Annotated in this window: 220 protein-coding genes, 1 tRNA gene, 1 riboswitch and 5 other annotated features (2 of these 227 only partly in view); of the genes, 186 read left to right on the plus strand and 35 right to left on the minus strand. The window is 37.3% G+C overall.

The annotated features are described in order from the left end of the window. The 8 genes from CKJ95_RS03085 to CKJ95_RS03120 all read left to right on the plus strand — a co-directional run. A protein-coding gene (locus CKJ95_RS03085) for an ABC transporter permease (RefSeq protein ID WP_099351937.1) crosses the window boundary here: on the plus strand, positions 1–548 show its final stretch. The gene continues 598 nt to the left of window position 1, outside the view; only the last 548 of its 1,146 coding nucleotides appear in the window; its start codon lies off the left edge, out of view; it ends in the stop codon at positions 546–548. Positions 549–559: 11 nt separating this feature from the next. Further along, on the plus strand, positions 560–1,969 hold the full coding sequence (gene pepV / locus CKJ95_RS03090) for a dipeptidase PepV (RefSeq protein WP_099351938.1): 1,410 nt from the start codon (positions 560–562) through the stop codon (positions 1,967–1,969). A gap of 179 nt (positions 1,970–2,148) precedes the next feature. Then, entirely contained in the window at positions 2,149–2,718 is a 570-nt protein-coding gene (gene thpR / locus CKJ95_RS03095) for an RNA 2',3'-cyclic phosphodiesterase (RefSeq protein ID WP_099351939.1), read from the plus strand. A 16-nt stretch (positions 2,719–2,734) separates the two neighbouring features. Further along, a complete protein-coding gene (locus CKJ95_RS03100) occupies positions 2,735–3,130 on the plus strand; it encodes a CidA/LrgA family holin-like protein (RefSeq protein ID WP_099351940.1) in 396 nt (131 codons plus the stop codon). Further along, positions 3,127–3,813 (plus strand): LrgB family protein, encoded by a 687-nt coding sequence (locus CKJ95_RS03105; protein ID WP_099351941.1) that lies wholly within the window; start codon positions 3,127–3,129, stop codon positions 3,811–3,813. The genes CKJ95_RS03100 and CKJ95_RS03105 overlap by 4 nt, the downstream gene beginning before the upstream one ends. Positions 3,814–3,828: 15 nt before the next feature. Next, positions 3,829–4,548, plus strand: coding sequence for a glucanohydrolase (locus CKJ95_RS03110; RefSeq protein WP_099351942.1), 720 nt, complete (start codon positions 3,829–3,831; stop codon positions 4,546–4,548). A 92-nt stretch (positions 4,549–4,640) separates the two neighbouring features. Continuing rightward, positions 4,641–5,576, plus strand: a complete 936-nt coding sequence (locus CKJ95_RS03115; RefSeq protein ID WP_099351943.1) for a diacylglycerol/lipid kinase family protein — start codon at positions 4,641–4,643, stop codon at positions 5,574–5,576. 177 nt (positions 5,577–5,753) lie between these two features. Further along, positions 5,754–6,542, plus strand: a complete 789-nt coding sequence (locus CKJ95_RS03120) for a phosphotransferase family protein (RefSeq protein WP_257215714.1) — start codon at positions 5,754–5,756, stop codon at positions 6,540–6,542. Here CKJ95_RS03120 and CKJ95_RS03125 read toward each other — a convergent pair. Then, positions 6,537–6,815, minus strand: coding sequence for a YtzH-like family protein (locus tag CKJ95_RS03125; RefSeq protein ID WP_099351945.1), 279 nt, complete (start codon positions 6,813–6,815; stop codon positions 6,537–6,539). The genes CKJ95_RS03120 and CKJ95_RS03125 overlap by 6 nt on opposite strands. A 197-nt stretch (positions 6,816–7,012) precedes the next feature. Here CKJ95_RS03125 and trmB point away from each other — a divergent pair, with 197 nt between their 5' ends. Together trmB and CKJ95_RS03135 are read left to right on the plus strand one after the other, a co-directional pair. Then, positions 7,013–7,657, plus strand: coding sequence for a tRNA (guanosine(46)-N7)-methyltransferase TrmB (trmB, locus tag CKJ95_RS03130; RefSeq protein WP_099351946.1), 645 nt, complete (start codon positions 7,013–7,015; stop codon positions 7,655–7,657). 128 nt (positions 7,658–7,785) lie between these two features. Further along, positions 7,786–8,631: a YtnP family quorum-quenching lactonase gene (locus tag CKJ95_RS03135; RefSeq protein ID WP_099351947.1), complete on the plus strand. Its 846-nt coding sequence runs from the start codon at positions 7,786–7,788 to the stop codon at positions 8,629–8,631. A 43-nt stretch (positions 8,632–8,674) separates the two neighbouring features. Here the strand turns inward: CKJ95_RS03135 and CKJ95_RS03140 are convergent, their stop codons facing one another. After that, complete coding sequence (locus CKJ95_RS03140; RefSeq protein ID WP_099351948.1) at positions 8,675–8,983, minus strand: PepSY domain-containing protein; 309 nt, start codon at positions 8,981–8,983, stop codon at positions 8,675–8,677. Between the two features lie 166 nt (positions 8,984–9,149). On the opposite strand from CKJ95_RS03140, the gene CKJ95_RS03145 reads away from it, so the two are divergent. The 7 genes from CKJ95_RS03145 to murC all read left to right on the plus strand — a co-directional run bounded on the left by CKJ95_RS03145 (position 9,150) and on the right by murC (position 17,064). Continuing rightward, positions 9,150–10,229, plus strand: coding sequence for a M42 family metallopeptidase (locus CKJ95_RS03145; protein ID WP_218962737.1), 1,080 nt, complete (start codon positions 9,150–9,152; stop codon positions 10,227–10,229). 71 nt (positions 10,230–10,300) lie between these two features. Then, complete coding sequence (locus CKJ95_RS03150; RefSeq protein ID WP_180271395.1) at positions 10,301–10,831, plus strand: DUF84 family protein; 531 nt, start codon at positions 10,301–10,303, stop codon at positions 10,829–10,831. Between the two features lie 124 nt (positions 10,832–10,955). Further along, positions 10,956–11,453, plus strand: coding sequence for a hypothetical protein (locus tag CKJ95_RS03155; protein ID WP_099351950.1), 498 nt, complete (start codon positions 10,956–10,958; stop codon positions 11,451–11,453). Between the two features lie 92 nt (positions 11,454–11,545). Continuing rightward, on the plus strand, positions 11,546–11,860 hold the full coding sequence (locus tag CKJ95_RS03160) for a thioredoxin family protein (RefSeq protein WP_099351951.1): 315 nt from the start codon (positions 11,546–11,548) through the stop codon (positions 11,858–11,860). Positions 11,861–11,910: 50 nt separating this feature from the next. Continuing rightward, positions 11,911–12,708: a DUF1444 domain-containing protein gene (locus CKJ95_RS03165; protein WP_099352306.1), complete on the plus strand. Its 798-nt coding sequence runs from the start codon at positions 11,911–11,913 to the stop codon at positions 12,706–12,708. Between the two features lie 85 nt (positions 12,709–12,793). Then, on the plus strand, positions 12,794–15,397 hold the full coding sequence (locus CKJ95_RS03170; protein ID WP_099351952.1) for a DNA translocase FtsK: 2,604 nt from the start codon (positions 12,794–12,796) through the stop codon (positions 15,395–15,397). Positions 15,398–15,765: 368 nt separating this feature from the next. Continuing rightward, the gene (gene murC, locus CKJ95_RS03175; RefSeq protein ID WP_099351953.1) at positions 15,766–17,064 is read left to right on the plus strand and encodes a UDP-N-acetylmuramate--L-alanine ligase; all 1,299 of its coding nucleotides are present in this window, start codon (positions 15,766–15,768) and stop codon (positions 17,062–17,064) included. A gap of 48 nt (positions 17,065–17,112) precedes the next feature. Here the strand turns inward: murC and CKJ95_RS03180 are convergent, their stop codons facing one another. Continuing rightward, positions 17,113–18,228, minus strand: coding sequence for an aminopeptidase (locus CKJ95_RS03180; protein ID WP_099351954.1), 1,116 nt, complete (start codon positions 18,226–18,228; stop codon positions 17,113–17,115). 196 nt (positions 18,229–18,424) lie between these two features. On the opposite strand from CKJ95_RS03180, the gene CKJ95_RS03185 reads away from it, so the two are divergent. The 5 genes from CKJ95_RS03185 to ccpA all read left to right on the plus strand — a co-directional run bounded on the left by CKJ95_RS03185 (position 18,425) and on the right by ccpA (position 22,308). Further along, complete coding sequence (locus tag CKJ95_RS03185; RefSeq protein WP_099351955.1) at positions 18,425–18,877, plus strand: DUF948 domain-containing protein; 453 nt, start codon at positions 18,425–18,427, stop codon at positions 18,875–18,877. After that, positions 18,877–19,275, plus strand: a complete 399-nt coding sequence (locus tag CKJ95_RS03190) for a YtxH domain-containing protein (protein ID WP_099351956.1) — start codon at positions 18,877–18,879, stop codon at positions 19,273–19,275. Before CKJ95_RS03185 ends, CKJ95_RS03190 begins: the two co-directional genes overlap by 1 nt. 19 nt (positions 19,276–19,294) lie before the next feature. Beyond that, positions 19,295–19,621 (plus strand): bacillithiol system redox-active protein YtxJ, encoded by a 327-nt coding sequence (ytxJ, locus tag CKJ95_RS03195; protein WP_099351957.1) that lies wholly within the window; start codon positions 19,295–19,297, stop codon positions 19,619–19,621. A 265-nt stretch (positions 19,622–19,886) separates the two neighbouring features. Continuing rightward, the gene (locus tag CKJ95_RS03200) at positions 19,887–20,963 is read left to right on the plus strand and encodes a bifunctional 3-deoxy-7-phosphoheptulonate synthase/chorismate mutase (RefSeq protein ID WP_099351958.1); all 1,077 of its coding nucleotides are present in this window, start codon (positions 19,887–19,889) and stop codon (positions 20,961–20,963) included. A 343-nt stretch (positions 20,964–21,306) separates the two neighbouring features. Then, entirely contained in the window at positions 21,307–22,308 is a 1,002-nt protein-coding gene (ccpA, locus tag CKJ95_RS03205; RefSeq protein ID WP_099351959.1) for a catabolite control protein A, read from the plus strand. A gap of 30 nt (positions 22,309–22,338) precedes the next feature. Here the strand turns inward: ccpA and CKJ95_RS03210 are convergent, their stop codons facing one another. From CKJ95_RS03210 to CKJ95_RS03220, 3 genes are read right to left on the minus strand one after another with little or no spacing between them, the layout of a single operon-like run. Next, complete coding sequence (locus CKJ95_RS03210) at positions 22,339–23,496, minus strand: acetoin utilization protein AcuC (protein WP_099351960.1); 1,158 nt, start codon at positions 23,494–23,496, stop codon at positions 22,339–22,341. Beyond that, the gene (locus tag CKJ95_RS03215; protein WP_099351961.1) at positions 23,493–24,140 is read right to left on the minus strand and encodes an acetoin utilization AcuB family protein; all 648 of its coding nucleotides are present in this window, start codon (positions 24,138–24,140) and stop codon (positions 23,493–23,495) included. Before CKJ95_RS03215 ends, CKJ95_RS03210 begins: the two co-directional genes overlap by 4 nt. A 31-nt stretch (positions 24,141–24,171) precedes the next feature. Then, positions 24,172–24,804 (minus strand): GNAT family N-acetyltransferase, encoded by a 633-nt coding sequence (locus CKJ95_RS03220; RefSeq protein ID WP_099351962.1) that lies wholly within the window; start codon positions 24,802–24,804, stop codon positions 24,172–24,174. A gap of 194 nt (positions 24,805–24,998) precedes the next feature. Between CKJ95_RS03220 and acsA the strand changes: the two genes are divergently transcribed. Next, entirely contained in the window at positions 24,999–26,717 is a 1,719-nt protein-coding gene (gene acsA / locus CKJ95_RS03225) for an acetate--CoA ligase (protein ID WP_099351963.1), read from the plus strand. A gap of 50 nt (positions 26,718–26,767) precedes the next feature. Here the strand turns inward: acsA and CKJ95_RS03230 are convergent, their stop codons facing one another. Continuing rightward, positions 26,768–29,689 carry a transglycosylase domain-containing protein gene (locus CKJ95_RS03230; protein ID WP_099351964.1) on the minus strand — a complete coding sequence of 974 codons (2,922 nt, stop codon included), beginning with the start codon at positions 29,687–29,689 and terminating at the stop codon, positions 26,768–26,770. A 150-nt stretch (positions 29,690–29,839) separates the two neighbouring features. On the opposite strand from CKJ95_RS03230, the gene tyrS reads away from it, so the two are divergent. Next, positions 29,840–31,099, plus strand: a complete 1,260-nt coding sequence (gene tyrS / locus CKJ95_RS03235; protein ID WP_099351965.1) for a tyrosine--tRNA ligase — start codon at positions 29,840–29,842, stop codon at positions 31,097–31,099. A gap of 91 nt (positions 31,100–31,190) precedes the next feature. Here tyrS and rpsD read toward each other — a convergent pair whose 3' ends face one another. Next, on the minus strand, positions 31,191–31,793 hold the full coding sequence (rpsD, locus tag CKJ95_RS03240) for a 30S ribosomal protein S4 (protein ID WP_099351966.1): 603 nt from the start codon (positions 31,791–31,793) through the stop codon (positions 31,191–31,193). Positions 31,794–32,201: 408 nt separating this feature from the next. Here rpsD and CKJ95_RS03250 point away from each other — a divergent pair, with 408 nt between their 5' ends. Continuing rightward, positions 32,202–33,623, plus strand: a complete 1,422-nt coding sequence (locus CKJ95_RS03250; RefSeq protein ID WP_099351968.1) for a sensor domain-containing diguanylate cyclase — start codon at positions 32,202–32,204, stop codon at positions 33,621–33,623. A gap of 150 nt (positions 33,624–33,773) precedes the next feature. Beyond that, positions 33,774–34,952, plus strand: coding sequence for a methionine gamma-lyase (gene megL / locus CKJ95_RS03255; protein ID WP_099351969.1), 1,179 nt, complete (start codon positions 33,774–33,776; stop codon positions 34,950–34,952). A 92-nt stretch (positions 34,953–35,044) separates the two neighbouring features. On the opposite strand, the gene CKJ95_RS03260 is transcribed toward megL, so the two are convergent. Continuing rightward, positions 35,045–35,524, minus strand: coding sequence for a GAF domain-containing protein (locus CKJ95_RS03260; protein ID WP_099351970.1), 480 nt, complete (start codon positions 35,522–35,524; stop codon positions 35,045–35,047). A gap of 143 nt (positions 35,525–35,667) precedes the next feature. Here CKJ95_RS03260 and refZ point away from each other — a divergent pair, with 143 nt between their 5' ends. Next, a complete protein-coding gene (gene refZ / locus CKJ95_RS03265; protein ID WP_099351971.1) occupies positions 35,668–36,321 on the plus strand; it encodes a forespore capture DNA-binding protein RefZ in 654 nt (217 codons plus the stop codon). Here refZ and hisJ read toward each other — a convergent pair. Beyond that, positions 36,311–37,132: a histidinol-phosphatase HisJ gene (gene hisJ / locus CKJ95_RS03270; protein ID WP_099351972.1), complete on the minus strand. Its 822-nt coding sequence runs from the start codon at positions 37,130–37,132 to the stop codon at positions 36,311–36,313. The genes refZ and hisJ overlap by 11 nt on opposite strands. A 313-nt stretch (positions 37,133–37,445) precedes the next feature. Between hisJ and ezrA the strand changes: the two genes are divergently transcribed. The 5 genes from ezrA (at position 37,446) to mbcS (ending at position 43,630) form a co-directional block, all read left to right on the plus strand. Continuing rightward, positions 37,446–39,140 carry a septation ring formation regulator EzrA gene (gene ezrA, locus CKJ95_RS03275; protein WP_099351973.1) on the plus strand — a complete coding sequence of 565 codons (1,695 nt, stop codon included), beginning with the start codon at positions 37,446–37,448 and terminating at the stop codon, positions 39,138–39,140. A gap of 93 nt (positions 39,141–39,233) precedes the next feature. After that, positions 39,234–40,391 (plus strand): cysteine desulfurase family protein, encoded by a 1,158-nt coding sequence (locus CKJ95_RS03280; protein ID WP_099351974.1) that lies wholly within the window; start codon positions 39,234–39,236, stop codon positions 40,389–40,391. Continuing rightward, entirely contained in the window at positions 40,381–41,580 is a 1,200-nt protein-coding gene (gene thiI / locus CKJ95_RS03285) for a tRNA uracil 4-sulfurtransferase ThiI (protein WP_099351975.1), read from the plus strand. The genes CKJ95_RS03280 and thiI overlap by 11 nt, the downstream gene beginning before the upstream one ends. A gap of 89 nt (positions 41,581–41,669) precedes the next feature. Continuing rightward, a complete protein-coding gene (locus CKJ95_RS03290) occupies positions 41,670–41,876 on the plus strand; it encodes an alpha/beta-type small acid-soluble spore protein (protein ID WP_099351976.1) in 207 nt (68 codons plus the stop codon). 170 nt (positions 41,877–42,046) lie between these two features. Further along, positions 42,047–43,630, plus strand: coding sequence for an acyl-CoA synthetase MbcS (mbcS, locus tag CKJ95_RS03295; RefSeq protein WP_099351977.1), 1,584 nt, complete (start codon positions 42,047–42,049; stop codon positions 43,628–43,630). A 57-nt stretch (positions 43,631–43,687) separates the two neighbouring features. Here mbcS and CKJ95_RS03300 read toward each other — a convergent pair whose 3' ends face one another. From CKJ95_RS03300 to CKJ95_RS03310, 3 genes are read right to left on the minus strand one after another with little or no spacing between them, the layout of a single operon-like run. Continuing rightward, a complete protein-coding gene (locus tag CKJ95_RS03300) occupies positions 43,688–44,722 on the minus strand; it encodes an ABC transporter permease (protein ID WP_099351978.1) in 1,035 nt (344 codons plus the stop codon). Further along, positions 44,709–45,668, minus strand: coding sequence for an ABC transporter ATP-binding protein (locus CKJ95_RS03305; RefSeq protein WP_099351979.1), 960 nt, complete (start codon positions 45,666–45,668; stop codon positions 44,709–44,711). The genes CKJ95_RS03300 and CKJ95_RS03305 overlap by 14 nt, the downstream gene beginning before the upstream one ends. Before the next feature lie 5 nt (positions 45,669–45,673). Next, positions 45,674–46,828: a COG1470 family protein gene (locus CKJ95_RS03310; RefSeq protein ID WP_099351980.1), complete on the minus strand. Its 1,155-nt coding sequence runs from the start codon at positions 46,826–46,828 to the stop codon at positions 45,674–45,676. A 117-nt stretch (positions 46,829–46,945) separates the two neighbouring features. Between CKJ95_RS03310 and CKJ95_RS03315 the strand changes: the two genes are divergently transcribed. From CKJ95_RS03315 to CKJ95_RS03325, 3 genes are read left to right on the plus strand one after another with little or no spacing between them, the layout of a single operon-like run. Further along, on the plus strand, positions 46,946–47,527 hold the full coding sequence (locus CKJ95_RS03315) for an RNA polymerase sigma factor (protein ID WP_099351981.1): 582 nt from the start codon (positions 46,946–46,948) through the stop codon (positions 47,525–47,527). After that, positions 47,520–48,221 (plus strand): anti-sigma factor, encoded by a 702-nt coding sequence (locus CKJ95_RS03320; protein ID WP_099351982.1) that lies wholly within the window; start codon positions 47,520–47,522, stop codon positions 48,219–48,221. The genes CKJ95_RS03315 and CKJ95_RS03320 overlap by 8 nt, the downstream gene beginning before the upstream one ends. A 30-nt stretch (positions 48,222–48,251) precedes the next feature. Then, positions 48,252–49,841 carry an amidohydrolase gene (locus tag CKJ95_RS03325; protein ID WP_099351983.1) on the plus strand — a complete coding sequence of 530 codons (1,590 nt, stop codon included), beginning with the start codon at positions 48,252–48,254 and terminating at the stop codon, positions 49,839–49,841. Positions 49,842–49,874: 33 nt separating this feature from the next. On the opposite strand, the gene CKJ95_RS03330 is transcribed toward CKJ95_RS03325, so the two are convergent. Beyond that, the gene (locus tag CKJ95_RS03330; RefSeq protein WP_099351984.1) at positions 49,875–50,672 is read right to left on the minus strand and encodes an NAD kinase; all 798 of its coding nucleotides are present in this window, start codon (positions 50,670–50,672) and stop codon (positions 49,875–49,877) included. Positions 50,673–50,824: 152 nt separating this feature from the next. On the opposite strand from CKJ95_RS03330, the gene sppA reads away from it, so the two are divergent. The 9 genes from sppA (at position 50,825) to CKJ95_RS03380 (ending at position 58,805) form a co-directional block, all read left to right on the plus strand. Then, positions 50,825–51,835 carry a signal peptide peptidase SppA gene (sppA, locus tag CKJ95_RS03335; protein ID WP_099351985.1) on the plus strand — a complete coding sequence of 337 codons (1,011 nt, stop codon included), beginning with the start codon at positions 50,825–50,827 and terminating at the stop codon, positions 51,833–51,835. Between the two features lie 17 nt (positions 51,836–51,852). Beyond that, entirely contained in the window at positions 51,853–52,344 is a 492-nt protein-coding gene (locus CKJ95_RS03340; protein WP_099352307.1) for an RDD family protein, read from the plus strand. 116 nt (positions 52,345–52,460) lie between these two features. After that, positions 52,461–53,159, plus strand: coding sequence for a DUF2953 domain-containing protein (locus CKJ95_RS23745; RefSeq protein WP_099351986.1), 699 nt, complete (start codon positions 52,461–52,463; stop codon positions 53,157–53,159). A 20-nt stretch (positions 53,160–53,179) separates the two neighbouring features. After that, a complete protein-coding gene (ytfJ, locus tag CKJ95_RS03350) occupies positions 53,180–53,647 on the plus strand; it encodes a GerW family sporulation protein (RefSeq protein ID WP_099351987.1) in 468 nt (155 codons plus the stop codon). A 614-nt stretch (positions 53,648–54,261) separates the two neighbouring features. Then, positions 54,262–54,762, plus strand: coding sequence for a thiol peroxidase (tpx, locus tag CKJ95_RS03360; protein WP_099351989.1), 501 nt, complete (start codon positions 54,262–54,264; stop codon positions 54,760–54,762). Between the two features lie 117 nt (positions 54,763–54,879). Next, the gene (locus tag CKJ95_RS03365) at positions 54,880–55,884 is read left to right on the plus strand and encodes a class I SAM-dependent methyltransferase (protein WP_099351990.1); all 1,005 of its coding nucleotides are present in this window, start codon (positions 54,880–54,882) and stop codon (positions 55,882–55,884) included. A 238-nt stretch (positions 55,885–56,122) separates the two neighbouring features. After that, positions 56,123–57,310 (plus strand): acetate kinase, encoded by a 1,188-nt coding sequence (locus tag CKJ95_RS03370; RefSeq protein WP_099351991.1) that lies wholly within the window; start codon positions 56,123–56,125, stop codon positions 57,308–57,310. A gap of 136 nt (positions 57,311–57,446) precedes the next feature. Continuing rightward, a complete protein-coding gene (locus CKJ95_RS03375; protein WP_099351992.1) occupies positions 57,447–58,280 on the plus strand; it encodes an EcsC family protein in 834 nt (277 codons plus the stop codon). Between the two features lie 3 nt (positions 58,281–58,283). Next, on the plus strand, positions 58,284–58,805 hold the full coding sequence (locus tag CKJ95_RS03380; RefSeq protein ID WP_099351993.1) for a MogA/MoaB family molybdenum cofactor biosynthesis protein: 522 nt from the start codon (positions 58,284–58,286) through the stop codon (positions 58,803–58,805). Positions 58,806–58,826: 21 nt separating this feature from the next. On the opposite strand, the gene CKJ95_RS03385 is transcribed toward CKJ95_RS03380, so the two are convergent. Then, complete coding sequence (locus CKJ95_RS03385) at positions 58,827–59,138, minus strand: hypothetical protein (RefSeq protein ID WP_373604824.1); 312 nt, start codon at positions 59,136–59,138, stop codon at positions 58,827–58,829. Positions 59,139–59,323: 185 nt separating this feature from the next. On the opposite strand from CKJ95_RS03385, the gene CKJ95_RS03390 reads away from it, so the two are divergent. Continuing rightward, the gene (locus tag CKJ95_RS03390) at positions 59,324–60,532 is read left to right on the plus strand and encodes an argininosuccinate synthase (RefSeq protein ID WP_099351994.1); all 1,209 of its coding nucleotides are present in this window, start codon (positions 59,324–59,326) and stop codon (positions 60,530–60,532) included. Then, the gene (argH, locus tag CKJ95_RS03395; protein ID WP_099351995.1) at positions 60,529–61,905 is read left to right on the plus strand and encodes an argininosuccinate lyase; all 1,377 of its coding nucleotides are present in this window, start codon (positions 60,529–60,531) and stop codon (positions 61,903–61,905) included. Before CKJ95_RS03390 ends, argH begins: the two co-directional genes overlap by 4 nt. A gap of 27 nt (positions 61,906–61,932) precedes the next feature. Here argH and CKJ95_RS03400 read toward each other — a convergent pair whose 3' ends face one another. Next, positions 61,933–62,382, minus strand: coding sequence for a universal stress protein (locus CKJ95_RS03400; RefSeq protein WP_099351996.1), 450 nt, complete (start codon positions 62,380–62,382; stop codon positions 61,933–61,935). Positions 62,383–62,594: 212 nt separating this feature from the next. Here CKJ95_RS03400 and ald point away from each other — a divergent pair, with 212 nt between their 5' ends. After that, positions 62,595–63,716: an alanine dehydrogenase gene (gene ald / locus CKJ95_RS03405; RefSeq protein ID WP_099351997.1), complete on the plus strand. Its 1,122-nt coding sequence runs from the start codon at positions 62,595–62,597 to the stop codon at positions 63,714–63,716. Between the two features lie 138 nt (positions 63,717–63,854). Further along, the gene (locus CKJ95_RS03410; protein ID WP_099351998.1) at positions 63,855–64,592 is read left to right on the plus strand and encodes a hypothetical protein; all 738 of its coding nucleotides are present in this window, start codon (positions 63,855–63,857) and stop codon (positions 64,590–64,592) included. Positions 64,593–64,646: 54 nt separating this feature from the next. Here the strand turns inward: CKJ95_RS03410 and CKJ95_RS03415 are convergent, their stop codons facing one another. After that, positions 64,647–65,741, minus strand: coding sequence for a M24 family metallopeptidase (locus tag CKJ95_RS03415; RefSeq protein ID WP_099351999.1), 1,095 nt, complete (start codon positions 65,739–65,741; stop codon positions 64,647–64,649). A 215-nt stretch (positions 65,742–65,956) separates the two neighbouring features. Between CKJ95_RS03415 and CKJ95_RS03420 the strand changes: the two genes are divergently transcribed. From CKJ95_RS03420 to CKJ95_RS03430, 3 genes are all read left to right on the plus strand, one after another. Beyond that, complete coding sequence (locus CKJ95_RS03420; protein WP_099352000.1) at positions 65,957–66,640, plus strand: metal-dependent hydrolase; 684 nt, start codon at positions 65,957–65,959, stop codon at positions 66,638–66,640. Positions 66,641–66,724: 84 nt separating this feature from the next. Next, positions 66,725–66,967, plus strand: a complete 243-nt coding sequence (locus tag CKJ95_RS03425) for a hypothetical protein (protein WP_099352001.1) — start codon at positions 66,725–66,727, stop codon at positions 66,965–66,967. Between the two features lie 104 nt (positions 66,968–67,071). Beyond that, on the plus strand, positions 67,072–68,382 hold the full coding sequence (locus CKJ95_RS03430; protein WP_099352002.1) for a CBS domain-containing protein: 1,311 nt from the start codon (positions 67,072–67,074) through the stop codon (positions 68,380–68,382). A 50-nt stretch (positions 68,383–68,432) separates the two neighbouring features. Here CKJ95_RS03430 and CKJ95_RS03435 read toward each other — a convergent pair whose 3' ends face one another. Then, a complete protein-coding gene (locus CKJ95_RS03435; RefSeq protein ID WP_099352003.1) occupies positions 68,433–68,732 on the minus strand; it encodes a YtpI family protein in 300 nt (99 codons plus the stop codon). A 117-nt stretch (positions 68,733–68,849) separates the two neighbouring features. Here CKJ95_RS03435 and CKJ95_RS03440 point away from each other — a divergent pair, with 117 nt between their 5' ends. After that, positions 68,850–69,791, plus strand: a complete 942-nt coding sequence (locus tag CKJ95_RS03440) for a DHH family phosphoesterase (RefSeq protein ID WP_099352004.1) — start codon at positions 68,850–68,852, stop codon at positions 69,789–69,791. 34 nt (positions 69,792–69,825) lie between these two features. Here the strand turns inward: CKJ95_RS03440 and CKJ95_RS03445 are convergent, their stop codons facing one another. The 3 genes from CKJ95_RS03445 to CKJ95_RS03455 form a co-directional block, all read right to left on the minus strand. Then, on the minus strand, positions 69,826–70,014 hold the full coding sequence (locus CKJ95_RS03445; RefSeq protein WP_099352005.1) for a hypothetical protein: 189 nt from the start codon (positions 70,012–70,014) through the stop codon (positions 69,826–69,828). Between the two features lie 144 nt (positions 70,015–70,158). Then, entirely contained in the window at positions 70,159–70,689 is a 531-nt protein-coding gene (ytrI, locus tag CKJ95_RS03450; protein WP_142353917.1) for a sporulation membrane protein YtrI, read from the minus strand. Further along, positions 70,662–71,000 (minus strand): YtrH family sporulation protein, encoded by a 339-nt coding sequence (locus CKJ95_RS03455; RefSeq protein WP_099352007.1) that lies wholly within the window; start codon positions 70,998–71,000, stop codon positions 70,662–70,664. Before CKJ95_RS03455 ends, ytrI begins: the two co-directional genes overlap by 28 nt. A gap of 169 nt (positions 71,001–71,169) precedes the next feature. Between CKJ95_RS03455 and CKJ95_RS03460 the strand changes: the two genes are divergently transcribed. From CKJ95_RS03460 to CKJ95_RS03495, 8 genes are all read left to right on the plus strand, one after another. Beyond that, complete coding sequence (locus tag CKJ95_RS03460; RefSeq protein WP_099352008.1) at positions 71,170–74,541, plus strand: DNA polymerase III subunit alpha; 3,372 nt, start codon at positions 71,170–71,172, stop codon at positions 74,539–74,541. A gap of 213 nt (positions 74,542–74,754) precedes the next feature. Beyond that, positions 74,755–75,984 carry an NAD(P)-dependent malic enzyme gene (locus CKJ95_RS03465; RefSeq protein ID WP_099352009.1) on the plus strand — a complete coding sequence of 410 codons (1,230 nt, stop codon included), beginning with the start codon at positions 74,755–74,757 and terminating at the stop codon, positions 75,982–75,984. Positions 75,985–76,003: 19 nt separating this feature from the next. Beyond that, a complete protein-coding gene (locus CKJ95_RS03470; protein ID WP_257215709.1) occupies positions 76,004–76,612 on the plus strand; it encodes a FadR/GntR family transcriptional regulator in 609 nt (202 codons plus the stop codon). 197 nt (positions 76,613–76,809) lie between these two features. Continuing rightward, positions 76,810–77,673: an acetyl-CoA carboxylase, carboxyltransferase subunit beta gene (gene accD, locus CKJ95_RS03475; protein WP_099352010.1), complete on the plus strand. Its 864-nt coding sequence runs from the start codon at positions 76,810–76,812 to the stop codon at positions 77,671–77,673. Beyond that, positions 77,667–78,647 (plus strand): acetyl-CoA carboxylase carboxyl transferase subunit alpha, encoded by a 981-nt coding sequence (accA, locus tag CKJ95_RS03480; protein ID WP_099352011.1) that lies wholly within the window; start codon positions 77,667–77,669, stop codon positions 78,645–78,647. Before accD ends, accA begins: the two co-directional genes overlap by 7 nt. 334 nt (positions 78,648–78,981) lie before the next feature. After that, entirely contained in the window at positions 78,982–79,941 is a 960-nt protein-coding gene (pfkA, locus tag CKJ95_RS03485) for a 6-phosphofructokinase (protein ID WP_099352012.1), read from the plus strand. 75 nt (positions 79,942–80,016) lie between these two features. Beyond that, positions 80,017–81,777: a pyruvate kinase gene (gene pyk / locus CKJ95_RS03490; protein WP_099352013.1), complete on the plus strand. Its 1,761-nt coding sequence runs from the start codon at positions 80,017–80,019 to the stop codon at positions 81,775–81,777. 99 nt (positions 81,778–81,876) lie between these two features. Then, positions 81,877–82,269 carry an FxsA family protein gene (locus CKJ95_RS03495; RefSeq protein WP_099352014.1) on the plus strand — a complete coding sequence of 131 codons (393 nt, stop codon included), beginning with the start codon at positions 81,877–81,879 and terminating at the stop codon, positions 82,267–82,269. 34 nt (positions 82,270–82,303) lie between these two features. Here CKJ95_RS03495 and ytvI read toward each other — a convergent pair whose 3' ends face one another. Next, on the minus strand, positions 82,304–83,419 hold the full coding sequence (gene ytvI, locus CKJ95_RS03500) for a sporulation integral membrane protein YtvI (RefSeq protein WP_099352015.1): 1,116 nt from the start codon (positions 83,417–83,419) through the stop codon (positions 82,304–82,306). Between the two features lie 570 nt (positions 83,420–83,989). Between ytvI and citZ the strand changes: the two genes are divergently transcribed. From citZ to CKJ95_RS03625, 25 genes are all read left to right on the plus strand, one after another. Beyond that, positions 83,990–85,108, plus strand: a complete 1,119-nt coding sequence (citZ, locus tag CKJ95_RS03505) for a citrate synthase (RefSeq protein WP_099352310.1) — start codon at positions 83,990–83,992, stop codon at positions 85,106–85,108. Positions 85,109–85,193: 85 nt separating this feature from the next. After that, positions 85,194–86,468 (plus strand): NADP-dependent isocitrate dehydrogenase, encoded by a 1,275-nt coding sequence (gene icd, locus CKJ95_RS03510; RefSeq protein ID WP_180271206.1) that lies wholly within the window; start codon positions 85,194–85,196, stop codon positions 86,466–86,468. Positions 86,469–86,532: 64 nt separating this feature from the next. Beyond that, on the plus strand, positions 86,533–87,474 hold the full coding sequence (gene mdh, locus CKJ95_RS03515; protein WP_099352017.1) for a malate dehydrogenase: 942 nt from the start codon (positions 86,533–86,535) through the stop codon (positions 87,472–87,474). A gap of 86 nt (positions 87,475–87,560) precedes the next feature. Continuing rightward, positions 87,561–88,037 (plus strand): MaoC/PaaZ C-terminal domain-containing protein, encoded by a 477-nt coding sequence (locus CKJ95_RS03520; protein ID WP_099352018.1) that lies wholly within the window; start codon positions 87,561–87,563, stop codon positions 88,035–88,037. A 116-nt stretch (positions 88,038–88,153) separates the two neighbouring features. Further along, entirely contained in the window at positions 88,154–88,870 is a 717-nt protein-coding gene (locus tag CKJ95_RS03525; RefSeq protein ID WP_099352019.1) for a response regulator transcription factor, read from the plus strand. Further along, positions 88,863–90,293, plus strand: coding sequence for a two-component system histidine kinase PnpS (gene pnpS, locus CKJ95_RS03530; RefSeq protein ID WP_099352020.1), 1,431 nt, complete (start codon positions 88,863–88,865; stop codon positions 90,291–90,293). The genes CKJ95_RS03525 and pnpS overlap by 8 nt, the downstream gene beginning before the upstream one ends. 211 nt (positions 90,294–90,504) lie before the next feature. Further along, positions 90,505–91,473: an FtsH protease activity modulator HflK gene (gene hflK / locus CKJ95_RS03535; RefSeq protein ID WP_099352021.1), complete on the plus strand. Its 969-nt coding sequence runs from the start codon at positions 90,505–90,507 to the stop codon at positions 91,471–91,473. Further along, positions 91,470–92,399, plus strand: a complete 930-nt coding sequence (gene hflC / locus CKJ95_RS03540; protein WP_099352022.1) for a protease modulator HflC — start codon at positions 91,470–91,472, stop codon at positions 92,397–92,399. The genes hflK and hflC overlap by 4 nt, the downstream gene beginning before the upstream one ends. A 143-nt stretch (positions 92,400–92,542) precedes the next feature. Further along, complete coding sequence (gene polA, locus CKJ95_RS03545) at positions 92,543–95,173, plus strand: DNA polymerase I (RefSeq protein ID WP_099352023.1); 2,631 nt, start codon at positions 92,543–92,545, stop codon at positions 95,171–95,173. Between the two features lie 21 nt (positions 95,174–95,194). Beyond that, entirely contained in the window at positions 95,195–96,037 is an 843-nt protein-coding gene (gene mutM, locus CKJ95_RS03550; protein ID WP_099352024.1) for a DNA-formamidopyrimidine glycosylase, read from the plus strand. 118 nt (positions 96,038–96,155) lie between these two features. Continuing rightward, complete coding sequence (gene ytaF / locus CKJ95_RS03555) at positions 96,156–96,791, plus strand: sporulation membrane protein YtaF (RefSeq protein WP_099352025.1); 636 nt, start codon at positions 96,156–96,158, stop codon at positions 96,789–96,791. A 28-nt stretch (positions 96,792–96,819) separates the two neighbouring features. Then, positions 96,820–97,422 (plus strand): dephospho-CoA kinase, encoded by a 603-nt coding sequence (gene coaE, locus CKJ95_RS03560; RefSeq protein ID WP_099352026.1) that lies wholly within the window; start codon positions 96,820–96,822, stop codon positions 97,420–97,422. 203 nt (positions 97,423–97,625) lie between these two features. Further along, positions 97,626–98,657, plus strand: a complete 1,032-nt coding sequence (locus tag CKJ95_RS03565; RefSeq protein WP_099352027.1) for a glyceraldehyde-3-phosphate dehydrogenase — start codon at positions 97,626–97,628, stop codon at positions 98,655–98,657. A gap of 234 nt (positions 98,658–98,891) precedes the next feature. Beyond that, positions 98,892–99,272 carry an adenosylmethionine decarboxylase gene (speD, locus tag CKJ95_RS03570; protein WP_099352028.1) on the plus strand — a complete coding sequence of 127 codons (381 nt, stop codon included), beginning with the start codon at positions 98,892–98,894 and terminating at the stop codon, positions 99,270–99,272. A 111-nt stretch (positions 99,273–99,383) separates the two neighbouring features. Beyond that, positions 99,384–99,767, plus strand: coding sequence for a cytosolic protein (locus CKJ95_RS03575; RefSeq protein WP_099352029.1), 384 nt, complete (start codon positions 99,384–99,386; stop codon positions 99,765–99,767). Between the two features lie 90 nt (positions 99,768–99,857). Beyond that, complete coding sequence (gene nrdR, locus CKJ95_RS03580; protein ID WP_099352030.1) at positions 99,858–100,316, plus strand: transcriptional regulator NrdR; 459 nt, start codon at positions 99,858–99,860, stop codon at positions 100,314–100,316. 217 nt (positions 100,317–100,533) lie between these two features. Next, positions 100,534–101,946, plus strand: a complete 1,413-nt coding sequence (locus CKJ95_RS03585) for a replication initiation and membrane attachment family protein (protein ID WP_099352031.1) — start codon at positions 100,534–100,536, stop codon at positions 101,944–101,946. Positions 101,947–101,961: 15 nt separating this feature from the next. Further along, complete coding sequence (dnaI, locus tag CKJ95_RS03590; RefSeq protein WP_099352032.1) at positions 101,962–102,891, plus strand: primosomal protein DnaI; 930 nt, start codon at positions 101,962–101,964, stop codon at positions 102,889–102,891. 121 nt (positions 102,892–103,012) lie between these two features. Then, on the plus strand, positions 103,013–103,864 hold the full coding sequence (gene ytxC / locus CKJ95_RS03595; protein WP_257215715.1) for a putative sporulation protein YtxC: 852 nt from the start codon (positions 103,013–103,015) through the stop codon (positions 103,862–103,864). 378 nt (positions 103,865–104,242) lie between these two features. After that, on the plus strand, positions 104,243–106,174 hold the full coding sequence (gene thrS, locus CKJ95_RS03600) for a threonine--tRNA ligase (protein WP_099352034.1): 1,932 nt from the start codon (positions 104,243–104,245) through the stop codon (positions 106,172–106,174). Positions 106,175–106,293: 119 nt separating this feature from the next. Continuing rightward, positions 106,294–106,428, plus strand: a sequence feature (ribosomal protein L20 leader region). A gap of 65 nt (positions 106,429–106,493) precedes the next feature. Further along, the gene (gene infC, locus CKJ95_RS03605; protein ID WP_142353924.1) at positions 106,494–107,012 is read left to right on the plus strand and encodes a translation initiation factor IF-3; all 519 of its coding nucleotides are present in this window, start codon (positions 106,494–106,496) and stop codon (positions 107,010–107,012) included. 22 nt (positions 107,013–107,034) lie between these two features. Continuing rightward, positions 107,035–107,235: a 50S ribosomal protein L35 gene (rpmI, locus tag CKJ95_RS03610; protein ID WP_057999468.1), complete on the plus strand. Its 201-nt coding sequence runs from the start codon at positions 107,035–107,037 to the stop codon at positions 107,233–107,235. Between the two features lie 29 nt (positions 107,236–107,264). After that, positions 107,265–107,624, plus strand: coding sequence for a 50S ribosomal protein L20 (gene rplT / locus CKJ95_RS03615; RefSeq protein WP_099352035.1), 360 nt, complete (start codon positions 107,265–107,267; stop codon positions 107,622–107,624). Positions 107,625–107,700: 76 nt separating this feature from the next. Further along, a complete protein-coding gene (locus CKJ95_RS03620) occupies positions 107,701–107,970 on the plus strand; it encodes a DUF1294 domain-containing protein (protein ID WP_099352036.1) in 270 nt (89 codons plus the stop codon). A 63-nt stretch (positions 107,971–108,033) separates the two neighbouring features. Then, on the plus strand, positions 108,034–108,627 hold the full coding sequence (locus CKJ95_RS03625) for a TVP38/TMEM64 family protein (RefSeq protein WP_306475350.1): 594 nt from the start codon (positions 108,034–108,036) through the stop codon (positions 108,625–108,627). A 16-nt stretch (positions 108,628–108,643) separates the two neighbouring features. Here CKJ95_RS03625 and CKJ95_RS03630 read toward each other — a convergent pair whose 3' ends face one another. Next, a complete protein-coding gene (locus tag CKJ95_RS03630) occupies positions 108,644–109,039 on the minus strand; it encodes a sigma-w pathway protein ysdB (protein WP_099352038.1) in 396 nt (131 codons plus the stop codon). A gap of 120 nt (positions 109,040–109,159) precedes the next feature. On the opposite strand from CKJ95_RS03630, the gene dut reads away from it, so the two are divergent. Then, positions 109,160–109,597: a dUTP diphosphatase gene (dut, locus tag CKJ95_RS03635; protein WP_099352039.1), complete on the plus strand. Its 438-nt coding sequence runs from the start codon at positions 109,160–109,162 to the stop codon at positions 109,595–109,597. A gap of 82 nt (positions 109,598–109,679) precedes the next feature. Then, entirely contained in the window at positions 109,680–110,765 is a 1,086-nt protein-coding gene (locus tag CKJ95_RS03640) for a M42 family metallopeptidase (RefSeq protein WP_099352040.1), read from the plus strand. A 41-nt stretch (positions 110,766–110,806) separates the two neighbouring features. Here the strand turns inward: CKJ95_RS03640 and sspI are convergent, their stop codons facing one another. Beyond that, positions 110,807–111,016: a small acid-soluble spore protein SspI gene (gene sspI, locus CKJ95_RS03645; protein ID WP_099352041.1), complete on the minus strand. Its 210-nt coding sequence runs from the start codon at positions 111,014–111,016 to the stop codon at positions 110,807–110,809. A gap of 121 nt (positions 111,017–111,137) precedes the next feature. Between sspI and CKJ95_RS03650 the strand changes: the two genes are divergently transcribed. The 4 genes from CKJ95_RS03650 (at position 111,138) to pheT (ending at position 116,415) form a co-directional block, all read left to right on the plus strand. Continuing rightward, complete coding sequence (locus CKJ95_RS03650) at positions 111,138–111,887, plus strand: TrmH family RNA methyltransferase (RefSeq protein WP_099352042.1); 750 nt, start codon at positions 111,138–111,140, stop codon at positions 111,885–111,887. Positions 111,888–111,929: 42 nt separating this feature from the next. Next, positions 111,930–112,607: a YwaF family protein gene (locus CKJ95_RS03655; protein WP_306475354.1), complete on the plus strand. Its 678-nt coding sequence runs from the start codon at positions 111,930–111,932 to the stop codon at positions 112,605–112,607. Between the two features lie 60 nt (positions 112,608–112,667). Then, positions 112,668–112,905 (plus strand) — a binding site (T-box leader). A gap of 46 nt (positions 112,906–112,951) precedes the next feature. Then, positions 112,952–113,986: a phenylalanine--tRNA ligase subunit alpha gene (gene pheS, locus CKJ95_RS03660; RefSeq protein ID WP_099352044.1), complete on the plus strand. Its 1,035-nt coding sequence runs from the start codon at positions 112,952–112,954 to the stop codon at positions 113,984–113,986. A gap of 14 nt (positions 113,987–114,000) precedes the next feature. Then, positions 114,001–116,415 (plus strand): phenylalanine--tRNA ligase subunit beta, encoded by a 2,415-nt coding sequence (gene pheT / locus CKJ95_RS03665; RefSeq protein ID WP_099352045.1) that lies wholly within the window; start codon positions 114,001–114,003, stop codon positions 116,413–116,415. Positions 116,416–116,448: 33 nt separating this feature from the next. Here the strand turns inward: pheT and rnhC are convergent, their stop codons facing one another. Next, a complete protein-coding gene (gene rnhC / locus CKJ95_RS03670) occupies positions 116,449–117,384 on the minus strand; it encodes a ribonuclease HIII (RefSeq protein WP_099352046.1) in 936 nt (311 codons plus the stop codon). A gap of 132 nt (positions 117,385–117,516) precedes the next feature. Here rnhC and zapA point away from each other — a divergent pair, with 132 nt between their 5' ends. From zapA to CKJ95_RS03725, 10 genes are all read left to right on the plus strand, one after another. After that, the gene (zapA, locus tag CKJ95_RS03675; protein WP_099352047.1) at positions 117,517–117,786 is read left to right on the plus strand and encodes a cell division protein ZapA; all 270 of its coding nucleotides are present in this window, start codon (positions 117,517–117,519) and stop codon (positions 117,784–117,786) included. Positions 117,787–117,792: 6 nt separating this feature from the next. Further along, positions 117,793–118,320 (plus strand): CvpA family protein, encoded by a 528-nt coding sequence (locus CKJ95_RS03680; protein ID WP_099352048.1) that lies wholly within the window; start codon positions 117,793–117,795, stop codon positions 118,318–118,320. A 147-nt stretch (positions 118,321–118,467) separates the two neighbouring features. Beyond that, positions 118,468–120,186, plus strand: coding sequence for a DNA polymerase/3'-5' exonuclease PolX (gene polX / locus CKJ95_RS03685; RefSeq protein ID WP_099352049.1), 1,719 nt, complete (start codon positions 118,468–118,470; stop codon positions 120,184–120,186). A 73-nt stretch (positions 120,187–120,259) separates the two neighbouring features. Beyond that, positions 120,260–122,620, plus strand: a complete 2,361-nt coding sequence (locus CKJ95_RS03690) for an endonuclease MutS2 (RefSeq protein ID WP_099352050.1) — start codon at positions 120,260–120,262, stop codon at positions 122,618–122,620. A 40-nt stretch (positions 122,621–122,660) separates the two neighbouring features. After that, positions 122,661–123,080, plus strand: a complete 420-nt coding sequence (locus CKJ95_RS03695; protein WP_099352051.1) for a DUF350 domain-containing protein — start codon at positions 122,661–122,663, stop codon at positions 123,078–123,080. A gap of 308 nt (positions 123,081–123,388) precedes the next feature. After that, the gene (locus tag CKJ95_RS03705; protein WP_099352052.1) at positions 123,389–125,077 is read left to right on the plus strand and encodes a long-chain-fatty-acid--CoA ligase; all 1,689 of its coding nucleotides are present in this window, start codon (positions 123,389–123,391) and stop codon (positions 125,075–125,077) included. Between the two features lie 192 nt (positions 125,078–125,269). Next, positions 125,270–125,860, plus strand: coding sequence for a TetR/AcrR family transcriptional regulator (locus CKJ95_RS03710; RefSeq protein ID WP_099352053.1), 591 nt, complete (start codon positions 125,270–125,272; stop codon positions 125,858–125,860). Positions 125,861–125,902: 42 nt separating this feature from the next. Continuing rightward, positions 125,903–126,676, plus strand: a complete 774-nt coding sequence (locus CKJ95_RS03715) for an enoyl-CoA hydratase (RefSeq protein ID WP_099352054.1) — start codon at positions 125,903–125,905, stop codon at positions 126,674–126,676. A 64-nt stretch (positions 126,677–126,740) separates the two neighbouring features. Further along, positions 126,741–127,517: an electron transfer flavoprotein subunit beta/FixA family protein gene (locus CKJ95_RS03720; RefSeq protein ID WP_099352055.1), complete on the plus strand. Its 777-nt coding sequence runs from the start codon at positions 126,741–126,743 to the stop codon at positions 127,515–127,517. A 66-nt stretch (positions 127,518–127,583) separates the two neighbouring features. Next, positions 127,584–128,561 (plus strand): electron transfer flavoprotein subunit alpha/FixB family protein, encoded by a 978-nt coding sequence (locus CKJ95_RS03725; RefSeq protein WP_099352056.1) that lies wholly within the window; start codon positions 127,584–127,586, stop codon positions 128,559–128,561. A 305-nt stretch (positions 128,562–128,866) separates the two neighbouring features. On the opposite strand, the gene CKJ95_RS03730 is transcribed toward CKJ95_RS03725, so the two are convergent. Next, complete coding sequence (locus tag CKJ95_RS03730) at positions 128,867–130,219, minus strand: IS1182 family transposase (protein WP_099352057.1); 1,353 nt, start codon at positions 130,217–130,219, stop codon at positions 128,867–128,869. A gap of 352 nt (positions 130,220–130,571) precedes the next feature. Here CKJ95_RS03730 and trxA point away from each other — a divergent pair, with 352 nt between their 5' ends. The 3 genes from trxA to CKJ95_RS03745 all read left to right on the plus strand — a co-directional run bounded on the left by trxA (position 130,572) and on the right by CKJ95_RS03745 (position 134,608). Continuing rightward, positions 130,572–130,886: a thioredoxin gene (gene trxA / locus CKJ95_RS03735; RefSeq protein WP_099352058.1), complete on the plus strand. Its 315-nt coding sequence runs from the start codon at positions 130,572–130,574 to the stop codon at positions 130,884–130,886. Between the two features lie 178 nt (positions 130,887–131,064). Beyond that, positions 131,065–132,837: an excinuclease ABC subunit UvrC gene (uvrC, locus tag CKJ95_RS03740; RefSeq protein WP_099352059.1), complete on the plus strand. Its 1,773-nt coding sequence runs from the start codon at positions 131,065–131,067 to the stop codon at positions 132,835–132,837. Between the two features lie 67 nt (positions 132,838–132,904). Continuing rightward, positions 132,905–133,083, plus strand: a riboswitch (Lysine riboswitch). A gap of 280 nt (positions 133,084–133,363) precedes the next feature. After that, positions 133,364–134,608 carry an aspartate kinase gene (locus tag CKJ95_RS03745; protein ID WP_099352060.1) on the plus strand — a complete coding sequence of 415 codons (1,245 nt, stop codon included), beginning with the start codon at positions 133,364–133,366 and terminating at the stop codon, positions 134,606–134,608. A 79-nt stretch (positions 134,609–134,687) separates the two neighbouring features. Here the strand turns inward: CKJ95_RS03745 and CKJ95_RS03750 are convergent, their stop codons facing one another. Next, the gene (locus CKJ95_RS03750) at positions 134,688–135,143 is read right to left on the minus strand and encodes a YslB family protein (RefSeq protein WP_257215710.1); all 456 of its coding nucleotides are present in this window, start codon (positions 135,141–135,143) and stop codon (positions 134,688–134,690) included. A 390-nt stretch (positions 135,144–135,533) separates the two neighbouring features. Here CKJ95_RS03750 and CKJ95_RS03755 point away from each other — a divergent pair, with 390 nt between their 5' ends. From CKJ95_RS03755 to CKJ95_RS03790, 8 genes are all read left to right on the plus strand, one after another. Beyond that, the gene (locus CKJ95_RS03755) at positions 135,534–136,145 is read left to right on the plus strand and encodes a succinate dehydrogenase cytochrome b558 subunit (protein WP_099352062.1); all 612 of its coding nucleotides are present in this window, start codon (positions 135,534–135,536) and stop codon (positions 136,143–136,145) included. 72 nt (positions 136,146–136,217) lie between these two features. Beyond that, positions 136,218–137,978, plus strand: a complete 1,761-nt coding sequence (sdhA, locus tag CKJ95_RS03760; protein WP_099352063.1) for a succinate dehydrogenase flavoprotein subunit — start codon at positions 136,218–136,220, stop codon at positions 137,976–137,978. A gap of 1 nt (position 137,979) precedes the next feature. Further along, complete coding sequence (gene sdhB, locus CKJ95_RS03765; RefSeq protein WP_099352064.1) at positions 137,980–138,738, plus strand: succinate dehydrogenase iron-sulfur subunit; 759 nt, start codon at positions 137,980–137,982, stop codon at positions 138,736–138,738. Positions 138,739–138,896: 158 nt separating this feature from the next. Continuing rightward, the gene (locus CKJ95_RS03770) at positions 138,897–139,361 is read left to right on the plus strand and encodes an acyl-CoA thioesterase (RefSeq protein WP_099352065.1); all 465 of its coding nucleotides are present in this window, start codon (positions 138,897–138,899) and stop codon (positions 139,359–139,361) included. 166 nt (positions 139,362–139,527) lie between these two features. Next, complete coding sequence (gene gerE, locus CKJ95_RS03775) at positions 139,528–139,752, plus strand: spore germination transcription factor GerE (protein WP_010678342.1); 225 nt, start codon at positions 139,528–139,530, stop codon at positions 139,750–139,752. Positions 139,753–139,985: 233 nt separating this feature from the next. Further along, a complete protein-coding gene (locus tag CKJ95_RS03780) occupies positions 139,986–140,444 on the plus strand; it encodes a MarR family winged helix-turn-helix transcriptional regulator (protein ID WP_099352066.1) in 459 nt (152 codons plus the stop codon). 10 nt (positions 140,445–140,454) lie between these two features. Continuing rightward, the gene (gene racE, locus CKJ95_RS03785; protein WP_099352067.1) at positions 140,455–141,249 is read left to right on the plus strand and encodes a glutamate racemase; all 795 of its coding nucleotides are present in this window, start codon (positions 140,455–140,457) and stop codon (positions 141,247–141,249) included. Between the two features lie 116 nt (positions 141,250–141,365). After that, on the plus strand, positions 141,366–141,695 hold the full coding sequence (locus CKJ95_RS03790) for a hypothetical protein (RefSeq protein WP_099352068.1): 330 nt from the start codon (positions 141,366–141,368) through the stop codon (positions 141,693–141,695). Between the two features lie 218 nt (positions 141,696–141,913). Here CKJ95_RS03790 and CKJ95_RS03795 read toward each other — a convergent pair whose 3' ends face one another. Next, a complete protein-coding gene (locus CKJ95_RS03795; RefSeq protein ID WP_099352069.1) occupies positions 141,914–142,834 on the minus strand; it encodes a nuclease-related domain-containing protein in 921 nt (306 codons plus the stop codon). A 164-nt stretch (positions 142,835–142,998) separates the two neighbouring features. Here CKJ95_RS03795 and CKJ95_RS03800 point away from each other — a divergent pair, with 164 nt between their 5' ends. The 21 genes from CKJ95_RS03800 to CKJ95_RS03900 all read left to right on the plus strand — a co-directional run bounded on the left by CKJ95_RS03800 (position 142,999) and on the right by CKJ95_RS03900 (position 167,061). Further along, complete coding sequence (locus CKJ95_RS03800; protein ID WP_099352070.1) at positions 142,999–144,069, plus strand: GerMN domain-containing protein; 1,071 nt, start codon at positions 142,999–143,001, stop codon at positions 144,067–144,069. Between the two features lie 139 nt (positions 144,070–144,208). Continuing rightward, the gene (gene rph, locus CKJ95_RS03805; RefSeq protein WP_099352071.1) at positions 144,209–144,958 is read left to right on the plus strand and encodes a ribonuclease PH; all 750 of its coding nucleotides are present in this window, start codon (positions 144,209–144,211) and stop codon (positions 144,956–144,958) included. 1 nt (position 144,959) lies between these two features. Then, complete coding sequence (locus CKJ95_RS03810; protein ID WP_099352072.1) at positions 144,960–145,565, plus strand: XTP/dITP diphosphatase; 606 nt, start codon at positions 144,960–144,962, stop codon at positions 145,563–145,565. Then, a complete protein-coding gene (locus CKJ95_RS03815) occupies positions 145,562–146,071 on the plus strand; it encodes a metallophosphoesterase (RefSeq protein WP_099352073.1) in 510 nt (169 codons plus the stop codon). The genes CKJ95_RS03810 and CKJ95_RS03815 overlap by 4 nt, the downstream gene beginning before the upstream one ends. A 125-nt stretch (positions 146,072–146,196) precedes the next feature. Next, a tRNA-Arg gene (locus tag CKJ95_RS03820) sits at positions 146,197–146,273 on the plus strand. A gap of 548 nt (positions 146,274–146,821) precedes the next feature. Then, positions 146,822–147,080: a binding site (T-box leader), on the plus strand. A gap of 86 nt (positions 147,081–147,166) precedes the next feature. Next, the gene (gene ilvB / locus CKJ95_RS03825; RefSeq protein ID WP_099352074.1) at positions 147,167–148,885 is read left to right on the plus strand and encodes an acetolactate synthase large subunit; all 1,719 of its coding nucleotides are present in this window, start codon (positions 147,167–147,169) and stop codon (positions 148,883–148,885) included. Then, positions 148,882–149,400 carry an acetolactate synthase small subunit gene (ilvN, locus tag CKJ95_RS03830; RefSeq protein ID WP_099352075.1) on the plus strand — a complete coding sequence of 173 codons (519 nt, stop codon included), beginning with the start codon at positions 148,882–148,884 and terminating at the stop codon, positions 149,398–149,400. The genes ilvB and ilvN overlap by 4 nt, the downstream gene beginning before the upstream one ends. A gap of 74 nt (positions 149,401–149,474) precedes the next feature. Next, complete coding sequence (gene ilvC, locus CKJ95_RS03835) at positions 149,475–150,503, plus strand: ketol-acid reductoisomerase (protein ID WP_099352076.1); 1,029 nt, start codon at positions 149,475–149,477, stop codon at positions 150,501–150,503. Further along, complete coding sequence (locus CKJ95_RS03840; RefSeq protein ID WP_099352077.1) at positions 150,490–152,034, plus strand: 2-isopropylmalate synthase; 1,545 nt, start codon at positions 150,490–150,492, stop codon at positions 152,032–152,034. The genes ilvC and CKJ95_RS03840 overlap by 14 nt, the downstream gene beginning before the upstream one ends. Before the next feature lie 53 nt (positions 152,035–152,087). Then, on the plus strand, positions 152,088–153,200 hold the full coding sequence (gene leuB, locus CKJ95_RS03845; RefSeq protein ID WP_099352078.1) for a 3-isopropylmalate dehydrogenase: 1,113 nt from the start codon (positions 152,088–152,090) through the stop codon (positions 153,198–153,200). A gap of 97 nt (positions 153,201–153,297) precedes the next feature. Further along, positions 153,298–154,725, plus strand: coding sequence for a 3-isopropylmalate dehydratase large subunit (gene leuC, locus CKJ95_RS03850; protein ID WP_099352079.1), 1,428 nt, complete (start codon positions 153,298–153,300; stop codon positions 154,723–154,725). A gap of 2 nt (positions 154,726–154,727) precedes the next feature. After that, positions 154,728–155,315, plus strand: coding sequence for a 3-isopropylmalate dehydratase small subunit (gene leuD / locus CKJ95_RS03855; protein WP_099352080.1), 588 nt, complete (start codon positions 154,728–154,730; stop codon positions 155,313–155,315). Positions 155,316–155,451: 136 nt separating this feature from the next. Continuing rightward, a complete protein-coding gene (locus CKJ95_RS03860) occupies positions 155,452–156,480 on the plus strand; it encodes a tetratricopeptide repeat protein (protein WP_180271396.1) in 1,029 nt (342 codons plus the stop codon). A 205-nt stretch (positions 156,481–156,685) separates the two neighbouring features. Beyond that, positions 156,686–157,972 (plus strand): trigger factor, encoded by a 1,287-nt coding sequence (gene tig, locus CKJ95_RS03865; protein WP_099352082.1) that lies wholly within the window; start codon positions 156,686–156,688, stop codon positions 157,970–157,972. Between the two features lie 357 nt (positions 157,973–158,329). Beyond that, on the plus strand, positions 158,330–159,592 hold the full coding sequence (clpX, locus tag CKJ95_RS03870) for an ATP-dependent protease ATP-binding subunit ClpX (protein ID WP_099352083.1): 1,263 nt from the start codon (positions 158,330–158,332) through the stop codon (positions 159,590–159,592). Between the two features lie 213 nt (positions 159,593–159,805). After that, on the plus strand, positions 159,806–161,485 hold the full coding sequence (gene lonB, locus CKJ95_RS03875) for an ATP-dependent protease LonB (RefSeq protein ID WP_099352084.1): 1,680 nt from the start codon (positions 159,806–159,808) through the stop codon (positions 161,483–161,485). 172 nt (positions 161,486–161,657) lie between these two features. Then, positions 161,658–163,982, plus strand: coding sequence for an endopeptidase La (gene lon / locus CKJ95_RS03880; RefSeq protein ID WP_099352085.1), 2,325 nt, complete (start codon positions 161,658–161,660; stop codon positions 163,980–163,982). Beyond that, a complete protein-coding gene (gene yihA / locus CKJ95_RS03885; RefSeq protein ID WP_099352086.1) occupies positions 163,979–164,575 on the plus strand; it encodes a ribosome biogenesis GTP-binding protein YihA/YsxC in 597 nt (198 codons plus the stop codon). Before lon ends, yihA begins: the two co-directional genes overlap by 4 nt. A gap of 202 nt (positions 164,576–164,777) precedes the next feature. Beyond that, positions 164,778–165,560, plus strand: coding sequence for a transporter substrate-binding domain-containing protein (locus tag CKJ95_RS03890; protein WP_180271397.1), 783 nt, complete (start codon positions 164,778–164,780; stop codon positions 165,558–165,560). Between the two features lie 84 nt (positions 165,561–165,644). Next, the gene (locus CKJ95_RS03895) at positions 165,645–166,307 is read left to right on the plus strand and encodes an amino acid ABC transporter permease (protein ID WP_099352087.1); all 663 of its coding nucleotides are present in this window, start codon (positions 165,645–165,647) and stop codon (positions 166,305–166,307) included. 31 nt (positions 166,308–166,338) lie between these two features. Beyond that, the gene (locus CKJ95_RS03900; RefSeq protein WP_180271415.1) at positions 166,339–167,061 is read left to right on the plus strand and encodes an amino acid ABC transporter ATP-binding protein; all 723 of its coding nucleotides are present in this window, start codon (positions 166,339–166,341) and stop codon (positions 167,059–167,061) included. Positions 167,062–167,165: 104 nt separating this feature from the next. Here CKJ95_RS03900 and CKJ95_RS03905 read toward each other — a convergent pair whose 3' ends face one another. After that, complete coding sequence (locus CKJ95_RS03905; protein ID WP_099352089.1) at positions 167,166–167,651, minus strand: LiaI-LiaF-like domain-containing protein; 486 nt, start codon at positions 167,649–167,651, stop codon at positions 167,166–167,168. 244 nt (positions 167,652–167,895) lie between these two features. Here CKJ95_RS03905 and hemA point away from each other — a divergent pair, with 244 nt between their 5' ends. The 8 genes from hemA to ysxE all read left to right on the plus strand — a co-directional run bounded on the left by hemA (position 167,896) and on the right by ysxE (position 176,697). Continuing rightward, positions 167,896–169,248 carry a glutamyl-tRNA reductase gene (gene hemA / locus CKJ95_RS03910; protein WP_099352090.1) on the plus strand — a complete coding sequence of 451 codons (1,353 nt, stop codon included), beginning with the start codon at positions 167,896–167,898 and terminating at the stop codon, positions 169,246–169,248. 16 nt (positions 169,249–169,264) lie between these two features. Further along, entirely contained in the window at positions 169,265–170,098 is an 834-nt protein-coding gene (locus CKJ95_RS03915; protein WP_099352091.1) for a cytochrome C assembly family protein, read from the plus strand. 15 nt (positions 170,099–170,113) lie between these two features. Further along, a complete protein-coding gene (gene hemC, locus CKJ95_RS03920; protein WP_099352092.1) occupies positions 170,114–171,046 on the plus strand; it encodes a hydroxymethylbilane synthase in 933 nt (310 codons plus the stop codon). Next, positions 171,046–171,849: a uroporphyrinogen-III synthase gene (locus CKJ95_RS03925; RefSeq protein ID WP_099352093.1), complete on the plus strand. Its 804-nt coding sequence runs from the start codon at positions 171,046–171,048 to the stop codon at positions 171,847–171,849. The genes hemC and CKJ95_RS03925 overlap by 1 nt, the downstream gene beginning before the upstream one ends. After that, positions 171,850–172,836, plus strand: coding sequence for a porphobilinogen synthase (hemB, locus tag CKJ95_RS03930; protein WP_099352094.1), 987 nt, complete (start codon positions 171,850–171,852; stop codon positions 172,834–172,836). A gap of 87 nt (positions 172,837–172,923) precedes the next feature. Further along, entirely contained in the window at positions 172,924–174,213 is a 1,290-nt protein-coding gene (gene hemL, locus CKJ95_RS03935) for a glutamate-1-semialdehyde 2,1-aminomutase (protein WP_099352095.1), read from the plus strand. 141 nt (positions 174,214–174,354) lie between these two features. Next, positions 174,355–175,566 (plus strand): stage VI sporulation protein D, encoded by a 1,212-nt coding sequence (gene spoVID / locus CKJ95_RS03940; RefSeq protein WP_180271398.1) that lies wholly within the window; start codon positions 174,355–174,357, stop codon positions 175,564–175,566. Positions 175,567–175,653: 87 nt separating this feature from the next. Then, positions 175,654–176,697 carry a spore coat protein YsxE gene (gene ysxE, locus CKJ95_RS03945; protein ID WP_142353918.1) on the plus strand — a complete coding sequence of 348 codons (1,044 nt, stop codon included), beginning with the start codon at positions 175,654–175,656 and terminating at the stop codon, positions 176,695–176,697. Between the two features lie 13 nt (positions 176,698–176,710). On the opposite strand, the gene CKJ95_RS03950 is transcribed toward ysxE, so the two are convergent. Next, a complete protein-coding gene (locus CKJ95_RS03950; RefSeq protein ID WP_099352098.1) occupies positions 176,711–176,905 on the minus strand; it encodes a hypothetical protein in 195 nt (64 codons plus the stop codon). 214 nt (positions 176,906–177,119) lie between these two features. Beyond that, positions 177,120–177,346, plus strand: a binding site (T-box leader). Between the two features lie 57 nt (positions 177,347–177,403). Between CKJ95_RS03950 and CKJ95_RS03955 the strand changes: the two genes are divergently transcribed. Together CKJ95_RS03955 and CKJ95_RS03960 are read left to right on the plus strand one after the other, a co-directional pair. Then, positions 177,404–180,046, plus strand: a complete 2,643-nt coding sequence (locus CKJ95_RS03955; protein ID WP_099352099.1) for a valine--tRNA ligase — start codon at positions 177,404–177,406, stop codon at positions 180,044–180,046. 79 nt (positions 180,047–180,125) lie between these two features. Next, positions 180,126–181,430, plus strand: a complete 1,305-nt coding sequence (locus tag CKJ95_RS03960) for a bifunctional folylpolyglutamate synthase/dihydrofolate synthase (RefSeq protein ID WP_099352100.1) — start codon at positions 180,126–180,128, stop codon at positions 181,428–181,430. A 59-nt stretch (positions 181,431–181,489) separates the two neighbouring features. Here CKJ95_RS03960 and CKJ95_RS03965 read toward each other — a convergent pair whose 3' ends face one another. Genes CKJ95_RS03965 through CKJ95_RS03975 form a run of 3 tightly spaced genes read right to left on the minus strand, consistent with a single transcriptional unit; the run spans position 181,490 to position 184,291 of the window. Beyond that, entirely contained in the window at positions 181,490–182,605 is a 1,116-nt protein-coding gene (locus tag CKJ95_RS03965) for a hypothetical protein (RefSeq protein ID WP_099352101.1), read from the minus strand. A 16-nt stretch (positions 182,606–182,621) separates the two neighbouring features. Further along, complete coding sequence (locus CKJ95_RS03970; RefSeq protein ID WP_099352102.1) at positions 182,622–183,074, minus strand: prepilin-type N-terminal cleavage/methylation domain-containing protein; 453 nt, start codon at positions 183,072–183,074, stop codon at positions 182,622–182,624. An 11-nt stretch (positions 183,075–183,085) separates the two neighbouring features. After that, a complete protein-coding gene (locus CKJ95_RS03975; protein WP_180271399.1) occupies positions 183,086–184,291 on the minus strand; it encodes a prepilin-type N-terminal cleavage/methylation domain-containing protein in 1,206 nt (401 codons plus the stop codon). Positions 184,292–184,643: 352 nt separating this feature from the next. Between CKJ95_RS03975 and CKJ95_RS03980 the strand changes: the two genes are divergently transcribed. The 39 genes from CKJ95_RS03980 to yajC all read left to right on the plus strand — a co-directional run bounded on the left by CKJ95_RS03980 (position 184,644) and on the right by yajC (position 224,583). Further along, on the plus strand, positions 184,644–185,927 hold the full coding sequence (locus tag CKJ95_RS03980) for a G5 domain-containing protein (RefSeq protein ID WP_180271400.1): 1,284 nt from the start codon (positions 184,644–184,646) through the stop codon (positions 185,925–185,927). Positions 185,928–185,951: 24 nt separating this feature from the next. Next, complete coding sequence (locus tag CKJ95_RS03985) at positions 185,952–187,604, plus strand: GspE/PulE family protein (RefSeq protein WP_099352105.1); 1,653 nt, start codon at positions 185,952–185,954, stop codon at positions 187,602–187,604. 13 nt (positions 187,605–187,617) lie between these two features. Then, positions 187,618–188,658, plus strand: a complete 1,041-nt coding sequence (locus CKJ95_RS03990) for a type IV pilus twitching motility protein PilT (protein ID WP_099352106.1) — start codon at positions 187,618–187,620, stop codon at positions 188,656–188,658. A 2-nt stretch (positions 188,659–188,660) separates the two neighbouring features. Then, complete coding sequence (locus CKJ95_RS03995) at positions 188,661–189,863, plus strand: type II secretion system F family protein (RefSeq protein WP_099352107.1); 1,203 nt, start codon at positions 188,661–188,663, stop codon at positions 189,861–189,863. 141 nt (positions 189,864–190,004) lie between these two features. Beyond that, positions 190,005–190,478: a prepilin-type N-terminal cleavage/methylation domain-containing protein gene (locus CKJ95_RS04000; protein ID WP_099352108.1), complete on the plus strand. Its 474-nt coding sequence runs from the start codon at positions 190,005–190,007 to the stop codon at positions 190,476–190,478. A gap of 56 nt (positions 190,479–190,534) precedes the next feature. Continuing rightward, a complete protein-coding gene (locus CKJ95_RS04005) occupies positions 190,535–191,293 on the plus strand; it encodes a prepilin peptidase (RefSeq protein WP_099352109.1) in 759 nt (252 codons plus the stop codon). 25 nt (positions 191,294–191,318) lie between these two features. Next, on the plus strand, positions 191,319–192,293 hold the full coding sequence (gene pilM / locus CKJ95_RS04010) for a type IV pilus biogenesis protein PilM (RefSeq protein ID WP_099352110.1): 975 nt from the start codon (positions 191,319–191,321) through the stop codon (positions 192,291–192,293). After that, complete coding sequence (locus CKJ95_RS04015; protein ID WP_099352111.1) at positions 192,294–192,998, plus strand: PilN domain-containing protein; 705 nt, start codon at positions 192,294–192,296, stop codon at positions 192,996–192,998. 1 nt (position 192,999) lies between these two features. Then, entirely contained in the window at positions 193,000–193,863 is an 864-nt protein-coding gene (locus CKJ95_RS04020) for a hypothetical protein (protein ID WP_099352112.1), read from the plus strand. Between the two features lie 232 nt (positions 193,864–194,095). After that, on the plus strand, positions 194,096–195,553 hold the full coding sequence (locus tag CKJ95_RS04025) for a hypothetical protein (RefSeq protein ID WP_099352113.1): 1,458 nt from the start codon (positions 194,096–194,098) through the stop codon (positions 195,551–195,553). A 64-nt stretch (positions 195,554–195,617) separates the two neighbouring features. Then, complete coding sequence (locus CKJ95_RS04030; RefSeq protein WP_099352114.1) at positions 195,618–196,436, plus strand: PRC-barrel domain-containing protein; 819 nt, start codon at positions 195,618–195,620, stop codon at positions 196,434–196,436. Between the two features lie 182 nt (positions 196,437–196,618). Beyond that, on the plus strand, positions 196,619–197,701 hold the full coding sequence (locus CKJ95_RS04035) for a hypothetical protein (protein ID WP_142353919.1): 1,083 nt from the start codon (positions 196,619–196,621) through the stop codon (positions 197,699–197,701). Between the two features lie 213 nt (positions 197,702–197,914). Further along, entirely contained in the window at positions 197,915–198,481 is a 567-nt protein-coding gene (locus CKJ95_RS04040) for a Maf family protein (protein ID WP_099352116.1), read from the plus strand. 149 nt (positions 198,482–198,630) lie between these two features. Beyond that, positions 198,631–199,302 carry a RadC family protein gene (radC, locus tag CKJ95_RS04045; protein WP_180271416.1) on the plus strand — a complete coding sequence of 224 codons (672 nt, stop codon included), beginning with the start codon at positions 198,631–198,633 and terminating at the stop codon, positions 199,300–199,302. A 106-nt stretch (positions 199,303–199,408) separates the two neighbouring features. Further along, positions 199,409–200,431: a rod shape-determining protein gene (locus CKJ95_RS04050; protein ID WP_099352118.1), complete on the plus strand. Its 1,023-nt coding sequence runs from the start codon at positions 199,409–199,411 to the stop codon at positions 200,429–200,431. Between the two features lie 76 nt (positions 200,432–200,507). Beyond that, on the plus strand, positions 200,508–201,371 hold the full coding sequence (gene mreC / locus CKJ95_RS04055; protein WP_099352119.1) for a rod shape-determining protein MreC: 864 nt from the start codon (positions 200,508–200,510) through the stop codon (positions 201,369–201,371). After that, on the plus strand, positions 201,368–201,877 hold the full coding sequence (gene mreD, locus CKJ95_RS04060; protein ID WP_180271401.1) for a rod shape-determining protein MreD: 510 nt from the start codon (positions 201,368–201,370) through the stop codon (positions 201,875–201,877). The genes mreC and mreD overlap by 4 nt, the downstream gene beginning before the upstream one ends. Before the next feature lie 83 nt (positions 201,878–201,960). Next, positions 201,961–202,653: a septum site-determining protein MinC gene (gene minC / locus CKJ95_RS04065; protein WP_099352314.1), complete on the plus strand. Its 693-nt coding sequence runs from the start codon at positions 201,961–201,963 to the stop codon at positions 202,651–202,653. Between the two features lie 2 nt (positions 202,654–202,655). After that, positions 202,656–203,456 carry a septum site-determining protein MinD gene (gene minD, locus CKJ95_RS04070; RefSeq protein WP_099352121.1) on the plus strand — a complete coding sequence of 267 codons (801 nt, stop codon included), beginning with the start codon at positions 202,656–202,658 and terminating at the stop codon, positions 203,454–203,456. Between the two features lie 647 nt (positions 203,457–204,103). Beyond that, positions 204,104–208,513 carry a S8 family peptidase gene (locus tag CKJ95_RS04075; protein ID WP_099352122.1) on the plus strand — a complete coding sequence of 1,470 codons (4,410 nt, stop codon included), beginning with the start codon at positions 204,104–204,106 and terminating at the stop codon, positions 208,511–208,513. A 164-nt stretch (positions 208,514–208,677) separates the two neighbouring features. Further along, positions 208,678–209,457, plus strand: coding sequence for a M23 family metallopeptidase (locus CKJ95_RS04080; protein WP_099352123.1), 780 nt, complete (start codon positions 208,678–208,680; stop codon positions 209,455–209,457). Beyond that, a complete protein-coding gene (locus CKJ95_RS04085) occupies positions 209,450–210,316 on the plus strand; it encodes a M50 family metallopeptidase (protein WP_099352124.1) in 867 nt (288 codons plus the stop codon). Before CKJ95_RS04080 ends, CKJ95_RS04085 begins: the two co-directional genes overlap by 8 nt. Before the next feature lie 193 nt (positions 210,317–210,509). Next, on the plus strand, positions 210,510–211,979 hold the full coding sequence (locus CKJ95_RS04090) for an Rne/Rng family ribonuclease (protein ID WP_099352125.1): 1,470 nt from the start codon (positions 210,510–210,512) through the stop codon (positions 211,977–211,979). Positions 211,980–212,043: 64 nt separating this feature from the next. After that, positions 212,044–212,123, plus strand: a sequence feature (ribosomal protein L21 leader region). A gap of 16 nt (positions 212,124–212,139) precedes the next feature. After that, positions 212,140–212,448 (plus strand): 50S ribosomal protein L21, encoded by a 309-nt coding sequence (gene rplU / locus CKJ95_RS04095; RefSeq protein ID WP_010678279.1) that lies wholly within the window; start codon positions 212,140–212,142, stop codon positions 212,446–212,448. Positions 212,449–212,459: 11 nt separating this feature from the next. After that, positions 212,460–212,786, plus strand: a complete 327-nt coding sequence (locus tag CKJ95_RS04100) for a ribosomal-processing cysteine protease Prp (RefSeq protein WP_099352126.1) — start codon at positions 212,460–212,462, stop codon at positions 212,784–212,786. Between the two features lie 30 nt (positions 212,787–212,816). Beyond that, positions 212,817–213,110: a 50S ribosomal protein L27 gene (gene rpmA, locus CKJ95_RS04105; protein WP_099352127.1), complete on the plus strand. Its 294-nt coding sequence runs from the start codon at positions 212,817–212,819 to the stop codon at positions 213,108–213,110. Positions 213,111–213,268: 158 nt separating this feature from the next. Then, complete coding sequence (locus tag CKJ95_RS04110; protein ID WP_099352128.1) at positions 213,269–213,808, plus strand: sporulation initiation phosphotransferase B; 540 nt, start codon at positions 213,269–213,271, stop codon at positions 213,806–213,808. Between the two features lie 33 nt (positions 213,809–213,841). Next, complete coding sequence (gene obgE, locus CKJ95_RS04115) at positions 213,842–215,128, plus strand: GTPase ObgE (RefSeq protein WP_099352129.1); 1,287 nt, start codon at positions 213,842–213,844, stop codon at positions 215,126–215,128. A 43-nt stretch (positions 215,129–215,171) separates the two neighbouring features. After that, positions 215,172–215,612, plus strand: a complete 441-nt coding sequence (locus tag CKJ95_RS04120; RefSeq protein ID WP_099352130.1) for an ACT domain-containing protein — start codon at positions 215,172–215,174, stop codon at positions 215,610–215,612. A gap of 11 nt (positions 215,613–215,623) precedes the next feature. Continuing rightward, positions 215,624–216,478: a prephenate dehydratase gene (gene pheA / locus CKJ95_RS04125; protein ID WP_099352131.1), complete on the plus strand. Its 855-nt coding sequence runs from the start codon at positions 215,624–215,626 to the stop codon at positions 216,476–216,478. 167 nt (positions 216,479–216,645) lie between these two features. After that, complete coding sequence (gene safA, locus CKJ95_RS23750; protein WP_257215711.1) at positions 216,646–218,082, plus strand: SafA/ExsA family spore coat assembly protein; 1,437 nt, start codon at positions 216,646–216,648, stop codon at positions 218,080–218,082. Between the two features lie 224 nt (positions 218,083–218,306). Then, the gene (locus tag CKJ95_RS04135) at positions 218,307–219,212 is read left to right on the plus strand and encodes a YhcN/YlaJ family sporulation lipoprotein (RefSeq protein WP_180271402.1); all 906 of its coding nucleotides are present in this window, start codon (positions 218,307–218,309) and stop codon (positions 219,210–219,212) included. Positions 219,213–219,375: 163 nt separating this feature from the next. Further along, on the plus strand, positions 219,376–219,903 hold the full coding sequence (locus CKJ95_RS04140) for an intercompartmental signaling factor BofC (RefSeq protein ID WP_099352133.1): 528 nt from the start codon (positions 219,376–219,378) through the stop codon (positions 219,901–219,903). 111 nt (positions 219,904–220,014) lie between these two features. Further along, the gene (gene ruvA / locus CKJ95_RS04145; protein WP_099352134.1) at positions 220,015–220,617 is read left to right on the plus strand and encodes a Holliday junction branch migration protein RuvA; all 603 of its coding nucleotides are present in this window, start codon (positions 220,015–220,017) and stop codon (positions 220,615–220,617) included. Positions 220,618–220,630: 13 nt separating this feature from the next. Then, a complete protein-coding gene (gene ruvB / locus CKJ95_RS04150) occupies positions 220,631–221,632 on the plus strand; it encodes a Holliday junction branch migration DNA helicase RuvB (RefSeq protein WP_099352135.1) in 1,002 nt (333 codons plus the stop codon). Between the two features lie 194 nt (positions 221,633–221,826). Then, positions 221,827–222,018, plus strand: a complete 192-nt coding sequence (locus CKJ95_RS04155) for a DUF2905 domain-containing protein (RefSeq protein WP_099352136.1) — start codon at positions 221,827–221,829, stop codon at positions 222,016–222,018. A 26-nt stretch (positions 222,019–222,044) separates the two neighbouring features. Next, on the plus strand, positions 222,045–223,070 hold the full coding sequence (gene queA, locus CKJ95_RS04160) for a tRNA preQ1(34) S-adenosylmethionine ribosyltransferase-isomerase QueA (protein ID WP_099352137.1): 1,026 nt from the start codon (positions 222,045–222,047) through the stop codon (positions 223,068–223,070). A gap of 68 nt (positions 223,071–223,138) precedes the next feature. Further along, a complete protein-coding gene (gene tgt / locus CKJ95_RS04165) occupies positions 223,139–224,278 on the plus strand; it encodes a tRNA guanosine(34) transglycosylase Tgt (RefSeq protein ID WP_099352138.1) in 1,140 nt (379 codons plus the stop codon). 44 nt (positions 224,279–224,322) lie between these two features. After that, entirely contained in the window at positions 224,323–224,583 is a 261-nt protein-coding gene (yajC, locus tag CKJ95_RS04170; protein ID WP_099352139.1) for a preprotein translocase subunit YajC, read from the plus strand. 51 nt (positions 224,584–224,634) lie between these two features. Here yajC and CKJ95_RS04175 read toward each other — a convergent pair whose 3' ends face one another. Next, complete coding sequence (locus CKJ95_RS04175; RefSeq protein ID WP_099352140.1) at positions 224,635–225,018, minus strand: TIGR04086 family membrane protein; 384 nt, start codon at positions 225,016–225,018, stop codon at positions 224,635–224,637. 206 nt (positions 225,019–225,224) lie between these two features. Between CKJ95_RS04175 and CKJ95_RS04180 the strand changes: the two genes are divergently transcribed. Continuing rightward, positions 225,225–225,890: a DUF421 domain-containing protein gene (locus tag CKJ95_RS04180; protein ID WP_099352141.1), complete on the plus strand. Its 666-nt coding sequence runs from the start codon at positions 225,225–225,227 to the stop codon at positions 225,888–225,890. A 29-nt stretch (positions 225,891–225,919) separates the two neighbouring features. Here CKJ95_RS04180 and spoVB read toward each other — a convergent pair whose 3' ends face one another. Beyond that, positions 225,920–227,482, minus strand: coding sequence for a stage V sporulation protein B (gene spoVB, locus CKJ95_RS04185; RefSeq protein WP_099352142.1), 1,563 nt, complete (start codon positions 227,480–227,482; stop codon positions 225,920–225,922). A 137-nt stretch (positions 227,483–227,619) separates the two neighbouring features. Between spoVB and CKJ95_RS04190 the strand changes: the two genes are divergently transcribed. The 3 genes from CKJ95_RS04190 to CKJ95_RS04200 all read left to right on the plus strand — a co-directional run. Beyond that, the gene (locus tag CKJ95_RS04190; RefSeq protein ID WP_180271417.1) at positions 227,620–227,901 is read left to right on the plus strand and encodes a post-transcriptional regulator; all 282 of its coding nucleotides are present in this window, start codon (positions 227,620–227,622) and stop codon (positions 227,899–227,901) included. Positions 227,902–228,051: 150 nt separating this feature from the next. Next, on the plus strand, positions 228,052–230,298 hold the full coding sequence (gene secDF, locus CKJ95_RS04195) for a protein translocase subunit SecDF (RefSeq protein ID WP_099352144.1): 2,247 nt from the start codon (positions 228,052–228,054) through the stop codon (positions 230,296–230,298). Between the two features lie 136 nt (positions 230,299–230,434). Continuing rightward, a protein-coding gene (locus CKJ95_RS04200) for a cation diffusion facilitator family transporter (protein WP_099352145.1) crosses the window boundary here: on the plus strand, positions 230,435–230,686 show its 5' end (the start). It continues 645 nt past the right edge of the window; only the first 252 of its 897 coding nucleotides appear in the window; it begins with the start codon at positions 230,435–230,437; its stop codon lies beyond the right edge, outside the window.

The following is a 230,686-nucleotide window of genomic DNA, read 5'->3' on the forward strand; positions in this document are numbered from 1 at the left end:
TTGGCCTTATTCAATGGTTCTTATTCTGGAAGACTTCTTCTAAAAGAATAGACAAGCTTACAACCTTCTCTAAGGATGTTGAGCTAGAGAAAATGCTGAAGCTGAAGTATGTTAGGAGTATCTTTGTTTTTTCCGAATATGTAGAAAAAACACCAAATCAAAAGAAGCGAAGCCCATATTTTTATCGGAACTCAAAAAGAATTTATAAAAAACGTAATCGAAATAAAAGCTTACAAGAATTATTTATAAAAGCATTTTTTAGGAACAAAACCTATTTGTTTCAATGTTTACAAATCTCAAGTATCACGACGGCAGCCTTGTTTGTGATACCTCCTATTTGGATCAAATGTATAATCTTTTTTGGTTATATTATAATCGTAAGGATGTGGATAAAGATTGTATATAAGCGGATCCTGTCCAATCATTTTATCGTCAATGTTAGAAAAGATGATATTATTCGGATACAGGCGGAACACTATATTGTGAATTTAATATCGCTTCCTGTAATATCAATTGTAGGATTAATACTAATTTTGATCATAGTGTAAGGAGAATTAGGATGGAACAGATTAACTGGCTTGAAGAAGTAACAAAACGTAAAGACCAAATGATTAAAGATACGCAAGATTTTTTGAGAATAAAAAGTGTCCTTGATGAAGAAAATGGAACACCAACTGCACCGTTTGGAGCGGGAATTGATGAGGCATTACACTATTTATTAGACAAAGGCAGTGCGGAAGGCTTTAGTGCTAAAAACCTTGATGGCTACGCAGGACATCTCGAAATGGGTTCTGGAAATGATTTGGTTGGTATCTTATGCCATATCGATGTTGTACCAGAAGGGGATGGATGGTCTAGTGATCCGTTTGGGGCAGAAATTCATGACGGAAAAATAATTGCAAGGGGCTCACTTGATGATAAAGGTCCAACAATGGCTGCATATTACGCGATGAAAATAGTAAAGGAATTAGATTTGCCACTTTCTAAGCGTGTCCGAATGATCATTGGAACGGATGAAGAAAGTGATTGGCGCTGTGTCGACCATTATTTTAAGCACGAAGAAATGCCGACAATGGGCTTTGCACCAGATGCGGACTTCCCGATTATTTATGCTGAAAAAGGAATCGCCGATTTTGATTTGGTTCAAAAACCGGGTCAAGCTTCTGGTGGTGAGCTTCGCTTAGAGTCATTCAGTTCAGGGCGACGCTACAACATGGTTCCTGATTTTGCAGAGGCTAAGCTTGAAGGGAAAGCAAATCTTCAAGAAATGGTGAATGATTTTCAAGAATTTTTACATAAAAACACATTAGAAGGTCGTGGCATTTGTGATGAAGATACCGTCATTTTTCAGCTTGAAGGTGTGTCTGCTCACGGGATGGAGCCAGACCATGGGAAAAATGCGGGCTTATATTTGGCAACCTTTTTACAAGGATATTCATTAGATGAACAAGCTACGCAATATGTAAAATTCATAAATGAATATTTCGTTGGTGATTCAAGAGGAAGAAGTCTAGGTGTTGCTTATAGTGATGACATCACAGGTGATCTAACCATTAATGTTGGAAAGCTTTCCTATTCTTCAGTGAACGGTGGAAGACTCGGATTAAATTTACGTTACCCTGTAACAAATGATATGGACGGAACGAAGAAGAAACTTGAGGAAGTATGTGAGAAGGTCGGATTTGAGCTTACGAAGTACAGTAATTCTTCACCACACCATGTTGACAAGAATCATCCATTAATTCAAACTCTTCAAAAAGTCTATGAGGAACAAACTGGTGAAGAGGCCACTTTGGTTTCAATTGGTGGAGGAACATATGCAAGGTCATTAGAAGCGGGTGTGGCATTCGGACCATTGTTCCCAGGTCGTCCAGATGTTGCCCACCAAAAAGATGAATGTATTTTAGTAGAGGACTTAGTTAAGGCAACTGCAATTTATGCTCAAGCGATTTATGAGTTAGCGAAATAAGATGCCGAGAAGCCCGCCCTGTTGGCGGGCTTTTAAATTGGGATTAAGTGCTAACGCCGATAGAATCGGCCCTAGTTTCCCTTTATACGTAAGTTTGCTAAAATGATAAAGTGAAACTTGGGGTCTTACTGCCCGTTAATGCGGGATAAAATAAATTATGCTAAAAAAGGGGCTTTAAAATGGAGCATCAAACTCACTACTTTCTTGCACTTGCACTTCCTCCAGAGACGAAAGAGCTCTTGTTTAAATGGCGCGAAATGCTTGAACCACGCCTTCCGTTTAAGTCATGGGTTCATCCTGAGGATTTACACATTACGCTTGCTTTTTTAGGGGGGCAGGCATCGTTTAAACAATTGACTTCCATCAAAAAAGAAATGCCGGAAATCGCTAAGCAGCATCCACACTTTAATCTTCGACTAAATGGGCTAGGAACGTTTGGTAAATCAGATTCTCCTCGTATCTTATGGGCTGGAGTAGAAGAAAGCGAACCTTTAAGAGCTCTTCAAAAAGATATCTATCAGGTGTGCACGGACTTGGGCTTTTCCCTTGATAAGCGAAAGTTTACTCCACATATTACAATGGCTAGAAAATGGAAATCTGAAAATCCATTTTCTACAAATGACTTATATGAAGTCGTACAACCAAAAGAAGACCAATCACTATTTAAAGCAGAGCATTTTGTGCTATATCAAACTCACTTGAATCGAACGCCGAAGTATCAGCCGTTATCGATATTTTCATTGAGCTAAAAAAGGGGAATTTTTCATGAGATTTGTTAAGATTTGTTTTCAAATCGCCATTTTATATATGATTTATTGGGTAGGAACATTGATACAAGGCCTTTTACACACATCAATTCCAGGTAGTATTATTGGGATGATTTTGTTATTTATCTTGTTACAAACAAACATCATTAAAGAAAAATGGCTAGGAGAAGGGGCACAATTTTTACTTGCGTATTTGGCACTGCTCTTTGTGCCAGCAACTGTTGGGATTATGGATTACCTCTCCTTTTTCAAAGGGAAGGGCCTTATTACGGTTGCCATTGTGTTGTTCAGTACAATTCTAGTTATGCTTACTTCAAGTATAGTTGGTGACAAATTAGCAGCTAGAAAACAACAGAAACAAAGCAAGAGTATCGGGGAGGGCTTTGGAGCATGAACACTCTATATGCGATTAGCTCTATCGTTTGTACGATCATTATTTTTCTTTTGATGACAAGACTGTATAAGCGATATACCCACCCGTTACTAGTTCCAATTGCAACAACTACGTTTGTGATTCTTATTATCTTGTTATTCCTCTCAATCTCTTATGAAACTTATATGTTGGGTGGGAAATGGATAGATGAGTTACTCGGGCCTGCAGTGGTGGCATTGGCCTATCCTTTGTATCAAAATCGCAGATCGTTAAAGGAATTTTTCATTCCGATTATCATTGGCGTGTTTGTAGGTTCAACGACAGGAATCATAACAGGACTTTATTTTTCAAAAGTATTAGCAATCGACTCAGATATTATCCTTTCTCTTGCTCCAAAATCAGTGACATCTCCGGTTGCTATGGATATTGCAAGTGTGACGGGAGGAATTCCTGCATTGGCGGCCGTTTATGTGATGTTTGCGGGAATTTCGGGTGCTATGTTTGGTCCACTTCTTTTAAAAATGGTTAAGGTTAATCACTTTGTTGGTGTTGGTTTAGGTTTTGGAACAGCATCACATGGAATTGGTACAGCAAGGGCATTGGAAATAGGAACAAATCAAGGGGCCATAAGCTCGATTGCGATGATTTTAAGTGCGGTCTATACATCGATCATATTGCCAGTATTGTTTTCTTTTTTTCTATAATGAGGTGTAAAGAAGTTGGGACAATTAATAAAATTGCAGGATTATATATCTAGGTATGAGATTGATATGTTTCGGTATCCCGGCCAGTTTATCCGGCAAAAGAGAAAACAATGGGAACAGTCAACGTTAGAGAAGCAACATTTTCTTGATCATATCTTTGATTTTCAAATGAAGTGGGCAAGTTCCACGATTCTGGAAAAATCATATATAGATAAGGAATTTTACAAAGATCATAATTTAAAATACTTTCTTCAGCGATTTCCAGACACATATCTTGTATTATATAGACCTATATTTAAGTTGAAAAATGCACCGGTTGAAGTGGAAATTATCATGATTAGCCCGACGACAACTTGGTTAATTACAATTCTTGAAGGGGAAGAAAATAGTGTGTTTATAGGCACAAATGATAGGTTTTGGATTGAACGAAAAGGAAAGCATGATAAAAAAGTGTTATCACCGATGATTGAACTGGATCGGATGGATGGTATCGTTCGTACGATTTATTCTTTATATGATATCGAGCTACCAATTCGGAAAGTGATATTGAATCGTACAGGCTATATTGATTTTCCGCTTGCCCCATTTGATGTGGATTTAGTGGAAAAAAGAAAGTATGAAGAGTGGTTCACCGGGTTGCGAAAGATGAGTTCTCCATTAAAACATATGCAATTAAAAGCAGGCAATGCGTTACTACAATACTGTCATACTGTTTGTGTGCGCAGAATGGATTAGGGTGCAAAAGAATGCACCCTTTTTTCATTGTCATCTCTATAAATATAAAATACTATTAAGTCATGAATGTCATATTCTTTTGAGGATAAACTATGAAACTTTTGATTTTTATTGTAAATAAACAGGCTGGGAACGGTAAGGGACTAAAAGTCTGGAACCAGCTTAAACATGATTTAGAACAGAAAAAAATCCACTATCGTTCTTTCTTCACAAAATACCCAAATCATGCCGGTGAATTGGCGCGACAAATCGGTTCAATGTTTGAAGATAAGGTGGAGGCTGTCATTGCTGTTGGGGGGGATGGAACCATTAATGAAGTCGTAAATGGCATGGTGTATTATCCCGAGATTAAGGTAGGGTATATCCCAGCTGGCTCTGGAAATGACTTTTCAAGAGGTTTTAAGGTGCCAAAATCTCCATTAGATGCACTCACCTTCATTATTCGCAATAAATCAGGTAAAGGAAAATTGTTTGATATCGGAAAATGCAAGCTTCAAGGGAAAACTAAGAGTTCCTATTTTGTGAGTAGCTTAGGCACAGGTTTTGACGCTGCAGTTGCGAAGCGAACAAATGAATCGACAATGAAGAAATACTTAAATAAGGTACATCTCGGCTCATTAGCATACGTCGGTGCACTGATCCGCCTCCTTTTTACCTATCACCTTACGAACGTTACAGTAAACATTGACGGGAAAGACTTCCATTATGAAGATGTTTGGTTTGTGACCGTTTCAAATCAACCTTTTTATGGAGGAGGAATGAAAATAGCACCACAGGCAAAGACAACAGATGGTTTCTTTGATATTACGGTTGTTCATCATCTTTCAAGAATCAAACTTCTATTTGTATTTGCGACAGTTTTCTTCGGAGCTCATACCAAGTTTAAGGAAATTGCGCAGCATAAAGGTGTAACTATTCGTATTGAATCAGATGAGAAAATGTTTGTTCATGCGGATGGCGAATTCATTGGCCAAACTCCTGTTCAGGTTGAAGTTCAGCATCGAAAAATACCCTTTTTGGTCAAATAAGCCTTTTTGGTACTATTTGCCTGTGTTATTTTTGCTATTTTTTATAGCGAAAAAGTTTCTTTATCTTGACTTTAATTGTAATTCAACGCTAAAATTTAGTAAGATAGCTATTGTTATATGATTTGTTCAATAGCTGTCTTTTTTATTTTATATTTATTAGGAAATGTTGTGTTGAAATTGGAGATAAACTGGCTTACATACGTATTAGGCAACGAGTGGGAATACTCCCCAGCGGGTGGTGCAACGGGAGACGCGTATTTTGCCCAATTAAATGATAAAAAAATATTTCTTAAACGAAATTCATCCCCGTTTCTTGCGGTTCTTTCTGCAGAAGGGATTGTTCCGAAGTTAATTTGGACGAAGCGTCTCGAGAATGGCGATGTTGTCACAGCACAGCAATGGCTCAGCGGCAGAGAATTGAAACCTGCTGAGATGAACGGTGAAAATGTGGCGGGATTACTTAAAAAGATTCATCAGTCCAATGAGCTATTAGAAATGCTAAGACGTATAGGTAAAAAGCCTATAGAAGCCAAGGATGTATTGGACGATGTATTACGAAAATTGCATCCAGACTTATTAAAGTTTGAAATTGTAAACAAGGCCATCACATTTTTAGAGCAAGAACTTGTGAATATGGACCATGATCATAATGTCGTTTGTCATTCTGATGTCAATCATAACAATTGGTTATTATCAGATAGCAATGAGCTCTACTTAATTGACTGGGATGGAGCGATGATTGCAGATCCTGCAGTTGATATTGGTATGCTTTTACATTGGTATATAAAAAAAGAAGACTGGCCAAATTGGATCAGTCTCTACGGAATGGAATTAACAGATAATCTGCTTCTGCGTATGAAATGGTATGTGGTTGCACAATCTTTGCATCTTTTAGGTTGGTACCAGGTAAAAAAGAAGGAGAAGGAAATCCTTCATTGGCTGCAATATTTGGAGCATTTATTATGAGTATTGGTCAATATCTGAAATCCATTGATTAATTTGATTTTGATGTGATTCAATATGGTTATCTAGATGCTGGGTATATTGGCCTTGTTGACTATAGGAATAGACGTCTGTTAAAACCTGTTTCACACTCTGGTCAATATTTGGGTTTGCCAGAAGGGATTGAATCAGTCTTCCTAATTGTTCGCATTCAGATACTGTACCACAGCAATCCATTTGATGATTTGATAATATATCCTTTAAAATATCCATTTGATGTGTATGATCTAGAGGCATTTTAGAACACTTCCTTTTTGATGTTGTCTCTATACTACATTTCCATGAAATGACCATTTTTATACGAAGTAAACACGAAACTCACCAATCGGTGGGTTTACGTTGTTTTTTGGCATAAAATCGTCTAACAAAGCCTTGCACGAATGCTTTGGACATGTTATTCTTTTGTGCGATACAACTTAAATGAGGTGGCAATCATGCGTTTGCGCAATAAACCGTGGGCGAAGGAAAGATTAGCTTCATACCCACAGTACGTAATCGAGAATCCAGTTGAACATAAAGGGAACTGGAATCAAGTTTTTGGAAATGATAATCCGATTCATATAGAAGTAGGTACAGGTAAAGGCAGATTTGTTACAGAGATGGCAAAAGCTCATCCTAATATCAACTATATTGGGATTGAATTATATGAAAGTGTCATAGTCGCAGCTTTAGACCGTGTGATTGAGGCAGAGATACCCAATCTTAAATTATTGAATCAAAATGCAGATAAACTTAGGGACTTTTTTGAAAAAGGAGAAGTTGACCGCGTTTATCTCAATTTTAGTGATCCATGGCCAAAGACACGTCATGAAAAACGTCGCTTAACCTACAAAACGTTTTTACAAATGTATGAGGATATCCTTGTTGACAAAGGTGAAATTCATTTTAAAACCGATAATCGTGGCTTATTCGAATATTCGTTAAGAAGCTTTTCTGAATACGGACTGCTTTTAACATTTGTAAGTCTTGACCTTCATAAATCAGATTTTGAAGATAATATCATGACGGAGTATGAAGAAAAATTTTCCGAAATGGGACATCCGATCTATCGTTCAGAGGTTCGATATCAACATAAGTAATCGTAACACTTCCCATAAACAATGGTTTATGGGTTTTTTTATGTTGGTTAACTATACGGAAAGATGATTTATAAATTTTCTTAATAATGGTAAAATGAGGATAACCGTTAGTGAAGGGTGGGGAAAGAATGGAACAGCTTGTAATTGGTGATATTACACTTACTTGGTTAAATGGCGGTGTTACACATTTAGATGGTGGCGCAATGTTTGGAGTTGTACCTAAACCGTTATGGTCAAAAAGATATCCACATAATGAAAAGAATCAAATTGAACTGCGAACAGATCCAATCCTTGTAAGAGCAGGTTCAAAAAATATACTAATTGAATCAGGAATTGGTAATGGGAAACTTACTGATAAGCTGAAACGAAATTTTGGGGTCCTTGAGGAATCTTCCATTGATAAGTCTTTAGCAGAACTTGGACTAACAACGAGCGATATTGATATCGTCCTTATGACTCATCTTCATTTTGATCATGCGTGTGGTCTTACGAAATGGGAAAATGAAAAATTAGTAGCTACTTTTGAGAACGCTGTCATCTATGCATCAGATGTGGAATGGCAAGAAATGCGCAATCCGAATATCCGCTCAAAAGCGACATACTGGAAAGATAATTGGGAAGCAATCGAACATCAAGTAAATACGTTTACTGACAAACTTGAGGTTGTCCCTGGAATTAAGATGATACATACAGGCGGACATAGTGATGGTCATTCTATTATTTTGTTAGAAAGCCAAAATGAACAGGCAATACATATGGCCGATATCATGCCGACACATGCTCATCAAAATGTTTTGTGGGTGTTGGCTTATGATGATTACCCTATGAAATCGATTGAGCAAAAACAAAAATGGATGGGTAAAGGACTTGCAAAAGAAGCATGGTATATTTTTTATCATGATGCTTTATATCGAGCAATTAAATGGAATCAATCTGGACAAATGATTGATTCATTAAAAAGAATTCGAGAATAAAAAAATTAGCTTATAAGTATAAAATCTTATAAGCTAATCTGCCTTACAATGGGTTAACCTCTAATATGGAACCTGTTTTTGCATCCATTACGAATTCGTATTGGTGGCTTTCTTGATTTAATTTCCGAGAGATGCCACCTTTGTATACTTGATAGTGAATGCCTGATTTTGTGAAGTCCTCTGGATTCATTTGAATCCAAGACCCATCAATTGGGCCATTCTTTTTGAAAGCTTCTTTGGCTAGTTTTAAGGCTTTGTCACCGGGAATCGTTGAATCACTTAATGCTTCTTTAACAAGAAGTGCACTTGCAAATCCAACACCAAAACCAAGAAAAAACTTATTCCAGCTCATTTTATCCCTCCTAAACGACTTAATCCTTGTGATAAGTATAACTTCTTTTTATCAAAATCTCCATGTTCGCTATGGTAACGAAAAAACAATTTCGATATACTAAATAATGTACATAATAGAATCAAATTTTTGCTACTTGTTACGACTCTTATTTACTGGAAGGAGAATGACATTGAAACAGGATACACTTGAGCTTTTTAAAACGTTAACAGAGCTTCCTGGAGCTTCAGGGAATGAACACCAGGTAAGAAAGTTTATGCGTTCACAGCTTGAAAAATACTCAGATGAGGTTGTACAAGATGGATTAGGTAGTATTTTTGGAGTACGCCGTGGTGATGCTAATGGACCAACTGTCATGGTTGCTGGACATATGGACGAAGTTGGATTCATGATCACTTCGATCACGGATAATGGGATGCTTCGTTTCCAGACCTTAGGTGGCTGGTGGAGCCAAGTTCTTCTAGCGCAACGTGTACAGATAATTACTGATAATGGTCCTGTAATCGGGGTTATTGGATCAATCCCTCCACATTTACTGGAAGAGAGCCAACGCAAAAAGCCAATGGATATTAAAAATATGTTAATTGATATTGGTGCTGATGATCGTGAAGATGCAATCCGCTTGGGAATCAAGCCTGGTCAGCAGGTAGTTCCGATTTGTCCATTTACACCAATGGCAAACGAAAAGAAAGTTTTAGCCAAAGCATGGGATAACCGCTATGGCTGTGGACTTTCCATCGAGCTATTAAAGGAATTGCAGGGAACCCAGTTACCAAATACACTTTATTCTGGTGCTACTGTCCAAGAAGAAGTAGGTTTAAGAGGTGCAAGAACGTCGGCTACAATGATTAAACCTGATATTTTCTATGCCCTAGATGCAAGTCCAGCTAATGATATGTCTGGAGATAAGAGTGCATTTGGTAAACTTGGACATGGTGCTTTACTTCGAATATTTGACCGTACGATGGTTACACATCGTGGTATGCGTGAATTTATTTTAGATACAGCAGAATCCAATAATATTAAATACCAATATTTTGTTTCTCAAGGTGGAACAGATGCTGGCCAAGTTCATCTTTCAAATGAAGGTGTGCCATCAGCAGTTATCGGGATTTGTTCTCGTTATATCCATACACATGCATCAATTATTCATGTGGATGACTATGCTGCTGCAAAAGAATTACTTGTTAAACTTGTAAAGAATTCTGATCGCACAACAGTGGATTCCATTCGTCAAAATGGGTAAAAATTAAGTTAGCAAATGTAATGTGCTCGGCTCATGCCGAGCATTCGTTTTGATAAAGAGGTGGTAATAAAATGATACAAATTGCAATTGGTACGAAAAATCCCGCAAAAGTGGATGCGATTATACAAGGATTTGCTGGCATTGAAGCGAACTTTCATCCAACATCCGTATCTTCTGGTGTGTCAGCCCAACCTTTTTCAGATGAGGAGACCATTCAAGGTGCAATTAATCGCGCGAAGTCTGCTCTGGAAAAGGAAGGCGCAGACCTTGGAATTGGCTTAGAGGGTGGGGTTGTTGAAACCGAGTTTGGAATGTTTTTATGTAATTGGGGTGCAATTGTTGATAACGATAATGACCCGATAATTGCAGGTGGAGCAAGAATCCTCCTACCAAGTGAAATTGCTAGAGAATTAAAAATGGGAATCGAACTTGGTGATGTGATGGAGGATTTCACAAAACAAAAGGATATTCGCAAGGCTGAGGGTGCAATCGGTATTTTCACGAACCAGTATGTGAGTCGAAAAGATATGTTCACGCATGTCGTAAAACTTCTCGTTGGCCAGTATGCGTATAGAAAAAGAGTTAATTCATTTAATTCATAATTGTAACAAATAAATGGTACTTATTTCTTATTGATTAAAATATGTAGATTGCTCTTGCAACTAATAATTTAATAGGTTTATTATAGAAAATGAGAATAGCTACCTTTTTAAGGGGTGAGAGAATATGAAACTAGGGAAAGTCCTTGTTTTTATTTTTCTATCGCTTGTAGGACTTTTGGCAGGTTGTGCATCGATTGAAGATGAATCTAAGGAAACGGTTGCAGCGGTCGAAGATGTGTTTAAAGCTCAACCTGAAAAGACGAATAGTGAAAACGGCGATGTTTCCTTTTATCTGCCATCTACTATGGAGATAGATGAGAAAGATGAAAATAATGTAATCCTTCAAAATGGAAACCAAACTTTTATTTTATTTGTTAATCCAAATGAAGAGCGTACAAGTGATGTATTATATAACTCAGTTGATTCGAAGGAATTTGCAATTGACAAAACCTATACAGATAAAGAACGATTTGGCTATGTTAAAGCTTTTGAAATAGAGGACAAGCTTTACCTTGTGACTGTGGGAATTGGCGGAATAAAAATGACAACAGAAACGAAGGTAAGCGACATTTCTGAAAGTGCAACCGAGATGATGCAAATCGTATCTTCCGTGAAATATTGAAATTTAGCCCCCTACACTGGTAGGGGCTTTTATTTGTTTTTAGGTAAAGAATATATGATAATTAGTTCATACGGAAATTGGAGGTAAAGCCCATGAAAAAACTTGAAACGATAGACCAATATCAAGAATTAATCAAAAGCGGAAAGAACATTCTAATGTTTTCAGCAGATTGGTGTCCAGACTGCCGTTTTATTGATCCATTTTTGCCTGAAATAGAGAGTTCTTATCCTGACTATACATTTTACTATGTAGACCGTGACGAATTTATTGATTTATGTGCGACTCTGAACGTTTTTGGTATACCAAGCTTTGTGGCTTACAAGGACGGAAAGGAAACGGGCCGTTTTGTAAGTAAGGACCGTAAAACGAAAGAAGAAATCGAACAATTCATTAATGGTCTCTCTTAAGATCACGTAGAGAGGAGATTGATTTTATGGACCAAAAACATAATAGGAAAATGGATTCAAAAAAGGTAAAGAAAATAATCCAAGATAAGCTATCTCATCATAATTGGCAATTTTCTTTTGATCGAGAGAAAGATACCTTACGTATCGAAGACAAGGAAACGAAGAAAGGAATGACTGTCACACTACCTGGAATAGTCGCGAAATATCAAGAAGAAGGTCCCGGAAGTCTTGATGAAGTCATTTATTATATTGAAGAATCTTTGACTTTTATGAATAGTGAATTGGAACTTGAGGGTAAAGAAAAGAACATTTATCCTGTTATTCGTTCAACCTCCTTCCCAACTGAATCGAATGAGGGAGAAGAACTTATTTACGATGACCATACTGCAGAAACAAGAATCTATTATGCACTTGATTTAGGAACAACGTACCGTTTGGTCGATAAAAAACTTCTTGAAAAAGAAAATTGGAAGTTTGAACGAATCCGTGAAATAGCAAGGTTTAATCTACGTTCCCTAGACGTTTCATACAAGACTGACAAAGTTGCAGGCAATACCTTTTATTTTATAAATAAAAACGATGGATATGATGCTAGTCGTATCTTGAATGATGCCTTTTTACAAAAAATGAGCCAACAAATTAAAGGAACAATGGCTGTAGCTGTCCCACATCAGGATGTACTGATAATAGTTGATGTTCAAAATGATACGGGATATGATATCCTTGCTCAAATGACAATGAGTTTCTTTGCAAGTGGACGTGTTCCCATTACGGCTCTATCATTTATTTATGAGGACGGTAAACTTGAGCCCATCTTTATACTTGGGAAAAATCGCCCAAGAAAATAAAACATACTCTACCAAAAGTCGCTAGGAAAACTAGCGGCTTTTTTGTTACAATAAAGAATAGAATTGAAATGGAAGAGTGATAGTTGTGAATTGGATAAAAAGATTACTACATTTTTTACAGACGGACGATGATGATCCAATTGAAATAAAAACGACTCAAATCAGACAAAACAAACCTGTTGAGGCAAGAGTGACTTATGAATACCCAAAGGGAAATTTTCGATTTCCTGTCATACCCGATCAAGACAAAACAAGAATGAAAAAGGAAAAGGTACAAACCAAGCAAACTCAGCGAACACAGCAAACTCAACGAGCACAGCAAAAACCAAAAACGCAGCAAGCACAAAAAGTTCAGCAAACTCAACAAACAAGAACCTCACAACCAACTAGGAATTCAACTCCTAAAACCGTTGTAAAGTTACAAGAGAAACAACCCTTTCAACCTTCCGAGACACCATCCCCGGTATTTGGTCTAGGTAAACCAAAGCCTCAGGAAATAGCTCAGGAAACAGCTCAAGGAATAGTAGAGTATGAACTTCCTTCAACGCCTATTGCAGATACAGAATCGATTGCTAGGGCATGGAAAGAAGCACAAGAAGAGGTTGCTTCAACAATCATACTAACGGAACAAGTTGAACCAAAACAGTATACAGTTTCAACTACATTAGAAGATACCGAGCAAAAGGTGGCAAACTTTGCGAATCAATTACTAAGAGAAGAAGAGGTAACTGAGGAAATACCGGCTGCTATTGAGCCACAAAGTGAAGAGTCTATTAAAGAGGAAACTCCAATACAAGTAGTTGTGGAGGAGGAGTTAAATGCGTCTGAGGAAACAAATCTAGTTGAACAAGAAATGATGATACATACTGAAGAAATTGTGACAGAAGAACCAGTTGATCAGATTGAAAATATAGAAGTGCAAGAAGATCTTAAAGCGGAGGCAACTGAAACTTCTATAGAGAATACTGAAACACAGGTTGAACAGATAGAGAAAAGTGAACATACCAGAACAGAGCCGAGACGATCGAATATACCGTTTAATGTATTAATGTTTAAAAAGGACAAACAGAAATTGTCACAGCGTCAACCAGAAAAAGTAACACAAGTAACTCCTGTTGAACCAATTGAACAAAAAAGACAACAGGAAGTACCAATCCAAAATGAACAACCAGTTGAGCAGGAACAAACAAGACAAAGTGAACAGCCAGTGGAGCAAGAACAAACAATGCAGCAAGAACTACAAACACATCAGGAAGATGAAGTTCAACAATCTGGCTATACTTTCCCAGGTCTATCTTTCTTAAATGCGCCTCCTGCCGAACAAGCTGATGACAGTCAATGGCTACTTGACCAGCAAAATATTTTAGACCAAACTCTAAGAAATTTTAAAGTGCGTGCAAAAGTGGTGAATGTAACTCAGGGCCCTGCTGTTACTAGATTTGAGGTACACCCAGAGCCAGGAGTGAAAGTAAATAAAATTACCAATCTATCAGATGATATTAAATTAAGTTTGGCTGCCAAGGATATTCGGATCGAAGCACCAATTCCTGGAAAAAATACAATTGGTATTGAAGTACCAAATAGAAAAAGCAAGCCTGTACTATTAAAGGAAATCATACAAAGTCCTGAATTCGAAACAAATCAATCACCATTAGCTGTCGCAATGGGTCTTGATATCTCTGGAAAGCCAATTGTAACGGATTTACAAAAGATGCCGCATGGACTTATCGCAGGTGCGACGGGTTCGGGTAAAAGTGTATGTATTAACGCAATGCTTGTCAGTTTGCTTTATAAGGCATCACCGGATGAAGTGAAGTTACTACTGATTGATCCCAAAATGGTAGAATTGGCACCTTATAACCATATTCCACATCTTGTAAGTCCGGTAATTACAGATGTAAAGGCGGCAACAGCTTCCTTAAAGTGGGCAGTAGAAGAAATGGAAAGAAGATATGAATTATTTGCCCATACCGGTGTTCGTGATATTGGCAGATATAATGAAATGGTGAAAAAACATGACGAGAAAAGTGGGAAATTACCTTATCTCGTGATTATCATTGATGAGCTTGCTGATTTAATGATGGTAGCGCCTGGAGATGTAGAGGATTCAATCTGCCGAATTGCCCAAAAAGCAAGGGCCTGTGGAATCCATTTAATTCTTGCAACACAACGCCCATCAGTTGATGTAATCACAGGACTAATCAAAGCGAATATTCCAACCCGTATCGCGTTTTCTGTTTCCTCACAGGTTGATTCAAGAACGATTATTGACTCAAGTGGAGCAGAGAAGCTGCTTGGAAGAGGAGATATGCTTTTCCTAGAGAATGGTTCTTCAAAACCATTTCGTGTTCAAGGCAATTTTGTTACAGACGATGAAATCGAGGAAGTTGTGAATTTTGTAAAATCAGAAATGAAGCCAAGCTATATGTTTGAACAGGACGAGCTCCTAAAGAAAGCTTCAATCACAAATGAAGAGGATGAGCTCTTTTTTGAGGCATGTGAATTCGTTCTTGAACATGGGGGAGCGTCTACCTCTAGTGTCCAAAGACGTTTTAGAATTGGATATAATCGTGCAGCGCGTCTAATTGATATGATGGAAGAGCAAGGAATTATCTCTGAATCTCGTGGTAGTAAACCACGTGAAGTTTTGATAACTGAAGAGGATTTAGCTGAGTTATATGAGGGCTGATAACTATTGTTATCGCCCTTTTTCGTTTATAGGTAAAAAGAATCAAATGAATTACTTATTATCACAAAGAAAAATCAGTGCTACAACAGGTTAATTCTAATGTCCTACGTTCATAATAAGGATAACTCATCCCACTTATGTTGTGGTTTCGTAGGACATACTTCAAACTTCTTGTTGATTTCTAGTTATTTTTTCGTAATGGTCTTCATCATTGATTAGTGCTATAATGAAAAAATGTGAGATGATTGTATATACATAAAATTCGATTTTACTTAATAGCACCTATCTCAAAATCATGGGTACAATTATCAAAATTAGATGAATTTCATATACTGTCTTACAGATAGACATTGTTGGAGGTTCTTTATATGACAGTTTACCACTTCGTTGGAATCAAAGGTACTGGCATGAGTTCATTGGCACAGATACTTCATGACATGAATTATGAAGTTCAAGGGTCTGACCATGAAAAATTTTATTTCACACAAAAGCCTTTGGAGCAAAGAGGAATAAAGATATTACCTTTTGACAAGGAAAATATTCATGAAGGTCTGACGGTTATTGCCGGGAATGCCTTCCCTGATACTCATGAAGAAATAGTTAAAGCGGTCGAAATGGGGTTACCTGTTATTCGCTACCACCGATTCCTAGGTGAATTTATGAAAAAGTATACGAGCGTTGCCGTAACAGGCTCCCATGGAAAAACATCTACAACAGGCTTACTTGCACATGTGTTGCAAGGAGCAGAACCAACTTCCTACCTGATTGGGGATGGAAGTGGTAAGGGAGTAGAGAATAATAAAAACTTTGTTTTTGAAGCATGCGAATACAGACGTCATTTCTTAAGCTATCATCCTGATTATGCGATAATGACGAATATTGATTTTGACCATCCAGATTATTTTGCAAATATTGAGGATGTATTCAATGCCTTTCAAGAAATGGCCATGCAAGTTAAGAAGGGAATTATTGCTTGTGGGGATGATGAATACCTGCAAAGTATCCAAGCGAAGGTTCCTGTTGTGTTTTATGGAATTGGAGAAGAAAATGATTTTCAAGCTCGTAATATCAAGAAAAGCACAGAAGGGTCCACCTTTGATGTTTTCGTAAGAAATACTTTTTTTGCAAGCTTTTCCATCACTGGATACGGAAATCATAATGTATTAAATGCTTTAGGTGTAATTGCACTATGTCATTATGAGAATATTGATGTGTCCATTATTCAAGAGCGTTTGTTGAGCTTCGGTGGTGTAAAGCGTAGGTTCTCTGAGAAACGAGTCGGAAATCAAATATTAATTGATGATTATGCTCATCACCCAACAGAGATTAATGCAACAATTGAAGCTGCAAGGCAAAAATATCCTGATCGTGAAATTGTGGCGATTTTCCAACCACATACATTTACAAGAACACAGACGTTTTTGGATGACTTTGCAGCAAGCTTAGTAAAAGCGGATCAAGTTTATCTATGTGATATTTTCGGTTCGGCCCGTGAAAATAAAGGTGAGCTTTCCATTGGTGATCTACAAGGGAAAATTCCAGGTTCTGAATTAATTACAGAAGACAATACTTCTATCCTTAAAAAACATGAGAATAGTGTATTAATTTTTATGGGAGCTGGCGATATTCAAAAATTTCAGGATGCCTACGAAAAGGCGGTCGTATAAAAAAGACCTTTGCGAAACATTTCGCAAAGGTCCTTTTTTTAATTCAATTTACTTTAGATTTTCTGGGTTTAATGGTTCAAGCTCAGGGATAACAAAGCGGCCGTCCTTACGAATAAGTACATCATCAAAATAGATTTCTCCACCGCCATATTCAGGACGTTGAATATTTACCATATCCCAATGGATATTTGAGTTGTTTCCGTTGTATGCATCATCATAGGCCTGTCCAGGTGTAAAATGGAAGCTGCCATCAATTTTTTCATCAAATAGAATGTCTTGCATCGGATGTTGGATGTAAGGATTTACCCCAATTGCAAATTCACCGATAAAACGTGCACCTTCATCTGTATCAAGAATTTTATTAATACGCTCATTATCGTTTGATGTAGCTTCTATTATTTTTCCATCTTTAAAAGTTAGTGAAACATTTTCAAATGTGAAGCCTTGATATGGGGATGGCGTATTATATGTTAACGTACCGTTTACAGAATCACGAACAGGAGCAGTATATACTTCACCATCCGGGATATTCATTTCACCTGCACATTTAATTGCTTTAATACCTTTGATGGAGAATGTAAGGTCGGTACCAGGACCCGTAATGCGTACCTTGTCGGTATTATCCATAAGCTCAACAAGCGCATCCATTGCATTGCTCATTTTACCGTAATCAAGATTACACACATTAAAATAAAAATCTTCAAATGCTTCTGTACTCATTTTAGCTAGTTGGGCCATCGAAGAATTTGGATAACGCAGAACTACCCATTTTGTTTTTGGTACACGTATTTCACGATGTACTTTTTTGCCGACTGTATTTCCTTCAATTTTCATTTTGTCATCCGGTATATCTGCAAACTCATTGATGTTATCGCCAGAGCGTAAGCCTATATAGGCATCCATTTTGCTCATAACATTCGCTTCAAAGTCGGCTTTCATCTCAAACTGCTTTTCCTGAGCACCTAATAAAAGAGCACGATCTACCTGGTGGTCTTTTAAAGATACAAATGGATATCCACCAGCTTTATATGCTTCATTAATAAGCGCAATCACGAGCTCACGCTGTAAACCGAAGTTCTCGATTAGTACTTTTTCACCTTTCCCGAGGCGTACAGAATAATTAATTAAATTACGAGCGAGTGTTTCAATACGTGGATCTTTCATAATAAATGCCTCCAAATTCAATTTTACTTATGTACCTTCCTATTGTAACCGAAAAAAAGGAAATTGTTTATTAAAATCGATTGCTTATAAATTCCTTGGAGGACTTCAATGATTTTTGTCGAAAGTAAAACAATGGGGATAGTATGTTTGATATCGGTAAATTCGGGTAACAAAGATAGAAGGAGGTGCATCGCGAATGATTCTTATCGTATACATAAGTGTTGCAGTAATTGCAGTAGCTTTTTTAATTTTGGTTATTTATCTCTCAAGGACGCTACGTTCCCTTCAAGTAACATTAGATAATGTGGCAAGTACTTTATCTGGGTTAGAGAAACAGATGGAAGGTGTAACAAGTGAAACGACAGAACTCTTGCATAAAACAAATAAGCTTGCAGAAGATATTCAGCAGAAGTCCGAGAGTTTGAATACAGTTGTTGATGCTGTTAAAGACGTCGGAACTTCTTTACAACGCTTCAATAAATCAGTTGGAAATGTGACAGAAGAGGTGGCAGTACAGTTAGAGAAAAATAAAACCAAAATCTCACAGGTTGTCCAAGTGGGGAATGCTGTAATAGAGATTTGGGATAAATGGAAAGATAAGAAACAAAAGCATGACAAACCAATTTCGAATGAAGAAAGGGGATTATAATGGGAAAAAATAGTGGTTCAAATTTTATCTTAGGAACAATTGTAGGTGCAGCAGTTGGCGCTGCAACAGCTTTATTTCTAGCGCCAAAAACAGGACAAGAATTCCGTAGGCAGATAAATGATCAAGCTTCTGTTGTAAAGGAAAAAACAAATTCTCTTTCCAAAACAATTTCTGAGCAGTCCAATCAGATTTTAACAAAAGTAAAAGACTATAAACCTTCTACCGGGCAAAGTGAGCCTGAAGTTGTAAATGAAAATAATGAACCAGCAGTAGATGCAGCGACAGAAGAAATAACTCAGGATACAGCTGGAAGTGAACAGCTGTTCCAGGAAAAGCTTGCTGAAGCGAAGCAAGCCTTAGACGACGCAGAAAACAATACACAAACTACTAACTACTGATAAATGGGGAGATGTAAAGATGGGGAAGGCAAAAATTGAAACAATCGAAGAATTTAACCAAGTCCTAGAAAAAGAAAGTAAATTTATTTTTATCAAGCACAGTCTTACTTGTCCAATTAGTAAAGCTGCTTTTGATGAGTATGAACAATTTGTGTCAGAACATGAAAATGTACCAACCTACTATTTATATGTTCAAGAAGCAAAAGAACTCTCAAACCACATTGCAGAGAATTTTGAAATTAAACATGAATCACCACAGGCTCTTCTTTTTGAAGATGGCAAGGTAAAATGGAATGCCTCTCATAGAAGTATAACGAAGGAAGCATTAGTCACTGCAGGTGAATAAAGAAAAGTCCATGGCTAAAAAACCATGGACTTTTCTTTCTAATACGATACAATTGTATAAATGAAAGAATTGTTTAATTATTGTATTTTTGTATTCACCGATGAATCGATTGTATCATAATATACTTTATTGCTTAAAAGCGTTTAGGTAATAAAGTTTTTAGTGACATATTGGATTTTATCGTTTATAATGAATTCTAATTACTAGAAATATATTATATTTTCGATTAAATTGCGATAAACTGGGTGGAGAAAGGAAGAGTGAGATGAGTAAAGTAGAACTAGATAACCTACGGGACAGAGTAGAAGAAATTAATCTTGAAATTCTTAAACTTATTAGTGAACGCGGGAAATTAGTACAAGAAATTGGAAAAGTAAAAGAAGCACAAGGTGTTAACCGATACGATCCAGTGCGCGAAAGAAAAATGTTAAATAACATTTTAGAGCATAATGAGGGACCATTCGAAACATCAACTGTACAACATATCTTTAAAGAAATTTTCAAGGCAGGTCTTGAGATTCAAGAAGACGATCATCGCAAAGCTCTCCTTGTTTCACGTAAGAAAAAACCAGAAGATACAATTGTTGAGGTAAAAGGGGTAAAAATCGGTGATGGCTCACAACAATTCATTGTTGGACCATGTGCGGTTGAAAGTTATGAGCAAACAGCTGCAGTAGCTGCAGAAGCAAAGAAATATGGATTACGCCTACTTCGTGGCGGCGCATTTAAGCCTAGAACCTCTCCTTATGACTTCCAGGGATTAGGACTTGAAGGATTAAAAATCTTAAAACGCGTTGCTGATGAAACAAACATGGCTGTTATCAGTGAAATTGTAAACCCAGCAGATATTGAAGTTGCTTGTGATTACATCGATGTTATCCAAATCGGTGCTCGTAACATGCAGAACTTCGAATTACTAAAAGCAGCGGGTTCTGTTAAAAAGCCTGTATTATTAAAGCGTGGATTGGCTGCTACACTTGATGAATTCGTCAATGCAGCAGAATATATCATATCTCAAGGAAATGATCAAATCATTCTTTGTGAAAGAGGTATCCGTACTTACGAAAAAGCTACTCGTAATACACTAGATATTTCTGCAGTTCCTATCTTAAAACAAGAAACACACTTACCAGTATTTGTTGACGTAACACATTCAACTGGACGTCGTGATTTATTATTGCCGTGTGCAAAAGCAGCTCTTGCAATTGGAGCAGATGGTGTCATGGCGGAGGTACATCCAGATCCAGCGATTGCTCTATCAGACTCAGCACAGCAAATGGATTTTGATCAATTTGAAAAATGGATTACAGAACTTAAGGCAACCCAAGCCGTTCGTGTATAATTTTATTCAGTTGGGGTTTAAACCCCACTGTATAAAATTATAGCCCCTGGCGGATGCCACAGATTTTTTAGATGAAATTTTTCAAGCATGCTTGAAAAAATCTGGGCGCAAATACGCCAAGGCGCATTTGATTTTTCATGAAGACCTCCTACTGTAAAGTAGGAGGTTTTTTTCGAGCTTTTTCGAGATTTTTAACGAATTTGTTAAGAATTGCACAAAGTAATTGCCCTTGCGGAGCAAGTATCGTATGATTATTAGATAAAATAAGCAAACATGACATTTGTTTGAATAAAAAAGTTAATACTAACATATAAGTGGTAACTTGAAATAAGGAGTGCTGTCAATGAATGTGACAATCTATGATGTAGCGAGGGAAGCCAATGTCTCCATGGCAACCGTATCGCGTGTTGTAAATGGTAACCCAAATGTAAAACCAACAACTCGAAAGAAAGTACAAGAAGCAATTGATCGATTAGGCTATCGCCCGAATGCTGTTGCTCGTGGATTAGCTAGTAAAAAAACGACAACAGTTGGAGTAATCATTCCAGATATCTCAAATATTTTTTATTCAGAGCTTGCACGTGGAATTGAAGATATTGCGACAATGTATAAGTACAATATTATCCTGAGTAACTCTGACCAAAATAAGGATAAGGAACTCCACCTATTAAATACAATGCTTGGAAAGCAAGTGGATGGTATTGTCTTTATGAGCGGTAATATTACGGAAGAGCATGTCGAGGAATTTGAAAAGTCGCCTGTTCCGATTGTATTAGCTGCCTCAGTGGAGAGCACAAATACGGTCCCGGCCGTAACAATCGATGTCGAACAGGCTGCATACGACGCAGTAACAGAATTTGCTAATAAAGGTCATAAGAAAATCGCGTTTGTTACTGGTCCATTAAATGAACCAATTAATGGTGAAAAGAAATTAAATGGTTATAAACGAGCTATTGAGGATGCAGGACTTTCTTACAACGAAGAATTTGTAATTGAAGGTGATTACACATACGATTCTGGAATTGAAGGTTTTGAGAGAATTCATGAATTAGCAGATAAGCCAACTGCTATATTTGTAGGTACAGATGAAATGGCATTAGGTGTAATCCATAGTGCACAAGATTTAGGGTATTCGATTCCTAATGATTTCGAAATTATTAGCTTTGATAATACACGATTAGCACTCATGGTGCGTCCTCAGCTTACATCAGTTGTTCAACCGATGTATGATATCGGTGCTGTGGCGATGCGACTTTTAACTAAGTTCATGAACAAGGAAAATGTTGAAGAACAAATCGTGACATTGCCACACCGTATTGAATTTAGAAATTCAACCAAAGAATAGTTGAAAAACACGGCTTGATGCCGTGTTTTTTTATTTATTATTCCGTATTGGGTAAAGCGTTTTTGTTACGGTAAGTGCATTTTTTTCCTCAATTTCTGCTCTTCTAGGAATGGGCGGATAAATAGTAGGCTCATCATCCCAAAAAGCTGGAAGAGTGAGTTTTGCATTTGGTTGCCATTGATTGATCCATTCGACTGGAAGTGCACCACTTATATTTGATTTTTCAATCATCTCAAGCCAGATTAAAGACCATGCTCTAGGTACGACTCTCCATATGTCATATCCGCCTCCACCGACTGCAATCCAGCGACCCTCACAATACTGATGAGCAAGTTGATGAGCAAGCTTTGGAATTTCACGATAGATTTTCATTGTTGCAGACAAATGGGTTAATGGATCATAATAATGCGAGTCGACACCGTTTTGCGTAAAAATAACATCTGGTTTAAAAAACTCAGTTACTTCTGTAAAAGCGGTCGTGTAGGCATGTAACCATGAATCGTCCTCAGTGAATGCATCTAGCGGAATATTAAAGGTATAGCCATAGCCCTTGCCAGACCCCCGCTCAGTCACATTTCCTGTCCCAGGAAATAGATATCGTCCTGTTTCATGAATTGAGAGTGTACAAACAGTTGGGTCATCATAAAATGTCCACTGCACACCATCTCCATGATGTGCATCTGTATCTACATAAAGAACCTTTACATTATATTTCTTTTGCAAATAACGAATCGCGACTGAACTATCATTGTAGACACAAAATCCTGAGGCCTTCCCACGGAATCCATGGTGGAGTCCACCTCCTAAATTAAGGGCATGCTTCGATTTCCCCGACATTACATGGTCTACTGCCGAAAGGGTAGCGCCAACCAATAATGCACTAGCCTCATGCATTCCGGGAAAAATAGGAGTATCCTCCGTACCGATTCCATAGCTATATCCTGTTTCTTTAGGGAGTTTACCTTCCCCTGCTAACTTAACAGCCTCTATAAATTTAGGGTCATGGACGAGCTCCAATTCTTCATCTGTCGCTACTCTAGGTGGAATGATATCCGATTCTTCTAATAAGTTCAAACTTTTGAGTAGATCATATGTAAGCTTTACCCTCGTTTGATTAAAGGGATGATCATTACTAAATCGATATTTTAATAATTCGTCCGAATAGACAAAGACAGATTCTTTCGTCATAATTGTGGCCCTGGAATGGTTGGCCATAGTACAGTGTAGCCACTATCAATTAGATTAGTAATGATCTTATTTGGATTCATTGTTTGAACTCGTAACACAATTATTTTATATTGCGTGTCCTCCTTGTCAGGGTAAACAAGAACACTGTGTATATTTACATTATGATTTTTAATGACATTGACAACATCAGCGAGTGTTCCTGCACGATTATGTACTTTTATTTCGAGTTGTGAACCTGGTTGATTTGCACCTGTTAGTTGTGCAAAGGTATGAAGTAAATCTGTCTCAGTTATAATTCCTACTAACTTTCCATTGGATTCAATTGGGAGACAGCTAATCCGATACTGGAAAAAAATAGCAGAAATCTCCTCAACAAAGTCAAGCGGATGTCCGGTTATTACATCTTTTACCATAATGTCTTTGAGTGGTGAATCTAGTGTTTTTTCATTGTTCGTATAGTCTAGGATCGAAGGCTTTGCATCACGAATATCACGGTCACTAATTAGCCCAATTATGTTTTGATTTATATCTACCACAGGTATATGACGAATTTTTTTCTCATCCATTATTTTAATTGCTGTTGAGATCGTGTCATCAGCTGATAATGTAATGACATTTTTCTTCATAATTTCTTCAACAATCATGCGAATCCCCCCTTACTCACTTAATACTCACTTAATACATGAATCGATTCATAAAGCGTAATCGGTCAAATCTTTCAATCGTATCCTGATTTACTCGTTTGCCAATTCGAGCCATTAAACAGTTGGCAGGGTGTGAACTAATTTCAGGGTCATCTGTTGCAAACCATTCAAGCCCACCGGCACTCATCATTTTTTCCATTACCTTACGATACTCCCAAACATTCAGGCCTGTTCCTTTTAAGTCCCAATGCCAATAATATTCAGTAGTTATAATGAGATAGTCTTCCATAGCATCATCCATCATAGAAACAATTAAAAGATTCTTTCCAACTCTACTGCCTCGAAATTTTGGAATAACTTCGATTGCCCCTAGTTCTATTAAATTTTCTATTTTCCCCTCAGACCAGCGCTCAAGTGGGTCTGGGTAAAGGTATGTAACATACCCTACAATGGTATTATGCTCTCTTGCGATAATAATTCTACCTTCAGGAAGATCAGCAATTTCAATCAATGCTTTATGCTGTTGGTTTGGAGGGCGAAATGCTACCAAGTCCTCGTGAAATTCATAGCTTGCAAGAGCCTCTCCAGTTATGGGACCTTCAATAATGAGCGTACCATGAGAGGTTTTAAGTTCCTTTGCGTTATAAGTTTTCTTATGCTCCACAATGTCACCACCATTCGTAACGTCAATATCATTATACAGGAAACTAGTACAAATGAAGCGTTTTCAGCTTCTGTTACGTTAATTATACAATTTTACAGAAAAATAATATATAAATAAAATTTTAAAAATTGAGAAAAGACGAGTTTTATTTTATAATAGAATAGTAAATAACTTACATAAAGGGGAAATGTATAGTGAAAGTGGAAGCGCTACCAGCAACTAAAGGCAATTATAATTTAAAAGATTATGATGAAGCATATGCGAATTTTGATTGGGCGGAGGTAGAAAAAAGTTTTTCTTGGTCAGAAACAGGCAGGGTTAATATTGCTTATGAAGCAATCGACCGTCATGCAGAAGGTGTAAGGAAAAATAAAATTGCCCTATATTATCGTGATCCATCACGTGATGAGAAATATACATTTAAAGAAATGAAAGAATATACGAACCGTGCGGCTAACGTGTTAAAACAAGCAGCAGATGTGGAAAAAGGTGATCGAGTATTTGTATTTATGCCACGTTCCCCAGAATTGTATTTTACAGTACTAGGGGCTATTAAATTAGGGGCAATCGTAGGTCCACTATTTGAAGCGTTTATGGAAGGAGCAGTACGCGATCGCTTAGAAGATAGTGAAGCGAAGGTAATTGTCACAACTCCAGAATTAGTGGATCGTATCCCATTTAATGATCTTCCTGCATTAAAGCATATTGTCCTCGTTGGTGAAAATGTTACTGAGGATGGCCCATTTATCGATTTTCTTGGACGTTTAAAGACAGCAAGTAAAGAGCTGCAAATTGAATGGGTTGAAAGAACGGATGGCATGCTCTTACACTATACTTCTGGTTCGACAGGTAAACCAAAGGGAGTCTTGCATGTTCATAACGCCATGATCCAACAATACCAAACTGCGAAATGGATTCTCGATTTACAAGAAGATGACATCTACTGGTGTACAGCTGACCCAGGTTGGGTAACGGGTACTTCATACGGCATTTTTGGACCTTGGCTAAACGGAGCTTCAAATGTCATTGTAGGAGGACGTTTTAGACCGGAAAATTGGTATCAAACCATTGAAGATTTTGGAGTTACTGTTTGGTATAGTGCTCCAACTGCATTTAGAATGTTAATGGGCGCTGGTGATGAACTTGTAAAACAATTTGATTTAAGTACATTGCGCCATGTATTAAGTGTTGGAGAGCCACTTAACCCTGAGGTTGTTCGTTGGGGAGTAAAGGTCTTCAACTTACGAATCCATGATAACTGGTGGATGACAGAAACGGGTGCACAGCTTATTAGTAATTACCCTTGTATGGAAGTCAAACCAGGTTCCATGGGTAAACCATTCCCTGGAATTAAGGCTGCCATTGTTGATGATCAAGGTAATGAATTACCACCAAACCGCATGGGCAACCTTGCAATTAAAAAAGGCTGGCCATCAATGATGTATCAAATTTGGAATAATCCCGCAAAATATGAGTCCTATTTTATGCCTGGAGATTGGTATGTATCGGGGGATTCAGCATATATGGATGAAGATGGGTACTTCTGGTTCCAAGGTCGTGTCGATGACGTAATCATGACCTCTGGTGAGCGTGTAGGACCATTTGAGGTTGAAAGTAAGCTTGTTGAACATCCTGCAATTGCAGAAGCCGGTGTTATCGGAAAGCCTGACCCAGTCAGGGGGGAAATCATTAAAGCGTTCGTGGCACTCGTTGATGGCTTTGTTGCGACAGATGAGTTAAAAGAAGAAATAAGAGATTTTGTGAAAAAGGGATTAGCGGCACATGCTGCCCCTCGTGAAATTGAGTTTAAGGATAAGCTTCCAAAAACTCGTAGTGGTAAAATCATGAGACGTGTTCTTAAGGCGTGGGAGCTTGATTTACCGACAGGCGACCTTTCTACAATGGAAGATTAAAATGTTAACAGAAAAAGAGGTGATCCACTGGATCACCTCTTTTATATTGGTTAATTTCCGTCGTTTTCTTTACCGTTACCTTTACCTTTGCCATTATTTCCATTCTCATTATTAGCACCGTTATCCCCTTCAGCAGGAGGGCTTGGCGGTGGTGGGGTAACGACCTCTGGCTCTGGTTTGTAGTCGCCATTCTTGATTAAAGTTGAATTTGCAAGTGGCGTTTCTTTACCAGTGACATCAACAGCAGTAACATAATAGGCTGCAACGGCGTTTCCAACGTTAAATTGTAAATTCTTTGTAGCAGGAACACTTCCAATTTTCTTGAAGTCTGCTGTGAAATTTGCTGCAGAATAGATTCGATATCCAATGACATCATTGTGATCATGTTTTGCCCATTTCAATGTACCTGAAGAAATCGAGGCACCTTTTACTTGGGACGGAACTGAACCATTATCTTTAAGTTCAGTAGATTCTGTCACGACAAGGTTCTTCCAACGATTATTATTAGGAAGCAGTTGTGAAATGGCCGCTGAATCTTTTAAACCATGCTCCGCTAAAAACTCTTTCTTGATCATGATTCCTTCTTGCACAAATTCCTGTGGTGCACTTGATGGTACACGATAGGCTTTGCCATTTACTTCAATATACTTACCTTTTACAAGGTTATCATCGACCTTCGTCGGAACAAATTTTGCGTTATATATGTCAGATTGTACAAGACCGGCTTCACGACATAAATCTGAAGGAAGTAATCCAGAAAGTCCACAATAGGAGCGACTTACAATTCCTCCAGGCATTTTAAAGTTCTCTTTTGGCTTAACAAGCTCTGGTTTCACATCATATACTGCATTCAATTGTTGTGCCCACAGAAGAATATTTCTTCTTGAATTATAAAGTCCTTTATAATTTAATGCCACTGGCTTTGGTGTATCATAGCCAATCCAAGTACCAAAGGTTACATTTGGGTTTGTTGCAACAAACCAAATATCCCACCAGTCGTTGGTTGTACCCGTTTTACCGGCCCAATCCGCATTAAACTTAAGGTAGCTATTCATTGATGCAGCTGTACCACCATTTATAACATCACGCATCATATCGATTGTTAGATACGCAGTTTGTGGAGAGAAAACCTCAACAGGTTTCACTTCATGCTCGTATACTACATCTCCGTCGTTCGTTTCAATTTTTTCAATCATATAGGCATCAATGAACTTACCTTCGTTAGCAAATGTTGCAAACGCATTTACATTCTCTTCAACTGAAACTCCATCCGTCATACCGCCTATTGCTAAAGATGGTGCATGATAATCTTTTTCATTTAAAGAAGTGAACCCCATTTTCTCTAGGAAAGTAATTGGGCGGTGATCAAATGCCTTTAAGTAAGTCTTGATGGCCGGGATATTCTTAGAGACTTGTAAAGCACGTCTTGCAGACATTAGACCATCAAAGTCATTTGCCCCACCCACGTTATATGGAGTATATTTTCCATATGAAAACTTTACATCGGCAATTACACTTCCAGGCTGTACGAGTCCTAGTTCCATTGCTGGAGCATAGTCCAAGAGCGGCTTCATTGTTGAACCGTTTGAACGCTTCGCACCTAGAGCATGATTGGTTTGTTCACGTTCGAAGTCACGACCGCCCACAAAACTAATTATTTTTCCTGTCCTATTTTCAATTAATACAGAACCGAGCTCTTCTGGTTCGATTACTTGCACATCTTCATTCGTTTCTAAGTTTTTCTTCGTTTCTTTTCGATCTGGACCAAAATATTGAAAATTCTTTACTGCCTCTTGCATTGCATCATATACTTCTTTGTCAATCGTTGTATGGATTTTGTATCCATTTTGACGAAGGTTTCTATCTGCGATAACTTGATAGTGTGATCGAAGTTCCTTGTTTTCTTCAAGATCCTTTTCCTCGTATCCATCATCCTTAGCCAATTTTTTCATCAAAATGTCAGTGGCACGTTTTTCTACCTCAACTGTTAACCAAGGATATTTTTCAGTAGGCTCTGACTTAGGTGGGGCTAGGTTTGCACGAATATCATAGGCAAGTGCTTCTTCATATTGCTTCTGTGTAATGAAGCCACCAGTAAGCATTCGCTCTAAGACTGTTTTCATCCGGTTGAGACCGGGTTCCAAGTTTTCTTTTACCTTTCCACCCTGGTTTGAGAATGGAGTATACACATATGGGTTTTGAGGTAGACCAGCGATAAATGCTGCTTGTGGAAGGTTTAAATCCTTTGCATCTACTCCAAAAATCCCTTTGGCTGCTGTTTGAACTCCAGCGATATTTCGACCTGATGAATTACGGCCATAAGGAATAATATTTAGATATGCTTCTAAAATTTCCTCTTTATCAAAAAACTTTTCAAGTCGTAATGCGATGAGTATTTCCTTAGCCTTCCGGTCAAAGGAAACTTCATTTGATAAGATTTGGTTTTTGATCAATTGCTGGGTTAGCGTACTTCCTCCCGTTTGGATGGGAGAATTTGTTACATCCTGTACGATTGCCCGTAATATCGATTTTGGAACAACTCCATCGTGTTTATAGAAATATTGGTCCTCAGTAGCAATAACAGCATCTAAGACAAATTGTGAAATATTTTCGAGTGCTATTTCTTCACGTTGCAGGTCTGCCCTTAATTGGCCAAGGTAGACCTCATTTGCAAAGTAGACCTCCGTGTTTTCTTCATAGTTATAAATATCTTTTTGTAGACTATCATAGCTACGAACAGGTTCGTCCTTTACCAGAGATGCAAAGTAACCTGCACCAGCTCCACTGGCAAAGCCAAATCCAAGCAGACCAATAATAAAGAAAATTAAAAATAAGTTCCATACAACTCCGTAAGTAACTCTTGCGCCTTTTCGAGCTTTGTTTCCTGTAACCGCTTGAATGACTTTATTTGATAGGACTCTTTGCCAAAAAGAGCTAATTTTTTCAAATATCTGTGATTTATTTAAATTCATAATCATCCCCCTAAAAATCCAAGTTTATTATAGCATATAGCGTAGGGTCATTAATATTATTTTATGAATTTCCATTATTTAATTTGACAATAATAGACAGAATGTGATAGAAAAACCTTATTATAAGGTTAAAAGGAGAATCGAAATTTAATGGATGTTATACAGGATTTGACCTATAGGGGATTGATAAATCAAGTAACGGATCAGGAAGGTTTACAGAATACCTTAAAGAATGAAAAGATTAAATTGTATTGTGGATTCGATCCAACAGCAGATAGTTTACATATTGGCCATTTAGTAGGGGTTTTAACATTGAGAAGATTCCAATTAGCAGGGCATCAACCAATTGCATTAGTAGGTGGAGCGACTGGTTTAATTGGAGACCCAAGTGGTAAAAAGGCAGAAAGAACGTTAAATCCGAAAGAGGTTGTCGTGCAGTTCAGTAATAGCATTAAAAATCAGCTATCACGCTTTTTGGATTTTGAAGCAGAAGGAAACCCAGCTCAAATTGCAAATAACTATGATTGGATTGGAAGCTTAGATTTAATCACTTTCTTGCGTGACATAGGAAAAAGCTTTGGTCTAAATTACATGCTCGCTAAGGACTCTGTGCAATCTCGTCTCGATGCAGGGATTTCATTTACAGAGTTTAGCTATATGATTTTACAATCCTATGACTTCTTGAAACTCTATGAAGATGTAGGCTGCCGACTTCAAATTGGTGGAAGTGACCAATGGGGGAATATCACAGCTGGACTTGAATTAATTCGAAAGACAGTCGAGGATTCAAAAGCATTTGGTCTAACTATACCACTAGTGACGAAAGCTGATGGAACTAAGTTTGGAAAAACGGAAGGTGGTACAATCTGGTTAGATAAAGATAAAACGTCACCTTATGAGTTTTATCAATTCTGGATTAATACAGATGACCGTGATGTTGTTCGCTATTTAAAATATTTTACATTCTTATCCAAAGAGGAAATTGAGGGTCTTGAAGCAGAAATTCAAAATGCACCTGAAAAGCGATTGGCACAAAAGACGTTGGCAGAGGAAGTAACGAAATTGGTTCATGGTGAAGCTGCTTTAGAGCAAGCTGTGAAAATATCAACAGCATTATTCTGCGGTTCTATCCGTGAATTAAGTGCAGAGGAAATTAAACAAGGTTTTAAGGATGTTCCTTCATATGAATACAATGGGGAAACTGAGGTTGGTTTAGTTGATTTATTAGTAATGAGTAAAATTTCCCCATCGAAGCGTCAGGCACGTGAGGATATTGGAAATGGAGCCATCTATGTCAATGGTGAGAGAATCCAAGAAGTTGATGCGGTCTTGACTTCGCAAAATCGAATCGAAGGTCAATTCACCGTCATCCGTCGCGGTAAGAAAAAATATACCTTAATCAAATATTAAAGTAGACAAGGTGCTCCCACGAGGAGCACCTTATTCAATATATTTACGCAACAAAAAGAGGGAAGGGATATCCCTTTCCTCTTTATGAAGATTAACGAGAGTAGAACTCAACGATGAATGCTTCGTTAATTTCTGCTGGTAATTCAGAACGCTCTGGTAAACGAGTGTATGTTCCTTCTAGCTTATCAGCATCAAAAGTTAAATATTCTGGTACGAAAGTAGTAGCTTCGATAGCTTCTTTAATTGCAACAAGGTTACGTGATTTTTCACGAACTGCAATCGTTTGACCAGGTTTTACACGGTAAGATGGAATATCAACGCGGCCACCATCTACAGTAATATGACCATGGTTAACTAATTGGCGAGCTGCACGACGAGTACGAGCAAGACCAAGACGGTAAACTAGGTTATCTAAACGTGATTCAAGAAGAATCATGAAGTTTTCACCAAGGATCCCTTGCATTTTGCTTGCATTGTTGAATGTAGTGCGGAATTGACGCTCATTCACACCATACATATGACGAAGCTTTTGTTTTTCTTGTAATTGTAAACCATATTCAGAAAGCTTCTTGCGTTGGTTAGGACCATGTTGTCCAGGAGCGTAAGGACGCTTTTCTAATTCTTTACCAGTACCACTTAATGAGATTCCAAGACGACGGGATAATTTCCAGCTTGGACCAGTATAACGAGCCATGAATGACTCCTCCTTCAATGTTTTTATTTTGTTGTAAAATAAAAACAGATGTGCTAGATGCTCTCGACTATTTTGTTTTCATGTACCTTCGCTCTAGCAGCCAAGAGTTACGTGATACACCATCTATGAGCTAAAAGCTCACGTAGAGGAACAAAATAGAACAAAAACCTACTCACATACGCTGCAATATTTTACACAACGATCATTATATGATTTTTACTAAAGGAAGTCAAGTTATCATAAAAATATACATAAAACGGCAAGATCTTCGACTTTTTATGGAGGAAATTCGATTATAAACATAAAGACGTAATAAATTTGGATTTTTTACGATATAATAAAACATTTTTCGTGCATTTTCTATTATAATAGATTTAATAAGTACTTATGTTAGATGGGTGATAAATCATGAAGTTTCCAAATGAAGAGTTGAGATATGAGCAACTATTTAGAGTAACCTCTAAGTTTCATTCAACAATGGATATAGATGCTGTGCTCGAAGAGGTTATGAATACATTACAAGATGTATACCCATCATTTACATTTACCTTATTTCTTGCACATGATAATAAACGACATAATGTTATTCCGATTAAAGATATACAAGAATATGAACATGGTGAACATTCGCTTGTTATGCAAGCGTTTGTATCTGGAGCTTTGCAACTTGAAGATTCGGTTGCCGATAAAAAATCGGTCATTTATGCTCCTTTAAAAGGTAGGCAGGGTGTTTATGGAGTTTTACAAATTAACGCCCATTACGGATTGGTATTTCCGAATTCAGAGATCCAGTTTATTGAACTTTTGGCTAATACAGCTGGACATGCATTCGAAAACGCTCAACTCTACCAACAATCCAAACAATTAATTGCTGACCTACAATTAATTAATGAAACTTCACATAAGTTAAATTCTAATTTACGATTAACAGAAACAATGACATTCATGACATCTCAAATCAAAGCTTCCTTTGGCGCAAATGAAGTAGGCTTTTTATTACAATCGAATGAACAAATAGAGGTACTTCCGGGAAGTACTACTTTTTTTGAAGAAGGACATGGCGAGCAATATGTTTTATATTGCCTTGATCGAATTTTAACAGAAAAAGAACCTCTATTCATAGGAGATTTACAGGGAGATCCAGCATTGGGCAAATCCATCTATCGATCTATGATGTCTGTTCCAATTGTACAAGGCAATGAAATTTTGGGTGTTGCCATTGTTTTACATGAACTGCCTTATTTCTTTTCTTTTGACAAATTTAAACTCCTGCAATCCTTGATCTATCATTCATCCTTGGCTTTTACAAATTCAATCCTCCGGGAGGAACTTGAAAAATTGGTAATCACCGATTATTTAACCAAACTTTATTCCCGTAATCACTTAGAGGACTGTGTGCACAAATCATTGGAAACAGATGCTTTTGGTACGTTTATATTAATTGACATTGATGATTTCAAAGGCATTAATGACACTTATGGTCATCAAGTTGGAGACGAAGCGATTATTCAAATAGCTAATCTCATCAAGGAAAATATCCGTGACAATGATATAGGAGCAAGATGGGGTGGAGAAGAACTCGCAATTTATCTGCCTAGAGTAGATTTAGCTTCAGGTATTGCTGTTGCAGAACGGCTCGGAAAAAGGGTGGAACAGAATTCAAATCCCAAAATCACAATTTCATGTGGGGTGGCTACCTGGTATAAGGAATTCAGAGAAACATTTCAAAGTCTATTCCACCGTGCAGACAATGCACTGTATGTAGCTAAACAATCAGGGAAAAATCAAGTTATTCCTAGTGAAAATAAAGTAATTGAAGGGCATCTATAAATGGATGTCCTTTTTGGTGAAAAAAAGAACTTGTCCTCGTTAACGAGTAAAACCAAGTAAACCTCTACGAAAATAGAAAACGCTTTCAAAACAACCCTTCTTGTCATATGCTAATGATATAATCAAAAGTTTTAAGGGGGATAAGGGAGCATGAGCAAGGAAAGTAAATATTTTGACACTTTAGCGATACATGGTGGCGGACCAACTTCTCCAAATGGGAGTTTAACACCACCACTTTACCAAACATCAACTTTTACATTTGAAACAGCTGAACAAGGAGAAGCTCGTTTTGCTGGAACGGATGAAGGATATATATATTCTAGATTAGGGAACCCAACAGTAAAACTTTTAGAAGAAAGAATTGCTCTCTTAGAGGGCGGGGATGCAGGGCTTTCATTTGGATCAGGGATGGCTGCTGTCTCGGCTGTGTTACTTGCATTAACAAAATCCGGTGATCATATCCTCTGCTCACAGGGATTATATGGGTGTACCTTTGGTCTACTTCAGATGATGAATGAGAAGTACAATATTGAACATGATTTCAGTGAAATGGACGATGAGGAGGAAATAATTTCCAAAATTACTCCACAGACAAAACTAATCTACATTGAGACACCAATTAATCCAACTATGAAACTCATTGACTTACAAAAGGTTGTTAAGATTGCGAAACTGCTTAATATCCCTGTTGTTGTGGACAATACTTTTAGTTCACCGTATTTGCAGCAACCAATTAAATTGGGCTGTGATATTGTGGTACACAGTGCCACAAAGTATATTGGAGGACATGGTGATGTTATCGCAGGTCTTGTCGTTGGTAAAAAGGATTTTATTCAACAGGTGGCAATGACAACAAAAAAGGATATTGGTGGTATTATGTCTCCGTTTGATGCATGGCTTTTACTTCGCGGGCTAAAAACACTGCCTGTAAGGATGGAGCGCCACTGCGATAATACAGAAAAAATCGCATCGTTACTAAAAGAACATAAAAATGTGGAGCGAATTTTTTATCCTGGAGATATAGAAAGTCCAGCGTACGAGATAATGAAAAAACAAATGAGCAAGCCCGGCGGACTTATATCTTTTACAATTAAAGGCACAAAGAAGGACGCGCAAAACGTTCTAAATCGAGTAAAGTTAATCAAAATTGCTGTGAGTCTAGGTGATACAGAGACTCTCATTCAGCATCCAGCAACAATGACACATGCTGTTGTACCAGAAGAATCCCGATTAAAGATGGGGATTACAGATAATTTAATTCGACTTTCGGTAGGATTAGAAGCATGGGAAGATATATGGGATGATTTAAATCAAGCGTTAAACGGATAAAGGGAGAACTCAAATTGAGAGGTCCAGCGACTCGTTAAGACGGGTAAATAAAAATGCCAGAGAGGACAAAAATCCTCACTGGCGTTTTATTTTTATAGATGTTTTTCTAAAACTTTCACAAATTCCTCAAGGCATTGTTGGTCCACTTCATCAAAGCGCTCTTTGATTGGGCTGTCGATATCTAACACGCCAAAAACTTCACCATTCTTCATAATTGGAACAACAATTTCCGATTGGGAAGCACTGTCACATGCAATATGACCTGGGAAAAGGTGAACATCTGCCACTCTTTCCGTCTTTTGATTTTGGGCTGCAGTGCCACATACCCCACGTCCCATTTTAATTCTCACACATGCAGGTAAGCCTTGGAATGGTCCGAGAATAAGTTCATCTTCTTTCTTTACATAAAAGCCAACCCAATTGACATTATCTAAAAATTGGTTAAGTAATGCTGAAGCATTTGCTAGATTTGCTATTTGATCTTGTTCGCCTTCAAGTAAAGCTTGTAACTGTTTTGTTACTAGTTTATAGTCTTCTGCTTTATTACCTTTGTATTGTTCGACATGAAACATTATGATTCCCCTCCATTTGAGTAATACCTACATAAATTATATTAAATGATAGCTTAAAGCGCGTGACTTGTCGATAAAATCTTAAAGGAATCCACCTTAGTATATCGAAATCTATACTATATTAAGGGTAAGGTGGGTTGGTTATGAAAAGTAAAACGATGAAACAAAAAATTATTGAGTCGTCCGTATTCTTATTTAATACAAAAGGCTTTGATGGAACTACAGTTCGTGAAATTGCGAAAAGAGCAAATTGTAATGTCGCCAATATCTCCTACTATTTTGGAAACAAGGAAGGTTTACTAGAACATTTAGTTTCTTCTTACCTTGAAGGATATTTAACTATTGTCGAGCATGCCTATATTGAATTGGATAACAGAACGGCAAGAGAATGTTTATTGCTTGCGGTCAGAGGTGTAATGGAATACCAAAAGAATAATCGTCACTTATCACGTTTTGTGCAAAGGGAAATTACTTTTGATACCACTTTGATTCGTGAAATCATGACCACCTATATGACGAAAGAAAAATATTATTTCCAAGCCATTTTTGAAACAGGTATAAAACAACAGGAATTTACCCTTATTCCAATCCCCTATGCCATCATGCAATTAAAGGGGATGTTATCCATGCCTTATCTACACCCTCAATATATGTCAGAAGTTTTACATTTAATGCCTTATGAGTTGTATGTTAGTGAACAATATTGTCATGAAATAGAGAAATGGGTAAACACGACAATTTGTAAACAACCACAAACGATAAAAAATAAAGTAACTCAGCTTCCCGTTAATATCTAGTTGGTGACACTAAAACAGCATTATTAAATAGATGATCAAATCCTTGATTTAAATCCTTCCTGCTATGGGCATCGGAACCATAGACGAGAGGGATTTTTCGTTTTATTGCCTCTCTAATGATTGTCTCTGGTGGATATACCTCTCGACAAAGTGGCTTATTGATACCTGCACCATTATAATCCAAGGCTAATCCAAGATTCGCAATTTGGTCGAGTATCGAGTGAATTTTCTCATCGAATTGCTTGGATACCGGGAATTTCTTTTGAAACTTATGAACAAGTGTAATATGGCCAATCCTTTTTGGCTTAAACTGACCAAGATTTGCCGTTATAGAACGCGCCAATGTATCATAATAAGCTTCATAGACTGCCTCAACGGAGGAAAAGTCACTGATCATAGTCGCAAATGTGTCAGGACTATAATCGAGGCAATAATACTGTTCTTGTTTTTTTAAAAAATGAACAGAGAGAATGCTATCGTTCAAATATCGGCCATACTCGTTCAAAAAAGTCCTCGTATCCTCTTCATATCCCTCAATATAGTCGACCTCTAACCCAATATTGATTTTAATATCTGATGCAAACTTTTTTTGAAGCTCGGTTAATACAGAAATATAGTTTTCTAGATGATTTTCGTCCATTCCACTGTCCTTTTGAGGTGTGGGATCGTTAAATCGTGATGGAAGTGGTGCATGTTCTGTGAACGAAATTTCATTAAACCCTAAATCGAGTGCACGGGCGATATAATCCTCAAACGGGTCCTTTGTACCATGTGGGCAATAGGGTGTATGGATATGACCATCTGCTTTCATCGACAAATCCCTCATTTTTATATAAATTTTGTAAAAAATTTTAAAAGTTTTAGTCAAAAATTGTCGTTTACATGGTATCATAAATACAATAAAAAAACATTATTACTTTATTTCGCAAATTTTTGCGAAATAAAGTAATAGCCTCCGGCGGATGCCACAGATTTTCAATGGAAAATTTTCGAGCAGGCTCGAAAAAATCTGGGCGGCAATTACGCCAAGGCATACTTGATTGTGATATTTAATATAAAAATTAAAAACTAATATACATAAAAGTCTAGAACGAGATTGATTGTGGGAGCAAGGAGGCCAAATTATGGAGATCATAATCGGCATAATCGTAGTAGCAAGTTCAGTAACTATTTTTGGGTTTTATTCGAGAAAAAAGATATATAAAGATGTTGATAGGCTTGAAGCCTGGAAGATAGATATGATGAATCGGCCAGTCACCGATGAAATAGCTAAAGTGAAAGAGCTTAACATGACAGGTCAAACGGAGGAATTATTCGAACGTTGGAGAAAGCAATGGGATGAAATTGTTACTGTCGCTCTTCCAGATGTTGAGGAATTATTATTTGATGCTGAAGACTTAGCGGATAAGTATCGTTTTGGGAAAGCAAAACGGGTACTGGCACAAATCGAAGCAATCTTAAATGATGCTGAAAGCAATATTGCCATTATTTTAGAAGAGCTTAAGGATTTAGTAGGCAGTGAAGAAAAAAATCGTGTTGAGGTTGATGAATTAAACCAACAATATCGGGAACTTAAAAAGAATTTACTAGCGCATAGACATACTTTTGGACGTGCTGAAAAACAGCTTGAAATGAATCTGGAAGGTGTTTATGGGAAATTTAAAGAATTTGAAGAAGCAACGACGAATGGGAATTATTTTGAGGCAAGAGAAATTGTTCTCCTGATTAAGGATGCACTATCCGTAACAAAGCAGCAAATGGATGAGATCCCTCATTTATTACATGAATGCCAAAGTTCGATTCCAAACCAGTTAAATGAAGTTTCTGAAGGGTACATCCAAATGGAGGAGGAAGGCTATTCTCTCGGGCACCATCAAATTGAGAAAGAAATTGAAAGAATGCGCGAGCAATTATCCCAATATATTTCTCTTATCGAAGAGCTAAAGCTTGAAGATGTGAAGAAGGGAATTGAAGAAGCAAGAGAGTCACTAGATACAATCTATGATTTACTGGAAGCTGAAGTCAAAGCAAATCAGTTTGTGAAAAAAGAGGTTGAGAAGATCGAACAAGATCTAGAGGACTTAGTTGAAGGTAGTAAAAGTACAGAAGAGGAAACAACATTTGTTCAACAAAGCTATCATTTAAATGAAAATGATCTGGAACGACACCGGAATATCGTAAAACAAATTAAACAACTGGTTAAGCAATATGTATCTGTTCAATCAAAGCTTGAAGGAGATCAAATTGCCTATTCTCTAATTAAAACGGAGCTAGAAGAAGTGTATGGTAAGATCCAGGATGTGAAGGAAGAGCACTTACAATTTTCAGAAATGCTGAAAACACTTCGTAAGGATGAGCTCCATGCAAGAGAACAAATTTCGGAAATGAAGAAGCAACTTGCAGATGCGAAACGACTAATCTCAAAAAGTAATATCCCAGGTCTACCAGTAAAATATTCTGAGCTCATTTCGGAAGCGAGATTATCTCTTACACAGGTAATGAATAGTCTCGAGGAAAAACCACTTAATATGAATACGGTGAATCAAACATTACAAAATGCGCTTGATATAGTTTCACAAACATATAAGCAAACAGAAGAAATGATTGAGCAAGTATATCTTGCAGAAAAGGTCATTCAATATGGAAACCGATATCGAAGCCATAATTCAAAAATTGCAGTTAGTTTACTCGAAGCTGAGAAATCTTTTAGAAATTATGAATATGCACTTGCATTAGAACAAGCTGCAACAGCAATCGAAGACGTAGATCCTGGAGCATTGAAAAAAATTGAAGTATTGCTTGAAGATGATTCTAAGTAAAGGGCCTCAAATTGGGGTCCTTTTCCTTTTTTTATTTTATAAATGTATGTTATCATTTTGTTTGCAAATATCTGCAATAGTAGGAGTAATTAGATGATTTATTTAGATAATAGTGCAACAACAAAACCTTTTGATGATGTAATTGAATCTTATATAAAAGTCGCAAAAAATTATTTTGGCAATCCCTCTTCCTTACATGGAATAGGGGGACAAGCTGAAAAGCTATTAAGTCAATCCCGGACCCAGATTGCTACCCTTTTACAGGTAAATCCACAGGAAATCATTTTTACTTCTGGAGGATCTGAAGGGAATAATTTTGCGATTAAAGGAATTGCCTTACAATACAGTAATCGAGGCAAACATATTATTACAACATCAATAGAGCATCCTTCCATAACTGAGGCATGCAAGCAATTGTCGGAACTTGGGTTTGATATCACCTATCTTCCAGTAGACGAAAATGGTGTTGTTTCGATCGAAGATTTGAGAAATTCAATTCGTGAAGATACGATCTTAGTTTCTATCATACATGTAAATAATGAGGTTGGGACAATCCAGCCGATTCAAGAAATTGGAAAACTTTTAGAAAAGTACCCGAAGATTATATATCATGTTGATCATGTACAGGGAGTAGGTAAAACTCGTCTAGATTTCAATAAGGCAAAACTTGATTTATGTACAATTTCAGGACATAAGTTTAATGGACTTAAAGGAACAGGCGTTTTATATGTCCGTCAAGGTGTAAGAATCAAGGCTTTAATCGGAGGCGGTGACCAAGAAATGCAAAAAAGGGCGGGAACAGAAAATGTTGCTGGATTTGTAGCCCTTGCAAAAGCATTAAGGTTAACCATTGAGAACAGAGAGGGAAATATTAAACATCTAACTCGATTAAAAGAAACCATTATTGATCAATTATCAAGAATGAATGGTATTACCATACACACACCTGAAGATAGCAGTGCACCACATATCATCAATTTTTCGATTAATGGTTTAAAGCCTGAAGTATTTGTTCATTTATTAGAAGAGAAGGAGATATATGTTTCGACTACCTCCGCATGCTCATCCAAAAATAATGAACCAAGTAAAACATTGCTTGCGATGGGAGTGCCTGAAGCTCTTGCTAATAGTTCAATACGAATCAGCCTGTCGCATCAAAACAAACTGGAAGAGATTCCGATTTTAATAAATGCAATTGAAAATGCAATACAGAAATTACAACATGTAATGGGGGAACAAAATGGAATATGATCACATTCTAATACGATTTGGCGAAATTACAACAAAAGGTCGAAATCGTAATCATTTCATTAATAAACTTACAAATAATATAAAAAGAAAGCTTACTGATTACAAAGGACTTACATTTGAAAAAACAAGAGATCGAATTTATATAAAGTTAAATGGAGAACCACATGAAGGAATAGTCGAAGTTCTCAAAAATATCATCGGTATTCAGTCCTTTAGTCTTGCTTTAAAGGTTGAAAGTGAAATCGAAAAAATAAAAGATGGTGTTTTAGCTGCCATTAAACAACTAGATCATCAAGGAAAGACCTTTAAAATATCTGCACGACGTTCAGATAAAAGTTTTTCACTTGATTCCAATCAATTGAATTATGAATTAGGGAGTCATATTTTAAAGAATACCCAGGAAATCTTCGTCAATGTGCACACTCCTGATATCAATATTCGTGTTGAAGTGCGAAAGGAAGCAACTTATATTACCTTTAAAGATGAGAAAGGTGTAGGAGGACTTCCAGTTGGTTCAAGCGGGAAAGCAATGCTTATGCTTTCGGGTGGTCTTGATAGCCCTGTTGCCGGTTATTTATCAATGAAGAGGGGATTAACAATTGAGGCTGTACATTTTCACAGTCCCCCATATACAAGCGATCGTGCACGCCAAAAAGTGATTGACCTTGCACAGCAACTTACTGAATTTTCGGGTACGGTTAAACTGCATATCGTCCCTTTTACTGACATTCAGATCACGATTCAACGACAAATCCCTGAAAACTATACGCTAATTTCAACTAGACGGATGATGCTTCGGATCACGGATGAAATAAGAAGAAGACGTAATGCACTTGCGATTGTGACGGGTGAGAGCCTTGGACAAGTGGCAAGTCAGACACTGGAGAGTATGCATGTCATTAATAACGTCACCAGTACACCAATTATTCGTCCACTGGTTACTGTTGATAAATTTGATATTATTGATATGGCTAAGAAAATCAATACACATGATATTTCAATTCGTCCATTTGAAGATTGTTGTACAATTTTTACACCTTCTGCTCCCAAAACAAGACCAAAGCTAGAAAATGTAACCCATTATGAAAGCTACACTGATTTTGAGAGCTTAATTGAAAAAGCCGTTAATGAAACTGAAATTATTACATTGGATGGATCTAAGAAAGAAGAAATCGAAGACCTTTTTTAAAAGAAAATCATTCTAAGATTTACCAATAGATTAAATGTATTGTGCCATGTGATTTTACACATTATATACTCACAAGGAGGTGAAGTCACATGGCAAACAACAACAACAGCAACCAACTATTAGTAGCTGGTGCACAACAAGCAATTGATCAAATGAAATTTGAAATCGCTTCTGAATTTGGTGTAAACCTTGGTGCTGATACAACTTCTCGTGCTAACGGATCTGTTGGTGGAGAAATCACTAAGCGTTTAGTATCTTTCGCTCAACAACAAATGAGCGGCGGAGGTAACTTCTAAAAACAAAAAAATAGATGGCTACAAGGACGGGTTCACTCCCGTCCTTTTTTTGTATTTTGAAAAAATTAAAATCTGATATTATAACCAGGTCACAATTTTTTCACAAAACCCCTCCAAATTGTTGAAAAATTTTTATATAATTAGAAGATAAAGATTGAGGAGGAATGATTGTGAAAAGAGAAGATTTACTTGCACCTTTACGGTATAACCTTGTTCAGGAAATTGAAAAATATGCAAAAGATCCTAAAAAAATTGCATTGAAATGGGAAGATGAGCAGGGAAGCAAACAGGAAATTACATACGTTGACCTCTTCAAGAATGTAAATAAAATTGGTAATACATTTATCAACAAAGGTCTAAACAAAGGGGATAAGGTTTTAGTTATTATTCCGAGATTAGTGGAAGCATATATGGTTTATTTAGGGGCGTTAAAGGCTGGATTAGTTGTCATCCCAAGCTCAGAAATGCTTCGTACAAAAGATCTTCAGTACCGAATCACACATGGCGATGTAAAAGCCATTATTAGCTATCACCCATATTGTGATCAATTTTCATCCATCGAAAATATTGAGCAAATCGAGAAGTTTGCAGTTGGGGAAAACGTGGAAGACTGGGTTTCTTTAGAAGAGGAAATGCAAAGTCAATCTGAAGAACTTGCAGTAGCAGAAACAAGCAAGGATGATATAGCTTTCCTTTCCTATACTTCCGGAACAACCGGTAATCCGAAGGGCGTTGTCCATACACATGGCTGGGCATATGCACATTTAAAAACAGCAGCTCCATATTGGTTAAGCATAAATGAATCGGATACGGTATGGGCAACAGCGGGACCTGGCTGGCAAAAATGGATTTGGAGCCCATTTCTTTCAGTTTTAGGTAGTGGGGCAACTGGATTCGTATATCACGGGAAATTTGATCCTAATAAATATTTGGAATTGTTAAGCTCGTATAAAATTAATGTACTATGTTGTACACCAACCGAATATCGTCTTATGGCAAAGGTTGAGAATCTGTCTGATTACTCACTCCCAGATTTGCATAGCGCTGTATCGGCAGGTGAGCCTTTAAATCGTGAAGTTATTGACACCTTTAGAAGAGAATTTAATATCGAGGTACGCGATGGATACGGGCAAACTGAAAATACCCTTTTAGTTGGAGTACTAAAAGGCATGAAAATAAAACCTGGATCAATGGGTCAGCCTACACCAGGTAATAATGTTGAAATTGTCGATGAGTTTGGGAAGCCTTGTGGTGTTGGTGAAGTGGGAGATATTGGCGTTCATGTGAACACTCCTGCCCTTTTTAAAGAATATTACAAGGACCCTGAAAGAACATCGATGCAATTTAGAGGCGATTATTATATTACAGGTGACAGAGCGAAAAAGGACGAAGATGGCTATTTCTGGTTTGAGGGACGTGCCGATGATATTATCATTAGCTCAGGCTACACAATTGGGCCATTTGAGGTAGAAGATGCACTTGTAAAACATCCATCTGTAAAAGAGTGTGCAGTTGTAGCAAGTCCAGATGAAATTCGAGGTAATATTGTAAAAGCTTTTGTTGTATTACGTGAAGGCATTACTTCCAATGAGGAGTTAGTAAAAAAGCTACAAGAACATGTAAAGCAATTGACAGCACCGTATAAATATCCTAGAAAGATTGAATTTGTAAATGACTTACCAAAAACAACTTCAGGGAAAATTAGAAGAATTGAGCTTAGACAGGCTGAATTAGTAAAAGGTAAAGTACAATAATGTATTGAATTTAATGAGAAAGCCAATCCTGTGAGTGTGGATTGGCTTTTTATCAATCTAGGCTCGAATTTCTTGTTGCATAAATAAAATGTATGCAATAGCAAAGCAAATCAAAGATGCGGCAATTAAACCAGTTACTTGTGGCCAAATGAGCAATAGGCTCTGCCCAAGAGGTAATGGACTTGCAACAGCACCAATTGTTTGCTCCATTGTTAATGGACCGAGGCTTCTTACCGTTGGGGAAAGAAGCGTTGTTGTTGATTCGTTAAATAAATAGTTAGGCGATAAACGCATGATATTGAGGACTACTCCTTGCTTACCAATGATATCCTCAGTACTTGTTAGGGTATTAGGATTTAAGATAGATTTTGACAGCAATTCCACAATCATTGTATAAAACACACTGAAAAATAACCAAACTGCGATACTTGATAAGGCAGATGTTGCAGCTTGCCTAAAACAAATTGAAAACAAAATTCCTAGGTTTAACCAAAAAGCGATATATGAAATACATAACAGTAAGAAAAAGAAAATTCTACTGAATTCTTCAAATGTAGGAGGAATGCCTAAAATTAATATCCCAAATCCCATTACAAGAAACCCTAATGAAAAAAATAACAAACAATTTATTAATAAGGCAGCAGTAAATTTTCCGTTAATTACAAAATCCCTAGGAATTGGTTGAGCCATTAACCGGCTTAAAGTGCCTTTATTTCGTTCAGAGACAATCGCATCAAAGCCCAGTGCAATCCCGAGAAGCGGACCGAGAAAACCTACAAACGTGATAAAAGATGGTAGTGTGCCATCAGATACAGTAAATAGTTTCAAAAATAAATAGGAATCCCTTGCAATTGCTTGTGCATCTTCAGAAGCCTCAAGCGAATCTTGAATGGTTAATACGGCAGTATAAAGGGAACCAATACAAGTAAGTAAAATAATCCCCAATAAAATAGTGATTCGCCAACTTGTAATGTAGTCTGAAAATTCCTTGCGCACAATTGCAGAGAACACTCCTAGATTCGAGTATTGTCTCGTTATTTCTAAATCTCTCCTGCTGCCATAGAATTTTTCCTTTATACTAGCGAGATTCATTAACTTCACGTCCTTCGAAATAGCGATGGTAGATTTCATCTAGCCCAAAATCTTTTTTGCTTATATGGTGCAATGAGGCCCCTGAATGAATGATAGTGGCGCTAATCCGTGCAGAAATATCCTTGTAGCAATAAATATCAATTACACTTTCATTCAATACCTCGATTTTATTTACATGTTCAAGCTCTCTTATATCATCCAACAGACGGTCATTGATTCCACTTACAATAACTCTAATCACAAAAGTATCCTTTAATAATAGTTTCCCCATGAGTTCCTCGATGTTTCCATGAGCCAGTAGCTCCCCATTAACAAATATTCCTACACGGTCACAGATTTGCTGAACTTGGTGTAAATGATGAGAAGAAAGTAAAATGGTCTTATGATCCTTTTCTTTTAATTCTTTTATCAGTTGTAGAAATTCTCGTACTCCTTCCGGGTCAATACCCAATGTCGGTTCATCAAGGATAATGACTTCAGGGTCTTTCATAAGCACGTCCGCGAGTCCAAGTCTTTGTCGCATTCCTCTTGAATATTTTCCGGTCTTCTTATGTGCAACATCAGTTAAGTTAACTTTTTGTAACAAATGTTCTGCTCTCTCCATTGCTTGTTTTCGATTTATATTGTTAAGGCTTGCTGTATAAAGTAGATTTTCTAAACCTGTCATATGCTGATAAAAGCCCACATCATCTGGTAAGTAACCTACCTTCTGTTTTACTTGAATTGGATTGCGGGTTGAGTTTATTCCACACACTTGCACTAATCCCGAATTAGGTGTACTTAAACCAAGCATCATTAAAATAGTAGTCGTCTTCCCAGCTCCATTTGGTCCTAGTAATCCAAAGATTTCACCCTTTGAAATGGAAAGAGATAAGTTGCGAACGGCAAAAAAAGCCTCATATCGTTTTGTAAGCTGTTCTAGCTTAATGATCGGATTAGTATCCATCAATATTATCTCCTCCCATATTTTCGAAAGATATAATACAATCCACCGAGTACTCCAAGTATAATCAGGATTGCAACTGCACCCCATAAGGTAGATGTTTCAACGGATACACGGAAAGTTGCATCAGAGGATGCTTCTGCTGCTGATGCGCTAAATGTTGTGACATAATCCCCTGCAATTGCTTCATCAGGTGCAGTAATGGTAGCTTTTACGGTTTTTGATTCACCAGGCTTTAGTTCAGATATTGAACTAGTATCAAATTCGGTTTCCCATTTTGGAGGCGTGTTGGATGTAATATTTACATCAAGTAATGGAGCTGTACCCGTATTTTTTATGACAAGATCAACAACTCGATTATCTCCTGCGGTTATATCCGTACTTAAATTTCCTGTTGGAGTACTGATTTCAATTCCATACGAACCAGTTATAACAGCGTCTAAAGTTATTTCTGCTGATGTGCTACCTGTTGATGCACTTATTGGAATTTTAAATGACCCTGCTTCAACTTTTTCAGGGGGTGTAACTTCAACTGTTATATCTTTTGATTCATTTGGTTCAATGGTAATGGAAGAAATGGAATCAGAACCTGATTTGAAACGAACTCCCCAGCCTTTATCGGCCGCCGAACTTAGTGCATAATTTTGTTGTTCGGCTGTCCGATTTCGTAGTTTTACAGTATAAGTGAAATTGGAATCAGCATGCCCTTGTAAATTTTTTTGGTCAGAAGTTAGCTCGGATTCAAAGGAGCCTTGCTCGGACAGAGTAATAAGCAATGGGAGCTTACTGTTACTACCGTTATCTGAAGCCACGAGGTTGAAGCGATAATCGGCTTTTTTAGCATTTAAGGGGATACTAATATCAACATTTAGAGCCTCCTCACTATTTCCTTTAACAGAAAGTTCACGTATATCCCTTCCACCAGAAGTGATTGAATAATCCCAACCCTTTGGAATGTTTTCAAAATCAAAAGACATGTTTTGAATGCTTGATCCAGTATTTGTTACATTTACTGAGTAAGTAATCGTTTCCCCCGGAGTTGCTGATAGCCCGGTATAGGGCGTGAATAATGTAACATTTTCAACAGCGTGAACTTTTCCTACATTCATAAGTGCCATAAAAAGTACAATAAAGGAAAAAATACAAATCATTTTTTTGTTCATCTTATGAACCTCCTAAATTTTTTTCGTACTTGATACGAGAAAAATGGTCAAATGGATTTATATTTTCGAAAAAAATTTGTAAAATTTAATTAAAAGATTAAATCTGAGGCGATTACTATGGACCAAAATCAGGAAAGTATTCAATTATTGAAAAGAGTTCAAAATGGTTCTCGAATAGCTTTCGACCTTTTTTATGAAAAGCATTATTCGTTTGTATTAAACATTGCATTACACATTATCGGAGACCATAGCGAAGCAGAGGATGTAAGTCATGATGTTTTCCTAGAGGTATTTCAAAAGCCAAAACAATATAACCCTTCAAAAGGGAGTGTAAAAGCATGGCTTGCGGTAAAAACCAAAAGTCGTTCATTGGATCGATTGCGTAAAAAAAGGCCTGTTCTAATGAACCGACTAGAAAGCATTTTAACTAAGAATGAAAAGGGAGCGGATCTTCATTTTCTATCAGAATTACAGAATAATATTATTATAGATGCTCTAGATCATCTGCCAAATGAACAGCGAGAAGCACTTATCCGTTCTTATTTTCAGGGAGAAACACATAAAGAGATTGCAAACTCGATGGAAAAACCATTAGGATCAGTTAAATCTTTAATCCGTTATGGGATTCAAAATCTTCGAAAGCAAAAACTCTTACTACATTGGATGGAATCTAGTGGTGGTGATAAACATAATGGATAAACATGTACCAGAACAAAAATTAATTGATTTTACATTAGGTCAATTAAATGAAGTTGAACATAACTGGATTAAAACACATGTGGATAAATGTACTCTTTGTTATGAAAAAATGAATAATTGGGAAGTTATTTTAAATAAAGATTCGATACACGTTAAATCTAGTTTAGATAACAAGGAAGAGCTCTGGAATAAGATTCGTAAAAATAATAAAGCGCAGAAAATACCACCAAAACTCTTGCTTAAACTTGGTAGTGTAGCAGTAATTTTATCATTGGTATTAGTTACGACAAATTTATATATTAGTCAAAATAACAAGGTTTCAATGGTGGATTATCAAGAACGCGAGGCGAAAAGACTTATAAGTAAGCCGGATACGAAACAGTTGAATATTATACCTCTCTCCCGTAGTGGAAACATAAACGGGGATATATGGATAAATAGCTTAACAAAAGAAATGCTCATTGAAATAAACGGTCTTGCAAATCTGGATAATCATGATTATCAGTTATGGATTATTTATGAAAATGATAATATGCAGGGAGCAATAATTCCAAATGAAAATGGTTCATCGAAAGTATACTTACGTGGAATGGATATCCACAAATTTAAAATGATAAAAGCCAGTGTTGAGCCCAAGGGAGGAAGTTTATATCCGACAGGACCAGAAACATTCTTTGTAGAATTAAAGGATTAAATTTAAAAATAGATGGGTGAGATGAGTTAAATGGGATCCTTGTGGACAGGTGGAAGAATATACACCATGGAACATGAAAAAGATGTGGTTGAGGCAGTTTTCGTAGAAGGCGGTATGATTGTTGCTACTGGATCAAAAATAGATTTGGAAAAACGATATAAAGAAAGAATTTCGAAGCTAATTGATTTAAAAGGGAGTACGATGCTTCCAGGATTTGTTGATAGCCATATGCATCTCATTGGCCATGGGGAAAAATTAATGAAACTGGATTTTTCGGAGATGACGTCCTCCCAAGAAATTTCGGATTCCATACAAGAGTATGTAAAAGATAAATCAAAAGGCGAATGGATTATTGGAGAAGGATGGAACGAAAACCAGCTTCCTGACCGAAAGATTTTTCACCGTATTGAGCTAGATGAGCTCTCACCCAATAATCCACTGCTGTTAAAACGAATTTGTCGGCACGCAGTTGTTGTGAATACAAAGGCACTCGAATTGGCTGGTATAACAGATCATACCCCGAACCCTGAGGGTGGCATTATTGTAAGAGATACAAATGGACATGCTACAGGGTATTTATTGGATAAGGCTCAGGAGCTAGTAAAAAATGTGATTCCGCAGGTAACGGAAGACTACATTCAAAATGCGCTTCGTTTATCCATCGGGGATTGTCTGAGTAAAGGTCTTGTTGGTGGACATACAGAGGATTTGAATTATTACGGGGGATTTGAGCGAACATATAGAGGATTTCAAAAGGTAATCAAAGAAGATGGTTTCAAATTTAGAACAAATCTTTTAGTTCATCATGAAGCTGTTGATGACATGCACCGTTTAGGATATTCATATGGTGATGGGGATGAATTTCTTGAGTTAGGCGCGATGAAAATTTTTGCAGATGGCTCACTTGGTGGTAGAACGGCATTGTTAAGTCATCCTTATAATGATTCGCCTGAAACGTCTGGTGTAGCGATTCACTCATTAGACGGCCTCAAAACACTTGTTCAAAAGGCTAGAAGCTATAAGATGCCGATTGCCATCCATGCGATTGGTGACCTCGCTTTTGAATATGTATTGGATGCAATTGAGGAATTACCGCCATTACCAAATCAACGTGATCGTTTGATTCACGCCCAAATATTACGAAAAGAGCTAATCAACCGTGCAAAACAGTTGCCTCTTATTCTTGATATTCAGCCAAGATTTGTAGTGTCAGATTTTCCGTGGGTAATTGAAAGAATTGGTGAAATGAGTATCGAATATTGCTATGCGTGGAAGACCTTATTACAAGAAGGCTTACATTGCGCAGGTGGGTCAGATGCTCCAATTGAACCGATTGACCCCCTTCTTGGCATTCATGCCGCCGTTACCAGAAAGAAACCAGGTGGAGAAGAGGTGTACATGCCCGAACAAAAACTCACAGTCTTCGAGGCTGTACAGTTATTTACCACAGGAAGTGCATATGCAATTGGAAAAGAAGATTGTATGGGGAAGATTGCACCTGGGTTTAAAGCTGACTTTACCATTCTCGATAAAGATATTTTTCATATAAACGAAGATGAGATTCTGGATACTAATGTGACGATGACTGTTGTTGATGATACAATTATGTATGAAAAATAACGAAAAGACCAAGCATTTGCTTGGTCTTAATACTTATAAAAAGGTACGTTTCACCTTTTCCCAGAAAGAATTATCCTTTAATTTTACCGTTTTAATTCTTTTTTCACTCAGCTGAATGTCGATTTGTTTTACATTGCGGATGCTGAGTGCTTCATTATCCATACCGATTGTAGGAAAATCATTACCATCTTGGACATCACGTAAAGTTAATTTTTTCGTGCCACTTAAAATAAACGGAGAACCTAGTGTACGATATTGGTTATTATTTAAGGATGCAAGTTCAGTGACCTGCATACAAGGAAGCAGTGGGTCGACAACAGCACCTCTAACTGATTTATTATACGCAGTGCTACCGGTTGGAGTAGAGATAATCATTCCATCGCCTCGGAACGTTTCGAAATGCAAGTCATCAATATACACTTCCAACACAAAAGTTTTTATGATTCCGGAACGGATGGAACATTCATTTAAACAATAAAATGAAGGATTATCATCTACCTTCACCTCAAGAATTGGATAACGGCGAACTTCAATTTTTTCATTTAACATCGCCTCAACCATTTTATCAGTGTCGTCTGCATGGAAATCACAATAAAGGTTTAAAGCCCCAGTTGTTGAAATCCCAACATACAGACAGTCTTGGCGGAAATTTGTCTTGCGAACTGCCTGAAGGAAAGTACCATCTCCACCGATACTTACAATAACATTCGCATCTTTAGCATCATCTACAATTCTAAATTGATGCTCTTTTGCAACCTGATTCAGTTTTTCTACATATTCAATAAGTTTATCTTCTTTCCGATAAAAGAAGTAAACATTACGACGATCCATGAAATTACCTCCCAATGATTTTCAAATGATGGCAATATAGTACATATGTATCTATTTTAGTTTAACAATAAAATGAAACCATTTTGGATTTGATTCGTATTTATTTTTGAACAATTCGTGAATAGTATCCATAAATTTAGGAGGAAAAAGAAATGAATGGGAAACGATGGGCAGCTTTAGGGATTGCTGCAGTCATATTTGTATTTTCGATCTTTTTTAATTTTGCAACTAACTTAGCCTCGAAAAATTTCAGTAATTTTTCAGATGAGATTTTGGGGGCATCGAATGAAGAATTTCTCGAAAATGTTGTAATCGAAGGAAAGGGAATGGATAAGATTTTAGTTCTATCTGTTAATGGAGTGATTCAAGATACAGGTGATGTAACGTCTTTCTTCCAATCAGCGGGCTATCAACATCAATCATTTTTAAAAATGATTGAAAAAGCGGAAGAGGATAAAACCGTAAAGGGAATTATTCTAAAGGTTAATTCCCCAGGTGGTGGAGTTGTTGAAAGTGCGGAAATACATAAAAAGTTAACGGATTTAAAAGAAGCTACGGATAAACCAGTTTATGTATCGATGGGCACTATGGCTGCTTCTGGCGGCTACTATATCTCAGCTCCAGCAGATAAAATATTTGCTACACCAGATACAATGACCGGCTCATTAGGAGTTATTATGCAAGGGGTTAACTTTAGTGAACTTGCTGAAAAATATGGTGTGAAATTTGAAACAATCAAAAGTGGACCATACAAGGATATCATGTCTTCTTACCGTGACATGACGGACGAAGAGAGAAAAATCATGCAAACAATGGTCGATAATGCGTATCAAGGGTTTGTGGATGTAATTGCAGATGGACGTAACATGTCAGAGTCTGAAGTTCGTAAAATTGCAGACGGACGCATCTATGATGGTAGACAAGCAAAGGAAAACCATTTAATCGATGAATTAGGATACTTTGAGGATGCGGTTGAAGCAATGAAGAAGGACTATGAACTTGGGGATATTAGTGTTGTTGAGTATACAGCCAATTTTGGTTTTGGATCTCTATTTTCTATGAGTGCAAAAAAGATCTTTAGTGATGACATCGAAATGGCAACCATGGTTCATTTATTATCACAGCCAAATTCACCTAGAATGATGTATTTGTACGCAGAATAGGGGGGACTAAATTGAATATGGATCTTACACATGAAGGAGTACAGGGAGATCATTATATTCCCGATCATACATCCCGTCCAGTTACCAATGCCACACCTCGCTATGCTGGCTTTTGGATGCGTTTTTGGGCATATTTATTAGATCTTGTAGTAATTGGAAGTATAAACCGTATCCTTATATATCCAGCATTTAGAGCTTTAGACATTCCATTATCTGATAGTGATATATTTAGTGCAACGTCAATTGCAACGGCTGTTGTTTTTTATCTGTATTTTGTATTGATGACAAAGTTTTTCAGTCAAACACTTGGGAAGATGGTGTTTGGAATAAAGGTTGTGACTCTTGAGGAACGACCGCTTACATGGTTGACAGTTCTTTTTAGGGAGTTAATTGGTCGATACATCTCAAAGCTATTCTTTATTGGCTATATAATTGTTGCTTTTCTTCCAAAAAAACAAGGAATTCATGATTTACTTTCAGATACGACTGTTATACATGCATCAAAATAAGGGTGTCCACCATGGACACTCTTATTTTTTTATAAGTACATTACCACAGAACCCCTTTTTATGTATTTTTCACCATCTAGTAGGTGATAACTAAACATTGAAAGGGAGTGCGTGTCATGAAGTGGCTCTTATTCATTTTATTATTTCTAGTCCTACTAATTTTGCTAATAATGGTATCGAGGCTAAAAATCTATATAGAAGCAAATCATTTACGGGACGATGACCATATTAAAATAAGATTCAGCATCTGGTTTGGGCTGATAAGATATACGATTAACATTCCAATGGTCGCTGTTGACAAAGAGTCCCCGAGCGTTGTTTTTAAAAAAGAACAAAAAGCGAGCGCATCGACTGGTGCAAAAAAGAAAAAAGAGAAATTCTCTGTTAAAAATTTGATATCAGATTTACGTGACACTAGAGTAATTTTAAACAGAGTTGTCGATATGATACCGGTCATTAAAAACTTTTTGAAAAAAATATCGGTGACAAAACTTGAATGGCATTCCCATATTGGTGTTGGAGATGCCGCTCACACTGGAGTACTTACTGGGCTTGGTTGGTCTATTAAGGGAACGATAGTAGGTATGATCAGCCATTACCTCAATTTGAAAACTCATCCTGATTATTCGATTACGCCTTCATTCCAGTTTGCTGTATCCGAAACAAGTCTAAGATGCATGATTCATTTCCGTATCGGGCATGCTATGGTAGCAGGAATCAGAGTGATTAAAAGGTGGCGAGGAGGAATACCGAAATTTAATTCCCCAACCCTTTCAAAGCTCAACGAAACCGATTCGGATAAAAAATCAGTTTAGAATGTCAGGAGGAATTTATTATGTCTGATCATCCAATACAGGGTTTAATGAAGACCGCAATGGAAAACTTAAAGCAAATGATTGATGTAAATACAATTATTGGTGACCCTGTTGAAACACCTGATGGGAGCGTGATTTTAACGGTCTCAAAGGTTGGCTTTGGATTTGCTGCAGGAGGTAGTGAGTTCAAAGGACAAGGTGAGGGTGGAAAAGATAGCGGTGGTGGAGGTGGAGATCAACAGCAACAACAACAGGGCTCCAAACTCCCATTCGGTGGAGGAAGTGGTGGTGGAGTTTCAATTACACCAATCGCTTTCTTAATTGTCAGTGCAAATGGTGTGAAAATGCTGCATCTGGATGAAAGCACTCATTTATATGAAAAACTACTTGAATTAGCACCACAGGCTGTTGATAAAATCCAACAAATGTTAAAAAAGAATAACCAAGACCAACAAAATCAAGACAAAAAATCTGATTTTGACATATAAGAACTTTCGAGAGTTAACTGGACCCAACAGTTGACTCCTTTTTTGTAGGGATTTTAACCAAGGTATGCCTGCGATGAAGGACTCTATGTTGGGTGCGTTGATTCGTACGGTCCTTCATCGAGGTTATGAAGGACTTTATGTTGGGTCCGTTGATTTGCGAGGTCCTTCATCGAGGTTATGAAGGACTTTATGTTGGGTTCGTCGCATCGTACGGTCCTTCATCGAGGTTATGAAAGACTTTATGTTGCGTCCATCGATTTGTGCGGTCCTTCATCGGGCGTATGAAAAGGATTCCGCCCAAGAATCAGAATGCCATTCCCCTTCATCCGGCAGATGAAGAGGATTCCTCCCAAGAATCAGATTGCTTTTCCCCTTCATCCATGCTAATAAGACGTTGCCGCCTTTCCCCACGTTCAGCCCCCACTCTACTGACCCACACCCACACAAAAAGACAGCGCCTAATTCCCACATCACCCGGCTCCAGAAACCAATTTTAAAACCCGACTAAACACAAGGGCTTACTTAACAATATATAAATGCAAATAATTGCAATTGTGGGAGATAAAAGATATGATTTACACTGTACATATAAATTTAAGGAGGATTTTGGTAAAATGGCAAATATCACATTTAAAAACAATCCAGTCACTTTATTGGGGAATGAAGTAAAAGTTGGGGACAAGGCTCCTGATTTTACTGTATTAGCAAATGATTTATCACCAGTCTCACTTGCAGACTCAAAAGGATCTGTTCGTTTAATTAGTGTTGTACCATCACTTGATACAGGTGTATGTGATGCACAAACTCGTCGTTTTAACGAAGAAGCATCAGGTCTAGAAAATGTTAAAATCTTAACAGTCAGTGTTGATTTGCCATTTGCACAAAAACGTTGGTGTGGTGCAAACGGTATTGAAAATGTTCAAACTCTATCCGACCACCGTGATCTTTCTTTCGGAGAAGCTTATGGTGTAGGCATTAAAGAACTACGCTTATTGGCTCGCGCAGTATTTGTTGTAGACAGCAACGATACTGTAACTTATGTAGAATACGTTAGTGAAGCAACAAACCATCCAAACTACGAAGCAGCACTAGAAGCAGCAAAAGCAGCTAACTAATAGATGAAAAAAGAGAATCCCAATCATAATTGGGATTCTTTTTAACTTTGTTGAACTACAACACGATTTCTTTTAAAATAAAGGGATATGTCAAGAGTTCGAAAAGGAGAAAAACAAATGGCACAAATATCTTCAGTCGAAAAATTATTTACCGTTATCGATAACACAGCAATGATCTTGATGGAAGAATTATCATGTACATACCTTGAAGCAGTTGCAGAAACAGGAGAAAACCTCTTCCAAAACACGATTCTCCAAGAGGAGCCAAGTGAAATATCCAAGAAGCGCATCGAGAAAGAGTACAGCCAGATAAACCTAAAACAATATTCTGTTGAAGAAATTCGCAAAGCCTATCAGCTTGCCGCATTAAAAGGGATGACAGAGGCGACACAGCCGAATCATGAGATGACTCCAGATGCGGTTTCTATTTTTGTAGGCTACCTTGTTTCAAAATTTACGGAAGGCTGGAAGGGATTCAGTCTCTTTGATCCGGCAGTAGGTACAGGAAACTTAATTACAACCGTTCTCAATCAAAATCAATCAAAAGAAATTGAAGCCTCAGCGATCGATGTGGATGATCTCTTAGTTAAAGTGGCATATGTAAGTGCAAACCTGCAGCAGCACTCCATTCAATTTTACAATCAAGATAGTCTACAGCCATTATACATAGACCCAGTAGACGTAATTGTTTGTGATTTACCTGTCGGTTATTATCCGAATGATATTGGAGCTGCTAACTTTGGGCTTCATGCAAAAGAAGGTCATTCGTATGCCCATCATCTATTCATCGAGCAAAGTCTTAAATATACGAAGGAGGGTGGCTATTTATTTTTCTTAGTACCTAATCATTTGTTTACAAGTGAATATGCTAAGGAATTAAATGCATTCCTCAAAGAGAACTCTGTTATCCAAGGGATGATTCAGTTACCTTTATCCTTATTTAAAAATGAAAAAGCAGCTAAAAGCATTTTTGTCATTCAGAAAAAGGGACCAGAAGTAAAGGCACCAAAGCAAGCCCTCCTTGTCAATTTACCAAAGTTTTCAAATCAAACGGCAATGGCAGGTATCATTAAACAAATTGATGATTGGATAAAACAAGAGAAGCACGAAATTAAACTATAAATGTTTAAGTATGGAGACCTCACGAATGGGGTCTCTTTTTTGAATTGTAGCGTTTTCTATTATCTGAATTTAAGAACTTTATGGCGAAAACGGTACCAATTCAGCACTCTTCTTGAAATGTTTTGGTACCGATGTTTAAATGAAAAAGGCATCTATGAAAGAGTGTCGTTTTGCATAGAATAATGTAGAGTGAAAATTTACATACAAGGAAAGATTTTAATCAAAAGGAGCGGACATAATGTCGAAAATCATTGCCATAAATGCAGGAAGCTCGTCACTTAAATTTCAACTTTTTGAAATGCCGAGTGAAGAGGTAATTACAAAGGGGATCTTTGAACGGATCGGCCTTGAGAAGGGAATTTTCACAATCTCAGTTAACGATGAAAAACAAACAACTGAAACAGAAATTCCTGACCATGCTGTCGCTGTAAAAATACTCCTTGATAAACTGACAGAATTACAAATTATTCAATCGTTGGATGAAATTGAAGGAATCGGTCATCGGGTCGTTCACGGTGGAGAAACTTTTGCAGATTCAGCTGTGATTACGAATGAGGTTATTGATGAAATAGACAAGCTATCAGAATTAGCTCCATTGCATAACCCAGCCAACCTAACCGGAATTAAGGCATTCCAGGAAGTATTACCTAATGTTCCAGCTGTAGCCGTGTTTGATACAGCATTCCATCAAACAATGCCTGAGAAATCATTCTTATATAGTCTTCCATATGATTATTATAAAGACTATGGTATCCGGAAATATGGTTTCCACGGAACATCTCATAAATATGTTTCACAACGTGCAGCTGAAATTTTAGAAAGACCTGTAGAACAGCTTCGAATATTGTCTTGCCACCTTGGTAATGGTGCAAGTATTGCTGCAATTGAAGGTGGAAAATCCATTGATACGTCTATGGGCTTTACACCACTTGCTGGTGTAACTATGGGGACACGTTCTGGAAATATCGACCCGGCATTAATTCCATTTATCATGGAGAAAACAGGTAAAACTGCAGATGAAGTTTTAGATGTTTTAAATAAAGAAAGTGGAATGCTAGGCGTTTCTGGATTTTCAAGTGACTTACGTGATATCGAACTAGAAGCTAATGAAGGAAATAACCGTGCGGAATTAGCGCTTGAAGTATTTGCGAGCAGAATCCACAAATACATCGGTTCATATGCAGCACGTATGCATGGTGTTGATGCCATTATCTTTACAGCGGGTATTGGTGAAAACAGTGATACTATTCGTGCAAGGGTATTAACAGGACTAGAATTCATGGGTGTATATTGGGATCCAGTTTTAAATAAAGTAAGAGGTAAGGAGACCTTCATTAGCTACCCACACTCACCTGTAAAGGTTATCGTCATTCCTACAAATGAAGAAGTCATGATCGCACGTGATGTTATGCGTTTAACAAAATAACGGATTTGAAGGACAAACTCTTAGTGGGTTTGTCTTTTTTACTTTTTATAAGGCTTGTTTCATCTCCTAGTGGTTTTCGGTTTTTTCTTTGTGGTGGTATAATACACATAGTGAATGCTGGAAACGGAGGATGATTATGGGTCTTACTGAACGAGAAATTCAAATTCTATCCGAAATTGAGAATTGGTCGGAACAAATGCAACATGAACAAACAGATTTTGAAATGACGTATGACAAATGGCTGGAAAACTCGTTAAGCCTTATCCCTGAGAATGTACGGACTGAGTTCTTTTCAAAGCTAGATAATTGGCTATTCCATTTACATGCCATACTTCAAGGAACACAAATTCAAGTGGATGCAAGGGAACGTCTTATTCGTTCGGCACGTGTTTTTAATCAGGACATTGAGGATATCTCTGATTTAAAAGAACTAACGATAGATCAGCTTATCTATTTAACCGAAAATCAGATTGCGAAGCATCGGCTTTATTCTTTTGCACAAGGTGGCTTATCTGGTACAGGGGGACTTCTCCTACTTGGAACGGATATACCAGGAATAACGGTTCTTAATCTTCGTATTGTCCAATTAATTGCGATGACATATGGGTATGAAGTAAATACACCGTATGAAATGATGACATCTCTAAAAGTGTTTCATGCTGCTACACTGCCAAAACGGATGCGTTTCCAGGGCTGGGAGGAACTGACCCAGGGTGCCGATGGGTCTAACCAGAACCAATATTTTTATAATGGATCAGAGGACTTAACCGACGAAACTTGGCTTGAGCTCCCATTAAAACATATTGTAAAAGCGGTGGCCATTTCAGTTTTACGTAAGCGGATGATTCAAGGGATTCCTCTTGTTAGTATGGCGATTGGGGCAGGAATGAATTATCAACTAACAAGACAGGTTAGCGATTATGCCCATAATTATTATCGTTTACGTTTTTTGAAGGAAAAGGAGTTCTAGGAAATGAGTGTTCAAGAGCATAAAAAAGCTACACCCTCCTCAGTCAGATGTAAAGTTATTACAATAAGTGATACAAGAACGAAAGAAACCGACAAAAGTGGAAAGCTTATGATTTCGCTACTAGAGGAAAATGATTACAACGTCTTACAATATGAGGTTGTTAAAGATGAGGAATCTTTTATCGAAAAAGCAATACGTGAAGGCTGTCAACATGAAGAGATTGATGTTATTTTAACAAATGGGGGCACTGGAATTGCTAAACGTGATGTCACAATTGAAACGGTCACAAAATTATTAGATAAAGAAATCGTCGGGTTTGGTGAACTGTTTCGGATGTTAAGCTATACGGAGGATATAGGTTCAGCGGCCATTCTTTCACGAGCTATTGCAGGTGTTAGCAATGATACTGCGATTTTTTCAACACCAGGTTCTTCTGGAGCCGTAAAGCTTGCAATGAATAAATTGATCCTACCAGAACTTGGCCATGTTGTCAGTGAAATAAAAAAGGATATCAAAAAGGTCTAATCATTTAGGATTAGACCTTTTTCAATGGTGTATTTTATTAGATACTCCTTGATTCATTCTATACCATATCCATAAATCATTAATGATGGACGCACAATCGGAGATTTCGTTGTTTAGTTCACATGAACGCTCGAAATCAAGTTCATTGCCAAGTTGTTCTTGTTTGTTGTTAATAATGGTTTCAATTTCTGCAATGCGATCAGGAATATGTCCTCTGATTTTTTCCCAATGGAACAAGATATGCTGCTGTGTCTCCACTGTATATTCTTCCCACTCTTTTTCTAAGTACGGTAGAAGAATCCCAAGTCGGTCATCAAAATGAAAAAAATCCATTATTACCACCCCTCGTAGGTCTTGCTATCATTTTACAATACTACTAATTTATATTCTATCTTAAAAGAATTTTTTTATTTTTCTCAGTTTACTATTGAAAAAAGTAGAAAGAGTTGCTAAAGTAATACATTATAAATGTATAAATATAAAAATAGATGAATTAATATTCGAAAGGAAGATACAACATGAGCAAAAAGAAAGTTGTTTTAGCATATTCAGGTGGTCTAGATACAAGTGTTGCAGTTAAATGGTTACAGGAGCAAGGCTATGAAGTCGTTGCTTGCTGTTTAGATGTAGGAGAAGGAAAAGACCTTGCATTTATTAAAGAGAAAGCTATTACAGTTGGAGCTGTATCTTCATACGTAATCGATGCGAAGGAAGAATTTGCAAATGAATTTGCGCTTGCCGCATTACAAGCACATACCCTTTATGAAGGAAAATATCCTTTAGTCTCTGCATTATCTCGTCCGCTAATCGCGAAAAAACTCGTTGAAGTAGCTGAGCAAGAAAATGCTGTAGCCGTTGCACACGGTTGTACTGGGAAAGGTAACGACCAAGTTCGATTTGAAGTTTCAATTAAGGCATTAAATCCTGACCTTGAAGTATTAGCACCTGTTCGTGAGTGGAGCTGGTCTCGTGAAGAAGAAATCGAGTATGCGAAGAAGCATAACATTCCGATTCCAATCAATCTAGATAGCCCATTTTCTATTGACCAAAACCTTTGGGGACGTAGTAATGAGTGTGGTATTTTAGAAGATCCATGGGCTGCTCCACCAGCTGATGCATATGAATTAACGGCAGCTTTGGAAGAAACACCAAATACACCTGACATCATCGAAATCGATTTTGAACAAGGTGTTCCAAAGACGATTAATGGTCAGCAGTACCCATTATCTGAATTAATTCTTGAATTAAACCAAATCGCTGGAAAACATGGTGTAGGTCGTATCGATCATGTGGAAAACCGTCTTGTAGGTATAAAATCTCGTGAAGTTTATGAGTGTCCGGGTGCGATGACTTTAATTACAGCACATAAGGAACTTGAAGACCTTACACTAGTAAAAGAAGTTGCACATTTCAAACCAGTTATCGAACAAAAGCTTACTGAATTAATTTACAATGGACTTTGGTTCTCACCACTGAAGGATGCATTACTTGGCTTCTTAAAAGAAACACAAAAGAATGTAAATGGAACTGTTCGTGTAAAACTATTCAAAGGTCATGCAATTGTTGAAGGACGTAAATCCGAAAATTCATTGTACGATGAGAAACTTGCAACTTATACTTCAGATGATGAGTTTGATCATAATGCAGCAGTTGGATTCATTTCATTATGGGGCTTACCAACAAAGGTTAATAGTATTGTAAATAACAGTAAGAAGGTTGAAGTATGAAAAAGCTCTGGGGAGGAAGATTCACCAAAAGCGCCGAAGCATGGGTAGATGAATTCGGTGCATCGATCTCCTTTGATCAGGAGCTGGTGAAGGAAGACATCGAAGGAAGTATTGCCCATGTGACAATGCTAGGTAAATGCGGAATCGTTTCTAGTGAAGAAGCAAATACCATTAAATCAGGGCTACTTACCTTATTAGAAAAAGCTAAAAATGATGAATTGGAATTCTCTGTTGCAAATGAAGATATTCATTTAAATATCGAAAAGATGCTAATTGATGAAATTGGACAGGTTGGTGGAAAGCTTCATACAGGACGAAGCAGAAATGACCAGGTTGCAACAGATATGCACTTATATTTGCGACAACAGGTAGATGAAATTATTAATCTTGTCGAAGAGCTTCAACACGCAATCGTGGAGCAAGCGGAGCAACATGTTGAAACAATTGCTCCTGGTTATACCCATTTACAAAGGGCACAGCCTATTTCATTTGCCCATCATCTATTGGCCTATTATTGGATGCTTGAGCGTGATAAGGAACGTTTAACAGACTCACTAAAGCGAATCAATATATCTCCATTAGGGGCAGGTGCTCTAGCGGGTACCACGTTTCCAATTGACCGATACTACAGTGCAGAGCTTCTAGGATTTGAAAAAATCTATGAAAATAGTATTGATGCTGTAAGTGACCGTGATTTTATCATTGAATTTTTAAGCAATAGTTCAATGGTTATGATGCATCTATCACGTTTTTGTGAAGAGTTGATTTTATGGTCCTCACAGGAGTTTAATTTTATTGAGATGGATGATACATTTGCTACTGGAAGTAGTATTATGCCACAGAAGAAAAATCCAGATATGGCTGAACTCATCCGTGGTAAAACAGGAAGAGTTTATGGAAATCTGTTTGGTTTATTAACGGTTCTTAAAGGAACACCACTTGCGTATAACAAAGATATGCAAGAGGACAAAGAGGGCATGTTTGATACTGTGAAGACGGTAAAAGGATCTTTGAAGATTTTTGCTGGAATGGTTTCAACAATGAAGGTGAAAAAGGAAGTAATGGCAACAGCTGTTAAAAAGGATTTCTCCAATGCGACAGAACTAGCTGATTATTTAGCTTCAAAGGGACTACCATTTAGGGAAGCACATGAAGTGGTAGGAAAGCTTGTGTTAATTTGTATCGAACGTGGTGTCTTCCTAAGTGATTTACCGCTTGAAGTATTAAAAGAAGCATCCTCACTATTTGAAGACGATATTTATGAAGTATTGCTGCCTGAAACTGCTGTTGCTCGCCGCAAGAGTGCAGGCGGTACCGGTTTTGAAGAAGTACGTAAGGTTTTAGAGAAAATAAAACAAACAAAAAAATCGTGATTGATTCACGATTTTTTTGTTTATATATTAAAGATCTTTCTCTGTTCTTACAACCATAACATCACATTTTGCATAACGTGTAATATTTTCAGATACACTGCCTAATAGGAAACGCTCGACAGCATTTAAACCAGTTGCACCACATATGATTAAATCAATATCATGTTTTGGTGCAATTTCTTTTGCGATTTTTATTTTAGGTGAACCGAATTCAAGTATTGTTTCGATGTCATCAATACCGGCTTCACTTGCCACTTCCTTATATTGGTTAAGTAATTCTTTTCCATATTGCTCTGATTGTTCTGTTAAATTGTATTGATAAGCTCCAATCGTCGCAAACTGTTTTAAGTCAATCACATGGGTAACACTAAGTGTCGCATGATATCGCTTACAAACGTCGATTGCTTTCTTAAAAGCCCATTCCGCTTCCTTTGAACCATCAACAGCTACAAGAACTTTTTTATAGGTAACTAGCATTTTTTTAGCCCCCTAAAATATGAGATTGTCTTTCTACTATTAGTATAGCACTGGCAAAACACTTGAATATCATACATAATTGTATAAAATTTGAACTTTTCCTTGATTATTAGGAAGAAAAATACTATCATGTAAGTGTTTTCATTGTTGTTAAAATCATATTTTAAGTTCAAGTAAGTAATCTATTGAAAATGAGATGAGGAGTGTTTTTCATGCGAATTGGGGTACCTCGGGAGATAAAAAATAACGAAAACCGTGTTGCGATGACTCCGGCGGGTGTTGTAAATCTTGTAGGCTTCGGTCATGAAGTGTATATTGAGACCAATGCGGGGATCGGTTCTGGTTTTACGGATGAACAATATGCTAGTGCAGGGGCTACCATTGTTAGTACTGCAAGTGAGGCATGGCAGGTGGACATGGTTATGAAGGTAAAAGAGCCACTTCCAGAGGAATATCAATATTTCCGTGAAGGCTTACTCTTATTTACATATTTACATTTAGCTGCAGAGCCTGAATTAACGAAAGCTTTAGTTGAGAACAAAGTGATTGGGCTGGCCTATGAAACTGTACAGCTCCAAAACCGTTCACTACCATTGCTAACCCCAATGAGTGAAGTTGCAGGAAGAATGGCAACTCAGATTGGCGCGCAATTTTTAGAAAAGCCACATGGTGGAAAAGGGATTTTACTTGCTGGTGTGCCAGGCGTTCATCGTGGTAAAGTAACGGTTATTGGTGGAGGAGTTGCAGGTACGAATGCAGCTAAAATGGCAATTGGTCTAGGTGCTCGAGTGACAATAATTGATTTAAGTCCGGAGCGACTTCGCCAGCTCGATGATATTTTTGGAGCGGATGTAACTACACTTATGTCAAACCCGCTTAACATAGCGGAAGCGGTGGAGGAATCAGACCTCGTGATCGGAGCAGTCCTCATTCCAGGGGCAAGGGCGCCGAAACTTGTAACGGAAGAAATGATTAGAACAATGGCACCAGGTTCTGTAGTCGTAGATATTGCGATTGACCAAGGCGGAATCTTTGAAACGACAGATCGAATTACAACTCATGATAATCCAACTTATGTCAAACATGACGTCGTCCACTATGCTGTTGCGAACATGCCTGGAGCTGTACCACGTACATCAACTTTTGCACTGACGAATGTAACCGTTCCATATGCATTGTTAATTGCTAATAAGGGATTTAAACAAGCTTGTATCGAGAATGATGCGTTGTTTAAAGGGATTAATACATTAGATGGTTATGTTACCTACAAGGCAGTTGCAGAAGCACACGGAACATCCTATTCAGATGCAAAAACACTCTTAGAAAACAGATAATTTTTTGGGGATACCTTTCCTTAGGTGTCCCTTTTATGTCCTCGAATCATTGTCACCATTTTTTATGCATAAAAATAAGATAAAGAAGAGTCTACATGAAGACAAACGTCTAACTAACTCGTAAGGGAGTGCTGAAAAATGGGTTCATCTGTTTTTTATAATGAATCGTTAGCCCGATTTGTTCATCGACCAGCTACTTCTTCGCCGGATAATCCAAATCAACAAACTTATTATTCTAATTTTGTATCGGAACATATTAAACAACAGGAGAAATATAATGAGCTCGTTCAAGAGTATATCAAAAGCAATGAAGGGCTAATTAAGCAATTAGCAGAAGAACAAAAAGGACTGCAACACCAGTTTTTTAAATATGAACAAAATCAAATGGAGAAGAACGAAAAGTTCTATAAAAAAATGACGGAACAGAAAAACTTATTGGAGGTATTTGTTGGCTTTATGAAGAAACAAGAAAAATTTAATGAGACAGCGGCGAAGCAACAAGTGGAACATAAAGAACAGCTTGAAGTTCTCCAAAAAATTGTACAAAATCAAGAAATCTTTAACAATAAAGTTTCTGAAAATATGAACCTAGTGAAAAAGCAATTTGACCAAATAATAGCTTCTCTAAAAAATCATGAATTAAAAAATGAAACCATTGCTAAACGATTTGAGCAAAATGACGAAAAAGATCAAGAAATTGCAGCCACCATCATGGAGCAAAAGGAGTTATTTTTCAAGGTACTAAATGGTTTACAGGATAATAAAGAGCAATATGATATTTTGTTTGATTATGTACGTAATCAGGATAATTTTAACCATAAGCTGTTTGAATACCTCTGCTCAAAATTTGAAGAGGTAGAAAATGCAGTGAATTAAGAAATGTGAAGGCTTCTAAAGTTCAAAAAGGACCGCTCAGGGTCCTTTTTGCATTTATTTTATGAGTAGTTCCTTAGGGAACTTTGTAAGTGTTTGGGCTCCATCAGCGGTAATAATCATATCATCTTCAATTCGAACTCCACCAATTTCTGGAGCATAGATTCCTGGTTCAATTGTGAATACCATACCCTTTTGTAGGAGCATATCATTTGTTTCATTCATAGAAGGAAATTCATGAACATCAATTCCAAGTCCGTGTCCAATTCGGTGGGTAAAATATTCACCATAGCCAGCATTGGATATAATGGTACGTGCTGCACGGTCGATATCGCCAATTCTTGTTCCTGGCTTACAAGTATCAACAGCTGCTAATTGGGCCTTTAACACAGTGTCATAAACCTCACGTTGTTGGTCGGAAACCTCTCCAAATGCGACTGTTCTAGTGATATCAGAGCAATAACCGTCAAGAACAACACCTAAATCGAAAAGAACAAAATCTCCTTTTTGAATGGTTTCAAGTCCTGGTTTTCCATGTGGAGCAGCAGTTTTTAAACCTGTTAATACCATTGTATCAAAGGACATTTGGCGGATTCCTTTTTTCTTTAATTCAAATTCAATTGTTGCAAGTACATCTAATTCTGACTTTCCTTGGGCAATTGCCTGGACACCCACTTCTACTCCAAAATCAGCAAGCTTTGCTGCCTCTTCTAGAATAGAAATTTCTTTCTCTTCTTTAATCATCCGTAAAGTATGTAATTTTTCCTCAGCTGATACGAAAGATGTGGTTGGGAATAATTTTTGAATTTGTTCAAAACGATCAACAGTTAAATGTTCTTTTTCAAGAGCTAATGATGAGACTGTTATGTTTCGTTTTGAGAGTGAATTTTGGATGAGTTCCCAAGGATTATCGGTATCACTATATCCAATGATTTCATACCTCCAGCCAGCATTACGTGCCTGGGCAAGCTCCATGTTTGGACAAATCAAGATGGGCTCTTCCTGTTGAAAAACGAATAAACCAAGAAGTCTTTCGTGTGGTTCGGTATAAAAGTTTGTTAAATAAAATACGTTTGGAGTAGACGTAATAAAACTACATGTAATGTCCTTTTCTGTTAACCAACTAGAAAGTTGTTGTAATCGTTGATTCATTCATAACACTTCCTTTTAAATAATAAGGGACACTGTTTATTTTAGCACTTTGCGGTTTGAAGCGGAAGGTGTGAGCCTTTTCCGATAATAGTATTCCTTTTTGGAGTAGGGTTTGATTTACGTAGGAAAAGGGTATAAAAAAGAAGGAAAGTAAGCATTTAAAAAGAAGTACTATATTAAGGTTTCTATATACAATTATGGAAGGGGAGATACATATGAAAGTATCCTATCATGGTCATTCTGTTGTAAAAATTGAAACAGGTGGAAAAACGATCATCATTGACCCATTTATCACAGGAAATCCTAATACAGATTTAAAAGCATCTGAAGAAAAAGTGAATGTCATTTTACTTACACATGGTCACGGAGATCATGTCGGAGACACTGTAGACCTTGCTAAACGCAACTCGAGTCTTGTGGTAGCTCCAAATGAACTTGCGGTCTATTTAGGCTGGCAAGGCTTGAATGTACATCCGATGCATATTGGTGGTGCCCATCAGTTTGACTTTGGGAAGGTAAAATTCACCCTAGCTTTCCATGGTTCAAGCGTCGAAATTCCTGAAAAACAGGAATTTGTTTACACAGGTATGCCAGGTGGTATCTTGTTTAGTGCTGAAGGAAAAACAATCTACCATGCAGGAGATACTGCATTATTTTACGATATGAAATTAATTGGTGAGCTTAATGAGATCGATGTTGCCTTTCTACCAATTGGAGATAATTTCACGATGGGACCAGATGATGCACTAATTGCAGCAGAGTGGTTAAAAGCCAAAACTGTCGTGCCGATTCACTATAATACTTTCCCAGTGATTAAACAGGATGCGGCCGATTTTGTCTCAAGACTTACATCGGCTGAGGGCAAGGTTTTAACAGCAGGTGACGCAATTGAATTGTAAAACGAACAAAGGCGTGAGGAATCACGTCTTTTTTCTATGCTTGCTTCATAGAATGATACAAGCATAGGTAGAGGAGGTAAAAGGATGCATAATAGATTGTTACTATGTTTATTGCTTTGTGGTGTCTTACTTTATTACGGGGTTCCAAGGCTATCAATCGGAGCGGAAGGATTAGAGGGAGTATTCGCTCTTTCATGGCTAGTTTTTGCCTTGATTGTAGTGAGTGGAAACTTAATTGGGTTATTATATAACCCGAAGTCTGCTCAGAAAACGACAAGTCCACAAGCAGCCACTGCAAAACGTCGACAAAGAATGCGGAATTACTAATATAGCCATAACTAATAAAATTGAATAAACCTTGCTTCACCCGTATAATAAAAGATAAGACATAACGGAACTAGACAAAGAATGATTATTAGAGGGTGAAGAGCTTGGCGACAAAGCATGAGCAGATTTTACAGTATATTGACACACTTCCGATTGGTGAGAAAATTTCAGTTCGACAAATTGCTAAGGATATGAAAGTGAGCGAAGGAACGGCTTATCGTGCCATAAAAGATGCTGAAAATAAAGGATATGTGAGTACTATTGAACGTGTCGGAACCATTCGTATTGAACGAAAAAAGAAAGAAAACATCGAAAAGTTAACCTTTGCAGAGGTTGTCAATATTGTTGATGGACAAGTGCTTGGGGGAAAAGCGGGGCTGCATAAAACACTCAATAAATTTGTTATCGGGGCTATGAAATTAGAGGCAATGATGCGTTATACAGGTGCAGGAAACCTTCTAATAGTTGGTAACAGGACAAAGGCGCATGAGTATGCATTAAATGCAGGAGCTGCCGTTTTAGTGACCGGTGGTTTTGACACAGAAGATGAAGTGAAAAAGCTTGCAGATGAGTTGCAACTTCCAATTATTTCGTGTAGTTATGATACTTTTACGGTTGCTACCATGATCAACCGTGCAATCTATGACCAGCTCATAAAAAAAGAAATTGTTTTAGTTGAGGATATATTAACGCCTAAAACCGAGACCGTAAGCCTGCATACCTCAGATAAGGTAGAGAAATGGTACGAACATAATACCGAAACAGGTCATGGTCGCTATCCTGTCGTTGATCATCAATCAAAGGTTGTTGGGATGGTTACAGCAAAGGACATTATGGGACAGGACCCTAATACGCTCATTGAAAAGGTGATGACGAAACAACCAATGACCGTTAATGGAAAAACATCGGTTGCATCTGTATCACATATGATGGTGTGGGAAGGTATTGAAATGCTGCCGGTTGTGGATCAATCGAATCGTTTGCAAGGGATCATTAGTCGTCAGGATGTACTAAAGGCTATGCAAAATATTGGTCGTCAACCTCAGGTAGGAGAAACGATTGATGATATCGTGACAAATCAACTCGTGGATATTTCTGCTGATGGTGTAGCGATTTATCAATGTGAAGTAACCCCACAAATGACTAACCACTTGGGAACTATTTCATACGGAGTATTTACAACGATTGTAACGGAGGCAGCAAATAGGGTACTAAAATCCTTTAAAAAAGGAGATTTGGTTATCGAGAATATGACGGTTTATTTTATGAGACCCGTTCAAATTGATAGTCTAATGGAAATTCATCCAAGGGTTCTAGAGGTTGGAAGAAGGTTTGGTAAGGTTGATGTTGAAGTTTTTCATGGCGGAGTCGTTGTTGGAAAAGCAATGATGATGGCACAGCTAATAGAAAGATAAGGATAAGTATGAAAAAAAAGACGCTATAACGCGTCTTTTTCTGGGTCTAGTTAACTTTGTTGTTCAGCTTCTTTTAGTACATATGGAAGATAATGCTTATAAGCACGGAAGCCTGCCCAAATGCTTCCACCACCAACTAATATAAGGACTGTCCCAATTACATATGAGATCGTAGATGGATGAACGAAATACGTATTTAATCCAAATAACGCAACAAAAAGTCCTAAGGCAATACTAGATTTCGCTGAGAGCCATTGTTTTTCAATTGGACGTCTTGTGCGGAAGTATTTTGTTTTATAATAAAAATAAAATACAAGTGCAAATATGATTAGAAAAACGAGAATTTGCATGAGAAGTTTCCTCCAGTTCTAGATTACTATACCTATTGTAACCAGAACCAATTCAAATTGCTAGTGAATAGAATGTGGAAACTTGGTGACGAAATGAACCGAAAAAGGAGAACTCTTATGATTCAATCTATTCTTAAAACAATAAGTGACTTTGAAACGATCATCATTCATCGCCACGTACGACCAGACCCTGATGCCTATGGCTCACAGTGTGGTCTAGCAGAAATTCTAAAAGCATCCTACCCAACCAAAAGAGTATTTGTTGTTGGTGAGAATGAACCCTCCTTACTTTTTCTGAAGGAAATGGACCAAATTTCGGATGAAATGTATGAAGAGGCATTAGTTATTGTCTGTGATACTGCAAACCAAGGTAGAATTTCAGACGAGCGTTATAATCGCGGGAAAAAAATAATTAAAATTGATCATCATCCGAATGAAGATCCATATGGAGACCTCTTATGGGTCGACACAAGTTCCAGCTCCTGCAGTGAAATGATCTATGAGTTTTACCTTCAAGGAAGGAACCAAGGGTTAACTCTTTCAAAGGAAGCTGCGAGACTTCTTTTTGCTGGAATTGTCGGGGACACGGGTAGGTTCTTGTTTCCTAGTACAAATCCAAAGACATTTACATATGTCGGAGAATTAATTGAATGTGGTTTTCATTTTCCAGATGTTTACGAGAATTTATATAAAACGAAGGAAAATGTCGCACGCCTTAGTGGTTATGTCCTTCAAAATTATAAAGTCACCGAAGATGGTGTAGGGTCTATGGTGATTTCAAATGAGATTCTGAAAGAATACAATGTAACGCCTACAGAAGCATCTCAATTGGTAAGTAACTTAGGAAATATTGAAAATATCAAAGCATGGGTGTTTTTCGTGGAGGAAAAAGATCAAATCCGTGTTCGCTTGCGTTCTAAGGGACCTGTGATAAACGGGGTAGCAAAAAAATATAACGGCGGTGGGCACCCACTTGCATCAGGGGCCACCATTTACTCGTGGCAAGAGGTCGAAAACGTTATCTCTGATTTAAGGAAGGTTTGCAATCAGGTTACCTAAAAAAATAAAGTCGCTCCTTTTGCGTGCGACTTTATTAGCTATCTACCTTAACTGGGATGAACCATGAACCTAGATCGGTTACTTCTTCAAGAACGTTGAGATCTAAGGCTTGAATTTCTTTTTTTAACGCATTTACAACTTCTGGGGATTCTGCATAAGCGGAGTACCCATTTTTGATTCTCGCCATTTTTTCATTTAATACTTTTCTCCGGTTAATATACATAAATTCCCTCCTTATGTGTTTTCTTTTATTTTATTGCAATTTCGCCTAAAAATGCTACATTATTTTTAAATTTTCTAAAAATTAATACAAATTTGTAACAAAATCTTCATTTTTCCAAAAAAAAGCCTCCGGAAGGAAGCTATGTTAGTTGACAAGTTCTATATTTAAAGAAATTTCAAGTGTTGTATCGACAAAAACTGTGTGTATTTTTAGCTTATATGTTTTGTCGCCCAATTCGTAATTCCTATTTTCAATCGTTCTAAATAAGAGGTCTTTGTTTTTCGATAATGTTTGGATATCCTGTCCAATTAAAGTGTTAAGGTCTTCGATTACAGCGGTTTTCATATGATGGAGATCGAGTGAACTGAGTTCTACTTTTTTTCTGTTTGCAAACTCCACATTGAAATCTTGAATTTTTAGCTTGTTTTTATTTTCACTATTTAATTTTTTTATATCATCAATTAGTATGTCTTTATCATCTTCTAAATTTTTTATTTTGCTTTCCTGCTTTGTGATTAATTGAATCTGGTCTTCCTGCAGTATCCCAAACTGAAATAAAAAGACAAACCAACTGATCAAGGCACCGATAATAACGCCTGCGAAAAATCGTTGCCAGCCTGGTTTTTGATGATAAGGGGGGACTCTCATTATGAGATATGCTCCTGGGTGAGCCATTCAATAATTCTCCACCCGAACTGCGCTCCACCCATTGCAGAAACAATCAGCAGAAATTGTTTAAAAACATCTTTCGTTTGACCTAAAAATATTCCTCTTTCAAAACTATAAAAAGCATCAAATGTTCCACCAATTGCAGCAACAAGTGCCCAAATCTTTAACTTGCTGGCAACCGAATAGATTTCAGATAAAGGCGCTTGACCCGAAATGAAGGCACCGAGACCTCCGATAAGGGAACCACCTAAAAGTACGCCAAGTGCAATAAAAAAACTATGAATAAATGCAGGCATAAACGCCTCTTTTACCTCCATTTGGACACCTTCTTTTAAATATTTGTAAGTTGCGGAAGCTTTTATTACATGTATATGGACAAACAATCCATTCTATGAGTTTTGTTTTGCTTGTTTCATAAATAGGTCTATAATTAAAGTATCAAATAGGTAAGGACGAAATTAATAAAATGAAAAAGGTGTGATTTGATTGCCTTTTGTTCATCTTCAGGTTCAAAGTGCGTATAGCCTCTTATCAAGTGCTGCAAAAGTTGAAGCTTTGGTTGAAAAAGCGAGCAGCTTAGGGTTTAAAGCATTGGCATTAACCGATGAAAACATAATGTATGGGGCGATAGCCTTTTATAAGCATTGCAAAAAACATGGTATTAAACCGATTATTGGCATGACTGCTTCGGTGTTAGCAGAAGAGGAACAAGGTCATGACGTGGCTTATCCTGTAGTATTACTTGCGAAAAATAATAAAGGTTATCAAAATCTATTAAAAATTAGTAGTGCTATTCAGACGAGATCAAAGGTCGGAATCCCAAGAAGATGGTTATCGCAATATCGTGAGGGATTAATTGGGATTTCTCCTGGTCGTGAAGGAGACATTGAACGAAGTCTTAAGGATGGACATTATGAGGAAGCCATTAGTCGAGTAAATTCTTATAAACAAATCTTTGAACAAGATAGTTTTTTCTTAGCTGTTCAAAATCATAACTTGCGAGAAGATGTAGAGATTAATCATAAACTATTCCAAATTGGAGCAGAACTAAACGTCCCATTGGTGGCTACAAACCAGGTTCAATACATCGAGCAAAGTGATTCATTTGCTCATGAATGCTTACTTTCGATTAAAAATAATACAAAACTATCAGACGAAAATCGAGTTGTTTTTCCAAGCAAGGAATTTTATTTGAAGAGTCCATCACAGATGAATGAGCTTTTTTCGGATACACCAGAAGTTCTTGAAAATACATTACGAATTGCAAAGGAATGTAATGTAGAAATTGAATTAGGGAAATTTGCATTACCTAAGTACCCGGTTCCAAATGAGGAATCTGCAGAGGATTATTTATCACGAATCTGTTTAAAAGGATTGCATGATAGGTATCAAAATCCTACTGATGAACAGTTCGAACGACTTCAGTATGAGCTTCAAGTAATTAAAAAAATGAATTTTAGTGATTACTTCTTAATCGTTTGGGATTTTATGAAGTATGCTCATGAGAATGGAATACTGACGGGTCCAGGAAGGGGTTCTGCTGCAGGTTCATTGGTGGCCTATGTTTTACATATCACAGATGTTGATCCACTCAAACATCAATTATTATTTGAACGATTTTTAAACCCAGAACGAATTTCAATGCCTGATATTGATATTGATTTCCCAGATAATCGACGTGATGAAATGATTGAATATGTTTCAAAAAAATACGGCAGACTCCACGTAGCGCAAATTATCACGTTTGGAACATTAGCTGCAAGAGCGGCATTACGTGATGTTGGAAGAGTAATGGGTATCTCTCCAAAGGAGGCCGATTTTCTTGCCAAACAGGTTCCTAGCAAGCTCGGAATCACACTACAGCAAGCATTCGAGGAATCGCAAGGATTACGAGACTATATTCAAAATATCGAAATTGGACGGAAAATCTTTGAAACAGCCAAAAAAATTGAAGGTCTTCCTAGACATACTTCTACACATGCGGCTGGTGTTGTGATTAGTGAACAGCCACTCACTGATTTAATTGCTATTCAAGAGGGACATAATGAAATCTATTTAACACAATTTCCGATGGAAGTGCTCGAAGAAATTGGGCTCTTAAAAATGGACTTCCTTGGACTACGAAATTTGACGCTGATTGATAATATTCAATCCTTGATTCAACGAGGAACCGGAAAGAAGTTGGATCTTTCTAAAATATCAATGAATGATCAAAAAACATTTGCATTGCTGGGTAAAGGAGATACAACGGGGGTATTCCAACTCGAGTCAAGTGGAATGAGAAGTGTTCTCGTAAGGCTTCAGCCGAGTGATTTAGAGGATATTGTTGCTGTAAACGCATTATATCGGCCGGGCCCAATGGAAAATATTCCACTCTATATTGCTAGGAAACATAAAAAAGAACCAGTTCAATATCCACATCCAGACCTTGAACCCATACTTGAGAAGACCTATGGTGTGATTGTTTATCAAGAGCAAATTATGCAGATTGCTTCTAAAATGGCTGGTTTTAGCCTTGGAGAGGCTGATTTATTGAGAAGAGCCGTAAGTAAAAAGAAAAAAGAAGTACTAGATAAAGAAAGACAGCATTTTGTGCAAGGTAGCTTAAATAAAGGATACACCGAACAAACAGCAAATGAAATTTATGACTTAATTGTCCGGTTTGCCAATTATGGGTTTAACCGAAGCCATGCTGTTGCTTACAGTATGATTGCTTATCAACTTGCCTATTTAAAAGCTAACTATCCACTCTATTTTATGGCTTCATTACTGACAAGTGTTATTGGCAATGATGACAAGCTCGGGCAATATATACGTGAATCCAAACAAATGGGGATTACCATTTTGCCTCCATCTATTAATAAAAGCTACTATCCTTTTATTGTTGAGAAAAAAGCAATCCGCTTTAGTTTGGCGGGAATTAAGAGTGTAGGGGTTGCAGCCTTAAAGGAAATTATTGAGACGAGAAAAGTTAAGCCTTATTCAGATCTCTTTGACTTTTGTGTCAGAACATCGATGAGGAGTATTAATCGTCGTACAATAGAGGCGTTAATTTGTTCAGGAGCTTTTGATGAATTTGGTGAACACCGAGCGACTCTATTAGCGACTTTAGATGTTGCGATCGAGCATGCTGAACTCGTGCGACCAAAAAATGATGAAAATCAAGTCGAGATGTTTTTTGAGGATGATTTTGGACTTAAACCAAAATATGTAGAGGTTGAACCATTTAAGGAAATGGAAAAACTTCGCTTTGAAAAGGATTCACTAGGCTTTTACTTATCAAGTCATCCAATTACTAGTTACTCTGCATATCTAAAGAAACACGGGGGAATCTCGATTTCGGAGGCTTCACATTATCTACATCAAAATGTTGTTGTAGGTGGATTCATCACAAAAGAAAGAACAATTCGCACAAAAAAAGGTGAGGTCATGGCCTTTTTGACAATTAGTGATGAAAGCGGGGAATTAGAAGGCGTTGCATTTCCAAGAACCTACACACAGTCGGCAAAGCTTTTAAAAAATGATGCTTTAGTTTTACTAAAGGGTAAGCTTGAAAGTCGAAATAACCAACTACAGCTGATCATTAACCAGGCTGAGGCCTTACCCGATAAAGTGGATATGCCGGAAGATGTGAAGAAACTTTTTGTCAGAATGGAAAAAATGGATCAAGCAGCTCAAGTGCTTGCAAACTTAAAAGAATTATTAAAGCAATATCCTGGGGGTACTCCGGTGGTCCTGTATTATGAAGAAACACAAAAAACAATGCAGCTCCAACAAGAACTGTGGGTTGATCCTAATCAGGAATTTTTATCCAAAATAAGGGAATTGATGGGACATCAAAATGTGGTGATTCGATAATAAACCACTTTACATGAACAGCAATTATGTTATATTGTAATAGAAAAGCGAAGTGGCCATACCACTTATTTTTGATTAATTAGAAAATTCTATTTTACTAGCTTTATTCATAATGTGTTGGACAAGTTTTAACTACCTAATTAGTATGACAAACAACTGGTGGAAAAATTGCTGCCACCAAGTTGTCTTTATAACAAGGAGTGAAATAGGGAAATGACTCTAAGAGAAGAAGCTCTACATATTCATCAAATTCATAAGGGTAAGCTTGAATCAAAATCAAAAGTTCCAGTAAGAAATGCAAAGGATTTAAGTTTAGCTTACTCACCAGGAGTAGCTGAACCGTGTAAAGCTATTTATGACGATAAGTCTAAAGTGTATGAATACACAATGAAGGGGAATATGGTAGCAGTTGTATCTGATGGGACTGCCGTACTTGGATTAGGAAACATAGGTCCAGAAGCTTCTCTTCCTGTAATGGAAGGAAAGGCTGTGCTATTTAAGAGCTTTGCAGGAGTAGATGCATTTCCAATTTGTTTAAACACAACAGATGTTGACAAGATTGTGGAAACAGTCAAACTATTAGAGCCTACTTTTGGTGGAGTCAACCTAGAGGATATAGCAGCTCCGAATTGCTTTGTAATAGAAGAGCGTCTTAAGAAAGAAGCGAATATTCCAGTTTTTCATGATGATCAACATGGTACCGCAATTGTTACAGTAGCAGGATTAGTGAATGCATTAAAGCTAGTAGGCAAGAAAATGTCAGAAATAAAAGTTGTTGCAAATGGAGCGGGTGCTGCAGGTATTGCAATCATTAAGCTTTTATATCGCTATGGAGTCCGAGATATCATCATGTGTGACTCTAGAGGTGCTATTTATGAAGGGCGCACCTTTGGAATGAATGATGTAAAAGCAGAGGTTGCAAAGTATACAAATCGTAACCGTCTAGAAGGATCTCTTGCAGATGTCCTTCAGGATGCAGATGTCTTTATTGGAGTGTCTGTTGCAGGAGCTCTAACAGCTGACATGGTAAAAACGATGAATCAGGACCCAATTATATTTGCTATGGCAAATCCTAATCCTGAAATTATGCCGGATGAAGCATTAGAAGCGGGTGCTAAAGTTGTTGGTACAGGAAGATCAGATTTTCCAAACCAAGTAAACAATGTTCTCGCATTTCCAGGAATTTTTAGAGGAGCTTTAGATGCTAGAGCAACTCATATAAATGAACAAATGAAGGTTGCAGCTGTAGAAGCAATTGCATCATTAGTGAGCCCTGAAGAACTACGTTCAGATTATGTAATTCCTGCACCATTCGACCCACGTGTTGCTCCTGCTGTTGCAGCAAGTGTGGCAAAGGCGGCTATGGAGACAGGTGTAGCTAGAATTACTGTAAATCCAGAGGAAGTTGCTGAGAAGACACGTCGTTTAGCAATTATTGAATAATGGATTGGAAGAGGTTATTGTGACATCTCCTAACTCTAAGGTTTACATTGAAATTGTTAAGCAAATTAGGTCCATCATTCAAGATGATGGACTTTCCGCTGGTGATAAAATCCCGTCTGAGCGGGAACTTTCCGAACGTCTAAATGTAGGTCGTTCCTCTGTTAGGGAGGCACTAAGGTCATTGGAATTATTAGGCCTCATTGAGACAAGAAGAGGGGAAGGTACTTTTTTAAAAGATTTCGGTGATCATCAACTGATTCATTTATTAGGTACCTTCATTATTCAAGGAGATAAAACAAAGGGTGATCTTCTTGAAACAAAACACACTCTCGAAAAATCATGTATCGAAATAGCTTGTCCTAAGATGAACGAAGAGATGCTTACAGAGTTGGAAGAAAAGCTTTGGGATACTGAGGACCCTGAGGAATTCCTTTTTAAATCAATTGTGAAAGCAACGGATAATCGATTATTACTACGAATATGGGTCGTCATATATGAATATGTCAAGTTTGTTTATGAGGAACAGACTCATGTAATAAACAAAGAAGGCTTTGAAGAGTTAGTAGCCGGACTACGTGAAAAAGATGTGGCAAGAGCTTTATCTGCCTATGAAAAAATAACATTGTAGGAATTTGTCGTGTTTTTATTGACATATTCCTACAAAAAATAAGGAAGACATTCAGTAAAGTATAAGTACATGCTTTTTTGGCAACGAAGGAAGATATAAGATTTTCCTTTTTTTCGTTACACAACTTTTTGTCTTAATACATGCAGATAAACTAAGTCGAAAAAGCTATTCCATTGAAAGTGTGAGGAGGTTCCTTTTTGTTAAAAGACTTTTTTGTAAAAAAGAAAAAATATGCTTCAATCCCTTCGGAACAAGCTAGACAAGATGTTCCAGAGGGCATTATGAGCAAATGTCCAAATTGTAAAAAAATAATGTACACAAAAGAATTAATGAAAAACGATAAAATTTGTATGAACTGTGACTATCACTATCAAATGACTGCATATGAAAGAATCGATAGCTTACTTGATGAAGGCTCTTTTATCGAGCTTGATAAAGAAATGGTCTCTGAAAATCCACTAGACTTTCCTGATTATCTTGGAAAGTTAAAGAAGGACCAAGATAAAACAGGTATTAATGAAGCAGTCGTAACCGGTGAAGGTACAATTGAAGGAAATCGTATCGTCTTGGCGATAATGGATTCAAGCTTCCGTATGGGAAGTATGGGTTCTGTTGTTGGTGAGAAGATTACTAGGGCGATTGAAAAGGCGATGGAATTGAAGGTTCCATTTCTTATCTTCACAGCTTCTGGCGGAGCTAGAATGCAAGAAGGTGTTCTTAGCCTAATGCAAATGGCCAAAACAAGTTCCGCATTAAAACTATTTAGTGATCAAGGTGGCCTCATTATATCGATAATGACACACCCAACAACGGGCGGTGTATCTGCAAGCTTTGCATCATTAGGTGACTTTAATTTCGCAGAACCTGGTGCATTAATCGGATTTGCAGGTAGAAGAATCATTGAACAAACGATTCGCGAGGATCTCCCAGAAGACTTCCAAACAGCCGAGTTTTTATTAAAACATGGTCAACTGGATGCTGTTATCCATCGTCAGGATTTAAAAGATACATTATCAAATATAGTTGATATTCATACGAACGGGGGTGCGGTTAATTGGTAGGTGAACTAGAGTTTGAGAAACCAGTCGTAGAATTGAAGAAAAAGATTACTGAGTTAAAAGAATTTACAAGTGATTCCAATATGGATCTAACAGATGAAATCTCAAAGCTTGAAACAAGACTTCAAAAACTGGAGAATGAAATTTATAGTCATTTAAAACCATGGGACCGTGTGCAAATTGCCCGTCATCCCGAAAGACCGACTACCCTTGATTATATTGAACGTATATTTACTAATTTTTTCGAGTGTCATGGTGACCGTTACTATGGGGATGATGCTGCCATAGTTGGTGGTATTGCTAAGTACCACGGTTTACCTGTAACTGTAATTGGACACCAACGAGGTAAAGATACAAAGGAAAATATCAGAAGAAATTTTGGAATGCCACATCCAGAAGGATATCGTAAGGCACTACGTTTAATGAAGCAGGCTGAAAAATTTAGTCGTCCAATCATATGTTTCATTGATACGAAGGGCGCATATCCAGGTAAAGCAGCCGAAGAACGTGGTCAAAGTGAAGCTATTGCAAAAAACCTTTTTGAAATGGCAGGCTTGACTGTTCCTGTTATCTGTATTGTAATTGGTGAAGGTGGAAGTGGAGGAGCACTTGCTTTAGGTGTAGGAAATCAAATTCATATGCTCGAAAACTCAACCTATTCTGTTATTTCTCCTGAAGGTGCAGCTGCATTACTTTGGAAAGATGCAGGACTTGCCAAAAAAGCTGCAGAGTCTATGAAAATCACAGCGCCAGACTTAAAAGAGCTAGGGGTTGTAGATGAAATCATCCCAGAAGTAAGAGGTGGAGCTCATAAGGATGTTGCAGAACAAGCAGCTTCCATCGACACCGTTCTCTTACAATCATTAAAAGAATTACGTAAATTAAACAAAGATGAGTTAGTTCAACAACGCTATCAAAAGTATAAAAAGATTGGCCAATTTACAATAACTGAAGAAGAGTTTATCGGAGTTCAGTAATCAAAGTGGACGTGCATCTAACGAAATGTTTAGGGCACGTTTTCCTTTGTTTCCGCATAATCAGGAGACGGTTGAATAAATCGAAATTCTCCGGAATTGAAATGTGATATTCAACTGATTATGAACATGTACAAAATATTCAAAATTCCCCTCACATAGTATTCTATTTAATTCTCGATTTTTCTACACAATTTCACAATTTTTTCTGTATTTATTACGGTATCTTAGTTGTTTTACTTATATATTAGTGTTATTTTATACATATTGCACAAAATAGTAAAAGCGAATAATCACAATTCGTGATTCATGATTATTTTTACATAGAGGTGGAAAAATGAAAAGAATAGGTGTTTTAACTAGCGGTGGGGATTCACCAGGGATGAACGCTGCGATTCGTGCAGTTGTACGAAAAGCAATCTTTCACGATATAGAAGTATATGGAGTTTATCAAGGATATGCTGGACTAATAAGTGGACAGATAAAACAATTAGAGATTGGATCTGTTGGTGATATAATTCATCGCGGTGGTACAATGCTTTATACTGCTCGATGTGAAGAATTCAAAACAGAAGAAGGTCGTAAAAAAGGTATTGAGCAATTAAAAAAGCTTGGAATAGAAGGCTTAGTTGTTATCGGTGGTGACGGCTCTTACCGTGGTGCCCAAAAGCTAACTGAACTTGGCTTCCCTTGCGTTGGTGTTCCAGGTACTATTGACAATGATATCCCGGGTACTGATTTTACGATTGGTTTTGATACAGCACTAAATACAGTTATTGATGCTATTGATAAAATAAGAGATACAGCAACTTCACATGAGCGTACATATGTAATTGAAGTTATGGGTAGACATGCTGGTGACCTTGCATTATGGGCGGGATTAGCTGGTGGTGCTGAAACAATCATTATTCCGGAAGCAGAACACGACATGGATGAAGTTATCGCTAAGCTTAACCGTGGCCATGACCGCGGGAAGAAGCATAGTATTATTGTCGTAGCTGAGGGTGTAGGTAGTGGTGTTGAAATCGGTAATAAGATTCAAGAAGCTACAAATTTTGAAACAAGAGTGAGTGTCCTTGGACATATTCAACGTGGTGGTTCTCCAACTGCATCAGACAGAGTATTGGCAAGTCGTCTAGGTGCAAAGGCTGTTGAATTGTTGTTAGAAGGAAAAGGTGGACGTGCTGTTGGTATTCAACAAAACAATCTAGTTGACCATGATATTATGGAAATTCTAGATCGTAAACATACAGTTGATAAGAAGATGTATGACCTATCCCAAGAGCTATCCATTTAAAATATATTTGAGTAAAATTCTTTTAGAAGTGTTGCTAATCGCTGATTTAAAGCGATTATAGAGGAGGAAAATGTAATGAGAAAAACAAAAATAGTTTGTACGATAGGACCTGCTAGTGAAAGTATTGAAAAACTGGTTGCTTTAGCAAACGCAGGAATGAATGTAGCTAGACTTAATTTTTCGCATGGTGACTTTGAGGAGCATGGTGCACGTATTAAAAACATTCGTGAGGCTGCTAAAATCACTGGCAAAAACATTGCGATCCTACTAGATACTAAAGGGCCAGAAATTCGCACAAACACAATGGAAAATGGTGCTATTGAATTAGTTGAAGGTTCGACTGTCACTCTTTCGATGGAAGAAGTCATTGGTACACCGGAAAAATTCTCGATTACATATCCGGGTTTAATTGAAGATGTTCATCCAGGCTCCAGAATTTTATTAGATGATGGATTAATCGGATTAGAAGTACTAGAAATTAATCAACAAAAGCGTGAAATCCTAACAAAAGTATTAAATAGTGGAACATTAAAAAATAAAAAAGGTGTGAACGTACCTGGGGTTCGAGTGAATTTACCTGGAATCACTGAAAAAGATGCAAAAGATATCGTATTCGGTATCCAACAAGATGTCGATTACATTGCAGCTTCCTTCGTTCGTCGTGCTTCAGATGTACTTGAAATCAGAGAATTGCTCGAAGAAAATAAAGGGGAAGCTATTCAAATTATCCCTAAAATTGAAAACCAAGAGGGTGTAGATAACATCGATGAGATACTTGAAGTATCTGATGGATTAATGGTTGCTCGTGGTGACTTAGGTGTTGAAATTCCTGCTGAAGAAGTACCACTAGTGCAAAAAGATCTAATTAAGAAGTGTAATGCCCTTGGAAAACCCGTTATTACAGCGACACAAATGTTAGACTCTATGCAACGAAATCCTAGACCAACTCGTGCGGAAGCAAGTGACGTTGCGAACGCTATTTTCGATGGTACAGATGCGATTATGCTTTCAGGTGAAACTGCTGCTGGTACATACCCAGTTGAGGCCGTACAAACAATGCATAATATTGCGTCTCGTGCAGAGAGTGCTTTAGTTCATCGTGAAATCTTATCTCAACGCAGTAAAATCTCAGGTACCACAATTACAGATGCAATTGGACAATCAGTTGCCCATACTGCGCTTAATTTAGATGTATCTGCAATCGTGACTCCTACAGAAAGTGGTCATACTGCAAGAATGATTTCAAAATATCGTCCTAAGGCGCCAATCATTGCCGTTACTGCGAACGAGTCCACAACTAGAAAGCTTTCTCTTGTTTGGGGTGTGTACCCACAAACAGGTAATGTAGCTAAATCAACAGATGAAATGCTTGACAACTCAGTTGAAGTTGCATTAAATACTGGAATTATCAAACCAGGCGATTTAGTTGTGATTACTGCAGGTGTTCCAGTCGGCGAGTGCGGAACTACAAACATTATGAAGATTCATGTTGTTGGTAATACCCTTGCAAATGGACAAGGTATTGGGAGAAAATCAGCTTTTGGTAAAGTAGTTGTAGCAAACACTACTGAGGAAGCAGAAGCAAAAATGTATGACGGTGCAATTCTAGTAACAACTGCTACTGATCGTGATATGGTAAAATACGTGGAGCAGGCATCTGCTTTAATCACGGAAGAAGGCGGTCTTACTAGCCATGCAGCTGTAGTAGGATTAAGTATCGGAATTCCTGTGATTGTTGGTGTAGAAAATGCAACAACACTTTTAAAAGATGGACAAGATATTACTGTTGATTCATCCCGTGGAGTGATATACGAAGGACATGCAAATGTTCTATAAAAAGGAGAAGGGAAACCTTCTCTTTTTTTGGTGTTTTACTACTCATTTTTAGACTAGAAACGTATAATATAAGAAAAGCCTTCATCTGAGGAGGACAATATGAGAATTTTACTAGCATTGATTATTATTGTACCGGCATTAGAAATTAGTGTCCTTATTTTCTCTGGGAAGACGCTTGGAATTCCAATCACATTGTTGTTGATTATTCTTACTGGTGTAATTGGGGCATGGTTAGCGAAAAAACAAGGGCTCGATACACTTCATCGTGCTCAACAACAAATGAATTATGGACAGGTCCCTGGTGAAGCCATTATGGATGGGATTTGCATCCTTATCGGTGCGGTATTGCTTTTAAGCCCTGGTTACATTACAGATCTAACTGGTTTTTTCTTACTTATTCCTGCAAGTAGGAATCTGATTAAACCGGTTATTGCCAACTGGATTAGACGAAGAATGGAGCGAGGAAATGTCACAGTTATTCGTCGTTGGTAAAAAAAGAAAGCCATTGCGGTCGCAATGGCTTTCTTTATGTTTCTTTCCCAATAATAAATCCCCATACATCCCGAAATACGCCTGTTGTATATAGGGTTCTTATAATTACTAACGTAACGGGTCCAATAATTAACCCAACGAATCCAAATAATTGGAAGCCAACGAAAAGTGATATCAAAGTTGCCAATGGATCTAATCCAATACTAGAAGAGATAATCTTAGGCTCCATAACTTGGCGTTGTACAATGACAACAAGGTATAGTATACCAAGTCCTATTGCAAATGCTAGATTCCCACTAAAAGCAGAATAAATGATCCATGGTACGAACACAAGTCCAGTTCCCAAATATGGAAGTAGATCAACGAGTCCGATTAATAACGCAATTGTGATTGCATAATCGACTCGTAAAATTAACAGGCCAACTAATACAATCCCCGCTGTGATTGAAATCAATGTTGCTTGAGCTTTAACAAATCCAAATAATGCTTTTTTTAATTCCACAAATACGGACTTTCCACTTGTTCGAGCTTTTATTGGAATAAATTTTCGTCCCATAATCACAAATTTATTCCAATCTTTGCTAATAAAAAATGTGGCTAACAGCGAAAATACTATTACTGTCGCTGCATTTGGCAGCCAGCCCAGAAACTTTGGAATATTTTCTAAAAATGCCTTAACAAATTCCCCAACATTTGTCGCAATAGTTGTACCAACATTGCTGACATTATCCATAATCGTTTGCTGTTGGCCTTGGTCCAAGTTATCAAACATACTCGTTATTCTTTCATATAGAGGAATAATCTGGCCAACTATTAAATTTTCCAAATAAACAACTAGGTTTTGAAAATGCTGTGGCACTTCTTTTGCTAAATAGTTTGCACCTGAGATAATCTCAGCGATTAATAATGTAAGTAAACCTGTTACTACGCCAAATACTAGCAAAATCCCTATAAATACGGATAACCCACGTGGTAACCTGACTTTACGCTCCATAAAATTCACAAGTGGATTAATAAGGAATGCTATCAATAAAGCAAAAATAAACGGATATGTAAGTCTAAAAAGAAAATAAAACAAGATGAAACCAATGACAATTAATGCAATAACCAATAAAAATCGAAGAAAACCATACACATAGTTAATGTTCAAACTTTTTCCTCCCTAGGAATTTCTTGCATATTTTTATTTTACAATCTCTTTGATTACTTTAAAAGTATTACGAAGAAATGAAATATAAAGTTTCCAATTATGGAGAAAAAGTTTTATTTATGTTATCATACGTTATGAGCAAGTGAAAAAAATTAAAGAACAAAACACTAAATATGCCAAATTTAATTGGTTTTAAGTCTAGTAAACGGCCCTGTTAACTAGAAAAATGAAAACCCATTCGTAAAAATGTTTTTGTGTAATAATAATTTATTAGGGGAAATTTGTCTCTTTTGATTCACAAAAGTCTGATTATTTATTATAATAGAGTCAGGGGTTATTTATTTCCTACATATTTATTCGCTTTCACTTGCATAAACAACTTTTATTGTCACAATATTATATTGATATTTGTGGCCATGAGCGTTTTTTTCAAAAATGAAAGCATTTACTTCACTAGATTACAATGTTTAAAGCATAAATAACGATGTGATAATGTGTTTTGTTTTTGAGCGTGCGCTCAATTTACCTCTATAAATGAGGTAGGGGAATATGAAAAAAGGAGAGGGTCATATGACAGCAACAAAGGGGCTTGAAGGAATTGTAGCTACAACATCTTCTGTCAGTTCAATTATTGATGACACTTTAACGTATGCGGGATTCAATATTGACGATTTAGCGGAAAATGCTAGTTTTGAAGAAGTTATCTACCTATTATGGCATCGCAAACTTCCAAATAAAGAGGAGTTAGCTGAATTAAAACAGCAACTTGCTGAAAATGCAAGTTTACCTCAAGAATTATTAAATCATTTCAAAACTTACCCAATTGATAAGGTTCATCCAATGGGGGCACTTCGCTCAGCTGTTTCACTATTAGGACTATATGATGAAGAAGCAGATGTAATGGATCCAGAAGCTAATTATCAAAAGGCAATCCGCCTACAAGCAAAATTACCTACAATTGTTACCGCTTTTTCTCGTGTTCGTAAAGGATTAGATCCAGTTGCTCCACGCACAGATCTAAGCTTCGCAGCAAACTTCTTATATATGCTTAGTGGGCAAGAACCAAGCGAAATTGCAGAAGAAGCATTCAATAAAGCATTAGTACTTCATGCTGACCATGAACTTAATGCATCTACATTTACAGCACGTGTTTGTGTTGCAACTTTATCAGATGTTTATTCAGGTATTACTGCTGCAATTGGAGCTTTAAAGGGCCCGCTTCACGGTGGAGCTAATGAAGCTGTTATGAAGATGCTAACTGAAATTGGTGAAGTTGAAAACGTAGAGAATTATATAAACACTAAATTAGCTAATAAAGAAAAAATCATGGGGTTTGGTCATAGAGTTTACCGTAAAGGTGACCCACGTGCAAAACACTTGAAGGCAATGTCTCAAAAATTAACATCGATTACTGGCGAACCAAAATGGTATGAGATGTCAACAAAAATTGAAGAAATTGTTACGAGTGCAAAACCATTACCACCAAATGTTGACTTCTATTCAGCATCTGTATACCATAGCTTAGGTATTGATCATGATTTATTTACCCCAATTTTTGCAGTAAGCCGTGTTTCTGGATGGTTAGCTCATATTCTAGAGCAATATGATAACAACCGTTTAATCCGTCCACGTGCTGAATATACTGGTCCAGGAATGCAGACATACGTTCCGATGGAACAAAGAGGTTAATAAATCTAACAATATATATATTAATAGGTTGAAGTATTTTAGGGAAAATTTTTCTTGAAATACTTCTTAAGAACTTTAGGAGGTAATACTAGTGGCAGGAGAAAAAATTACAGTATCAAATGGTGTACTAAACGTACCAAACAATCCAATTATTCCTTTTATCGAAGGTGACGGAACAGGTCCAGATATTTGGGCAGCAGCTTCACGTGTATTAGAAGCAGCTGTTGAAAAAGCGTACAACGGCGAAAAATCAATTGTTTGGAAAGAAGTATTAGCAGGGGAAAAAGCTTTTAACCAAACTGGTGAATGGTTACCAGAAGAAACATTAGATGTTATTCGAGAGTACATAATTGCGATTAAAGGACCTCTTACTACACCAGTTGGTGGTGGTATTCGTTCATTAAACGTTGCATTACGTCAAGAACTAGATCTATTTACTTGTCTTCGCCCAGTACGTTATTTTACAGGTGTACCTTCACCAGTTAAGCGTCCAGAAGATACAGATATGGTTATCTTCCGTGAAAACACAGAAGATATTTACGCTGGTATCGAATATGCACAAGGTTCTGAAGGAGTTCAAAAGCTTATTAACTTCCTACAAAATGAACTAGGTGTAAATAAAATCCGCTTCCCAGAAACTTCTGGTATCGGTATCAAGCCAGTTTCTGAAGAAGGTACAAAGCGTCTAGTACGTGCTGCTATCAACTACGCAATTGAACAAGGCCGTAAATCACTAACCCTTGTTCATAAAGGTAATATCATGAAGTTTACAGAAGGAGCTTTCAAAAATTGGGGCTATGAGCTTGCTGAACAAGAGTTTGGCGATAAAGTATTCACTTGGGCTCAATATGACCGCATCGTTGAAGAAGAAGGTAAGGATGCTGCAAATAAAGCACAAGCTGATGCTGAAGCTGCAGGTAAAATCATTGTAAAAGATTCAATCGCTGATATCTTCTTACAACAAATCTTAACTCGTCCACGTGAGTTCGATGTTGTTGCTACAATGAACTTAAATGGTGACTACATTTCTGATGCTCTAGCTGCACAAGTTGGTGGTATCGGAATCGCTCCAGGAGCAAATATTAACTATGAAACTGGCCATGCGATTTTCGAAGCAACACACGGAACTGCACCTAAATATGCTGGTTTAGATAAAGTTAACCCTTCTTCTGTACTATTATCAGGTGTATTAATGCTTGAACACCTTGGTTGGAATGAAGCAGCAACTCTAATCATGAATTCAATGGAAAAAACAATTGAATCTAAGGTTGTAACATATGACTTCGCACGTCTAATGGAAGGCGCTACAGAAGTAAAGTGTTCAGAGTTTGCTAATGAACTAATCAAAAACTTAGGCTAATCATAGAACAAGTAACTACCCTAATAGGGTAGTTACTTTCATATGTGAATAGGGAGGATATAAAATGAGTCAATTCAAACGGAAAAAAATCTCTGTAATTGGTAGTGGTTTTACGGGTGCAACAACCGCTTTCTTACTTGCACAAAAGGAATTAGGAGATGTCGTTTTAGTTGATATCCCACAAATGGAAAATCCAACAAAAGGGAAAGCTCTCGATATGTTGGAAGCTAGTCCTGTCCAAGGGTTTGATGCAAATATTACTGGAACTGCAAATTACGAAGATACAGCAGATTCAGATATCGTCGTGATTACAGCAGGAATCGCCCGAAAACCTGGAATGAGCCGTGATGATCTAGTTCAAACAAACCAAAAAATCATGAAAAGTGTCGCTCAGGAAATTGCAAAACATTCTCCAAATAGCTATATCATTGTCTTAACAAATCCAGTTGACGCTATGACTTATACTGTGTTTAAGGAATCAGGATTTCCAAAAAATCGTGTCATTGGGCAATCAGGCGTACTTGACACTGCACGATTCCGTACATTCATTGCCCAAGAACTAAATTTATCGGTGAAAGATATCACTGGTTTTGTCCTTGGTGGTCATGGTGACGACATGGTTCCACTTGTTCGTTACTCCTATGCTGGAGGAATCCCACTAGAAACTTTAATTTCAAAAGATCGTTTAGATGCTATCGTTGAACGTACACGTAAAGGTGGCGGTGAAATTGTCAATCTCCTTGGAAACGGCAGTGCTTATTATGCACCGGCGGCTTCCTTGGTGGAAATGGTAGAAGCCATCCTAAAAGACCAACGACGTGTCCTTCCAGCCATTGCATATCTAGAAGGTGAATATGGATTCAGCGGAATTTACCTTGGGGTCCCTACCATTTTAGGTGCAAATGGCATTGAGAAAATCATTGAACTAGACCTTACAGAACAAGAAAAAGCAGAACTTGCTAAATCTGCTGATTCTGTTAAAAATGTAATGAATATCTTAGTCTAAAACTAAGTTAACGAAAAAATTCGGGGTTATCCCCCGAATTTTTTGTACATAATCTGTTTTAATTTTATGGAGGTGCAACCTTTTTCATGCTATTAGGGAAAAAGCGAAAACTAGGTAGAAAGATTGAAGAAATGACGGTTGGTGAAAAATTATCTCTGACTGAAAAAATTGAAGATAAAGATCTGCTTTTATACTTAGGTTTGACGAATGATGCGAATCCACTTTATATTCAACATGATTATGCATCCCAAACTCCATTTAAGAAACCTATAGTTCCCACTGTCATGCTTACTGGAATTATCACAGCGGCGATTTCGAAGTATTTACCAGGGCCAGGAAGTCATATTCTCAAGCAGGAAATTGAATTTTTTCAGCCACTTTTTCACTATGCGACTATTCAATTTCTATTTGAGGTATCCAAAATTAATCTTCACGACCATACTGTTGAAATATCAGTAACGGCATTTGATGAAGATGAATCATTAGCAATCGAAGGAAGACTTTTTGTCTGTCCTCCACACCGAATTACGCCAATGGAAGGAAAAATATTGGAGAACTTTTAGAGAGCTTAGCCTCTCTTTTTTGTATTTTCATGGTAAGTCACGAAATGTTAATCTATAATAATCTTATATAGAGATAGAGAAATGATGGGGTTTAACTTTTTTGATGGAGGAAAACAATGAAGAATAAAGTATTGGTTGTGGAAGATGAACAGTCAATCATTACATTACTTCAGTATAACCTACAACAGGCAGGCTACGAGGTTATAACTGCAATGGACGGAGAAGAAGGATTAGAGAAAGCCTTAGCAGAAAAACCACAAATTATCGTCCTTGACTTAATGTTGCCAAAGTTAGATGGGATCGAAGTATGCAAGCAGCTTCGTCTAAATAAAGTAGACATCCCAATTTTAATGCTAACTGCGAAGGATGACGAATTTGATAAGGTATTAGGTTTAGAGCTTGGTGCAGATGACTACATGACAAAACCATTTAGTCCAAGAGAGGTTGTCGCACGTGTCAAAGCAATACTAAGAAGAACAAGCAAAAATATTGTCAACTCAGAAGATGATATATCAGCTCCTCAGATCACAATAGGACCACTACGTATTTTACCAGAAAATTTTGAGGCCTATTTAAACGAGGAAGCGCTCGATTTAACACCTAAGGAATTTGAACTTCTTGCCTATTTGGCAAAGAATAAGGGGCGAGTATTAACACGAGACCAACTCCTTAGTGCAGTTTGGAATTATGATTTTGCTGGTGACACAAGAATTGTGGATGTGCATATAAGTCATTTGCGTGAAAAAATTGAAAAAGAATCAAAAAAGCCAAATATTATTAAAACAGTTAGGGGATTAGGCTATAAGCTCGAGGAGCCTAAAATCTATGAATAAGTTTCACTCGAGGCTACTATTTGCGATTATCTTTTTAATCATTATTGTCTTTCTATGTATGGGTTTTATGCTGGGGCAATTTATTAGTAGTCTTATCACGAATAGTGCAATGCATGGAACCTCGATCGAAGAAACAGTTCAGCAGGTCTGGATTGCCCTGACGATTTGCCTTGGTATCGCATTAATTATTATTCTCTCACTTATTGTAAGGATCACGACTACCTATACAAAACCGATTGATTCAGCAACAAAAGCGGTTAAAGAACTTGCTAAGGGAGATTATCGTGCAAGAACTTATGAAGACGATGTAAGTACAGCTGGGTTACTGGGCCAGTCCATCAATATCGTTGCTAGAAATATAGAAGAAATGACCAAATCCTATGAAATGCAGCATGACCGATTACATACCCTAATTGAAAATATGGGGAGCGGACTATTATTTATCGATAGTAAAGGATATATAAGTATTGTTAATCGTTCAACCAATGAGATCTTCAAGGTTGATCAAGATGATTTATTGGGTCAACTTTATTATGAAGCTTTTACCCAAAAGGAAATTGTAAAGCTAGTCGAAGAGATTTTTATGACCGAACAAAAATTACGAAGACAAGTCCATCTGATGATTGGAAATGAACAAAAGGACTTTGAAGTATACGCTGCACCGGTACTAGGGGCGAAGGTAGAATGGAAGGGAGTTGTTCTTGTCTTTCACGATATTTCAAATCTGAAAAGGCTTGAACAGATGCGGAAGGATTTTGTTGCAAATGTATCCCATGAGCTTCGCACACCAATTACATCTATTAAAGGATTTTCGGAAACTTTATTAGACGGTGCAATGAATGATAGGGACGTCTTAAAACAATTTTTAACCATTATCCTTGATGAAAGTCATCGTCTCCAGTTGCTCATTCAAGATTTATTGGATTTATCGAAAATGGAGAACAAAGGTTTTTCACTTAATCTTTCACAGGTTAATGTGAAAGAGCTCTTAGAAAATAGTATACAGATGCTTAAATCCAAAGCAGTTGAACGAGAGATTCAATTAGAGCTTACTGTAGATGATGACACAACCGTAATCGATGGAGATATGGATAGGTTGAAGCAGGTCTTTATCAATGTGATTAATAATGGTTTGTCCTACTCTCCAGATGGAGCTAAGGTTGAGGTAAAAGCATCAAACTTTGATGATTATGTTCAAATTAAAATTATTGATACGGGGATTGGAATAGAAGAAAAAGAACTTCCCCGTATCTTTGAAAGGTTTTATCGCGTAGATAAAGCAAGGAGCCGCAATTCAGGCGGTACAGGTTTGGGTCTTGCCATTGTTAAGCATATTATTGAGGCACATGAAGGGGCTGTTGAAGTAAGCAGTAGAGTAGGGGAAGGAACGACTTTTACGTTTCGTTTAAAAAAGAGAATATAATCCATAGGCAGTCCTAATTTACAAAATGTTTACATTGGAAAAATATTCTCTTAATATACAAACCGTATGATGTATATGAGAACCCCTTCATTCAGAAGGCCAAACTTTTTTGACAAGGACGTAATATCCTTGTCATTTTTTTTATGAAACTGAAACCTTTTTACAAGATATTCGTATAAAACAATATAGCAATAAATTGAGGGGGGAAAGCATGGTTAGTTTAAAACGAATATATACGATTGTTGGACTAAGTGTGCTCGTTTTGATTTTAGGTGTCGTTGGTTTTACATCATGGTACACTGTTGATGAATCAGAGCAAGCAATTATATTAACCTTTGGGAAAGCGGATGAAGGAATTACAGAGCCAGGCCTACATTTTAAAATGCCATGGCCAATCCAAGATGTAGAGAAACTGCCTAAAACAACATTTAGTTTACAGTTTGGCTATGATCAAAAGGATGGCGAAATTACCGACGTGCCAAAGGATACAAAAATGATTACTGGTGATGAAAATATTGTATTAGCAGATATGGTTGTTCAATGGCAAATAACCGATCCATCAAAATTCTTATTTAATTCTGAGGATCCTGAGCAAATCCTATATAATTCTACTTCTGCTTCTTTAAGAAGTATTATCGGAAGTTCAAAAATTGATGATGCTCTAACATCAGGTAAGGCGGAAATCGAAGCTGAGGTAAGAGATTTATTAGCCGATCTTTTAGTGAAATATGATATTGGAATTTCAGTAACAGCTGTTAAATTACAGGATGTTGAATTACCTAATGATAAAGTTCGTAAGGCATTTACGAATGTAACAGATGCCCGTGAAACAAGAAATACAAAAGTAAACGAAGCAAATAAATACCGTAACCAAAAAATGAATGAAGCAAAAGGTGAGGAAAAAGCGCTTATTTCTCGAGCGAATGGGGATAAAGCAGCACGTATCGAAATTGCTCGAGGGGATGTTGCCACATTTAATGCTTTATATAACGAATATGTGAAGAATCCAGAGATTACTAGAAAACGTTTAGTTCTAGAAACATTAGATCAAGTATTACCACATACAGAAATTTACATTATGAAGGATGATGGCAATACAATGAAGTACTTGCCAATCCGTCAAGCTGGTAGCCAAACGCAGGTTCCTCCTGTAGAAACAGAAGGGAGTGGTAACCAATGAGTGAAAACGTTGTGGACTTAAACGAAAAAAAGGGTTCCAATAATTTTAGCAAATATACAAAGGGTGGAATTGGCATCCTAATAGCTATCATCTTAATTGGAATTGTTGTAATTAACATTTTCATTGTTAGAGAAGGAGAATATAAAGTTGTTCGCCAATTTGGTGAAGTTGTCCGAATTGTAGAAACACCAGGACTTTCCTATAAAATTCCATTTATCCAGTCTGTTGAAACATTACCAAAATATCAAATGATCTATGATGTTGAAGAGGCTGAAATCAACACGAAAGATAAAAAGCGAATGATGATCGATAATTATGCTATTTGGCGTATTGAAGATCCAAAACAAATGATTTCGACAACAAGAACGGTTGTAAATGCAGAAGCAAAACTCGATGAATTCGTTTATTCTGCCATTCGAACAGAGCTTGGTCAATTGAATTATGATGAAATAATTAATGATGAGAAATCAGAACGCGGTAGCCTCAATGACCGCATTACAGAAATTGTAAATAAAAATCTTGAAGAAGATAAATATGGAATCGTTGTAACAGATATTCGGATGAAACGTACAGATCTACCAGCTGAAAACGAACAATCCGTATATACAAGAATGATTTCGGAGCGTGAGTCAACAGCACAAAACTACCTCTCTGAAGGAGACGCTGAGAAAAACAAAATCGAAGCTGAAACTGACAGGGAAGTAAAAGAAATTATTGCAAAAGCGCAAGCAGAAGCAGAAATTATTCGAAGCCAAGGGGAAGGAGAAGCGGCTCGTATATACAACGAGGCTTTCTCGAAGGACCCAGAATTCTATAACCTATTCCGTACACTTGAATCCTATAAGACTACAATTGATGGAGAAACAGTTATCATTTTACCAGCTGACTCTCCATATGCAAGATTGTTAATGGGGTATACTGAATAACAATTAATTAGGTAGCCGTTATTTTTCATTCTGTTCATGACATGATAAAATGAACAGTAGGAAATAACGGCTATTTTTTTGATGATTTAAGGGATGTGTAGCATGGAAGGTCCGAATGCCGTAATAGAAGGGAAGGATTTTTCTTGGATAAAAAGATTGTCTTAGTGGATGGAAATAGTATCGCATATCGTGCATTTTTTGCCCTACCACTTCTTAATAATGATAAAGGTGTACATACCAATGCCATTTATGGCTTTACCATGATTTTAAATCGAATTCTTGAACAGGAGAAACCGACACATATATTAGTAGCCTTTGATGCAGGCAAAACAACATTTAGACATAGTACGTTTAGCGAATATAAAGGTGGCAGACAAAAAACACCTCCTGAGCTTTCAGAGCAGTTTCCATTTTTACGCGAATTACTTGATGCTTACAAGATTGCCAGATATGAGTTAGAAAATTATGAAGCCGATGATATCATCGGAACTTTATCTCTTCAAGCTGAAAAAGAAGGCTTTGAGGTTAAAGTTATCACAGGTGATAAAGACTTAACACAGCTAGCCTCAGAACAGATAACAGTAGATATTACGAAAAAAGGGATCACAGATGTAGATTCTTACACTCCTGAGTTTATTAAAGAGAAGTATGGGATTACACCTGAACGAATAATTGACATGAAAGGGCTAATGGGAGATAACTCTGATAACATTCCGGGTGTCCCTGGTGTAGGCGAAAAAACAGCACTGAAATTATTGCAGGAGTTCAATACATTAGAAGAACTATTAGACTCAATCGATAAGGTAAGTGGGAAGAAGCTAAAAGAAAAACTTGAGGAAAATAAGGACCAAGCAATCATGAGTAAGCAGCTTGCGACTATCTATCGTGAAGCCCCAATTGAAATTGGAATTTCTGAACTGGAATATAACGGCTATGATGGTGATAAAGTAACAAAACTTTTCAAAGAGCTCGGATTTAATTCCTTACTCGATAAGGTTGAGGGTAGCGAGTCGAATGAGGACAAGCCTTTAGAAAAGATCTCCTATAAAATCGTCGATGAAATTACTGAAGATGTGTTAACAACTGAATCTTCTTTAATTGTGGAGGTGCTTGATGAAAGTTATCATAAGGCAGATATCCAAGGATTTTCAATTTCAAACGAGAATGGAAATTATTATATACCCACAAAGTTAGCTCTCGAATCAGAGGCTTTTCAACAGTGGGCAAACGACAAAGAGAAAAAGAAAATCGTTTTTGATGCAAAGAAATCGATTGTGGCTTTAAGATGGAAAGGCATCAATCTACAAGGAATTGACTTTGATTGTTTAATTGCATCTTATATTTTAAATCCGTCTGACTCGACTGAAGATGTTGCTGCAGTGGCAAAATTAAAGGGAATAACAGATGTACAATCTGATGAAGTAGTGTACGGTAAAGGAGCCAAACAAAGCATTCCTAACGAAGAAATTCTTTCTGAACACTTAGTGAGAAAAGCAATTAGCCTAACAAAATTAAAAGATTTGTTCTTGTATGAACTCCAAGAAAATGAACAGTATGAACTTTTTACTGATTTGGAAATGCCGTTGTCCCTAATCCTTGCAGACATGGAATCGATAGGGATAAAGGTCGATGTAGAACGTTTAAAAGGAATGGGAGAAGAGTTAAAGGAACACCTTCAGGAGCTTGAACAAAAAATTTATGAACTGGCTGGAGAGGAGTTTAATATTAATTCCCCTAAGCAGCTAGGTGTCATTCTTTTTGAAAAGCTCCAACTAACTGTGTACAAGAAAACAAAAACGGGTTATTCCACTTCTGCTGATATCCTTGAGAAACTAGCTAAGGAACATGAAATTATTGAATATATCTTGCATTATCGTCAAATTGGTAAGCTTCAATCAACCTATATTGAAGGCTTATTAAAGGTTGTGCATGGAGATACTTGTAAGGTTCATACTCGATTCCAGCAAGCTTTGACGCAAACTGGAAGACTAAGTTCGACAGACCCGAACCTGCAAAACATTCCAATTCGCTTGGAAGAAGGAAGAAAGATCAGACAAGCTTTCGTCCCTTCACAAAAGGATTGGTTTATATTTGCAGCGGACTATTCCCAGATTGAACTAAGAGTATTAGCCCATATTGCCAATGATGAAAATCTGATTAGTGCCTTTACGAATGATCTGGACATTCATACAAAGACTGCCATGGATGTGTTCCATGTAACTGAAGAGGAAGTAACCTCCAATATGCGTCGTCAGGCAAAGGCTGTAAACTTTGGGATTGTGTACGGAATTAGTGATTTCGGATTGTCTCAGAACCTTGGAATCACCCGGAAGGAAGCAGGTCACTTTATTGAACGTTATTTTGCAAGCTTTCCAGGTGTTAAAGAATATATGGAAGAAATTGTTGAGGACGTAAGACAGAAAGGATACGTATCTACGCTTCTTCATAGAAGAAGATACATCCCTGAAATTACAGCTCGTAACTTTAATGTTCGTAGCTTTGCTGAAAGAACAGCAATGAATACTCCAATTCAAGGAAGTGCTGCTGATATCATTAAGAAGGCAATGATTGATATGGCGGACAGATTAGAAGCAGAAAAGCTTCAAGCAAAGTTGCTATTACAAGTACATGATGAATTGATCTTCGAAGCACCAGAAGAAGAAATTGAGATTTTGAAGAAGATCGTACCTGAAGTAATGGAAAATGCCATTTCCTTGAAAGTTCCTTTAAAGGTTGATTATGAGTACGGTAAGACTTGGTATGATGCCAAGTAAGTCGAAAAAGGATGTGATCATATGCCGGAGTTACCCGAGGTCGAGACCGTTCGGCGCACGTTAACCCAGCTTGTAAATGGCAAAACAATTGAAAAGGTAACGGTTTTATGGTCAAAAATCATCAAAAAACCGGAAGAGCCAGAGCAGTTTTGTGATGCACTTCGTGGACAGACGATTCATGATGTGGACAGAAGAGGTAAATTTTTAAAGTTTATTTTAGATGATTATGTGATGGTTTCTCATTTACGTATGGAAGGCAGGTACGGCCTCTATGCTAAAGAAGATCCTTATGACAAACACACACATGTATTGTTCACTTTTACTGATGGAACCGAGCTGCGCTATCGAGACGTTCGGAAATTTGGAACGATGCATTTATTTAAAAAAGGCGAAGAAGAGAAGAGCCTACCATTATCTCAATTAGGACCAGAACCATTTTCAAAAGAATTTTCATTAAAGTATTTAGAAGAAAAGTTATCTAAGACTAATCGTAAAATTAAGGTCGCGCTCCTTGATCAAACAAAGTTCGTAGGGCTTGGGAATATATATGTTGATGAGGCACTATTTAGAGCGGGCATTTACCCAGAACGTGCAGCAAATTCCCTTACCAAAAAGGAAATGAAAATACTCCACCATGAGATCATTCAAACGTTAAATGAAGCTGTTAAGAAAGGTGGAAGTACAATACGCTCTTACGTTAATACGCAAGGTGAAATTGGGATGTTCCAACTACAACTCTTCGTATATGGTCAAAACGGTAAAGCATGCCAAACATGTGGAACAGAAATTGAAAAAACAGTTGTCGGCGGCAGAGGCACCCATTTCTGCCCAAAATGCCAGAAGAACAAAAAGAGAACAAAATAATATATATAAATTCGATGTGTCATTATTATTGACTTTTTGACACCCTTTGGACATTTCACATGAAATGGGCTCCCTCCATATACTATCTTAGCAATCGATAGGAAGGAGACTCTGTGAGATGTCCCAATTGGCATCACTTGTATTATTAGCATTTGCAGTAAGCTTGGATAGTTTTAGTGTTGGGTTCACATACGGAATGAGGAAAATGAAAATACCTTTTAAATCAATCATTACAATCGCATGTTGTTCAGCAGTAACGATGGCAGCCGCCATGGGATTAGGAAAGTCTATTGCGTTATTGCTATCGCCTGCAATCGCTGATCGACTGGGTGGTATTGTACTCATGTTAATTGGTGTCTGGGTATTGTTTCAGTTTTTTCGACCAACCTCCCAAGCATCTGAACAAAATGAAGAAAAGCTATTAGTGAAAGTTGAAATAAAATCACTTGGACTTGTTATCAATATATTGAAGAAGCCAATGGTTGCGGATCTTGATAATTCAGGAACGATTACCGGTTTTGAAGCATTTTTATTAGGTCTTGCCCTTTCTCTAGATGCTTTTGGGGCTGGAATCGGTGCAGCTTTATTAGGCTTCTCTCCATTGGTAATGGCTTTGTTGGTTGCCGTGATGAGCTCGCTTTTTGTTTATACGGGTATAAAAAGCGGTGCTGTTTTTTCAAAGAAAAGTTGGGTTCAAAAATTTTCATTTTTACCTGGAATCTTACTGATTTTAATTGGTATATGGAAATTCTAAAATAAAACGCAATAGGGAGATTGGAAACGTGGCATTAACAATCGGATTAACAGGTGGAATTGCAAGTGGAAAAAGTACAGTATCACAGATGTTCAAAGAAGCAGGAATTGTTGTCATAGATGCAGACGTTATTGCACGTAAAGTGGTTGAGGTTGGAGAAGAAGCATATGAACAAATTGTTCAATCATTTGGCAAGGACATTCTATTACCTGACGAGACGATTGACAGGCAAAAATTAGGATCGGTCGTCTTTTTCAATGAAGAGAAACGATTGTTATTAAACTCAATTGTTCATCCTGCTGTTCGAAAACAAATGATAAAAGAAAAAGAAGAACATCTTAACAACGGCGAAGAAACCGTTATTTTGGATATTCCATTGTTATTTGAAAGTAAGTTAACTGCATTAGTTGATCATACCCTACTTGTTTATGTTGATTATGAGACACAATTAACACGCCTAATGAATCGAAATAATCTCAGTAACGGGGAAGCAGAAGCTAGGATCCAATCACAAATGCCGCTTAAGGATAAAATTCAACTTGCAGATGCTGTAATTGATAACAATGGTACAATTGAGGCCACAAAGGATCAGTTACACGAAATTTGCAAGCAGTGGGGTATAAAACTATAAAATAAAACTAAGGTATCTCTAATACGAGATACCTTTTTTATGCTTTAAGTAGGTGGAATACCATTAAGAAATAACCAAAAGGACGTATAAATGACCATTTTTATAAAAAAATGAATTAAAGTGTTACATATGTGTTTTAATGTGTTATACTAATTGTAGAAATTAACAATAAAAAGTATAACATATATCGTGGAGGGGTTTTGATGAAGCCAAGAATCGCAATCAATGGATTTGGCCGTATTGGAAGAATGGTATTTAGAAAAGCAATTATGGATGATACATTAGAAATAATCGCTATCAATGCAAGCTACCCTGCTGACACACTAGCACATCTAATAAAATATGATACAAACCATGGTAAGTTCGATGCGGAAATCATCCCACAGGATGACTCATTATTGGTGAACGGTAAGCGCATTCAGCTTCTTAGCTCCCGTGATCCTATAGAGCTTCCTTGGAAAAGATTGAATATAGATATTGTGATTGAGGCAACAGGGAAATTTAATTCAAAAGAAAAAGCAAGCCTACATCTACAGGCCGGTGCAAAAAAAGTCATCTTAACTGCACCTGGTAAGGATGAGGATATTACCATTGTAATGGGTGTAAATGAAGAAAAATATGACCATGAAAATCATGCCATCATTTCGAACGCTTCTTGTACAACGAATTGCTTAGCACCAGTTGCGAAAGTTTTAAATGAACAGTTTGGAATTGTGAACGGTTTAATGACAACGGTTCATGCTTATACAAATGACCAAAAAAATATCGATAATCCACATAAAGATTTAAGAAGAGCAAGAGCCTGCGCACAATCCATTATTCCTACATCCACTGGAGCGGCCAAGGCATTATCACTTGTATTGCCAGAGCTAAAAGGAAAATTACATGGAATGGCATTACGTGTTCCAACACCTAATGTTTCTTTAGTTGATTTAGTTGTGGATGTTGAACGAGATGTAACGATTGAAGAAATTAATGAAGCTTTTATAACAGCATCGGTTGGGGCTTTAAAGGGGATTTTAGATTTTACGACTGAACCATTAGTTTCCATTGACTTTAATACAAATCCACATTCGTCTATTGTTGATGGATTATCAACAATGGTCATAGGAGATCGTAAGGTAAAGGTGTTAGCTTGGTACGATAATGAATGGGGATATTCTTGTAGAGTAGTAGATTTAGTCAAATATGTTGGCGAAAAAATCATCCGAAAAACTGAAGCAAAAGTAGGTTAAATCAGAAACCTTCCCAATCGTGGGAAGGTTTTATTATTTAGTTTAATAAAAACGTATTGCTAAATGTATATAAACTTAGTATACTAGTTTTCGTGAACTTCTTAAAAGCTTATGCTTTTGTAGCTACTTAAAGGGTTAGGACCTCTCTGGACTAACTTTCCCCCGTGGTAGTTATGCTCATGCTTTACGCGAAGAACTCATCGAAATTATGGTAAGAGGGGGAACAATTAAACTATGGAAACTATGGGACGTCACGTAATCTCTGAATTATGGGGTTGCGATTTTGAAAAATTAAACGACATGCAAGGTATTGAAGAAACTTTTGTTCAAGCAGCATTAAAGTCAGGTGCAGAAATTCGTGAGGTAGCTTTTCACAAATTTGCTCCACAGGGAGTTAGTGGTGTTGTTATCATCTCTGAATCACATTTAACGATTCACAGTTTTCCTGAACATGGTTACGCAAGTATTGATGTATACACATGTGGAGATTTAGATCCGAATATTGCTGCAGACCATATTGCTGAGGCACTTGGTGCACAAACACGCGAGAACATTGAGCTTCCACGTGGTATGGGCCCAGTACAAGTAAAGCCAGCACAAGTAAAAGTACTTTAAAAATAAATAAGAATCAACTAAAATAGAAAGAGGTGTATAAATTACACCTCTTTTTTTACATTTAGAACAATAATTTTACTATAGAATAGATAAAAATAGGGAGTGGAACAAATGGGATTGCAAACGTTTTTTTCGAATCACAGTGAAACGAGAGACAAACATTCGGACGAGCAGTTAAGAAGTCATTATTATAAAACAACAAATAAAAAGGCAATCGATGCTGTAACGAAAGTCATTAATAATTTAGATGGATACCATATTAACTCTATATCAGAAGAACGCGGCGAAATGAGCATTTCAATAAAAAAAGGAAGAAAAGCCTTTGTTGTTGCCACTATCGTCTCTGTAAGACCGTTTGAAACAGCGATTGACTTCGCGGTTACAACAGAAACACTTTTATTACCAATTGACTTTGGCTACAGTAAAAAAGTCATTATGAATTTATATCAGCGCTTAGATAAAGAACTTCCTCTCATCGGTAAAAAAGAATCTTAAGTCGGTTTTATGATGAGAAACCCTTGTCCAAAGAAAATCTTTCTTATAATATGAATACATAGAGTTCTCCTAAGAAGGGAGTTGTTACGAATGAGATGCCCTACTTGTCAACATAATGGAACGAGAGTCTTGGATTCACGCCCAGTTGATGATAGTCGTTCAATCCGTAGAAGACGAGAATGCGAAAAATGCCAATATCGGTTTACAACATTTGAAAAAGTGGAAGAAATTCCTTTGATTGTGGTTAAAAAAGAAGGTACTCGCGAGGAGTTCAGCAGGGAAAAGATGCTGCGCGGGCTAATTAAAGCTTGTGAAAAGCGTCCAGTTTCCTTGAAGCAATTAGAGGATATCACCCATGACGTTGAAAAGGAATTACGTAGTCAAGGGATCGCAGAGGTCAAAAGCGATATTATTGGTGAGTATGTGATGAACCATTTGGCAAAAGTAGATGAAGTTGCATATGTTCGCTTTGCATCAGTTTACCGCCAATTTAAAGATATAAATGTTTTTATCGATGAATTAAAGGAATTAATAAAAAGAGAACGGTAAAGGGCTTAAGATTCGTGTTAAGCTCTTTTTTTAACTATAAATGCGTGTTCAAAAAGGAGGTTGAAAAGGACCAAGAATTTCAAGGCGGCGCAGCTTTGAGTACCGGAGCGTATGCAGTTAATACGTGAGGAACGGAGAAGCAAGCCAACGCAGAAATTCCATGTGTCATTTTCTCCCGACTTTTTGACATCCTATAAAAATGGAAGGCTTTGATGAAATGGAGCATTGGAAAGAACTAGTACCAGTCGATCGCTATATTGTGCATGCAGCAGACCTTTTGCATGATTATGACCGGAAAATTGTATCATTGCTTTACCAACCTCTTATTGGAATGAAAGCCTTCAGTCTATATATGACTTTGTGGAGTGAGTTGGAGCAAAACCGACTATGGGGTGAGGAAAGTACCCATTATACGTTAATGGCACTGCTACAAACGAATCTAGAGGATATTTATCAAGAACGATTAAAGCTTGAAGGAATCGGCTTATTAAAAACATTTGTAAAATCCGATGAGCATTCTAGAAGTTTTATCTATGAGTTGCAAGCACCACTCTCACCTAGAGCATTTTTTACGGATGGTGTACTTAATGTTTATTTGTATAACAGATTAGGAAAAGGTAAATTTTTTAAACTCAAGCAGTTCTTTTCCGACCATGAACCTGATTTAGATACTTATAAACCGATTACGAAAGCATTTAATGAAGTATTTGCATCTGCTCAAGTCTCGAAAATGATTTCCACGATTAGTGATGAAATGAAAAGCAATCTTGAACGTGATGAAAATACAGAATACATGGATCGTAGTCAAGAGAAAAAACTCGTAATAGAAAACGAAATCTTTAATTTTGATTTGTTTTTTGCTGGTCTTTCAGATGTAATGATCCCAAGAAAATCAATTACACCTAGAGTAAAAGAAGCAATCACTAAGCTTTCCTTCCTTTATGGTATTGATCCGGTTGAGATGCAGGGTATTGTTATGAGTGCTCTTGATCCAAACGAAAAAATTGATATTGAAAAGTTAAGAAAGGCTTCAAGAGATTGGTATCAATTTGAAACTGGTAATGAATTACCTAATTTAACAGAAAGGGTTCAACCATTACCAAATCAAACAATGGTAAACAAAGTTCCACAGACAAAGGAAGAAGAATTGATTCAAAAACTGGAAAGAATCTCCCCAAAAGAGTTTCTTATCGATGTCTCTGGAGGGTCACAGCCTTCTGTATCTGAATTAAAAATTATAGAAGATGTGATGTTCCGCCAAAACTTACTTCCAGGTGTTGTGAATGTACTGTTATATTATGTCATGTTAAAATCGGATATGAGATTAACAAAGTCTTATATCGAAACCATTGCCAGTAACTGGGCAAGATTAGATATAAAGACAGTAAAGGATGCAATGGAAACCGCTAAAAAGCACAATTGGACCGCAGATAAAAAGACAAATAAATATAAAAGACAACCGATACGCAAGGAGTTATTACCTGACTGGTTAAAGCAAGAAGATGAAGGTACAAAAGAAGAAACTCCAAAAAAGGAAAAAGCAAAGGAAAAAGCTTCTAGTCCTTCTAGTCCTTCCTTTGAAGAGAAGAAACGTCTATTTGAAGCAAGACTAAAAAAGAATAACCAATAAGCTGGGGGTGAGGATATGAAACCGATTCAGGATTCTTTAAAAAAACTTTCTAATCATGCTGGCTTTCAACAGCGATATGAACAAATTAAACATGAGGTATTAAACCATTCTGAGGTAAGAGACTTTATAAACGCACATCAGGATCAAATTACGAATGATACGATTAATAGAAGTCTTGTAAAGCTGTACGAATATATTAATCAAAGCAAGGAATGTAATAAATGTGAAAGCCTTAATACGTGTAAAAATATGCTACAGGGCTTTCATCCTCATCTTGAACTTAAAGGTAACGCAATTGATTTAAGCTATGAAAGATGTCCGAAAAAGGTAATGCATGATGAACAGCTTAAATATAAATCTTTAATCAAGAGTATGTATGTTCCAAAAGATATTCTTGATGCATCCCTCGAATCCCTTGAATTCGATGAAGGACGTTCAGATGCAATTCTTTTAATTCAGGAATTCCTCGATCAGTATGAACCTGGCAAACGGATGCAGGGATTATATTTATACGGTTCGTTTGGAATTGGTAAAACTTACTTTTTAGGTGCCCTTGCAAATGGACTGGCTCAGAAAAAGGTCTCATCGATGCTTGTGTATGTACCTGAATTCATGAGGGAGTTGAAGGGTTCCTTACAGGACCAATCGATCAATTCAAAAATAGATGCTGTTAAAAAAGTACCAGTTTTAATGCTAGATGACATTGGTGCTGAATCGATGTCTAGCTGGATGCGTGACGATATTCTTGGTAGTATTCTGCAATACCGTATGCTTGAAAACTTACCAACCTTCTTCACATCAAATTTCGATTTTAAAGGCCTCGAACACCATTTATCTTATACACAACGTGGTGAAGAGGAAAAGGTCAAAGCTGCTCGAATCATGGAACGAATTAAATATTTAGCAAAACCAGTTGAACTAAAAGGAAAAAACAGACGTTACTAATCGAATTGGCTATCTCAAAAAAGAGATAGCCGTTTTTTTTTAATTCTAAAGTTGTCCCATTCACCATATACATGTAACAGGGTAATGGTATTGGTGAAATGGGGGGACTAGCTTGATTGAAATGCATTTCCAAGAAACAGCAGATGCACAAAAAATGTATAAGGGCTTAGTTGCAAAGGCAAAAGCTCTTTCTATAGATTACATAGAGGTTGTCAATGATGAGCAGAATGTGGTATCTGTTTTCATTTCAGAAAAAATACAATATGCAGTTCAGGTTGTGGTCATTCCAGTAATGGCCGAGTTTATCATTCATAACAAAGAGGACAATTGGATTCTCGACTATATCGAAAATTTATTTTACTTTACCGATTACGAAGAGAAGAAACAAATCTTAGAAATTGCCAAAGGATTGATGGATGGTAATAACCCTGATATCCCAGGGGTTCAAGACGTCATGCCACGGGAACAACTAATTGTAGAAGCGCTTCATGATTTTATGGAAATTCCTATTTCTTTCTCGTTTGAATCATTTTTAAAGTTTCGCATGCGGTCATATAATGAGGCATTATTGCAAATCATCGAATCTGCAATTGATGAATACAAGCTTGAGCAGGAGTATCAAACATTTATTCAAGGACTGAGGGAATTTCGAGAAAAGCGAGAACCGAAGCTTGAACAATTACATATTTTACATGATGAGCAATTTTATTTTTATAATCATGAGTTTACTGAAATTAAGCGAGATGAATTGTTTAAATATATTGATCGAAAATTAATCCTACACCAGCCCTTGTATATTGATTCTGCTGTTTTGGCACCTTTAGTGTCGATTGCGCCGAAGTCGATCTCAATTTATACGGACCAGATTGATAATGGTATGGTTCAGACCATTCATAATATCTTTTTAGAGAATGTCACAATTTATACGAAGAAATCCTTTGAAAACACACGTCTGAAAGCAAAAAAAATATAAATTAGATGAACAGCCCTTGATTTAACTTTTAAATAAGACTATAATACCTACATATTACAAATACTCATGACATGAGTACTCTATAATTTAAAAGTTATGATGAGGACACGATCGTATAATTACGGTTTTCAGAGAGGGAAGACAAGGCTGGAAGCTTCCTAACACGAATGATACTTTTACCACCTCTAAACTTCAGTAGTGAACCTTTGCTGATCAAAGTTGTAATTACTGACGGGATTACCGTTATTTATTTCTTGAGCCATTCGATATTTCTAGAGTGGAAACAAGGGTGGAACCACGATACATATACTCGTCCCTTTTTTTAGGGACGGGTATTTTTTATTTTATTTTTTACCAAGAAAAAGGAGTTGAAAACTGATGTCAGATGTAGTAAAAATTACATTCCCAGACGGAGCAGTGAAGGAGTTTCCTAAAGGAACAACAACAGAAGATATTGCAGGATCAATCAGCCCAGGCCTAAAGAAAAAGTCAATCGCTGGTAAGTTTAATGGAAAAGAAATTGATTTACGAACTGAAATCCATGAAGATGGTGAAATAGCAATTATTACCCAAGATACTGATGCAGCATTAGAAATCATGCGACATAGTACAGCTCACCTTATGGCTCAAGCAATTAAACGCCTATATAAGGATGTTAAACTTGGTGTAGGGCCAGTTATTGAAAATGGCTTCTACTATGACATTGATATGGAAAAATCTTTAACACCTGAAGATCTGCCTGAAATCGAAAAAGAAATGAAAAAGATCATAAATGAGAATATTGAAATTCATCGTGTTGAGGTAACTCGTGATGAGGCATTAAGAAGATACGAGGAAATCGGTGATGAGCTTAAGCTTGAATTGATTCAAGATATTCCGGAGGGTGAACCTTTATCAATTTACGAACAAGGTGAATTTTTTGACCTTTGCCGTGGTGTCCATGTTCCTTCAACAGGAAAAATTAAAGAATTTAAGCTTTTAAGCATTGCTGGTGCATACTGGCGTGGAGATAGCGACAATAAAATGCTTCAACGTATTTATGGAACTGCATTCTTTAAAAAAGCAGATCTTGACGAATACCTTCGTTTACTAGAAGAGGCTAAAGAACGTGACCATCGTAAATTAGGTAAGGAACTAAGCCTGTTTACAAATTCACAAAAAGTAGGTCAAGGATTGCCATTATGGCTTCCAAAAGGAGCGACTATACGTCGCGTCATCGAACGCTATATTGTAGATAAAGAAGTAAGACTAGGCTATGACCATGTTTATACACCAGTACTTGCAAACGTTGATTTATATAAAACTTCCGGTCACTGGGATCATTATCAAGAAGACATGTTCCCAGTAATGGAAATGGATAATGAAGAGCTAGTGTTACGGCCAATGAACTGTCCACATCACATGATGATTTATAAAAATGGTATCCATAGCTACCGCAAGCTTCCAATTCGTATTGCTGAATTAGGAACAATGCACCGCTACGAAATGAGTGGAGCACTATCTGGTCTTCAACGTGTTAGAGGAATGACTCTTAATGATGCACATATCTTCGTTCGACCTGACCAAATTCAGGAAGAGTTCAAACGCGTTGTTAATCTTATTTTAGAGGTTTATAAAGACTTTGATATTCAAGACTTTAGCTTCCGACTTTCTTATCGCGATCCTGCAGATACTGAAAAATATTTCGATGATGATGCAATGTGGGAAAAAGCTCAATCCATGTTAAAGGCAGCGATGGATGACCTTGGTCTGGATTACTTCGAGGCAGATGGAGAAGCGGCATTCTATGGTCCTAAACTTGATGTTCAGGTTCGTACAGCACTTGGAAAAGATGAAACACTTTCAACTGTACAACTTGACTTCTTATTACCAGAACGTTTTGATTTAACTTATATCGGTGAAGATGGAAAGCAACACCGTCCAGTCGTAATTCACCGTGGTGTTGTATCAACAATGGAACGCTTTGTTGCTTACTTGATCGAAGAATACAAAGGAGCATTCCCAACTTGGTTAGCTCCTGTTCAAGTTCAAGTCATTCCAGTTTCTCCTGATGTACATCTTGACTATGCGAAGAATGTTCAAGAGAAACTTCAGGCAGAAGGATTACGTGTAGAAATTGACGACCGTGATGAAAAGATTGGCTATAAAATCCGTGAAGCACAAATGCAAAAAATTCCATTTATGCTTGTTGTAGGAGATAATGAATTGAGCGAAAATGCAGTAAATGTCCGCAAATACGGAGAACAGAAATCAGAGACTATGTCCTTTGATACATTCCTTTCAGCGATCCTTCAGGAAGTAAAAAAATAAAAAAGGCTTGTCAAACATAAAGGTGCATGCTAGAATAAATTTCGTTGCGCTATTCTAGTTGCACCGTTTGACAGTTATCATCATAGATGTTATACTTTTGTAGGTAATTGAATACTTGTTTGAGAAAGTAGAGGCACCCGCTTCTCACCTGATTGACGCAAATTGCAGTTGGTAGGTCTTACGTTCATTAATCATTAATGTGTAAATGAATTGTAATAGTGTGGGTGTGTATACATTCACACTTTTTTGTTTGTCTCAAATCTGTAAAATGCGCAAGTTTTCAAACGAGGCATTCTTTAAAAAACCTTGGAGGTGGCTAATTATTAGCAAAGACATGATGGTAAACGATGGCATTCGTGCCCGTGAAGTTCGTTTGATTGGTCAAAACGGTGATCAGCTTGGAATCAAATCCAAAACTGAAGCATTAGAAATTGCTGCAAGAGCAAATCTTGATCTTGTATTGGTTGCACCTAACGCGAAACCACCTGTATGCCGTATTATGGACTACGGTAAATTCCGTTTTGAGCAACAGAAGAAAGAAAAAGAAGCTCGTAAAAACCAAAAGGTTATCAATATTAAGGAAGTTAGACTTAGTCCGACAATTGATGAGCATGATTTTAATACAAAGCTTCGTAACGCAATTAAATTCCTTGAAAAGGGCGACAAAGTTAAAGCGTCTATTCGCTTTAAAGGTCGTGCGATTACACATAAAGAAATCGGTCAACGTGTTTTAGATCGTTTTTCTAAAGCTTGTGCTGAAGTAGCTACTATTGAATCCCACCCGAAAATGGATGGTAGAAGCATGTTTTTAGTACTAGCACCTAAAATCGAAAAGTAATTGAATTGAGGAGGAACTCCCTATGCCAAAAATGAAAACACACCGTGGTACTGCAAAGCGTTTTAAGAAAACAGGATCTGGTAAACTTAAACGTTCACATGCATACACAAGCCACTTATTCGGAAATAAATCTCAAAAGCAAAAGCGTAAGCTTCGTAAAGCTACATTAGTTAGCAAAGGCGATTTCAAACGTATTCGTCACATGTTAGACAACATTAAATAATCGGTTATTGATCTTAGGAGGGAAACAAAATGCCAAGAGTAAAAGGCGGAACTGTTACACGCAAACGTCGTAAAAAGGTATTAAAATTAGCTAAAGGTTATTTCGGTTCAAAACACACTTTATATAAAGTTGCAAACCAACAAGTAATGAAATCATTAATGTATGCTTACCGTGACCGTCGTCAAAAGAAACGCGACTTCCGTAAGCTATGGATTACTCGTATCAACGCAGCTGCTCGTATGAACGGTCTTTCTTACAGCCGTTTAATGCACGGATTAAAAGTAGCTGGTATCGAAGTAAACCGCAAAATGCTAGCTGACCTAGCTGTTAGCGATGAAAAAGCATTCGCAGAATTAGCAACTGTAGCTAAAAACAACCTAAACAAATAAGTCTAGGTAAAAAGGTTACTCCCATTGTAAAATGAGAGTAACCTTTTTTGTTTTAATCAATATTGGAGGAATAATAATGAGCTATATCCTTTTCATCTATATAATGCTAAATATATATGGATACTTACTTATGTATATTGATAAAAATAGGGCAAGAAACAACAATTGGCGCATTTCTGAAAAGCATATTTGGGTTGTTGCGATTGTAGGTGGTGCACTTGGGGCAACTTTCGGGATGAAACAATTTCGCCATAAAACAAAGCATAAGCAATTTGTCATCCTGCTTCCCGTTCTTACAGTCGTTACGATAGCCCTTTATGCATATATTTTAGTTAACCTGTCATAACAACTTGTACGTTTGTATATGCTTAAATAGCACCGAAGTAGACTAACGAAAGAGAGGTGAGCTGTGTATTTGGATGAAACAATGACACTTCTGTTTGTTTTTATTGAATCCACTGGACTGCTTGCCCCCATCATATTTATTGGGATGCATCTTATTCGTCCCTTCTTTTTCATTCCAGTACCTGTTATATGTATTGTCGGGGGGATATTATTTGGGTCCGTATTTGGAACGATCTATTCCATCCTAGGCTTAACCATGCTTAGTATTCTATTCTATTTTTTATATAGTCAAGTTCCTAGATTGGCAAAAAAAATTAATAATCTCAAGCAAAAATGGCTGGGCGAACGAGTGAATTTTACGATTGGGCAAATTGCAATCTTACGTCTTATTCCTTTTATTAATTTTCATCTTTTATCATTGTGCATCAAAGATGTGACTAGAAATTTTCGAGAATATGCCAAAGGCTCCTTCTACACAAATATCCCAGTAGCTCTTCTTTACACGGTTTTCGGTCAATTTATCCGTGAATTCTCCACGACAGTTATTCTAGCTATTCTCCTTGCACTAACTCTATTGTTCTATTTATTAAGAGAAAAACAAGTTATTATCAAATGGCATGAATTTTTCAAACCTAAGGCAGGCAGATCCTATCAATGAAAAAAACAGTCGTGAGTTAATGCTCACGACTGTTTTCTTTAATAAGTTCTTTTATCGGACTTTTCCAATCAATTTTCGCATGTGGGTATACTTCACTAATTCTGCGTTCAATGTATTGAAAATCTGTATAGGTTAATCCCTTTAGATTTTCATCTTTGGCCCAAACAAAAATCGAGACAACTTCAAACGATTTCTTCGTAGTTCCTAAATATTTTTCTCCCTCAAATAAAACTCCCTTATATGTTAATAAAAAGTTTTTATGAACATTTGCAAGATCGTCAAGCCAGTAGAATTCTCGTTTTTCTTGAGCAAGTTCAAGTTTCCTCTTTGGGTTAAGGACATACTTAAAAATCCGATATAATAAGAAAATAATTAGAAGTAATAGTACAAAACGAATAAGTAGGACAAACATAAGAGGACTCCCTCCATTCTCAATCTGCCAACATATACGATTGAAACGGATAAAAGGTTTCAAGTTTTGATTAATTTGCTATAATTTTTTTAGTTTGTTTTTTTTTGAGGAGGACTAACAATGACATATAACTTAAAAGTAATGCTGTTAAACGAGGATGCAAGGCTCCCGTTACAAGCAAACCCGGGTGATGCAGGATTGGATTTATTTTCTGCCGAAGAAAAAGTAATTAAACCTGGAGAGGCTGAATTAATTAAAACGGGAATTAAAATTGAGCTTCCGCCGGGAACCGAAGCACAAGTAAGACCAAGAAGTGGACTATCACTAAAACATTCAGTTACTGTCTTAAATAGCCCAGGCACAATTGATGAAGGGTACCGTGGGGAAGTTGCTGTTATTCTAATTAATCATGGCAAGAAGGACTTTGTGGTTGAAAAGCAAATGCGAATTGCGCAAATGGTCATTGCTCAAGTCGCACGGGTAAATTTACAACAGGTTGAAGAAGTAGCGACATCTGAAAGAGGTGAAGGTGGATTTGGGTCTAGTGGGACGAAATAAAAAGTCCCTGATTGCTCAATTGCCACCATTTTCTGTATAATGAAATGGTCGATTAAACTTAGGAAAGTTAGGTGATTTATTAATGACAAAGCTTGATGAAACATTAACGATGCTTAAAGATCTTACCGATGCAAAAGGAATTCCTGGTAATGAACGAGAGCCGCGTGAAGTCATGAAAAAATACATAACACCATATTCTGATGAAATTTCGTACGATGGAATTGGAAGCATAATCGCCAAAAAGGCGGGTAATGCAGAAGGTCCAAAAGTGATGATTGCAGGACATTTAGATGAAGTAGGTTTCATGGTTACACAGATAGATGATAAAGGATTTTTGCGTTTCCAAACTGTTGGAGGCTGGTGGTCACAGGTTATGCTTGCACAACGTGTAACCGTTGTCACGAATAAAGGTGAAATTACGGGCGTTATCGGCTCAAAACCACCACATATCTTATCTGCTGAAGCACGTAAAAAGCCTGTTGAAATCAAAGATATGTTTATTGATATTGGTGCATCAAGTAGGGAGCAAGCACATGAATTTGGTGTGAAGCCTGGTGATCAGGTGGTACCATATTTCGAATTCACAGTTATGAATAATGAAAAAATGCTACTAGCAAAAGCTTGGGATAACCGAATCGGATGTGCAATTGCAATTGATGTTTTAAAATATTTGGAGAATGAAGAACATCCAAACGTTGTTTATGGAGTTGGTTGTGTACAAGAGGAAGTTGGTCTTCGTGGTGCAAAAACGGCTGCAACAATGATCAAACCTGATATTGCGATTGCAGTTGATGTTGGTATTGCGGGTGATACTCCGGGTATTTCCGAAAAAGAAGCAATGAGTAAGATGGGAGAAGGTCCACAAATCATTTTATACGATGCTTCTATGGTTTCTCACAAAGGATTGCGCGATTTTGTTGTTGGAGTGGCTGATGAGCTAAGTATCCCATACCAATTTGATGCGATTGCAGGTGGTGGAACAGATGCTGGAGCAATCCACATTACATTAGAAGGCGTTCCATCATTAGCAATTACAATTGCAACTCGTTACATTCATTCACATGCGGGAATTCTTCACCGTGATGATTATGAAAATGCGGTTAAGTTAATTGCAGAAGTAATCAAGCGTCTTGATCAAGAGGCGATCAACAAAATTAAATACGAATAAGAACAAGTAAAGCCGATGAGTTTATCATCGGCTTTTTCCAACTACTGCTTTAATCCTTGCTCTAATGTTGAAAGCATTTCTTGCTTATCCTCTTGGCTTGCATTTTGCCAAATGACTTCAAATAAAACGCCTAAACCAGGAAGCATTTTTTCTTCGCCACTTTGGATAGCATCTACAATTGTATCTTCTAATTCAGCCTGAGAATTTCCTGTGACATTGTGCTTTACAGCATGTCTTAAGTTTAAGTTCATTCACATGCACACCTTTCCTATGTAACTTTTTCTTTACTATGATTTACGTTATACCGTTTTATTATGTATCTTTGTTAGGATATAATGGAAAAAGAATCAGCAAAAAGGAGCAATTGACAAGTTGAAACGAATCGAATCAAATAAAAACCCTCAAATAAAACAATGGAAAAAGCTACATACGAAAAAAGAACGTGATAAATCAAGAACTTTTATGATTGAAGGATTTCATTTAGTGGAAGAGGCATTAAAAAGTGATGTAGTCATCCAAGAATTGATTATAAGTGAAACAACTAACATCCCTTCAGGGTGGAATGTAGATGATTTATCAATCACGATTGTGACGGAAAAAATCATGCAGGAAATAAGTGATACAGATACTTCTCAAGGAGTTGCTGCCGTTTGTGAGCAATATTCTTTAAATGAAGGTGGAAAGTTCTCTAGGCTCTTATTAATAGATGCTGTACAGGATCCTGGTAATCTAGGGACAATGATTCGAACTGCAGATGCAGCAGGAATTGATGCCGTCGTTATTGGTGAAGGAAGCGTTGATGTCTATAACTCAAAGGTTATTCGTTCTACACAAGGCTCCATATTTCATATACCTATTATTAAAGAAAATCTACATGACACCATTCTAAAGCTTAAACAAAATGGGATTAAAGTATATGGAACATCTTTAAAAAATGCAGTTGATTATAAACAAGCGTCTGTTGGAGATTCATTTGCATTGATTGTTGGCAATGAAGGGAATGGAGTAGAACCTGACCTATTAGAGAAAACAGATCAAAATCTTTATATCCCAATCTTCGGTAGGAGTGAATCATTAAACGTTGCAGTAGCAGCGGGGATATTACTTTATCATTTACGGTAAAGAGGGGGGAGTATAATAAACGACTTTTTCGGAAGGTCCGTTATTGGAGACCCGTTTCAGTGGTTATCTCTTTCACATTTTGTGATGTTAGGTTTATTGTTTGGATCAGGGATATTATTATTTATGTTTCGAACAAAACTCATAAAGAGAAAATCGACTATCCGTTATACCCTTGCTATCTTTTTATTAGCTAGCGAACTATCGCTTTACATTTGGTATTTGAAAACAGGAGTATGGGATCCGGTAGATTCATTGCCATTTCAGCTATGCTCCATTTCATTGTTTTTAAGTATCATCATGTTGTTAACTCGAAACCTTTTTTTATTTGAGATTACGTATTTCTTAGGTATTGGTGGTGCTATGCAAGCAATGCTTACACCAGAACTTGCTTATGATTTTCCACAATATCGCTATTTTCATTTTTTTCTAGCACATATCGCAATCATACTAGCGAGCTTGTATATGGCATGGTTTGAGAATTGTAGACCTACAATTAAATCTATGTGGAAGGCCTTTACTGCTTTAAATGTTATTGCAGTAGTTGTCTTTTTCATAAACAAAGCAACAGGTGGAAACTATATGTTTCTTGCACGAAAACCAATAAACCCAAGCCTAATCGATTTTTTGGGTCCATACCCTTGGTATATTTTATCCTTGGAAATAGTTGCATTGTTCATGTTTTTTATTCTCTATCTCCCATTTATACGAAAAAAGAATTAAAATGGGTTTGATTTGCACCTCTAAGATACGTATAATATAATCTATATGCTTTACATATAGCTAAAAACAATGATTGAGACTAGTAACTTTCCACTCACTATCTAGGGAGAAAATGCCGTGACTGAAAGCATTTTTATAGAAGAAGAAAGTGAATTCACCTCTTGAGTTGGCACTTGGACCGTTTTGTTTCAAAACGTAAAGGTGTACCGGCATTTGCCGTTATCGAAACGAAGTGAACAATTATTGTTATATAATTGTTAACAAGGGTGGTACCGCGAATCTAAACCTCGTCCCTTTTTTGGGATTGAGGTTTTTTATTTTGTCTAATAAAGGAGGAGTTATTAATGCAAGAAAGATTACTTGAGCTGAAAGATGAAGCTCTGGCAAAAGTAGAAGCTTCAACGAATCTTAAAGAATTAAACGATATTCGTGTTGCGTATTTAGGAAAAAAAGGACCTATCACTGAAGTACTAAGAGGGATGGGCAAGCTTTCTGCTGAAGAGCGTCCAAAAATGGGTGCGCTTGTGAATGAAGTAAGAGAGCAAATCACTGAAAAATTAACTGCAAAACAGGAATTGCTCGAAAAAGAAGAAGTTGAAAAAAGACTCGCTTCTGAAACAATCGATGTCACACTACCAGGAAGACCAATTAAGGTAGGCGGACCTCATCCACTTACAAAGGTAATTGAAGAAATTGAAGATCTTTTCCTCGGTATGGGTTATTCCATTGCGGAAGGGCCAGAAGTCGAGAAAGATTATTACAATTTTGAGGCTTTAAATTTACCAAAGGACCACCCAGCAAGGGACATGCAGGATTCATTTTATATTACTGAGGATATTCTTCTTCGTACTCAAACATCTCCTGTTCAAGCAAGAACAATGGAAAAGCATGAAGGAAAAGGACCTGTAAAAATCATCTGTCCTGGTAAAGTATATCGTCGTGACAATGATGATGCGACACATTCCCATCAATTCACACAAATTGAAGGATTGGTTGTTGATGAAAACATTCGTATGAGTGACCTTAAAGGTACTTTAAATACGTTTGCAAAGAAAATGTTTGGAGAAGATCGTGAAATCCGTCTGCGTCCAAGCTTCTTCCCATTCACTGAGCCTTCAGTAGAGATGGATATCTCATGCTTTAAATGTGGTGGAGACGGCTGTAATGTTTGTAAGAAAACTGGCTGGATTGAAATTTTAGGTGCAGGTATGGTTCATCCAAATGTACTTGAAATGTCTGGATTTGATTCAAAGAAATATACAGGCTTTGCGTTCGGAATGGGCCCAGAGCGTATTGCGATGTTAAAGTATGGAATTGATGATATTCGTCATTTATACACAAATGATAATCGTTTCATCAAACAATTTAATCGGGCTTAAGGAGGGAGAAAAACATGTTTGTTTCTTATAAATGGTTACAAGAATACGTTGATTTATCAGGTGTAACTGCTGAAGAATTAGCAGAGAAAATCACTAGAAGCGGAATTGAAGTTGAAGGTGTCGATCATTTAGGGGAAGGCATTAGTGGAATTGTTGTCGGTCATGTTTTAGAATGTGAGCAGCATCCAAATGCTGATAAATTAAATAAATGTCAAGTCGATTTAGGTGAAGGTGAACCTGTTCAAATTATTTGTGGTGCACCAAACGTTGCCAAAGGCCAAAAGGTGGTAGTGGCAAAGGTAGGGGCTATACTTCCAGGTAATTTCAAAATCAAAAAGGCAAAGCTTCGTGGTGAAGAATCGAATGGTATGATTTGTTCCCTACAAGAGCTTGGAATTGAATCAAAACTTGTTTCAAAGGAATATGCAGAAGGAATCTTTGTCTTCCCACATGATGTTGAGCCAGGAGCGGACGCGATTGCCCAACTAAATCTTGATGACAAGGTTCTTGAGTTAGGACTAACACCTAATCGTGCTGATGCGATGAGCATGATGGGGGTTGCTTATGAAGTTGCAGCTATTCTTGGAAAAGAAGTTAAACTTCCACAACCGAAAGTCACAACTTCAGAGGAAAAAGCGGAAGACTATATTTCAATTTCAGTTGAAGCAAAGGAAGATAATCCATTATATGTGGCGCGAGTTGTAAAGAACGTTAAAATCGGTCCATCACCATTGTGGCTTCAAACACGCCTGATGGCAGAAGGAATTCGACCGCACAATAATGTAGTTGATATTACAAATTATATTTTATTAGAATATGGTCAACCTTTACACGCGTTTGATTATGACCGTCTTGGTTCTAAGGAAATTCTTGTAAGACGTGCGAATAACGGTGAAAAGATTTCAACATTAGACGATGTAGAGCGTACATTAACTAACGAACACCTTGTCATTACAAATGGTACGGTGCCAGTTGCCCTTGCTGGTGTAATGGGTGGCGCGAATTCTGAAGTTAAAAATGACACAACAACAGTATTAATTGAGTCTGCTTATTTTACAGGAAGTACAATCCGTAAGTCTTCTAAGGATCACGGATTACGCAGTGAGGCAAGTGCTCGCTATGAAAAAGGAATTGACCCAAATCGTACTCGTGCAGCAGCCGACCGTGCTGCTGAGCTAATGGCTGAGCTTGCTGGCGGTGTGATTCTTGATGGTGTTGTAGCAGTTGACACTCTCGATATTCAACCTGTAAATGTATCTGTTTCACTTGAGAGAATTAATAAAGTATTAGGAACTGAAATAACAAAAGAAAAAGTAGAAGAGATTTTTACAAACCTACAATTCTCATTTACTGTGGATAATAATACGTTCCATGTCACTGTACCAACTCGCAGACCTGACATTACAATTGAAGAAGATTTAATCGAAGAAGTTGCGCGGTTATACGGTTATGATGAACTTCCAACAACACTTCCAATTGGCGAATCAAATCCTGGTAGATTAACGGATTACCAAGCAAAACGTCGTTTAGTTAGAAGATATTTAGAAGGTGTAGGCTTATATCAAAGCACCACATATTCACTTACAAGTGCTGAAAAAGTGACTAAATACGCACTTGAACAAAGTGAACCAATTCGTTTGGCGATGCCAATGAGTGAAGAAAGAAGTCTGTTAAGATTAAGTCTTCTTCCGCATTTATTAGAGGTTGTTTCACATAACCTAGCTCGCCAAATTGACAGTGTAGCTACGTATGAAACTGGTGCAGTCTTCATTACTAGACCAAATCAAGAACTACCTGATGAAAAAGAACATCTTGCGATTGCTCTTACAGGTTCATGGTTATCACCAACATGGCAGGGTGAGAAAAAAGCAGTTGACTTCTATGTGGTTAAAGGTATTGTAGAAGGTCTATTTGAAAAGCTAGGTCTTGGAAATAGAACTTCATTCCTTCAAGCAAGAGTTGAAGATATGCATCCTGGTCGGACTGCTTCTGTGTTATTAGATAACAAAGAAATTGGATTTATTGGTCAAATTCATCCGAACGTCCAAAAAGACTTAGATTTAACACCGACTTCTGTGGTTGAATTATCATTAAAGGATGTCTTAGAAGCAGATGTGGAAGAAATACACTATCAGCCAATTCCAAGATTCCCTTCAATGACTCGTGACATCGCACTTGTCGTAGACACCTCAGTGGCTGCAGGTGACATGAAGCAGATCATTATTGAAGCGGGTGGAAAGTTACTCCGCGATGTAACGATTTTTGACCTATATGAAGGAGAGCGTATGGAGCCTGGTAAAAAATCAGTTGCATACTCGATTAAATACTTTGATCCAGAACGTACTCTAACAGAGGAAGAAGTAACAAAAGCACATGAAAAAGTACTAAAGGCAGTTGCAGAGAAATTTGATGCAACATTGCGTTCATAAAAAAATGGAGTGGGTATTGTAGCCCACTCCATTTTATATCCCAGCTATTTTCTTTGCTTTTCCTGTGTTTGCAAAGTGTAGTTTGGTATACGTGCGCAGTGCACCTATACCTTGCTTTTTTATTAGCTTAGCTGCAACCACATCAACCTGAGCACCGGCCCCTTTTTTTAACTCCAAACCGCACTTCTCACTTAATTTGTCAAATTCTTTTACGAATGCATAACGAGCGATAATTGAAGCGGCAGCGACTGATAGGTGGACGCCCTCAGCTTTTGTGCTGAAATAAACCTTATCCTTAATTATTTCCTTTTGACCAGAAAGATGTCTAAAATACACGTCAGGAACAGCGAACTGATCGATTAAAATACCATCCGGTGTGGAGGGTGCAATTTTTTTCAAGACATGACCAATTGCTTGGTTATGTAATAAGGCCTTCATCTTTCCTTGAGTCATCCCTTTTGCTTGGAGTTCATTGTATTTTTCATTATGTAAAATTAACAGACTATATGGGATGACATGAATGATGGATTCGGCAATCTCACATATTTGCTTGTCGTTTAAATCCTTTGAATCTTTAACCCCTAGTTCCTTTAATAGCTCGAACTTATCATTGGAAACATATGCAGCAACGACTGTCATTGGGCCAAAGTAGTCACCTGTCCCAACTTCATCTGAACCAACCATTGATAATGTTCGGATATTGGCTGGCAAGCCACTGTTTTTTGCAACTGGTTTCTTAGTTGTAGTCGTTTTAGTGGACGTAACAGAGCTACCCCATTTTGCAGCTTCACTTCCAGCACTATTTCCTTGAAACAATACTTTCCCAGATTTATAAGCCGTAATTGTACAGCTAGGGAGTTTGGCGACAAATAATCCACCCTGTGGGACCTTATCTTGCAATTGACTTTTATAATGCGTCTTCATTTTTTCTATTGTTTCGAGGGTACATTTTAATACAGTATTAGACAAAAATAACATCTCCTACTATTTATGGATAAAATTCTACATAATCTATCATAACGTTTGTTGAGATTTCTTTCCATAAATATCACGTTCATGGTATTATTATCTGTAGGATTGACTAGAATGGAGGCCAAATACTTGTCACAGCCACAAAAAACAAGAACCACTGTAGATATATATGGACAGCAATACTCAATTATCGGGTCTGAGAGCACAAGTCATATTCGCCTTGTGGCCTCAATTGTCGATGATAAAATGAGAGAAATTAGCGGAAAAAACCCGACACTTGATATTAATAAACTAGCAGTATTAACAGCAGTTAATATTGTTCATGATCATCTAAAGCTAAAAGAAGACTATGAAAACCTTGAAAAACTTTTAGAACAAGCAAAAAATGAAAAGGATTGAAGTGATATGTTCGATTTAGTTTTGATTATCATCCTCTTAATGGGATTCTTAGTTGGTTTAAGAAGAGGTTTTATCCTTCAAATCGTTCATCTTACTGGTTTTATTGTTGCATTTATCGTCGCATATCTCTATTATGATGAACTTATGCCAAAATTAGTATTATGGATTCCATATCCATCATTCGGTGACGCCGAGACAATGAAGTTTTTATTTGATAGTACAAATTTAGAAACGTCTTATTACCGTGCTATAGCTTTTGCAATTATCTTCTTTGCTACAAAGTTCCTATGGCAGATCATAGGATCGATGTTAGATTTCCTTGCAAATCTACCAATTTTAAAACAAATTAATGGGTGGGCTGGAGGCCTACTAGGATTTGTTGAAGTATACCTAATTGTTTTTATTGTGCTTTATATCGGAGCTTTACTACCAGTTGAAATGGTTCAGTCTAATCTCAATGATTCATTTATGGCGAAAATGATCGTACAACACACCCCATTCTTCACTGGAAAAATTAAAGACATGTGGATTTGACAAGTATTTAGTAACTGACTCCTCTATTAAGTTAGAGGAGTTTTTTTTGTCAATAATGAAAAAGCTGATTCATTAAGTGACTTTTTCGCAAAAAATCTGTATCATTTTGGATAGTTAATCGTATGGAATGATAGGTAGGTGCTAACAGTGACAATTAATAAAAAAGATGTAATCCGTCTACTAGAGACAATTGCAATTTATATGGAACTTAAAGGGGACAATCCATTTAAAATATCAGCTTTTCGTAAAGCAGCAGCTGCACTGGAAAATGATGATCGAAGTTTATCCACAATTGAAGACTTCACAGCACTACCAGGTATAGGAAAAGGAACCGCAGCTGTGATTACAGAGTACATAGAAACGGGCAGTTCAAACGTACTAAATGAATTAAAAGAAAAAGTGCCGGAAGGACTCATCCCTTTGTTAAACCTGCCAGGCCTTGGCGGTAAAAAAATAGCTAAGCTTTATCAAGAACTGGGCATTGAAGATATGGAAATGTTAAAACAAGCTTGCCTAAACGAAAAAATTCAAAACCTTGCAGGCTTTGGTAAGAAAACAGAAGAAAAAATACTCGCTTCCATCGAGGAATATGGCAAACGACCAGACCGCTTGCCAATTGCTCTCATGCTAGCGCTCGCTGAAGAAATAGCGGAACAATTAAGCAAGATGGAAGGAATCAAAACATTCTCTCGTGCAGGCAGTCTACGCAGAATGAGAGAAACGATAAAGGACCTTGATTTTATTATTGCAACAAATGAACCTGAAAAAGTAAGGGAACAGCTATTAAGTCTTAATGGCATAAATGGTGTTATCGCCAGCGGAGATACAAAGGTTTCCGTTCAAATTTCGTATAGCTATGATATTTCGGTTGATTTCCGACTTGTGAAACCACATGAATTTGCAACTACCCTTCATCATTTTACAGGCAGTAAAGACCATAATGTGAGGATGAGGCAGTTAGCAAAGGACCGTGGTGAAAAAATAAGTGAATATGGTGTGGAAAATAGTGAAACAGGTGAATTAAAAACCTTTGAAACGGAAGAAGAGTTTTATCAATATTTCGGACTCACCTTTATCCCGCCAGAGCTAAGAGAAGATGGCTCTGAGGTAGAAGCCTTTCAACAGAAAGTTGAACACATACGACTTGAAGATATTAAAGGTGACCTCCATATGCATACATCATGGAGTGACGGAGCATTTACGATTGAAGAGATGGTTGAAGCCTGCAGGAAAAAAGGCTACCGCTATATGGCTATTACAGACCATTCCCAATATCTTCGTGTTGCAAACGGGCTTACCCCCGATCGTTTATTAGAACAACACAAAGAAATTAAAAGATTAAATGAAAAATATGATGATTTTACGATTTTTACGGGTGTTGAAATGGACATCCTCCCTGATGGAAGACTAGATTATGATGATGAAATTATTCGAGATGTCGATGTTGTAATTGCATCCATTCATTCAAGCTTTACACAACCAAGGGAGAAAATTATGCAACGCTTAAAAGCAGCATTAGAAAATCTTCATGTTGATATTATCGCACACCCTACTGGAAGAATACTTGGGCGCAGAAAAGGATATGACGTGGACGTTGATATGCTAATTGAGCTAGCCAAAGAAACGAATACAGCCTTGGAATTAAATGCGAATTTGAATAGATTGGACCTTTCTTCAGATTATATTAGAAAGGCACAAGATGCAGGTGTAAAACTAGTGATTAACACAGATGCACATAATATAGACATGCTAGAGGATATGGGTTATGGCATTTCTGCGGCAACAAAAGGTTGGATTAAAAAAGAAAGTGTTATTAACACCTGGGATAAGGATGAACTATTGGCTTATCTAAAAAGAAATTTATAATTCTATTTATACACCTCCTACTCAGGAGATACGTCCATATTAAAGTTGTGGGTAGCAAGAAGGGAGTAACAGCATGCAGCCACGAGTTTTAAAGGTTTTAGAATTTGAGAAAGTAAAGGAACAGTTAAAAAAGCACGTCTCATCTTCATTAGGAAGGGAAAAAGTTGAACAAATGATTCCTTCGACGAATGTAGATGAGGTTGTTTTTCTACAAGAGCAAACGGACGAAGCATCGAAGGTATTACGGTTAAAAGGAAATGTTCCTCTTGGGGGATTAACGGATATCCGAGCTGCAATTAAGCGCGCAAGTATTGGCGGTGGATTAAATACAATGGAGCTCTTAGATATAGCGGGTACTATCTATGCTGGAAGACAAATGAAGAAGTTTGTTGAAGGTATGATTGAGGACGAGATTGAAGTCCCGATACTCGGTGAATTAGTTGAACATATTACCCCCTTATTTGAACTAGGGCAAAAAATAAAAAACTGTATCGATGATAATGGAGTTGTTATGGATGGAGCGAGTGACAAATTGCGTGGAATTCGCACCCAACTTCGTAGCAGTGAAGCAAGAATACGGGAGAAGTTAGAGCATATTATTCGTTCTTCTTCGGCTCAAAAAACACTTTCAGATGCAATCATTACGATTCGTAATGATCGCTATGTAATTCCCGTTAAACAGGAATATCGTGGGACTTACGGTGGAATCGTTCATGACCAATCCTCTTCCGGGGCAACATTGTTTATTGAACCACAATCAGTGGTCGACCTTAACAATGTATTGCAGGAAGCTAGGGTTAGGGAAAAACAAGAAATTGACCGGATTTTACTAGAACTCTCAAATGCAGTAGCAGAGGAAAATGAGACACTCTATCAAAATGTGGATACGCTTGGGGAACTTGATTTTATGTTCACAAAAGCGAGCTACAGCAAAAAGGTGAAGGGTTCAAAGCCGAAAATCAATGGGAATGGCTATGTGTTCATTAAAAAAGGTCGTCACCCTCTAATTGACCCGCAAGAAGTAGTACCAAATGATATTGAGCTTGGGAAGGACTATACTTCTATTGTGATTACGGGTCCAAATACAGGGGGGAAAACAGTCACTTTAAAAACAATCGGGTTATTAACGATTATGGCTCAATCAGGCCTACAAATACCTGCACAGGAAGAGTCAGAGATAGCTGTATTTGAATCGGTATACGCTGATATTGGTGATGAGCAATCAATTGAACAAAGTTTAAGTACGTTTTCTTCTCACATGGTTAACATTGTAGACATTTTAAAACAAGTCGACGCAAACAGCTTAGTTCTTTTTGATGAGCTGGGAGCAGGAACTGACCCTCAAGAAGGAGCTGCCCTTGCTATTTCAATCCTTGATGAAGTATATAGCAGAGGTGCAAGAGTTATTGCTACAACCCATTATCCAGAGCTAAAAGCTTATGGGTACAACCGAGAAGGAGTAATTAATGCAAGTGTTGAATTTGATATAGAAACCTTAAGTCCAACATATAAGCTTTTAATCGGAGTTCCTGGTCGGAGTAATGCATTTGAAATTTCAAAACGACTAGGGTTATCAGATAACATTATTCACACTGCCAAAAATCATATTAGTTCTGAAACGAATACGGTCGAAAATATGATCGCCTCATTGGAAAAAAGTAAAAAGGATGCAGAGCAAGAGCTTGAGGAAGCAGAAGAAATCCGAAAGCAGGCAGAGATTCTTCATAAGCAGCTTCAAGAGCAAATCATCGAATTTAATGAACAACGTGACAAACTATATGAAAAGGCTGAACAAAAAGCAGCTGAAACAATCAAAAATGCAACTAGCGAAGCAGAAGAAGTCATTCGTGATTTACGTAAAATGAAGCTTGAGCAACAATCGCTTGTTAAGGAACATCAATTGATTGACGCGAAAAAGCGTTTGGAAAATGCGGTACCGCAAACTTCGAACAAGACGAATAAACAATCTGTTGCAACCAAAGCAAAAAGAAAGCTTGTACCTGGTGATGAAGTAAAGGTAATAAGCTTAAACCAAAAGGGTCATTTAATCGATAAGGCAGGAAATAACGAATGGCAGGTTCAAATTGGGATTTTAAAAATGAAGGTTAAAGAAAAAGACCTCGAGTTTGTTAGCAGTCCGAAACCAGTGGAGACTAAGCCACTAGCAACAGTAAGGGGTAGAGATTATCACGTAAGTCTAGAATTAGACTTACGAGGTGAACGATACGAGAATGCTTTGGTACGAGTGGAAAAATACATCGATGATGCTTTACTTGCAGGTTATCCACGTGTATCTATTATCCATGGAAAAGGAACAGGTGCGTTGCGTCAAGGAGTTCAAGAATACTTGAAAAATCACCGCTCCGTAAAATCTACAAGATTTGGGGAAGCCGGAGAAGGTGGAACAGGCGTCACAGTAGTAGAATTAAAATAAATATGCAAGGAAATGTAATCTCTAGTAGGGAGAGAAGATAATGGATCAATTTTGGGATAATGAATTTGTGTTAACAGCTGCTAATTACAGTGTTGTTATACTGTGTTTAGTTCTGTTTATGGCCATATTTGAATTGGTCACCAAATACAAAAATTGGGAAGAAATCCAAAAAGGAAACCTCTCAGTTGCAATGGCAACAGGAGGAAAAATTTTCGGGATCGCAAATATATTCCGCTTTTCCATCCAAAACCATGATTCATTATTTGTCATGATTGGATGGGGAGTATTTGGGTTCTTCCTGCTTCTAATTGGCTATTTTATTTTTGAATTCTTAACCCCGAAATTCGACATTGATGTTGAGATACAACAAGATAATCGTGCTGTAGGACTAATATCCATGATTATATCGGTGGGGCTTTCGTATGTAATCGGCGCAGGGATAGGAAATGGTGGTTTCTAATATGGAAAAGCTAGCTAAGATTTTGTTAGTGGTAAGTGGAGTATTTGTTATTGTTGGGATCCTTTATTTAGTGTTATAAGGTAATGGGCTGATTGGGAATTAACCAACAGCCCTATTTTTATGAATCGATTGGTTAGTTCAATGTAGTTTATGTCCTTAAACGACATAAACTTCAGCAACAATTCATGATTCTAATTGTCACCAAATATTCTATATAATATAATGAGTATAAATGGTTTGAAAATTCAAACTGGTTTTTGGATACGCCTTCGTATTCTCAAAATAAATATTTAAAGGGAGGTTATTAGATGGAGTTAGAAAGGCCGTGGTTAGCAAATTATCCTGAGGAAATTCCGCATCAACTCGAGTATGAAAACATTCCAATTCAAGCGTATTTGAAAAGAACTGCAAGTGAATTTCCTCAAAAAATCGCAGTTCATTTTCAAGGAAAAGAGTTAACTTTTTCACAAGTGTATGAAGAATCTTTAAAACTTGCAAACTATTTAGTGTCTCAAGGCATCAAAAAAGGTGACCGAGTTGCCATTATGTTGCCAAACTGTCCACAGGGTGTAATTGCTTATTATGGTGTCTTGTTTTCTGGTGCAATCGTCGTCCAAACAAATCCATTGTATACAGAAAGAGAACTTGAATATCATTTAAAGGATTCAGGCTCAAAAGCAATCATTACATTAGATATTCTATTTCCACGCGTCTCAAAAGTGAAAGCGCTAACAGAACTTGAACATGTTATTGTGACCGAAATTAAAGACTATCTCCCATTCCCAAAAAATATGATTTATCCTTTTATTCAAAAGAAACAGTATGGTATCGTAGTCAAAGTGGAACATGAAGGCACAAATCATTTACTAAGGGAAATTATAAAAACATCTGAAGCAAAAGAAATCGATATTGACATTGACCCAGTAGAAGACCTTGCTTTGTTACAGTATACAGGTGGAACAACGGGCTTTCCAAAAGGAGTTATGTTAACACATCGGAATTTAGTTGCTAATACGATAATGTGTTCAAAATGGATGTATAAATGTAACAAAGGAGAAGAATCCATCTTAGCCATTCTGCCATTTTTCCATGTGTATGGAATGACAACTGTATTAAACCTATCCATCATGATGGCTGCAAAAATGATCCTAATGCCGAAATTCAATGCAGAAGATACGCTAAAAACGATTCATAAACAGAAGCCAACTCTTTTTCCAGGAGCACCAACGATGTATATTGGTCTGTTGAATCATCCTGACCTAATGAAATATGATCTATCTTCGATTGAGTCTTGTATTAGTGGTTCTGCCGCTTTGCCACTTGAAGTTCAAGAACAATTTGAAAAAGTGACTGGTGGAAAGCTTGTAGAAGGATATGGTTTATCGGAAGCCTCCCCTGTAACACATGCGAATTTAATTTGGGGACATCGCGTGAACGGAAGTATTGGATTACCATGGCCGGATACAGATGCTGCGGTGCTTTCAATGGAAACAGGTGAACCTGCTGGTATAGGGGAAATTGGAGAGATAGTCGTAAAAGGTCCTCAGGTTATGAAAGGATATTGGAATAAGCCTGAAGAAACTGAAAATACATTTCGTGATGGTTGGTTATTAACAGGTGACTTAGGCTACATGGATGAAGATGGATTTTTCTATGTGGTGGACCGAAAAAAAGATATGATTATTGCTGGCGGATTTAATGTTTATCCAAGAGAAATTGAGGAAGTATTGTTTGAACATGAAAAAGTACAAGAGGCTGTTGTCGCTGGTATCCCAGATCCGTATCGTGGGGAAACAGTAAAGGCATACGTCGTTTTAAAAGAAGGCCAACAACTTACAGAGGAAGAGCTTGATCAACATTGTCGCAAACATTTAGCGGCATATAAAGTTCCAAGAGTATATGAATTTAGAAAAGAATTACCGAAGACCATTGTAGGCAAAGTTCTGCGCCGGGTATTAGTTGAAGAGGAAAAGGAAAAACTAACAAAAATTAATTAAGAAAAGTAGGATCGATCAGCTCTAAATACATCATTCGTGTAAACATCAGTGAGGAGCCATGATATGAGCCTGTGGCTCTTTTCTTTACTTTAAAAGAGCAAATGAGAAGAAAATCTTGACAGTATCTTGATTAGGTTTTATTATAGAAATATGAATGACTATTCATTCATTTTTCTGAAAGGACGTAAGAACTTGAAAAATACAAAACCAAAATATAAGCAAATCATAGACGCAGCGGTAGTGGTTATCGCGGAGAATGGGTATCATCAATCTCAAGTCTCAAGAATTGCTAAGCAAGCAGGCGTGGCGGACGGTACAATATATCTATATTTTAAAAACAAAGAAGATATTCTCGTATCTTTATTCCACGAAAAAATGGGCGAATTTATTGAAAAAATTGAAGCTGAAATAGCAGGAAAATCGAGTGCGGCAGAGAAGTTATTAACATTGGTTGAAAAACATTTCGAACTTTTAGCAGCCGATCATCATCTTGCAACCGTGACTCAGCTTGAATTAAGACAATCAAATAAGGAATTGCGTCACCGGATTAATGAAGTACTTAAAGGGTATTTAGGAACCATCGATTCCATTATTCAATTTGGGAAAGAAAATGGTGAGTTTAATCCAAACCTGGATGTCCGTTTAGCAAGACAGATGATATTCGGCTCGATCGATGAAACTGCAACCACTTGGGTCATGAACGAACAAAAATATGACTTGCCATCCTTGGCAAAAGAAGTCCATGCACTATTAGTAAATGGTTGTGGAAAATCACACCTCTAGCATAAAACTAGAGGTGTGTACATACATATAGGAGGGATGTAGATGGAGTTTTTAAAAGTGAAGATAGCCGAGTACATTGCTACTATTAGCATTAATCGTCCTCCAGCGAACGCATTATCAACCGCTGTTTTGAAAGAGCTTACAAGTTTACTAGATGACATTGAGAAGGATGACAATGTAAGAGTTCTAGTAATCCAAGGTGAAGGTCGCTTTTTCTCTGCAGGGGCGGATATAAAAGAGTTTACAACCATAAACTCTGGCGAAGAATTTTCAAATCTTGCAAGACAAGGTCAATCACTATTCGAAAGAATGGAACGATTCCCCAAACCTATTATTGCTAGTATTCACGGAGCTGCCTTAGGTGGCGGTCTTGAACTGGCAATGGCTTGCCATTTCCGCCTTGTTAGCAATAAGGCAAAACTTGGATTACCTGAGCTACAGCTTGGACTTATCCCTGGTTTTGCTGGGACAGCACGCTTGCCTCGCTATGTTGGTGTTGCTAAAGCTGCTCAAATGCTTTGGACAAGTGACCCAATTAGCGGTGATGAGGCTGTACAGTACGGATTAGCAAATCAAGCTTTCCCAGAAGAAAATCTTCACGAAGAAACAATGGCAATTGCTAGGAAGATCGCTCAAAAAAGCCCTGTTTCTATAAAAGCGACCATTGAATTATTAAATTCAATGAAGAATGAACAATATGAAGAAACTGTCAAAAGAGAAGCCGTATTATTTGGAGAAATGTTCATTTCAGAGGATGGACAAGAAGGAATATCGGCCTTCATCGAAAAACGTCCGCCGACATTTAAAGGCAAATAATACTAGATTTGAAGATAATCAATAGATTACAAGAAATTGCACAATACCTTTAGGAGGGAAACTCATGAACATCTTTGTTATTTTGAAAAGAACATTTGATACTGAAGAAAAAATCGTAGTAAGCAATGGACAAATCAGTGAAGATGGAGCTGAATTTATTATTAACCCTTATGATGAATATGCGGTTGAAGAAGCAATCCAACTTCGTGATGCGCATGGTGGCGAAGTAACTGTTGTCACAGTTGCCACAACTGACGAAGCTGATAAAGAATTACGCACAGCTTTAGCGATGGGTGCTGATAAAGCCGTTTTGATTAATACAGAAGATGATCTAGAAGAAGGAGACCAGTTCACAACTGCAAAAATTTTGGCTGAATACCTAAAAGATAAAGATGCCGATATTATTTTAGGTGGAAACGTTGCAATTGACGGTGGTTCAGGTCAAGTTGGTCCTCGTGTAGCGGAAATTCTAGATATTCCTTATGTAACGACAATTACAAAACTTGATATCGATGGTTCAACAGTAACAGTAGTAAGAGACGTTGAAGGTGACTCTGAAGTTATCGAAACGACTTTACCATTACTTGTTACATGTCAACAGGGGTTGAATGAACCACGCTATCCATCTTTACCTGGAATTATGAAAGCGAAGAAGAAGCCGCTTGATGAGCTTGAGTTAGATGATCTAGATTTGGATGAAGATGATGTAGAAGCAAAAACAAAAACAATTGAAATTTATCTTCCACCGAAAAAAGAAGCTGGCCGTGTGCTTGAAGGCGATTTAGAAGATCAAGTAAAAGAGTTAGTTTCACTCCTTCATAGCGAAGCTAAGGTGGTATAAGTTTTCGGGCAATCTTTGTATGCGATTTCAAAATTTTACTAAGGCGAATCTAGGGGGTTACGCATAATGTCAAGAAAAGTAGTAGTTCTAGGAGAAACACGTGATGGTGCGTTACGAAACGTATCTTTTGAAGCAATTGCAGCTGGTAAAACTGTAGCAGAAGGCGGCGAAGTAGTTGCCGTGTTAGTTGGTGAATCTGTAGGCGCTTTAACAAATGATTTAATTCATTACGGAGCCGACCGAGTCGTAACGGTTGAAGATGCAAAATTAGCTTCATATACACCAGACGGCTTCTCACAAGCCGTTCTCGCTGTTATTGAGGCTGAGTCACCAGAAGCTTTAGTTTTTGGTCACACATCATTAGGTAAAGACCTTTCACCCAAAATTGCTAGTAAATTGAATTCTGGTCTAATTTCAGACGTAACAGCAATTGAATCTGCAGGTGGAAACATTGTCTTTACTCGCCCAATCTATTCAGGTAAGGCTTTTGAAAAGAAAATTGTGACTGACGGTTTAATCTTTGCGTCCGTACGACCTAACAATATTACACCACTTGAAAAAGACGAGTCACGTACGGGTGAAGTTTCATCTCTGTCTGTTGAAATTAAAGATTTACGAACAATCGTAAAAGAAGTTGTGCGTAAGGCAACTGAAGGTGTAGATTTATCCGAAGCGAAAGTAGTTATCGCAGGTGGACGTGGGGTAAAGAGTGCAGAAGGCTTTGAGCCATTAAAAGAATTAGCGAATGTTCTTGGTGGCGCTGTAGGTGCATCTCGTGGAGCATGTGATGCTGATTATTGTGACTACTCTCTTCAAATTGGTCAAACAGGAAAGGTTGTCACGCCAGACCTATATATTGCTTGTGGTATTTCAGGAGCAATCCAGCACTTAGCAGGAATGTCCAACTCTAAAGTAATTGTTGCCATCAACAAAGACCCTGAAGCAAACATCTTCAAGGTTGCAGACTATGGAATCGTTGGTGACTTATTTGATGTAGTTCCAATGCTTACTGAAGAGTTCAAGAAACTAAAAGTAAATGCATAATATTTGGTATATGAGCTGAGGTTTTCATATTTATAGAGATTTTTTTCCATTTTACCTTTATAAAATTTATGGTATACTAATCAAGCGATGAGCTGAATTGCATAAGTCGAGCTGACACGCCTTTTGGCAAGGCACTATGTGGAGTGCTGTCCTCGCCGCAATACGCAAAAAGACGTCCTCCGGGACGTCTCAGAGTGTAGAGAAAGGGGTATTTTTTCTCTACACTTTTTTGTTTTCGGTGTTTATTGTAGTTGTAAATTGACGTATTTTTTATAAAAAATCTTGAAAATATCACTCCCAACCATCTAGCCTTGCTTGGCTAGGTGGTTGGCAATCTTTTTCATGTTCTGGCAGGCTGCTGTAAGTAATACCTGCTCACTAGCATTTTTAATTCCCCGTAACCTACAGTAGCGAAGCCCATGCAGCTCTTTTGAGTCTGCGAAGCTTCGCTCTACGGTTTCTTTTCTATACTTATAAAGAACTTTACCTTCCGGAGAGAGGCGATTTAACCTCACCTTATCTTTATGATCTTCCCAAACATGACGAGTTACAACTTTTTGCTTATTCCGAGATCTAGTGCATTGTTCAAGAAGAGGGCAGGTTGAACATTTCTTAGAATCTGACTTGTACTCCCGGTAACCTTCTCTTGTAGTTGAACGATATGTTAGTTCCTCGCTATTTGGACAAACATAAATATCATTTTCTTTATTATATTTAAACTTCCATTTTGGAAAGAGTCCTTTTGTTGGTTGGTACCTTCTGTGGGCAATAACTCCAAAGATCTTACGATCTGATAATCCTTTACAAATCGGATTAGTTAAGTATCCAGAGTCAAGACCAACAGCTTCCACATTAAAGTTAAATCGTAAGATTTGACGATCTAAACGGCCTAGATATGGTATTGAATCATGGACATTACCTGGAGTTACGAATGCATCAGTTATAATGTTAAACTTCAGATCCGTTGTCCGATGGTCTAAATAACAGAACATCTCCTGCTTATTGTCTCGCGACATAAACCCACTTTCTGGATCTGTGGTACTTACCCTAATCTCTTTTGTTTCTTTCACCTCCTTCTTTTCCTTTAAAGGCTTTTTTCCATGTTCAGCACGATCTTCTTCAATTGCCTTATTTAGCTCATCTAAATATTCACGAGTTTCTACTTCAACTTCTTCCCTTGTAAATTTATGTTTATTTGCATTTGCTTTGAGATGAGTGGAGTCCGTAAATAAGACTTTTCCACCAACCATTTTGTGATTCATTGCAAGAAGAACAATTTCACCAAAGATTTCTTGGAAGATGTCTGTATCTTTAAAACGCTTATGACGATTCCAGCTTATTGTGGAATGATGTGGTACAGGATCTTTAAATCTTAGACCTAAAAACCAACGATATGCGACATTAAGTTTTATCTCTTGTTCAAGCTGTCTTTCGGAACGGATACCATAAAAATATCCAATAAACATCATTTTAAATAGAACAAGAGGGTCGATCGAAGGTCGACCATTATCTTCAGAGTAGTAAGGTTTTACTCTTTCAATTATAAAAGAAAAATCTATGTATTTATCTATTTTTCGTAACAGATGGTTATCAGGAACAAGTTCGTCAATTGATACAAATTCAATTTCATTTTGTGTATTTTCCCTAGTATTTAACACAATATCACCAACCCCAATTTATTAACTATATTATAACATATTAACGCGGTGAATTGGCGAAGTAACTCAAAAGAATAAAGGCTGTCGAGACTTTCTCGACAGCCTGAGACGTCCTCCGGGACGTCTTTTTTTATTGGCTACACTCAAAACGGATGTCTATACCCTCTATTATTTACATACATAACAGCTTAAAAAGTTGGGGAAGATGACTATGTATGAAGTATAGTGTCTAATCTTATCATCGCTGAATTAGTTAACTGTTCATTTTGAAGCAAAACATTCGTAAAATGACATTCCAGATGGTATACTCTTGGTAGAATTTCAATGTTGCTACTTATTAGGAGGGGTTTAAATGGCTATTACAAACGTAACAGACCAAAATTTTGATGCAGAAACAAAAGATGGATTAGTACTTGCAGACTTCTGGGCACCTTGGTGTGGACCATGTAAAATGATTGCTCCAGTATTAGAAGAATTAGACACTGAAATTGGTGACAAAGTGAAAATCGTGAAACTCGATGTAGATGAAAACCAAGAAACTGCAGCGAAGTTTGGCGTAATGAGCATCCCAACTTTACTTGTAATTAAAAACGGTGAAGTTGTAGATAAAGTAGTCGGTTATCAACCAAAAGAAGCTCTTGCTGGCAGACTTGAGAGCCACTATTAATCCAAATTAAAAAAACAGCCTTTATGGGCTGTTTTTTTTGTTTGATCTCAGTTTTAGGGGACTTCCTATTTTTACTCATACAACTTCTTCGTAAAAATGTTACAATATAAGATACGTCAAAACTTAAGAACAAGTTCACTAAGACGCAATTGATTTTATAGTAGATGGAGTGGTAACTATGCACGATCATCTTAAGGAAAAATTAGCGATTTTACCGGACCAGCCTGGTTGTTATTTAATGAAGGATAGGCAAGGTACTGTTATATATGTGGGTAAAGCGAAAGTGCTGAAGAACCGTGTTCGATCTTATTTTACAGGATCACACGATGGTAAAACCTTAAGGCTTGTCAATGAGATTGAGGACTTTGAATATATTGTAACTTCTTCAAATATTGAAGCTCTTCTTCTTGAAATCAACCTTATTAAAAAATATGACCCAAAATACAATATCATGTTAAAGGATGACAAGACGTATCCTTTTATCAAAATTACTGCTGAAAAACATCCACGATTATTGATTACTCGAAAAGTAAAAAAAGATAAGGGCAAATATTTCGGACCGTACCCTAATGTGCAAGCTGCAAATGAAACAAAGAAACTATTAGACCGCATTTATCCTTTAAGAAAATGTTCAACATTACCAGATAAGGTTTGTCTATATTATCATATCGGTCAATGTCTTGCTCCTTGTGTCAATGAAATATCTGATGATACCAATAAAAAAATGGTAGACGATATTATCCGCTTTTTAAATGGTGGATATAAAGAAATCAAAGACGAGTTGACTGAAAAAATGTTAAAGGCTTCTGAAGAACTCGACTTTGAGAGAGCAAAAGAATACCGTGACCAAATCGCAAATATTGAAACGACGATGGAAAAGCAAAAGATGACAATGACTGACTTTATTGACCGTGATGTATTTGGCTATTCCTATGATAAGGGCTGGATGTGTGTTCAAGTCTTTTTTATTCGTCAAGGGAAATTAATAGAGCGGGATGTTTCTCTATTTCCTTTTTACAACGAGCCTGAACAAGACTTCTTAACCTATCTTGGTCAATTTTATTTAAAAGATAATCATTTTAAACCAAAGGAAGTTTTGCTTCCTAGTTCAATAGACCGTGACATTGTTGAGCAATTACTAGAAGTAACCGTTCACCAGCCTAGTAGAGGGAAGAAAAAACAATTAATCGACCTGGCTACTAAAAATGCAAAAATTGCGCTAAAGGAAAAGTTCGCCCTGATTGAAAGAGATGAAGAACGTACGATTAAGGCTGTTGAAAATTTAGGACAGAAGTTAGGTATTTATACACCTCATCGAATCGAAGCGTTTGATAATTCCAACATACAAGGAACAGATCCTGTTTCTGCCATGATTGTGTTTACTGATGGAAAACCTGATAAAAAAGAATACAGAAAGTATAAAATTAAATCAGTTCAAGGTCCTGATGATTATGAATCAATGAGGGAGGTTGTACGGAGAAGATATAGCCGTGCTTTAAAAGAAGACCTTCCATTACCAGATTTAATCATAATTGACGGAGGTAAAGGTCATCTTGCTGCGGTTAGGGACATTCTTGAAAATGAATTAGGCTTAGAAATTCCACTAGCAGGACTTGCAAAAGATGATAAACACAGAACTTCCGAGCTCTTAATCGGAGACCCGCCTGAAATTGTGGAACTACCTAGAAACAGTCAGGAATTTTATCTTCTTCAACGAATTCAAGATGAAGTACACCGTTTTGCGATTACCTTCCATCGTCAAGTCCGTGGAAAAAACGCATTTCAATCTGTACTCGATGATATTCCGGGAGTAGGGGAAAAACGTAAAAAAGCACTACTGAAGCACTTTGGTTCTATCAAGAAGTTAAAGGAAGCTAGTATTGAGGATATTCAAAAAGCCAATATACCTAAACAGACAGCTGAAGCAATTTACGAAAAATTAAAAGAATAGGCGTTGCTATTTAAAAAATAGTCTGATATAATCCTTAATAATATAATATTCCACTTCAACACGTTGAAGTGAAGATAGAGGTGCGATCTTTATCAGTATGCAATTGGAGGGGTATGAGCCCTTACGATCATTGCAGAAAGGAAAGTTCGCCGAAGTGTAAAAAGGCTCATACCTTTTTGTGCTGGTCTTATGTTTAAGAGACATAGGATTGTCAAGATGATTCAATCTTGGAGGGCTATCTCACGAAGTGACACGTAGTATGTTTACGTATATCACAGCAATGAGATAATTTCTCATTGCTGTTTTTTTTAACTTTATTCAGTAGAAGCATTCACTTCTACTGAATAAAGTTAAAGCCTCCGGCGGATGCCACGATTTTTCAAAGGAAACTTTTCGAGTGTAAGATCAAAGACTAAGAACGCCACTTCCTGTGGCAACGTCTTTGTGACCCACCTCGTGTGGGCCTAAAAAAATCGGGCCCAAATACGCCAAGGCGCATTTGATTATTTTAGAGAGGGTTGAGGGCATGGGGATCATCGTACAAAAGTTTGGAGGCACCTCTGTTGGGTCACCAGATAGAATTAAGAATGTTGCAAGTCGAGTTATTCAAGAAGTGCAAGCAGGGAATCAAGTTGTCGTTGTTGTTTCGGCAATGGGGAAGACAACCGATCAGCTTGTAAGTTTAGCTAATGAAATTACAAGCGCGCCAAGTAAGCGCGAGATGGATATGTTATTAAGCACAGGTGAACAAGTAACAATTGCATTATTATCTATGGCTTTACAAGAAAAAGGGTATGAATCCGTATCGTATACAGGTTGGCAGGCTGGTATTGAAACAGAGGCTATACATAGCAATGCCCGTATTGAAAATATTGAGGTATCAAGAGTATATAAAAGCTTAAAAGAAGGAAAAATCGTTGTCGTTGCTGGATTCCAAGGAGTCAGCAGTTCAGGAGACATTACTACTCTTGGTCGTGGCGGTTCCGACACAACTGCAGTCGCACTCGCAGCGGCATTAAATGCGGATAAATGTGATATCTACACAGATGTAACAGGTGTATACACAACCGATCCTCGCGTAGTTCCGACTGCGCGTAAACTTCATTCCATTTCTTATGATGAAATGCTGGAACTTGCAAATCTTGGTGCTGGAGTACTCCATCCACGTGCAGTGGAATTTGCGAAAAACTTCGAAATGCCGCTTGAAGTTCGTTCAAGCTTAGAGCTAGAAAATGGAACCATTATTGAGGAGGAAGTTTCAATGGAAAAGAATCTTGTTGTTAGGGGAATTGCTTTTGAAGACCAAATTACAAGGGTAACAGTATCTGGATTACCGAATGAATTGCATACACTCTCTACTATTTTTGGCACACTTGCAAAAAATGGTTTAAATGTAGATATCATTATTCAAAATATGACAGATCAAAATCATACAAATATTTCATTCTCTGTAAAAACACCTGATTTACGTGACACACTTGCTGTTTTACAGAATAACAAGGATTTATTGAAATATGAAAGTATCGAACATGAGGATGGGTTAGCAAAGGTTTCAATTGTTGGTTCTGGAATGGTTTCAAACCCAGGTGTAGCAGCTGATATGTTCCAAGTGCTTGCAAAGGAAAATATTGAAGTGAAAATGGTAAGTACATCTGAAATTAAAGTTTCTACAGTTCTTGAGCAAGGCAATATGGTTCGTGCAGTTGAAGCTTTGCATGACTCATTTAACTTAGCTGCGGTTGAAGAAGAAAAAGCTAAGGTAAAACTATAATTGAAATTTATGGGTGGTTCAAAGGAATTTGGACCCCCTTTTTTTGTAATAAAAAAAACTGCACGAAATGTGCAGGCTTTTATTCTTCGGTGATATCTTTTGGATCCCATTTTACCGTAAATATAATTTTTTGAGCTCTTCTTTTTTGTTGTTCAAAGCTTTCAGTGATTCGATTTTTCTGTTGTTGAATTTGTTGGGCAAGAAAGCCAGACTCAAGCTGGAATGTACAAATATCTCTTCGTTTAAAGCGAGTAGATACGATCGAACCCTCCAAATGAAATTCAATGGAGTTTTTATCCAAACGTTCTACCTTAAGGTCTCCCCATCCAGCATCATGAAAGAATGAAATGACTTCTTCCGTCGTAGGTAAGGGGAACTTGCGGGCAAGATTTTTTCCAGCCCAATATAGAATCTGTGGCGTTTCTTTCCCGAGAATATCAGGAATTAAAACTTCTCGTAAAAGTTCGTACCCAAATACGGAAACAGACTGTTCACTTATATTTACGTTTTGTTCGTTGATGTTAACGTTCTTCACTGCATTCCCCTCTTTCTCCATTCTTTATTATATAACATGAGGGTATAAGAAAAACATGAATTTTTTGTTTCTTTTTGTCAGAGAGAATTGATTTTTATTTAGTATTACTACATTCATATGTGTACAATTATTATCATTTTTATGAATAATTTGTGGATTTGTTTCCTTGACGCTCTTGCTTTATGGGAGTAAAATGAATTTGTTACATTATACTGATAAAAGAAAATTACATGCAGCATTTGTCTATTTATCTACAAAAATAAATTTGTAGATTCCTGCAAAGGTTTTCAGTTATCAGTTTTTATATCGTCCTTTTACATATTTATACAGGATGAAACATTACAAGGGAGTGCCGTGTGGGCACGTTTTATTACTAAGGGGGGTTAAAGTATGGCTGGTAATCGTGAATTTTTTAATCGCAGACTTCATTCATTATTAGGTGTAATACCTGTTGGGGTGTTTTTAATCGTACACTTAATGGCGAATAACTTTGCGACAAGAGGGGAAGAGGCATTTAACAGTGCTGCTGGTTTTATGGGGAATCTTCCATTTAGAATCCTTCTAGAGGTAGTTATTATTTATCTACCATTATTATTTCACGCAATTTATGGTCTGTATATTGCCTTTACTGCAAAGAACAATGTGAGTAGATACGGTTTCTTCCGTAACTGGATGTTCTTCTTACAACGTATATCTGGTATTATTACTCTTATTTTTGTGGCATGGCATGTATGGGAAACGCGAATTGCTTATGCATTAGGGAGAGCAGAAGTTAACTTCCAAATGATGGAGAATATCCTAGATTCACCTGCAATGCTTATTTTCTATCTTGTTGGTGTAATCTCTACAATTTTCCATTTCTCAAATGGTCTATGGTCATTTGCTGTAAGTTGGGGGCTAACAATAACTCCTCGTTCACAACAAATTGCAACATATGTAACAATCATTATTTTCATTGCTTTATCAATAGTAGGTGTTACTACAATTTTTGCTTTCGTTTAAGAATATGAAAATTAGAACGTTCACATTTTTTTACACAAGATGAACGATCTCTTTATTGGGGAGTGAGTTACTTTGAGTCAAGGAAAAGTTATCGTAGTTGGTGGTGGACTAGCCGGGTTAATGGCTACCATCAAAGCTGCTGAAGAAGGAACACAAGTTGATTTATTTTCACTCGTACCTGTAAAACGTTCTCACTCTGTTTGTGCGCAAGGTGGGATAAACGGTGCAGTTAATACAAAAGGTGAAGGGGATTCTCCTTTGATCCACTTTGATGATACAGTATATGGTGGAGACTTCTTAGCAAACCAAAAGCCAGTTAAGGCTATGTGCGAAGCGGCACCAGGAATTATTCACTTAATGGACCGCATGGGTGTAATGTTTAACCGTACACCAGAAGGTTTACTTGATTTCCGTCGTTTCGGAGGAACTCAACATCACCGTACTGCATTCGCTGGTGCGACAACAGGTCAACAATTGCTTTATGCATTAGATGAGCAAGTTCGCCGTCACGAAGTAGCAGGATTAGTTACAAAGTACGAAGGCTGGGAATTCCTCGGAATAATCCAAGATGATGAGGGAATTTGTCGTGGTGTCGTAGCGCAAAACCTTCAATCAATGGAAATTAAATCATTCCCTGCTGATGCTGTTATTATGGCATCTGGAGGCCCTGGAATTATTTTTGGTAAAACTACAAACTCAGTTATCAACACTGGATCTGCTGCATCAATTGTGTACCAACAGGGTGCATATTATGCAAACGGTGAATTTATCCAAATCCACCCAACAGCGATTCCTGGAGATGACAAACTTCGCCTAATGAGTGAATCCGCTCGTGGTGAAGGTGGACGAGTATGGACATATAAAGATGGAAAGCCTTGGTACTTCTTAGAAGAAAAATATCCAGCATACGGAAACTTAGTTCCTCGTGATATTGCAACACGTGAAATTTTCTCTGTGTGTGTAGATATGAAGCTAGGTATCAATGGTGAAAACATGGTTTATCTAGATCTTTCTCATAAAGATCCAAAAGAACTTGATATCAAATTAGGTGGAATTATTGAAATCTATGAAAAATTCATGGGTGATGATCCACGTAAAGTACCAATGAAAATCTTCCCTGCTGTTCACTATTCAATGGGTGGACTATGGGTTGACGATCATCAACAAACGAATATCCCTGGATTATTTGCTGCAGGAGAGTGTGATTTTTCACAGCACGGAGCAAACCGCTTAGGTGCTAACTCTCTATTATCAGCTATCTACGGTGGTATGGTTGCTGGTCCAAACGCAGTTAATTACATCAAGGGCCTTAAGAAAGGTACAGATTCCATTTCTTCTACTGTGTTCGATAGCCATGTAAAACAAGAGCAAGAGAAATGGGATAACATCATGGCAATGGATGGTACTGAAAATGCATACATCCTTCACAAAGAACTTGGTGAATGGATGACAGATAACGTAACAGTTGTTCGTTACAATGACAAGCTTTTAAAGACTGATGAAAAGATTCAAGAGCTTATGGAACGTTACAAAAACATTAATATCAATGACACATCTAAATGGAGCAACCAAGGTGCTACATTTACTCGTCAATTACAAAACATGCTTCAATTAGCACGTGTAATTACAATTGGTGCATATAACCGTAACGAAAGCCGTGGAGCACACTATAAGCCTGATTTCCCTGATCGTAATGATGAGGACTTCTTAAAAACTACTATGGCTAAATTTACAGGGAAGGAAACTGCGCCTGCATTCCATTATGAAGACGTAGATACTTCATTAATCACACCACGTAAACGTGACTATACTAAGAATAAGGAGGCAAAGTAAGATGAGTGAAAAAACAGTTGAATTTCATGTAACTCGTCAGGATACTCCAGATTCTGAACCATATGTAATTAAATTCAAGGTACCTTACCGTAAAAATATGAACGTAATTTCTGCGCTAATGGAATTCCGTCGTAATCCGGTAGATATCAATGGAAATCAAGTTGCCCCAATTACTTGGGATATGAACTGTTTAGAAGAGGTTTGTGGTGCATGTTCAATGGTTATCAACGGTAAACCTCGCCAATCATGTTCAGCACTTATCGACCAACTTGAACAACCAATTAAACTTGAACCAATGAAGACATTCCCTATCGTGCGTGACCTACAAATTGACCGTAGTAGAATGTTTGATTCATTGAAAAAAGTTAAAGCCTGGATTCCAATCGATGGAACATACGACTTGGGTCCTGGACCTCGTATGCCTGAGAAAAAGCGTCAATGGGCATATGAATTATCAAAATGTATGACATGTGGTGTTTGTCTTGAGGCATGTCCAAATGTTAATAGCCAATCTGATTTCATTGGTCCAGCGCCATTATCACAAGTTCGTTTATTCAACGCGCATCCAACTGGTGCCATGAATAAAGCTGAACGTTTAGAAACAATTATGGGAGATGGAGGCCTTGCAAACTGTGGTAACTCACAAAACTGTGTACAGTCTTGTCCAAAAGGTATTCCACTCACTACTTCAATTGCAGCTCTAAACAGAGATACATCTATCCAAGCATTCAGAAATATGTTTGGTAGTGACCAAGTCTAATAGAAACATTGAAAGCACTCCTTCATGTCATATGGAGGAGTGCTTTTTTTACGAAGAGTTTATAATGTATACCTCATAATAAGGCATAAAATTTCCCCATTAGAATAACGCACCACTTAACAATGATTTGAATAATCTTATGTAAGGGAGCTATTGGAATGAAGCATATTACGTATATCGATGAATTTGAGACATGGGAGAATACATTTGAATTTTATCAAACAATTCAGGTACGCTTTTCCGAAACAGATATGTTTGGACATTTAAACAACACAGTCCCCTTTGCTTACTTTGAGGAAGCAAGAATTCAATATTTTAATCATGTAGGGTTTATGCAAAGATGGACTGAAAAATCAAGCGAAACAATCCCGGTAGTTGCAAACCAACAATGTGACTACCTAAAACAAGTCTATTTCGGTGAACAGCTTAAACTGTATGTGAAAATAAATCAGCTTGGCAATTCCTCAATGGATATTCATTATATGGCTAAAGATAAAGAAGGATCCGTTTGTTTTGTCGGTAGGAGTACACTTGTTCAAATGTCAAAGCGAACAGGAAAAGGTGAACCATGGTCTGAAGAGATGAAGCAAATGTTAAAAAATCATCTAACCTATAATATATGAGTCAAATAAAACAAAAATACCAATACATCTAAAAATGGACGCAAAAAAGTCTACATATCACCCTTTTAACAGTCACAGCAACACTCTCCTTCTCATATTATATGGTGACTAAATATATACCCATCCAGTAGTTCAGCTTGAACCTTAGCAAGGAGGGTTACAATACTTGAAGGAGAAAGAGTTTCAACCAAAACCGCTACTAACAAAGAGAGAAAGAGAAGTTTTTGAATTACTAGTTCAAGACAAAACAACGAAAGATATCGCAAGTGAGCTATTCATAAGCGAAAAAACAGTTCGTAACCACATATCGAATGCGATGCAGAAGCTGGGAGTAAAGGGGCGTTCTCAAGCAGTTGTAGAGCTCCTTCGTATGGGAGAACTTGAACTTTAAGTATTACCGGCTACCCTTTACTTTTGTAGGGTAGCCGGTTACTTATTTAGGGCATTTTACATATTTCCTAAATAACTTCAACTTGCTTTTTGCGCGAAAAAAGTAGAAAATAAGAATAATATAGTTTTTTTACTTAAAACGATGCGCCTTAACATTTTGCATACAATGAAGCAACTGTAATACAAGAGAAATCAGTTGGTTTTACCACTAACAATTTACTAGGAGAGGATGTAATGACTGTTAAAGAGAGCAATGAAACAAAAGACTACCAAGTAATCGCAGATATCGAAAAATCACTTCGTTTTATCTCAGGCTTACTTAAACAAAAAGGCCGAGAAATCCTTAGCAATTTTACAATCACTACACCCCAATTTATAGCTCTTCAATGGTTACTTGAACTTGGAGACATGACAATTGGTGAATTATCAAATAAAATGTACTTGGCATGCAGCACGACAACAGATCTTGTAGACCGCATGGAAAAAAATTCGCTTGTAATGCGCGTAAAAGACCCAAAAGATCGTCGTGTCGTTCGAATTCATTTACTTGAAGAAGGAGAACGTATTATCGAAGAGGTAATCAAGAAAAGACAAGATTACCTACAAGAAATCATGGAAAACTTCTCTGGTGAAGAAGTTACCCAACTCGAAAAGAGTCTTAGAAAATTACATCAAGAAATGCGAGTAGAATGAGGCGAATCATTTGAACAGACCAATCGGAGTTATCGATTCAGGGGTAGGCGGTTTAACCGTTGCTCGGGAAATAATTAGACAATTACCAAACGAAGAAATCATATATTTAGGTGATAACGCTAGGTGTCCGTATGGACCCAGACCTATAGAGGAAGTTCGTCAGTTTACATGGGAGCTGACGAACTATTTATTGTCACATAAAATCAAAATGCTTGTCATTGCATGCAATACGGCGACTGCCCTAGTGTTGGATGAAATACAAGCTGAGCTTTCAATTCCCGTAATCGGTGTCGTCTACCCAGGAGCAAGAACCGCTTTAAAGGTTACAAAAAATAATTATGTCGGAGTTATCGGCACAGTCAACACGATCGAAAGTGGTGCCTATGTAGATGCTCTAAAATCAATCAACAATCAAATCAATGTCGAAAGTCTCGCATGCCCAAGATTTGTTCCAATCGTCGAGGCAGGAGAGTTCACTGGTCCCCATGCCGAACAAATTGTGGCTGAATCTCTAGAGGTCTTACGGGGTAAAGAAATCGACACCTTGATTCTTGGTTGTACCCATTATCCATTACTTCATAATACCATTCGGAACTATCTTGGAGATGGAATCAAACTAATTGACTCCGGCGCCGAAACAGCCCGTGAAGTGAGTACAGTGCTATTCTATAGCGGACTACTGAATAAAAAAACGTCAAAAAAAGGCCACCTGTTCCTCACAACAGGCGAAAAAGAAATCTTCCAACAAATCGCCAGCAACTGGTTTGAAGAACCGGTGTATAATGTGAAATCGGTGAAATTGTAGGATCAGAGAAAAAAGCCCTTGGTGGGGCTTTTTTTGTTTATTGGAAATACGGTAAGTTGGGATGATGCTAGGGCATTGAGGTGCACGTTCTTCGTGTAATAGAGGTAGCGTGTTGCGTGAGTAGAGAGTCTTGGGTTAAAGATGCATGCTTTAAGGCAGCATGCCCTGCAGGAGTAGTTTGGCGGTACAAGCTCGAAGGAAAAATTAGTAAGCATGCACCGCAAGAGTTGTTTAGCGGAACAAGCTCGAAGGAAAAAAGAGTAAGCATGCACCGCAAGAATTTTAGCAGAACAAGCCAGATGAAAAAAAGATTGAGCAAGTACCGCGAGAGTAGTTTAGCGGTACACGCTCGAAGGGGAAAAAGAGTAAGCATGTCCCGCAAGAATAGTTTAGCGGTACAAGCCCGAAGGAAAAAAGAGCAAGCAGGTCCCGCAAGAATAGTTTAACGGTACAAGCTCGAAGAAAAAAAGAGTAATCATGTCCCGCAAGAGTAGTTTAGCGGTACACGCTCGAAGGGAAAAAGAGTGAGCATGTCCCGCAAGAATAGTTTAGCGGTGCACGTTCAAACGAAAAAACTAAATAACCTGAAACGAAAGAATTATATATTGAACCAGAACAGCATTCCACTTATGAGTACAAATTAACATTATTGTGATAACATGAATCACTCTTTAACCTCATAATATGAATATTTTCCCGATGATACGAAAGTGTAATTATTGGCAAGGATTTTTCTGATAGTTCTTTTATCTTTTATAACCTTGCACCAATCAAAAACCGTCTTCGTTGTCATTTTCAGATCCGGAAAAAGTAGTCTTAACTCCTCCACACTTCTAATTACAGCTGCATCAATATCCTCACTATTCCTGCATTTACCACAAACCAGCTTGTATTGATTCCCAACCTCCATAAACCCATTCCAACACTCTCCACACAATATCCCTTTTTTTAACTCATCAAAACTATATTTTGGTAGCAATGAGAAAGGTGACTTTTTAATATGTAACGAAAGCAACTTCTTTGCTAACGTATGATGTGTATTAGAAATTTTTGATGGCTGTGCATTCAAGGAGCGTATAAAACGATTAAGTTGAGGCTGAAATACAATTGGTAGATTTGGTGGAACTTCGTAGAGGTAGAATTCTGGATTTATAAAAATGAGGTGGCCTTCGACGGTGAGGTTGGAACCGAGTTGTTGGAGCAATTGTCTAAGCAAAGAGGTACTTCGGGATAGCTGTAGAAGGGGATTCCTGATCTCTTTCCCAATTGATAAGCTTTTCCATTGGTCTCCTTTTATTATGTAATCACCTTCAAAGTTCTTTACTTCGAATATGTGAATCTTGGGTGGAGAAATAAGCAGTGAATCAATTTGATAATGAGTGCTGTTCGTTTCTAGAAGCAAGTCGTTGATGGTGAGGGAATCGAGTGAAAGACTTTCCATACGCTGGTCAAACATTGTTTCTCCAATGAAACCTTTTTCGAGCGTAATGATTTGATTCTCAATTTTTTCAGGCACTTTCTTTCGTGCTCGGATAGACTTAAGGAGCTGTAATTCAAGAGGTTCAGTACGCTTTTTAATAATCAATCACAACACTACCTTTCGGAAAATTTAAGTATTACCCCTTTATTTTACAATCTATTTCCTTCTAAAATCAAAACATTTTGTCCATTTTTTTCATGAAAAAGCGGTCTAATTTGAAAAGAGGGCTCGTATACATAGTAGTACAAACTGCCTTAGGAGGGAAAAGAATGCGTAAAATAACTAAATCTGCAATAGCTGCAACAGTTGTTACTTCAACAGTTCTACTATCAGGATGTGGCTTATTTGGTGGAGAGGAAGAAGTTAAACAAATGGATCCACCTAAAAACGAAGCGGTGGATGAGACAGTAGCAAAGGGGGAAAATTCAGAAACTGAAGCTACTGAGGCTACTGACCAAGAGGAAGCTACAACTGAAACAGTAAAACGAGACCTGTATCTGATCGATAATAGTGGTCTCGTAGTACCATATACTGTAGATCTTCCGAAGACAGATGCTGCGGCGAGACAAGTACTTGAATACCTAGTAGCGGGTGGCCCGTTAAATGAAATCATACCAGATGGTTTTAGAGCGGTTATTCCACAGGATACGGTTGTGGATGTGAAATTGGAAGATGGAACGATCACAGCGGACTTCTCGAAGGAATTTGGCACATATAATCCTGAGGATGAAGCAAAAATCTTACAAGCCATTACTTGGACATTAACCCAATTCGATAATGTAAATAACGTTGTAATTAGCGTAAATGGTTATAAATTGGATGAAATGCCTGTTAATAGTACTCCAATTCCAACGGATTTAAGTAGAGCAGATGGGATTAACATTGATAACAGCGGTGTAGTAGATATTACAAATAGCCGCCCTGTGACACTCTATTTCTATGTGCAAAATGAAGAAGCGGAGTACTATGTACCTGTAACGAAGCGTATTGAAAATACTGGAGATGACAGAGTTTCTGCAGTGGTTAATGCGCTAATTGACGGACCTAATATGTCTTCGAATTTAATAAGCGAAATTCACCAAGATGTAAAACTACTAGGTGCGAAAGTCGAAGATGGTAATGTTACTCTAGATTTTAACGAAGCTATCTTTGGTAGCTTTAACGAGAAAATGATCTCTAAGCATGTTATTAACTCATTAGTACTATCTTTAACGGAGCAGCCTGAAGTGAAAAGTGTTGCTATCACGGTAAATGGAAGTGAAGACGTGGTTACTGAGGATGGGAAATCCCTAACTGAACCAGTAACACGTCCAGCAAATGTGAATACAGGTAGTTTCTAAAAAGAGTAGTGGTGTGGACTTTGTTCACACCTTTTTCTTTTGGAAGACGATAGAAAAACAAAATTTTGCTATACTATATAAAGGATGGTGGGCAGTGTTTAGCCTGCTTTTTAAAGGACAGACAGGGGGGTTTTAGTTTTTGAGAGTTGATGGACGATTACATAATCAGTTACGGCCGATTCAGTTTGAAGTGAATTATATCAAGCATCCTGAGGGGTCGGTTTTAATTACGATTGGAGATACGAAGGTTATTTGTAATGCGAGTATTGATGATAGGGTACCTCCTTTTATGAGGGGATCTGGTAAAGGCTGGATTACAGCGGAATACTCAATGCTCCCGAGAGCGACTGAGCAGCGGAATATAAGAGAATCCACTAAAGGAAAAATCTCAGGAAGAACGATGGAAATTCAGCGTTTAATTGGGCGTGCTCTACGATCAGTTGTTAATCTTGAGCAGCTCGGTGAAAAAACCATTTGGATTGATTGTGATGTCATTCAGGCGGATGGTGGTACAAGGACAGCTTCGATAACGGGTGCTTTTGTGGCGATGGTCCTGGCAATACATAAAATCTATCAAGGTAAAAAGATGAGTACATTTCCGATCACAGACTTTTTAGCGGCTATTTCAGTGGGGATTGATCCTGAAAAAGGGGAGATCCTGGATTTAAATTACATAGAGGATTCTGCTGCAAATGTTGATATGAATGTTGTGATGACTGGAGCGGGAGAGTTTGTTGAGCTTCAAGGAACAGGGGAAGAATCGACCTTTTCACGACAGCAGTTACAAACATTATTAGAATTAGCCGAAAAAGGGATTATCGAGTTGATTCAGGCTCAGAGAGCTGCATTAGGAGATTTAGTAGACTTAATCGGAAAGAAGGACTCTTAACGTGAAGGAAATCATGATTGCTACTAAAAATAAAGGGAAAGTAAAGGAATTTAAAGATTTATTTGCAAGCAAAGGTATAGACGTAAAATCATTGGTCGACTATCCCAATATAGAGGATATTGAAGAAACGGGCAAAACATTTGCAGAAAATGCCCAAATAAAAGCAGAAGCTATTGCAAAAAAGCTGCACATACCTGTTATAGCAGATGATTCTGGACTTGCAATTGACCACCTAGAAGGCAGACCAGGTGTCTATTCTGCAAGATATGCTGGTGAGCATAAAAATGATGTGGATAACCTTAATAAAGTATTAGAAGAATTAAAAGGTGTTCCCGATGAAAAAAGAACGGCTAGATTCCATTGTGCACTAGCTTTGGCAATTCCTGGAGAAAAAACGGAAATTGTAGAGGGAACCTGTGAGGGTGTCATTACGGATAAGCCTGTTGGGGAGAATGGATTCGGCTATGACCCAATCTTTTTTGTGCCTGTTAAGGGTAAAACAATGGCTGAATTATCAAAAGATGAGAAAAATCTTATCAGCCATCGTGGAAATGCACTTAGGAAGCTAGACGAGCTTTTAAAAGATCATGAGGAGTTTCAAAGATGAAGGTATTAATTCTGAGTGACAGTCATGGATTAACAAAGGAATTACTCGACATTAAGGAGCGGCATAAGAATGATGTTGAATTTATGCTTCATCTCGGGGATTCTGAGTTGTCATCTCAATCAGAAGAAATGAGTGGATTTTCAGTAGTCAGAGGAAATTGTGATTTTGACTCTAACTACCCGAATGATATGATTGTTCTTTTAAATGGGCTAAAGGTATATTTGACACATGGTCATTTATATAATGTAAAAATGTCATTAATGAATCTTTCCTATCGTGCTAGAGAAGTCGGAGCATCTATTGTTTGTTTTGGACATTCACATATTGCGGGGGCTGAATTAATTGATGATGTTTTATTTATCAATCCAGGTAGTTTCCGTTTGCCAAGAATGCGCAAGGAAAAAACATATGTAATATTAGAGGTTGAAAATAATCAAGCTGATGTTGTTTTTTACGATAGTGAAGGAAATGTTGTTGAGGAGTTATCAACCAAGGTAAACTTATGATACAATAGCGTTGGGAGTAAAAAATACTCCCTTTTAAAATTTTTTCTTCAAAATGTGTTGACATCTGATTCCTATCTGACTATAATAAAAAATGTCGCTAATAACTTAGCGGAAAAATTTAAAATGTCCCAGTAGCTCAGCAGGATAGAGCAACGGCCTTCTAAGCCGTCGGTCGGGAGTTCGAATCTCTCCTGGGACGCCATTTTACATAATCAATCACAAACACTTCTTTCATGTAAATGAATTGAAGTGTTTTTTTGTTTGTCCAACGGACTCAAGAAAGAACAAAATTTAAGTAATTCCTCCGATCAGTTATTGTAGATTTACCTTGAAAGAATCCTACCAATGCCACACTTGAAATAATAATTTTCAGTCACAAAAATTTCAACGAATTCTTTCAATTCTAAAAACCGCGTCATTTCTAAGTTGTAAGCGGATTCAGTTAATTTTTCAAATCAAAATAATCTAACAATTCTTTAAAATGGTGTTGACTCCGATAAAAAATGGGCGTAATATAGGCTCTAATATCAAATATTTTCTACCAAAAAAGAAAATGAATAAGTGAATTGGCAACTTAGAAAAGTCCTATCATAACTAACCCATCCTTTTACTAAAAAGCTGGAAGGTCATGGATTTGGATTATTTTTTCAACCTAAGTTTTCAATCGTGTAAAGCGTTTATGTTTTTAGGTATTAAAGAGGTACCTAGGGCATAAAGCTAATAGAAATGTAACTTGAAAATATTGAATATTCATAAACGTTGAAGAGGATAAGTAGTCTAACGTAAAGATATCAACAGAGAGCCGGTATTGCTGGAAGCCGGTGTTATCCCGTTGGATGAACTCACCTCAGAGTGTTAGCTTGAAACATTTGTAGTAGAGCTAACCGGGTGTTTGGTAACAGCTCACCCGTTATCAAAATGAACAACAATAGTTGTTCCTGAGGTGATCTTTTAGATCGCGAACAAGGGTGGTACCGTGGAAAGTATTAAATGCCTTTTCACCCCTTCGACCAAGAAATTGGTCTAGTGGGTGGAGTGGCATTTTATTTTTTTTTAGAGAAATTTATTTACTATAAGGAAGGGATGTAAGAAAAAATGGGCGTAAATGCAAAAGTGGAAGATCAAACTAAAGCTTCTACAAAAATGAATGGTTCCCGAATGCTAATCGAAGCATTGAAAAGGGAAAACGTAGAAGTCATTTTTGGATATCCTGGCGGTGCTGTACTAAATATTTATGATAGTTTATATGACTCAGGAATTTTTCATGTATTAACTAGACATGAACAAGGTGGTATACATGCAGCTGAAGGGTATGCGAGAATTTCAGGAAAACCAGGTGTCGTCATTGCAACTTCTGGACCGGGTGCAACAAATATTGTGACGGGATTAGCAGACGCGATGATTGATTCAATTCCACTTGTTGTATTTACTGGTCAGGTTGCTTCATCAGTAATTGGTTCAGATGCTTTCCAGGAAGCGGATGTTCTTGGAATCACAATGCCAATAACAAAACATAGTTACCAGGTAAGGGATGTTAAAGACCTACCAAAAATAATTAAAGAAGCATTTTATATTGCTACTTCTGGAAGACCAGGACCTGTATTAATTGATATTCCAAAAGACATGACAGCAAATGAAGCGGAATTTGATTATGATCAAGAAATTCAGTTACCAGGTTATCAGCCGACAATTCACCCAAATCATCTGCAAATTCGTAAGCTAGTTGAAGCAGTTAGTCAAGCGAAGAAACCGGTCATTCTTGCTGGTGCTGGGGTTATACATGCAAAAGCAGCAGACGAATTAAGAGAATATGTTGAACAACAAAATATCCCTTTAGCACATACACTTTTAGGTTTAGGTGGATTCCCTGCTAATCATCCTTTATTTCTAGGTATGGCAGGAATGCATGGAACATACTCAGCGAATATGGCTTTACATGAATGTGATCTATTAATCAGTATTGGAGCCAGATTCGATGACCGGGTAACTGGAAACCTAGAACACTTTGCTCCAAATGCGATAGTCGCACATATTGATATTGATCCTGCTGAGATCGGGAAAAACGTACCTACTAAGATTCCTGTGGTAGGGGATGCAAAAGAGGTTCTTAAAGCTCTAGTTCACCAAGATGGTAAACCTGGAGATTCCGGAGAATGGAGAGAAAAACTAGCTGGATGGAAAGAAGAATATCCACTTGTTTATAAACCATCAGAAGATGAACTCAAGCCACAAAAATTGATAGAACTTATTTATAAATATACTAATGGGGAAGCAATTGTTACAACTGACGTTGGCCAGCATCAAATGTGGGCTGCACAATACTATCAGTTTACAAAACCAAATCGTTGGGTAACATCAGGCGGACTTGGAACAATGGGCTTTGGCTTACCATCAAGTATTGGTGCACAGTTAGCTGAAAAGTCTTCAACTGTGGTTGCCGTATTAGGTGATGGTGGATTCCAAATGACTTCGCAAGAACTTTCAGTCATTCATGAATTAAATCTACCAATCAAAATCATCATTCTTAACAACAAAGCTTTAGGAATGGTTAGACAATGGCAACAACTCTTCTATAAAGAGAGATACTCACATTCCTTGATTCCTAATCAACCAGATTTTATGAAACTAGCTGATGCTTATGGAATTAAAGGTTTAAGAGCTACAAATGAACAAGAAGCAGAGCAAGTGTTAAAAGAAGCACTTGAATACGAGGGACCCGTTCTTATGGACTTTAATGTGACGCCTTTCGAAAATGTATACCCAATGGTAGCTTCAGGAAAGGGTCATCATGAAATGGTAGGTGTTAAGCTGTGAAAAGAATCATCACATTACTAGTAAATAACCGCGCTGGTGTACTTAACCGAATCACTGGCCTGTTAACAAAACGTCACTACAATATTGAAAGTATCACAGTGGGACATTCCGAAACAGAGGGACTCTCACGAATGACATTTGTGATTCATCTCGATGAAGAAACGGTTGTTGAACAAATTACAAAACAGCTAAACAAACAAATTGATGTTATAAAGGTCGTGGATATTACGAATCAAGCCATTGTGGCTAGGGAGCTTGCTCTCATTAAAGTAGCATCCAGTCCATCAAATAGAAATGAGATTTATAGCTTAATAGATCCTTTCCGAGCATCCATTATTGATGTAAGTAAGGAAAGTCTGGTTATCCAAGTTACAGGAGAATCAGAAAAAGTTGAAGCTTTAATTGACCTCTTAAAGCCATACGGCATTAAAGAAGTTGCCCGTACAGGCACAACTGCTTTCACAAGAGGTAACCAAAAAACAGCTTCAAATCCAAAGAATATTTCTATTGTTTAAATACGTTTCATCAACTTAAGGTTTTAATCACATTAAAATATATAACTTAATTCTAATAAGGGAGAGATTTTAAAATGACAAAGGTATATTATAACGGAGATGTTAATGATTCAGTACTACAAAATAAGAAGGTTGCTATCATTGGTTACGGTTCACAAGGACACGCACATGCACTGAACTTACGTGAAAGTGGCGTTGATGTAATTGTTGGTTTGCGTCAAGGAAAATCTTTTGAGCAAGCAAAAAATGATGGACTACAAGTTTATTCTGTTAAAGAAGCTGCAGAGCAAGCGGACGTAATTATGGTATTACTTCCAGATGAAAACCAACCTAAGGTATATAAAGAAGAAATCGAACCAGGATTAGAGCCAGGAAATGCATTAGTATTTGCTCATGGTTTTAACATTCACTTTAGCCAAATCGTACCACCAAACTTCGTAGATGTTTTCTTAGTAGCGCCAAAAGGCCCAGGACATTTAGTACGTCGTACATTTACTGAAGGTGCAGGAGTACCAGCATTATTTGCAATTGAGCAAGACGTAACAGGAAATGCAAAAGAAATTGCACTTGCTTATGCAAAAGGAATTGGAGCAGCTAGAGCGGGCGTTCTAGAAACTTCATTTAAAGAAGAAACTGAAACAGACCTATTCGGTGAGCAAGCAGTATTATGTGGTGGAACTTCTGCATTAGTTAAAGCAGGATTCGAAACATTAGTCGAAGCTGGATATCAACCAGAAGTTGCATACTTCGAATGTTTACATGAGTTAAAACTGATCGTTGATTTAATGTACGAAGAAGGTTTAGCTGGAATGAGATATTCAATTTCTGACACAGCTCAGTGGGGAGATTTCGTAACTGGACCACGTATCGTAACTGACAGTGTAAAAGCAGAAATGAAAGAAGTATTAAAAGATATCCAAACAGGTAAGTTTGCTAAAGGCTGGATCCTTGAAAACCAAGCAAATCGTCCAGAATTCAATGCTATTAACAAAATTGAAGCTGAACACCAAATTGAAGTAGTAGGTAAGAAACTTCGTGCAATGATGCCTTTCGTAAAACAAAGACAAGTGAAAGAAGTGGTGGGTGCCAGTGCGGAAAATTAATATTTTTGACACTACATTAAGAGATGGAGAACAGTCTGCTGGAGTAAACTTAAACCTTCACGAAAAACTTGAAATTGCTAAGCAACTGGAACGACTCAATGTGGATGTCATGGAGGCCGGATTCCCAGCTGCCTCTGAAGGTGATTTTCAGTCAGTTAAACAAATTGCTGAAACCATCAAAAATGTTTCTGTTACGGGTTTATCAAGAGCTGTAAAAAGTGATATCGATAGTGCTTGGGAAGCTTTGAAGGGTGGAGCGGAGCCTCGTCTCCACACCTTTATAGCTACATCCCCAATTCATAGAAAATATAAGCTTAAACAAACACCAGATCAAGTGATTCAATCAGCTGTAGAGAGTGTAAAATATGCATCAAAATTCTTCCCAATCATCCAATGGTCTGCAGAGGATGCAAGCCGAACTGAATTAGATTTCTTAGCTAAAATCGTAAAAGAAGTCATTGATGCAGGAGCGAATGTAATTAATCTACCAGATACAGTTGGGTATGGAGCACCAGAAGAATACGGAAAAATGTTTACCTATTTACTAGAGAACGTACCGAATATTGATAAAGTTATCCTTTCTACGCATTGTCATGACGACCTTGGAATGGCTGTTTCAAATTCATTATCAGCTATTGAACATGGTGCTTTACAAGTAGAAGGAACCATCAATGGAATTGGTGAAAGGGCCGGTAACGCTTCATTAGAAGAGGTTGCAGTTGCACTCCATATTCGTCAGGACTTCTACAAAGCACACACTCGATTAAAGTTGGATGAAATCAAGCGTACAAGTGATTTAGTAAGTAAATTAACAGGTATGATTATTCCTCCAAACAAAGCAGTAATTGGGAGAAATGCTTTTGCGCACGAATCAGGTATTCACCAAGATGGAGTGTTAAAGGAAAAAACGACTTATGAAATTATCACTCCAGAATTAGTAGGTGTGAAATCAAATTCAATGGTACTAGGAAAGCATTCAGGTAGACACGCATTCCGCAACCGTATTTTAGAATTGGGTTACACATTAGATGATCAAGAAGTGAATCGTGTATTTAAGCTATTTAAAGATTTAGCAGATAAAAAGAAAGAAATTACTGATGATGATTTAATCACATTATTAGTAGATGAGAAGGTAGCGAATGTAGAGGATATGTATCAATTAACTTCTTTGCAAGTTCAATACGGTACAAACCAAATTCCTACAGCAACAATTACCTTAACAGATCGTGAAGGTAACCAAATCCAAGAGGCTGCAACAGGATCAGGAAGTGTTGAAGCACTTTACAATACACTCGAACGTTGCTTCGGTATTTCAATCACATTAGATGATTACCGAATCCAATCTGTAGGCGCAGGGCGTGACGCACTTGCAGAGGTATTTGTAAAAGTAAAACATGAAAATGTTGAAAGCAGTGGGAGAGGTTCTGCACAAGACGTGTTAGAAGCTTCTGCAAGAGCATATGTGAATGCAGTAAACAGACTTTTAGCAGTTGAAAAGAATAAGAAGCTACTTGAAAAAGTTGGAGTTTAAACCTTTAAATTTACTATTTTCAGTGTAGATAAGATATAAGAGGAGGAGTCAATATGAAGAAGAGTATTGCCGTACTTCGTGGAGATGGCGTTGGCAAAGAAGTGACTAAAGGGGCAATCGAAGTGTTGAAGGCTGTCGCTGGACAATACAATCATGAGTTTACATTTCAACACGCTTTAATAGGTGGCTCAGCAATAGACGCTGAAGGCACTCCTCTTCCGGCGGAAACACTGGAAGTATGTAAACAAAGTGATGCTGTATTGCTAGGGGCTGTAGGGGGCCCGAAGTGGGATTCAAACCCTCCACATTTACGTCCTGAAAAAGGATTATTACAAATTCGAAAAGCCTTAAACTTGTATGCAAATGTAAGACCGGTAACATGTTTTAATAGCTTGCTAGACGCTTCTCCACTAAAACAAGAAGTGATTGAAAATGCTGATTTTGTAATCGTCAGAGAGCTTACGGGTGGTCTTTACTTTGGAAAGCCAAGTGGAAGAAAGATTGAAGATGGCGAAGAAGCAGCTGTTGATACTCTTTCCTACAAACGCTCTGAAATGAAGAGAATCATTGAAAAAGCATTTGAAATGGCTATGACAAGAAAGAAGAAAGTGACATCTGTAGACAAAGCTAATGTCTTGGAATCTAGCAGAATGTGGCGTGAGGTTGCTGAAGAAGTAGCTGCTTCTTATCCAGAGGTTACATTAGAGCATATGCTAGTGGATAACGCAGCAATGCAGCTAATCCGAAACCCTAGACAATTTGATGTAGTCGTTACTGAAAATATGTTTGGAGATATTTTAAGTGATGAAGCATCCATGTTAACAGGATCACTTGGCATGCTTCCTTCTGCGAGTTTATCGACGGATGGACCGAGTCTTTTTGAACCAATCCATGGTTCTGCACCAGATATCGCTGGTAAAGATATCGCAAACCCAATTGCAACCATATTATCTGCTGCTATGCTTTTACGCTTATCTTTTGGATTAGAAGAAGAGGCAAAAGCGATAGAAAAAGCCGTGGATGATGTATTAGCTGCTGGTTACCGCACTGCAGATGTCGTTCAACCACAAGGAAAAGCAATTTCAACAACAGAAATGGTGGAAAAGATTAAAGAGGCCTTAGTTGAGGACGGGGCGATTTCAAATATTATGTCTTGCTATGCATAGATAAAATTTATCAATTGCAAAGCTAGACCCACTGATAGCTCGGTATATACCGAGCTTATCTTTTCAAAAAAAGTGAAAAAGGAGGATGAAGATACTAATGGCACCAAAAACGATTATTGAAAAAATATGGGATCAGCACGTTATCAATCATGAAGAGGGGAAACCAAACCTACTATACATTGACCTACATCTTGTCCATGAAGTAACTTCTCCGCAAGCCTTTGAAGGTTTACGTATAAAAAATAGAAAAGTCAGAAGACCTGATTTAACATTTGCGACAATGGATCACAACGTACCTACTACAAGTGATCGTTTCCAAACAAAGGATGAAATTGCCGCTAAACAAATGAGTGCATTGGAGAAAAACTGTAAGGAATTTAATGTACCTTTAGCAGATTTATACAGCCCTGAACAAGGAATTGTTCACGTTATTGGACCTGAGCTTGGATTAACACAACCAGGAAAAACAATAGTATGTGGGGATAGCCATACATCTACACATGGAGCATTTGGAGCTTTAGCGTTTGGAATTGGGACAAGTGAGGTAGAACATGTACTTGCAACTCAAACATTATGGCAACAAAAACCTAAAACCATGAAGGTAAATGTAGTTGGAACATTATCATCTGGTGTATATGCGAAGGACGTTATTTTATCCATTATCCGTAAGTTTGGAATTGATTTTGGAACAGGACATGTAATTGAATATACAGGTGAAGCAATTCGAAACATGTCAATGGAAGAAAGAATGACCATTTGTAATATGTCAATTGAAGGTGGAGCGAAAGCTGGCTTAATTAGCCCAGATGAAACAACATTCTCCTATCTAAAAGGACGAAAGCATAGCCCTTCAGGTGCTGAATTTGATGCAGCTGTTGAAAGATGGAGAGCTCTTGCAACTGATGAGGGAGCTTCTTTCGATAAAGTTCTAGAAATTCATGCAGATGAAATCTTACCTACTGTTACATGGGGTACTAACCCATCCATGAGTATAACTATTGAGGATACAGTTCCATATCCAGAGGATTTTGACAAAGAAGTTGATAAGAAGTCTGCTCAGCGTGCTTATGAATATATGGAGCTTGCACCTGGAACTCCGATTAATGAAGTTGAAATTCAACATGTATTTATCGGATCATGTACAAATTCACGAATTGGTGACTTACGTGAAGCGGCTGAAATTATCCGTGGTCAAAAGGTATCTCCTAATGTACGGGCTTTAGTCGTTCCAGGCTCTCAACAAGTGAAGCAACAAGCGGAAAAAGAGGGTCTTGCTGATGTATTCCGTGACGCTGGCTTTGAATGGCGTGACGCTGGATGCAGCATGTGCTTAAGTATGAACCCAGACGTAGTTCCTGCTGGTGAAAGATGTGCTTCAACATCAAACCGTAACTTCGAAGGACGACAAGGTAAAGGGGCTCGTACACACTTAGTGAGTCCAGCAATGGCAGCTGCCGCCGCTATTTATGGGAAATTCGTAGATGTTCGTAAAATTCAAAAGGTAACAGCTGGGGAGGAGGCATAATTATGGAACCATTTATCACACATCAAGGTAAAGTTGCAGGAATGGATCGAAACAATGTGGATACAGACCAAATCATTCCAAAGCAATTTTTAAAAAGTATTGAAAGAACCGGGTTTGGAAAATATGCCTTTTTCGATTGGCGCTTTGAAGCTGACGGAAGCCTAAATCCAGATTTTGAATTAAATCGAAAAGAAAATGAAGGTGCGACTATTCTTGTTGTAAATGAAAACTTTGGTTGCGGCTCTTCTCGTGAGCATGCTCCATGGGCATTACAAGACTATGGATTTAAGGCAATCCTAGCTCCTTCGTTTGCAGATATTTTCTATAATAACTGCTTGAAGAATGGTATTCTACCTATCGTATTAGAAAAAAGCGTGATCGAGTACCTTTTAAAAGAAGCGAGTTCCGCTGATTATCAATGCACAATTTCGTTAGAAGAACAAACAATAGTCGATTCAAAAGGCTTCAAAACAGAATTTACTATTGATGCATATTGGAAGGAAATGTTGGTCAATGGTTGGGATGAGATTGACAAGACTCTTTCCTATGAACAACAAATTAAAGAGTACGAAGTTAATACTGCGAACTAAAAACTTGTAGACAAAGTCAATTAGACTTTGTCTCTTTTTTTTGTCACCTACCATGGTAGCACTATTGTTTTCTCTTTTTTTCATTGGTACACTTATAACTCAAGTAGAAAAACGAGTTTGGGGTTGGAAAAACTCTATGGAAAATAAGTTTAAAGGTAAGAAGCAGGATAAAGTTGTTCCCTTTCCTCATCTAAAGGAAAGATTAATGGACAAAGGTCTCGAGGCATTAACCAATAAAAAATTTAAAGAAGCTCTAACATTATTAACACAAGCACAAGAACTTGAAGAAGGCAATCATGAAATAGAGCTTGGGATTGTCATCTGTCTTTTTGAACTAGGAGAATTAGAGCAAGCAAAACAAAATTGTTTAGTTATGATGAAGGAAGATGTTGGAGACTATTTTCATGTCCTTCAAATCTATTTAACAATTCTCATCCAACTCGGACAATATAATGAAGTGAAAACAACAATAGAGGCTGTGCTTGATGAAGATTCAGTTCCTCCCGAGTATTTAGACAATCTGACCCAGCTATTAGAACTGAGTAAAAGAATGCTTTATTCAGATGAGGTGGAAAGAGAAGCTGAGAACACGAATCAGGATGTTATGGAACATCTACAAAATGTCTTATATAATGAGGAAAATATCGGAAATCAAATAGCGGCCATTCAATCCATGAAGGATCTTAATATACGAAAATACCTTGATATACTGGCTCCATTTTTAGCTAATCCTAAAAAACATCCAGTTGTAAAAACGATGATATTGCAGTTGCTTGCAATGAATCAGGTTGATCGTGAGATAGAGGTTGAGAAGCTTGGGGAGACAATTAAAGTTATCCCTTCAAAGTTAATAGACCCATCAATGTCTTCTTTTACAATTCGGGTTTTATCGAACTTAGAGGAACAATTGCAAAACGACAACCCGACTCTATATGAAACAGCAAAAGAGATTTGGCTTCAGCATCTTTTTGTACTTTATCCTTTTACATTGGATGATGAGAACCCATTGACGTATGCTGCCGCTCTCCATTTATATAGTGCTGAACTTCACGGAATGGAGATTGAGAATCGAACACTAGAGCAAATCTATGGTATAAGTTTATTTGAACTAAAACATGCTCTAGATAAGCTAGAAAAGGTAGAGCGTTTTTCGTATATAGAATAAAAAAATGGTAATAGAAGATATTATAATTTCGATTAGTTGGTTAAACTTTCTAACAATATAAAAATATTCTATATGTTGAAAGGTGCCTATTCTATGTTATAATGTAATGGTTGTAAAATGCTAGTTTACCGACATATGGTAATAGTTATGAAATTTACATATCGGAAAAAATAGTTAGTAAATAGATAGTTGGAGGGAAAGAATTATGTCCGCAAAGTTTGAAAAATTAGAAGGAAACCAAGGTGTCTTAACTGTAGAGGTTGACGCAGAAACATTTAATACAGGACTTGACGAAGCTTTTAAAAAGGTAGTAAAGCAAGTTAACGTACCTGGATTCCGTAAAGGTAAAATGCCTCGTGGAATGTTCGAAAAGCGTTTTGGTGTTGAATCACTATACCAAGATGCATTAGATATTATTCTTCCAGATGCATATGAAAATGCAATTAAAGAAACTGGTATTGAGCCAGTTGATCGTCCAGAAGTTGACGTTGAACAAATCGAAAAAGGTAAAAACCTTATTTTTACTGCAAAAGTAACTATTAAGCCTGAAGTTAAACTTGGTGACTACAAAGGTCTAGAAGTTGAAAAACTTGAAGAAACTGTTACTGACGAAGAAGTTGATGCAGAAATCAAACAATTACAAGAGCGCAATGCAGAACTTGTTGTTAAAGAAGAAGGTACTGTAGAAAATGGCGACACTGTTGTAATTGATTTCGAAGGTTTCGTTGATGGAGAGGCATTCGAAGGCGGAAAAGCTGAGAACTATTCATTAGAAATTGGTTCAGGCTCATTCATTCCTGGGTTCGAAGAACAATTAGTTGGTCTTGCTACAGGTGAAGAAAAAGACGTTGAAGTTAATTTCCCTGAAGAATACCATGCTGAAAACTTAGCAGGTAAGCCAGCAACTTTTAAAGTAAAACTTCACGAAATCAAAGCAAAAGAACTTCCTGAGCTTGATGATGAGTTTGCAAAAGATGTAGACGATGAAGTTGAAACATTAGATGAATTAATAACTAAAACTAGAACTCGTTTAGAAGAGACTAAGAAGCGTGACGCTGAAAACAGCCTTAAAGATACATTAATCGAAAAAGCATCAGAGAATGCTGAAATCGATATTCCAGAGGCTATGGTTAATACTGAATTAGACCGCATGCTACGTGAATTTGAACAACGTTTACAAATGCAAGGCATGAACCTTGACCTATACTTCCAATTCTCTGGTCAAGACGAAAATGCTTTACGTGAACAAATGAAAGAAGATGCTGGCAAGCGCGTTCGTGTTAACTTAACTTTAGAAGCGATCGCAAAAGCTGAAAACATTGAAGTGACTGAAGAGGAAATCAATGCAGAACTAGAAAATATGGCAACAATGTACGGTGTTTCCGCTGATGAGATCAAGTCAATGCTTGGTGGCTTAGATGGAATTACAGAGGATTTAAAAATTAGAAAAGCAATCGATTTTCTTGTGGAAAATAGCAAAAGTGTTGCATAATAATAAATAAGGGAATATCAAGGCGCGATATGATCGTGCCTTGTTTTATACCCAAAATTAAAAAGTTGTACATACAATAAGCATTTGGTTGTAGTTTTATTCTAACGAATATGGGAACACTAAAAAGGAGGGGCGAAGTCAGCACATATTTCACTAGTTGTTTTTAAGACCACACATACTTACATAATGAGCGCGAGAGTTATTATTACCATTCTGAGGAAGAAATATGGTACAATGTGCATTACATAATTAGATAATGGAACTGACGGTAATGAGACCAAAGTTCAAACAAAATTGCCTATGTCAATAGATACGGGGCTTATTGTAGATAGAAAGAAACAAATAAGGGGTGACATGATGTTTAAATTTAATGATGAAAAAGGGCAACTTAAGTGTTCTTTTTGCGGAAAAACGCAAGATCAAGTTCGAAAGTTAGTTGCAGGACCTGGCGTTTATATATGCGATGAATGTATTGAATTATGTACTGAAATCGTAGAAGAGGAATTAGGTACAGAGGAAGAAGTTGAATTTAAAGATGTACCTAAACCAAAAGAAATAAGAGAAATCCTAGATGAATATGTGATTGGTCAGGATGCAGCGAAAAAATCATTAGCTGTCGCTGTATATAACCACTATAAGCGTATTAATTCAAACAGCAAAATTGATGATGTTGAATTATCAAAAAGTAATATCTGTATGATAGGGCCAACAGGTAGTGGTAAAACATTATTAGCGCAAACTTTGGCTCGTATTTTAAATGTACCATTTGCGATTGCGGATGCAACTTCATTAACAGAAGCTGGATATGTTGGGGAAGACGTAGAAAACATTCTATTAAAACTTATTCAAGCGGCTGATTATGATGTGGAGAAAGCTGAAAAAGGTATTATTTATATCGATGAAATTGATAAAGTAGCACGTAAATCTGAAAATCCGTCAATTACACGTGATGTTTCGGGTGAAGGTGTACAGCAAGCACTATTAAAAATTCTTGAAGGCACAGTGGCAAGTGTACCTCCACAAGGTGGAAGAAAGCACCCTCATCAAGAATTTATCCAAATCGACACTTCAAATATCCTATTTATTTGTGGTGGAGCTTTTGATGGAATTGAACAAATTATCAAGCGCCGTCTTGGTAAAAAAGTAATTGGATTTGGTTCTAACGTCGTTGAAGAAGAATTAGACCAAAAATCCCTACTTTCTAGATCTTTACCAGAAGACTTACTAAAGTTTGGCTTAATCCCTGAATTTATTGGACGTCTCCCAGTTATTGCGAGCCTTGAACCATTAGATGAGGACGCGTTGGTAGAAATTCTAACGAAACCAAAAAATGCTCTAGTTAAGCAATATCAAAAAATGCTTGAGCTAGATGAAGTCGAGTTAGATTTCGAAGAAGATGCTCTCAAGGAAATTGCGAAAAAGGCAATTGAACGTAAAACAGGAGCACGTGGTTTACGCTCCATTATCGAAGGTATTATGCTTGATGTGATGTTTGATCTTCCTTCAAGAGATGATATTAAGAAATGTATCATTACAGCGGAAACCGTATCAAAAAATACATCTCCAAAGCTTTTATTGGATGATGGAACTGTTGTTGAAAACACAGAAATCTCCGCATAAGAAAAAATCCCGAGGTTATATATACCTCGGGATTTTTGTGCATTTTTGCAAAAAATTATCGTCGACGGAATTCAGCCAAGGATAAAATTCTACGAAAAACTCTCGTATTTATTCAAATAGAATAGGCAAAAATCCGTCAAATTTGGTTTATTCCACCTATACTCAGGAGATAATAGCAGATAGTAGTCTATCTTTGCGAGCAGGAGGAATAATATGAGTTGGACAGGTATTGTTTTATTCGTACAGCTATTTTTTGGAGTGATCATTGGGCTTTACTTTTGGAATCTCCTTAAAAACCAGCGAACTCAAAAGGTATCTATAGATAAAGAGTCTAGAAAAGAAATGGAACAACTCCGTAAAATGAGATCCATTTCCTTAACAGAACCTCTAGCTGAGCGAGTAAGACCAACTAGTTTTTCAGATATTGTTGGACAAGAGGATGGGATCAAATCATTAAAAGCAGCGCTTTGTGGACCAAATCCTCAGCACGTCATTATTTATGGACCACCTGGAGTAGGTAAAACTGCGGCAGCACGTCTTGTGATGGAGGAAGCAAAACGCAATGCAAAGTCTCCTTTTAAGCAATCAGCTGTTTTTGTAGAATTAGATGCGACAACCGCACGATTTGATGAACGTGGAATAGCAGATCCTTTAATTGGCTCTGTTCATGATCCGATTTATCAAGGAGCAGGTGCGATGGGTCAAGCGGGTATTCCTCAGCCAAAACCAGGGGCTGTGACACATGCACATGGAGGCGTCTTATTCATCGATGAAATAGGAGAGCTTCATCCTATCCAGATGAATAAAATGTTAAAGGTTTTAGAGGATCGAAAAGTGTTTCTTGAAAGTGCTTATTATAGTGAAGAAAACACACAAATTCCTACACATATTCATGATATTTTTAAGAATGGATTGCCAGCTGATTTTCGAATGATTGGTGCTACAACACGTACACCTAATGAAATACCTCCAGCGATTCGTTCGCGTTGCTTAGAGGTATTTTTCCGTGATTTAGATCAGGATGAATTAGCGATTGTAACAAGAAAAGCACTGGAGAAAGTAAAAATGCAGGCGACTGAAAAAGGGATTGCTACACTTGCCTCTTATGCTAGAAATGGACGTGAAGTGGTGAATATGGTTCAAATCGCCGCTGGAATTGCAATTTCAGAGGACCGCGATTTTATTAAGGATGAAGATATAGAGTGGGTCCTTCATTCAAGTCAGTTAACACCTCGTTATGATAAGAAGATATATCCGAGTGCAAGAGTGGGGCTTGTTAACGGCTTAGCTGTATATGGACCAAATACCGGAGCATTGTTAGAAATCGAGGTCACCGTTATCCCTGCTAAAGATAAAGGCACGATTAATATAACTGGTATTGTTGAAGAAGAAAGTATTGGGGACCGTGGAAAGTCAGTTCGAAGAAAAAGTATGGCGAAGGGCTCTATTGAAAACGTCATTACTGTACTACGTTCAATGGGCGTTCCGGCACATGATTACGATATCCATGTTAATTTCCCTGGGGGGATTCCAATTGATGGACCTTCTGCAGGGATTGCGATGGCCACTGGTATCTTTTCAGCGATTCATAAGTTCCCGGTCGATCATAAAGTTGCCATGACAGGCGAAATCAGCATTCATGGGAATGTAAAACCAATCGGTGGAGTCGTACCAAAAATTAAAGCAGCCAAACAAGCTGGAGCTAAAAGGGTCATCATTCCTCAGGAAAATATGCAATCAATCTTGAAGGAAATTGAGGGGATTGAAATTATTCCAGTGACCAATTTGGAAGAAGTCTTTGAGATTGCGATTGAAACTCCTGAACGGCAAAAGCAATCCAAGCAATCAATCATTCCGGCTTCTACAAACTTTTCAAAAACAGAATCTGTCTAAACGTAAAACAGTTTAAAATAGAAAGACTTCGACATACTATAAAAAGAACGTCGAAGTCTTTTTATGTTTTTCATCTTTAATCTAAAATGAAAAATCCTCCAAAATAGACACTAGCTATCAAATAAGATAAAATTTACATTTAAGAACTATATTCAATTTTGAGGTGTATGCAATGACAAGAAAAAAAGAAATCATTGTTCCTCTTTTACCACTTCGCGGATTGCTTGTCTATCCAACTATGGTTTTGCACCTAGATGTTGGCCGTGAAAAATCAGTGCAAGCATTGGAAAAAGCAATGGTAGAAGACCATATCATTTTTTTAACAACCCAAAAAGATGTGGCTATTGACGATCCTACAGAGGATGATATCTATAACATAGGAACATTAACGCAAGTAAAGCAAATGCTTAAATTACCAAATGGCACAATACGTGTATTGGTTGAAGGACTTCATCGCGCGGAAATAAAAGAAATCTATGACAACGATACTTATTATTCGGTTAAAGTAAAAACCTTTGAGGAAGACGAAACAAAGGATGTTGAATCTGAAGCACTCATGCGAATGATGCTTGAGTATTTCGAACAGTACATAAAGCTTTCTAAAAAGATATCGACTGAAACATATACATCTGTTACAGATATTGAGGAACCAGGTCGAATGGCAGATATCATTGCCTCCCATATCCCTCTCAAACTAAAAGAAAAACAAGAAATTCTTGAAACGATTGATGTTCGTTCCAGAATGAACAAGGTCATAACCATCATCAATAATGAAAAAGAAGTCTTAAGCCTTGAAAAGAAAATTGGTCAACGTGTTAAGCGTTCCATGGAAAGAACTCAGAAGGAATATTATCTTCGTGAACAAATGAAAGCCATTCAAAAAGAATTAGGCGATAAAGAGGGAAAAACAGGTGAGGTAACTACACTCAAGGATAAGATTGAAGCAGCAGGTATGCCTGACCATTTCAAGAAAGTCGCCTTGAAAGAACTTGACCGTTACGAGAAAATCCCACAAACGTCCGCAGAAAGTGCTGTGATCCGGAACTATATTGAATGGCTGTTGTCGTTGCCGTGGACAAATGCAACGGAAGATCGACTGGATATTCACCATGCAGAGGAAATCCTTGAAAAAGACCATTTTGGGCTCGATAAGGTAAAAGAAAGAGTACTTGAATATTTAGCTGTTCAACAATTAACAAACTCTTTAAAAGGGCCGATTCTATGTTTAGCAGGACCTCCAGGAGTTGGTAAAACATCGTTAGCAAAATCAGTGGCAAAATCACTTGGTAGAAATTTTGTGCGAATTTCACTTGGTGGTGTTCGTGATGAATCTGAAATCAGGGGGCACCGTAGAACATATGTAGGTGCAATGCCAGGACGTATTATCCAAGGAATGAAAAAGGCAGGCACAATCAATCCAGTCTTTTTATTAGATGAAATTGATAAAATGTCCAATGATTTTAGAGGTGATCCTTCTGCAGCAATGCTTGAAGTATTGGATCCTGAACAGAACTTTAACTTCAGTGATCATTTTATTGAAGAGCCTTATGATTTATCGAAGGTCATGTTCATTGCTACTGCTAATAACTTAGCAACCATTCCAGGACCACTTCGTGACCGAATGGAGATTATCACAATCGCTGGTTATACAGAGCTTGAAAAAGTTCATATCGCGAAAGATCATTTATTGCCAAAACAACTTGAAGAGCATGGTTTAACAAAGGGTAAATTGCAAATAAGAGAAGATGCTCTTTTAAATATTATTCGTCATTATACAAGAGAAGCGGGAGTCCGTAGTCTTGAGCGTCAAATAGCGAAAATTTGTCGTAAGGTGGCTAAGATTATCGTTTCTGGTGAAAAGAAACGCGTTGTCATTACCGATAAAAATGTAGTTGAATTCTTAGGGAAGCCGATATTCCGTTATGGCCAAGCAGAACTCGAAGACCAGGTTGGAGTTGCTACTGGACTTGCGTATACAGCTTTTGGCGGAGACACCCTTTCAATCGAAGTTTCGCTAGCACCTGGTAAAGGAAAGCTTGTCCTCACTGGTAAGCTAGGAGATGTAATGAAGGAGTCTGCTCAAGCTGCTTTTAGTTATATTCGATCAAAAGCACAAGAATTAAAAATCGATCCGGATTTTAATGAAAAAAATGACATCCATATTCACGTTCCAGAAGGTGCCGTTCCAAAGGATGGTCCTTCAGCTGGGATTACAATCGCGACGGCACTTATTTCTGCTTTAACTGGCAGAGCTGTTCGCAAGGAAGTTGGGATGACTGGTGAAATTACCTTAAGAGGCCGTGTTCTCCCAATAGGTGGTTTAAAAGAAAAATCATTAAGTGCCCATCGTGCCGGTTTAACGAAGATTTTATTTCCAAAGGAAAATGAAAAGGACCTAGAGGACATCCCTGACAGTGTTAGAGAAGATGTCGAATTTATTCCGGTTTCACATTTAGATGAAGTATTAAAACATGCGTTATTAGAGGAGAAAAAATGAAAGTTACAAGTGCAGAAATCGTTATAAGTGCTGTAAAGCCGGAACAATACCCAGAAGCAGATCTACCTGAATTTGCGCTGGCCGGACGTTCGAATGTTGGAAAATCTTCGTTTATTAATAAAATGATTAATCGTAAAGCTTTGGCACGTACATCATCAAAGCCTGGAAAGACGCAAACCTTAAATTTTTACCTGATTAATGAATTATTACACTTTGTGGATGTTCCAGGATACGGGTATGCAAAGGTTTCAAAAACAGAAAGAGCGGCATGGGGGAAAATGATTGAGAAGTATTTAACAACACGTGAACAGCTTAAAGCAGTTGTTTTGATTGTTGATTTACGTCACCCTCCAACCAACGATGATGTGCTAATGTATGACTTTGCGAAGCATTACGAATTACCTGTTGTCGTCATTGCAACAAAGGCAGATAAAATTCCAAAAGGAAAATGGGATAAACATCTAAAGGTCGTTCGTGAAACATTAGAACTTGAGCCTGGTGACCATATCATCAAGTTCTCATCAGAAACAGGTTTAGGAAAAGAACAGGCCTGGGCCGTCCTACAATCATATATGAAAGATGAAAACAGCTAAAGCATATGCTTAGCTGTTTTTTTTGAGTTAAAACCAAGCTTGGCGAAACGAAGGAAATTATGAAGAAATGGGGAGATATAAAGGCGATTTTACCGATTCGGTTATAAGCAAGGGATTGGCCTAATAAGATAGAAGAAATGTTAGGTACTCTTTACTAGGCGAATTTTGTAGCTATTATAGTGAAAAAAAGGGGGAAACAAAAGTGAAAAGGAGACTCGTTTCTTTTTTAGTTCTGATTTTGACTGTTGGTGTGTTGAGTGCTTGTGGAAGTGAAAAGTCATCTTCAACTGGGATGAAATTAGTTGAGGACGGAAAATTTACGTTTGCTTCATCTGGAGAATACAATCCTTTTAGTGTAACAGATGGAGAGGGTGTTATGACTGGCTTCGATATTGAAGTAGCAGAAGCGATTGCAAAAGAGTTAGGTTTAGAACCAGATCAAAAAAGGTTTAAATTTAACAGTATTGTAGAGGGTGTGAAAACAGGACGTTTTGATGCTGCTGTTGCAAGTCACACGATTACAGATGAACGTGCAGAGCATGTTAATTTTTCAACACCTTATTACTATTCAGGACCTCAGATCTTCGTAAGACCTGATAGTGATGTAGTAAGCCTAGATGATCTAAAAGGCTTGGAAATTGCTGTTTCAAAAGGTTCCACTTATGCAAAAACAGCTCAAGAAGTAACTGACAACGTCGTTCAATACGACAGTGATGTTACAGCATTGGAAGCTTTAGCAATCGGAAAGCATGATGCGGTTATTACTGACTTTTTAACAGGAAAAGAAGCAATTGGGAACGGTATCGAAATTGAAGGAAAAGATATTCTCGGTTTAAGTGAGCAGGCCGTAGCAGTGGCGAAGGACAATGAAGAGCTATTGAAAAAAATAAATGAAGCACTTGATAAATTAAGAGAAGACGGAACCCTAAAGAAGATTAGTGAAAAATACTTTAAAGAAGATATCACAACGAATCTAGAAGAATAGGTGTCATCTTAGAAACGAATGTGACTTTCTTACGCATTCGTTTCTTTTTCTAATAAGTACTTTTGAATAAGGAGTTGAAGGTAATTGCCTGAATTTAGTCATATCATAGAACAGTTGATTGATTCGTATCCTGTGTTTTTAAAAGGGATGCTTCTTACATTACAAGTAACAATTGTAGCTATTTTCATCGCTGTATTTATTGGTTTGCTTTTTGCATTTTTAAAAATTTCAGGGAAAACCATCCTCGTCAAGATTGCAGATTTGTATATTTATTTGGTAAGAGGAACCCCTTTAATCGTTCAGATCTTTGTCTTTTATTTTGGTTTATCTGCTTTAGATATATCGATGTTTTGGTCCGTAACGCTAGGTTTGGCATTCCATAATGGAGCCTATATTGCAGAAATTTTTAGAGGAGCCATTCAATCCATTGATAATGGTCAAATGGAAGCGGGACAATCATTAGGAATGAGCAGAATTTTGACGATGCGAAGAATTATCCTTCCTCAAGCGTTCCGAAGAGCAATACCACCCCTTGGAAATCAGTTTATTATTGGATTGAAGGACTCTTCACTAGCCGCATTTATTGGTTTAAACGAACTCTTTAATGTATCAACAACATTGGGCTCTAACAATTTTGATTATATGACATATTTACTTATCGTTGCGATTTATTATTTAATTCTTGTCTTGATATTTACTATTTTAGTTGGCATGCTCGAGAAAAAATTGGCCGCAAGCGATAAATAAGGGAAGGTGAAATGAGTTGCAAAAGAAGGATATGATAAAAGTTGTCGACTTAAATAAATCATTTGGAGATTTACATGTGTTAAAAAATATTAACATGAACGTGCAAGAAAGTGAGGTTGTTTGTTTAATTGGAGCAAGTGGATCTGGCAAAAGTACATTGCTACGTTGTTTGAATTTTTTAGAAATAAAAGAGAGTGGAGAAATCATCATAAATGATGAAAAAATAGAGTCTACTAGCCATAACCTAAATGAAATACGTCAAAGAGTTGGTATGGTTTTTCAACATTTTAATCTATTTCCCCATATGACAGTTCTTCAGAATGTGATACAAGCGCCCACACAGGTTAAAAAAATGCCAAAACAAGAGGCCATTGAGCAGGCAAAGGAGCTTCTTGCAAAAGTAGGATTGGCGGATAAAATGAATGTGTATCCGTCAAAATTGTCAGGTGGACAAAAGCAGCGTGTTGCAATTGCTCGAGCATTAGCAATGAAACCAGAGATTATGTTATTCGATGAACCAACATCTGCCCTTGACCCGGAATTAGTCGGAGAGGTCCTAAATACAATGAAACAATTAGCACATGAAGGAATGACAATGGTTGTAGTTACACATGAAATGGGATTTGCTAGAGAGGTTGCTGATCGAGTTATCTATATGCATGATGGAAAAATTGTTGAAGTCGGAAAGCCTAAGGATATATTTGAAAAACCGAAAGAACAACGAACGAAGGACTTTCTGAACTCTATTCTTTAACGAGAAAGCTACGTATCTCAAAGACAAACTTTGAGATGCTATTTTTTTTCATAAAAAACCCACGAGAAAAGGTTCTTCGTGGGCAATTTGCGTTTTGGTATAATTTACTTTTTCTTAATGAATAATAAATAAAAGCCGATTCCAATCACAAGGAGGGGCCAATAGTTCAAAATAAATGAAAAGCCACCTTCAAAAAAGCTTAACCAGCCCATAAATCGGCTATAGTTTAGAAACAATAATGAAACAAATAATAGAACAATACTAGGGATTAATCCATTTTTCGTTTTAAAATATGTAAATAGCATTCCGAGTCCAACAATAAGAAGCAAGGTACCCGGCTGTTTTGGCCAAAAGCTGAGTTGGTTGAGACTGTGAAAATGAAATCCAAATCCAACCAGAATTACTCCAGGTAAGATACTGCCTGGATTGTTTTCAACATAAGCTTGTACGAGAAAGGCAATCCCGACAATGATGATGAGTGTTTGCCAAGAATAGAAGTTAGTAAATACTGGTATACCCAGTTGTTGCAGTAAGAGATAGCAACCAATCCCTAAAAGGATGATGCCAGAAAAGATATTATTTTTTTTCATATGATCCCCCGTGCTATTAACTTGATTTGACACTATTTTTTTGTTAATGTAACGATTGAAGTCAAGATGATTAAACCATATATAAATGCCTTTATAATTATTATTTATTATAAATTTATCTTAGCATAGGTTGTCAAAAACTGTTCACACATTTTTCGACAATCCGTCACATCATACATGGTATAATAGTAGTAGTTTTTTGGACGAATAGGTTCAATTATTTAAAAGGTTGGGGTGAGATATTATGCATACACTAATGGTCGGACTTAATTATAGAACAGCCCCTGTTGAAATACGTGAAAAATTAACTTTTGATCCGGATAGCATTGCACAAGCTATGAAGGAATTGAAAGGGAAAAAAAGTATTCTTGAAAATATTATAGTTTCAACTTGTAATCGTACAGAAATATATGCTGTTGTCGACCAATTGCATACAGGACGCTACTATATTAAAGATTTTCTTTCACAATGGTTTGGTATCGACAAAGAGGAATTTACGCCATATTTAAGTATCTTTGAAGATGAGGGTGCAGTTGAACACTTATTTCATGTTACTTGTGGATTAAATTCAATGGTTGTTGGTGAAACACAAATACTTGGACAAGTACGTTCAAGCTTTTTATCAGCACAGGAAAAAGGAACATCAGGAACTGTTTTCAATCATTTATTTAAACAGTCCATTACATTAGCTAAACGCGCACATTCGGAAACTGAGATCGGCTCAAACGCTGTCTCTGTAAGTTATGCTGCTGTAGAGCTAGCTAAAAAGATCTTTGGGGACCTTACGAATAAAAATGTTCTTATCTTAGGTGCCGGAAAAATGGGTGAATTAGCTGTACAAAACCTACACGGTTCAGGCGTGGGTAAAGTAACAGTTATGAATAGAACTTTCGAGAAAGCACAAAACCTAGCCGAGAAATTTCAAGGTGAAGCCAAAACGATAGAGGAACTTCAATGTGCCTTAGTTGAAGCTGATATCATGATTAGTTCAACTGGAGCTAAAGGTTATGTGATTACACAAGAGATGATGCAGGATGTCGAGCGCATGAGAAAGGGTCGTCCTTTATTTATGGTCGATATTGCTGTACCAAGGGATTTAGACCCAGGACTAGCAGATTTAGAAAGTGTCTTTTTATATGACATCGATGATTTAGAAGGAATCGTAGAAGCTAATCTTCAGGAGCGTAAAGTAGCGGCTGAAGAAATAGAGCTTATGATTGAATCAGAGATCGTTGAATTCAAGAATTGGTTAAATACTTTAGGTGTAGTTCCAGTGATATCAGCTCTTCGCAATAAGGCATTAGCCATTCAAGCTGAAACAATGGAAAGTATTGAACGCAAGATGCCCAATCTTACTGACCGTGAGAGAAAAGTATTAAATAAGCACACGAAGAGTATCATTAATCAGCTATTAAAAGACCCTATACTACAAGCAAAGGAACTTGCTGCAAAACCAAATGCAGAGGAATCACTTTCATTATTTATGAAAATCTTCGATATTGAGGAAGCGGTTGTTTCTGAGCAAGGGACACAGATGGCTAAGAGTAATTTGAACAAGGTAGCATCAAATAGACAGCAGCCTTCTCTACAGTCATAATGAGGAGAAAATCGATATGGTAGAGATGAATGTAATGAGATTACATGAGTTCACAGTAATTCTCTATGCCTTGAGTGTCCTACTTTATTTTATAGACTTTCTTCATAATAACCGGAGGGTGAATAAGTTTGCCTTCTGGTTACTTTCATTTGTATGGGTAATTCAATCGATTTTTCTATTAACGAAAGTGCTAAATACAGGTAGATTACCGATTTTATCCATGGTAGAGGGGCTCTATTTTTATGCCTGGGTGCTGATCACCCTCTCTTTAATTTTAAACAAATTTTTGAGAGTGGATTTCATTGTTTTTTTTACAAATTTATTAGGTTTTTTCATAATGGCGTTACACACATTTGCTCCAGGTCAGCACGGTTCAAGTGCAGTGGAAGGCCAGCTTATTTCCGAATTACTTATGATTCATATTTCAATGGCGATTCTTTCATATGGAGCTTTTTCGTTATCGTTTGTTTTTTCGATTCTATATTTGATTCAATATAATTTATTAAAACAGAAAAAATGGGGAAAGCGACTCCTTCGGTTAGATGATTTATCAAAACTAGACCATATGTCCTATGTATTGAATCTCATTGGAGTGCCTATGCTTTTACTATCACTCATTTTAGGTTTACTATGGGCCTATATTAAGGTTGATAATTTTTATTTTTACGATGCAAAGGTAATAGGATCGTTTTTTGTTCTAGTTATCTATGCATGGTACTTATATAAAAGAGTTGTACAAAAGCTTCAAGGAAAAGCAATCGCCAATTGGAATATTGGAGCATTTTTACTTTTACTTGTTAATTTCTTTTTATTTGGAAGTTTATCTAGTTTTCACTTTTGGTATACATAGACAGGAGGTACATTCATGAGAAAAATAATTGTTGGGTCTCGAAGAAGTAAATTAGCTATTACACAAACAAACTGGGTTATCCAGCAGCTTAAGAACCTTGGTGTTCCATATGAGTTTGAGGTAAAGGAAATCGTCACAAAAGGGGATAAAATCCTTGATGTTACTTTATCAAAGGTCGGAGGTAAAGGCCTTTTTGTTAAGGAAATTGAACAAGCTTTATTTGATAAGGAAATTGATATGGCAGTTCACAGTATGAAAGATATGCCTGCAGTGCTACCTGAAGGACTAGTTATTGGTTGTGTGCCAAAACGTGAAGATCACCGTGATGTCATCATATCCAAGGGAAGTGTTTCCTTTGAAAAGCTTCAAAGTGGGGCTATCGTGGGTACAAGTAGCTTGAGAAGAAGTGCACAGCTTCTAGCAAAAAGAAACGATATCGAAATTAAATGGATTCGTGGAAATATTGATACGAGACTTGCTAAGCTTGAGAACGAAGATTACGATGCAATTGTATTAGCAGCAGCTGGCTTAAAGCGTATGGGCTGGTCTGACGATGTTGTATCCGAATTCGTAGACCCTGAAGTTTGCTTACCAGCAGTCGGTCAAGGTGCATTAGCAATTGAATGTCGTGAAGATGATGCAGAACTTTTAGTGGCATTGTCAAAATTAAATGATGAATATACGGAAAAAACGGTTGCAGCTGAACGTGCATTCCTAGATAAAATGGAAGGCGGCTGCCAAATTCCAATTGCAGCATATGCAACAATGTCCGATGATAAAGAGATTGCTTTAACTGCCTTAGTGGGCTCTCCTGATGGAAATACGATTTACAAAGAACAGGTTTACGGAAATAATCCAATCGAGGTTGGTCATGAAGCAGCAAATAAATTAACAAATCTGGGTGCTAAAGAGCTGATCGACAAAGTGAAAGAGGAGCTTAACCAGTAATGGAAGGCGAACAACCTCTTTTGGGGAAAATGATCTTAAATACTAGAGGTGAAAAGCAAGCTGCTGAATTCTCAATGAAAATTACAGCAGCTGGCGGAACGCCAATTGAACTTCCATTACTAACGTTTCAAAAGCCAAAAAATACAACTTTTATTAAGAATACAATAAGCAATTTGGAGTCATATGATTGGTTGATTTTTACGAGCAAGAATGGTGTAGATTTCTTTTTCGATTTTTATGATCAGGTAGTGGAGGAAGTGGGAATTAATCTTCCTCTACCTAAAATAGCTGTCGTTGGTACAAAGACAGAAAAGGCTTTGTTATCTAAGGGATTTGAACCAGAGCTGGTACCGGAAGAGTTTATCGCGGAAGGCTTATTTAAGAGTTTAAAACCTTTTGTGAAAAAAGGTGCTCGCTTTTTACTTGCTCGTGGAAATCTATCACGTTCTTATTTAGTTGACGAACTGACAAGGTATGGGGCAGAAGCTACTGATTTAATTGTCTATGAGACAATTGGCGATTCGCGTGAAAAAGAGCGCTTAATAGCGCTTTTAAAAGAAAATCAAATTGATATTATAACCTTTACAAGTCCTTCAACTGTGAAGCAATTTTATAAAATGGTTGAACAAATAGAGTGGCAACAATGGACAAAAAATGTGATATTTGCTTGTATTGGACCGGAAACAAAAAAGTGTGCAAAACAATTACATATCCCAATACACATATGTCCTAAGAATTACACCATTGATCATTTATTAACGGAAATCATTGATTATTTAAAAGCGCAAGGAGGAGAAAAATAAATGGAAAAATTACAATTTGCAAGACATAGAAGATTACGCCAAACTGCAAATATAAGAGCGTTAGTACGTGAAACTCATCTTCATACAGATGATCTAATTTACCCTTTGTTTATTGTCGAAGGGGAAAATAAAAAAGTAGAAGTTCCTTCTATGCCTGGTGTGTATAATATTTCATTGGATTTACTTGAGCAAGAGCTTAATGAAATCGTAGAATTAGGAATTAAATCTGTCATTTTATTTGGTGTACCAAATGAAAATGAAAAAGATGAAACGGGTACTGGTGCATTTCATGATCACGGAATTGTCCAAAAGGCAACTCAATTAACAAAAGAAAAGCACCCAGACTTAGTCGTAATCGCGGATACATGTCTTTGTGAATATACTTCACATGGGCATTGTGGTGTAATAGAGAATGGACAAGTCTTAAATGATCCTTCCCTTGAATTATTAGCAAAAACTGCTGTAAGCCAGGCAAAAGCAGGTGCGGATATAATTGCCCCATCTAATATGATGGATGGCTTTGTGACAGCGATTAGACACGGCTTAGATGAAGCAGGATTTGAAAATGTTCCAATTATGTCTTACGCGGTTAAATATTCATCTGCATTTTATGGTCCATTCCGGGATGCAGCTGGGAGTGCTCCTTCCTTCGGTGATCGTAAAACGTATCAAATGGATTATGCAAATCGTCTAGAGGCATTAAGAGAAGCTGAATCTGATATTGAAGAGGGTGCTGATTTCATTATTGTAAAACCAGCATTGTCTTACTTAGATATCGTGCGTGACGTTAAAAATAATTTTAATGCACCAGTGGTAGCTTATAATGTGAGTGGTGAATACTCCATGATTAAAGCAGCAGCTCAAAACGGTTGGATAAATGAAAAAGAAATCGTGATGGAAATGCTAACAGGAATGAAACGCGCAGGTGCAGATCTAATCATTACGTATCATTCAAAAGATGTTGCTCGCTGGTTACAAGATAAATAATAGCATTATTAAGGGGCCTGACCCCCACCGTGTTAACGCATTAACGCATCGGGGGTCAGGCCCCAAAAAAGGAAAGGGGTTACGAAGATGAGAAGTTATGAAAAGTCAAAAGCAGCATTTGCAGATGCAGTGCATCTTATGCCAGGTGGAGTAAACAGCCCAGTTCGTGCTTTTAAATCGGTAAATATGGATCCAATCTTCATGGAACGTGGGAAAGGCTCTAAAATATATGATATCGATGGAAATGAATACATAGATTACGTTTTATCATGGGGACCGCTTATCCACGGTCATGCGAATGATCAAGTGGTGGAAGCACTTAAAAAAGCAACAGAAATGGGAACTAGCTTCGGTGCACCTACTTTAGCAGAAAACGAACTTGCAAAGCTTGTTATTGAAAGAGTGCCATCAATTGAAATCATTCGGATGGTTAACTCCGGTACAGAGGCAACAATGAGTGCATTACGATTAGCTAGAGGATATACAGGTCGCAGTAAAATTTTAAAATTTGAAGGCTGTTACCATGGGCACGGTGATTCATTATTGATTAAAGCTGGTTCAGGTGTAGCTACACTTGGTTTACCTGACAGCCCAGGAGTACCTGAAGGAATAGCGAAAAATACCATTACTGTTCCTTATAATGATTTAAAGGCTGTGAAATACGCGTTTGAACAGTTTGGAGAAGACATAGCAGGAGTAATTGTTGAACCAGTGGCAGGAAATATGGGGGTTGTTCCTCCACAGCCAGGATTCCTTGAAGCACTTCGTGAGATTACAACACAAAATGGAACATTGCTTATTTTTGATGAGGTAATGACTGGATTCCGTGTGGACTATAATTGTGCACAAGGATATTTTGGTGTCACTCCTGACCTCACTTGTCTTGGTAAAGTAATAGGTGGTGGACTCCCTGTAGGCGCATATGGTGGTCGCGCAGAAATTATGGAGAATATTGCACCAGCTGGGCCAATCTATCAAGCGGGAACCCTTTCTGGTAATCCATTAGCAATGGCGGCAGGCTATGAGACTTTATCTCAGCTGAAACCAGAAGACTACACTGAATTTAAAAAGAAAGCTGATCGACTAGAAGAAGGGCTTACTCAAGCAGCAGAGAAATACGATATCCCACACTGTATCAATCGTGCGGGTTCAATGATTGGGTTCTTCTTCACCAATGAAAAAGTGATAAACTATGAAGTTGCAAAAACATCTAATTTAGAGTATTTTGCAACCTATTATCGTGAAATGGCGAATGAAGGAGTATTCCTTCCACCATCTCAATTTGAAGGACTATTCTTATCTACAGCACATACTGCTGAAGATATTGAAAAAACGATTCAAGCAGCTGAAAAAGCATTTTCTAAACTAAAAGGATAAGGAAAATATTTGGACAGACTCAGTAAACGACTGAGTCTGTCTTTTTATTTACGGAAATTATCATAAATGCTTATGATTTATCATAAAAATTGTAATGTCATAGTAAATCTGTATAGAAGAGGACTGAAAGGAGGAGTAGCTATGTCTGAAAACTTACGATTTTCAGTAGAGGAATCAGTCTGGTTTCAAAAGGGACAGGAAGTCTCAGAACTCATCTCAATATCTCTTGACCCAGATATTGTGATTCAAGAGCATGACCAATATGTGTCCATACGCGGTGCATTACAACTAACAGGTGAATATCGTATAGATGAAAACCATTCCGAGGAGGAAGAACGCGATTTTGCGTCGGTTCGCCTTGTGAATGAAGTGATCACAAGAGAAGATGGGATTAGTGAACTAAACCATCGTTTCCCAGTCGATATTACAATTCCACAAGATCGTGTACAAAGCCTCGATGATGTATATGTTTCAATTGAGACGTTTGACTATGAAATTCCAAAGCGTGGCTGTTTACAAATTATTGCCGATTTAGCAATTAGCGGTATCCAGGGTGTTACTCAGGCGCCTAAGGAGGAAGCTGTTCAAGAGACGGTAAAACAAGAGGTGCAAGCCCCTGTTGTGGCAGAACAAGAAGCAGTAGAGGAACTGGAGCTTGTAAGAAGTATTCCTCCTGAAGAAGAAGAGGAAGTGGAAGTTCAGGCGGTTTCAGAACAAGTTGAAGAAGAAAAGCCACAAGAGCAAGTAGAGGTAGTGCTACAAGAAAAAGACGAAGTGGTGCTACATAGAGAGGCTCAAGAAGAGGAACAAAAAGAGGAACAAGCAGAGGTTATTGCTGTAAGTGAACAGCAGGATGAGGAAGAGGATGCTGATTTATTTGTTCCATTTGAGGTAGAGGCTAGAAAAGAAGTATATCAAGAACATGAGGAACAAGAGGAAGTTGAAGTTGTCGAAGCGATTGAAGAAGAAGAGGTTCATGCCGTGTTAACTCCTTCAATCGAAGTGAAGGCAAGACATGATAATCAATTATCCTTTGGGTCTGATAATCCGAATAAGAAAAGCTCAACTGCTGTTCAGGAAAAAGAAGCAGCGAAAGATCAAAGAGAAGAAAAGACTGATGAGCCTTCAAAACGTAGTGAAAATGATTTATTATTAACCAAAATTTTTGGTAGAGATGAAGTAGATGACCATACCACAATGAAAATTTGTATTGTTCAACACGGAGATTCGTTAGAGAAGATTTCAGAACGGTATGATATCTCCGTACAACAATTAGTACGTGTAAACTCACTAAATACAGATTCCGTCTCTGAAGGACAGCTTTTATACATCCCTGTTCAAGCAAATAGTTAAGAACATCGATAGGGTGAGGAAAACCTCACCCTGTTTTCTTTATGAATCAAATGACCAAAACTGTTAGGAAAGAGAGTGATTGGCCCAATGGATAATAACGATGCTAAAGAAATAGGGCCCATCTTAAAAAAATATAATCTACAGCCCTTATCATTTGAACAACTCGGAAAAGTGACAAAAGTTGTGACAAACAAAGGAATTTTCGCTTTAAAATCTGTTTCTAGCAAAATAAACCCTTCCTTTCCTACTTTCCTTCAACAATTATTGCAACAGGGCTATACAAGGGCAGTACCTATTTACTCAACCATTGAGGGGAAATACCTTGTCTATCATAACCATAAATTCCACTACCTAATGCCTTGGTTAAAATCCACGACCACTGCACACCGTGGAGAACATTATCATTCCTTTTTTAAAGAGATTGCAAGAATTCACTTAACAACTGCAAGAAAGCTACAAATGAACGATGAAACTGAGATTACAGGGCATTATGAATCAATCATTAAGAAATGGGATGAACGGAATCAGTTTCTAGAAGGTTTTGTTGAAGCCGCCGAACAAAAATGGTATATGTCTCCATTCGAGCTTCAATTCTGTACGTATTTTTATGAAGTAAGTCTAGCAGCCTCATTTGCCAGATCACAGCTTGAAAAATGGCATGAGTTAATGAAAGAAGAAAAAACGTACCGTACCGCATTAACACTTAATCATTTTTCAGATACACATTTTTTATATGATGACAGCGGAAGGGGATATCTATCGAATTTTGAAAGGGCCGGATATGCAAACCCTACTAATGATTTAGTAAGCCTCTATTTCCGAATTTTAAAGACCTTTCCGACTTTGTGTACAGATTGTCTTGAATGGTTTGAATCTTATCAAAGCCGTTTTCCTTTACGCGAAGAGGAGTTCTATCTCTTTCTAAGCCATTTAACCTTCCCAGAGCCAATCTATAAATGTGTACGAAATTACACTGATAATAATCAGAAGAAATCAGAGCGGGAGCATGTCCAAGTTTTACAACGAGCCTATTGGCTGACTAAAAATATTGAATTTGTATCAGTCAAACTTTTGGAAGCCGAACAAAAAAGAAAAGAACAAGAGGAAGAAGAAGAATCCCATACGGAGTAAAGTATGGGATTCTTTATATCATGTCGAGGTGAAATGCAACTGCAAGTAAAATTAAGATGGCTAAAAAGAGCACATCAAATGAGGTTGGTATAAATATTGTTCGAACAGCTTGAACGATGGTGATGGGGATGATAAATTGGTGACATACATCTCTACATTGTCGCAGCCAATGAGGATAGGAGTATTTTCTAAAACGGCGTCTTCTCATGCATTATCTCTCCCTTCAAAGAAATCCTATAACTAAACTATGCTTGGAAAAGCAGAAAAGTTCCTGTCAATTCAGATTGAAAATTTTGTAACAAATTAACTCAAAGAGAATAAAGTATAAAAAACTTGGCTAACCTTATTGACAATACCTATTGAAATTCATCAAAAGAAGTAGTAAAATTCTTTAAAGAACTTAACTTACATACCTATAATGAGTACATACGATGAGAGGGAAGAGTACATTGAGAACACCTTCAGAGAGAGAAATCATTAGCTGTGAGATTTCTTAGGAACGTTACAATGGAAGGTCGCCCTTAAGTAGCTTTTATGAACTGAAGTAGTAAAAGCCGGTGAAAAGCCGTTATCTTTTCTTGAGAGCATAGATTAGTTTTTTATCTATGAAAAAAGGTGGTACCGCGAATAGACTCCATTCGTCCTTTTATTAGGATGAATGGAGTTTTTTATTTGAAATTGTTTACAAGCAGAAGGAGGAACTCAAATGGAAGGTAATGAAACGACTTTATCAACTAAGTATGATCCGCAAGCCATTGAAGCGGGACGTTATCAATATTGGTTAGAAGGTAAATTTTTTGAAGCAAAAGATGATGCTGAGAAAAAACCTTATACGATTGTTATTCCACCACCAAACGTAACAGGGAAGTTACATCTAGGTCATGCGTGGGATACAACCTTACAGGATATACTTACTCGTATTAAACGAATGCAAGGCTTTGATGTTTTATGGTTACCAGGAATGGACCATGCTGGTATCGCAACCCAAGCAAAGGTAGAGGCTAAACTACGTGAAGAAGGAAAATCTCGCTATGATTTAGGCCGTGAAAAATTTGTAGAAGAGACATGGAAGTGGAAGGAAGAGTACGCGAGCCATATTCGTGAACAATGGTCTAAACTTGGTCTTGGACTTGATTACTCCAGAGAACGTTTCACTCTTGATGAAGGACTTTCAAAAGCGGTACGTGAAGTATTCGTTACCCTATATAAAAAAGGTCTAATTTACCGTGGTGAATATATCATCAACTGGGATCCAGCAACAAAAACAGCTCTTTCTGACATCGAAGTTATTTACAAAGATGTTCAGGGTGCATTTTACCATATGCGTTATCCATTAGCAGATGGAAGCGGGGTAATTGAGATTGCAACGACTCGACCAGAAACAATGCTGGGTGATACTGCAATTGCTGTTCACCCAGAAGATGAGCGCTTTAAGCAATTAATCGGTAAAACAGTTATTCTGCCGATTGTTGGAAGAGAAATTCCGATTGTTGCTGATGATTATGTAGATATGGAATTTGGTTCTGGTGCAGTTAAAATTACACCTGCACATGATCCAAATGACTTTGAAGTAGGGAATCGTCACAATCTTGAGCGTGTGTTAGTCATGAATGAAGATGGAACCATGAACTCAAACGCAGGTAAATACCAAGGCATGGATCGCTTTGAATGCCGAAAACAAATTGTTAAAGACCTTCAAAAAGAGGGCGTTCTATTTAAAATTGAAGAACATCTTCATTCAGTAGGTCACAGTGAACGAAGTGGGGCTGTTGTTGAGCCATACCTTTCCACACAATGGTTTGTAAAAATGCAACCATTAGCAGATGAGGCAATCAAGCTTCAATCACAAGAGGAAAAAGTAAATTTCGTTCCAGAACGTTTCGAAAAAACGTATCTTCGCTGGATGGAAAACATTCGAGACTGGTGTATTTCACGACAATTGTGGTGGGGGCATCGAATTCCAGCATGGTACCATAAAGAAACAGGTGAGGTTTATGTTGACCATGAGCCACCAAGTGACATCGAAAATTGGGAACAGGACAATGATGTTTTAGATACTTGGTTCAGTTCTGCATTATGGCCATTCTCCACAATGGGCTGGCCAGATAAGGAAGCAGCGGATTTTAAACGCTACTACCCTACAGATGCTCTTGTAACAGGCTATGATATTATCTTCTTCTGGGTATCAAGAATGATTTTCCAAGGTTTAGAATTTACAGGAAAGCGTCCATTTAAAGATGTTCTGATTCACGGTCTGGTACGTGATGCAGAAGGTCGTAAAATGAGTAAGTCACTCGGAAATGGTGTAGACCCAATGGATGTAATCGCCCAATATGGTGCCGACTCATTACGTTACTTCTTATCTACTGGAAGTTCACCTGGTCAAGATTTACGCTTTAGTATGGAAAAAGTTGAAGCAACCTGGAACTTCGCCAATAAGATTTGGAATGCATCACGTTTTGCATTAATGAATATGGGTGACCTTAAGTTCGAAGACATTGACTTTAGTGGAGAAAAATCTGTTGCGGATAAGTGGATTTTAACTCGCCTAAATGAAACAATCGAATCAGTAACAAAGCTTGCTGATAAATATGAATTCGGTGAAGTTGGAAGAGTTTTATATAACTTTATTTGGGATGAATTCTGTGATTGGTATATTGAAATGGCGAAACTACCATTGTACGGTGAAGATGAGCAAGCAAAGAAAACAACAAGATCGATTCTCGCATATGTCTTAGACAACACGATGAGATTGCTACACCCATTCATGCCGTTTATTACCGAGGAAATATGGCAAAACTTGCCACATCATGGCGAATCCATTACTGTAGCAAAATGGCCAGAGGTGAATCGTGAATTATCTGATGATCAAGCAGCAGGCGAAATGCGACTATTGGTCGATATTATCCGCTCTGTTCGAAACATCAGAGCAGAAGTTAATACACCAATGAGCAAACAAATCAAGCTTCATATCAAAGCGAAAGATGAAACAGTTCTTGCACAATTAGAAAAGAATCGTTCTTACTTAGAAAAATTCTGTAATCCTAGTGAGCTTGTACTTGCAACTGAAATTACTTCTCCTGACAAGGCTATGACTTCAGTAGTAACAGGAGCAGAATTATTCCTTCCACTTGAAGGACTGATCAACATTGATGAAGAAATTAAGCGTCTAGAAAAAGAACTAGATAAACTTGATAAAGAAGTTGAACGCGTTCAGAAGAAACTTAGCAATGAAGGTTTTGTGAAGAAAGCACCTCAAAAGGTAATTGAAGAGGAACAGGCAAAAGAAAAAGATTATCTTGAAAAACGCGAAACAGTTCGTGAACGCATTTCAGAATTAAGAGGCTAAAGGAATGAGAGGCGAATCTACTATAGATTCGTCTTTCCTTCATTTTTAAAGTTGAATGAATATATATGGAGGAACCCATATGATACATACGTACGAAGACGCTTTGTCATGGATTCATGGAAGGTTAAGACTTGGTATGAAGCCAGGACTTGCGCGAATGGAATGGATGATGGAACGGCTCGGTCATCCAGAAGAAAAAATAAAAACGATTCATATTGCAGGAACAAACGGGAAAGGCTCAACTGTTAGCTACATTCGCAATATGTTACAAGAAGCTGGATATAGTGTTGGAACATTTACTTCTCCTTATATTGAGACCTTTAATGAACGAATTAGTGTAAATGGAAAACCTATTTCAAATGAAGAAATTGTCTCCCTTTTAAAGGTGATTAAACCATTAGCAGATGAATTAGAAGGAACGGAACTTGGGGGTCCAACTGAATTTGAAGTGATCACAGCAATGGCTCTCTATTATTTCGGGCAAAACACGGATATAGATTTCGTGATAATGGAGGTTGGACTAGGGGGCAAGTTAGACTCAACAAATGTGATAACTCCACTTGTATCTATAATCACGAGTATTGGATTCGATCATATGAACATTTTAGGGGATAGCATTGAAAAAATTACCGGAGAAAAAGCGGGTATCATCAAGCAAAATGTTCCGGTCGTGTCAGCAGTTGAACAACCGGAAGCTATTGAAGTTATTAATGCTAAGGCAAAGGAAGAAAATAGCCCAATGTATCAATTGGGACAGGATTTCTTTATTTTAGATCACCAACACAATAATGGGGAATCATTTTCTCTAAAAGCAGATAATCAAACCCTTCTTAATCTAACCATTTCTATGAAGGGAACCCATCAGGTAAGAAACGCTAGTCTTGCAGTAATGACAATAAATATCTTAAAAAATAGCGGGATAGTACAAATAGAAGAACATGAGCTTGTTACTGGATTGGAAAAAACAAAATGGATTGGTCGCTTTGAAGAGATTTCGAAAAAGCCCCTTGTCATACTAGATGGAGCTCATAATCCAGAAGGAATTAAAAGTCTTGTTGATACAATCCAGGCACACCTAAAAGGGAAGCAAATCCACATTATTTTTAGCGCATTACATGATAAAAAACTTGATACGATGATACGGCAACTGGAAGCAGTCGCTCATAATCTAACATTTACAACCTTTGACTTTCCGAGAGCAGCAAGCTCCAAAGAACTATATGAAAATTCTTCGAAAGGTGAAACGATTACAACGGTGGATAACTGGAAGGATGCTGTGAAAACGGGTTTAGAAAAAGTAACAGCGGAAAAGAATGCAGTCCTAGTAATCACTGGTTCATTATATTTTATTTCAGAGGTTCGGCAGTATCTAACAGAAAAATAGAGAGAATAGTTATAGAAAAAATGAAAAAAAGCGGTCAACAAAAGTTGACCGCTTTACCTCTAGTTATATCGGACATCTAATTCATCAGTTCTGACGATTACTTCGGCATTTGAAAAATAACTACTCACGTAATCCGCGTAAATTCCTTTATTGTTACTTCCATTAAGTTCTCTTAAATCCTCACACGTTCTTCCACCAAGGGGTTTAACTAAATTAAAATCGCTTCCTTCAGGCATAAACAAAGTACCTTTGACACAAACAAATGAATTCGGCTTAGTTAGTATCGTTTTTTGATAGAAATAGGCATCCCTTTTTACGATGATATCCCCATGGTTTGCATCATCCAGTCCCCAATTGATGTGAAGGTCCCTACCTACGTATATCGTACCGTGGTTTTCAACGACAATATTACTACCTTCTATGTCAGCTCCACCGTCAATGTAAAGGTCCTTTTTAACCCATAGTTCATATTCGCTTAGACCATTTTTACACAGGCTATTACTATTTTCAAGGCAGGCATAGGGATTATTCGGATTATTTTCCCCAACTAGTTTTACTTTCCCATATACAAATATATCATCCAAGGCTGTAACTGTTGTAGAACTCCCTCTTACTTTATTTATATCTAGACCAGAAGGGAAGTAAACACCGCTATTAAATTTTGTATGGTCCGTAAAATCGCAAGGAGAATTTGTACCGTTCTGACATGTTATTAATCCAGAAGGAGGGTTTGGGAAGTTTTGTATTATGGTAATCGGAAAAGAAACTTTTAATTCCTTTTCAGTAGTGTTTGATATTCCTTTACTAACAAAACTAAAAACTTTATTAGATTGTTCACATTGATAATCCCTTAGCACAAACGAAGTACCGGAACCCATCATTTGTGAGGATGAAGGATTGGTAGCTGGAAGGGTCGTGACCACATCGAATATATATTCACAAGGATTCTTATGCAAAGTGTTGTTTCTGAAATCAACTTTTTTAATAATATCCTCCACAAAATAATCGATTCCCATTTCGGCAGCGTCTGTAGCTTTTTGCATATGTTCTGTTTGTGCAACCTGCTTAGATCCGTTTAGTGCTTGTGCTGTCATAACTGATGCAAAAATAGAAATAAGGGTAATGGTTAATAGGACAACAACTAAAGTTTGCCCTTTTTGGTTAAATAGACTCATACCATTTCACCTCTCTTTAATATCTGTTTATAACGGTTCTCAATGTAAAGCTATTTTGAGTGTTTTCAGTATCTGTTATTTTTATTTCAATAAATAACGGATTGCTTGTTTCCACAACTAGTGAACTATGGAAAACTTGATAATCTGTTTGTCCGGCATTAAGGATTTCAATATCTAAATCAGGGTGGCTAATAACAGTTTCATTGACTTTAATTTGTTTATTGCCTGTTCCTGAATTGATTGCTGTTAGTGTATATTCAGCAGTATCTTGATGAATATTTGTAATGTTCGCTAGGATTTGGTTAGCTTCTTGACTAAGTGAAATTTTCTTTTTATTAAGGTCAAAGTAATTCATACTATTTATAAGCACCCCAGATAGCAGGGCTATAAAAATTGTGAGGATTGCAAGAGATGCCAATAATTCAATTAATGTGATTCCTTTGTTTTGTTTTAAGAACTCTCTATACATGATAATCCCCTTTATCTATAAATCGAAAGAGTATTTAATTTAGTTTCATCAGTACTGTTGCTCCAGAGTCTTATACCAATGAATTTTGAGCTAGCTGTATAATTTGAGATATTATTTAAATCAATATAATGAAGAGTATCTTTTCCAAAAACCAAAGGTTTCGTTATTATGGTATCCCCTTGCTTTAATACAACTGTGTACTTTCTTCTAGTTGAAGAATTACCATCCAAATTTTCAACTGTGATCTCAACATCAAATTTTGTTAGTAGTGATATTGCATTCCCGATTTCAAACATGTTACTAGTTAAAGGGATGGTCTCTATAGGAGATGATAAACCATATTTATTTAAGCCATTTTCACGTAAATAAAGGTCAACAGAACCTAGTCTCTGGTTATTCCCAGGTTTAAAAACTAGCATATAGCCATTTTCGTTAGCTTTAAATTGTTGTATAGGTTGCTGCAACACTCCGTCTACTAAAATTCCAAATCCCCCGTCAAGATGCTGAGACGAAAACTCTACTGTTGCATTAATAGAGAATTCATCAGTATCGTTATTTATCCCCATAAATGCAAGATCGCCCTCTGTCTGACTAGCTAAATAACCAACTGGTCTAACAAGATTTTTCATTTTAATAGCAATTGCAGTATTACTCGGCTGAGAAAAAATGTCTTCTGGTGAATCATGCGTTCGTAAATGGAAGGTACCAGTATCTGTTGTGATAGGTATATCTTTTAGATTATATTGATATCTATTTGTTAAAAAACCATAGGTTGTAGAAATGATTTTAGCAGAATCGACCGATGATTTAATATTCACTTCAACCTCAATTAAATTATCAGGACCGTTTTTTAAATTTAATTCTGTATTTTTTATCAACTCTTTATCTTCAATTGTTAAACTTGTACTATCTTTCCACGGAAACAAAAGCATAGAAATAATGGTTTCATCTGTAATTGGAACAGTTAGATTAATATTTGCAGGCTGCTTTAGTGTATTTAATGTATCTCTTAATATATAGTTTTTTCGATCATTTTCTTGTATTAACGTAAGTACAGTTCTAGCATCATTCGAGGATGTTAACGATTCTTCATTCACATTCGCAAAAAGAGCCGCTTGAGAAAAGAATCTCATAAAAACGGTTAGAATGATGGTTATAATCACAATCGAAGCAAGGAGTTCGATTAATGTAAAACCTTGATTATCTAACTTTTGCACTATTTCACCTACTTTTTTACTACTTTCTAGTATTATACGACATATTCAAACAAATTTTATATATGTTTGAAAAAATTTCATCTTTTGACAGTTTTCGATTGGTATCTATCTTTTAATAGTGTGAACTTTCATATAAAATGTAGATTATTAATTAGTTTTTATTAGGTATTATTTACTAGTGAATATGAATCATTTATTAGTTGTTTATTTTTAAATTCATTTTATTATTATCTATGACACTATTATTTTATGGCTACAATAGGAAATCGACAACTGACAATATTTGAAATTTTTTGAATCGGAGATTTTTACATAATCCATTTAATAATGCCGTTAGAAAGGGGCAAACATGTTGGGATACCAAACTAAAGTTAAACTATTTACTTTAATGATTGCATGCTTCTTATTTATTTTTACGTTTTCACATGTTGGTGCAAGTACATTTCGAACCTATTTTTCTGGTGAATTATTCACTGATGGTACGATGATAGGACCGATAGATGTGTCTGGACTTACCAAGGATGAGGCGAAGCAGAGGCTTCAAACTGAGATAAATAAATGGAATCATACGGCAGAGGTTATCATTATGAATGGCGGAGACCAAGAAAAGATTGTTAAAGACGAATTGTTTGTATTTCCAATTGAAGAGGTTGTCAAGTTAGCAAACAGTGGCTCATCGAACCCACTTCCAGTTGTAGTTAATAAGCAACGATTAGAAGATACGCTCCAGTCACTTACTCAAAAAAAATTAGACAGTTTTAAACAAGAGGATTTATATAATGATCTCAAAGAGAAGGCCAGTAAGCTATCCACCGGGGCTATTGAGGTTAGTCTTGTAAACTACATCATTGTAGATGAAACAGAAGTCATTTCAGAAGCTACGATTTTAAATATAAGTGACGACTTGGGAATTTATAAATGGGTAAAAGAAGTAGGGGAAATTCAAATTGAACCTGCACAATCTTTTTCATTATCTAAATTTATGTCCCAGCTTGAAGGTAGTACATTTTCAGATGATACTTTAAGTATAATCGCAACAGGAATCTATGAAGCAATTTTACCAACAAATTTTAAAATAATTGAGAGACATATAAGCAGTGAACTTCCTACTTATGCAAAACTAGGATATGAGGCAAGGTATGGAAGAAATAAGGATTTAATCTTTTATAATATTAATCCTTATCAATATAAGTTGAAATTTTCTCGGATTGAAAAGGGATTACATCTCCAATTAATTGGAGCAAAGCTTCCTGGTGAATATAAAATTAGCTTGGAAGATGAAACGGTGTATAATCCTAAAACAATTAAACAATATTCAGATACGGTTAAATCTGGAAAAGTGGAAGTTAAGGAAAATGGAAAAAAGGGACAGATGATTACTGTCTATCGAACAAGTAAAGTAAATGATAAAGAACCCGAAAAAGTTAAACTTTCAGAGGATTATTATAGGCCCGTACATCGTATAGAAGTCCATGGTTTAATCGACATTTCTCAGCTTATTCCATCCGTTCCAGAATCAATAAATGACGAAAGTAACGTGGGAAATGTGGAAGTGGAGCAGGAAGAAATAGAATTGAACGATGACGATGTAGTAGAAGAAGAGTCTCTTTGGAATGAAGAATTTACAGAAAAATAAATCCTAATAAAGGGGTGATGTCCCATGAAAAAGGTTAGGAAAAAAATTGGTGACTTATTAGTGGAGACTGGCTTAATAACGGAAACACAGCTTCAAGAAGCATTAAGGGATAAAACGGATTCACAAAAAATTGGGGATGTATTGTTACAAAAAGGATTTTTAACAGAACAACAGTTAATAGAGGTATTAGAGTTTCAATTAGGGATACCCCATGTTAGCTTGTTCCGGTACCCAATTGATCCTAGTGTAACTTCAATTGTTCCCAAACAATTAGCGTCACGCTATAAACTTATGCCTCTTAAAAGGGAAGGGGACAAGCTATTTGTTGCAATGGTTGATCCAATGGACTTTTTTGCAATTGAGGATCTACGGTTAAAAACAGGCTTTCAAATCGAAACTGCAATTGCAACAAAAGATGAAATCGTTAGGGCAATTACAAAATTCTATGACTTAGGTGATGGGATTGAAATTGAAATTGATCCTGTTGAGGAAATAGAAGAGGAACGTGTCACAAATACTGATTCTCCTGTAGTAAAACTAGTAAATCAAATCCTCCAAAATGCTGTTCAACAGCGGGCGAGTGATATTCATTTAGATCCGCAGGAAACAAAAGTTTTACTAAGGTATAGGGTAGACGGATTATTACGTACTGAGCGTTCACTACCCAAAAACATGCAAGGTATCTTAACGGCAAGAATAAAAATAATGAGTAATTTAGACATTACAGAGAGTCGAATACCACAAGACGGCCGTATTAAAATAAATCTTGATTTCCATCCAGTGGACCTCCGTGTTTCCACATTACCAACCGTATATGGTGAGAAGATTGTAATGCGTGTACTAGATTTAAGTAATGCGTTGAATGATTTGAATCAATTAGGTTTTAATAAGGTGAATTTACAACGTTTCTCAAGTTTAATTGAACGCCCGACAGGTATTGTTCTGATAACAGGACCAACTGGGTCAGGAAAATCATCAACTCTCTATGCAGCTTTAAACAAATTAAACTCTGAGGATGTTAATATCATTACAATTGAGGACCCGGTTGAATATCAGTTAGATGGAATTAATCAGATCCAGGTGAATTCAAATACTGGAATGACCTTTGCGACTGGTCTTCGAGCAATATTACGTCAGGACCCTAATATTATCATGGTGGGGGAGATTCGTGACAAAGAAACGGCCGAGGTCGCTATTAGAGCATCGTTAACTGGGCACCTTGTATTAAGTACCCTTCATACAAATGATTCATTAGGTACAATTACAAGATTGATAGATATGGGAGTAGAGCCGTTTCTTGTGGCTTCCTCCTTAACGGGGGTTGTTGCACAAAGACTGGTTCGCCGTGTCTGCAGGGACTGTAGTGTAGCACATGAACCTACAAAGCGAGAAATAGAAATCTTCTCAAAAAGAGGTATCAAAATTGATAAGGTGATACGTGGTAAGGGCTGCGGTATGTGCAATATGACGGGTTATAAAGGTCGAGTCGCCATTCATGAGTTACTTGAACTTGATGACGAAATGCGAAAGGTTATTATGAATGGTGAAAATTTAACGAAACTTAGAGAAATTGCAGTGAAAAATAAAACAATCTTCCTACTTGATGATGGTTTATTAAAGGTAAGACAAGGGATAACAACAACAGAAGAAATTTTAAGAGTTTCTATAGCTGACTAGGATGTGATGAGGAATGAAGGATAGAATTGATTTTATATTACGTTCAGCACATGAATTAAAAGCTTCTGATATTCATATAACCGCAGGGGTACCCCCTATTTTTCGAATACATGGAAACCTGAAAAGGTACGGAAAAGAAATATTGAAGCCTCCAATAATTGAAGAAATGGCAAAAAGCATTGTTCCAGAGGATTTGTGGGATATATTTCTTGAAAAAGGGGAGCTTGATTTTTCATATGGAATTCCTGCAGTATCGCGATTCCGTGTGAATATCTATCGCCAACGTGCAGTTATTGCCATGGCCTTTCGTGTGATTCCTTCACATATTCCTACAATTGAGGATTTGTATTTACCGCAAATCTTAAAAAAAGTATCAGAAAAGCCCCATGGTCTTGTTCTAGTGACAGGACCAACTGGAAGTGGTAAATCATCAACGATGGCAGCCATGATCCATCATATGAATCAAACGATGAGTAAGCATGTTATAACATTAGAAGACCCAATTGAATACTTGCATAAGCACGGCAATAGCATTATTGACCAACGAGAGGTTGGCTTTGATACAAAAAACTTCACAAATGGATTACGTGCTGCACTTCGGCAGGATCCGGACGTTATTCTAGTAGGGGAAATGCGAGACTTGGAGACAATCTCAACAGCAATAACAGCAGCGGAAACGGGGCATTTAGTATTAGGTACCCTGCATACATCAAGTGCACCATCAACGATTGATCGGATTATTGATGTGTTTCCTGTATCACAGCAGGCACAAATTCGGATACAATTGGCATCTGTGCTTGTTTCAGTAATTTCCCAAAGATTATTCCCAACGATTGATAAGTCTGGTAGAAGGGCTGTTACAGAAATTCTTATTAATAATTCAGCTGTAGCAAATTTAATACGAAATGAAAAGAACCATCAGATTAAAAATATCATGCAGACTAGCCGTGTGGAAGGAATGCATACCTTTGAAAGTGATTTACTTGAAAAGGTTAACTCTGGTGTTATTTCGAAGGAAGTTGCCCAACCATATATACAAGAAAAGGTTGATTAAACATGGCAAGGTTTAAATATCAAGGAAGAGATACTAAGGGTAAAAAGTCAGGTAGCATTTCTGCAAAGTCTAAACATGAGGCGGTTTCAAAGCTTCGTGAATCCGGTATCCGCGTCATTCAAATTGATGAGGTACCTGAAACACTACTTACTAAAGATATATCGTTAGGAAACCCTGTAAAGCTTCGAGACTTTACCATTTTCTTGCGACAGTTTGCTACATTAATTAAGGCAGGAATAACAATAGTTGATTCAATGAGTATATTAGCAAGCCAAACAAGCAGTAAGGCTCTTAAACGAGCACTTGTTGAGGTCGAACTAGACTTAAGAGATGGAAATTCACTATCAGCAGCAACTGCAAAACATAAAAAAATATTCTCAACCTTATTTATTAATATGGTCAAGGTGGGAGAAGTTGGGGGGACGTTAGACGAAACCCTTGAACGACTAGCTGTGCATTTTGAAAAACAGCATAAATTAAGACAAAAGGTAAAATCAGCAATGGCATATCCGGCAATTATAGGTGTGATTGCTGTAGCTGTTGTTATTTTCTTATTAGTATCAGTTGTTCCGACCTTTGTAAGTATGTTTTCGGATTTCGGTGCAGATTTACCTGCCATTACAAAATTTGTGCTAGGTGCAAGTGAATTTATGCAGTCATTTTGGTGGGTTATTGTCCTTGTATTTATATCAGTTTATTTAGGGATATTATTCATGCAATCGAAAGAGCAAACGAAATATTATTGGGATTATCTGATGTTGAGAATACCTCTTTTTGGAAAGTTACTACAAAAGGCAGCATTAGCAAGGATGACGAGAACGCTTAGTTCACTTTTGAGTAGTTCTGTTCCGATTTTACAGGCGCTTGTAGTAGTAGAAACGATTGTAGAAAATGAAGTCATTTCTAAGGTAATCAAGGAATCAAGAATTTCACTTGAAAAAGGTCGCTCATTAACCGAACCAATGAAAAATCATTGGGCGTTTCCGCCTCTCATTACACAGATGATTATAATTGGCGAAAACACTGGTTCTCTAGATGAAATGCTAGGGAAGGTTGCAAGTTTCTATGAGGAAGATGTTGAAAATACAACAGACCAACTGAAATCCTTAATAGAACCGATAATGATCGTATTTTTAGCTGGGATTGTTGGAACAATTGTAACAGCAATTATGGTTCCTATGTTTGACATATTTAATCAAATATAACATTTTCAGGTATTTTGACATATAGTTACAATTTACGGTAAAAAAGTAGTGTAAACTACAAATAAATACAGTATAATGATAGTAGTTTCGGGACTATTGAACTAAAACTATTAATCTATTAGGTGGAAAGAAGGGGAAAAGATGTTTAAGAAGGTTTTAAAAAATCAAAAGGGTTTGACTTTGATTGAGTTGCTTGCAGTAATTGTGATTTTAGGGATTATTGCAGCGATTGCAGTGCCAGCTATTGGGAATGTTATAAACAATACAAAGTTAGATGCAGTTAAGGCGGATGCTTTACAAGTTTTAGAGTCATCAAATCTTGCGTTAGCGAGTCAGGGAGTTCCTGATGATGCATCATTTGACTTTAGTAAAAGTGAAGCAGCAGATGGTACTACTACAACAGTTAATGACTTAGAGGCCTTTATAAATGATGAAACATCACTTACATCATATAGTGTTAAAATCGTTGATGGAAAAGTAGAAACAATAAATTTTGTTGCGTCAGTTAATGGTACTGAATATACAGCAAATGGTATTACTAAAAAAGACTTGCAATTAGAAGATTTCTTTGAAACAACTAATGATGACAGAATTGGAACTGTAACAAAAAAGTAGATAATATAACATAAGTGTAGCCCTCGAGGCTGCACTTATTAGTAAGGATAGATAAAATGTTATATATTTTTTTAATTTATACATTTGTAATTGGGTTATTACTAGGTTCTTTCTACAACGTAGTGGGACTTCGTATTCCAAAAAGTGATTCTATTATTCATCCTCGTTCTGCATGTCCAAAATGTCATCACCAGCTTACTGCTAAAGAACTTATCCCAGTTCTCTCCTATCTCTTCCAAAAGGGAGCATGTCGAAACTGTGGAAACAAAATCTCTCCAATATATCCTTCAGTTGAGATGGCAACTGCAATTCTTTTTACGATTTCGCCATTCCTGGTGGGATGGTCAAAGGAATTGATAGTAGCTTGGACATTGATTTCGTTATTGATGATTGTTTTCGTTTCAGACATTGCTTATATGATTATACCTGACAAAATTTTATTGTTTTTTGCACCACTATTACTAATTGAGCGTATAATCGTTCCTCTTGATCCCTGGTGGGACATGCTACTTGGTAGTGTGGTTGGATTCCTTCTCCTTCTACTAATAGCTGTTGTTAGTAAAGGTGGAATGGGTGGAGGAGATATTAAGCTCTATGCAGTCCTAGGAATTGTACTAGGCTGGAAGCTTGTGCTACTATCCTTCTTCTTTGCAACCATTGTTGGCACTCTATTTGGTTTGCTCGGAATGGTTATCGGGAAAGTAAAAAAAGGCAAGCCAATGCCGTTTGGACCAGCTATTGTAGTTGGTACTTTAGTAGCGTATTTTTTTGGTAATGATTTTATAGGATGGTATATCCAATTAATTGTTTCGTAATTTACTTCAATAAGGGGAATTCAAAATGGCTTTTTCACTATTTTCATCTAAGCAAATTGCAAACATAATCATAAAAGACCATGTAATTCGTTATATTGGCGTAAAGAATTCAACTCCTTTAACTGTTACTGATTTTCGAGAACGGTATTTACCTATAGGCATTATTCAGGAAGGTAGAATTATTGAAAGAGATACATTACACCTTATCTTAGACGAATGCATTACAGACTGGGGCTTAAAGAAAGCAGAAGTTCGTTTTATCATTCCAGATTCCTTTGTGGTAATCAGAAAAACATCCATCCCGATTGAAGTTAAGGATGATGAAATTAATGGCTATCTATACTTGGAACTTGGATCGACAATTCATCTACCATTTGATGAACCAATTATTGATTTTAATAAGCTGTCAGAAGAAGAGGATAAAAAAGAAATTCTAATGATTGCTGCACCTGAGGAGATATCAAGAGACTACGCATCGCTTTTAGAAGATGTAGGATTAAAGCCTGTTGCAGCTGATATCTCACCATTATGCTTATATCGTTTATTTGATTTTTGTAATGAAACATTGAGTGAGAATCACACACTTCTTCTTCAATTTGACCTGCAATCACTTAATTTAAGTATATTTCATAAGCATATTCCACTGTTTATGAGACATCTCGATTTGGATACATCCGTCGAAGATTGGGATATACAACCGAATCGAACAAACTCCACTTCAAAGTTGGTCTGGTCGAATACACAATATGAGGTTGATGTAATCGTTGATGAATTATTAAAAGAAATTGAACATGTATTAAATTTCTATCATTTTACAGTTACACACGGGAAAGAACAGGTTACAAACATATTTATTAGTGGAGATCATCCTTATTTGCAAGTTCTTGTTTCCATGTTAGAAGACCGGTACGAATTACCCGTTACTACCATTGGTGAATTAGAAAAGTTGCCAGCTAGTTATTTTCTTCCTTTGGGCTTAGCACTTAAAGAGGTGCAATAAATGTTAGTTGAAATTAATTTATTACCCAGAAAAGAATATAAAAATAGAGCGATTTTTCTTATTGTGGTCCTAATCTTATTTGTTGGGGTAGGAGGAGCTACTGCTGTATATTCCATTTATAAGAATACAGTAGAAACTGAAGAGCAACTAAATTCACAGATTACTTCACTTCAGGAACAGCGTGCCGCAGTCGAAATGAAGTTTTCAACTGATCAAGAATCTACAAATATATTAAAGCTAGAGAAGACTGTGAATTGGGCAAATGAATACTTTGTTGAGACCGTCCCACTACTAAATCATTTATCTAGTTTATTACCTGAACGTGGATTTATCCAAGCTTTTTCCTATGTTGAGGACGGGATTGTATCTTTAGTTGTTCAATTTGATACGAATCCTGAAATTGCACATTATCTTGCTGCATTAAATGAATCAGAATATATTGTTGAAACAAAATTACATTCGGTGACGACGGCTCCAACTATGGAAGAGGGAATTACAGAAACAGCAATAGCTACTGTAGGACAAAATGAACAACAAGACGCTGACGCTTCTGAGGAAGAAAGTTCAGAAATAACTTCAAGAGAAACAGTGATTTCCGAAAGTAGAAAAAAGGAAACAGAGGTTACAATCCCCCGTTACTTAGCACAGTTTGAGCTGAAAGTTAATAAGGATGCCCTAAAAAAATTACAGAAGGAGGGAAAGTAACATGACTCTCCGATTTACCAAGAAGCAACTTCTGGTTTTGTTTCTTAGTCTTATTGTTATTGGTGGAGGGTTATATCTCTGGTATTTTGTAATGGTTACCCCCCTTCAAACACGTGTAGATCAAAAACAAACTAGCTTAGAAACAGAACAAAAGCTTTTAGACATCGTCTTGGACAAAAAACAAAATTCTACTGCACCGGTTATTAGTTCAACGGAATTACAAAAAAAGATACCGGTCATTCCTTTAATAGAACAGCTCCTACTTGAATTGGAAAAGGCGGAAACTACTTCTGAAAGTAAAATTATTAGTATGAGTTACAGTGAAAATCCATTAACAATTGCTTCTGAAACTGATGCTGAACAAGGGGCTCAACAAAATGGTGAAACAGCAACTGAAGATTCTGCTAAAGTAGAATCGACTGCATCTCCTGGTACTGACAATCATCCTCCTGAAACTGATGAAAGTAATGGAGAGAATCAACAGTCTGCACCATCTGAATCGACTGAACAACCTGCAATAATTGAGTTGAATCCTGACTTAATCAATGGATTAAAACAAATTACAGTTTCATTAACGGTTGAATCTCCAAGCTATTATGAACTTGAAAAATTCTTATCAGTTGTTGAGCATCAAACAAGAATTACAAAGGTAGATTCCATTAACTTTACGGGTCAACCTGAGTTGACAATAGTTGAAAATGAACCTGTTCCGTTAGTTTATACAGTTACAATTTCAACCTTCTATATGCCGATTTTCACAGAGTTTGCAAAAGATGCACCAAAAGTTAACTTCCCTGAACGTAGTAACAAAAATAATCCGTTAACCATTGGAGTAGATGAGGATAAAGAAAAAGCAAGTGAATAGTGTATAAGTGAGTTTTCGGGACAATATTTGTCTCGTTTTTTTATGGAATGTACAGGATCCTTTCTACTAGGAAGAAAGTACTTGATAAAAGTTGTAAAAACTTACTTTGAATTCCTTTCATACTCTTCTTTTAAAATATTCGAGTTTATTATACAATGATAGAGTCTGATTTTGTCTAAATTAGTAGAATGGAACTATATTATGTAGAATCTCTTTTGAAAGAGGTGAGAAGTTGGAACTATATATTTTTGCCCTAATTGCTGTTTTTTTGGTAATCCCAATGATACTTTTATTGCCTACAGGACTTTCGAAATTAGGGAAATATCTGGTTCTCGGAATTACATTTGTCTTCGGACTTCTTAGTATCCTCTTAGAATCATTTCTTTCTTTATGGAAAACCGTTATCATCATTGTTTTGTTACTATTTTTAGTATCATTTATAGTTGAAAAGAGGTACGGTATTAATTTGTTTAAAAAGAAACAGCCTAAAGTAAAACAAACAGAAAAGGTAATTAAATTTGAAGTTACAGATCAATTCGAAGAGGTAATACATTTCAATGACAAAGCTCCTATAGAAAATAATGAGAAGCGTACAAATCAAAATACTAATTCCGAAAACAAGAATCAAGACCTTGGATTAATAAATAATGATCAATCTGAAGAACATGCAATTACACTCAGTGATGTAGATGAATATGAATATTTAGTAGCTGAATTAAAGACCCAGACCGATAACGAAAAATTGAATCCTCAATCTGTTCTTATGGAGTATGAACAGATAGAAGATGTAGGTACTATAGAAACTTTAGAGAATTTGCCTATACAAGAGGACGGAACACCATCAACATTAACTGTTGATGATGATAATGAATTACAGATAAATGATTATGATAGTGAACCTTCTATTACTGACGTTGGTTTAGAAGAATTACCTATACAAATGAATGAAAGTGCTCCAACATACATTATCGTAGAAGATAATGATTTACAGACTGAAGAATATGAAAATGAAGCTTCCGTTAAGGATATCACTTTAGAGGAAATAGCAGTTACAGAGGTTGAAGACATCTATTCAGAATCTTTATATGACAATAACCTCTCAATTCTAGATGAATTAATTAACGAAATAGAAGAGATAGATAATGTACAAAACAATACCTTAAAGAAACTTGAAGAAGAGAATGTTGGAGATAAGAACGAATTAAATAATGAGTCAATTCAATCAACTGATATAGAGGAAATATCCTCTTTAAAGCAAGTTGAAATAATGGAAGAAAATGCATTAATGGAAAATAACATTAGTCGTCAAACCGATATGATCATCGAAGACGAAAAAGAGCCGTCAGATATGATTGATGAAGTAAATATCTCTAACGAATATACAGAAACTAGACAGCAACTTCAAAAAGATGTATTACAAACAATGGTATCGCAGTTACGACTACTACAAAAGCAATTGCCTTCTGAACGATATGAAGAAATGGTAATAAAGCATTTACACCCTCAATTGAGTGACACAGATTGTTATACGTTTATAAGCTTATTGATTGAACATTATCTTAGAGAAGAAAAATATGAGAAATTGTATAACCTACTTTCGGATTATAGAGAAAGATTTACAAAGTATCCGATAATTGCAACGGAAATGGACTTTCTGCTAGAAGAATATTGTCAAATTGGCGTTAAATAGTTAAATGCATGGTAAAATGAATGAAAAAAGACGCATGAAAAAATAACTAGGTGTGGTGAATATAATGAAGAAGAGTGTTGAAATCGTTGGTCTACCAATCATTAGTATTATAGATGGTATTGAAATTGGAAAGGTAAAATCTTTAGTGATAAATCCTGAAAAAGGTTCAGTGGACTTTCTTACTATTGAACATGAAGATTGGCAAGTAAGTGTGAAGGCTATTCCGTTCAAAAGGGTTGTTGGAATTGGTGAGTATGCTGTTACAATTGAAAGTGAAGGCTCTGTTATCGATCTAAATGAAATCCCAATTGCGAATTCGCTTGTAAATAAGAAAATCAAAATTACGAATACAAAAGTTATGACAAGAAAAGGACAATTATTAGGGGAAGTCCTTGAATATTATATTGACGATGAAACAGGAAACCTTTTAGGAACATTATTAAATGTTTCTGGAAATGAGGTAGCTCTTGCATCTGATTCTGTTCTTACATATGGTAAAGACATTATCATTGTGGCAGAAGATGCATCATCTAAGTTCCTCGATTCAGTAGAGTATTTAGAAAATCCAATACAGGAATCGACACAAGATGAAACAACTGAAGAATTAATTGAAAAAGTTTTACCAGCATCATCTACGGAAGAACAGAGCCCATTTGATGAAATTAATGCATCAATAGATAAACATGGAGAAGCAGAAGCAAAAGCACTGCGCCTAAAACAAGTTGATCTTCTGTATGGTAAAGTAGTCACAAAAGACATTTTGGACAATGAAGGTAATGTTTTAATACCTGCTGGAACTCATTTATCAGTAGATGATATTATAAAGGCTCAAGACTTGGGTCCAAGTGTTTTTGTAGAATTATCAATGAACGTTGAACAATAAACCCACGATTTAGTGGGTTTTTTTACTTTATATGGACTTATGAAAACCCACCAATTGTTATCATTTGTAACAATTTGACGAAAACCTCTAGTAACAAGACGACAAATGTCTTGTTCTTTTTTTTTATAGGTATGGTAGCATTGAAAAAAAAGTAGGCGTTTCCTTAAATGGGTGGTGAAAAAATGGACAAGCAGAATCGGATTTCTATTAAAATTAATGGCAAGGAGCCAAAGGTTCAGAAGGAAAAGAAAGAGAAAACAGAATTTGTCGAAAAGGAAAAACCTCTTATTATAGTTGAAAATGAGGAGGTTGCAGCTGCACAAGAGGAAGAAGAGGATGATTTTAGCTGGGTTCTACCAGATGAAAACTTGAGGAATCAAAAGACAAAGGAAAAAGAGATTCCTGTGATTCCAATTGAAGATTTACGTCATACCAATGGTCCTAGTAAAATTCCTTATTTACCAAAAAAGAGTAAAGGAATACAAGTATTTTCCTTAAAACAATTTGTGATTTCAATTGCTTTAGCCATTGTTCTTGGCACAGGATTTGGATTTATGATTTTAAAAGTTGTAGAAGATGTGAATGCTGGGCCAGCAGAAAACGACAATACAACACAAGTTACGAACGGCAATCCTGCTCCAACTGGGAAACAAGAAGACCCTCCTGCAAGTAGTCAGGTTGCTATTGATTTAGAGACTCTATCAACTGGGATCGTTCAAGGTGGTAAGTTTTCAACTGCTGAATCTGCAAATACAACAGTGAGTGATATCAAAGGTAAAGGTTTTGCTGCAACTACTGTTGCAATGGATGGTGCTTTCTACGTTATAGCTGGCATCGGCTCTGAACAAGGCTCAGTTGGGGGTATTAAGGCCAAATACGAAGAAGCCTTCCCAGAGTTTTTTACGAAAACATTTGAGGTGCCGGGCGGGTCTTATTCAAATGCAGGAAAAATGGACTCAGAGGCAATCAAACTAAGTCTACCAGTATATAAGGAGTTATTAACTCTATCATCCCAAGCCATCGGTACAGGTGCGATTGATAACGGAAAATTAGAGAATCTATCAAAACAAATAACGGCAGTTAAGGAAATAAAAAAAGACAACTTACATGCACAGCTTAAAGAATTCAATGCGTATATCGAGTCTGCCTTTACTCAGCTACAATCCTTTAAAAATGGTGGCGACGAGAAATCATTATGGCAATCACAGCAATCATTATTAAATGCGTACCAAGCCTACACCGTTTGGGTTTCTGAGCTAAGTTAGTCAAAATTAAATTTTACAATGGACTGGGAAAGGAGAAATGAACTCCTTTCCTTCTTTATGGATTGAGTTTGTATGGTTTTACATAAATAGATAATTTTTTACAAACGATAAAATATCGACAAAATTCAATTTTTCATAATTGTAGAGTCAGGCATTGTTTGTTACGATAAACAGGTATCTTCCATTCTGATAAAGATAAAGGGTGAATTAATCATGCAACACCTCGTTTTAGCCTCTGGTTCTCCACGACGAAAAGAACTTCTTAGAAATGTGAAACTTTCCTTCGATGTTTCCGTCAGTAATATTGATGAATCCATTGACGAAACACTCACTCCTGAAGAAAAAGCCATGACCATTGCCTTAAATAAAGCAAAGGCGATCCTGGAGCAATTCCCTGATTCCTATATACTTGCAGCGGATACAGCTGTTGTGTTTCAAAACCAATTTTTAGGTAAACCTAAAAACGAACAGGAATCAATCGATGTTTTAAAAACACTTTCAAATCAAACACATGAAGTCGTAACAGGAGTTGCGATCCTTTTTAAGGACACCCAAAAAATATTCTTCGAAAGAACAGAAGTAACGTTTTGGGACCTAACGGATGAGGAAATAGAGACATATGTTGCTTCAGGCGAACCAAAGGATAAAGCAGGTTCATATGGAATTCAAGGACTTGGATCTGCACTCGTAAAACATATTAAAGGGGACTATTTTTCTGTAGTAGGATTGCCTTTATCAAGAACCCTACGTGAATTAAGAGATCTAGGTTTTCAATGCTAAAATTTGTAAAGTTTGCGTAAAGAAAACTCTATACGTTGCTTTTCATGGTACGATAATTACACATAATAGTCTGCAGTTTAATAAAGAGAGTGGGGTCCGAGTATCTATTTGTAAAGGTAGGAGGAACCTATTTGAAAACATCTGCACTTATGATTCGGGATTACCCTCAAGCGGAAAGGCCTCGAGAACGTTTGGTTACCGATGGACCCGACAGTCTTTCAAACCATGAGCTTTTAGCCATTCTATTACGTACAGGTTCGAAGGAAGAATCCGTTATCCAACTTTCAAACCGCTTATTACATCATTTCGAAGGACTACGTTTATTACAGGACGCATCTGTTGAAGAAATCACCTCGATTAAAGGGATTGGGCAAGCAAAAGCCGTACAAATTATGGCGGCTATTGAGCTTGGTCGAAGAATTGGCAAACTTCAATATGAAGATCGCTATGTCATTAGGTCTCCGGAAGATGGCGCAAAATATGTGATGGAGGACATGCGCTTTTTAACTCAGGAACATTTTGTTTGTCTGTACTTAAATACAAAAAACCAGGTGATACATCGCCAAACGATTTTTATCGGAAGTTTAAATGCCTCAATTGTTCATCCTCGTGAGGTGTATAAGGAGGCCTTTCGCAGGTCAGCGGCTTCGATTATTTGCATTCATAATCATCCGTCTGGTGACCCTGCTCCAAGCCGAGAGGATATTGAGGTAACGAAGCGGCTTGTTGAATGTGGTAGGATAATTGGTATAGAGCTATTGGACCATTTAATCATTGGTGAACATAAATATGTCAGTCTGAAAGAAAAAGGTTATGTGTGACTATTAATTTTTAATTTTGTACGATATAATATTGGTTATGAGTTTTTCGCATGATTAACAATAAATTACTACTCTTTATTCGCGTATCAGAAAGGAAGATACATATATGTTTGGAATAGGTACAAGAGACCTTGGTATAGATTTAGGGACGGCTAATACACTTGTTTTCATTAAAGGTAAAGGAATCGCAGTGAGAGAGCCATCGGTCGTTGCCATGCAAACAGACACAAAGCAGATTGTTGCAGTCGGAAATGATGCTAAAAACATGATTGGGCGTACACCTGGGAATGTTGTTGCGCTTCGTCCGATGAAGGACGGTGTCATTGCTGACTACGAAACAACCGCGACAATGATGAAGTATTACATAAACCAAGCGGTTAAAACAAAGAACTTTTTTTCTAGAAAACCATATATTATGGTTTGTGTGCCATCCGGAATTACAGCAGTCGAACAACGCGCGGTAATCGACGCAACACGTCAGGCTGGTGCGAGGGATGCATATCCAATCGAAGAACCATTTGCAGCTGCAATTGGCGCAAACCTTCCTGTATGGGAACCAACTGGCAGTATGATCGTTGATATCGGTGGTGGTACAACAGAAGTAGCAATTATTTCTTTAGGTGGTATTGTTACAAGCCAGTCCATCCGTATTGCTGGTGATGAAATGGATGATGCAATTATTCAATATATACGAAAGACCTACAACCTTATGATTGGTGATCGGACGGCGGAAGCAATCAAGGTTGAGATTGGATCAGCGGGTGCTCCAGAAGGTGTAGAAAACATGGAGATCCGCGGAAGAGACTTATTAACTGGTTTACCTAAAACAATCGAAATTACCGCAGAAGAAATTTCGGGTGCACTTCATGATACAGTGTACGCGATAGTCGATGCTGTTAAAAACACGCTTGAAAAGACACCACCAGAACTAGCAGCAGATATTATGGACCGTGGAATTGTGCTAGCTGGTGGGGGAGCTCTTTTACGCAATTTGGATAAGGTTATTAGTGAAGAGACAAGTATGCCTGTTCTTATCGCCGAAAACCCATTAGATTGCGTCGCTATCGGTACCGGTAAGGCACTTGACCATATCCATTTATTTAAAGGGAAATCAAAGGATTTACGATAGGGGAACTTTATAGTGGGGAATCTTTCTTCCCCACTATATGTGTTGAAATTTAAAGTTTAGTTAGAGGGTGTAACACATGCCACAATTTTTTCTCAATAAGCGACTAATCATCTTACTTGTTTGTATCATCGTTCTAGTGGCATTGATTGGATTTTCCTTACAAGAGCGTAACAAATTATCATGGCCGGAGCAATTTATAAAAGACTCAGTTGGCTGGGTTCAAAGTGTTTTTCATCAGCCCTCACAAGCCATCGCGGGATTTTTTGATAATATAAATCATATTCAAAATACATATGAAGAGAATAAACTCTTAAAGGAAAAGCTTGATTCCTATGGTCAATTAGAAGCAAAAGTACAGGAGTTAGAAAAAGAAAATGGAAAATTACGTGACGTCCTGGAAAAAACGGAATCACTTGATCATTTTAATAAAATACAGGCCACTGTAATAGGACGTAATCCTGACCAATGGCATGAAATTATTACAGTAAATCGAGGGACTCGACATGGTGTGGAAGTTGACATGGCGGTGATCACCTCAAAAGGATTAATTGGAAAGGTAAAGCATGCTAACACTTTTACTTCTACCATCCAGCTTTTGAGCTCTCCTAATCGGATTAATCGAATCTCTGCTTACATTCAAGGGGAATCAAAGATTATGGGGTTAATAGAGGGGTATGACGAAGAAAAAGAAGCTTTACTATTTAAAATCAATACGCCAGATTCTAAAATTGAAAAAGATCAAAAGGTACTTACTTCCGGGCTAGGTGGAATTTTCCCAAGTGAACTGTATATTGGTGAGGTTATGGATATTGTACCGGACGATTATGGATTAACAAAGACAGCTTATATCAGGCCGGCCGCTGATTTTTATGAAATCGATCATGTTATCATTGTCGAGAGAACGATGATTGTACCGGAAGAGGAGGAGGAAGAATCGTGAAGCGTTTCGTTCTTCCCCTTATTTTGTCCTTTGTTTTTTTACTTGAGAGCAGCTTTGTTGATTTAGTGCCAGCAGATATTTTTCACAAAGAAAATGTCTTTGTACCTCGTTTTTTATTTTTACTGATTGCTTTTATTACAGTCTATTTTAATAAACCAATTGGACTTTTATATGGGGCTATCTTTGGTTTACTTTATGATATTGTTTACACGGAAGTTTTAGGAGTTTATTTATTTTTATACACACTTGTGGTCTATCTTATTTCCTGGGCAAGCCGAATTTTACAAACAAATATCTTTGTCATCTCTCTTCTAAGCCTCATTGGAATCTTTGCTTTGGAATTTTGTGTATATGGTGTAAATTTGGTAATCGGTACTACAACAATTTCAATAGAACGATTCCTTCAAATCCGAATTTTACCGACGTTACTAATAAATAGTATATTTATACTAGTGTTTGCATTTCCCTTTAAGAAATTACTAGGAAAGCTGCATAGTGAAGAATAAGTAGAATTTGATAGAATCTCTTAAAAAAATTTGATAATTAACAGGAAAAATGGAGTCTCTTGTTGAAGTATATTATCGTTGAGGTGAACGTCGTGAAAGGACAAAAACAACAGTATGTTACAATAAAAGGGACAAAAGACGGACTAACGTTGCATCTCGATGATTCTTGTTCATTTAAAGAGCTGATCGAAGACTTAGAGATTAAGCTTTCCTTGAATCAGAAGCGGAATGATGATGTTCCGTTTGTTCCTGTTAAAGTAAAGATTGGTAATCGCTTTTTATCACAAGATCAAGAAGAAGAAATCAGGTCGATTATTCGAAATAAAAAACATTTAGTCGTAGATTTAATTGATAGTAATGTCATTACTAAACAAGAAGCAGAAGAGATGAGAAAGAAGCATGAAATCGTTTCTGTTGCTAAGGTGATTCGTTCTGGACAAGTTCTTAAGGTTGAAGGAGATCTTATGCTAGTCGGTGACGTGAATCCTGGAGCTACTGTGATTGCTGGAGGAAATATTTTTATCTTAGGCACTTTACGTGGAATTGCACATGCCGGTTTCAATGGAAGAAGAGATGCAATCATCACTGCGTCCGTTATGAAACCTACACAGCTTCGAATTGGTGATATCATGAATAGAGCACCAGACGCTGTTCAAACAGAAAACAATCTAATGGAATGTGCCTATGTGGACGATAATGAGACAATTGTAGTAGATAGATTGCAACAGTTAACTCATTTAAGACCTAATTTAACAAGGTTAGAAGGGGGAATCTAGCTGTGGGAGAGGCTATAGTTATTACATCAGGAAAAGGTGGAGTCGGAAAGACGACCACGTCTGCTAACGTAGGCACTTCCTTGGCTGTGCTAGGGAAACGAGTATGTTTAATAGATACAGATATTGGCCTGCGTAATCTAGATGTTGTTATGGGTCTTGAAAATCGCATCATTTATGACTTAGTTGACGTTATTCAGGGGCGTTGTAAGCTTAAACAAGCCTTAGTTAAGGATAAAAGATTCGATGACCATCTTTATTTACTGCCAGCAGCCCAAACAAGTGATAAAACCGCAGTAGAACCTAGCCAAATGAAGAATTTGGTAGAGGAGTTAAAACAGGATTTTGATTATATTATCATCGACTGTCCTGCCGGTATTGAACAAGGCTTTCAAAATGCTATTGCTGGAGCTGACAAAGCGATTGTTGTAACAACACCAGAAACTTCTGCAGTTCGAGACGCCGACCGCATAATTGGTTTACTTGAAAAAGAGGATGTCGAGCCACCACGTCTCATCGTAAACCGGATTCGGAATCATATGATGAAATCGGGAGAGATGCTTGATATTGATGAAATTGTGACACATCTCTCAATCGACTTAATCGGAATTGTCGCAGATGATGATGAAGTCATTAAGGCTTCAAATAGTGGTGAGCCAATTGCCTTAAATTCAAGCAGTAAAACAGCCATCTCATATCGAAATATAGCGCGAAGAATTTTAGGAGAGTCGATTCCACTTCAATCTCTTGAAAACGATCCTAAAGGGATGTTCTCAAAGATAAAGAAATTCTTTGGAGTACGTTAAACCACCTTACAAAATAAGGTGGTTTTTTATTATTGTAAAAAGATCTTCTTAAAGTGTTGCTACTATAAATTTAACTAAAGCTATGAGAATTTAGTCCTTCCCCGTCATATCTAAGAATCTAAATTAGGAGACTCTACCTATCGAGTTACTAAAATACAAAGGGATAAATTACCAGTTTTTGATTCGCCTAAATAATTCCAAAAAAATAAGAAGGAGAAAATAATCATTTTTGGAAAATAATTTGGAAATTCTTTACAAGTGAGACGTTCTACCTAACGAATAAATTAGTAATCTTTTTTTATCAAAGGTAAAGCAAAGTCCCTATTTTCTTGAAAAACCCCCAAAAAATATATAGTGAAACGAATATATATTACTTCGTACTAAACTCCTTATTTGTCTTTTTCCATATAATACAAATTAACCAAATTCTGAATCTTCAAACAAATAAGTCGTTTTTCGACACTTTTTTCATCTTTTTTTAGCTAAGGTTAATTCATACCTGTACTTCTACATAATGTTATTTCCGGATGGGAATACGCGGTATCTATCTTAGAGAAATGGGAAAAGACCCCGTAACATTGGAGTATAGGAATCTATCGAAAGGAGGAAATAATTCAGATCGTAAAAAAATAAAGGGAGGAAACTTGATGAGGAAAAAAGGGAAACGTAGGTTAACAAAGGTTGCAAGTATCGTAATGTGTGCGTTATTACTAGCACCTAGTGTAATGGCTTCGCAAACATTTGCTCAGGCAAAGGAACCTTCGACATCTTTTCTAGGAAATAAAAAGGATGTGGCTTCTAGTAAAATTTCTAAAAGCTTACAAGACCAATTCGCCGATGAGAAGATGGTTACTTTTCTTGTGAAATTCAAGGAACAAGTTGATTCCAAAAAAGTAGCAGATGAAGCAGCTAAAAAAGCTAGTATCCAAAAATCTACTGTAGCTAAAACAAAATCGATTAAACGAAACGCAATCGTCTCAGAGCTACGTACAACAGCAATCGAAACACAGGGTGAGGTTAAGGCATATCTTCAAAAAGAAGAGGCTTCCGGAAATGCAAAGGATATTAAATCCTTCTTCATTGTAAACGGAATGGCTGTTACGGCAACGAAAGATGTTATGGAGAAAATTGCATCGTTTCCTGAGGTTGAAAAAGTGTTACCTAATGAAACACGAACATTGCATGTTCCAGTAACAGAAAAGTCTGCAGTAGCAGTTGAATCCAAAGCGACCCCTCAAAACATTGAATGGAATATTGATCGTGTTGGGGCTCCGCAGGTTTGGGAGATGGGAATAGATGGAGCTGGTACGGTTGTCGCTAGCATTGATACGGGTGTTCAATGGAATCACCCAGCATTAATGGAGCAGTATCGTGGATATGATCCAGCTAATCCAAACAATCCTAACCACCAGTATAGCTGGTTTGATGCAACTGCTGGTCAATCTACTCCATATGATGATCTCGGTCACGGAACACATGTTACGGGGACTATGGTTGGCGCAGAGCCAAATGGTGCAAATCAGATTGGTGTTGCTCCAGGTGCTAAGTGGATTGCAGTTAAGGCATTTACAGATGCTGGAGGGTCCGATATTGACTTATTAGAAGCAGGGGAATGGATTATCGCTCCTGGTGGTAATCCGGATATGGCTCCTGATGTTGTTAACAATTCATGGGGTGGAGGACCTGGTTTAGATGAATGGTATCGTCCAATGGTGCAAAACTGGAGAGCAGCCGATATTTTCCCAGAGTTTTCTGCTGGTAATACAACTTTATTTAATCCAGGTGGCCCAGGCTCAATTGCTACACCAGCAAACTATCCTGAATCGTTTGCAACAGGAGCTACAGATATCAATGATCGTTTGGCAGGTTTCTCGTTACAAGGTCCTTCACCATATGAAGGAGATATTAAACCAGATATTTCAGCTCCAGGTGTGAATATTCGTTCTTCAGTTCCTGGTAGTGGATATGAAGGTGGCTGGAATGGAACATCAATGGCAGGTCCGCATATTTCTGCTATTGTAGCTTTATTAAAACAAGCAAATGCATCATTAACGATTGAACAAATTGAAGAGATTATTACTTCAACTGCAACGCCTTTAACTGACGGTACTTTTCCAGAATCACCTAACTTTGGTTATGGCTATGGTTTGGCTAATGCCTATCTAGCTGTATCTTCAGTTGCTTCTGGACTAGGGAAAATTAAAGGTCAAGTTGCAAAAGATGGTGTGGATGAAGAGGCTCCAACGTTTGAACATGCAGCTCCTTCTGAAACCTATGCAGGAATGGAATTACCACTTTCTATTTCAGTACAAGACAATGTAAGCATTACAACTGTTGTGCTTCAATATGAAAATCAAGATGGTGAATGGGTGAATGTTACAGCTACTCAGACATCAGGAACGTACAATGAAGGAACATTTGAAGCAGTGATTCCAGGGGAAGACATTGCAGAGCCTTCTGTTTCATATCGATGGCAGGTTGTTGATTTTGGTCAAAATGACGTAACGACTGATGAATATGAAGTTACTGTACAGCCGGGTATTTCAGTAGGTTATTTCCAAGACTTTGAATCTACTCCTGTAGGTTGGTTCTCTTATGGTGCGGAGGATACTTGGCAATGGGGTGCTCCAACAAGTGGACCAAATAGTGCGCATTCTGGAGAAAAAGTATATGCTACAAATCTAGCTGGACAATATAATAGCCGCGCAAATATGACACTTGTGATGCCACCAATTGACCTACCTGAAGGTCCAGCATACCTGCAATACATGAACTGGTTTAATCTTGAACGTAACTGGGATTACGGCCATGTATTTGTATCTACTGATATGGAAAATTGGACACAATTACTACGTATCACAGATACATCTTCTGGATGGCAATCTGCAGAAATTGATTTATCAGATTATGCGGGACAGCGTGTATATATTGGCTTCAATGTAACAACGGATGGAAGTGTTACACGTGATGGCTGGTACATTGATGATGTACGCCTTTCGAATGAGCAACAGCCAGGTCAAAGTAAAGCCCAATTAGGAGTACAGCCTACGAAGGGTGACAGCGCGGATAGAGGGGATAGCTCAGTTTCTCTTAAAGAAGGAGAAAAAGTTGATCCTGCAAAAATTCAGCCAGAAGGTTCTTACATCGACTTCAAGGAAGTAGATGTTAAAGAAACTAGCCCACAAGCTTTACCTTTAAATGCTCAAGTGAGTGTATTAGAATCGGGCAGGTCTGTTACAACTAATCCAGCCACCGGAGCTTATGAATTAATTCACGGCACAGGTGATTTTACAGTAGTTGCTGAAAGCTACGGATATCATGCAGCACAACAAACTGTAACAGTCGAGGCAGATGGTGAAGCAGTAGCAAACTTTGTTTTAGAGGAGAAAGCACAAGGAACAGTGACAGGCACGATTACAAATGCGGCAACAGGTGAACCTGTTTCAGGTGCAACTCTCTTACTCGTAGAGGATGCAAATGTTAGTCCTGTTGAGACAGATGAAAATGGTCAGTATTCACTTACTGCATATGAAGGTACGTATACTGTTCGTGTAATGGCACCTTCCTATTATAGTGAATCATTTGAAGTTGTTCTCGAAGGAAATGGTGAAGTGGCACAAAACATAGAATTAAGACCATTCATTGGATATCCAGGTGAAATTGGTTATGACGATGGAACTGCAGAAAATGCACGTGCTTTCTATGATGCTGGTAACGGCTGGGCAGTGAAAATGTCATTAAATGAAGGTCAAAATGCTGCTCTTGTTACAGGAGGACAATTCCGTTTCTGGGATACAACATGGCCAACTCCAGGAGGAACTGATTTCAAAGTAGAAGTATGGGATGCAACTGGAACAGATGGAGCGCCAGGTAAAAAGCTTGCTGGGCCAATTGATGCAACTGCTCTACGAACTGGTGAATGGACAAATGTGGACCTTGCAGCTGAAGGAATCATCGTAGAAGGAGACTTCTACATGGTATACATTCAAGCAGATCCAAATCCAAATGCACCAGGACTTGGGACCGATGAAGATGGGGAGTATTCAGGTCGTAGCTGGCAGTTTGTTGGAGGAGCCTGGTCATTAGCTCCAGAGGCTGAAGGTAATTACATGATTCGTGCAACAGTTAATTATGAGGTAACGGCTCCGACCATTACTTCTCCAATTACAGGAGCTTACACGAACGAATCAACTGTTACTGTTGAAGGAAAGGCAGCCCCTACAACAACTGTTCATATCTTTAACAATGAGGAAGAAGTAGCGACAACGGACACAACTGATGCAGGTACTTTCTCTGTGGATGTTGAATTGCAAGATGGTGAGAATTCACTAACAGCTAAGGCATCAACTGACACGGGTATTACCGATGCATCAGAACCTGTAGTTGTTGTGCTTGATCAAACATCTCCGGAACTCGCAATCACAAGCCCAGAAGATGGTGCAAAGACAAATAAAGAAACGGTAACTGTAACAGGTAATGTACAGGATGAGAATATTGAATCTGTGACAGTAAACGGAGAGAATGCAACGATTACAGACGGTAGTTTCTCAAAACGCATTTTAGTTGAAAATGGCGAAAATAATATCGAGGTCGTTGCTACTGATAAAGCAGGTAATACAACTACTAATCAAGTTACGTTGACGGCTAAATTCGGTGAAATTACTATAGCTGACCTTAAACCTACTGAGGATGTACATTTGAAATCAGGTGAAAGTGTGAAGATTGAATTCACAACTGAACCTGGATTAAATGCAACCTATGCGATTCGCTTACCTTTAACGAACGCTAAAGCTGATCTTAGCAATGCTACAGAACTTCCAATACAAGAGGTATCACCGGGTGTATACGAAGGGTATTGGACAGCAATTTCAAGCGTTGTAGCCGAAGGTGCTGAAATTGAGGTTATTGTAAGGGATGAATTTGGAAACGAGGCACGACAAGTAGCAACTGGTAAGCTGTTTATCAATGTACAAGAAGATGATGGCAAGCCAGGAAAAGGTAAGCCGGGAAAACCAGGAAAGCCAGGTAAACCTGACAAACCAGGAAAGAATAAATAGTTTTTTAAAGGGAGAGGAGGATGCAGAGAAATCGCATCCTTCTTTTTCGATGATAATTAAATGAAAGATAGATCATTTGATTACAAGTGTTTCAAATTGTCATAACTGACGTCCTTCAATCATAAACTTGTACAAATAATATGGACAAGGGATGATGTGAATATATGAGTAATCGAGCGAATGAAATTAGAAGACGGATTGCGAAGAGAAAGCGTTCCAGATACCCGAGCCCCACTAATCCACATAAGACAGTTCCTCCCTTTTTAGCAAATGATGAGGAACGATTTGGAGGCAGTACTTACGCCTCTTTCGATGGGGGTGGACCTGGAGATGGAGGCCATCCACTCTTTCGAAAAGAAGTTTTTTTATTTAAGGTACTTCTGTCAGCAATCCTCGTGTTGTCAATTGGAATTATATTTAAAAATCAGTCACCAAATTTTGAAAAAGTCCGGCATTTTGTATCTAGTACAATGGAAACTGAATTTCAATTTGCGGCAGTAACCGAATGGTATAAAGATACATTTGGCAGTCCACTTGCTTTACTTCCTATTAATCAAAACAAAGGGCAGGTTGATACATCAGAACCTGGTAAATATGCCCTTCCTGCAGCTGGAACAGTGACTGAAACCTTTGAGGCGAATGGTCAAGGGATTATGGTTGAAACGGACAGCAAAGTAGTAGAAGCAATGAATGCAGGAAATGTGACGGAAGTTGCAGTTAAAGGTGATCTAGGCAAAACAGTTGTTATCCAGCATAGTGATGGAACTGAAACTTGGTATGGAAATCTAGGATCAGTAGATGTAAAACTATATGATTATGTAGAAACAGGACAAGAGGTAGGGAAGGTACAAGACCCAAAAGGGGAGAACAAAGGTACGTATTATTTTGCAATAAAGCAAGGTGAAACATTTATTGACCCGATACAGGTGATAAAATTTGAATAATTACGTAAAACTTCTAAGAAAAATAGAAATACATCCACTACTCTGGCTTATCGTTGCAATTGCAGTTGTTACTGCACATTTTAGAGAGCTATTGATGCTGTTTTTAATCATATTGGTCCACGAAATGGGACATGCTGCATGTGCCCATTTTTTTTCATGGAGAATTAAAAAAATTCAGCTCCTGCCATTTGGTGGAGTGGCAGAGATGGATGAACACGGAAATCGTCCCTTGAAGGAAGAACTCCTCGTGATATTAGCAGGGCCCCTACAACACATTTGGTTAGTGGCTGTTGCATATTGCTTGTTTTTGGGTTCAGTCATCTCCCCAAAAACATTTGATCTTTTTCTATATCATAACTTAGTGATTCTTATCTTTAACCTTCTTCCGATTTGGCCATTAGATGGAGGAAAACTGCTTTATTTGTTTTTTTCTTATAAGCATTCTTTTTTTGAGGCACATAAACGGATGCTTTTTGTATCTTGCTTGATAGCTGGGCTCATTTTAATTGGAATGTTACTCTATAGCCCGAACAATCTAAATCTATGGGTAATTTTATCCTTCCTATTCTTTTCAATTATTATGGAATGGAGAAAGAGGCATTATGTCTTCATGAGATTCTTACTGGAACGCTACTACGGTAAGCAGGACACCTTTACGAAATTGAAGCCACTCGTAGTGGACGAAACAGAAATGGTATATTCTGTTCTTTCGATGTTCCAACGAGGTTGTAAACACCCCATTGTCATTAGAAAGGACGGAGAAAACCAACAGCCGCTTGATGAAAATGAGCTACTATATGCCTATTTTAATGATAAAAAGATTACTCAACCTGTCGGTGAGCTTCTCTACTTGTATTGACATTTCCAAATGAGGTACATTAAAGGAAAGATGTAACTAATATTCAGCAGAAGTTCACCACTTCTACTGAATTAAGTTACAGCCTCCGGCAGATGCCTCGATTTTTTAGCGGAAATTTTTCGAGCAAGGTCGAAAAAAATCGGGCGGCAAATACGCCAAGGCGCATATGATTGTTAAAGCGAGGATTAAGAGTTTGAAGACAATTATTATAAATGTTAAAACAAGTGAAAAACGAGTAGCTGTAGTAGAGGATCATAAAGTTCTAGAATTGAATATCCAACAACCCAAACATAAAGAAATCGTTGGAAATTTATATAAGGGGCGAGTGATTGACGTCCTACCAGGTATGCAAGCGGCCTTTGTTGATATTGGTATAGGCAGAAACGGCTATATCGGGCGAGAGCAGCTTGCTTCCTACCATCTTTCGCCCCCTAGTGAAAAAGATAAAAGTATAGCTCATTTTGTTAGACAAGGTGAGGAAATCATTGTTCAAGTTACGAAAGAAGGGACAGAGCGGAAAGGTCCCAAACTAACTGGACTAATTGAGTTTCCTGGAACTTCCCTTGTCTATTCGCCATTTGGGAATTATGTAGCTGTCTCGAGGAAAATGAAAGAGGAAGAAGAAAGAGATAGATGGCGTAATTTTGGAAAAACATATCTTGAAAAATCAGAAGGTCTCATTATCCGGACTGCTTGTGAAAATCAGGATGAATCAATCATTCTAAAGGAGCTTAAATTTCAAAGAAGCCGCTTCAATTCTATATTTGAAAAGCAAAAACAACTTAAGCCTCCAAGTCTTTTATTTGATGCCAATAATCTTGTTGATAAAATTTTATTTGAGCATCAGCTTGAACAAATTAAGGAAATTGTAATTGATGAAGCGCAAGAATATAAACAAATAAAGGACCTATTAGGCGAAGAAAAAGTCTCTTTTTTTCGAGGAAAAGAAAACATTTTTTCTTTTTACGGTATTGAGCGGGATATTGAAAAAGCACTTAAACATATTGTATGGCTAGATAATGGGGCTTACTTATTAATTGAGCAGACAGAGGCTTTAACTATAATCGATGTAAATACTGGAAAGTTTCAAGGAAAAGAAAATTTGCGAGATACGGTGTTTAAAACAAATATCGCAGCAGCAAAAGAAATTGCTTCCCAATTAAGGCTTAGAGATATTAGTGGTATTGTCTTGGTTGATTTTATTGATATGAAGTATAATGATGAACGCCAAAAAGTCATCCAATCCTTACGCTCTGTAGCGAAGGAGGATCGAAATCGAATGACTATTCATGGCTTTACTTCTCTAGGTATTCTTGAGCTAACCCGAAAGAAAACACGTCAAGATCTCTCAGGAATATTGCAGACGAGTTGTCCTACTTGTTCAGGTACAGGACGGGTAGATTCTGCAGAAACGATTGCTTTCAAACTAGAGCGTGAGTTATGGGAATATCAAGGCATGGACCACGACGCTATTTGGATTGAAACAACCGCAGAAGTAAAACAAGTCCTGCTCGGAGAAAACACTAATCATAAGAAACGTTTGGAAGAAGCCTTGTCTTTTCATATTTATATTACTGAAATGGTTTCCCCACGACATGAATATTTCATTAGACATATAGGAACCATCGATGAAGTGAAAGAAAGGCTTAATAATCGATTCTAATTTAAGAAATGATTGACTCCAACTTGTCTTTATGATAATATTTTCATGTTATTGTTTGTAGCACCCACTGCTACAACCGCTCATTCCAGGTAGTTAAGTTTCCATCAATGGAGCGCCTGTGTATTGGCGAGTCTTAGTCATACTATTAGGAGGTGCAAATATGTACGCAATTATTGAAACTGGCGGTAAGCAAATCAAAGTTCAAGAAGGCCAAGAAATCTATGTTGAAAAGCTTGACGTAGAACAAGGTGGAACAGTTACTTTTGACAAGGTTTTATTCGTAGGTGGCGAAAACGTAAAAGTTGGTAGCCCAACTGTTGAAGGTGCAACTGTTACAGCTAAAGTTGAAAAGCAAGGTCGCGCTAAGAAGATCATTGTTTTCAAATACAAGGCTAAAAAGAACTACCGTAAAAAACAAGGTCATCGTCAACCTTACACTAAAGTTACAATCGAAAAAATCAACGCATAAGGCTTTCTATCATGATAAAAATAACTATTAATCGTAATAGTTCTGGTAGAATCGACTCGTTTACAATGAGTGGACATGCCGAATATGATGTTCCTGGAAAGGATATCGTTTGTGCAGGTGCCTCAGCCGTTGCTTTTGGTGCTATTAATTCAATATATGCTCTATGTAAAGTAGAGCCGATATTGGAGCAAGAAAAAAATGGATTCCTCCGCTGTCAAATTCCTCAACTCGAGGATGAGACAACGAGGGAAAAGGTGCAGCTTCTTCTAGAGGGAATGCTTGTATCCTTACAGACGATTGAACTTGATTATGGACAATATATGAAAATTCAATCATAAAAAAACTTCATTAATAGGAGGTGGACAATAATGTTCGTAAGATTAGACCTTCAATTCTTCGCTTCTAAAAAAGGGGTAGGTAGTACTAAAAACGGTCGTGATTCAATCTCGAAACGACTTGGTGCAAAACGTGCTGACGGTCAATTCGTAACTGGTGGATCAATTTTATACCGTCAACGTGGTACTAAAATTTACCCAGGAGTAAACGTTGGCCGTGGTGGTGACGACACTCTATTCGCAAAAGTTGACGGAGTTGTTAAATTTGAGCGTGTAGGCCGTGACCGCAAACAAGTAAGTGTATACCCAGCTGCGCAAGAAGCGTAATCGTATAAAACTCTAACCTTAAGGTTAGAGTTTTATTTTTTATTGAAGAATCCTGATTGTAGAATGTAGTGTTATTTTTCAAGGTTTGATATAATTTTTAGACAAGATTCGAAATCTAAATGTTGTCTTTTGACACATTGAAATTTAGGGGAAATGACATGAATAAAAATTGGAGTACGATTGAAGTTTTAAAACATACACGTCACGATTGGTTAAATAAAATTCAGCTAATCAAAGGGAACATCTCACTAAATAAAATTGATCGGGTTAAAACGATAATTGAAGAAATTGTTATAGATGCTCAAAATGAAACACATCTTACAAATTTACAAATTCCAAACTTTGCTGCACTTATTATGACCCTAAATTGGGAGCCTCATAAATATCAATTGGACTATGATGTTGTCGGTGATATTCGAAATTTATCAAACTACGATTTGAAACTAACAGAATGGTGTTCGCAATTTTTTGCCATACTGGAAGAAGCGGTAGATGATATGGGAGAAAATCATTTATCCCTCACTATAGACTGTTCATTAGAAGAAACTCGATTCTTTTTTGATTTTAGTGGAATACTAAAAGATAGGGAATACCTAACAAATTGGTTAACTACGATAAGCCAATCAGATCAATTCCCGCAAATTACAGAGTATAAAGTACATAATGAAGAAGTAAGTATAACAATACATATTGCATGAAAATTTAGGTGCATAAATAACCGGAGGTAAGAGATGTTTGTTGATCAAGTCAAAGTGTATGTAAAAGGTGGAGACGGTGGTAACGGGATGGTTGCTTATCGTCGTGAGAAATACGTTCCAATGGGCGGTCCTGCTGGTGGAGATGGTGGAAAAGGCGCGGACGTCATTTTTGAGGTTGAAGAAGGTTTAAGAACCTTGATGGACTTCCGATACCAGCGCCATTTTAAGGCAAAACGTGGGGAACACGGAATGTCAAAGAATCAGCACGGAAAAAACGCAGAGCCGATGGTTGTAAAGGTCCCTCCTGGCACAGTCGTAACAGATGATGATACAGGTGTGGTTATTGCAGATTTAACACAGCATGGCCAAAGAGCGGTCATTGCTAAAGGTGGTCGTGGTGGAAGAGGAAATTCTCGATTTGCAACACCAGCCAATCCAGCACCAGAAATTGCTGAAAATGGTGAACCAGGACAGGAACGTTATATAAGACTTGAACTTAAAGTTTTAGCTGATGTTGGTCTTGTTGGTTTTCCAAGTGTCGGAAAGTCTACTCTATTATCCGTTGTTTCTGCAGCAAAACCAAAAATTGCAGAGTACCATTTTACAACGATTGTACCAAACTTGGGCGTTGTTGAAACAGAGGATGGACGCAGTTTTGTGATGGCTGACCTTCCTGGTTTAATTGAAGGGGCTCACCAAGGCATCGGGCTTGGACATCAATTTTTAAGACATATTGAACGAACAAGAGTCATTGTTCATGTAATTGATATGTCAGCAATGGAAGGACGCGATCCTTACGAAGATTATGTCACCATTAATCAAGAATTAAAGGAGTACAATCTTCGTTTAACTGAACGTCCACAAGTGGTGGTCGCAAATAAAATGGATATACCTGAAGCTGAAGAAAATTTAAAAACATTTAAAGAGAAGCTCCAGGATGATGTGAAAATTTTTCCAATTTCGGCAATAACGAGACAAGGTCTCCGCGACTTATTATTCACGATTGCAGATCTACTTGAAACGACCCCAGAATTTCCACTTGAGGTCGAGGAAGATACGAGCAATCACCGCGTGATGTATCGTCACGAAAAAGAAGAAGTGGATTTTGTTATTTCGCGTGAAAGTGACGGCTCATTTGTGATTTCTGGAGAACGAGTCGAAAAACTCTTTAAGATGACTGATTTTTCAAGAGATGAGTCTGTAAAACGATTCGCTCGCCAATTGCGAGGAATGGGAATCGACGACGCATTGCGTGAAAAAGGTGCAAAACACGGGGATATCGTAAAATTACTTGAATATGAATTTGAATTTATAGAATAAAATAACGTGTTCATAAGAAGGGAAGTAGGGGGGAGTAGCTTACATGGATGGCAAATTCTATCTTGTTCGTGAGGATGTACTTCCAGAAGCAGTTCGTAAAACATTGGATGCAAAGGAACTATTAGACAGTGGAGAAGCACAATCTATTGCAGAAGCAACACAGAAAGTGGACTTAAGTAGAAGTGCTTATTACAAATATAAAGACACTGTCTTCCCTTTTCATACGACTGTTAAGGAAAAAATCATTTCATTGTTTTTTCATCTAGAGGACCGGTCTGGTACCCTTTCTCAATTGTTAAGAACTGTAGCAGATACTGGTTGTAATGTGTTAACAATCCACCAAACAATTCCGCTTAGGGGAAAAGCGAATGTAACACTCTCATTAAACACATCAGGCATGCATGGTGAAGTAACTGACCTCCTAACTAGACTTCGTAAACTTGAATTTGTTGATAAAGTTGAAATTCTTGGAACAGGAGCATAGGGGGAAGAACGATGAACATTACAAATGTAGGGTTTTTAGGACCGAATGCTACATTCACAGCACAAGCGGTTGCGGCATTGTTTCCTGGTAAGGAAAACAAACCATATCGAACAATCCCTGCATGTATTGATGCAGTAGAGAACGGGGAAGTGGATGTGGCTGTCGTTCCAATTGAAAATACGATTGAAGGAACGGTTAATTTAACAATTGATTATCTAATTCATGTAAAACAACTTAAAATTATTGGTGAAGTGATCATTCCAATCAAACAGCATTTAATGGTGCATCCCAACAATACAAATAATTGGGAAGATGTACAAGGCATCTATTCACACCCTCATGCAATCGCACAATGCCATAAATTTTTATATAAACATTTTCCAAATATACAGCCCATTGAAACAAGTTCAACAGGTGCAGCCGCTAAATTTGTAAGTGAGCATCCAGAGCAGAATCATGCCGCTATTGCAAACTCATTTGCGGCAAAGGAATATGGATTAACAATTGTAAAACATGATATACATGATTTTGATAATAATCATACGCGCTTTGTTGTCTTACATAAAGAGATGTTAGATTTAGATCTAGTTATGGAAAATACAGGAGAAAAAACAACCTTGATGGTTACATTGCCTTCCGACCAGGCCGGGGCATTACATCAGGTATTGTCCGTTTTTGCCTGGAGAAAGTTAAATTTGTCTAAAATCGAATCAAGGCCTATGAAAACTGGTCTTGGTAATTATTTATTTTTAATTGATATTGAACAAAGAATGGATGAAATTTTAATCCCAAGTGCAATTGCAGAATTAGAAGCTTTAGGGAGTGGAGTGACTGTATTAGGTAGTTATCCATATTATCGAATTTAGACTCGACATTTAGTCGAGTCTCTTTTTTTATATACTTTTTATGCTTGACCAACCCTCATGCTGTACATAATTTGTGAAGCCTATGCATAAGTTGTGATGAGAAATAGTGGCAATTTGCCTATTTTGACATAGTATGTATTGACTTATGTATAGGAGGGGAAAATCGCGTGAAGATCCATATCGTTCAAAAAGGCGACACCTTATGGGAAATTTCGAAAAAATATGGGGTCGACTTCCAAGAACTAAAAGCTGTCAATACTCAGTTAAGTAATCCTGATATGATTATGCCTGGTATGAAAATTAAGGTGCCAACCGGAACTGTTCATGTAAAAAAAGAAGCCCAAATTGGTGGAGCTAAAAAAGAAGCTCAAATTAATGTAGCACCGAAAGAGGAACAAATTCAGCATCCGTTTGCTGAAATCGCACCACAACCATTTCCAGTAATCGATTTTGAAGAGGAGCTACCAGAGGTTGAGGAGGAAGTAAAGGGTGTTGAGACAGGGCCATATATTCCTCAAATGCCGCAAATGCCACAAATGCCAGTAATGCCGCAGATGCCAGTTGCACCACCACAGATGCCAGTAATGCCGCAAATGCCACAATATCAGCCACTAGAAATTGATATCAATAACTTTAATCTGATGGGGCTGGGGATGCCGCAAATTCCTACACCACCAACCAATGTTTTACCTGGGATGATGGCACCGGAAGAAGATTTTGAACTAGAAGAAGATTTTGAAGCCGAAATGCCGCAAATGCCACAAATGCCGCAAATGCCACAAATGCAGCAAATGCCACAGATGCCGTTACAACAGCCAGCTATGTTTAATAATTGTGTGCCAATTACGCCAGTTATGCCTGGGTACGGTTTTAATTATGTACCAGGGTTTCAGGGAGGATTCCCACCACAACAAGGGCCTTTTAATCCGATGGGAGGATTCCCTCGAACAGAAGGGGTAAAAGAGGAAGTAAAAGAAGAAATCGCTCCGGTACAAATGGCGCCAGTACAAATGCCACCGCAATATCCATTTGAAATCGATATTAACAATTTCAATATTATGCAAGCACAAATGCCACAAATGGTCGCAGGTGTAGAAGATGAATTTGAAGATGTGCCTGAAATGCAACAAATGCCACAAATGGCACCAATGCAGGCACCACCGTTACCAATGGGACCGTGTGTACCAGTTACTCCGGTAATGCCTGGTTATGGATTTAATGGAGGTTTCCCAGGACCTGCTGGATTTGGACCTAATATGCCAATGCAAGTTGGACCACAAGCTGTAAGTCCAGCGATGGCTAACAATCCTGGACCAGGTTTTGCGGGACCAATGAATCCGCAAATGATGCCATCACAATTTTATAATAAAAAAGATTGTGGCTGTGGTGGACCGAAGCCTCCATTTGCAGGACAATTCCCGCAACAAGGCTACCCAATGCAACCAGGATTTCAAGGACAATTCCAACCACCATTTCAACCTCAGTTCCAAGGTGGTGGATTCCCAGGATATCAGAGTGCACCGTTTGGAATGAATCCAAATCAGCAAATGCCGTTTAACCCAATGTTTAACATGCCAGATGTTGACGATGACTTAGACGATTAATATAAAACATATAATGAAGGGCGAATAAATCATACATTCGTCCTTGTATTTTTTTAGTATTTGTTTAAAAAGTACATTCTAAAAAGGGGAAAAATAAAAAACGGACTTGACTGTCCAAGATTTAAACAACCTGCAAAAAACTAACAGAAATAATCCCTCTTTGGATAAGCCAACCTAATGATGAACATATAGATATGTTCAAAAGGTCAAAGGGGGTTATTGTATTGAGGAAAATACTCTATACAGTTTCGACTGCAGCATTATTACTTGGTGGTCTAACGGCTTGTAATACCGATAATCAAGGGGCAGGTCCAAATAAGGATTATAATGATAATGCTAGACCAATCGGTTATTACTCGAATGAAAATAATCGAAATAATGAAGATGGAAATGGAAACCGTCTTCGTGATAATGATGGTCCATTAACAGAAATTATGGATCGCAATGGGAATAACAGGAATGACCGTACCGGCATCATGAACAATAGAAATGACAATAACAAGCGCACTCGCATCATGAACAACAGAAATGACAATAACAATACCGGTATGGTAAATAACAATGATAAAACAAGAAAAAATCGTCCCGGGATCATGAACTATCGCGAGGAACAACGTCGAAATGGTATCATGAATAACCGTAACGGTCGAACAATTAACCCTTTTAATGATGGTAACCCAAATACAATGTATGAAAATGGCCATGGACATGCCGATCAAAACTATCACAGCCATCTGAATGACAATAACCATAGAGTACAAACATATGGATATTATAATGACAATGGAAACTTAGTTCGTAAAATTTCTGAACGTGCTTCAAAGGTTAAAAACGTTGACGATGCTCGTGTCATCGTAACAGACGATAACGTCTTAGTTGCTGTTGATACGAACGATAATACAAATCGTAATAATGTCCAAGACGCTGTAGAAAGAGCGGTACAGCCATTAGCTGGTAAACGAAATATCAATGTTGTGACAGATGAAGGCACTTTTTCACGAGTACGTGATATCGATAATGATATTCGTAACGGGAATAGACGTGAAACAATTGATGCTGACATAAAAGACCTTTTTGACAACATTGGCGATGCTATTAGTGAGCCATTCACAAACAATAATAGGGGTTAATGTAATTTAATGTGGGTGTCCTTAGGGACATCCTTTTTTTATGGGAAATTTTTTCAAAAAACATTGGATATTCTTGTTAATAATGGTCAAACTAATATGTGTAGGACGGTCATATACAAGTATAAAAAAGAGTTGGCAACTAATTGTAAGAGGTGATGCCAAAATGAAAAAGATTGTAAAAGTAATCGTTTGTCTAGCGGTTGTTTTTATATTACCTAGCTTTTCAGGAATTGGTGCCGAGTTGAAAGAAGAAAACAATGATTCTGTTCAAGAGGTAACCGGTCCATTAGAAATCACTGTAATTCTTGAACGTGTTTATGTAGACGGCGAGGTAAGTGAAGAAATAATAAAAGAAACAATCTTATCTATGGAAGATTTTTGGGCACAATATGAGGATTGGAACCTAGTCCATCAAGATGATACTCAGGTTGTTTTTCAACAACGAATAGACGATATTTCACCTTTGCTTAAAACAAATGGCTATTTTGGTATAACGGAAGATGGAATTTTATCTATTTTTAATGGAAAACCAGATGAATCGGAAAAGGTTATCCAATCATTCTTTCAGATTGATGTTGAGAAGCTTGAAAGCTACCAACATGATTTACTGAAAAAAGGAATCAAAATAGGAACAAAAGATGAGTACATTAATGTCATTGAAACCTATAAAACCTATACATCCTCCCCTTAATATATAACATTTTTCAAGAGACTAGACTCCTTCTAGTCTCTCTTTTATTTTTAGTCTTTTTTTGACGAATATGATAAAATGGGGTACAGCAAAGTAGGGGAGAGAATAAGTTTGATTGAATTTATTAAAGGGACGGTTGACTACATAAATCCGGAATATATCGTTATCGAAAATAATGGGGTAGGCTACCAAATCCTTACACCAAATCCGTTTATTTTTAAAAGAGAGAATAAGGAAATTGTTTATACATATCAGCATGTAAGAGAAGATATATTAGCACTTTATGGCTTTAAGACACGTGAGGAGCGTGCTTTATTTTTGAAACTCCTAAATGTTACAGGGATTGGTCCAAAGGGAGGACTCGCGATTTTGGCTTCGGGGGAACCGGAACAAGTCATTCGTGCAATTGAAAACGAGGACGAGAAATTCCTTGTAAAGTTTCCAGGTGTAGGTAAAAAGACAGCTCGACAAATAATACTAGATCTTAAAGGAAAGCTCCATGACCTTATGCCAACACTCCATCCCGATTTGTTTAGTGAAGATCATGAGTTTGTGGACAATACAAGTCACACAGAAATTGATGAAGCAGTTGAAGCCCTTAAAGTGTTAGGTTATGCGGAAAGAGAAATCAATAAAGTTTTGCCAGAGCTAAGAAAAGAAAAGCTCTCAACTGATCAATATATTAAAAAGGCTTTACAAAAGCTATTAAAATAAGGAGGATGCTTGAATGGAGGACAGAATCGTTTCAGGAAGTGCCAATTACGAAGAGTCAGCAATCGAGCAAAGCCTCAGACCACAAACCTTAGCTCAATATATTGGTCAAGAAAAGGTGAAATCAAATTTATCGATTTTTATTGAAGCAGCTAAAATGAGACAAGAAACCCTGGACCATGTATTATTATATGGGCCTCCAGGACTTGGGAAAACAACTCTAGCTACGATTATTGCAAATGAAATGGGCGTAAATATTCGGACAACCTCAGGGCCTGCAATTGAAAGGCCGGGGGATTTAGCGGCTATATTGACAGCACTTGAACCAGGTGATGTCCTTTTTATTGACGAAATTCATCGTCTCCAAAGGTCCATCGAGGAGGTTTTATATCCTGCGATGGAGGATTTCTGTTTGGATATCGTGATTGGAAAGGGAGCGGGAGCACGTTCTGTTCGACTCGACTTACCACCCTTTACTTTAGTTGGAGCGACAACACGTGCTGGATCATTATCAGCACCTCTTAGGGATCGATTTGGGGTACTTAGTCGACTTGAATATTACACTGAAAATCAATTAGCTGATATCGTAACAAGAACAGCGGAATTGTTGGATGTAGAAATTGATGGACAAGCGGCACACGAAATAGCAAGACGATCAAGAGGGACACCAAGAATTGCGAACCGTTTACTAAGGCGAGTAAGGGACTTCGCACAGGTACGCGGTAATGGTACAATAACTACACAAATGGCAGATTCAGCCTTAGAATTGCTACAAGTAGACCGTTTAGGACTTGATCATATTGACCATAAATTACTTAGAGGGATCATTGAGAAGTTTCGTGGTGGTCCAGTTGGTCTTGAGACAATTGCAGCAACGATTGGCGAGGAAGCACATACAATTGAAGATGTTTATGAGCCTTACCTTCTGCAAATTGGTTTCTTGCAACGAACCCCACGTGGTCGTATTGTAACAGAACTGGTATATCGACATTTTCAAATTGAGGTTCCAAAGGAGTAATGACCTAATCATATACGCCTTGGCGTATATGCGCCCGATTTTTTTCGAGTTCGCTCGAAAAATTACCTTTGAAAAATCGTGGCATCCGCCGGAGGCTTTTTAACTTTATTCAATTAAGTTTTTTCCTACACGAAAATTGACTTACAAATAGATGCCTTCGTTCCAATACCTTATAAGGAGTGAATAAAGTTAAAATGGGTAAAATGCTAATGATAATGGGAATTCTACTATTAGTAGTCGGGTTTATTATGCATTTTATAGGAAAACTACCTGGGGATATTGTCGTGAAAAAAGGGAATACCACATTTTATTTTCCAATCGTTACATCTATTGTAATTAGTATTGTATTATCATTAATTTTTTACGTATTTGGTAAGTTTCGTTAGAAAGTTAGTAGAAATTAGGTGGAAATATGAAAGTAGATTTATTTGATTTTGAGTTACCAGAGGAATTAATCGCACAAACTCCGTTGGAAGATCGAGAGTCTTCGCGCTTAATGGTAGTAGACAAAGAGACAGGGGCAATCACCCATACTCATTTTCGTTCAATCCTATCCTATCTAAATAAAGGAGATTGCCTAGTCCTAAACGATACACGCGTGTTGCCAGCAAGACTGTATGGAGTAAAAGAGGACACAGGTGCAAAAGTAGAAGTCCTACTTTTAAAACAAAAAGACGGTGATAGTTGGGAGACACTTGTTAAGCCTGCAAAACGTGTGAAAGAAGGTACTGTATTAACCTTTGGTGACGGACGATTAAAAGCAACGTGTACGGCAATTGGTGATCATGGTGGAAGAATGTTGAGCTTTCATTATGAAGGTATTTTTTATGAGGTTTTAGAAGCCTTAGGTGAGATGCCACTGCCCCCTTATATTCATGAGCAATTGGATGACAAAGAACGATATCAAACTGTGTATGCAAAGCATCGTGGTTCAGCAGCAGCACCTACAGCTGGCCTGCATTTTACAGAAGAGCTTTTACAGCAAATCCGTGACCAGGGAGTACATACAGCCTTTATTACCTTGCATGTTGGGTTAGGAACATTTCGTCCCGTAAGTGCAGACACAATTGAAGATCATGATATGCATTCTGAATTTTATCAAATGACAGAGGAAACTGCTAATTTACTAAATGGGGTAAAAGCAAATGGTGGGAAAATTATTTCTGTAGGAACTACCTCAACTAGAACCCTTGAAACGATTGTGAAAAATAATGGCAAATTCGTAGAATCTAGCGGTTGGACGAATATATTTATATACCCTGGATATCAATATGAGGCAATAGATGGTCTTATAACAAACTTCCATCTTCCAAAATCAACATTGATCATGCTTGTTAGTGCACTGGCTGGACGTGAGAATATCCTCCATGCGTATAACGAAGCAGTAAAAGAACGGTACCGATTCTTTAGCTTTGGGGACGCCATGCTAATTAAATAAGACACATTGCAAATTAGATATTTCGGATGGTGAGTTATATATTCACCCACGATAAAGGAGACATATAAGTGACAGCAATAAGATACGAACATATTAAGACCTGTAAGCAAACAGGTGCGAGACTAGGAATTGTACATACCCCGCACGGTTCTTTTGAAACACCTGCATTCATGCCAGTGGGAACACTTGCAACCGTAAAGACAATGTCACCAGAAGACCTTAAGGAGATGGGTGCTGGTATTATTTTAAGCAATACCTATCATCTTTGGTTAAGACCAGGCCATGAAATCATCAAAGAAGCAGGTGGCCTGCATAAATTCATGAACTGGGATCGAGCTATTCTTACTGATTCAGGAGGATTCCAGGTATTTAGTTTAAGTGAATTTAGAGAAATTAAGGAAGAAGGAGTTCATTTCCGTAATCATTTAAATGGAGATAAGCTATTTTTGTCTCCAGAAAAGGCAATGGAGATACAAAATGCACTTGGCTCAGATATTATGATGGCATTTGATGAGTGTCCACCATATCCAGCTAGCTTTGAATATATGAAGAAATCTGTTGAACGTACTAGTCGTTGGGCTGAAAGATGCATACAGGCACATTCTCGTCCACAAGACCAGGGACTATTTGGCATTGTTCAGGGAGGAGAATACGAGGAACTTCGTAAACTAAGTGCAAAAGATTTAGTATCTCTAGACTTCCCGGGCTATGCTGTAGGTGGCTTATCTGTTGGTGAGCCAAAAGACGTAATGAACCGAGTACTCGAGTTTACAACACCACTCTTACCAACAAATAAGCCTAGATATTTAATGGGTGTTGGTTCACCGGATTCCTTGATTGATGGAGCGATACGTGGCATTGATATGTTTGACTGTGTACTACCTACTAGAATTGCTCGAAATGGAACGCTTATGACAAGCGAAGGAAGATTAGTAGTTAAAAACGCGGAGTATGCACGTGATTTTGGACCGTTGGACGAAAATTGTGATTGCTATACATGCAAAAATTATAGCCGTGCCTATATTAGACACTTAATAAAAACAAGTGAAACATTCGGAATAAGACTTACTACTTATCATAATCTTCATTTTCTGTTAAAATTAATGGAGCAAGTCCGTCAAGCGATCCGTGAAGATCGTCTTGGAGACTTCCGCGAAGAATTTTTTGAGCGATATGGTTTCAATAAGCCGAACGCGAAAAACTTCTAACTAAAGAAAAAATGAAAAAAAGATAGAGTCGGGAGGTGAAATGAATGGAAGGTATTTTAGGAACAGTTGGTCCGTTGATTCTAATGTTTGCGATTTTCTATTTCTTGTTAATTCGTCCACAACAAAAGCGTCAAAAAGCTACTCTTAACATGCAATCTAACCTTCAAAAAGGGGATAAAGTTGTAACTGTAGGCGGTTTACACGGAACAGTTGATGCAATCGACGAAAACAAGATTATTATTAAATCTGGAAATGCAAATCTTACATATGACAGACAAGCAGTACGTGATGTCATCAAGGACTAATTTTTCATAAAAAAAAGAGCGTCTCGGGCGCTCTTTTTTTGTTTTTTTCTATTAAGCATCTCTTCTTGATGGAGTTGTCATATTCACCCCGAAAATTCCACCAATTACAGCAGCTGCTAAAAACCCAACATGATACATAGTTTGCTCCGTTGTGAATGTAGCATCATATCCTAAAAATTGAACAATAAATACAATAATAGAATATAAAATACCTGTGCCTCCACCAATTAGCCAACCTTTTTCCTTTCCTTTTCCACCTGACACAAAACCACCGATGAAAAGAGCAAGGAAGGAAGCCCCTAAAATCACCCAGGACATTGAAGATTCCTGAAGTGAAGTAAATCGAAGTAATAGTGAGATAAGTAAACTAGATACAATAACAATTAAAAAAATTGCTACTACACCATAAACCATTGCAACTCCCATTTTCCTCATATCGATTCTCTCCCCCTCAAATATATACGGATAACCCTTAGTACGAGCATATTCACTACCACAATGAATTAGAATAAAAAGTACAAACTTTTCTTGTCCAGTAAAACCAAAGGAAAAAATTCGAATTATGTTTTAAGAGAATTTGTACACACTAAGTTGCAGTATGTGTTTCTTTTATTAGATTCCATTAGAGAGGGGGGCTTTCGTTGGAAGAATACCTCATCCTTGTGGGGAGGACTATTTTTCTTTATATTATCCTGTTAACGATTTTTCGGTTAATGGGTAAACGAGAAATTGGTGAACTTAGTCTTATCGATTTAGTAGTTTTTATGATGATTGCAGAGATGGCCGTTATCGGTATCGAGAGTACAAAAGACCCAATTCTCCATTCGCTCATACCGATGGTTTTGCTGATGGGGATCCAATACTTACTAGCCCTACTATCGTTAAAAAGTAAAAAACTTAGAGAACTTATCGATGGACGTCCAACAGTGATTGTGAATAGGGGTAAAGTTGATGAACATGCCATGAGGCAGCAGCGTTATAATCATGATGATCTTATGATGCAACTTCGTGAAAAAAACATAAAAAATTTAGCTGATGTGGAATTTGCTATACTTGAATCATCAGGAGAATTGTCCGTGTTAGAAAAAAGTAAGGATCAACCTTCCGATTTCTCAGATTATACAATTGATTTACCAGTCGTTCTTGATGGGGACATACAAGTGGAGCATTTAAAACAAATTAATAAGACAGAATTTTGGCTCCGGTCTGAGTTGAAGAAGTTAGGTTATAGTGATATTAAAAAAATTTCTATCTGTAATTATCATCACGGAAAACTACATGTAGATATAATGGATGAAAAAAGGTAACCGTGGTCGGTTACCTTTTGGTTTAGTAATTACAAAAGTGTTGCTAGCTTTGGTCCAATAAAAGGAATCCTCTTTACTTCCTCTTTTGTCAAAAGCTTAAAAACAAATAATAGAACAACATAAATCAATGATGTAACACCAATCGCTGCAAGTGTTCTTATAGCAAGGGAACCATCGGTTAAGCAGAATTGATAAAAGTAATGCCCCCCTATGCCTGATAGAACCATGGTTATACCACTCTTTATATAATCCTTAACATAAAAACTATAAGAGATCACTTTTACAATCGTTGAAAAATGTAGCAAAGTGACAAGCATCATTCCAATGACAATAGCAAGAGCTGCTCCCATAATCCCAAGGGAAGGTCTCGTTGCAAGGATAAAAATCGCGCCCGTTTTTATAAAATTTCCGATAAAGCTATTGATCATTGCGGCTTTGGCTAAATCAAGAGCCTGCAAGGTAGCTTGAAGAGGACCTTGGAAGTAATAAAAGATAAAAAACGGAGCCATTACTTTTATATAAATAGCTGAATTACTATTCCCATACATCAGCTCCATTACTGGGGAAGCAAACACATATAAAACAACAATTGCTAACCCACCAGAAACAAGAGATAATCGTAACGCCTGTTTGAGGCGATATTCAATTAATAATGTTTGCTTTTTTGCTGCTGCTTCACTTATAGAAGGCACAAGTGCTGTTGAAAGTGAAGTCGTAATAAACGATGGAAGCATAAGTAGCGGTAATGCAAAGCCTGTTAACTCCCCGTATTGTCTTGTCGCGAGATGAGTAACGACACCGGCAATTGCTAAACTTTGGGCAACGACAATCGGTTCAAAAAACCAAGAAATCGACCCAATCATTCTACTGCCTAATGTTGGAACCGCAATTCGTGTCAAATCATTGAATGTTTCTTTTCCGTGTTTAGCTGATTTAAAAAAGTTCTGACGGATGCGAATCCGTTTTTTTAGTTTGAACATAAAGAATAAATAAATGAGTGACATTAATTCTCCCACAACGGCCGAAAGCATTGCACCTGCTGCAGCGTATTCAATCCCCATCGGTAAAAAGGCCTTCGTAAACACATACACTAAGGTAATTCTGACGACTTGTTCAATTACCTGTGAATAGGCAGGTGGCTTCATATTTTGACGACCTTGGAAATAGCCACGGAGAACAGATGAAATCGCCACAATAGGGACAATCGGTGATATCGCTAATAAAGGATAATACGTTCTTGCATCCGTAAGAAGCGTCTCCGATAATAATGGTGCAAGAAAGATCATCATAGGTGTAAAGATAATACTTAATGTCCCAGTAATGGATAGGGAAACAACCAAGATTTTTTTGATTTTTCTCTTATCACCCTGTGCCTCTGCTTCTGCTACTAATTTCGATATTGCAACTGGAAGTCCCATCTGGGTTAATGTGATGGTGAGGACAAATGTAGGGATTGCCATCATATAGAGCCCCACACCCTCTTCACCAATAAGACGCGCGACAACAATTCTATTAATAAATCCCAATATTCTTGTAATGAGACCTGCAATAATTAAAATTAACGTACCTTTAAGGAATGTTTGCTTTGACAATTCAATTTCCCTACCTTCTCAAAAAAGGTGATATCATTTACAATTAACTATATGCTTAGTAGGTGGCCAAGCATGACAAGTATCGTAAGTTAGTTGAAAAATGGGAGAGATGATGAGTGAGTCAATCAGAGAGTCACATGTATGACAAGTATCGTGAAACAGTTCGTCCATTTTTAAAGAGCAAGCTGGAAGAATTCGGACTGTACGGATACGACAGCGTTAAAGAGGAAGAACTGTGGGAGTTTATGAAAAAAAAAACATGGAGAAAAGAAAAAGAAGAAAAGCAGTTGCACCAAATTGTCAGTGATATTCTCGGAGTAAAAGTTGGAGATTATATGAACTATGCAACGGTAGAAGCTTTTAAAGCACCGAATTGGTTTGAAGGTGAAGGAAAACAGGCTTTGGAAAAATTACTATAAGTCGTAGAACCATAAATCATTTTTAGATGTGGCATTAACATTCACAAAAGCTGTAATTGACATCAAAATCGCGTTGTTTCATAATTGTGATGGAGGGCTTAAAGGACAGACTATGTTTTTTAAGCAAGATAAAGGAGGATATACATACTTATGGTTAAAAAAGGCCGCATCGTGGTGTTTTTTGTATTGGTACTTCTCTTTGGTGCCTTAATCGGAGTAACTGGTACAGATACCGCAAAAAATATTAAATTAGGACTCGATCTTCAAGGTGGTTTTGAAATCCTTTATGAGGTAAAACCAGCTAAAGAAGGCGACGTAATTGATAGAGAAGCTTTAGTAAGTACAGTAAATGCGTTAACAAATCGTGTAGACGTACTTGGTGTTAATGAGCCAAATATTCAAATTGAAGGTAAGGATAGAATCCGAGTGCAATTAGCCGGTGTAGAAGACCAGCAAAAAGTTCGTGAAATGCTTTCAACACAAGCAAAGCTAACCTTCAGGGATGTTAATGACAACGTATTACTTGACGGCTCTCAATTGGCGCAAAATGGCGCTAGTCAGGCATTCGACCAAATGGGTAAACCAGCCGTTTCTCTAACAGTTAAAAATTCAGATGATTTAAAAAATGCTACACAGAATGTACTTGACCAAGCTCCGAACAATTTGATGGTTATTTGGTTAGACTTTGAAGAAGGTGTGGATTCTTTTGAGGCTGAAAGTAAGAAGCCAAATCCAAAGTACCTTTCTGCGGCATCTGTTAATGAAGTATTCAACAGAAAGACGGTTTCAATAGAAGGAGGCAGCTTTACAGTTGAATCGGCTAAAGAACTTGCTTCTTTGTTAAATGCAGGGGCACTTCCTGTTGATTTGGAAGAAATTTATTCAACATCCGTTGGAGCAAAATTTGGTGAGCAAGCTTTAGAGAAAACCGTTTTTGCAGGGGCAATTGGTATTTTCTTAGTGCTATTATTCATGCTTGTTTTTTATCGTTTCCCTGGCCTTATAGCTGCTATTACATTAAGTATCTTTGTTTATTTAAACCTACTAGTATTTGATTGGATGAATGCGGTACTTACTCTACCTGGTATTGCAGCCTTAATCCTTGGAGTAGGTATGGCCGTGGATGCAAATATAATTACCTATGAGAGAATTAAGGAAGAAATTAAGTCAGGAAAGTCAATTTTATCTGCGTATCGTACAGGAAGTAAAAACTCCTTCCTAACAATATTTGATGCAAATATTACTACTCTTTTAGCTGGTGTTGTTCTATTTATTTTTGGGACAAGTGCTGTAAAAGGCTTTGCAACCATGTTAATCGTAAGTATCTTGCTAAGTTTTGTAACGGCTGTATATGGAAGCAGATTATTACTTGGACTTTGGGTAAATAGCAAATTTTTAAATAAGAAACCTAGCTGGTTTGGTGTTAAACAAAGCGACATTCGAAACTTAGCTGATGCCGATGAGGAAGGAAGTTACCCAACTCGATTTGATCGTTTCGATTTTGCGAAACATAAAAATAAATTCTTTATGGCATCTGGTATAATGGTTATCGTAGGAATAGCAATATTGGTAATCTTCAGGCTTAATCTTGGTATTGATTTTGTTGCTGGTACCCGTATGGAGGTGCTTGCTGACCATCCAATTTCTCAAGAGGAATTCACAGATGAACTTAGTAAGCTTGATCTAGAGGCCAAGGAAATCGTGATATCAGGAGATAATAATGACATTGGCGTTGCACGTTTTGCTGATGAGCTATCTAAGGATAAAGTAAACGAAGTAAAAGCTCATTTCCATGGCCTGTACGGGGCAGATCCTAACGTTAGTACAGTCTCTCCAACAGTTGGAAAAGAATTGGCTAGAAACGCCTTTATAGCAAGCTTAATTGCGATGGCTGGTATTATTATCTATGTTGCATTCCGCTTTGAGTGGTTAATGGGGCTTGCTGCAATTGTTGCGCTATTCCACGATGCTCTCTTTATGATTGTTATCTTTAGTATCACACGTCTTGAAGTAGATGTAACATTTATCGCTGCTATATTAACCATTATTGGTTACTCTATTAATGATACAATTGTTACGTTCGATAGAATTCGTGAACTTTATAAGAAGAAAAAGCGTGTTAAAACATATGAAGATCTTGCAAGTATAGTAAACAATGGATTAAGACAAACATTAGGGCGTTCCGTTAATACTGCTATAACCGTTATCTTCACAAGTGTTGCATTATTATTATTAGGTGGACAAGCTATTACTAATTTCTCTTTCGCCTTAACAATTGGTTTAGTTGCTGGTATGTATTCATCTATCTTCATTGCAGCACAGCTATGGTTAGTATGGAAGACGAAGCAAATTACTAAAAAGCGTCCAGCACAGACAGAAACAGAACCACAGGTATAATATAACAGTAAAAAGTCGTGATTTTTCACGACTTTTTATTTTCTCTTTAAATTTGGATACACTAAAAAGCATGCGTATGCGCAAAAGACAAAAGCGCATTTTTGTTCTCAAACTTACATGGGGAGGATGAGGATTTTTGAAGGAGAACGATCGTTTTAAACAAGCAGAAAAAGCCATTATTATCGGTGTTGTGGGGAATATCATTCTAGCTATTATAAAATGGGTGATTGGGGTACAATCCAATAGTCGCGCGCTTATTGCAGATGCGGTCCATTCGGCTTCAGATGTGGCAGGGTCTGTCGCCGTTTTCGTTGGAGTTCGCGCAGCCAAAAGACCACCAGATGAAGATCATCCATATGGTCATGGTAAAGCTGAGTCTGTTTCTGCC

Origin of the sequence: Fredinandcohnia onubensis (assembly GCF_002734285.1) — a bacterium.
Lineage (GTDB): Bacteria > Bacillota > Bacilli > Bacillales > Bacillaceae_L > Ferdinandcohnia > Ferdinandcohnia onubensis_A.

Bases quoted from the DNA above. Each gene is read 5' to 3' on its own strand.
- pepV (WP_099351938.1), top strand. From the start codon at position 560: ATGGAACAGATTAACTGGCTTGAAGAAGTAACAAAACGTAAAGACCAA.
- thpR (WP_099351939.1), top strand. From the start codon at position 2,149: ATGGAGCATCAAACTCACTACTTTCTTGCACTTGCACTTCCTCCAGAG.
- CKJ95_RS03100 (WP_099351940.1), top strand. From the start codon at position 2,735: ATGAGATTTGTTAAGATTTGTTTTCAAATCGCCATTTTATATATGATT.
- CKJ95_RS03105 (WP_099351941.1), top strand. From the start codon at position 3,127: ATGAACACTCTATATGCGATTAGCTCTATCGTTTGTACGATCATTATT.
- CKJ95_RS03115 (WP_099351943.1), top strand. From the start codon at position 4,641: ATGAAACTTTTGATTTTTATTGTAAATAAACAGGCTGGGAACGGTAAG.
- CKJ95_RS03125 (WP_099351945.1), bottom strand. From the start codon at position 6,815: ATGCCTCTAGATCATACACATCAAATGGATATTTTAAAGGATATATTA.
- trmB (WP_099351946.1), top strand. From the start codon at position 7,013: ATGCGTTTGCGCAATAAACCGTGGGCGAAGGAAAGATTAGCTTCATAC.
- CKJ95_RS03135 (WP_099351947.1), top strand. From the start codon at position 7,786: ATGGAACAGCTTGTAATTGGTGATATTACACTTACTTGGTTAAATGGC.
- CKJ95_RS03140 (WP_099351948.1), bottom strand. From the start codon at position 8,983: ATGAGCTGGAATAAGTTTTTTCTTGGTTTTGGTGTTGGATTTGCAAGT.
- CKJ95_RS03145 (WP_218962737.1), top strand. From the start codon at position 9,150: ATGACATTGAAACAGGATACACTTGAGCTTTTTAAAACGTTAACAGAG.
- CKJ95_RS03150 (WP_180271395.1), top strand. From the start codon at position 10,301: ATGATACAAATTGCAATTGGTACGAAAAATCCCGCAAAAGTGGATGCG.
- CKJ95_RS03155 (WP_099351950.1), top strand. From the start codon at position 10,956: ATGAAACTAGGGAAAGTCCTTGTTTTTATTTTTCTATCGCTTGTAGGA.
- CKJ95_RS03160 (WP_099351951.1), top strand. From the start codon at position 11,546: ATGAAAAAACTTGAAACGATAGACCAATATCAAGAATTAATCAAAAGC.
- CKJ95_RS03165 (WP_099352306.1), top strand. From the start codon at position 11,911: ATGGATTCAAAAAAGGTAAAGAAAATAATCCAAGATAAGCTATCTCAT.
- murC (WP_099351953.1), top strand. From the start codon at position 15,766: ATGACAGTTTACCACTTCGTTGGAATCAAAGGTACTGGCATGAGTTCA.
- CKJ95_RS03180 (WP_099351954.1), bottom strand. From the start codon at position 18,228: ATGAAAGATCCACGTATTGAAACACTCGCTCGTAATTTAATTAATTAT.
- CKJ95_RS03185 (WP_099351955.1), top strand. From the start codon at position 18,425: ATGATTCTTATCGTATACATAAGTGTTGCAGTAATTGCAGTAGCTTTT.
- CKJ95_RS03190 (WP_099351956.1), top strand. From the start codon at position 18,877: ATGGGAAAAAATAGTGGTTCAAATTTTATCTTAGGAACAATTGTAGGT.
- ytxJ (WP_099351957.1), top strand. From the start codon at position 19,295: ATGGGGAAGGCAAAAATTGAAACAATCGAAGAATTTAACCAAGTCCTA.
- CKJ95_RS03200 (WP_099351958.1), top strand. From the start codon at position 19,887: ATGAGTAAAGTAGAACTAGATAACCTACGGGACAGAGTAGAAGAAATT.
- ccpA (WP_099351959.1), top strand. From the start codon at position 21,307: ATGAATGTGACAATCTATGATGTAGCGAGGGAAGCCAATGTCTCCATG.
- CKJ95_RS03210 (WP_099351960.1), bottom strand. From the start codon at position 23,496: ATGACGAAAGAATCTGTCTTTGTCTATTCGGACGAATTATTAAAATAT.
- CKJ95_RS03215 (WP_099351961.1), bottom strand. From the start codon at position 24,140: ATGATTGTTGAAGAAATTATGAAGAAAAATGTCATTACATTATCAGCT.
- CKJ95_RS03230 (WP_099351964.1), bottom strand. From the start codon at position 29,689: ATGAATTTAAATAAATCACAGATATTTGAAAAAATTAGCTCTTTTTGG.
- tyrS (WP_099351965.1), top strand. From the start codon at position 29,840: ATGGATGTTATACAGGATTTGACCTATAGGGGATTGATAAATCAAGTA.
- rpsD (WP_099351966.1), bottom strand. From the start codon at position 31,793: ATGGCTCGTTATACTGGTCCAAGCTGGAAATTATCCCGTCGTCTTGGA.
- CKJ95_RS03250 (WP_099351968.1), top strand. From the start codon at position 32,202: ATGAAGTTTCCAAATGAAGAGTTGAGATATGAGCAACTATTTAGAGTA.
- megL (WP_099351969.1), top strand. From the start codon at position 33,774: ATGAGCAAGGAAAGTAAATATTTTGACACTTTAGCGATACATGGTGGC.
- CKJ95_RS03260 (WP_099351970.1), bottom strand. From the start codon at position 35,524: ATGTTTCATGTCGAACAATACAAAGGTAATAAAGCAGAAGACTATAAA.
- refZ (WP_099351971.1), top strand. From the start codon at position 35,668: ATGAAAAGTAAAACGATGAAACAAAAAATTATTGAGTCGTCCGTATTC.
- hisJ (WP_099351972.1), bottom strand. From the start codon at position 37,132: ATGAAAGCAGATGGTCATATCCATACACCCTATTGCCCACATGGTACA.
- ezrA (WP_099351973.1), top strand. From the start codon at position 37,446: ATGGAGATCATAATCGGCATAATCGTAGTAGCAAGTTCAGTAACTATT.
- CKJ95_RS03280 (WP_099351974.1), top strand. From the start codon at position 39,234: ATGATTTATTTAGATAATAGTGCAACAACAAAACCTTTTGATGATGTA.
- thiI (WP_099351975.1), top strand. From the start codon at position 40,381: ATGGAATATGATCACATTCTAATACGATTTGGCGAAATTACAACAAAA.
- CKJ95_RS03290 (WP_099351976.1), top strand. From the start codon at position 41,670: ATGGCAAACAACAACAACAGCAACCAACTATTAGTAGCTGGTGCACAA.
- CKJ95_RS03300 (WP_099351978.1), bottom strand. From the start codon at position 44,722: ATGAATCTCGCTAGTATAAAGGAAAAATTCTATGGCAGCAGGAGAGAT.
- CKJ95_RS03305 (WP_099351979.1), bottom strand. From the start codon at position 45,668: ATGGATACTAATCCGATCATTAAGCTAGAACAGCTTACAAAACGATAT.
- CKJ95_RS03310 (WP_099351980.1), bottom strand. From the start codon at position 46,828: ATGAACAAAAAAATGATTTGTATTTTTTCCTTTATTGTACTTTTTATG.
- CKJ95_RS03315 (WP_099351981.1), top strand. From the start codon at position 46,946: ATGGACCAAAATCAGGAAAGTATTCAATTATTGAAAAGAGTTCAAAAT.
- CKJ95_RS03320 (WP_099351982.1), top strand. From the start codon at position 47,520: ATGGATAAACATGTACCAGAACAAAAATTAATTGATTTTACATTAGGT.
- CKJ95_RS03325 (WP_099351983.1), top strand. From the start codon at position 48,252: ATGGGATCCTTGTGGACAGGTGGAAGAATATACACCATGGAACATGAA.
- CKJ95_RS03330 (WP_099351984.1), bottom strand. From the start codon at position 50,672: ATGGATCGTCGTAATGTTTACTTCTTTTATCGGAAAGAAGATAAACTT.
- sppA (WP_099351985.1), top strand. From the start codon at position 50,825: ATGAATGGGAAACGATGGGCAGCTTTAGGGATTGCTGCAGTCATATTT.
- CKJ95_RS03340 (WP_099352307.1), top strand. From the start codon at position 51,853: ATGGATCTTACACATGAAGGAGTACAGGGAGATCATTATATTCCCGAT.
- CKJ95_RS23745 (WP_099351986.1), top strand. From the start codon at position 52,461: ATGAAGTGGCTCTTATTCATTTTATTATTTCTAGTCCTACTAATTTTG.
- ytfJ (WP_099351987.1), top strand. From the start codon at position 53,180: ATGTCTGATCATCCAATACAGGGTTTAATGAAGACCGCAATGGAAAAC.
- tpx (WP_099351989.1), top strand. From the start codon at position 54,262: ATGGCAAATATCACATTTAAAAACAATCCAGTCACTTTATTGGGGAAT.
- CKJ95_RS03365 (WP_099351990.1), top strand. From the start codon at position 54,880: ATGGCACAAATATCTTCAGTCGAAAAATTATTTACCGTTATCGATAAC.
- CKJ95_RS03370 (WP_099351991.1), top strand. From the start codon at position 56,123: ATGTCGAAAATCATTGCCATAAATGCAGGAAGCTCGTCACTTAAATTT.
- CKJ95_RS03375 (WP_099351992.1), top strand. From the start codon at position 57,447: ATGGGTCTTACTGAACGAGAAATTCAAATTCTATCCGAAATTGAGAAT.
- CKJ95_RS03380 (WP_099351993.1), top strand. From the start codon at position 58,284: ATGAGTGTTCAAGAGCATAAAAAAGCTACACCCTCCTCAGTCAGATGT.
- CKJ95_RS03385 (WP_373604824.1), bottom strand. From the start codon at position 59,138: ATGGATTTTTTTCATTTTGATGACCGACTTGGGATTCTTCTACCGTAC.
- CKJ95_RS03390 (WP_099351994.1), top strand. From the start codon at position 59,324: ATGAGCAAAAAGAAAGTTGTTTTAGCATATTCAGGTGGTCTAGATACA.
- argH (WP_099351995.1), top strand. From the start codon at position 60,529: ATGAAAAAGCTCTGGGGAGGAAGATTCACCAAAAGCGCCGAAGCATGG.
- CKJ95_RS03400 (WP_099351996.1), bottom strand. From the start codon at position 62,382: ATGCTAGTTACCTATAAAAAAGTTCTTGTAGCTGTTGATGGTTCAAAG.
- ald (WP_099351997.1), top strand. From the start codon at position 62,595: ATGCGAATTGGGGTACCTCGGGAGATAAAAAATAACGAAAACCGTGTT.
- CKJ95_RS03410 (WP_099351998.1), top strand. From the start codon at position 63,855: ATGGGTTCATCTGTTTTTTATAATGAATCGTTAGCCCGATTTGTTCAT.
- CKJ95_RS03415 (WP_099351999.1), bottom strand. From the start codon at position 65,741: ATGAATCAACGATTACAACAACTTTCTAGTTGGTTAACAGAAAAGGAC.
- CKJ95_RS03420 (WP_099352000.1), top strand. From the start codon at position 65,957: ATGAAAGTATCCTATCATGGTCATTCTGTTGTAAAAATTGAAACAGGT.
- CKJ95_RS03425 (WP_099352001.1), top strand. From the start codon at position 66,725: ATGCATAATAGATTGTTACTATGTTTATTGCTTTGTGGTGTCTTACTT.
- CKJ95_RS03435 (WP_099352003.1), bottom strand. From the start codon at position 68,732: ATGCAAATTCTCGTTTTTCTAATCATATTTGCACTTGTATTTTATTTT.
- CKJ95_RS03440 (WP_099352004.1), top strand. From the start codon at position 68,850: ATGATTCAATCTATTCTTAAAACAATAAGTGACTTTGAAACGATCATC.
- CKJ95_RS03445 (WP_099352005.1), bottom strand. From the start codon at position 70,014: ATGTATATTAACCGGAGAAAAGTATTAAATGAAAAAATGGCGAGAATC.
- ytrI (WP_142353917.1), bottom strand. From the start codon at position 70,689: ATGGCTCACCCAGGAGCATATCTCATAATGAGAGTCCCCCCTTATCAT.
- CKJ95_RS03455 (WP_099352007.1), bottom strand. From the start codon at position 71,000: ATGGAGGTAAAAGAGGCGTTTATGCCTGCATTTATTCATAGTTTTTTT.
- CKJ95_RS03465 (WP_099352009.1), top strand. From the start codon at position 74,755: ATGACTCTAAGAGAAGAAGCTCTACATATTCATCAAATTCATAAGGGT.
- pfkA (WP_099352012.1), top strand. From the start codon at position 78,982: ATGAAAAGAATAGGTGTTTTAACTAGCGGTGGGGATTCACCAGGGATG.
- pyk (WP_099352013.1), top strand. From the start codon at position 80,017: ATGAGAAAAACAAAAATAGTTTGTACGATAGGACCTGCTAGTGAAAGT.
- CKJ95_RS03495 (WP_099352014.1), top strand. From the start codon at position 81,877: ATGAGAATTTTACTAGCATTGATTATTATTGTACCGGCATTAGAAATT.
- citZ (WP_099352310.1), top strand. From the start codon at position 83,990: ATGACAGCAACAAAGGGGCTTGAAGGAATTGTAGCTACAACATCTTCT.
- mdh (WP_099352017.1), top strand. From the start codon at position 86,533: ATGAGTCAATTCAAACGGAAAAAAATCTCTGTAATTGGTAGTGGTTTT.
- CKJ95_RS03520 (WP_099352018.1), top strand. From the start codon at position 87,561: ATGCTATTAGGGAAAAAGCGAAAACTAGGTAGAAAGATTGAAGAAATG.
- CKJ95_RS03525 (WP_099352019.1), top strand. From the start codon at position 88,154: ATGAAGAATAAAGTATTGGTTGTGGAAGATGAACAGTCAATCATTACA.
- pnpS (WP_099352020.1), top strand. From the start codon at position 88,863: ATGAATAAGTTTCACTCGAGGCTACTATTTGCGATTATCTTTTTAATC.
- hflK (WP_099352021.1), top strand. From the start codon at position 90,505: ATGGTTAGTTTAAAACGAATATATACGATTGTTGGACTAAGTGTGCTC.
- hflC (WP_099352022.1), top strand. From the start codon at position 91,470: ATGAGTGAAAACGTTGTGGACTTAAACGAAAAAAAGGGTTCCAATAAT.
- mutM (WP_099352024.1), top strand. From the start codon at position 95,195: ATGCCGGAGTTACCCGAGGTCGAGACCGTTCGGCGCACGTTAACCCAG.
- ytaF (WP_099352025.1), top strand. From the start codon at position 96,156: ATGTCCCAATTGGCATCACTTGTATTATTAGCATTTGCAGTAAGCTTG.
- CKJ95_RS03565 (WP_099352027.1), top strand. From the start codon at position 97,626: ATGAAGCCAAGAATCGCAATCAATGGATTTGGCCGTATTGGAAGAATG.
- speD (WP_099352028.1), top strand. From the start codon at position 98,892: ATGGAAACTATGGGACGTCACGTAATCTCTGAATTATGGGGTTGCGAT.
- CKJ95_RS03575 (WP_099352029.1), top strand. From the start codon at position 99,384: ATGGGATTGCAAACGTTTTTTTCGAATCACAGTGAAACGAGAGACAAA.
- nrdR (WP_099352030.1), top strand. From the start codon at position 99,858: ATGAGATGCCCTACTTGTCAACATAATGGAACGAGAGTCTTGGATTCA.
- CKJ95_RS03585 (WP_099352031.1), top strand. From the start codon at position 100,534: ATGGAGCATTGGAAAGAACTAGTACCAGTCGATCGCTATATTGTGCAT.
- dnaI (WP_099352032.1), top strand. From the start codon at position 101,962: ATGAAACCGATTCAGGATTCTTTAAAAAAACTTTCTAATCATGCTGGC.
- ytxC (WP_257215715.1), top strand. From the start codon at position 103,013: ATGCATTTCCAAGAAACAGCAGATGCACAAAAAATGTATAAGGGCTTA.
- thrS (WP_099352034.1), top strand. From the start codon at position 104,243: ATGTCAGATGTAGTAAAAATTACATTCCCAGACGGAGCAGTGAAGGAG.
- rpmI (WP_057999468.1), top strand. From the start codon at position 107,035: ATGCCAAAAATGAAAACACACCGTGGTACTGCAAAGCGTTTTAAGAAA.
- rplT (WP_099352035.1), top strand. From the start codon at position 107,265: ATGCCAAGAGTAAAAGGCGGAACTGTTACACGCAAACGTCGTAAAAAG.
- CKJ95_RS03620 (WP_099352036.1), top strand. From the start codon at position 107,701: ATGAGCTATATCCTTTTCATCTATATAATGCTAAATATATATGGATAC.
- CKJ95_RS03630 (WP_099352038.1), bottom strand. From the start codon at position 109,039: ATGTTTGTCCTACTTATTCGTTTTGTACTATTACTTCTAATTATTTTC.
- dut (WP_099352039.1), top strand. From the start codon at position 109,160: ATGACATATAACTTAAAAGTAATGCTGTTAAACGAGGATGCAAGGCTC.
- CKJ95_RS03640 (WP_099352040.1), top strand. From the start codon at position 109,680: ATGACAAAGCTTGATGAAACATTAACGATGCTTAAAGATCTTACCGAT.
- sspI (WP_099352041.1), bottom strand. From the start codon at position 111,016: ATGAACTTAAACTTAAGACATGCTGTAAAGCACAATGTCACAGGAAAT.
- pheS (WP_099352044.1), top strand. From the start codon at position 112,952: ATGCAAGAAAGATTACTTGAGCTGAAAGATGAAGCTCTGGCAAAAGTA.
- pheT (WP_099352045.1), top strand. From the start codon at position 114,001: ATGTTTGTTTCTTATAAATGGTTACAAGAATACGTTGATTTATCAGGT.
- CKJ95_RS03680 (WP_099352048.1), top strand. From the start codon at position 117,793: ATGTTCGATTTAGTTTTGATTATCATCCTCTTAATGGGATTCTTAGTT.
- CKJ95_RS03690 (WP_099352050.1), top strand. From the start codon at position 120,260: ATGCAGCCACGAGTTTTAAAGGTTTTAGAATTTGAGAAAGTAAAGGAA.
- CKJ95_RS03695 (WP_099352051.1), top strand. From the start codon at position 122,661: ATGGATCAATTTTGGGATAATGAATTTGTGTTAACAGCTGCTAATTAC.
- CKJ95_RS03705 (WP_099352052.1), top strand. From the start codon at position 123,389: ATGGAGTTAGAAAGGCCGTGGTTAGCAAATTATCCTGAGGAAATTCCG.
- CKJ95_RS03715 (WP_099352054.1), top strand. From the start codon at position 125,903: ATGGAGTTTTTAAAAGTGAAGATAGCCGAGTACATTGCTACTATTAGC.
- CKJ95_RS03720 (WP_099352055.1), top strand. From the start codon at position 126,741: ATGAACATCTTTGTTATTTTGAAAAGAACATTTGATACTGAAGAAAAA.
- CKJ95_RS03725 (WP_099352056.1), top strand. From the start codon at position 127,584: ATGTCAAGAAAAGTAGTAGTTCTAGGAGAAACACGTGATGGTGCGTTA.
- trxA (WP_099352058.1), top strand. From the start codon at position 130,572: ATGGCTATTACAAACGTAACAGACCAAAATTTTGATGCAGAAACAAAA.
- uvrC (WP_099352059.1), top strand. From the start codon at position 131,065: ATGCACGATCATCTTAAGGAAAAATTAGCGATTTTACCGGACCAGCCT.
- CKJ95_RS03745 (WP_099352060.1), top strand. From the start codon at position 133,364: ATGGGGATCATCGTACAAAAGTTTGGAGGCACCTCTGTTGGGTCACCA.
- CKJ95_RS03755 (WP_099352062.1), top strand. From the start codon at position 135,534: ATGGCTGGTAATCGTGAATTTTTTAATCGCAGACTTCATTCATTATTA.
- sdhB (WP_099352064.1), top strand. From the start codon at position 137,980: ATGAGTGAAAAAACAGTTGAATTTCATGTAACTCGTCAGGATACTCCA.
- CKJ95_RS03770 (WP_099352065.1), top strand. From the start codon at position 138,897: ATGAAGCATATTACGTATATCGATGAATTTGAGACATGGGAGAATACA.
- CKJ95_RS03780 (WP_099352066.1), top strand. From the start codon at position 139,986: ATGACTGTTAAAGAGAGCAATGAAACAAAAGACTACCAAGTAATCGCA.
- CKJ95_RS03800 (WP_099352070.1), top strand. From the start codon at position 142,999: ATGCGTAAAATAACTAAATCTGCAATAGCTGCAACAGTTGTTACTTCA.
- CKJ95_RS03815 (WP_099352073.1), top strand. From the start codon at position 145,562: ATGAAGGTATTAATTCTGAGTGACAGTCATGGATTAACAAAGGAATTA.
- ilvB (WP_099352074.1), top strand. From the start codon at position 147,167: ATGGGCGTAAATGCAAAAGTGGAAGATCAAACTAAAGCTTCTACAAAA.
- ilvC (WP_099352076.1), top strand. From the start codon at position 149,475: ATGACAAAGGTATATTATAACGGAGATGTTAATGATTCAGTACTACAA.
- leuB (WP_099352078.1), top strand. From the start codon at position 152,088: ATGAAGAAGAGTATTGCCGTACTTCGTGGAGATGGCGTTGGCAAAGAA.
- leuC (WP_099352079.1), top strand. From the start codon at position 153,298: ATGGCACCAAAAACGATTATTGAAAAAATATGGGATCAGCACGTTATC.
- leuD (WP_099352080.1), top strand. From the start codon at position 154,728: ATGGAACCATTTATCACACATCAAGGTAAAGTTGCAGGAATGGATCGA.
- CKJ95_RS03860 (WP_180271396.1), top strand. From the start codon at position 155,452: ATGGAAAATAAGTTTAAAGGTAAGAAGCAGGATAAAGTTGTTCCCTTT.
- tig (WP_099352082.1), top strand. From the start codon at position 156,686: ATGTCCGCAAAGTTTGAAAAATTAGAAGGAAACCAAGGTGTCTTAACT.
- clpX (WP_099352083.1), top strand. From the start codon at position 158,330: ATGTTTAAATTTAATGATGAAAAAGGGCAACTTAAGTGTTCTTTTTGC.
- lonB (WP_099352084.1), top strand. From the start codon at position 159,806: ATGAGTTGGACAGGTATTGTTTTATTCGTACAGCTATTTTTTGGAGTG.
- lon (WP_099352085.1), top strand. From the start codon at position 161,658: ATGACAAGAAAAAAAGAAATCATTGTTCCTCTTTTACCACTTCGCGGA.
- yihA (WP_099352086.1), top strand. From the start codon at position 163,979: ATGAAAGTTACAAGTGCAGAAATCGTTATAAGTGCTGTAAAGCCGGAA.
- CKJ95_RS03900 (WP_180271415.1), top strand. From the start codon at position 166,339: ATGATAAAAGTTGTCGACTTAAATAAATCATTTGGAGATTTACATGTG.
- CKJ95_RS03905 (WP_099352089.1), bottom strand. From the start codon at position 167,651: ATGAAAAAAAATAATATCTTTTCTGGCATCATCCTTTTAGGGATTGGT.
- hemA (WP_099352090.1), top strand. From the start codon at position 167,896: ATGCATACACTAATGGTCGGACTTAATTATAGAACAGCCCCTGTTGAA.
- CKJ95_RS03915 (WP_099352091.1), top strand. From the start codon at position 169,265: ATGGTAGAGATGAATGTAATGAGATTACATGAGTTCACAGTAATTCTC.
- hemC (WP_099352092.1), top strand. From the start codon at position 170,114: ATGAGAAAAATAATTGTTGGGTCTCGAAGAAGTAAATTAGCTATTACA.
- CKJ95_RS03925 (WP_099352093.1), top strand. From the start codon at position 171,046: ATGGAAGGCGAACAACCTCTTTTGGGGAAAATGATCTTAAATACTAGA.
- hemB (WP_099352094.1), top strand. From the start codon at position 171,850: ATGGAAAAATTACAATTTGCAAGACATAGAAGATTACGCCAAACTGCA.
- hemL (WP_099352095.1), top strand. From the start codon at position 172,924: ATGAGAAGTTATGAAAAGTCAAAAGCAGCATTTGCAGATGCAGTGCAT.
- spoVID (WP_180271398.1), top strand. From the start codon at position 174,355: ATGTCTGAAAACTTACGATTTTCAGTAGAGGAATCAGTCTGGTTTCAA.
- ysxE (WP_142353918.1), top strand. From the start codon at position 175,654: ATGGATAATAACGATGCTAAAGAAATAGGGCCCATCTTAAAAAAATAT.
- CKJ95_RS03950 (WP_099352098.1), bottom strand. From the start codon at position 176,905: ATGAGAAGACGCCGTTTTAGAAAATACTCCTATCCTCATTGGCTGCGA.
- CKJ95_RS03955 (WP_099352099.1), top strand. From the start codon at position 177,404: ATGGAAGGTAATGAAACGACTTTATCAACTAAGTATGATCCGCAAGCC.
- CKJ95_RS03960 (WP_099352100.1), top strand. From the start codon at position 180,126: ATGATACATACGTACGAAGACGCTTTGTCATGGATTCATGGAAGGTTA.
- CKJ95_RS03965 (WP_099352101.1), bottom strand. From the start codon at position 182,605: ATGAGTCTATTTAACCAAAAAGGGCAAACTTTAGTTGTTGTCCTATTA.
- CKJ95_RS03970 (WP_099352102.1), bottom strand. From the start codon at position 183,074: ATGTATAGAGAGTTCTTAAAACAAAACAAAGGAATCACATTAATTGAA.
- CKJ95_RS03985 (WP_099352105.1), top strand. From the start codon at position 185,952: ATGAAAAAGGTTAGGAAAAAAATTGGTGACTTATTAGTGGAGACTGGC.
- CKJ95_RS03990 (WP_099352106.1), top strand. From the start codon at position 187,618: ATGAAGGATAGAATTGATTTTATATTACGTTCAGCACATGAATTAAAA.
- CKJ95_RS03995 (WP_099352107.1), top strand. From the start codon at position 188,661: ATGGCAAGGTTTAAATATCAAGGAAGAGATACTAAGGGTAAAAAGTCA.
- CKJ95_RS04000 (WP_099352108.1), top strand. From the start codon at position 190,005: ATGTTTAAGAAGGTTTTAAAAAATCAAAAGGGTTTGACTTTGATTGAG.
- CKJ95_RS04005 (WP_099352109.1), top strand. From the start codon at position 190,535: ATGTTATATATTTTTTTAATTTATACATTTGTAATTGGGTTATTACTA.
- pilM (WP_099352110.1), top strand. From the start codon at position 191,319: ATGGCTTTTTCACTATTTTCATCTAAGCAAATTGCAAACATAATCATA.
- CKJ95_RS04015 (WP_099352111.1), top strand. From the start codon at position 192,294: ATGTTAGTTGAAATTAATTTATTACCCAGAAAAGAATATAAAAATAGA.
- CKJ95_RS04020 (WP_099352112.1), top strand. From the start codon at position 193,000: ATGACTCTCCGATTTACCAAGAAGCAACTTCTGGTTTTGTTTCTTAGT.
- CKJ95_RS04030 (WP_099352114.1), top strand. From the start codon at position 195,618: ATGAAGAAGAGTGTTGAAATCGTTGGTCTACCAATCATTAGTATTATA.
- CKJ95_RS04035 (WP_142353919.1), top strand. From the start codon at position 196,619: ATGGACAAGCAGAATCGGATTTCTATTAAAATTAATGGCAAGGAGCCA.
- CKJ95_RS04040 (WP_099352116.1), top strand. From the start codon at position 197,915: ATGCAACACCTCGTTTTAGCCTCTGGTTCTCCACGACGAAAAGAACTT.
- radC (WP_180271416.1), top strand. From the start codon at position 198,631: ATGATTCGGGATTACCCTCAAGCGGAAAGGCCTCGAGAACGTTTGGTT.
- CKJ95_RS04050 (WP_099352118.1), top strand. From the start codon at position 199,409: ATGTTTGGAATAGGTACAAGAGACCTTGGTATAGATTTAGGGACGGCT.
- mreC (WP_099352119.1), top strand. From the start codon at position 200,508: ATGCCACAATTTTTTCTCAATAAGCGACTAATCATCTTACTTGTTTGT.
- CKJ95_RS04075 (WP_099352122.1), top strand. From the start codon at position 204,104: ATGAGGAAAAAAGGGAAACGTAGGTTAACAAAGGTTGCAAGTATCGTA.
- CKJ95_RS04080 (WP_099352123.1), top strand. From the start codon at position 208,678: ATGAGTAATCGAGCGAATGAAATTAGAAGACGGATTGCGAAGAGAAAG.
- rplU (WP_010678279.1), top strand. From the start codon at position 212,140: ATGTACGCAATTATTGAAACTGGCGGTAAGCAAATCAAAGTTCAAGAA.
- CKJ95_RS04100 (WP_099352126.1), top strand. From the start codon at position 212,460: ATGATAAAAATAACTATTAATCGTAATAGTTCTGGTAGAATCGACTCG.
- rpmA (WP_099352127.1), top strand. From the start codon at position 212,817: ATGTTCGTAAGATTAGACCTTCAATTCTTCGCTTCTAAAAAAGGGGTA.
- CKJ95_RS04110 (WP_099352128.1), top strand. From the start codon at position 213,269: ATGAATAAAAATTGGAGTACGATTGAAGTTTTAAAACATACACGTCAC.
- obgE (WP_099352129.1), top strand. From the start codon at position 213,842: ATGTTTGTTGATCAAGTCAAAGTGTATGTAAAAGGTGGAGACGGTGGT.
- CKJ95_RS04120 (WP_099352130.1), top strand. From the start codon at position 215,172: ATGGATGGCAAATTCTATCTTGTTCGTGAGGATGTACTTCCAGAAGCA.
- pheA (WP_099352131.1), top strand. From the start codon at position 215,624: ATGAACATTACAAATGTAGGGTTTTTAGGACCGAATGCTACATTCACA.
- CKJ95_RS04140 (WP_099352133.1), top strand. From the start codon at position 219,376: ATGAAAAAGATTGTAAAAGTAATCGTTTGTCTAGCGGTTGTTTTTATA.
- ruvB (WP_099352135.1), top strand. From the start codon at position 220,631: ATGGAGGACAGAATCGTTTCAGGAAGTGCCAATTACGAAGAGTCAGCA.
- CKJ95_RS04155 (WP_099352136.1), top strand. From the start codon at position 221,827: ATGGGTAAAATGCTAATGATAATGGGAATTCTACTATTAGTAGTCGGG.
- queA (WP_099352137.1), top strand. From the start codon at position 222,045: ATGAAAGTAGATTTATTTGATTTTGAGTTACCAGAGGAATTAATCGCA.
- yajC (WP_099352139.1), top strand. From the start codon at position 224,323: ATGGAAGGTATTTTAGGAACAGTTGGTCCGTTGATTCTAATGTTTGCG.
- CKJ95_RS04175 (WP_099352140.1), bottom strand. From the start codon at position 225,018: ATGAGGAAAATGGGAGTTGCAATGGTTTATGGTGTAGTAGCAATTTTT.
- CKJ95_RS04190 (WP_180271417.1), top strand. From the start codon at position 227,620: ATGTATGACAAGTATCGTGAAACAGTTCGTCCATTTTTAAAGAGCAAG.
- secDF (WP_099352144.1), top strand. From the start codon at position 228,052: ATGGTTAAAAAAGGCCGCATCGTGGTGTTTTTTGTATTGGTACTTCTC.